The organism is Clostridium sp. CS001 (assembly GCF_020443565.1).
GTDB lineage: Bacteria > Bacillota > Clostridia > Clostridiales > Clostridiaceae > Clostridium_AD.
Window position 1 is genome coordinate 1 of the sequence record NZ_JAIZZN010000004.1, and the last position, 195057, is coordinate 195057.

Annotated in this window: 175 protein-coding genes and 1 pseudogene; 54 read left to right on the forward strand and 122 right to left on the reverse strand. The window is 31.4% G+C overall.

What is annotated here, in order from left to right; translation table 11 throughout:
• The first annotated feature begins 238 nt into the window (after window positions 1–238).
• The 7 genes from LGK97_RS04000 to LGK97_RS04030 all read left to right on the forward strand — a co-directional run bounded on the left by LGK97_RS04000 (window position 239) and on the right by LGK97_RS04030 (window position 8383).
• On the forward strand, window positions 239–1123 hold the full coding sequence (locus LGK97_RS04000; protein ID WP_226258458.1) for a sugar phosphate isomerase/epimerase: 885 nt from the start codon (window positions 239–241) through the stop codon (window positions 1121–1123).
• A gap of 84 nt (window positions 1124–1207) precedes the next feature.
• A complete protein-coding gene (locus LGK97_RS04005; RefSeq protein ID WP_226258459.1) occupies window positions 1208–1762 on the forward strand; it encodes a chloramphenicol phosphotransferase CPT family protein in 555 nt (184 codons plus the stop codon).
• A 26-nt stretch (window positions 1763–1788) separates the two neighbouring features.
• Window positions 1789–3564 carry an ABC transporter ATP-binding protein gene (locus tag LGK97_RS04010; RefSeq protein ID WP_226258460.1) on the forward strand — a complete coding sequence of 592 codons (1776 nt, stop codon included), beginning with the start codon at window positions 1789–1791 and terminating at the stop codon, window positions 3562–3564.
• Entirely contained in the window at window positions 3557–5317 is a 1761-nt protein-coding gene (locus tag LGK97_RS04015) for an ABC transporter ATP-binding protein (protein WP_226258461.1), read from the forward strand. The genes LGK97_RS04010 and LGK97_RS04015 overlap by 8 nt, the downstream gene beginning before the upstream one ends.
• 90 nt (window positions 5318–5407) lie before the next feature.
• Window positions 5408–6010, forward strand: a complete 603-nt coding sequence (locus tag LGK97_RS04020) for a histidine phosphatase family protein (RefSeq protein WP_226258462.1) — start codon at window positions 5408–5410, stop codon at window positions 6008–6010.
• Between the two features lie 32 nt (window positions 6011–6042).
• Window positions 6043–6456 (forward strand): GNAT family N-acetyltransferase, encoded by a 414-nt coding sequence (locus LGK97_RS04025; protein ID WP_226258463.1) that lies wholly within the window; start codon window positions 6043–6045, stop codon window positions 6454–6456.
• 232 nt (window positions 6457–6688) lie between these two features.
• Complete coding sequence (locus LGK97_RS04030) at window positions 6689–8383, forward strand: ABC transporter ATP-binding protein (protein WP_226258464.1); 1695 nt, start codon at window positions 6689–6691, stop codon at window positions 8381–8383.
• A gap of 97 nt (window positions 8384–8480) precedes the next feature.
• On the opposite strand, the gene LGK97_RS04035 is transcribed toward LGK97_RS04030, so the two are convergent.
• Window positions 8481–8792 carry a hypothetical protein gene (locus tag LGK97_RS04035; RefSeq protein ID WP_413228417.1) on the reverse strand — a complete coding sequence of 104 codons (312 nt, stop codon included), beginning with the start codon at window positions 8790–8792 and terminating at the stop codon, window positions 8481–8483.
• Between the two features lie 290 nt (window positions 8793–9082).
• Here LGK97_RS04035 and LGK97_RS04040 point away from each other — a divergent pair, with 290 nt between their 5' ends.
• The 16 genes from LGK97_RS04040 to LGK97_RS04115 all read left to right on the forward strand — a co-directional run bounded on the left by LGK97_RS04040 (window position 9083) and on the right by LGK97_RS04115 (window position 21677).
• Window positions 9083–9841 (forward strand): alpha/beta hydrolase, encoded by a 759-nt coding sequence (locus LGK97_RS04040; protein WP_226258466.1) that lies wholly within the window; start codon window positions 9083–9085, stop codon window positions 9839–9841.
• 40 nt (window positions 9842–9881) lie between these two features.
• Window positions 9882–10721 (forward strand): class I SAM-dependent methyltransferase, encoded by an 840-nt coding sequence (locus LGK97_RS04045; protein WP_226258467.1) that lies wholly within the window; start codon window positions 9882–9884, stop codon window positions 10719–10721.
• 24 nt (window positions 10722–10745) lie between these two features.
• Complete coding sequence (locus LGK97_RS04050; protein ID WP_226258468.1) at window positions 10746–11294, forward strand: GNAT family N-acetyltransferase; 549 nt, start codon at window positions 10746–10748, stop codon at window positions 11292–11294.
• A 152-nt stretch (window positions 11295–11446) separates the two neighbouring features.
• The gene (locus LGK97_RS04055) at window positions 11447–12199 is read left to right on the forward strand and encodes an AAA family ATPase (protein WP_226258469.1); all 753 of its coding nucleotides are present in this window, start codon (window positions 11447–11449) and stop codon (window positions 12197–12199) included.
• A 46-nt stretch (window positions 12200–12245) separates the two neighbouring features.
• Window positions 12246–12881, forward strand: coding sequence for a tRNA-uridine aminocarboxypropyltransferase (locus LGK97_RS04060; protein ID WP_226258470.1), 636 nt, complete (start codon window positions 12246–12248; stop codon window positions 12879–12881).
• Between the two features lie 43 nt (window positions 12882–12924).
• Window positions 12925–13416, forward strand: a complete 492-nt coding sequence (locus LGK97_RS04065; RefSeq protein ID WP_226258471.1) for a methylated-DNA--[protein]-cysteine S-methyltransferase — start codon at window positions 12925–12927, stop codon at window positions 13414–13416.
• A 108-nt stretch (window positions 13417–13524) separates the two neighbouring features.
• The gene (locus LGK97_RS04070) at window positions 13525–14886 is read left to right on the forward strand and encodes an MATE family efflux transporter (RefSeq protein ID WP_226258472.1); all 1362 of its coding nucleotides are present in this window, start codon (window positions 13525–13527) and stop codon (window positions 14884–14886) included.
• Window positions 14883–16163, forward strand: coding sequence for a GNAT family N-acetyltransferase (locus LGK97_RS04075; protein ID WP_226258473.1), 1281 nt, complete (start codon window positions 14883–14885; stop codon window positions 16161–16163). Before LGK97_RS04070 ends, LGK97_RS04075 begins: the two co-directional genes overlap by 4 nt.
• 130 nt (window positions 16164–16293) lie before the next feature.
• A complete protein-coding gene (locus tag LGK97_RS04080) occupies window positions 16294–17004 on the forward strand; it encodes a response regulator transcription factor (protein WP_226258474.1) in 711 nt (236 codons plus the stop codon).
• A complete protein-coding gene (locus LGK97_RS04085; protein WP_226258475.1) occupies window positions 16985–18382 on the forward strand; it encodes a sensor histidine kinase in 1398 nt (465 codons plus the stop codon). Before LGK97_RS04080 ends, LGK97_RS04085 begins: the two co-directional genes overlap by 20 nt.
• A 105-nt stretch (window positions 18383–18487) precedes the next feature.
• Entirely contained in the window at window positions 18488–18892 is a 405-nt protein-coding gene (locus LGK97_RS04090; RefSeq protein ID WP_226258476.1) for a hypothetical protein, read from the forward strand.
• A gap of 213 nt (window positions 18893–19105) precedes the next feature.
• On the forward strand, window positions 19106–19504 hold the full coding sequence (locus LGK97_RS04095; RefSeq protein ID WP_226258477.1) for a DUF3221 domain-containing protein: 399 nt from the start codon (window positions 19106–19108) through the stop codon (window positions 19502–19504).
• Between the two features lie 164 nt (window positions 19505–19668).
• The gene (locus LGK97_RS04100; protein ID WP_226258478.1) at window positions 19669–20124 is read left to right on the forward strand and encodes a GNAT family N-acetyltransferase; all 456 of its coding nucleotides are present in this window, start codon (window positions 19669–19671) and stop codon (window positions 20122–20124) included.
• A gap of 23 nt (window positions 20125–20147) precedes the next feature.
• Window positions 20148–20603 carry a GNAT family N-acetyltransferase gene (locus tag LGK97_RS04105; RefSeq protein WP_226258479.1) on the forward strand — a complete coding sequence of 152 codons (456 nt, stop codon included), beginning with the start codon at window positions 20148–20150 and terminating at the stop codon, window positions 20601–20603.
• A gap of 40 nt (window positions 20604–20643) precedes the next feature.
• The gene (locus tag LGK97_RS04110) at window positions 20644–21285 is read left to right on the forward strand and encodes a nucleoside deaminase (RefSeq protein ID WP_226258480.1); all 642 of its coding nucleotides are present in this window, start codon (window positions 20644–20646) and stop codon (window positions 21283–21285) included.
• Window positions 21286–21338: 53 nt separating this feature from the next.
• Window positions 21339–21677 (forward strand): MGMT family protein, encoded by a 339-nt coding sequence (locus LGK97_RS04115; RefSeq protein ID WP_226258481.1) that lies wholly within the window; start codon window positions 21339–21341, stop codon window positions 21675–21677.
• A 100-nt stretch (window positions 21678–21777) separates the two neighbouring features.
• On the opposite strand, the gene LGK97_RS04120 is transcribed toward LGK97_RS04115, so the two are convergent.
• Window positions 21778–21984 (reverse strand): DUF378 domain-containing protein, encoded by a 207-nt coding sequence (locus LGK97_RS04120; protein WP_226258482.1) that lies wholly within the window; start codon window positions 21982–21984, stop codon window positions 21778–21780.
• Window positions 21985–22229: 245 nt separating this feature from the next.
• Here LGK97_RS04120 and purB point away from each other — a divergent pair, with 245 nt between their 5' ends.
• Window positions 22230–23660 (forward strand): adenylosuccinate lyase, encoded by a 1431-nt coding sequence (purB, locus tag LGK97_RS04125; protein ID WP_226258483.1) that lies wholly within the window; start codon window positions 22230–22232, stop codon window positions 23658–23660.
• A 275-nt stretch (window positions 23661–23935) separates the two neighbouring features.
• Entirely contained in the window at window positions 23936–24934 is a 999-nt protein-coding gene (locus LGK97_RS04130; RefSeq protein WP_226258484.1) for a tyrosine recombinase XerC, read from the forward strand.
• A gap of 99 nt (window positions 24935–25033) precedes the next feature.
• On the opposite strand, the gene LGK97_RS04135 is transcribed toward LGK97_RS04130, so the two are convergent.
• Entirely contained in the window at window positions 25034–25546 is a 513-nt protein-coding gene (locus LGK97_RS04135; protein WP_226258485.1) for a hypothetical protein, read from the reverse strand.
• Between the two features lie 264 nt (window positions 25547–25810).
• Between LGK97_RS04135 and LGK97_RS04140 the strand changes: the two genes are divergently transcribed.
• Window positions 25811–27238 carry an MFS transporter gene (locus LGK97_RS04140; RefSeq protein ID WP_226258486.1) on the forward strand — a complete coding sequence of 476 codons (1428 nt, stop codon included), beginning with the start codon at window positions 25811–25813 and terminating at the stop codon, window positions 27236–27238.
• A gap of 130 nt (window positions 27239–27368) precedes the next feature.
• On the opposite strand, the gene ord (LGK97_RS04145) is transcribed toward LGK97_RS04140, so the two are convergent.
• The 10 genes from ord (LGK97_RS04145) to glyA all read right to left on the reverse strand — a co-directional run bounded on the left by ord (LGK97_RS04145) (window position 27369) and on the right by glyA (window position 39541).
• The gene (ord, locus tag LGK97_RS04145; protein ID WP_226258487.1) at window positions 27369–28415 is read right to left on the reverse strand and encodes a 2,4-diaminopentanoate dehydrogenase; all 1047 of its coding nucleotides are present in this window, start codon (window positions 28413–28415) and stop codon (window positions 27369–27371) included.
• Window positions 28416–28631: 216 nt separating this feature from the next.
• Window positions 28632–29687, reverse strand: a complete 1056-nt coding sequence (gene ord, locus LGK97_RS04150; protein ID WP_226258488.1) for a 2,4-diaminopentanoate dehydrogenase — start codon at window positions 29685–29687, stop codon at window positions 28632–28634.
• Between the two features lie 29 nt (window positions 29688–29716).
• Complete coding sequence (gene orr / locus LGK97_RS04155) at window positions 29717–30790, reverse strand: ornithine racemase Orr (RefSeq protein ID WP_226258489.1); 1074 nt, start codon at window positions 30788–30790, stop codon at window positions 29717–29719.
• 18 nt (window positions 30791–30808) lie between these two features.
• Window positions 30809–32194 carry a GlmL-related ornithine degradation protein gene (locus LGK97_RS04160; protein WP_226258490.1) on the reverse strand — a complete coding sequence of 462 codons (1386 nt, stop codon included), beginning with the start codon at window positions 32192–32194 and terminating at the stop codon, window positions 30809–30811.
• 15 nt (window positions 32195–32209) lie between these two features.
• Window positions 32210–34423, reverse strand: coding sequence for a D-ornithine 4,5-aminomutase subunit OraE (gene oraE / locus LGK97_RS04165; RefSeq protein ID WP_226258491.1), 2214 nt, complete (start codon window positions 34421–34423; stop codon window positions 32210–32212).
• Window positions 34423–34788, reverse strand: coding sequence for an ornithine aminomutase subunit alpha (locus LGK97_RS04170; RefSeq protein ID WP_226258492.1), 366 nt, complete (start codon window positions 34786–34788; stop codon window positions 34423–34425). The genes oraE and LGK97_RS04170 overlap by 1 nt, the downstream gene beginning before the upstream one ends.
• Window positions 34789–34818: 30 nt before the next feature.
• Entirely contained in the window at window positions 34819–36231 is a 1413-nt protein-coding gene (gene ortB, locus LGK97_RS04175) for a 2-amino-4-oxopentanoate thiolase subunit OrtB (protein WP_319001547.1), read from the reverse strand.
• A gap of 41 nt (window positions 36232–36272) precedes the next feature.
• The gene (gene ortA, locus LGK97_RS04180; protein WP_226258493.1) at window positions 36273–36563 is read right to left on the reverse strand and encodes a 2-amino-4-oxopentanoate thiolase subunit OrtA; all 291 of its coding nucleotides are present in this window, start codon (window positions 36561–36563) and stop codon (window positions 36273–36275) included.
• Between the two features lie 248 nt (window positions 36564–36811).
• Window positions 36812–38206 (reverse strand): sigma-54 interaction domain-containing protein, encoded by a 1395-nt coding sequence (locus LGK97_RS04185; protein WP_226258494.1) that lies wholly within the window; start codon window positions 38204–38206, stop codon window positions 36812–36814.
• A 105-nt stretch (window positions 38207–38311) separates the two neighbouring features.
• Entirely contained in the window at window positions 38312–39541 is a 1230-nt protein-coding gene (gene glyA / locus LGK97_RS04190) for a serine hydroxymethyltransferase (protein WP_319001548.1), read from the reverse strand.
• A 306-nt stretch (window positions 39542–39847) separates the two neighbouring features.
• On the opposite strand from glyA, the gene LGK97_RS04195 reads away from it, so the two are divergent.
• Window positions 39848–40621 (forward strand): threonine/serine exporter family protein, encoded by a 774-nt coding sequence (locus tag LGK97_RS04195; protein WP_226258495.1) that lies wholly within the window; start codon window positions 39848–39850, stop codon window positions 40619–40621.
• Window positions 40618–41043 carry a threonine/serine exporter family protein gene (locus tag LGK97_RS04200; RefSeq protein ID WP_226258496.1) on the forward strand — a complete coding sequence of 142 codons (426 nt, stop codon included), beginning with the start codon at window positions 40618–40620 and terminating at the stop codon, window positions 41041–41043. Before LGK97_RS04195 ends, LGK97_RS04200 begins: the two co-directional genes overlap by 4 nt.
• A 16-nt stretch (window positions 41044–41059) precedes the next feature.
• Here the strand turns inward: LGK97_RS04200 and LGK97_RS04205 are convergent, their stop codons facing one another.
• The 20 genes from LGK97_RS04205 to LGK97_RS04300 form a co-directional block, all read right to left on the reverse strand.
• Window positions 41060–41323 (reverse strand): metal-sensitive transcriptional regulator, encoded by a 264-nt coding sequence (locus LGK97_RS04205; RefSeq protein ID WP_226258626.1) that lies wholly within the window; start codon window positions 41321–41323, stop codon window positions 41060–41062.
• 260 nt (window positions 41324–41583) lie between these two features.
• A complete protein-coding gene (aspS, locus tag LGK97_RS04210; RefSeq protein ID WP_226258497.1) occupies window positions 41584–43368 on the reverse strand; it encodes an aspartate--tRNA ligase in 1785 nt (594 codons plus the stop codon).
• Window positions 43369–43440: 72 nt separating this feature from the next.
• Complete coding sequence (gene hisS / locus LGK97_RS04215; protein WP_226258498.1) at window positions 43441–44694, reverse strand: histidine--tRNA ligase; 1254 nt, start codon at window positions 44692–44694, stop codon at window positions 43441–43443.
• A 20-nt stretch (window positions 44695–44714) separates the two neighbouring features.
• Window positions 44715–46157 (reverse strand): coproporphyrinogen III oxidase, encoded by a 1443-nt coding sequence (locus tag LGK97_RS04220; protein WP_226258499.1) that lies wholly within the window; start codon window positions 46155–46157, stop codon window positions 44715–44717.
• Between the two features lie 56 nt (window positions 46158–46213).
• Window positions 46214–46822, reverse strand: coding sequence for an MBL fold metallo-hydrolase (locus tag LGK97_RS04225; RefSeq protein ID WP_226258500.1), 609 nt, complete (start codon window positions 46820–46822; stop codon window positions 46214–46216).
• Window positions 46823–46852: 30 nt separating this feature from the next.
• Window positions 46853–47299, reverse strand: a complete 447-nt coding sequence (dtd, locus tag LGK97_RS04230) for a D-aminoacyl-tRNA deacylase (RefSeq protein ID WP_226258501.1) — start codon at window positions 47297–47299, stop codon at window positions 46853–46855.
• Between the two features lie 34 nt (window positions 47300–47333).
• A complete protein-coding gene (locus LGK97_RS04235) occupies window positions 47334–49526 on the reverse strand; it encodes a RelA/SpoT family protein (RefSeq protein ID WP_226258502.1) in 2193 nt (730 codons plus the stop codon).
• Between the two features lie 125 nt (window positions 49527–49651).
• Window positions 49652–50170, reverse strand: coding sequence for an adenine phosphoribosyltransferase (locus LGK97_RS04240; protein WP_226258503.1), 519 nt, complete (start codon window positions 50168–50170; stop codon window positions 49652–49654).
• Between the two features lie 105 nt (window positions 50171–50275).
• Complete coding sequence (locus LGK97_RS04245; protein ID WP_319001549.1) at window positions 50276–51166, reverse strand: DHH family phosphoesterase; 891 nt, start codon at window positions 51164–51166, stop codon at window positions 50276–50278.
• Between the two features lie 182 nt (window positions 51167–51348).
• Window positions 51349–52224: a protein translocase subunit SecF gene (gene secF / locus LGK97_RS04250; protein WP_226258504.1), complete on the reverse strand. Its 876-nt coding sequence runs from the start codon at window positions 52222–52224 to the stop codon at window positions 51349–51351.
• 4 nt (window positions 52225–52228) lie between these two features.
• Window positions 52229–53494: a protein translocase subunit SecD gene (secD, locus tag LGK97_RS04255; RefSeq protein ID WP_226258505.1), complete on the reverse strand. Its 1266-nt coding sequence runs from the start codon at window positions 53492–53494 to the stop codon at window positions 52229–52231.
• A gap of 48 nt (window positions 53495–53542) precedes the next feature.
• Window positions 53543–54910 (reverse strand): thioether cross-link-forming SCIFF peptide maturase, encoded by a 1368-nt coding sequence (scfB, locus tag LGK97_RS04260; protein ID WP_226258506.1) that lies wholly within the window; start codon window positions 54908–54910, stop codon window positions 53543–53545.
• A 59-nt stretch (window positions 54911–54969) separates the two neighbouring features.
• Window positions 54970–55107, reverse strand: a complete 138-nt coding sequence (gene scfA, locus LGK97_RS04265; protein WP_017414649.1) for a six-cysteine ranthipeptide SCIFF — start codon at window positions 55105–55107, stop codon at window positions 54970–54972.
• 69 nt (window positions 55108–55176) lie between these two features.
• The gene (locus LGK97_RS04270; RefSeq protein ID WP_226258507.1) at window positions 55177–55545 is read right to left on the reverse strand and encodes a TIGR04086 family membrane protein; all 369 of its coding nucleotides are present in this window, start codon (window positions 55543–55545) and stop codon (window positions 55177–55179) included.
• A 98-nt stretch (window positions 55546–55643) separates the two neighbouring features.
• A complete protein-coding gene (yajC, locus tag LGK97_RS04275; RefSeq protein WP_226258508.1) occupies window positions 55644–55934 on the reverse strand; it encodes a preprotein translocase subunit YajC in 291 nt (96 codons plus the stop codon).
• A gap of 127 nt (window positions 55935–56061) precedes the next feature.
• Entirely contained in the window at window positions 56062–57192 is a 1131-nt protein-coding gene (tgt, locus tag LGK97_RS04280; protein ID WP_226258509.1) for a tRNA guanosine(34) transglycosylase Tgt, read from the reverse strand.
• A 91-nt stretch (window positions 57193–57283) separates the two neighbouring features.
• Entirely contained in the window at window positions 57284–58309 is a 1026-nt protein-coding gene (gene queA, locus LGK97_RS04285; RefSeq protein ID WP_226258510.1) for a tRNA preQ1(34) S-adenosylmethionine ribosyltransferase-isomerase QueA, read from the reverse strand.
• Window positions 58310–58352: 43 nt separating this feature from the next.
• A complete protein-coding gene (gene ruvB, locus LGK97_RS04290; RefSeq protein WP_226258628.1) occupies window positions 58353–59396 on the reverse strand; it encodes a Holliday junction branch migration DNA helicase RuvB in 1044 nt (347 codons plus the stop codon).
• A 41-nt stretch (window positions 59397–59437) separates the two neighbouring features.
• Window positions 59438–60037, reverse strand: a complete 600-nt coding sequence (gene ruvA, locus LGK97_RS04295) for a Holliday junction branch migration protein RuvA (protein WP_226258511.1) — start codon at window positions 60035–60037, stop codon at window positions 59438–59440.
• A 193-nt stretch (window positions 60038–60230) separates the two neighbouring features.
• Window positions 60231–60995, reverse strand: coding sequence for a hypothetical protein (locus LGK97_RS04300; RefSeq protein ID WP_226258512.1), 765 nt, complete (start codon window positions 60993–60995; stop codon window positions 60231–60233).
• 154 nt (window positions 60996–61149) lie between these two features.
• Between LGK97_RS04300 and LGK97_RS04305 the strand changes: the two genes are divergently transcribed.
• Entirely contained in the window at window positions 61150–63612 is a 2463-nt protein-coding gene (locus LGK97_RS04305; protein ID WP_226258513.1) for an ABC transporter substrate-binding protein, read from the forward strand.
• A 71-nt stretch (window positions 63613–63683) separates the two neighbouring features.
• Here the strand turns inward: LGK97_RS04305 and ric are convergent, their stop codons facing one another.
• The 7 genes from ric to LGK97_RS04340 form a co-directional block, all read right to left on the reverse strand.
• Window positions 63684–64379 carry an iron-sulfur cluster repair di-iron protein gene (gene ric / locus LGK97_RS04310; RefSeq protein WP_226258514.1) on the reverse strand — a complete coding sequence of 232 codons (696 nt, stop codon included), beginning with the start codon at window positions 64377–64379 and terminating at the stop codon, window positions 63684–63686.
• A 210-nt stretch (window positions 64380–64589) separates the two neighbouring features.
• Window positions 64590–65600: a spore photoproduct lyase gene (splB, locus tag LGK97_RS04315; protein ID WP_226258515.1), complete on the reverse strand. Its 1011-nt coding sequence runs from the start codon at window positions 65598–65600 to the stop codon at window positions 64590–64592.
• 187 nt (window positions 65601–65787) lie between these two features.
• The gene (locus tag LGK97_RS04320) at window positions 65788–66021 is read right to left on the reverse strand and encodes a hypothetical protein (protein ID WP_226258516.1); all 234 of its coding nucleotides are present in this window, start codon (window positions 66019–66021) and stop codon (window positions 65788–65790) included.
• 86 nt (window positions 66022–66107) lie between these two features.
• Complete coding sequence (locus LGK97_RS04325; protein ID WP_226258517.1) at window positions 66108–66599, reverse strand: LURP-one-related/scramblase family protein; 492 nt, start codon at window positions 66597–66599, stop codon at window positions 66108–66110.
• A gap of 34 nt (window positions 66600–66633) precedes the next feature.
• Window positions 66634–68379 carry a DUF4153 domain-containing protein gene (locus tag LGK97_RS04330; RefSeq protein ID WP_226258518.1) on the reverse strand — a complete coding sequence of 582 codons (1746 nt, stop codon included), beginning with the start codon at window positions 68377–68379 and terminating at the stop codon, window positions 66634–66636.
• 28 nt (window positions 68380–68407) lie between these two features.
• On the reverse strand, window positions 68408–69199 hold the full coding sequence (locus LGK97_RS04335) for a RelA/SpoT domain-containing protein (RefSeq protein ID WP_226258519.1): 792 nt from the start codon (window positions 69197–69199) through the stop codon (window positions 68408–68410).
• Between the two features lie 37 nt (window positions 69200–69236).
• Window positions 69237–70109, reverse strand: a complete 873-nt coding sequence (locus tag LGK97_RS04340) for a putative RNA methyltransferase (protein ID WP_226258520.1) — start codon at window positions 70107–70109, stop codon at window positions 69237–69239.
• Between the two features lie 202 nt (window positions 70110–70311).
• Between LGK97_RS04340 and LGK97_RS04345 the strand changes: the two genes are divergently transcribed.
• Window positions 70312–70572: a glutaredoxin domain-containing protein gene (locus LGK97_RS04345; RefSeq protein ID WP_226258521.1), complete on the forward strand. Its 261-nt coding sequence runs from the start codon at window positions 70312–70314 to the stop codon at window positions 70570–70572.
• Between the two features lie 152 nt (window positions 70573–70724).
• Here the strand turns inward: LGK97_RS04345 and LGK97_RS04350 are convergent, their stop codons facing one another.
• The 3 genes from LGK97_RS04350 to LGK97_RS04360 all read right to left on the reverse strand — a co-directional run bounded on the left by LGK97_RS04350 (window position 70725) and on the right by LGK97_RS04360 (window position 74409).
• Window positions 70725–71420, reverse strand: coding sequence for a hypothetical protein (locus tag LGK97_RS04350; RefSeq protein ID WP_226258522.1), 696 nt, complete (start codon window positions 71418–71420; stop codon window positions 70725–70727).
• A 382-nt stretch (window positions 71421–71802) separates the two neighbouring features.
• Entirely contained in the window at window positions 71803–73080 is a 1278-nt protein-coding gene (locus LGK97_RS04355) for a DEAD/DEAH box helicase (RefSeq protein ID WP_226258629.1), read from the reverse strand.
• A 360-nt stretch (window positions 73081–73440) separates the two neighbouring features.
• The gene (locus LGK97_RS04360; protein ID WP_226258523.1) at window positions 73441–74409 is read right to left on the reverse strand and encodes a methyl-accepting chemotaxis protein; all 969 of its coding nucleotides are present in this window, start codon (window positions 74407–74409) and stop codon (window positions 73441–73443) included.
• Between the two features lie 269 nt (window positions 74410–74678).
• Between LGK97_RS04360 and LGK97_RS04365 the strand changes: the two genes are divergently transcribed.
• The 3 genes from LGK97_RS04365 to LGK97_RS04375 all read left to right on the forward strand — a co-directional run bounded on the left by LGK97_RS04365 (window position 74679) and on the right by LGK97_RS04375 (window position 77843).
• A complete protein-coding gene (locus LGK97_RS04365; protein ID WP_226258524.1) occupies window positions 74679–75548 on the forward strand; it encodes an SDR family oxidoreductase in 870 nt (289 codons plus the stop codon).
• A gap of 228 nt (window positions 75549–75776) precedes the next feature.
• Window positions 75777–76715, forward strand: coding sequence for a M15 family metallopeptidase (locus LGK97_RS04370; RefSeq protein ID WP_226258525.1), 939 nt, complete (start codon window positions 75777–75779; stop codon window positions 76713–76715).
• 12 nt (window positions 76716–76727) lie between these two features.
• Window positions 76728–77843, forward strand: a complete 1116-nt coding sequence (locus LGK97_RS04375) for an amidase domain-containing protein (protein ID WP_226258526.1) — start codon at window positions 76728–76730, stop codon at window positions 77841–77843.
• Window positions 77844–77947: 104 nt separating this feature from the next.
• On the opposite strand, the gene LGK97_RS04380 is transcribed toward LGK97_RS04375, so the two are convergent.
• Complete coding sequence (locus tag LGK97_RS04380) at window positions 77948–79612, reverse strand: ribonuclease J (protein WP_226258527.1); 1665 nt, start codon at window positions 79610–79612, stop codon at window positions 77948–77950.
• A gap of 342 nt (window positions 79613–79954) precedes the next feature.
• Here LGK97_RS04380 and LGK97_RS04385 point away from each other — a divergent pair, with 342 nt between their 5' ends.
• Window positions 79955–80254 (forward strand): hypothetical protein, encoded by a 300-nt coding sequence (locus LGK97_RS04385; RefSeq protein WP_226258528.1) that lies wholly within the window; start codon window positions 79955–79957, stop codon window positions 80252–80254.
• A gap of 119 nt (window positions 80255–80373) precedes the next feature.
• Here LGK97_RS04385 and LGK97_RS04390 read toward each other — a convergent pair whose 3' ends face one another.
• Window positions 80374–81372, reverse strand: coding sequence for a M42 family metallopeptidase (locus LGK97_RS04390; RefSeq protein ID WP_226258529.1), 999 nt, complete (start codon window positions 81370–81372; stop codon window positions 80374–80376).
• A gap of 257 nt (window positions 81373–81629) precedes the next feature.
• Here LGK97_RS04390 and LGK97_RS04395 point away from each other — a divergent pair, with 257 nt between their 5' ends.
• Window positions 81630–82340, forward strand: a complete 711-nt coding sequence (locus LGK97_RS04395) for a Crp/Fnr family transcriptional regulator (protein ID WP_226258530.1) — start codon at window positions 81630–81632, stop codon at window positions 82338–82340.
• Window positions 82341–82395: 55 nt separating this feature from the next.
• Here LGK97_RS04395 and LGK97_RS04400 read toward each other — a convergent pair whose 3' ends face one another.
• From LGK97_RS04400 to hflX, 7 genes are all read right to left on the reverse strand, one after another.
• Window positions 82396–83136 carry a YebC/PmpR family DNA-binding transcriptional regulator gene (locus tag LGK97_RS04400; RefSeq protein WP_226258531.1) on the reverse strand — a complete coding sequence of 247 codons (741 nt, stop codon included), beginning with the start codon at window positions 83134–83136 and terminating at the stop codon, window positions 82396–82398.
• 183 nt (window positions 83137–83319) lie between these two features.
• Window positions 83320–83961: a YigZ family protein gene (locus tag LGK97_RS04405; protein ID WP_226258532.1), complete on the reverse strand. Its 642-nt coding sequence runs from the start codon at window positions 83959–83961 to the stop codon at window positions 83320–83322.
• Window positions 83962–83975: 14 nt separating this feature from the next.
• The gene (locus LGK97_RS04410) at window positions 83976–84653 is read right to left on the reverse strand and encodes a HEAT repeat domain-containing protein (RefSeq protein ID WP_226258533.1); all 678 of its coding nucleotides are present in this window, start codon (window positions 84651–84653) and stop codon (window positions 83976–83978) included.
• Window positions 84654–84715: 62 nt separating this feature from the next.
• Window positions 84716–86119, reverse strand: coding sequence for a PLP-dependent aminotransferase family protein (locus LGK97_RS04415; RefSeq protein ID WP_226258534.1), 1404 nt, complete (start codon window positions 86117–86119; stop codon window positions 84716–84718).
• A 26-nt stretch (window positions 86120–86145) separates the two neighbouring features.
• On the reverse strand, window positions 86146–87042 hold the full coding sequence (locus tag LGK97_RS04420; RefSeq protein ID WP_226258535.1) for a nucleotidyltransferase domain-containing protein: 897 nt from the start codon (window positions 87040–87042) through the stop codon (window positions 86146–86148).
• A 181-nt stretch (window positions 87043–87223) separates the two neighbouring features.
• Window positions 87224–87733, reverse strand: coding sequence for a hypothetical protein (locus LGK97_RS04425; RefSeq protein WP_226258536.1), 510 nt, complete (start codon window positions 87731–87733; stop codon window positions 87224–87226).
• Between the two features lie 114 nt (window positions 87734–87847).
• Window positions 87848–89635, reverse strand: a complete 1788-nt coding sequence (gene hflX / locus LGK97_RS04430) for a GTPase HflX (RefSeq protein ID WP_226258537.1) — start codon at window positions 89633–89635, stop codon at window positions 87848–87850.
• 121 nt (window positions 89636–89756) lie between these two features.
• Between hflX and hpt the strand changes: the two genes are divergently transcribed.
• Window positions 89757–90281, forward strand: a complete 525-nt coding sequence (hpt, locus tag LGK97_RS04435; protein ID WP_226258538.1) for a hypoxanthine phosphoribosyltransferase — start codon at window positions 89757–89759, stop codon at window positions 90279–90281.
• Window positions 90282–90387: 106 nt separating this feature from the next.
• On the opposite strand, the gene yunB is transcribed toward hpt, so the two are convergent.
• Window positions 90388–91077, reverse strand: a complete 690-nt coding sequence (gene yunB / locus LGK97_RS04440) for a sporulation protein YunB (RefSeq protein WP_226258539.1) — start codon at window positions 91075–91077, stop codon at window positions 90388–90390.
• Window positions 91078–91337: 260 nt separating this feature from the next.
• On the opposite strand from yunB, the gene LGK97_RS04445 reads away from it, so the two are divergent.
• Window positions 91338–93833 (forward strand): transglycosylase domain-containing protein, encoded by a 2496-nt coding sequence (locus LGK97_RS04445; protein ID WP_226258540.1) that lies wholly within the window; start codon window positions 91338–91340, stop codon window positions 93831–93833.
• 79 nt (window positions 93834–93912) lie between these two features.
• Here the strand turns inward: LGK97_RS04445 and spoVAE are convergent, their stop codons facing one another.
• From spoVAE to spoIIAA, 6 genes are all read right to left on the reverse strand, one after another.
• Window positions 93913–94272, reverse strand: a complete 360-nt coding sequence (gene spoVAE / locus LGK97_RS04450) for a stage V sporulation protein AE (RefSeq protein ID WP_226258541.1) — start codon at window positions 94270–94272, stop codon at window positions 93913–93915.
• Window positions 94272–95288: a stage V sporulation protein AD gene (spoVAD, locus tag LGK97_RS04455; protein WP_226258542.1), complete on the reverse strand. Its 1017-nt coding sequence runs from the start codon at window positions 95286–95288 to the stop codon at window positions 94272–94274. Before spoVAD ends, spoVAE begins: the two co-directional genes overlap by 1 nt.
• A gap of 6 nt (window positions 95289–95294) precedes the next feature.
• Window positions 95295–95747: a stage V sporulation protein AC gene (gene spoVAC / locus LGK97_RS04460; protein ID WP_226258543.1), complete on the reverse strand. Its 453-nt coding sequence runs from the start codon at window positions 95745–95747 to the stop codon at window positions 95295–95297.
• Between the two features lie 245 nt (window positions 95748–95992).
• Window positions 95993–96748 (reverse strand): RNA polymerase sporulation sigma factor SigF, encoded by a 756-nt coding sequence (gene sigF / locus LGK97_RS04465; protein ID WP_226258544.1) that lies wholly within the window; start codon window positions 96746–96748, stop codon window positions 95993–95995.
• Window positions 96749–96758: 10 nt separating this feature from the next.
• A complete protein-coding gene (gene spoIIAB, locus LGK97_RS04470) occupies window positions 96759–97187 on the reverse strand; it encodes an anti-sigma F factor (RefSeq protein WP_226258545.1) in 429 nt (142 codons plus the stop codon).
• A 13-nt stretch (window positions 97188–97200) separates the two neighbouring features.
• Complete coding sequence (spoIIAA, locus tag LGK97_RS04475) at window positions 97201–97536, reverse strand: anti-sigma F factor antagonist (RefSeq protein ID WP_226258546.1); 336 nt, start codon at window positions 97534–97536, stop codon at window positions 97201–97203.
• A gap of 253 nt (window positions 97537–97789) precedes the next feature.
• Between spoIIAA and speE the strand changes: the two genes are divergently transcribed.
• A complete protein-coding gene (gene speE, locus LGK97_RS04480; RefSeq protein WP_226258547.1) occupies window positions 97790–98617 on the forward strand; it encodes a polyamine aminopropyltransferase in 828 nt (275 codons plus the stop codon).
• Window positions 98618–98628: 11 nt separating this feature from the next.
• Here speE and LGK97_RS04485 read toward each other — a convergent pair whose 3' ends face one another.
• The 41 genes from LGK97_RS04485 to LGK97_RS04685 form a co-directional block, all read right to left on the reverse strand.
• Window positions 98629–100383 (reverse strand): Eco57I restriction-modification methylase domain-containing protein, encoded by a 1755-nt coding sequence (locus LGK97_RS04485; RefSeq protein WP_226258548.1) that lies wholly within the window; start codon window positions 100381–100383, stop codon window positions 98629–98631.
• 81 nt (window positions 100384–100464) lie between these two features.
• The gene (locus LGK97_RS04490; RefSeq protein WP_226258549.1) at window positions 100465–101625 is read right to left on the reverse strand and encodes a hypothetical protein; all 1161 of its coding nucleotides are present in this window, start codon (window positions 101623–101625) and stop codon (window positions 100465–100467) included.
• A gap of 40 nt (window positions 101626–101665) precedes the next feature.
• Window positions 101666–102301 (reverse strand): cyclodeaminase/cyclohydrolase family protein, encoded by a 636-nt coding sequence (locus LGK97_RS04495; protein ID WP_226258550.1) that lies wholly within the window; start codon window positions 102299–102301, stop codon window positions 101666–101668.
• A 128-nt stretch (window positions 102302–102429) separates the two neighbouring features.
• Window positions 102430–103674 carry an imidazolonepropionase gene (gene hutI, locus LGK97_RS04500; protein WP_226258551.1) on the reverse strand — a complete coding sequence of 415 codons (1245 nt, stop codon included), beginning with the start codon at window positions 103672–103674 and terminating at the stop codon, window positions 102430–102432.
• Between the two features lie 132 nt (window positions 103675–103806).
• The gene (ftcD, locus tag LGK97_RS04505; protein WP_226258552.1) at window positions 103807–104703 is read right to left on the reverse strand and encodes a glutamate formimidoyltransferase; all 897 of its coding nucleotides are present in this window, start codon (window positions 104701–104703) and stop codon (window positions 103807–103809) included.
• A gap of 179 nt (window positions 104704–104882) precedes the next feature.
• The gene (hutH, locus tag LGK97_RS04510; protein WP_226258553.1) at window positions 104883–106406 is read right to left on the reverse strand and encodes a histidine ammonia-lyase; all 1524 of its coding nucleotides are present in this window, start codon (window positions 106404–106406) and stop codon (window positions 104883–104885) included.
• A gap of 184 nt (window positions 106407–106590) precedes the next feature.
• Window positions 106591–107451 (reverse strand): DMT family transporter, encoded by an 861-nt coding sequence (locus tag LGK97_RS04515; protein WP_226258554.1) that lies wholly within the window; start codon window positions 107449–107451, stop codon window positions 106591–106593.
• 182 nt (window positions 107452–107633) lie between these two features.
• The gene (locus tag LGK97_RS04520; protein ID WP_226258555.1) at window positions 107634–108179 is read right to left on the reverse strand and encodes a nitroreductase family protein; all 546 of its coding nucleotides are present in this window, start codon (window positions 108177–108179) and stop codon (window positions 107634–107636) included.
• A 78-nt stretch (window positions 108180–108257) separates the two neighbouring features.
• Window positions 108258–109382, reverse strand: a complete 1125-nt coding sequence (locus LGK97_RS04525; protein ID WP_226258556.1) for a glycosyltransferase family 4 protein — start codon at window positions 109380–109382, stop codon at window positions 108258–108260.
• A 2-nt stretch (window positions 109383–109384) separates the two neighbouring features.
• Window positions 109385–110803 carry a flippase gene (locus LGK97_RS04530; RefSeq protein WP_226258557.1) on the reverse strand — a complete coding sequence of 473 codons (1419 nt, stop codon included), beginning with the start codon at window positions 110801–110803 and terminating at the stop codon, window positions 109385–109387.
• Between the two features lie 12 nt (window positions 110804–110815).
• A complete protein-coding gene (locus LGK97_RS04535; RefSeq protein WP_226258558.1) occupies window positions 110816–111541 on the reverse strand; it encodes a WecB/TagA/CpsF family glycosyltransferase in 726 nt (241 codons plus the stop codon).
• A 10-nt stretch (window positions 111542–111551) separates the two neighbouring features.
• A complete protein-coding gene (locus LGK97_RS04540; RefSeq protein ID WP_226258559.1) occupies window positions 111552–112205 on the reverse strand; it encodes a sugar transferase in 654 nt (217 codons plus the stop codon).
• Window positions 112206–112281: 76 nt separating this feature from the next.
• A complete protein-coding gene (locus LGK97_RS04545) occupies window positions 112282–113499 on the reverse strand; it encodes a glycosyltransferase family 4 protein (RefSeq protein ID WP_226258560.1) in 1218 nt (405 codons plus the stop codon).
• A gap of 13 nt (window positions 113500–113512) precedes the next feature.
• Entirely contained in the window at window positions 113513–114565 is a 1053-nt protein-coding gene (wecB, locus tag LGK97_RS04550) for a non-hydrolyzing UDP-N-acetylglucosamine 2-epimerase (RefSeq protein ID WP_226258561.1), read from the reverse strand.
• A 63-nt stretch (window positions 114566–114628) separates the two neighbouring features.
• The gene (locus LGK97_RS04555; RefSeq protein ID WP_226258562.1) at window positions 114629–115882 is read right to left on the reverse strand and encodes an O-antigen ligase family protein; all 1254 of its coding nucleotides are present in this window, start codon (window positions 115880–115882) and stop codon (window positions 114629–114631) included.
• Window positions 115883–115911: 29 nt separating this feature from the next.
• The gene (locus LGK97_RS04560; RefSeq protein ID WP_226258563.1) at window positions 115912–116943 is read right to left on the reverse strand and encodes a glycosyltransferase family 2 protein; all 1032 of its coding nucleotides are present in this window, start codon (window positions 116941–116943) and stop codon (window positions 115912–115914) included.
• A gap of 106 nt (window positions 116944–117049) precedes the next feature.
• Complete coding sequence (locus LGK97_RS04565) at window positions 117050–118108, reverse strand: glycosyltransferase family 4 protein (RefSeq protein WP_226258564.1); 1059 nt, start codon at window positions 118106–118108, stop codon at window positions 117050–117052.
• Window positions 118109–118189: 81 nt separating this feature from the next.
• Complete coding sequence (locus tag LGK97_RS19920; RefSeq protein WP_319001550.1) at window positions 118190–118753, reverse strand: acyltransferase; 564 nt, start codon at window positions 118751–118753, stop codon at window positions 118190–118192.
• Complete coding sequence (locus tag LGK97_RS04575) at window positions 118737–120167, reverse strand: O-antigen ligase family protein (RefSeq protein ID WP_226258565.1); 1431 nt, start codon at window positions 120165–120167, stop codon at window positions 118737–118739. Before LGK97_RS04575 ends, LGK97_RS19920 begins: the two co-directional genes overlap by 17 nt.
• Before the next feature lie 53 nt (window positions 120168–120220).
• A complete protein-coding gene (locus LGK97_RS04580) occupies window positions 120221–121561 on the reverse strand; it encodes an ABC transporter substrate-binding protein (protein ID WP_226258566.1) in 1341 nt (446 codons plus the stop codon).
• Between the two features lie 25 nt (window positions 121562–121586).
• Window positions 121587–123128, reverse strand: coding sequence for a murein biosynthesis integral membrane protein MurJ (murJ, locus tag LGK97_RS04585; protein ID WP_226258567.1), 1542 nt, complete (start codon window positions 123126–123128; stop codon window positions 121587–121589).
• A 100-nt stretch (window positions 123129–123228) separates the two neighbouring features.
• Window positions 123229–124614 (reverse strand): DUF7033 domain-containing protein, encoded by a 1386-nt coding sequence (locus LGK97_RS04590; RefSeq protein ID WP_226258568.1) that lies wholly within the window; start codon window positions 124612–124614, stop codon window positions 123229–123231.
• Window positions 124615–124616: 2 nt separating this feature from the next.
• On the reverse strand, window positions 124617–125615 hold the full coding sequence (locus tag LGK97_RS04595; protein ID WP_226258569.1) for a GNAT family N-acetyltransferase: 999 nt from the start codon (window positions 125613–125615) through the stop codon (window positions 124617–124619).
• A 69-nt stretch (window positions 125616–125684) separates the two neighbouring features.
• Entirely contained in the window at window positions 125685–126812 is a 1128-nt protein-coding gene (locus tag LGK97_RS04600) for a glycosyltransferase family 4 protein (protein WP_226258570.1), read from the reverse strand.
• Between the two features lie 36 nt (window positions 126813–126848).
• Window positions 126849–128291: a capsule biosynthesis protein gene (locus LGK97_RS04605; protein WP_226258571.1), complete on the reverse strand. Its 1443-nt coding sequence runs from the start codon at window positions 128289–128291 to the stop codon at window positions 126849–126851.
• 92 nt (window positions 128292–128383) lie between these two features.
• Entirely contained in the window at window positions 128384–129487 is a 1104-nt protein-coding gene (locus LGK97_RS04610; RefSeq protein ID WP_226258572.1) for a LegC family aminotransferase, read from the reverse strand.
• Window positions 129488–129526: 39 nt separating this feature from the next.
• Window positions 129527–130519, reverse strand: coding sequence for an NAD-dependent 4,6-dehydratase LegB (locus LGK97_RS04615; protein ID WP_226258573.1), 993 nt, complete (start codon window positions 130517–130519; stop codon window positions 129527–129529).
• Between the two features lie 20 nt (window positions 130520–130539).
• Complete coding sequence (locus tag LGK97_RS04620; RefSeq protein ID WP_226258574.1) at window positions 130540–131592, reverse strand: nucleotidyltransferase family protein; 1053 nt, start codon at window positions 131590–131592, stop codon at window positions 130540–130542.
• Window positions 131593–131596: 4 nt separating this feature from the next.
• A complete protein-coding gene (locus LGK97_RS04625) occupies window positions 131597–132244 on the reverse strand; it encodes an acetyltransferase (protein ID WP_226258575.1) in 648 nt (215 codons plus the stop codon).
• Window positions 132245–132277: 33 nt separating this feature from the next.
• On the reverse strand, window positions 132278–133426 hold the full coding sequence (neuC, locus tag LGK97_RS04630) for a UDP-N-acetylglucosamine 2-epimerase (RefSeq protein WP_226258576.1): 1149 nt from the start codon (window positions 133424–133426) through the stop codon (window positions 132278–132280).
• A 48-nt stretch (window positions 133427–133474) separates the two neighbouring features.
• Complete coding sequence (gene neuB, locus LGK97_RS04635; protein ID WP_226258577.1) at window positions 133475–134518, reverse strand: N-acetylneuraminate synthase; 1044 nt, start codon at window positions 134516–134518, stop codon at window positions 133475–133477.
• The gene (locus LGK97_RS04640; protein ID WP_226258578.1) at window positions 134511–135215 is read right to left on the reverse strand and encodes a cytidylyltransferase domain-containing protein; all 705 of its coding nucleotides are present in this window, start codon (window positions 135213–135215) and stop codon (window positions 134511–134513) included. The genes neuB and LGK97_RS04640 overlap by 8 nt, the downstream gene beginning before the upstream one ends.
• A 101-nt stretch (window positions 135216–135316) precedes the next feature.
• A complete protein-coding gene (locus LGK97_RS04645) occupies window positions 135317–136057 on the reverse strand; it encodes an N-acetyltransferase (protein WP_226258579.1) in 741 nt (246 codons plus the stop codon).
• Window positions 136058–136090: 33 nt separating this feature from the next.
• Window positions 136091–137179: a Gfo/Idh/MocA family protein gene (locus LGK97_RS04650; RefSeq protein ID WP_226258580.1), complete on the reverse strand. Its 1089-nt coding sequence runs from the start codon at window positions 137177–137179 to the stop codon at window positions 136091–136093.
• Between the two features lie 142 nt (window positions 137180–137321).
• Entirely contained in the window at window positions 137322–138638 is a 1317-nt protein-coding gene (locus LGK97_RS04655; RefSeq protein WP_226258581.1) for a nucleotide sugar dehydrogenase, read from the reverse strand.
• Window positions 138639–138693: 55 nt separating this feature from the next.
• Window positions 138694–140532 carry a polysaccharide biosynthesis protein gene (locus LGK97_RS04660; protein ID WP_226258582.1) on the reverse strand — a complete coding sequence of 613 codons (1839 nt, stop codon included), beginning with the start codon at window positions 140530–140532 and terminating at the stop codon, window positions 138694–138696.
• A 305-nt stretch (window positions 140533–140837) separates the two neighbouring features.
• Window positions 140838–142301: an N-acetylglucosaminidase gene (locus LGK97_RS04665; RefSeq protein WP_226258583.1), complete on the reverse strand. Its 1464-nt coding sequence runs from the start codon at window positions 142299–142301 to the stop codon at window positions 140838–140840.
• 76 nt (window positions 142302–142377) lie between these two features.
• Window positions 142378–143292: a UTP--glucose-1-phosphate uridylyltransferase GalU gene (galU, locus tag LGK97_RS04670; RefSeq protein WP_226258584.1), complete on the reverse strand. Its 915-nt coding sequence runs from the start codon at window positions 143290–143292 to the stop codon at window positions 142378–142380.
• Between the two features lie 73 nt (window positions 143293–143365).
• Window positions 143366–144436 (reverse strand): tetratricopeptide repeat protein, encoded by a 1071-nt coding sequence (locus LGK97_RS04675; RefSeq protein ID WP_226258585.1) that lies wholly within the window; start codon window positions 144434–144436, stop codon window positions 143366–143368.
• Between the two features lie 141 nt (window positions 144437–144577).
• Window positions 144578–146302 (reverse strand): phospho-sugar mutase, encoded by a 1725-nt coding sequence (locus tag LGK97_RS04680; RefSeq protein ID WP_226258586.1) that lies wholly within the window; start codon window positions 146300–146302, stop codon window positions 144578–144580.
• A 235-nt stretch (window positions 146303–146537) separates the two neighbouring features.
• A complete protein-coding gene (locus LGK97_RS04685; RefSeq protein WP_226258587.1) occupies window positions 146538–147128 on the reverse strand; it encodes a 50S ribosomal protein L25 in 591 nt (196 codons plus the stop codon).
• 283 nt (window positions 147129–147411) lie between these two features.
• Between LGK97_RS04685 and LGK97_RS04690 the strand changes: the two genes are divergently transcribed.
• Entirely contained in the window at window positions 147412–148902 is a 1491-nt protein-coding gene (locus LGK97_RS04690; RefSeq protein ID WP_226258588.1) for an aminotransferase class I/II-fold pyridoxal phosphate-dependent enzyme, read from the forward strand.
• Window positions 148903–148917: 15 nt separating this feature from the next.
• Here the strand turns inward: LGK97_RS04690 and LGK97_RS04695 are convergent, their stop codons facing one another.
• The 11 genes from LGK97_RS04695 to LGK97_RS04745 form a co-directional block, all read right to left on the reverse strand.
• Complete coding sequence (locus LGK97_RS04695) at window positions 148918–149766, reverse strand: hypothetical protein (RefSeq protein WP_226258589.1); 849 nt, start codon at window positions 149764–149766, stop codon at window positions 148918–148920.
• 233 nt (window positions 149767–149999) lie between these two features.
• Entirely contained in the window at window positions 150000–150575 is a 576-nt protein-coding gene (locus LGK97_RS04700; protein ID WP_226258590.1) for an indolepyruvate oxidoreductase subunit beta, read from the reverse strand.
• Between the two features lies 1 nt (window position 150576).
• Entirely contained in the window at window positions 150577–152343 is a 1767-nt protein-coding gene (gene iorA / locus LGK97_RS04705; RefSeq protein WP_226258591.1) for an indolepyruvate ferredoxin oxidoreductase subunit alpha, read from the reverse strand.
• Between the two features lie 120 nt (window positions 152344–152463).
• On the reverse strand, window positions 152464–153360 hold the full coding sequence (locus tag LGK97_RS04710; RefSeq protein ID WP_226258592.1) for a phosphate butyryltransferase: 897 nt from the start codon (window positions 153358–153360) through the stop codon (window positions 152464–152466).
• A gap of 111 nt (window positions 153361–153471) precedes the next feature.
• Window positions 153472–154902 (reverse strand): type I glutamate--ammonia ligase, encoded by a 1431-nt coding sequence (gene glnA, locus LGK97_RS04715; protein ID WP_226258593.1) that lies wholly within the window; start codon window positions 154900–154902, stop codon window positions 153472–153474.
• Between the two features lie 148 nt (window positions 154903–155050).
• Window positions 155051–156064, reverse strand: a complete 1014-nt coding sequence (locus LGK97_RS04720) for an alpha-hydroxy-acid oxidizing protein (protein ID WP_226258594.1) — start codon at window positions 156062–156064, stop codon at window positions 155051–155053.
• 18 nt (window positions 156065–156082) lie between these two features.
• Window positions 156083–156556 carry a DUF523 domain-containing protein gene (locus LGK97_RS04725; RefSeq protein WP_226258595.1) on the reverse strand — a complete coding sequence of 158 codons (474 nt, stop codon included), beginning with the start codon at window positions 156554–156556 and terminating at the stop codon, window positions 156083–156085.
• A gap of 11 nt (window positions 156557–156567) precedes the next feature.
• Entirely contained in the window at window positions 156568–158934 is a 2367-nt protein-coding gene (locus LGK97_RS04730; protein ID WP_226258596.1) for an endonuclease MutS2, read from the reverse strand.
• 67 nt (window positions 158935–159001) lie between these two features.
• Window positions 159002–161380, reverse strand: coding sequence for a DUF3656 domain-containing U32 family peptidase (locus LGK97_RS04735; protein WP_226258630.1), 2379 nt, complete (start codon window positions 161378–161380; stop codon window positions 159002–159004).
• 156 nt (window positions 161381–161536) lie between these two features.
• Window positions 161537–163573 (reverse strand): methyl-accepting chemotaxis protein, encoded by a 2037-nt coding sequence (locus tag LGK97_RS04740; protein WP_226258597.1) that lies wholly within the window; start codon window positions 163571–163573, stop codon window positions 161537–161539.
• A gap of 185 nt (window positions 163574–163758) precedes the next feature.
• Window positions 163759–164772 carry a WG repeat-containing protein gene (locus tag LGK97_RS04745; RefSeq protein WP_226258598.1) on the reverse strand — a complete coding sequence of 338 codons (1014 nt, stop codon included), beginning with the start codon at window positions 164770–164772 and terminating at the stop codon, window positions 163759–163761.
• A gap of 780 nt (window positions 164773–165552) precedes the next feature.
• Between LGK97_RS04745 and LGK97_RS04750 the strand changes: the two genes are divergently transcribed.
• Window positions 165553–166617 carry a methyl-accepting chemotaxis protein gene (locus tag LGK97_RS04750; protein ID WP_413228418.1) on the forward strand — a complete coding sequence of 355 codons (1065 nt, stop codon included), beginning with the start codon at window positions 165553–165555 and terminating at the stop codon, window positions 166615–166617.
• Window positions 166596–167114: pseudogene (locus LGK97_RS04755) on the forward strand (methyl-accepting chemotaxis protein); the annotation flags it as partial. The gene LGK97_RS04750 and the pseudogene LGK97_RS04755, both read left to right, overlap by 22 nt.
• A gap of 110 nt (window positions 167115–167224) precedes the next feature.
• Here the strand turns inward: LGK97_RS04755 and LGK97_RS04760 are convergent.
• Window positions 167225–168154, reverse strand: coding sequence for a DUF4349 domain-containing protein (locus LGK97_RS04760; protein ID WP_226258600.1), 930 nt, complete (start codon window positions 168152–168154; stop codon window positions 167225–167227).
• 167 nt (window positions 168155–168321) lie between these two features.
• On the opposite strand from LGK97_RS04760, the gene LGK97_RS04765 reads away from it, so the two are divergent.
• From LGK97_RS04765 to LGK97_RS04785, 5 genes are all read left to right on the forward strand, one after another.
• A complete protein-coding gene (locus tag LGK97_RS04765; protein WP_226258601.1) occupies window positions 168322–168618 on the forward strand; it encodes a hypothetical protein in 297 nt (98 codons plus the stop codon).
• Window positions 168619–168781: 163 nt separating this feature from the next.
• Window positions 168782–169804 (forward strand): CotS family spore coat protein, encoded by a 1023-nt coding sequence (locus LGK97_RS04770; RefSeq protein ID WP_226258602.1) that lies wholly within the window; start codon window positions 168782–168784, stop codon window positions 169802–169804.
• 21 nt (window positions 169805–169825) lie between these two features.
• The gene (locus LGK97_RS04775) at window positions 169826–170830 is read left to right on the forward strand and encodes a CotS family spore coat protein (RefSeq protein WP_226258603.1); all 1005 of its coding nucleotides are present in this window, start codon (window positions 169826–169828) and stop codon (window positions 170828–170830) included.
• A 13-nt stretch (window positions 170831–170843) separates the two neighbouring features.
• Window positions 170844–171980, forward strand: coding sequence for a glycosyltransferase family 4 protein (locus tag LGK97_RS04780; protein WP_226258604.1), 1137 nt, complete (start codon window positions 170844–170846; stop codon window positions 171978–171980).
• Window positions 171981–172006: 26 nt separating this feature from the next.
• Window positions 172007–173002 (forward strand): GDP-mannose 4,6-dehydratase, encoded by a 996-nt coding sequence (locus LGK97_RS04785; protein ID WP_226258605.1) that lies wholly within the window; start codon window positions 172007–172009, stop codon window positions 173000–173002.
• A 90-nt stretch (window positions 173003–173092) separates the two neighbouring features.
• Here LGK97_RS04785 and LGK97_RS04790 read toward each other — a convergent pair whose 3' ends face one another.
• From LGK97_RS04790 to bilR, 4 genes are all read right to left on the reverse strand, one after another.
• Window positions 173093–174400, reverse strand: a complete 1308-nt coding sequence (locus LGK97_RS04790; RefSeq protein ID WP_226258606.1) for a UDP-glucose dehydrogenase family protein — start codon at window positions 174398–174400, stop codon at window positions 173093–173095.
• A 334-nt stretch (window positions 174401–174734) separates the two neighbouring features.
• Complete coding sequence (locus LGK97_RS04795) at window positions 174735–176213, reverse strand: Na+/H+ antiporter NhaC family protein (protein WP_226258607.1); 1479 nt, start codon at window positions 176211–176213, stop codon at window positions 174735–174737.
• Between the two features lie 465 nt (window positions 176214–176678).
• Window positions 176679–177296: an acetate uptake transporter gene (locus LGK97_RS04800; RefSeq protein WP_226258608.1), complete on the reverse strand. Its 618-nt coding sequence runs from the start codon at window positions 177294–177296 to the stop codon at window positions 176679–176681.
• Between the two features lie 375 nt (window positions 177297–177671).
• Entirely contained in the window at window positions 177672–179612 is a 1941-nt protein-coding gene (gene bilR, locus LGK97_RS04805) for a bilirubin reductase, long form (RefSeq protein WP_226258609.1), read from the reverse strand.
• Window positions 179613–179881: 269 nt separating this feature from the next.
• On the opposite strand from bilR, the gene LGK97_RS04810 reads away from it, so the two are divergent.
• Together LGK97_RS04810 and LGK97_RS04815 are read left to right on the forward strand one after the other, a co-directional pair.
• On the forward strand, window positions 179882–180763 hold the full coding sequence (locus LGK97_RS04810; protein ID WP_226258610.1) for an AraC family transcriptional regulator: 882 nt from the start codon (window positions 179882–179884) through the stop codon (window positions 180761–180763).
• Between the two features lie 122 nt (window positions 180764–180885).
• Window positions 180886–182829, forward strand: a complete 1944-nt coding sequence (locus tag LGK97_RS04815; RefSeq protein WP_226258611.1) for an NAD(P)/FAD-dependent oxidoreductase — start codon at window positions 180886–180888, stop codon at window positions 182827–182829.
• Window positions 182830–183019: 190 nt separating this feature from the next.
• Here the strand turns inward: LGK97_RS04815 and LGK97_RS04820 are convergent, their stop codons facing one another.
• Window positions 183020–183223: a cold-shock protein gene (locus LGK97_RS04820; protein ID WP_226258612.1), complete on the reverse strand. Its 204-nt coding sequence runs from the start codon at window positions 183221–183223 to the stop codon at window positions 183020–183022.
• Window positions 183224–183361: 138 nt separating this feature from the next.
• On the opposite strand from LGK97_RS04820, the gene LGK97_RS04825 reads away from it, so the two are divergent.
• Window positions 183362–183856, forward strand: a complete 495-nt coding sequence (locus LGK97_RS04825) for a LiaI-LiaF-like domain-containing protein (protein WP_226258613.1) — start codon at window positions 183362–183364, stop codon at window positions 183854–183856.
• A 91-nt stretch (window positions 183857–183947) separates the two neighbouring features.
• Here LGK97_RS04825 and cwlD read toward each other — a convergent pair whose 3' ends face one another.
• Window positions 183948–184664: an N-acetylmuramoyl-L-alanine amidase CwlD gene (gene cwlD, locus LGK97_RS04830; RefSeq protein ID WP_226258614.1), complete on the reverse strand. Its 717-nt coding sequence runs from the start codon at window positions 184662–184664 to the stop codon at window positions 183948–183950.
• A gap of 282 nt (window positions 184665–184946) precedes the next feature.
• Between cwlD and LGK97_RS04835 the strand changes: the two genes are divergently transcribed.
• Window positions 184947–185681 carry a polysaccharide deacetylase family protein gene (locus LGK97_RS04835; RefSeq protein WP_226258615.1) on the forward strand — a complete coding sequence of 245 codons (735 nt, stop codon included), beginning with the start codon at window positions 184947–184949 and terminating at the stop codon, window positions 185679–185681.
• Window positions 185682–185914: 233 nt separating this feature from the next.
• Here the strand turns inward: LGK97_RS04835 and LGK97_RS04840 are convergent, their stop codons facing one another.
• The gene (locus LGK97_RS04840) at window positions 185915–186223 is read right to left on the reverse strand and encodes a hypothetical protein (RefSeq protein ID WP_226258616.1); all 309 of its coding nucleotides are present in this window, start codon (window positions 186221–186223) and stop codon (window positions 185915–185917) included.
• A 122-nt stretch (window positions 186224–186345) separates the two neighbouring features.
• On the opposite strand from LGK97_RS04840, the gene LGK97_RS04845 reads away from it, so the two are divergent.
• Together LGK97_RS04845 and LGK97_RS04850 are read left to right on the forward strand one after the other, a co-directional pair.
• A complete protein-coding gene (locus tag LGK97_RS04845; RefSeq protein ID WP_226258617.1) occupies window positions 186346–187380 on the forward strand; it encodes a patatin-like phospholipase family protein in 1035 nt (344 codons plus the stop codon).
• A gap of 157 nt (window positions 187381–187537) precedes the next feature.
• Window positions 187538–189772: an EAL domain-containing protein gene (locus LGK97_RS04850; RefSeq protein WP_226258618.1), complete on the forward strand. Its 2235-nt coding sequence runs from the start codon at window positions 187538–187540 to the stop codon at window positions 189770–189772.
• A gap of 95 nt (window positions 189773–189867) precedes the next feature.
• Here LGK97_RS04850 and argH read toward each other — a convergent pair whose 3' ends face one another.
• The gene (argH, locus tag LGK97_RS04855; RefSeq protein ID WP_226258619.1) at window positions 189868–191181 is read right to left on the reverse strand and encodes an argininosuccinate lyase; all 1314 of its coding nucleotides are present in this window, start codon (window positions 191179–191181) and stop codon (window positions 189868–189870) included.
• Window positions 191182–191224: 43 nt separating this feature from the next.
• Window positions 191225–192427 carry an argininosuccinate synthase gene (locus LGK97_RS04860; RefSeq protein ID WP_226258620.1) on the reverse strand — a complete coding sequence of 401 codons (1203 nt, stop codon included), beginning with the start codon at window positions 192425–192427 and terminating at the stop codon, window positions 191225–191227.
• Window positions 192428–193046: 619 nt separating this feature from the next.
• Between LGK97_RS04860 and LGK97_RS04865 the strand changes: the two genes are divergently transcribed.
• Both LGK97_RS04865 and LGK97_RS04870 read left to right on the forward strand, forming a co-directional pair.
• The gene (locus LGK97_RS04865; RefSeq protein ID WP_226258621.1) at window positions 193047–193982 is read left to right on the forward strand and encodes a polysaccharide deacetylase family protein; all 936 of its coding nucleotides are present in this window, start codon (window positions 193047–193049) and stop codon (window positions 193980–193982) included.
• A gap of 148 nt (window positions 193983–194130) precedes the next feature.
• Window positions 194131–194283 (forward strand): lmo0937 family membrane protein, encoded by a 153-nt coding sequence (locus LGK97_RS04870; RefSeq protein WP_226258622.1) that lies wholly within the window; start codon window positions 194131–194133, stop codon window positions 194281–194283.
• Between the two features lie 85 nt (window positions 194284–194368).
• Here the strand turns inward: LGK97_RS04870 and LGK97_RS04875 are convergent, their stop codons facing one another.
• Window positions 194369–194905, reverse strand: a complete 537-nt coding sequence (locus tag LGK97_RS04875) for a group II intron maturase-specific domain-containing protein (protein ID WP_226258623.1) — start codon at window positions 194903–194905, stop codon at window positions 194369–194371.
• Between the last annotated feature and the right edge of the window lie 152 nt (window positions 194906–195057).

Genomic DNA, 195057 nt, shown 5'->3' on the forward strand with positions numbered 1-195057 from the left:
GTGTTAAACAACTTTAGTAGTATTAGTAATAATATGAAAAAGAACACTATGAATAAGGAATTAAACTTAGAAATTATAGTTTTATAACTTCTTATAAGTTTTAAGTAACGGTATAATTAGAGATGCGGAATGGTTAAATGATAAATATGTTAACCATATTTTATATGGGCTATTAAAAAGTGAGTGGAAGTCTTAATTTATTTGGGGGCTTTTAGCTCCAACTTGTAAGGGGTAGAATATGAAAAGATTTATGATTGGTCAATTCGATAGATTTGATATAAATAGGCAGAATAGAGATTTTAGGGAGTACTTTTGGGGAATTGAAGTTAACCAAATGGAGTCACTTTTAGAATTACAAGTATTAAAAGATAATATTATTAATAGAAATTTAAAAATTGGTATACATTTCCCTCTGTTGAAGAACCAATGGAGAGCAAGAGATCCTCAATATCTTTCTAAAGATAATAAAACATACAAAGAATCTATAAACTACTTGGAAAGTGAATTCTTAAGAGCTAAGGAGTTTAGTCCTGATTATATTCTATTACATTACCCCAAACCAGTTATTTTAGATAATAATGTTGATTGGTCATCATGGAGATTTTATGATGATACTGAATATTATTATGAATCAGAGATATCACACCAGTATTTAGAAGAGCGAAGTAGAAACTTTTTTGAAATATTATCTACCCAAGGTAAGAAACATAATTTTATTCCGGTATTAGAATTAGATGGCTTAAATAAATATATATATGAAACAGATTTGCTTGAACGTTTACTAGAAGAATACCCAACTATAAAATTATGTCTTGATTTTGGTAGAATACACTTACAAGATTGCATGGATGATAATTTTATAGCACTAGATATAATTAAAAAGTTTGGAAAGTACACTCATTTAGTACATTTGTGGAATGCTAAGGTTAATGAAAATGGACATTATCCAGCACTTAAGTCTTTGAAGGTTGCGGATGGATGGGGTGATATGGAGTCCTATTTTAAAACTTTGAATAAGGTAAATGATACTTATAAGGTACTATTTGAGCATAAATCTCATTTGATAAGTGATTTAGAACTTGAGGAATGTTATCAGTGGATTTCTGAGCTGGTTGATATATAGACTGATTGTGTTGAGCTATAGAATATAAACCAAGGAGTGTAAATTATCCTATTAAATATTGATTAAATAGAAAGTGGGGTTAAGATGAAAAAAGGTAAAATTATATTTTTAAATGGTACATCAAGCTCTGGAAAAAGTTCATTAGCAACAAAGATACAGGAAGTCTCACAAGAGAAATTTTTCCATGTCCAAATCGATACATTCTGCGATATGTTACATGAGAAAAATTTTGATGATGACTTTGTGAATTCTGAAAATTTAGCAGCTTCTATAATGCATAATTTTGTTTTTTCCTTATGTAAAAGCGGTGAGAATGTAATAGTTGATACAGTTATTGAAAATCAAAATAAACATTGGTTAAAAGAATGTGTAGATTTATTATATGACATGCCTGTTACTTTTTTAAAAGTAAATTGTCCTTTACATGAACTTGAAAGAAGGGAATTACAACGTGGAGATAGGCGTATAGGACAAGCAAAAGGACAGCTAAGTAATATGGATTTTAACGATATTTACGATCTAGAGGTAAATACATATGAAAATTCAACTGATGAATGTGTTAGCGTTATTATAAATCAAATGAAAATTGAGAATGAAAAATGCGCATTTAAAATGATACATGATAACTATAATATCTAAAGTTGTAAAACGAGAAAGGAATTATTATGAAAAGACGTAATGTAAAAAGCAAAAATAAGATATTATCTCTAATAAAAATTGTTACAATTTATTCTCCGTTTTATTTCACGATATGCTTAATGTTAACCATTGTAGAAGGATTAATGATGCCTTTTATGCTTTTTACAGTGGCAAAATTTATAGATGCAGCTATGACAGTAACGTCAGCAAATCCGGAAATTAGAACAATGTTAATATACTTAGGTTTTACAGTTATTGGTTATCTATATATGCAATTAGGCCCAGATGTTAGGCAATATAATTACGATTTATTAGAAGATAATTTGAGGATGAAATTTAAAGCAGATATTATTAAGGAGCAGTTTTCTATTGATTATTTGCTGTTTGAAGCTACTAAAACTCAAGACCTTTTGTTAAGAGTTACAAAAGATATTGAAATTAAGATACTACAAGTAATTCGCTCAGTTAATACTGCGATTTCAGTATTGATACAACTATTTGGCGTTCTTTATGCTGTTGCGACAGTCAACTTGTGGATTGTTTTCGTATATCTATTTAGTATTATTCCTACTATACTTCTCACATTCAGGAATGGTAGGGTTGTCTATGAAGAAGAAAAAAAAGTTGGATTTATTACAAGACAGATGAATTATTTGTCAGAGCTATTGGTTAACAGGGAAACGGTGAATGAAAGAGCTTTATTCGGATTTGCTCCCTCCCTTAACAAAAGATTTATGAAAGCGCACCTGTTTCGCTCAAACTATAATACTAAGGTTTTAGCTAAAGAGACATCAAGCAGTATGATGGTGAATGTTGCAAATAGTATTGCAGCTGTATTTATCATTTTTATGCTGGCACATCAACTACCCGGTGGTGCTTTATCAGTAGGTCTATTTACTTCTATAGTAGGGAGTATGATTAGTTTAAGTAAGATAGTTGCTTTTCATTCATCTGGATTGATTTTAGAATTCTCAAAACACTATGAGTATGCGAAAGATTTAGATGAGTATGCAAAACTGAAGAGAAGCAGTTTAGAAAGCTCAGAAGTTGTAAGGGCTATACAATTTGAAAGCATTATTATAAAAGACCTTTGGTTTAGGTATGAGGATTCTGGAGAATACATTTTAAAAGGGATTAACTTATCGCTCAATAGGGGGAAATCCTATTCACTAGTGGGACTAAATGGTGCTGGTAAATCTACCTTAGTAAAAATTATGGTCGGGTTATACAGTGATTATGAAGGTGAAATACTTCTAAATGGAAAGGATTTAAAGTCATATAACTTTGGAGATTTGAGAAGTATATTTTCTGTAGTTTCTCAGGACTTTGCCAAATATTATGTATCACTAAAAGAGAATATAACATTTGAAGATTCAAAAGCAGATATCAGCGAAGTAATTAGCTTCATGGAGTTAGAGGGGGTAGTCGACAATTTACCAAATAAAGAGCACAGTCATCTTGGCAAAATCTATGAGGATGGAAGTGATCTATCTGGAGGGGAATGGCAAAGGCTTGCCATTGCACGTGCTTTGTATTTGAATTCGCCTTTCATGATAATGGATGAACCCACTTCAAGTTTAAGCCCAACGGCTGAAAGTATGATTTATAACCAATTTTTAAACATTGCAAATGATAAGACCCTATTCATGATAACTCATAGGTTAGGTTCAACAAAAATAACTGATGAGATTATTGTACTTGATCAAGGAAAAATTATTGAAAAAGGAACTCATGAAGTATTAATGGTGAATGATAATGTCTATGCACAATTGTTTAGAAAGCAGGGTGAGATGTATGATTAATAAAAAGATTTCTGGGACCCAAGTTCTGAGAAAACTAATAAAATACACTTGGCATGCAAGCCCCACTACATTTGTTCTACTTGTTATCTCTTCCTTATTTATGAGTGCACTTGGATTTCTTGAAATTGTGTCAATAAAGACCTTGTTTGATAGTGCTGTAGATATTGCAGATGGTGCGGCAGTGAATTTGATTTATAAGCCTATCATAGGTTTACTAGCTATTCTGGTATTGTATCCTTTCGGTGAATGGCTTGAGTACATGGCAAATGGATATTTTTGGAGACGTGGTAGTGGATATATGAAATTCTTACACCATAATCGTATAAACCATATGAAGTCTATTGAGTTTGAAGATTCAACTAATATTGATGAGCTTAAAAAAGCAAGCCTTGGCAGTGAGGATGCTCCTAGTGGACTCCGTGTTATTGTACAGATCCTATTCCTATATATTCCGTATATTCTAAGTTTACTACTATATTTAGTGAATATAAATCCTGTGTTGGTACTTGTAATTGTGCTGATTTTCATTCCTACATTCTTATTAGAAAGAATTAGGGTAAAACAAAGTTTTGAGTTTGAAGATAAAATGGGCAACAGGAGAAGGAAAACTGAGTATTTTGAAAAATGTATGATATCAAAAGAGTACTTTAAAGAAACGTTGCTTAATGGTTCCTTTAAGTATTTCCATAGACTATTTACTGAGTCAAACAAAGAATTCAGTAAAGAATTTATTTCTACTAAAAGACACATCCTTAAGTCATCGGTGTTTATGAAGTTATTAAATGCTGTAGGATTCTTAAGTGTACTTATGCTCTTAGTGTATTTTGTTTACTCAGGGGTTATATCGATTGGTTTGTTTGCAGCTATTTATTACTCTATTTCCAAGATAACAACAATGTTAAGAAGAGCAATTGAAGACATGGGAGAAGCGCTTGTTGGTATTTCAAATACTTCGTTCTTAGTAAGGCTTCTTGATGATAATTGTGACTTAGGTATGGATGCCGATATTCCCAAAGATCAAGATATTCAATTAAGAGATGTAAGTTTTGCTTATCCAAATGCTAGCGGGAATGCGCTAAGAAACATTAATCTTACAATTAAAGCTGGAACATCCCTGGCAATTGTAGGGGAAAATGGTTCAGGGAAAAGCACATTGACGAAGGTAATTATGGGGTTATATGACCCTACAAAGGGTCAGGTTGTGCACGGAGACAAACCACTCCATCCTTATTCAAATGCTTCTAAGTTTAAAGGCATTAGTGCAGTTTTTCAAGATTTTGTTAAATACAAGTTGTCGGTAGAGGATAATGTCAAAATGAGTAATATCACATGTGAACTTGAAACCGAGGATGTTCTTGATAAAGCAGAGATAAATTTACCAGAATTAAATATCAAGGGTAACACAATTCTATCTAGGGAGTTTGGAGGTCAAGACCTTTCTGGTGGAGAATGGCAAAGAATTGCAATCGCCCGTGGACTTTACCGCCCGCATAATCTTATTGTCTTAGATGAACCTACTGCAGCCATTGACCCAATTGAGGAGGCTAATGTGTTTGAGTCTTTTAAAAGGATAAGTGCCCTGAAAACATGTGTCTTTGTAACTCATAGATTAGGTTCTACTAAAATTGCAGACAGAATTATAGTTATGGATAAAGGTGAAATAGTAGAAGAGGGAACACATTTAGAGCTGCTAAACATGCAAGGTAGGTATTATGAATTACTACAATCGCAAGCACAGTGGTATGAACGATAGGGCGTGTATACTAAATAATATATTTGGTTTAGTGGAAGAATTAGGTTTAAGATTACAATAAATAATTTGATTACTTATTAGGAGGCAAATATGAAGATATACATAACAAGACATGGTGAAACCGAATGGAATAAGGCTGGTAGAATGCAGGGCTGGAAAAACTCTGATTTATCCGAGAAAGGCATTGAAAATGCTAAAAAACTTGGAGAGAGTTTAAATCATGTAGATTTTGATTGTATCTACTGTAGTCCTCTAGGTAGAACTATTGAGACTGCTAAATGCATAAGGGGCAACAAAAACACAGAAATAATAACAAAAGAAGCTCTAAAAGAAATGGGATTTGGTTTGTGGGAAGGTATGGAGCATACAAAGGTGAAAGAATTATATGCAGCGCAGCATTTTAATCTTTGGAATAAACCTAATTTATATGAACCAGTACAAGGTGAAAGTTTTGAAGAATTGCTTTGTAGGACAAGAGAGGTATTAAATGAAATTATGAATAGTAAACATGAAAACATTTTAATTGTTTCGCATGCAATACTTATTAAAGCTATTTATGCAATAATTAAAAACTATTCACTAGAGGATTTTTGGAATCCACCTTTTATGCATGATACCTGTTTAACAGTATTAGAAATAAAAAATAATGAAGTTAGTATTATTTTGGAGGCAGATGTTTCACACTTGGATTGATTACATTATTATTTTTATAAGGAGGAATAATCGTGGATAATATCATTTATTCATGTACAAATGAATTTAATGAACATGATATAAAACATGTATATGAAGATGCAGGCTGGGTAGGTTACACGAAAGATTTATCCAAATTGATGAAAGCTATGAAATCATCTTTAATGATAGTCTCGGCCTGGGAAGGAATTAAGCTAGTTGGTCTAATTAGAGTTTTAGGAGATGGAATAACAATAATATATATTCAAGACATTCTAGTATTAAATTCATATAAAAGAAAAGGCATAGGTTCAAATCTTTTAAACTGTGTTTTAGATAAATATAAGCATGTAGATCAAAAGGTTCTATTAACAGATGACAGTGAAGAAACAAGAGGCTTTTATGAAAACAATGGATTTATTTCCTGTGATAAAGGAACTTTAGTGGCATTCACAAAATTTAATTAAGATTAACTATATATATTTTGAATAAGCTTAGAATTACTATATAAGGAAATGGAAATATTCATTTTCTTTTTAATTTGAAAGGATGTGTGCTCATAGTGAGATTTTATCTAATTAGTCACTCAGTACAGTTGAAATAATCTGTTAGCAGATTGTACTGAGGTTAAAATTATTTGCTAGCATTCTCAACTGTACTAATTTTTGATAAAAATTAAAAATTAGAAGGAGTGCAGTTATGAAATATTATTTAGAAATTTTAAACAAGAAGAAATTATTGGTTGCTGTTTACATATTGCTAGGAATAGTAATAGCAATGCTTAATGCATTTAGCGCTAACTATTTTCAAAAGGTATTAGATGGTTTTGGATATAAGACACTTACAATTCCGACAATATTTATTTATGGGTTTATATTATTACTTATTTGTTGCTTTAACTATTTTCATGAATATCCAAGTTGCAAATTGTCCCAAAGCATATACTTGGATTTTAAGTTGAAAGCATTGAGAAAAATAAGTACCATAGACTATCAATGCTATCAATCATTAGGGACAGGTAATTTAATTCAAAAGGTGGAAAATGGAGCTAATGCAGGCAAGAGTATATTGTTTGACTTTTACTTTCGATTATTTAGTGAATTGATTCCTAGTATAGTTTTCAGTTTGTTCTTCATTGCTAATATTGATAGTAATATTATGATTTATATTGCAATAGGTTATGTTCTTGTTTTTGTTATAACCAATATCTTACTGAAATACTTGTATAAAATTAAAGAACACATTTTAAATAATGAAGAAATTTTTAATAAATATATAGTTCGTGGGTTTATGGAATTGATAGTTTTTAGAACTAACAAAAGATTTGAGCATGAGATAGAACAATCAACAACTGCATCTAAAGCAATTGTAAAATCAAAGACCAAAATGAAGATGATTCATGAAGCATTCTTTGCTATTTTTGCATTGTTTATTACAATAATAAAGGTAGTTATTATATTTATTAGTTGGAAAAGCAATTCATTGTCAGTAGGTTCTGTAGTTGCCTTACTTATACTGATTGATAAGGCATATTCGCCCATTGCTATATTTAATGTATTGTTCGTGCAATTTAAATTAGATAAGATTGCATTTAGACGATATGAGAATTTATTGGATATGTCAGATGATGTTAGATTGAATTCCGGAAAGATAGTAAGTTCCGTTGAGGGGAGTATATCTTTTAATAATGTATGCTTTTTCTATAATGATAAGAATATCTTCAAGTATTTATCTTTTAATATACCTGCTGGAAGTTCAATTGCATTTGTGGGTGAAAGTGGCTGCGGAAAATCAACAATTGTTAAGCAAATCATGGGGCTTATTAGGCCAGATTCAGGGAGTATTTATATTGATAGTAATGATTTGTCAGAGCTTAACTTAAATTATTTTTACAATTACATTTCCTATACTTCACAGGAATCTCCTATTTTTGATGGAACCTTAAAGGAGAATATTGTTTTCGATAAGGATATTTCAGATGATAAAATTATTGAAGTATTAGAACGTGTTGGACTCGCATCATTTTATGCTGCTCTACCAAAAGGACTGCATACAGAAGTTGGCGAAAGAGGTGTTCTGATTTCCGGTGGAGAACGTCAAAGACTAGCCTTAGCTAGAGTATTCTTTGTGGATTCTAAAATTGTTATATTGGACGAGGCTACTTCAGCAATGGATAACGTTACAGAAGAATTAGTAATGAAAAATGTGATGAAATTCTTAAAAAATAAAACAATTATTATTATTGCACATCGCCTTGGTACAATAAAAAATGTTGATAAAATCTATGCATTCAAAGATGGTGAAATTGTTGGTGCGGGCGATTTTAAGGAGCTCTTAGATCATAACCAATATTTTATTAATTTATGGAATGCTTCAGTAAAAAATAATATATAGGTAAATACAATGTGACAAGTTTTTTTAAAGCAGCAGAAAAATTTCTTTTTAGTTAGCAGAAGAGAGAATCTGACAAATTATTTCTGCAGATTCTCTCTTATTTTATTAGCTTCAAATGAGCTATATTTTCCATGTTTCTAGCAGTAACTATTTCAACTGTTGCTAAATCTTTTCTCATTGCTTCGGTTTCACCCTTGATATGTGCTATATCATTAAACATTCTATCATGTTCAGATTTATTTACTTGAGCTAAGTGCTCTAATGCTCTTAATATTTGAGTATGTTCATCTAGCATCAAAGAATGATTATCTAACTTTTGAGTATGTGCATCCAATTTTTGAGTATGAGCATCTAATTTACTATTCATTTGTTTTAATAAGTCTAATATTTCCTTTTCCAAATAATTCACCACCATATCAAATATTTGTACTTGCAAAACATTATAACATTATAACATTATAATTATAGGTATTCAACAATATAACTTACTATTTGTCTGGTAAATATATCTAGCTAATACTCATAGATAGTCTCTATCTTTAGAATGTTGAGCTAAAATTATTCAAACATGTATGAAAAAACTTATCCATATTTACATTAACTTAGTATATTGTTATTATTAAACATTGAAACTATTCTTTCACAAAATATAATATCATAGAAGGATATAATTAATAGATTTTCAAGGGAGGAATTACCATGGAGCGAGTAACATTTACTAACTCAAATAATCTAACATTGGTGGGGAATCTCTACCCAGCAGTTAGTGATTCAATAATTATAATGTGTCATGGATTTACTTCTAACAAATACTCTAAAGGAAGGTTTGAAAGATTAATTAAAGTGCTTAATAAGTCAGGCTTTAGTGCCTTAGCTTTTGACTTTAGTGGTTGTGGAGAAAGTGACGATGATAGTTTGACAGTTGATAAAGAAGTAGATGATTTAAGAGCTGCAATTGAATTTGCAAAATCAAAAGGATACAAAAAAATTGCTTTATATGGCCATAGCCTTGGTTCACTAATATGCTTAAAATGTTATACTCCAGAAATAATGACAATGGTTTTATCTGGAGCATTAACTGACTCAATGCATTATAATTGGGAAGAAGTCTTTACAAAAGAGCAAATGCAAGAGTTAAAAGAAATTGGCTATATAACAGAGCCAACCACTAATGAATTACGGAAACATATTATAATTGACCAGCAAATGTTAATTGACTTTGAATTAATAAATCAAAGGGAACTTTTAAAAAATATTACTTGCCATGTGTTAATAATCCATGGCAATAATGGGGAAGAAGAAATTCTTCTTTGCGAAAGGTCTAGAAAAGCCATGACTTTGCTTTCCAACGACTCTGAGCTTAAAATTATTGATGGTGCTAATCATAGCTTTCTTGAACACTATGACATTTTAATTAATCTTGCTAATGATTGGTTCATTAAACATATTAATTGTTAAACTTATTAATTATATCAAAAATAGTGGGGGGCATTAAAACATGTATAATCCAAAAGAAATAAGTGAGTTTTATAATAATTATGGTGAACGCGAATGGGAGAGACTTGATTTATCAGCTTATGATAGAATTAATTATTACCTTCACATGCATTTTTTAAAAGAACATATTGGACAAGGCAAAAGGGTATTAGATGCTGGATGCGGAGCAGGAAGATTTAGTGTTCAAATAGCCCGATGTGGAAGTAATGTTACCCTCTTAGATATTTCATGTGAGCAGTTAAGGCTAGCTGAAAGTAAAATAAAAGAAGAAAACTTAGAATCAAATGTGGATGATATTATATTAGCGGATTTAAGAGATTTATCCATGATAGAGGATAACAAATTTGATACTGTAGTTTGTTATGGTGCACCATTAAATTATTTGCTAGAAAATAAAGAAAAAGCTATTAAAGAACTTGTTAGAGTTACAAAAAAAGGTGGAACTATTCTCATTAGTGTTAACAGCAAATGGGGAGTAATAAGATCTCAATTAGGAAGAGAAGATTTTGATTATGCATCTTTTTTTGGTAACCCAGATTATTGGTTTATAGACAAAGTAATAGATACTGGAGATTTACCAAAGCATGAACTGGTAACTCATCCTCCAAGACATTTCTTTGAAGCACAGGAACTTGAGGATTTATTAAATGACGCAGGACTTAAAAATATAATTTTAGGAGGAAGCCCCTGTGTTACTAGTGGATTCAGAAAATCGGCAGAGATGTTAGAAAAAGATGAAATAGCATGGAAAACCATACTGAGGTTAGAAGAAAAAGCCTATTGTACAAGAACTATGGTTGATAATGGAGAGTTTTTATTAGCTAAAGGTATAAAAAAATAAATTACATTATCAAAGGGGAATGTCATGTTAGATATAATCCAAAATCAACTACCACTTAAAGTGTCTGATAAATATTTCATTAGGCATATATACACTGACGACAGAGAAGATCTTTTTCAAATATATAGCAATGAAAAAATAGCAAAGTATGTTGTGCGAAAAACTCACAGCTCTATAACCGATACAGAGGAATTTATACAATTAATAAATCAGCGAGTAGAAGAAGGTAATAACCTGTATTTAGGTATTTGCATAAGAAAATCTAAAAAGCTCATTGGCATAATTCGATTCCTAGAAAAAGATGACCCAAGTACTATAACAATTGGATATGCACTAAATGAAGATTATTGGGGTCATGGTATAATCTACACAGTGGTAAACAACTTAGTAGAATTAATTAAGTTAGATGGAAAGTATACAAAAATGCGCGCAACAGTAAAACCTGAAAATATCAACTCACAAAGATGTGTTGAGAAACTTGGTTTTAAATTATATGAAAGATTTAGTAAAAGTGAAATTGTAGATAATAAAGAAATTGAAACTGAAAGACTATTATATTATAAAAGTTTATAATTATATTATTAGGAAGAAATTTATCTCATTATCCCTAAATAAACTTAAGAAAGGCTTGGTACTCATTATATGAAGGAAATCATTTTTGTAACAAGTAATAAAGGAAAATAAAAGTAAGCACATGGACTAAATCCTATTGGAGGAACTTAAAAATGGAAACATTTAAATATAATCAATATCTAAGAACTGTTGAACTATGTAGAAAAAATATAGATTCATTTTCTAAATACCCATTTTCATTAGAAGCAGTACGCAATTTATTTACTTTAGATTTGCATCCAAAAGTAACTTTTATTGTAGGTGAAAATGGTACTGGAAAGTCAACTATACTTGAAGCAGTTGCTACATCCTATGGATTTAATCCTGAAGGGGGCACAAAAAATTTTAATTTCTCCACTATGAGCACACATTCAGATTTGCATAAATACTTGAAATTAGTAAAGGGAGTAAGAAGGCCGGAAGATGGTTTTTTTCTAAGGGCAGAGAGCTTTTACAATGTTGCAACCAATATTGACGAATTAGACAAGTTTGGAAGAGGACCAAAGATTATAGATTCATATGGAGGACATTCATTGCATGAGCAATCACATGGTGAATCCTTTTTATCAGTATTTATTAATCGATTTAGAGGTAAAGGTTTGTATATTCTAGATGAACCCGAAGCAGCGTTATCGCCATCAAGACAAATGGCTATGCTTGCCAGAATGCATGAGTTAGTTCAAAAGGATTCTCAATTTATAATTGCTACTCATTCCCCAATTATAATGTCTTATCCGGATGCTATAATATACGAATTAAATAATGGATTTAAAGAAGTAGCATATAGAGATACTGAGCATTACCAGGTCATGAAGGAATTCATAAATAATACTGATAGAATGTTAAATATAATTATGGATTTGTAATTATATTTAACAACATTTTAGAACTTTAAGAACAATTGGAGGATGTATGGATTGTAATTATAAAGTAAAACCAATAACAAGTTTATACGAAAGTTGTGATAAATGTGGATTACCAAAAATAAATTGTATTTGTCATAAAGCACCTGAAGTTAATACTAATGCTAAGATTTGGATACTGTCAACGGAAAAAGAGTTTTATAGACCTTCTAACACTGCAAGGCTATTAAAACTAATTAATCCCAATTCAACTGAGATTTTTCTATGGGAAAGAACAAAAAAATCAGAGAAATTAATTGAGAACATAAATAATGAAAAATATGAACCATATTTACTATTTCCAATAGAAGATGATAATGAACAACATAGAAAAGTTGAATATGAAAATACAGGCAAAATCCCTGCATTTATTTTAATAGATGGTACATGGAAAGAAGCACGCAAAATACTTAGAAAAAGTGATTATTTAAATAACCTACCTAGGATTTCTTTAGAACCTAATTTTAAGTCCCAATATGATTTAAGAAGAGGTGCTGAGCAAGGAAACTTATGCACAATAGAAGCAGCAATAGAAGTATTAAAAATAAACAATGAACTTGAAAGTTCACAAGTTATATATAATTTTTATAATCTGTTTTTAAGGAGTTATAAAGCAGGAGCAAGTGGCCATATATTAAGGGATTAATAACAAGATAAACTAAAAATAAACTTGATTGAGAGGGAGTAAAATGATAAAAAAATTGGAAAAAGATTTAGAATCAAAGCCAAAGTTACACGGATATTATAATTCACCCATTGGTATTATTGAAATAACTGCAAATGATGAAGCTATTACTTCTTTGTATTTTGTAGAAGAAGAAACTATGGTTCCAAATGAATCAGCTATATTAGACCAGGCAATTATCCAAATTGATGAGTATTTTAAAGGTGATAGGAGAGTATTTGATTTAAAATGTGAGTTCACAGGAACTGACTTTCAAAAGAAGGTATGGAATGAGTTAATTAAAATACCATATGGTGAAACATTATCATATAAGGAGCTTGCAATTAAAATTGGAAATGAGAAATCAACAAGAGCCGTTGGAAATGCTAATGGTAAAAATGCCATTAGTATAATTGTGCCATGCCATAGGGTAATTGGCTCAGATAAGAGTTTAACAGGATATGCATGGGGAATAAGCAGAAAGCAGTGGCTTTTATCGCATGAGAAATCAATATAAGTTACTAAAAATGATTTTTCTGAATTCTAGGACATGGCTATGATGGATAAGGATATTTAATATTACAGCACCGCAGGTGATAATTTAACTGCCTTAAGGGGGATTTTAATGGGGAACAATATTTTAAATTTAACAAACAAAAAATTCAACAATGATATTAAAAAGATATTTATGCTCTCATGGCCAGTTATGGTAGGCATGATACTTCAAAGTCTTTTAGGTACAGTTGATACTTATTTCATATCAAAGCTTGGGACAAGCCAGGCAGCTGCAGCAGGTTTATCTAATTCAGCATCAGCTGTAATATTTGTAATGTCCACTCTTGTATCAGCCGGAACCGTTGCTCTTGTTTCAAGAAGTTATGGTGAGGGCAACATGGATGCAGTTAAGAAATTCAGTGGAGAGTCCTTTCTTTTATCTGCAATTTTCGGAACAATACTAAGTATAATATGTTATCTAAATACTGCAAACATTATTAATATGGTTTTTAACCCACATCCTAATGTAGCAGTTCTCGCCGAGCAATATTTATCTATAATTTTTATGGGAACATTGTTTGTATTTTTAAATTCAGCACTTAGGACAATTGTTCAATCTCTGGGGGACACATTAACACCACTTATAGTGTTCGGAATAGCAAATATCATAAATGCAATTCTTGATCCATTTTTTATGTTCACACTTAATCTTGGAATAAAAGGTGCGGCATTAGCAACAGTTATATCTATGATTTTCTCATGTGTTGCTATTAATATTATTATCATTAAAAAAATATACAATTCAAGTATAAAAGAATTTATATTAAGTTCGAAGTTAACATATGAAAACAGCATAAGAATATTAAAAATCGGAGGCTGGGCATGCCTTCAACAGGTTGCACGTCCAATTACGGGCATGCTTATGTTTAGTCTCATATATGTAATTGGAGGGTCTGAGGCAACTGCAGCTTTTGGAATAGGTGGACAGCTTTTTAATTATACCTTTATATTCCTTGTAGGTCTTTCTACTGCAATTTCAATAATGGTGGGACAAAGCCTTGGGAGAGGTGATGTAGATGGCTGTGATAGGATTATTAAAGAAGGGCTAAAGCTTGCATCTTTTAATATGATTCTATTTTCAATACCATATTTAATTTTTCCAGAGATAATAATGAAGTTTTTTATTAATGACCCATTAGTAATAACTATTGGAGCTCAATACTTAAGAATCGTATATGTTGGCCTTATTTTCGTGGTACCTACCATAATATATGGAGGTGTTTTTCAGGGTGCTGGAGATACTTTCCCACCTATGATATCTTCCATTATTGCAAATGTAGTTCTGAAACTACCTATTGCATATATACTGGCAAAAACATTAAAAGTTGGAACAAACGGTGTTTGGATTGCTGTTTCTTTATCAGTAATAATTGAGGCAGCTATAATAATGGTTTACTTCAAAACTAACAGATGGAAGGAGAAAATAATATGATAATAAAAACTAAGCCATCAAAGGCAATTACTCAGTATTTAAATACTAATAAAATTATTAATTTAAATATTTTAGGAGTAATCGAGAATGAACCAGAGGCTGAGATATATGTAGATAATGAGTATTCGCCTAATATAGTTCTTGTACGACATGAATACTTTAACTATATATACACAGAAAATGATGAACTTTTAGATGAAATGCTTGAAGGTTTATTTAAAGACAACTTTTATGGATTTTCGGGGGTTTATAGACCTCTTGCTGAGAAAATAAGAAAAAAATACACTCTTACCTGGGAAAGTAGATGTTCACTTCACTACCTTCCAGAAGAAAATTTGGATTTAAGTCTTATAAAAAATCCTGTGAAAGATATTGATTTAGAAGATGCTAAAACAGTAGATGAATTCTATACCTATAGATATCCAGGTAGTATTGAAAAAATCAAAAAAGATATTCTAAACAGACCAACCTCAGCTGTATATGTTAATGAGGATATTGCCTCTTGGGTACTTGTTCATGATGATAATTCAATGGGAATAATGTATACAAAGGAAGAATATCGAAAGAAAGGATATGCAGTTGACACCACCATAGATCTTGCTTTTAAAATTATAAGGCAAGGAAAAATTCCTTTTCTTCAAATAGTTAAAGCTAACACTATGTCTCCAGGCCTTGCTGCCAAATGTAACTTTGTATTCCATGGTTATTCAGATTGGTTCGGCATAATTGCAGGACTACCACAGGATCTTATAGATGTAAATAATAATAGTAAAACTAATCATCTTAAATCACTTGAAAACTTTGATTATATTAAAGACAAAAATCTAAGTTGTATGTATCTTCCAATGTACTGTTTTAAAGATGAATACGAAGAAGTTCAAGGGTTTAGCGTTGTAAAAGCAGTTGATATAGATCAGCTAGATACATGGTGTGAAACCTTTATCACTAGTATTGATTTAAGTGATGAAACAAAAGAATCCTTTAAAGAGATACTTTATAGAGCCGTTTCAAATAGTGATAATGGATATACTCTTTATATTGGAATGCTAAATGGTGGGTGCGTGTCTACAACTGCCTTTCATAAATTTGATGATGAAGTGTTAGGCTTATATTTTACAATTGTTAAAGGTAAAATTGGTAGAAATGAAATTAGAAGAGCTACAATTATGGAAGCTTTAAAGAGCGAAAATAATGGTTCTTTAGAGTTTGTAGTACTTCAAGAATCTAAAGAATATGTTAAAATGCTTGAGAAAATTGGATTTGTACACAGTAATTAATAAAAATGCTAGTAATTTAAAAACTACTAGCATTCTTATTTTTATAACCTACAATTAATTTTATGATTAAGGTCTTCAAGTGTGAGTGAATTGCAGTATAATAGGGTTTAAAAGAAAGAGGTGGATTTATATGGACAATGCAAGAATACTTCTAGTTGATGATGAAGAACGTATAAGGGATATGATAAAGGAATATACAAGCCTAGAAGATTATAATATAGACGAAGCATCCAATGGCATAGAAGCTTTAGAGCTATTTAAACAGCATAAATATTCACTTATTATATTAGATGTTATGATGCCTAAAATAGATGGTTTTACAGTTTGTAGGGAAATCCGCAAGACATCAAATGTTCCTGTAATTATGCTTACTGCAAGGGGAGAGGAATATGATAAACTTTTCGGTTTTGAGCTTGGCGTTGATGATTACATAATAAAACCTTTTAGCCCAAAGGAACTTCTTGCACGTATGAAAGCAATAATCCGAAGAAGCTCTAGTGCTGACATTGAAGCTGAAAAAGAAAATATAGTTACCTTAGATGGGCTTGTTGTAGATTTTGATTCAAGAAATACTTATGTGAACGGTAATATAGTTACACTTACGCCTAAAGAATATAGTTTACTTATTTTTTTAATAAAGAACTCCAATAGAGTATTTTCAAGAGAGCAACTACTCAATGAAGTTTGGGGATATGACTTTATTGGTGATGACAGAACTGTAGACACACATATAAAAATGCTACGCGTAAGTATAAAAGAATATAGAAAATATATTGTTACAGTTTGGGGCACAGGTTATAAGTTTGAGGTGGGTGGAAAAAATGAAAAGCATAGCTCTTAAACTGTGGTCCGGAATGATAGCACTTGTTGTAATAATGCTTGTTATGCTATGGATTTTTCAAATTGTGTTCTTGGAAAAATTTTATACTGGAATAAAAATTTCAGAGGTGAAAAACAAAGGATACTCTATTATCAATAAGTTAGAGGCAGAGGAGAACATAGATTTAGAAACCACCTTAGAAAGTTTTGTTAATGAAACTAATTCTAGTGTTGAATTTTTAGATTCAAATGGAGAAACGCTCTATAACGTAGCTTCAAATAGCAGTAATTCTCAGATGCCTATGTCGATGAATAATTCAAGATCTGATGCTATTAATGACATTGTTTCCGAAAAAGAAGTAATTTTATCTTTAGTTCATCCTAAATTCCACAACACCTTTATACTTATTGGATTACCTCTTAAGATGCAAAATGAATTTAAAGGAGGTCTCCTTATAAGCTTGCCTTTAGCTCCTGTAAATGATACAGCTTCTATATTGAAAGTGCAGCTATTTTACATCACATTAATTCTTCTTTTCACAGCTTTGATATTTGCTTATTTCTTGTCGAGAAGCTTTACGAGACCTATACTTGAAATTACAAAAGTCTCCGAAGAAATGGCTTCAGGCAATTTCTCTGTTAAAATCAAGTCTAAAAACAGAGATGAGATTGGTAGACTTGCATCAACTATTAATTATATGGGGGAAGAGCTTTCGAAAATAGAACAACTCAGAAGGGACCTTATTGCTAACGTGTCTCATGAACTGCGAACACCCTTAAGTCTAATCAGAGGTTATGCTGAGACAATTAGAGATGTCACAGGGGATTTTCCTGAAAAGCGTGAAAAACAGCTTGGAATTATTATAGAGGAATCAGAGAGACTGGGACTCATCGTTAATGACATTCTAGATTTATCTCAAATACAAGCCGGCTATGTTAATCTAAATAAAACTCAGTTTAATATAAATATTCTTTTGAAAAGAGTCATTAAGAAGTTTGAGATTTTAAGTGAGAAAAACGGAGTGGATATAGATCTTGAAACTCATGGTGATGTCATAGTAGAGGCAGATGAAATCAGAATAGAACAGGTCATGTATAACCTTGTAAATAACGCTTTCAACCATACTGAAAGATCTGGGCATATAGTTATAAAAGCAATAGAAAATGAAGAATCTATTAGGATTGAAGTTGCAGATACTGGAATAGGTATATCAGAAGAAGACTTAAATCATATATGGGACAGATTTTATAAAGCAGATAAAATTGAAAATCTAAAAGCCACAGGTACAGGTATTGGACTTACTATTGTAAAGACTATTCTAGAATCACAGAATTTTAAATATGGAGTAGAGAGTACCAAAGGAATTGGAACTATGTTTTGGTTGGAGATTAAAAAATAATGTTTATAATTTCACTATTAATTCTTTGTTCTAACATACTTCTATCACAATTGGACCTTATACTAAATATATAAACCAAATAAAAATATTAAGGAGTGTGTATTTATGAAAAACATAAAAAAAATAGTTCTATCCCTTGCAGTGGTAAGCGTACTAAGTAGTAGTGTTGTTTTCGCAGTAGTGTCAGCAAAAACACCAGCAGAGATTACTTCTGGCATAACAGGAAAGACAGTAGGAGAAGTTACAAAACAGAAAGCTACAGGAAAGACATATGGAACAATTGCAAATGAAGCAGGAAAGCTAGAAGAGTTTAAAGCAGATATTCTTTTGCAGAAAAAAGCAATACTAGATCAAAGAGTAAAAGACGGTAGTCTAACTCAAGGGTCAGCCGATGAAATTTATAATTCTATTAAGACTAATCAAACTACTTGTGATGGAACAGGTAGTGCAGGAATAGGTAAGATGAATGGTGTAGGCTTTGGACAAGGTATGAAAGGTCAAGGTCAATGAATGGGTAAAGGACAAGCAAATGGTACTGGATGCATGACACAAGGAACTACAAATTAAAAAGTGACTTTCATTTAAGAAAATTCGAATTCAAAAAACGACTTTAAGGTCGTTTTTTTTACGTTTTACGAGTAAATGTAACTTTTCTAGATATTCTATCGTCTAAAGAGTATAGGAACTTCTAAAAAAGAATTATAAAATAAAAGGAGAGATATTATGAAAAAATTTATTGTTTTTGGTATAGTTAGTGTAATTGCAGTTGTAATGCTTGTAGGATGCAAAAGTAATGATGTAACTGAAAAACCGCCAGTAGTAAGTGCCAAATTAATGGCTCCAACTGTTATTGGAGATGTAAAAGAAGTGAAGGCAGATGGTAATCAAATCTTAGTTGATTCCACAGCAGATAGTGTTAAAGGACAAATTTGGGTAAGCATAGATGATAAAACTAACTTCTTTGAAAATGTTAGTGAAGGAACTTCTATTCCTTATAAAAATGTGAGTCGTAACTTTGTAGTTGGCAACCATGTAGAAATTTTTATTGAGGGTGGGATAAAGGAATCATATCCTATGCAAGGAACAGCTACTGCAGTTTATATCAATGAAACTAAGAAGTAACTATTGCGATTAATAAAAGAAAAATAAAACCTAAGTGATTTATCAAAAAATCATTTAGGTTTTATTTGTATGTTAATTATAACATTAGTTTCAATATAATGTTATAATTAACTTCAGAAATATTTACCTTAGAGTAAAAAATATGTATTTAGTGAGGTGTTAATATGGAAGTTATTACAAGACAGATATCGCTTGATCAAATAGAAGTTTTAAGAGAACCATTAGATAAACTTCATGAATACCATAACAGTAAGTCAAAATATTTTTCTGGCAGTTATCCACGGCTTACTTTTGAAAATCGTATAGAGAAATATAGAAAAAATGCAAAATCAGGAGAGTACAGAATAGAATTATTGACTGACCCAGAAACAAACAATATTATAGGGTTTTGCATAGCCTATAGTAAAAAAATAATTGGAAAGCTAGAAGTACTTTTCATTGATGAAAAGTACCGTAGAAATGGATTTGGTGTAAAATTAATGGATAGTGCTATGAAATGGTTTGATGAAAATCATATAACCGATATAGAACTTACTGTAGTTTATGGCAACGAAGCAGTATCCTTTTATCAAAAACTTGGATTTTATCCACGTTCAATTATTATGACAACGAGATTATGATTATAAAAGGGGTGAACTAGATAATGTTCAATATACGTCGTGCTAGTATATGTGACTCTAAAACCTTGACTAATCTAGCTATAGAGTCTGAGTCATATTGGGGTTATGATTATGCCTTCATGGAAAAATTTAAGTCTATATATAAAGTTACTGAAGAATTTATAAGTAATAATCCAACCTATGTTATCTATGAAGATAAAAATATACATGGATTTTATGGAGTTTTGATTGGTGAAAATAAAGTTTCCTTAGAATATCTTTTTATAATTCCTAAAAGTATAGGTATGGGATATGGAAAGTCACTATGGAATCATATGCTTAAAACCTGTGAGGATTTAGGTATAAAGGAGTTTGAAATAGTAACAAGTCCAAAAGCAAAAGATTTTTATGTGAAGCTGGGAGCAAAACCAGTTGGTGAAGTAGATTCTCTTGTTATAAAAGGACGTAAAATACCAAGATTAATTTATACACTAAAATAATGTGACATTAGATACATTAAAGAATAAAGGAGCGATGTCAATGTGGTCTGATTTAAATGGTATTTGGAAGGAAGCCTTTAGTTTAGCTTGGGAATCATATAGTAAGAATACGATTCCAATCGGTGCAGTTATAGTAGATCTACAAGGCAATATTGTTTCAAGGGGCAGAAATAGGATTTATGATGAAGAAAGTAAAAACCCACTTGCTGGTACCTATATGGCACATGCTGAAATGACTGCCATGATTACTCTAAAAGAAAAAGAACATCCAGATATAAAGAAGTATACCTTATATACAACTATGGAACCATGCCCAATGTGTTTTGGAACTATGGTTATGATGGGTATAAGAACTTTAAGATATGCTGCTAGGGATGGGTTTGCCGGTGCTGCTGAACTTAATGATAAAATGGACTATATTCACAATAAACAAATTAATATACATAGGTCAGGTTCTGAATTAGAAGTATTTCAAATTTGCATACAAGCCTCTTATGAATATACTAGAAAGCATGATAGAATAGAAGAAATATTAGATTCTTGGAGATCTTATTGTAGTGATGGTGTTGATTTAGCAAAGAATTTATATAAGGACGGGTACTTTAAGAATGCAATAGCTACAAATAAATCCATTGAAGAAATTTATGATTACGTAATTAGTAGGTATAAAGAAAGCATTTGATGTATAATTAAATCACTTTCATGCAGCTTATTACTACTAGGAAGGGGTGTATTATGCAACCTTTTACAGAAAGAGTTTTAGAAATTATAAAAAGCATACCTGAGGGCAAAGTTATGACCTACGGTAAAATAGCAACACTTGCTGGAAGTCCTAGGGGAGCTAGGCAGGTAGTTAGAGTTTTACATACTTTAACGCAGAAACATAACCTTCCTTGGCACAGGGTCATAAACTCAAAAGGGGAAATAGGAATAAAGGATTTTGAGTCTCACAATTTTCAAAAAATGCTTCTTCTAAATGAAGGTGTAAAATTTACAAGTGAGAACACTATAAATCTAAATGAATTTCAATTTCATGGATACGATATATTGAAAGAACCCGATTTTGAGTGGTGAATAATTAGGATAAAAAAACAAAAATACTCCATAATAACTTAGGGAGTATTTTGCTGCTTCTATAATATCGTCATGGAAGATACTTTTATAGAAGTATATCCTATTTATTTTTATTTCTAAATATAAATACAATAATATTTACTGCGGATACGCCTACTAGAATGTATATAGCTCTAGCAAGGAAGGGAACGGAACCGAAGATAAAGCTAACTAGATTAAAGTTTAATAATCCTAAAAGACCCCAGTTTAATGCACCAACCAATACAAGTATGAACGAAATTTTGTCTACAAGACTAAGTTTATACATATTTTACCCCCAAACTATTATAATTGTTCTATTGTATAAATTATATTAAAGATATAATATTTTAGAACTACTTTATTATTTCTATAAAACACATATAATAAAAGTATATAAAAAACTATGTACAAAAGAATACTTTATAGATTTTAACACAATATACGAACAATGCTGTTACTTTTAACAATATTGTATGTTATAATATAAATGAAATTTATTAGTATTAAAATATGTAACTTTGGAGGCAGAATATGAGAAATTCTTATAATACACCATTAAACAGTAGATATGCATCAAAAGAAATGAGTTATTTGTTTTCAGATGACATGAAATTTAGAACCTGGAGAAAGCTTTGGGTGGCACTGGCTGAAGGCGAAAAGATATTAGGAGTTAATATTACAGAAGCTCAAATAGAAGAACTTAAATCCTTTGCAGATAACGTAAATTATGAAGTTGCTGAGAAAAAAGAAAAGGAAATAAGACACGATGTAATGAGTCATGTTCATGCCTATGGAGTTCAATGTCCTAGCGCAAAGGGTATTATTCATTTAGGAGCTACTAGCTGCTATGTAGGGGATAATACTGACTTAATAGTAATGAAAGAAGCTTTATACCTAGTTAAGAAGAAATTAATTAATGTAATCAGCAAAACATCAAAGTTTGCATTAAAATATAAAGATGTACCTACCTTAGGCTTTACTCATCTACAGCCAGCACAACTAACTACTGTAGGTAAGAGAGCTACTCTATGGATTCAGGAACTAGTAATGGATCTAGAAAACTTAGAATTTGTAATAGATAATATTAAAATGCTAGGAGTTAAAGGAACTACAGGCACTCAAGCTAGCTTTATGAATTTATTTGACAATGATGAGGAAAAAGTAAAAGCTCTAGATAAATACGTGGCTAATAAAATGGGTTTTGCAAATATTTATCCAGTTACAGGTCAAACTTATTCTAGAAAACTTGACTCTATAATATTAAATACATTATCTGAAATAGCACAAAGTGCTTATAAGTTCAGTAATGATTTAAGACTACTTCAAAGCATGAAAGAAGTAGAAGAGCCTTTTGAAAAAAGCCAAATTGGATCTTCAGCAATGGCTTACAAAAGAAATCCTATGCGCTCAGAAAGAATTAGTTCACTCTCAAGGTATGTTATAGTAAATTCATTAAATCCTGCGATAACAGCTGCAACACAATGGTTTGAGAGAACACTTGATGATTCAGCTAACAAGAGAATATCCGTTCCTGAAGCTTTTCTAGCCCTTGATGGAGTATTAAATCTATACATAAACATAGCTGAAAACATGGTGGTATATGAAAAAGTTATAGCTGCACATGTTAGTAATGAGCTTCCATTTATGGCTACAGAAAATATTCTTATGGAAGCAGTTAAAAGGGGCGGGGATAGACAAGATCTTCATGAAAGTATTAGAGTTCATTCTATGGATGCAGCAAGACGAGTTAAAGAAGATGGCTTAAATAATGATCTTATAGAAAGAATTATAAAAGATGATTGCTTTAAGATGTCAAAAGAAGAAATTCTAGCTGTAATTGACCCGGTTAACTTTGTAGGAAGGGCGCCAAGCCAAGTTACAGAATTTATAGCGGAATGTGTAAATCCTATATTAGAAGCTAATATGGATGCTTTAGACGTAGAAACTTCTATAAACGTGTAATAATCGAAAAATCATAAATATAATTAAGAATCATAGAAATTAGATATAAAAAGCTATCAGGCATATAGAACTGATAGCTTTTTAATATTAGGTATATTTATAGCATAACCATAACTAAATAAGCTATAAATTACACTTACAACGAAATAAATATGTAAAAATAAAATAAACATTTAATTATTTATTGAAATAAGCAGGATTTTGACCCCCTCTTGTAGAATAATAATGTCGTGAAATGTAAGTTTCACGACATTATTATATTTTTGGAGGTAATCATGAAATCCTATATAAATAGTAATTATAACAACGAACTTCCACAATTTTTAAATGATTATTTAAATTATTTATCTACTATTAAAGGCTGTTCTAACGCCACTCTTGCTGCATATACCATGGATTTATCACTACTACTAAAGTTCTTAAAAATGCATAAAGGATTAGTTCCCTTAGAAAAAGAACTAAAGCTTGAGGAAATCACCATTAAGGATCTATCTTTAAATACACTAAAAACCCTTGATTTACAAGATCTATACGCTTTTATCTCCTATGTGGGAAGCCAAAGAGCTAATGGAAACTATGCTAAAGCCAGAAAAATTGCAGCTATAAAGTCGCTATTTAAGTATTTGACCACCAAGGCTAAGGTTTTAAGTAAAGATCCAACCTTAGAAATGGAATCCCCTAAATTAAGCATAAGAAGTCCGGTTTATTTAACCTTAGATGAAAGTAAAACACTATTAGACGCCACTAACACAAGGCATAAGCACTCCGTTCGTGATCATAGTATTATTACCCTATTTTTAAATTGCGGCCTCAGATTATCTGAACTTTGTAGTATAAATATATCAGATATGAAAAATGATACATTGTCTGTTATTGGCAAAGGAAATAAAGAACGCACCATTTACTTAAACAAAGCTTCACTAAGAGCAATTTATAGATACTTACCTATTAGAAATGCAGATATAGAAAGAATTCATGTTGAAGATAAAGACGCTCTTTTTATCAGCGGTAAATATGGAAGAATAAACAAACGAACTGTAGAAAGAATTGTGAAAAAGCATATTGAAAGTGCTGGCCTTAATAAGGATAAATATACTCCTCATAAATTAAGGCATACCTCTGCAACCCTCATGTATAAATATGGAAAGGTTGATATACGAAGCCTACAAGAAATTTTAGGCCATGAAAATATATCTACTACTCAAATTTATACTCATGTAGATAGCGATGAATTAAGAAAAGCTGTTAGGTCCAATCCACTTTCAGATGAATAAAAATAAGAAAAGTATATATTACAATGATTGCTACAATTTAATAAAGCAATTGTAATATATACTTTTCTACCTTAATCTATGGGTATTAGAACTTCTTTTTTATACTCTTTTTAATACTATAAGACCAGGAAATTCTTCATGAAGTAACCCTGAATTATCCCCTTCTTCTTCAAGTAATTCTCTCGCACCATCAATGTCATCAATATATTCCCATACTTCATTATTTTCGGGTATAAATCCATCACTGTTTAGTTTAAAGAAATCGTCCTCTGCCGATACTAAATCGTATTCTTCTATATTGGATAGTTCTTCAATTGGATCTTCCAAATCCACATCAACTTCAGTCTCATCCTCAGTTTCATTTTCACTTTGGAGCTTAACTAAATTCTCAGATAAATCAATTTCATTCTTATTATAAACATTACTTTCTAACCCTTCAAGATCTTTGCCCTCGAAAACTTCATCAATTTTAATAGCTTTAACATCGTAGCCTTCAAGTTCTAGACATTCTCCACAATTATTACATTTCTTATTTGAATTTAATTCGCAGATTTCACACTCTCCACAATTGACACAAACTCTCTTTTCATTAAATATACAAATTTTAGACATACAACACCCCGCTCCAATCATTTATAATACCTTCATAATAGACCATTATAACAAAATAGGTTTCATTTATCAAATAATAATGACTTTAAATATTATTATTTATGAACTATTCCTTCTAGTCCCTAATATATCTGTGGCTATAAGAGTACTCCAATATGTATCTGTATAATTCACACAAACTGTTTTACTAACATATATAAATATGCTACTATTAATTTATATATAAACTGCATTTAAAAATAATGCAAAATAAGGAGTGTTATCTTGAGTAAACTGCAAAGCAACAGCCACAGAAAAATCCCTCTTTTAGATAAAGTAGGTTATGGGTCCGGAAACTTCAGTACAGGTGTTGCTAATCAGGTTATAGGAACCTATTTAGTTTTTTACTGCACAGCTATTCTTAATATTTCTGGTAGTCTTGTTGGTTTGGCTGTAAGCTTAAGTATAATTTGGGATGCTATTACTGATCCTTTGATGGGTTATTTTTCAGATATGACAAAATCTAAGGTTTTTGGCAGAAGACATCAATATATTCTTATTGGTGGTATAGGACTAGGTATCTTTAATTACCTTTTGTGGAATATAAGCTTAGGGTTATCAGATTACTTAAAATTCGCTATTATATTCGCCCTTATTCTTGTAATCAAAACCTTCAGCACAATGTATGTAACACCCTATACTGCTCTCGGTGCTGAGTTATCTAATGATTACAATGAAAGAACTACTATTCAAGGGATTAAAACTATTTTCTTTCTTCTTGGATTGGCTTTTGTATCAGTTTTTGGAATGTTTGTTTTTTTTCGTCCTACTTCAGAGTTTCCTTCTGGTCAACTAAATCCTAGTTCATATAGTTCTATGGGTCTATTTTCCTCAATTCTAATTGTTATTTTTGCTTTGATTTGCTTTTACTCAACAAAAAAATATATTCCTATTCTAAGTGGTCATGCTAATAATGCAACAAGCGATGCAAAACTAAAAACTTTGTTGTTGGCCTTTAAAACGATTTTTCTTAACAAAAGCTTTAGATATGTAGCTTTTGCATATATGTTTACAAATATAGCTTCAGCATTAGTTGCAAACACAGGGTTACATGTGTTTACCTACACCTTTTCACTAAGTAGTCAGCAAATTGCCATTATCGTTGGAATACAGCTACTTGTTTCCATATTATCTCAGCCAGTATGGTCCCTAGCATCTAAAAAGTTAGATAAGAAGCCTTCAATGGTTTTAGGTATTATACTTTGCATTATAAGTAGCCTATTTTTTCTTTTACTAGTTCTCATGAAGAGCCATGTAATGGGTAATGCATTTTATTTCATTCCATTTTCAGTACTTGCTGGTTTTGGTACTGGTGGATTATTTACCCTGCCTCTTTCAATGGTTGCAGATGTAATTGATTTAGATGAACTTAATACTGGAAAAAGAGCTGAAGGAAGTTATTATGGTTGCCTAACATTGTTTTATAAACTCTCTCAATCAATAACATTGCTACTTATAGGTTTTGTATTGGATTTAGTTAAATTTGACGCCAACTTGCCACTTCAAGCTGAAAGTACTGTAATCACTCTTGGCTTAATGCTAAGCATAGGGTCAGGGATAAGCTTTATAGCAGCGCTTTTAAGCATCTCTGGCTATAATCTTAATAGATCTCGCGTAGAGGATATTCAAAGAAAGATTGCTGAAAAAAAATAATGTACGCTATAGCGTAGACCTTTTAAATTGTCTATTCTATAGTGTACATTTTATTCCTTCTGAAGATTCATAAAGCAAAATTTAAATTTAAATCAAATTCTTACACATGCCACTTGCCACGTGGGTGGCACTACTCTCTATAATAATCAACTTGATTCACAAAACTGTTTTCTATGCTATGAGGAAGTGGTAAATCCATCATTGTTCTGAGCCCTGACCTACTAGCGATTACTTGGGGAATCATGTTTACAGCTATAGCGATGGTTCCTATTCCACCATGTGTTTCAGGTTTTATTGCCAAGTGAAGATCTGCATCTCCTTTTATATGTATGTAATCTCCCGTATCCACTGCTTCCGCTTCTGGATGTATTTGTTGTAGCTGCTCTAAAATTATAATTGGTTTTCCATTCTTTGTAGCTATAGCTATGTGATCACAGCCAGCTACCATGCCTGGTTCAACCTTAACGCAGGTGGTTTCTCTAAAAGTATTTGATATTATTGGTTCCCTAGTTTCAGTTATATGATCATACTCAAGACCTAATGCTTTTGCTATCATAGGTATAGATTGTTCATAGCCTATATGACCAACTATTGATCCATCTTCAATTCCAGCATCAAATTCTTCTAGCGTTAATCCCACTCCTTGAGTTCTCATTACAGTTGGACCAAATGGTGATAAATCATTTATTCTTTCCGCTCTTATAGAGGTTACACTTCTGCAGCAGGCAGAAACCGTAATTATTAATGAATCTAAAACAAATCCTGGATTAACCCCTGTACCTAAAATTGTTACATTATTTTCTTTACTAAGTCTATCGAGTTCTTCTGATAATTCCTTATGAGAAATATATGGATAAGCCATTTCTTCTGCAATAGTGATGCAGTTTTTACCACTTTCCACTATTTGTCTTATTGCTGGATATACTTCTTTTGCAAAAGAATCTATAGAAAGGATAACAATATCGGCTTTTGTTTTACTCATTAAGATTTCTGAGTCGTTACCAACGAAAACTCCTAAGTTTTCGGTATGCAAAACTTCGCCTAAATCCTTGCCTAGTTTTGTTGGATCCTTATCTAATGCACCTACAATTTCAATGCCCTTTTTAGTAAGTATCATTTTAGAAATACCAGTCCCCATTGCCCCAAGTCCCCATACTATAACTTTAACATTTTCCATTTATATATTCCCCTTTTAATTATAATTATATTTAAAAGATATAGGAGCCTTATTCTCATTTATAATTTTAAAACTACTTTAAATTAAAGACTTTAGTAATTATTAGAAAACCACATCCCCATTAAATATAGGAATGTGGTTTTAAAGAAACCTACTTATTACTATAATCTTATCTTAATTATTTTATTATTTTATTATCATATAACATTACATTTATTAGTTCCTTCCCTTTACTAAGTCTCTAACGTCTCCAAGTATTGCTCTAGGAACTGGTAGGTCTAGCATTGTTTTAAGGCCTGCTGTTGCATTCATTACAAGTGGAATCATATTAACACATATAGCTATTGTTGCAATTCCTCCTGGTATTTCGGGTTTTATTTGAAGGTTAAGGTCTGGAACTCCTTTAATTGTAATGTAATCTCCAGTATTAATATTCTCCATCTCTGGTTTGATTTGTTGAGGATGTTCCATTGTGATAAATAGCTTATCTCCTAAATCTGCAAATCCTAATTGTTTACATCCTGCAACGTCACCAGCTTTTACTGAAACAATATCAGTGCTACGAGGAATAGTTGTTAAAATTGGTGATTTTTCTTGCCTGATATTATTAAGCTTAATGTTAAATGCTTCTTCAAACATTCCAAATGATTGTAAGAATCCAACGTGTCCGTCAATTGTATTGTCTTTAACCCCTTGAATAAATTCTTCTTCTTTAAGGCCTATACCCTGCTCAACCATAACTGCTCTACCAAAGCAAGCTAGATCATTAACTCTAGTAGCATTTATGCTATCAACGCTATCACAAACTCCTGTAAGCATTATAGCTACTAAATCCATTATAAATCCAGGGTTTACGCCAGTTCCAAGTATTGCAACATTATTTTCTTTAGCAATCCTATCCATTTCATCTGATAATTCTGGGTCTAGTGCTCTTGGGTAGGACATTTCTTCAGCGGTCGTAACAACATCCATACCAGCTTCCGCAGCCATTTTTATTAATGGAAACACAACTTTTGTAAAAGAAGCTGTAGCCATAAGACAAACATCTGCAAAACCTTTGTTTATAACTTCTTCAGCATTATTTGTAACTATGCAAGAATTATCCTCATTAGCCGTAACTCCTAATACTTCATAAAGTTTTTTGCCTACTTTACTCGGATCCATATCAATAGCACCTACGATAGTAAATCCTTCTTTGCCAAGCACCATTGAAGCAATACCACTTCCCATTACACCTAATCCCCACACTGCAACTCTTATCTTGTTTTTCATAGTAATTTCCCCCTTAATAATTTTATATTTTATTCATTAATGCAATATTTTTCAACATATGTTGAAGTCATTAATGATAGCAATGCTCCATAATCTATTTTAAAATCCACTATGTCTCCAACTTTTAATTCTTTGGTACAATCAGTTACGTCTAGAATTAAATGGTCACTGCTTGCACCAAAGATACTTATATTAGTGTCAATTGGAGTTAACCCCTCAACCCTTACATCTTGTCTTCCTAATGCTATAATAGCTCTTCTTCTTATGCCCTTATCTTCGAAGGTAGGTTTGTTTCCAAAAGCGTCCATTCCAATAGTACCTGTTGGCATAGTTGGTTTACTCTTTATTTCAACAATTTCACCCTTTAGTGTAAAAACATCTTCATGACAATTAGGTACTAAAAGCCCATAGGCAGTTTCTCTGCCAAGAACTATTGACTCTCCAATTCGAAGCTGAGTAATTTCTTCTGGTATAGTATCATTAATAACCATATATAGACTACTAGAATTCCCCCCTGAAACTACAGGCAAACTTATATTAAAGGTTTTTTCTATATTATGTTTTAATTTTATAAGTTTGCCCAAGTTTACTTCATCAGGAATTACTCCACCATAACATGTAACATTGGTTCCTATGCCAATTAACTTAATGTTTTCTAGTTTTACTATTTCCTCTACAGTTACCATTGCATCTTCAATGAGAACCCCTTCTCTTAAATCTCCTAAATCCACCATTAGTATAATGTTATGAGTTTTGTTTAAATCCTTTGCACTATCATTAAGCCTTTTAATGGTAGCAAGCTCTGAGTTTAAACTTACGTCACTATACGTAACAACTTCATTGGTTTCGCTAATCATTGGAACTCTAAGAAGCATCTTTTTACAATCTAAATCTTTAAGTTTTTTTAAATTTAGCATTCTAGAATCTGCAACTGAGTTAACTCCCCCACGAAGCATAGCATTTACCATAAATCTGTCCGCACAAAACACCTTAGTTACTGCGGCAACCTCTATATGCTTTTTATTACACATGGCTAGAATTGTCTGTACATTATGTGTTAACTTTGCCAAGTCTATTTCCACACATGGATAAATTTTTTCCATATAGATACTCTCCTTTTTCTAAACTGGATCGTTACCTTTATTAATTTCCATATTGCTTGTTATTCCTAAACTTTGAATTAATAATGCTTTGGCAACATCTTTATTTTCCCTGCTTAAAACTCCTGCACAGGCCATTATATAGTTTTTATCTAGTAATACCTTAGCACTTTTTCTAGGGAGCATCGTAACTTCATCTTTTAAGTATCTTATTCCTAGAAGCAAGTCTTCTCCTTTAGGAAGCCTTGTAAGTGCACCTCCAGTGCCAATTATATATTTAACCTCAGATAAATCCTTACCATAAGCCACAAACCCACTTTCACCATCATATTTTCTTTTTATAAATCCTACATGCCTATCTATTGAAACATCTAGGGCTTTTTTCGTTAGTAGGCTGCTTGCATTTATATCCAAAGCTTCCATTGGTATAGGTTTTATGTGTGCAGTTATGTTCTCTTTAGTGAATTCCCCTAAATCACGAGTATCAAGTAGCTCTATTACATTTTTACTATTAATAAAAACCCCTAGATCTCCTTCTACAGTTCTTTTAGCTTTGGGTTCAGGATTTACTAACATGTCTAAAACTACAGTACTTCCATCAGTAACTGAATGTACATCCGTTGTAGCTCCTCCTACATCAAAAACCACTAAGTCCCCTATAATATCATATAATACCTTAGAACTTTCCATAACAGCTCCTGGTGTTGGCATTATGCTACCATTTACCATTTCTTTTATCTTATTCATTCCTGGTGCTTTTATGATATTTTTTTCAAAAGCTTCTTGTATTACTTTTCTTGCAGGTTCTACATTTAGCATATCAACCATTGGGTAGACATTATCAATTACATAAAGTTCTTGACCCTCAAATATATCTTTTATTTCTTCCTGATTTTCAATATTTCCGCAGTATACAATTGGCTTATTGAATTTTTCTGCACTTATAAGTTCTGCATTATGAAGAGCTGTCTCCCTTTCACCATAATCTGTGCCACCGGCAATCATTATCATATTGGGATTTATATCATGTATTCTCTTCATATCACTTTTTCGCATTTTACCAGCAGTAACCATCTTTATAATACCACCAGCGCCAAGCGCTGCTTCTCTAGCCGCCTTAACAGTCATTTGCTCCATGAGTCCGTGAACGGTTATACGAAGCCCACCAGCAGCACTTGAGGTTGCAAGCATTTTGTCCCAGGTAATTGATTCCTTTATTTGATTTTCCATATCAATTATTGCATCTTTCAGCCCTATAGTTACATCACCGTCTATTACTGTAGTGCAACTCTTTCCTTGAAAAGGAATCTCTACAACAATCTGTCCATTAGCATCATATCCTGTATTAAAAGCTGTAACTAAAGTAGTGGTGCTACCTATTTCAGCAACTAGATAATCTACCTTCACAAGAACTCACTCCTTCTATACTTCTTCCTCTTCTTCGTTATCAGGAATACCCATTAATTTTTTAATTATAAATGAGGCCACTGCTGTACCGTTTGATCCACGTCCAAAACCAACATCCATACCGTTTGCTTTGGCTATTTCATCTGTTACTTGTGTACCACCAGAAATAAGTATGATTTTATCTCTTACTCCTTTTTCTATGCAAAGGTCACTAAGCTTTCTCATGTTTTTTATATGCACATCATTATGAGAAATAATTGTACTGCAAAGTATTGCTTGAGCTTTTGATTCTATAGCTGCATCTACTAATTTTTCTATTGGACATGAAGTTCCAAGATAGATTGCTTCTATACCAAATCTTTCAACTCCACCATGCTTTATATCTATAACTTCTCTAAGTCCCACTGAATGCTCGTCTTCACCAACTGTTGCAGCTGCAACTTTTATTGGGTTCTCTTTTACATAATCCTTCATAACTTGATTTGAAAGTACTTTTCTTCTCTTTGGAAGTACTAATTCATCTCTTTTTACAGGAGTAAAGTCACAAACACCTTTAATTTCTACAAGGCAACCTTCAGCCTTTTGAAGTACTTGTTTATGCAGAATTTCCACATCTTTAAGATTCATTCTCTTACCCATTTCAATGGCTGCTGCTTCAGCAATTTGTTCGTTTTCTGGTATAAATAAAGTAATCTTCACGTACCCATCTTTAGCCCATTGAACTTCTGGAACCACTGTTCCATCTTCTTTAACCCGTTCCATTCTCTTAAATACATTATCATTCTCATCTAATTCATCTATATATTGAATCTTTGAATGATTGCATAGTGTACATTCATGTATAGGATCACAAGCTTTGTTATATTCCTCTGGAACATTATTGTATCCAAAATGAGCACAAACTGGTGCAAAATAGTCTTTATCTCTCAAAACTATTGTATCAACAGCATCTCCACCATCCATTTTTCTTGCAATGCCGTCTCCGTTTCTTTCTGGATACTCACCTGAATCTATGAAAAACCCAGCATCAACTGCTTTAAAATATCCGCCTTCCTCTATCATTTCTTCTAGGAATAATATTGCTCTTTCTTGTATTTCTCTGGTCTTTTCAGGTAAATAACCTTCTTTTTTAAGTTCTATCATGTCCATTAACCCATCCATACCTAAGAAAGACTGTTTTGCAGTATTTATAGCATGGATATTGTTATAATGCCATGGAACATTACGCCCTTCATCTGGTGTTATAGTACTTTGGATATCAGCTGAAGTTAATTCTGAGATTAACAAATTCATTGTATGTCCAACTGTTGCTTCTCTTTCACAAGACTCAATATATTTTGTATTCATTTGAGCTCTCATTTTATACTTTTTAAAGAATTCTCTTAGTGCTACGGCATAAGGCAGGTCATATCTCATACAAGGTGCTGGTGCTGAAGTTGGTGGTACAGTTGATAATGAAATGTTTTCTGGTTTCATTCCTACCATTTCTGAAAACTTTGAATTTATAGCATGTTGCACCATGAGTTCAGGCATTACTTTGTAACCTTTCATTGCTGTTGCATTTGCATTATGAGCACCATCTATTTGGAGCATTTCTGCCCAAGACATTACACCTTTTGCAACTGCGGCATCTACAAAGGATCTATACATATTAATATTTCTATAAAGCACATTGTATTGCGGATCTTGATGAGCTCCATTCATGCCTTCTTCTGCAAACATAACTGCTACATCAGGGCCAGCAACTCCTGATACATAGGAGTGGAAGTTGATTTTTCTGCCTACTTCTTCTTCTATTAAATCAATAGCTTTTCTTGTTGCTCTAACTTCTTTTCTTGTTATTGGAACTCCACCAATTCCTTCTGGGCTTCCTTCAAGTAATCCATCAAAATGACTTTGTCCCATAGTTCTTATAACCATTAAATGATCTGCGCCATGCCATGCTGCCATTCTCATTCTTCGTATATCATCTTCAAATCTTCCTGAAGCTATTTCTGTTGTGATAACCGGTTTTGGCTGTGGGTCTATACCTTCAAAACTTCTTGCAGCAGGAAGACCATGACTTTTCTTTAATGGGGCTGATATTTCACGATATGTGAATTCCCCCACTTTTCCTTCTTTATACTCTTCTCTCCAGTGCCAACCTCTCCATTTTGGCTCATACTTATCTAAATCTTTTAATATCTCTTCTACATTAAGTTTTATGTTTTCTTCTAATCTTTGAGTCATTATTTGTCACTTCCCTTCATTTTTTCAGATACAACGTCCCATCCTTTTCCAGTAGCTAATTCTTCTCCTGCTTTAAGATAATCTATGTTCTTCATTTTTGCATAAGTTAAAATAACATTTCCAATACCTTTTCCAAGTAAGTTCCACTTTGTGCCATGATCAATTAATGGTTTTGCTTGCAAACTTGAAAATCCCATTCTAAGTACTACGGATCTTTCAATAGCTGGTGATGTATGAGTATAAGCTAAATCAACAATAGGTTTTACAATTTCCTCAGTTAAGCTCCAAAATCTATCATACAATTGCTCCCCGGTTAACCCTTTTAAATGTTCTCTTCTTATTTGAAAATCATCTTCTCTTTTCATAAATAAATTCCTCCTAACATATTGGTATAATTAACATATTTTAACGTTATGTTGTTCTAATATTTCGACTACTTTTTCTATGCTCATATTTGTTTCTACAGCTAAAAACTCAACATCAATTTGCTCTACTTTATTATCTATCACTTTGTTTAGAATGTTTTTCATATAGGAATTCTTTAATCCATCCATATCTATATCTGTAACTGTTACTTTTGATGGATGAGACGGGATCACTATATTTTTACCAGGTACTTGCTCTTTAGGATCACCCACATAAACTTCAATACCATTTTCTTTTGCAAAATTAAGCTGAGGTATTAAATGTTTTCCAGCCCCTGTATATTCAGTTTCTTGAACAACTATTATAGCTTCGTCATCATATTCCTGAGCAAGCGCAAAAGCTGCTGCCAAGGAGGTGTTTCCTGCAGGCCCTCTTTCTAGCCCTTCAATCTGAGCTAATAGTTCAGTCATCCAAAACACTTCCCCTTGAGTGACTGTTACATATCTATCCAAGTACCTAAGGGGTCTAGCCGCACTCCTAGGTACATCTGATCTATCTGGGTTGGTCACAAATGGTATCCCAAAGCCTGTATGCCCAGTTGTAAAGGATTTCTTATTAAAGTCTATGTCAGATGCCATATGCAGACCTGAAAGATCAACGGATGCGCCTATTATTTTTGTTTTTACAGCACCTGCCTTAATAAGCCCTCTTGCAGTGCCTGTAACATTTCCCCCACCAGCATTAGTTATAATAACTGCTTCTGGGTCTTTACCAAATCGTTCTCTACACTGCTCAGCTATTTCATAACCTAAAGTTTCGATACCTGCTATTCCATAAGAAGAATATAATGAAGCATTATAATACCCAGTATCTTCAAGTATTTTTAAGTAAGTATAAAATAATTCAGGCCCTACAGTAAGTCTTACAACCTCTGCTCCAAAACCCTCACACTTTCTTCCTTTTTCTAATATTTCAGGTTGTCCTACTTTCTTTGAATCATAACATTCGTTTGCTATAACGCATTTAAGTCCCCTGATATTAGCTTGTGACGCAACTGCTGATCCGTAATTCCCTGAAGTGGCTGCTCCTACACCAGAGTACCCTCTGTTCATTGCATCATATACAGATATAGCCGCTCTTCTGTCTTTAAAACTTCCAGAGGGGTTACAACTTTCATCCTTTACAAATATTCTAGCTGCGCATCCATTCTTAGAAACCTTTCTAGCAAGCTTTGTAAGATTTTTAAGTTCTAATAGGGGCGTATTTCCTACCCCGACTTCCTTTTGAATTTCTTTAACCTCTTCTAGGCAATATCCTACATCCTTCATAAGTCCTTCATAATCAAAGGAAAGCTTTCCAGTTTCATATTTGTTATAATCTATACCTATAGATTTAAGAATTATTTCATTCTTTCTTTCCATAAGCTTTTCATATTTATTCACTATCTTCAACCTCCTTTAAAACTAGGTTTAAAATTATTATTTTACTTAGCCATTATTTCTTTAGCTTGCTTTCCTATATTGCTTACTTCTTGAACATATTTACCATAAGTATGATAATAACCTGGCTCTATTTCTACAACGGTTCCACTGGCAATTCTACCTACGTTGGTTTCAATTTGTACTGTTCCTGTGAGTTCACAATCACTAAGGCAATTTCCTCTTGTCCAACATTTAAGAGGAGTATTCTTTGTCTCATCTGGTATATTCTTAGCTCTATCTTCTGGTACTAAAACAATTTCTTCAACTTCAACCCAGGTGCCTTTTTTTATCATAATTTTCACCTCCAAAATTATTATTAGTATTATTGAAAGTCTTTAATTACTACAAAGCAATTATCATGCCAAAAACAAACACATGCATTTAAGCCATTGCTTAAGTGCATGTGTTTGTTTTTGGCAAAATATTCTGCATATTCTTTATATATAGAAAATTCAAGCTTATATTTCCTAGTTACCTAGCTATCTTTAAGTTTTTTGTATTGCAAAATATTTTGCACAAATAGCAAGTATTTTTGCTCATTTTAAAATTCCTCTGTTATTTTAAGTATTTTAATTTTATATTGAAGATTTTGCCTTGAAATACTAAGTTCTCTAGCAGTTTTACTAACATTATAAGCATTCTTTTTTAATGCTCTTTCTATTATACTCTTTTCTATATTACTCATATATTCTTCTAAATCAAAGTTTTCATCCTTATTGGTTTTTATATTATGACCATTATTACCATTCTCGTAGGTTATTCTAAAATCAAAATAGTTTTCTGTTAATATGGAATTATAGTCTGCCATGTTTATAGCAGCTTCAATAACATTTGTTAGTTCTCTTATGTTTCCTGGCCAATTGTACTCTTGAAGCTTTCGCATCATAACTTTGTCAATGCCCATTATATTTTTACATATAATTTTGTTATACCTTTCAATTAATCTATCTACAAATATAGGAATATCATCTTTTCTCTCCCTTAGTGGAGGTATATTTATTCTCATTACGCAAAGTCTATAATAAAAATCTTTTCTTAACTTTCCACTCTCAATAAGCTTCTCTGGTTCCTCATTTAATGTAGCAATTATTCTTACATCGATATCAATATCTTTAGTACCACCAATAGGTCTTATATATCCCTCTTGAAGCACTCTTAAAAGTTTAGATTGAAGATATGGCTCTAAAGAATTTACTTCATCTAATAAAATGGTTCCATGATTTGCTTCTTCAAATAATCCTTTTTTATTCTCCGCCCCAGTGAACCCACCTTTTTCTGTACCAAAAAGCATTCCCTCAAGTAATAGAGCAGGAATAGCTGCACAATTTATAGGTATGAAAGGCTTATCTTTTCTGATGCCATCATAATGAATACTTTGAGAAAAAACTTCTTTACCTGAGCCAGTTTCTGCATATAATAGTACAGATGAACTTGACATACTTGCCTTTTTAGCTTTTTCTATAGCACCTTGCATAATTGGATTATTGCTATATATATCACTAAAAGTATAATGAGTACTTAATTTCTTATCCAGATTTTGCAACTTGCAAATACTTTCAGTCAGCTCTTTTAGCTGTGTCATATCCTTAGCTATTTCAATAACTGCTATAATCTTGTTATCTATTGTTACTGGCACAGTAGTATTTATAGTGGTAACTTTCTTCTTATAACCATTGCCATAGTGTTGTATTAATCCTACAATTTTTTCACCGGTTTTTAATACATTCATAAGAGTGGAATCAGCCTCTTTTACATCCTCTAGGTACTCACTAACCTTTTTACCTATTACTTCACTGCGATGTACACCTTCTACTTTTCCCATTGCACTATTATAATATATAGTTTTGCCTTCACTATCTACAACTTGAATTCCTTCTTCCAAATTTTCTAATAGACATTCTAATATTTTTTCTGTGTTTGGACTTTTACTATCCATATTTTCCTCCTAAATGAAACAACTAATCTTTATAATAATTATTTCTTATCATTAAGAAAGACATCTACCTAAGCAGATGCCTTTGCTACTAAATTACCACAGTAACTAGTAAAGAGGATATTTCCTACATAATTGCACTACTTTTTCTTTAATTAATTCTAAATTCCCTTCTCTATTTTCTATAGTTTCATTCATAAGCTCAGCTATTATTTTCATTTCTGCTTCTTTGAATCCTCTTGTAGTTACTGCAGGAGTTCCAATTCTTATACCGCTTGTAATAAATGGACTCAATGTTTCATTTGGTACAGTGTTTTTATTTACTGTAATGCCCACACGGTCTAATAACTTTTCTGCTTCTTTACCCGTAATATTTTTATTTGTTACTTCTATAAGTAAAAGGTGATTATCTGTACCACCAGATACCAATTTAAATCCGTATTTAATAAGTTCTTCTCCAAGTACCTTTGCATTTTTAACTACTTGATCAATATATCCCTTGAATTCTGGCCTAAGAGCTTCTCCAAAACAAACTGCTTTAGCTGCTATAGTTTGCATTAATGGTCCACCCTGCATGCCTGGGAAAATTGATTTGTCTATTTGTTTTGCATATTTTTCTTTGCATAAAATTGCTCCGCCTCTAGGTCCCCTTAATGTTTTATGAGTTGTGGTAGTAACAAAGTCTGCATAAGGTACTGGTGATGCATGGGCTCCTGTTGCAACAAGTCCCGCAATATGCGCCATATCTACAAACATGTATGCTCCTACTTCATCACAAATCTCTCTGAAAATTGCAAAATCAATAGCTCTTGGGTAAGCAGATGCACCAACCACTATCATCTTAGGGTTATGTTCTTTAGCTAAAGCTCTGACATTTTCATAATCTATAGTCTCCGTTTCTAAATTAACTCCATAAGAAATAAAATTATACAATTGTCCTGAAAAGTTTACTGGGCTTCCATGAGTTAAGTGTCCTCCATGACTCAAATTCATACCGAGTACTGTATCACCAGGTTTTAGCACTGAAAAATATACTGCCATATTAGCTTGTGACCCTGAATGAGGTTGTACATTAGCATGTTCTGCTCCGAATAATTCTTTCATTCTGTCCCTTGCCAAATCTTCAACTTTATCAACTATTTCACAACCACCATAGTATCTTTTACCAGGGTATCCTTCTGCATATTTATTAGTTAATATTGACCCATTTGCCTCCATCACAGCTTTGCTAACAAAGTTTTCAGAAGCAATAAGCTCAATATGATCTTTCTGTCTTCTATTTTCCGCTTCAATAATTTCATATACTGCTAAATCGCTGTTTTTTAAGTTTTCCATCATTCTTATTCCATCCCTTCATGTTTTATTCAAGATCTAATAAAATGCTTATAAATATTTTTTAAAATTAATACAAATATAATCTATCCTCTTAAAAATATAGATTATAATTATATTATAAAGCTTAATACTACATTTATCAACATAAACAGGCAAGTATTCTGAATTATGTGCTAAGTGCCACTATTAGTGTAATTTAATACATTTAGTAATACCTTCATGTAAATAATTTAATTTTCTAACTAATATTAAATTATGAGCTTTATGGTATATAATGATAGTGCAAATTTAATATTGAAAGGAGATCTTATGTATACTGACGATATAATTCATGTAGCTGCTGAAGCTGGTAAAATCATATTAGAAAACGGTGGAGAAACCTATAGAGTTGAGCAAACAATTGAAATGATCTGCAAATCTTATGGCATACCCCGTACAGAAAGTTTTGTTACACCTACTGGTATTATGATTTCTATAACTAATAGTGAAAATCAAACTATTTCATTAATACGACGAATAAATTCTAGGACAGTTAATCTTAGTAAGGTCTCTATGATAAACAACCTATCTAGAGAAATAGCTTCAAATCCAATGTCCATGGGTGAGATAAGAGAAAAAATTGATATTATTAATAATTTGAAACCCTATTCACAAAATACCACTACACTTTTTTCTGCTTTTTCTGCAGGTTTTTTCACCTTACTTTTTGGTGGTAATTATAAAGACTTTTTTGTAGCCTTTATCATTGGAGCTCTTATAAACACTTTGATTGGTTTTTTAGGTAAATACGATGTAAATAGTTTCCTAAAACATATGCTTGGTGGTGCAGTGGCTGCTATTATGGCTCTAATTGCTACCTCTCTTAATTTAGTAGGTAATATGGATACTATAATAATCGGATCTATAATGATACTAGTACCAGGTCTCGCCATAACAAATGCAATAAGAGATACAATTGCCGGTGATTTAGTTTCTGGGGTGTCAAGATCTGTGGAAGCACTATTTATAGCTATTGCCATAGCTTCCGGTACAAGTGTAGTTTTTAAGATATGGTTCTTGATATTTGGGGGTGCTCTTAAATGATTTTAAATTGTCTTTATGCCTTTTTAAGTTCCCTTGGTTTTGGAGTTCTATTTAATATTAAAGGTAAAAACCTAATAATAGCCTCTGTGGGAGGCGCTCTTGGGTGGTTTACATACCTTTTATCTGGAAAGCTTCACCCCTCAGCAATTTTTTCATTATTTCTTGCTGCAATGGTAGTGAGTATTTTTTCAGAAATAATGGCTAGAGTATATAAAACACCTGTTACCATATTTATAATCTGTGGAATTATACCCCTTGTACCTGGTGGAGGGATGTATTTTGCCACTCTTGAAGCAGTAAAAGGGAATTTAGATATTTCCTTATCAAAAGGAATTCAAACTCTCTTTAGTGCAGGTGCTATTGCAATTGGAATAGTTTTTGTGTCTTCTATAAGTACAATTTTCAAAAAAATAAAGAAGTAAAATTTTACTTCTTTTTTTACTTTAAAAACATAAGGAAAGTTGAAACTAACTCATCAACTTTTTCTTCTTCAACAGAATCATTTTCACTTAGAAGACAGTTTTTTGTATATCGCTCTAAAATAAGGCCACCAACTTTATTCATAGCAGCCCTTGCAGCCGCAACTTGCACCAATATATTTTTGCAACAAGCTTCGCTCGAAACCATTTTTTCTATACCTTTAACTTGGCCCTCAATCTTTCTTAGTCTTATTTGAATATCTTTCACTAGTTCATCATTCATTGATTTATTTTCTTCTTGTATAATTTCATTAGTTTCCTTTACCATTTTATCACTCCTATATTTAATATAATAGATTAATTCTAATAAATAATTGGCATACCCCGTATAGGTATTATTTACAATACTACCACCATTGCAAATAAAAATCAAGAGTTAAATCATAATCTGCGATGCTGCAATATTTGTAAAATGTAAAGATAAAAGGAGTATAATGTTTTGATATTATACTCCTTTTACTTAAAATATATTCTATTAGACTACTACTTATTTTTCTGTGTTTTTTCGATACCGAGTTCAGTAAGCTGTTTGTCATCTACCATGTTTGGTGCTTCAGTCATTGGACAGAAAGCATTTTGATTTTTAGGGAAGGCTATAACATCCTTAATATTTTCAGTTCCCGCTAAGAACATTATCATTCTATCTAGTCCAAAAGCAAGTCCGCCGTGTGGTGGTGGACCATATTTAAAGGCCTCTAATAAGAATCCAAATCTCTCCCATGCTTTCTCCTGTGTAAAACCTAAAACTTTAAACATAGTTTCTTGCAATGCAGAATCATGTATTCTTATACTTCCTCCACCTAATTCTTCACCATTTAACACCATATCATAAGCTTTAGCACGAACTCTACCTGGCTCTGACTCTAGATATTGTAAGTCTTCATCCATTGGCATTGTAAAAGGATGATGTGCTGCCACATATCTATTTTCTTCTTCATTGTAATCTACTAGTGGGAATTCTGTAACCCATACAAAGTTAAATTCCTTATTATCTTTTAAGATTTCAAGTTCTTTAGCTAATTGCAATCTTAATGCCCCTAATGTTTGTAATACAATACTGTCTTTATCAGCTACTATAAGTACCAAATCTCCTGGCTTTGCATTAACTTTGCAAAGTATTCCTTTCATTTGCTCCTCACTTAGGAACTTAGATATAGGTGATTTTATTTCGTCTTCTTTATAGGCAATCCACGCAAGACCCTTTGCTTTGTAGGTCTTAACAAATTCACCTAATTTGTCTAATTTCTTTCTGCCCATATCTGCAGCGTTATCAACTTTTATAGCACGTACAGAACCGCCGTTATCTATGGCGCCTTTAAATACTACAAATTCACTTTCTTTTACTTCTTGCGATATATCAACTATTTCCATTCCAAATCTTAAATCTGGTTTATCTGAACCATATTTAGACATAGCTTCTGCATAGGTAATCCTTTTTATAGGAAGACTTACATCTTCATTTACTACTTCTTTAAATACTCTTTTGATTAAAGCTTCATTTACAGCCATAACATCATCTTGCTCAATAAAGGACATTTCAATATCCACTTGTGTAAACTCCGGTTGCCTATTTGATCTTAAGTCTTCGTCTCTAAAGCATCTTGCCACTTGGTAGTACTTATCATATCCAGACACCATTAATAATTGTTTAAACAGTTGTGGTGATTGTGGAAGTGCATAGAACATTCCTGGATAGTTTCTACTTGGAACTAAATAGTCACGAGCACCTTCAGGAGTACTTTTTGTAAGCATAGGTGTTTCTATTTCTAAAAATCCATTTTCATCTAAAAAGTCACGAACCACCTTAGTTGCTTTATGACGTATCATAAGAATTTTTTGCATATCTGGTCTTCTTAAATCAAGATATCTATATTTTAGACGTATGTTTTCTGATGCATCTAAATCTTCTTTTATATATATTGGTGGGGTCTCTGATTCAGATAATATCTTTATGCTTTCTCCTTTAAGTTCCACAAGTCCAGTTGGCATATTTTCATTTACAGATTCTCTTTTAACAATTTCACCTGTTACAGCTATGCAATACTCTGGTTTTACTAAGTCTGCTTTTTCAAAAGCTGCTTTGTTTATCTTTTCGCCAAATACTAACTGTAGTAATCCTGTTCTATCTCTTAAATCGATAAAAACAAGACCTCCTAAGTTTCTTTTTCTTTGAACCCATCCCATTACTGTTACTTTATTTGATATGTGTGTTTCTCTAAGGTCTCCACACATGTTGGTTCTTTTTAAGCCTTCTAACGCTTCTGCCATTTTATTTCCATCCTTTCTTAGCTCTTAAGCCTTTATCTATTATTCTTAATCCTTAAGACTTAACCTTAAGCATTAAGCTTTAACTATATTAATAATGTCTTCTAATTTATCCAAGTTAATTTGCAACTGCTCTCCATCACACATTCTCTTTATTTTAGCGGTTCTACTTAGGATTTCATCCTCACCTAAAATAATTGTAAAAGATGATTCGATTTTATTAGCATATTTCATTTGTGCTTTTACGCTACGTTGCATATGATCACATTCACACTTAATTCCATTTTCTCTCAAAGCATTTACAATCTTAATTGCCTCATACTTTGCTTCTTCATTCATAGAACCTACGAAGAGTTCCATGTACTTTTCCTTAGGAATTTCTATACCACTTTCTTCTATAGACATTAGTAATCGTTCTATTCCCATTCCAAAACCCATAGATGGAAGTTCTGGTCCACCTATCTCACTAATTAAATTATCATACCTTCCACCACCACATATTGCAATACCATTTTTATCATGTACTTCAAATACAGTCTTGCTATAATAATCAAGTCCTCGTACTATATGGGTATCAACTGCAAAATCTATATCCATAATTTCAAGATACTTTTTCAAATTTTCAAAGTGCGTACTGCATTCGTCACATATGTAATCTAAGATAATAGGTGCATCTTTAACTATTTCTTTGCAGCTATTAACTTTGCAATCTAGAATTCTTAGTGGATTCTTTTCAAGTCTACTTACACAAGTTCCGCAAAGTTCTTCATGTTTAGTAAACAAAAATACTTTTAATGCTTCATTATATTTTTTTCTACAATGTGGACACCCCATACTGTTAATTTTAAGTTGCACACCTTGTATTCCAAGTTCTTTATATATTTTCATGACAAGGCTAATTACCTCAGCATCAATAGAAGCTTCCTTTGAACCGCAAACTTCAACTCCAAACTGATGATGTTGCCTATATCTTCCCTTTTGCATTTTTTCATATCTAAAACAAGGTGTAAAATAATATAATTTTGTAGGTTGTGCTTCATTGAAGAGTCCATGTTCTATAAAAGCCCTTATTGCAGGCGCTGTTCCCTCTGGTTTTAGTGTAATACTTCTTCCACCCTTATCTTCAAAGGTGTACATTTCCTTTTGTACTACATCTGTAGTTTCGCCTACTCCTCTTACAAACAGCTCAGTACTTTCAAACATAGGTGTTCTGATTTCTTTGCAACCATATACGCTGCATAGTTTTCTAAATAAATTTTCTACATACTGCCATTTATAAGCATTTTCGGGTAACATATCCTTAGTGCCCTTAGGCGCTTGAATTATCATAATGTTCCTCCTTTACCTTTCTAGCTATACAATGTATCTAGAAGTTCAATCTTCTTATTTATCATCTCGTCAATTCTTTCTATATAGCCTTTAATGTCCTTAAGATTTGCAAATCTTTCGTGTCTGTTTTCTTCTAAAAATACAACCTTACAAACTGCATCTGCACCAAGTGCAATAATTGTCTGTTTTTCTTCTATCATTTGAATATTGTATATCCCTTCTTTGGAAGGTACAGCATAACCAATATTCTCCATGATGCCCACCATATTCTTCTGTCTATACATATAATAAGGTTTCATATTGAGTTTTCTAGAGAGTTCCACAGTATGCTCATACATTTCATTTAATTCTTCTTGGTCTGGAATCTCAAACTGCTGATTATTAAGCATGCTTTCATGAAGCCTTGAACCTTTTTTTATAGACATACCATGAATTGTAATGCTATCAGGTTTAATTTTAAGTATTTCCTTACAAGTTTTTACCATATGTGAAATGTTCTCTCCTGGGAGACCTACTATTAAATCCATATTTATATTATCAAAGCCTAGTTCTCTAGCCATGTGAAATGTTTGGCATACGCTATGTGCAGAATGATTTCTTCCAATTAATTTAAGGGTATCATCATTCATAGTTTGGGGATTTATACTTATTCGATGCACTCCATATTCTTTCATTGTACTAAGTTTTTCAAAAGTTATACTATCTGGCCTTCCACATTCCACCGTAAATTCCTTTACGTTACCCTGCTTAATAAATGCCTCATAAATACACTTCATTATAATTTCAAATTGCTGGTTATTTACAGATGTAGGAGTTCCACCTCCAAAATATACACATTCAACATTGAGATTCTTTTGTTTAACATATTCACTAATACTTTCAATTTCATGGGATAAAGCAACCAGATAAGTATCCACTATTCCTTTAAAAGTTCCAATAGGGCTTGAGGTAAAAGAGCAGTATACACATCGAGTAGGACAGAAGGGCATGCCTATGTAAATACTTATATTATCTTTTTTTGTGTTTACAATGTTTTTTTCGAACTTTGCAACATCAATACAAAGTTGTGCCTTATCTTCTCTAGTTAAATGCTTTTCTTTAAACTGCTCTACTATACTCTCTTCTGAATCTCCCTTTTGTAATAGCTCTAGCGCTTTTTTTGAAGGCCTTATTCCTATTAAAGTACCCCAAGGTAATTCTTTACCTGTAATTTTAAAAAACCATAAAAAAACAGCTTTTTTAACTTCGTCTTTAAGCTTATTTGATTTATTAATTGAATACTTAAACTCTGGAAAGCTGCAATGAGGCAAGTCACAGTACATCTCCACTGTATTTTCCTTAACATTAATATTGTAATTAGAATCTTCCTCTACAAATTTAATATCAGGAAAGAAAAAAAATAAATTTATTATTTGAAATACATCATATCTATATTCTACGTTATTCAATTTTACTTTAATCATTTTAGCTCCTTAATCAAACATAGTTTATAAAACCTATATTATTATTGTTGCTTATATTAATCCTGCAAAAAAGGATTGTTTAACTTTTCACTATTTATGGTGCTACAAGACCCATGACCAGGATACACAATAGTCTCTTCTGGAAGCGACATCAGTTTTGATTTTATACTAGTAATTATAGTATTAAAATCTCCCCCTGAAAAATCCGTTCGTCCAATAGATCCACAAAAAAGTGTATCACCAGTGAAAACATAGTTTTCTATTAAAAAACACATTCCTCCAGGTGTATGACCAGGAGTATCTATGCAAATAACATCAATATCTGAAACTCTTATTACATCATCTTGTTTTAATAGTTTATCTGCTCCACCTTCAATAAGAGGCCCAAATAAGTGCTCACCATCAGTTATTAAATCATTATCATTTTTACTCATACATACGGTTGCATTTGTAATAGATTTAAGCTCTTCCACACCAGATGTATGATCCACATGACCATGAGTTAAAAGTATATATTTAACCTTTGCATCTATGGCCGCTATAGCTTTTAAAATGTCATCTACATCTCCACCTGGATCTATAACAACGGCTTCCTTAGTTTTCTTATCCATTACTATATAACAGTTTGCTCCATAAATTCCTGCGACAACTTTTCTAATCTCCATTTTATACCTCCAAGAAGTGTATTTTGCTATCTAAAAGTCTTTTTTGCTTTCTAAAAGTAAAGTTACCGGTCCATCGTTTTGTATATATACCTGCATATCTTCTCCAAAGTCTCCAGTTTTAACATCACCTAGAGCATCAACGCATTGTTTAACAAACTCTAAATATAATTCTTTAGCTTGTTCTCCACCTAATGCTCTCATGAAATTTGGTCTTCTACCTTTTCTACAGTCCCCATACAATGTAAATTGAGAAACTACAAGAAGCTCACCACCTACATCTATTAAGGACTTATTCATTTTCTCATCTTCTTCAAAAATTCTAAGGTTTAATATCTTATCTACTAGAAATTTGATATCCTCTTGAGTGTCTTCCTCACAAATTCCAAGAAGTACATTTAATCCAAAACCTATCTCACTAACAACTTTTCCATCAACTTCAACCTTTGATGATTTAACTCTTTGTACTACTGCTCTCATCGATCTCACTCCTAATTGTAATAAAACTATCTTATTAGTTTTTTATTCTGTAAACTTCAATTACACCAGCTAATTTATTTATTTTCTTTTGTAATTCTTTTAAGTGGTCTATATCTACAATTCTAAGCTTTATATTTATTAAAGCCACATTACCTTTTAATGTTTTTGCATTAAAAGAGTATAACTGTATTTTTGTTAATGTTATTATCTCCATAATGTCTGACAATAAGCCATACCTATCATCTGCTTTAACTTGGATTTCAGTGATATATCCTTTACCTTCACGTGACCCCCAGCTTACTTCAACTACTTTATTTGCTTCGTTATTTTTTAAAGCTGCTGCGTTCTTACAATCACGTCTATGAACAGAAACCCCTCTTCCCTTAGTGATATATCCCATTATTTCATCACCTAAAACAGGATTGCAACACTTAGCAAATCGTACAAGTAAATTGTCTGCCCCCTTGACTATTAGTCCTGAGGAATCTATTTTCTTTTTCTCATCTTCCTTTGAACTCTTAGTTATCTTGTGCTCGATGTCTTGTGCTGTCATATCTTCCTGTTTGTTTTTGTTTTCAAAAAACTCACGAAGTCTATTAACCACTGTAGAAGGCATAATATCTCCCACACCAACATAAGCAAATAAATCATCTAGCGTTCTAAAATTATATTTTTTATATATCTTATCCATAGGCTCTTCTTTTGCAATTTCTCCAAAGTTGTACCCTTGCCTTTTGGACTCTCTTTCTAATAATTCTTTTCCTTTTTCTATACTTTCTTCTCTTTTAGCTTTTTTAAACCAAGCTTTAATTTTACTTTTAGCATGATTGCTCTTTGTAATATTCAGCCAATCAATATTAGGCCCCTTAGGAGTAGGTGAAGTTATAATCTCAACTATTTCTCCAGTTTTTAAGTTATATTCTAAAGGTACCATTCTTCCATTTACCTTTGCACCCATGCACCTGTGCCCTATATCTGTATGTATTGTATATGCATAATCTATTGGGGTTGCACCAAGTGGTAGATTAATAACCTTACCCTTAGGTGTAAATATAAAAACTTCATCCGAGAATAAATCGGTTTTGAACCCTTCCATAAACTCTTCTGCATCAAAGGTTTCCCCTTGCCATTCAAGAATATCTTTAAGCCAAGAAAATTTAGAGTCAGAATTTTCAGAAGTACCCTCACTGCCTTCCTCTGCCTCTTCCTTATACTTCCAATGAGCAGCAATACCGTATTCTGCGGTTTTATGCATCTCATAAGTTCTAATTTGAATTTCAAAAGGCTTCCCGTGAGGTCCTATTACTGTAGAGTGCAATGACTGATACATATTAGGCTTTGGCATTGCAATGTAATCTTTAAATCTCCCTGGAATTGGTTTATAAACCGTATGTACTATACCTAGAGCCGCATAACAATTTCCAATATCATTAACCAAAATTCTAATTGCAGTCAAATCAAATACTTGGTCTATAGTCTTATTTTTTGTAACCATTTTTCTGTAAATACTATAAAAATGTTTTGGTCTCCCATCAATATCAGCTTCTATCCCAACAATGTCCAAGTTGAGTTTTAATTCTTGCATTATGTTAGTTATATTCTCTTCTCTCTCAACTCTTTTTTCTGCAATTTTTCTTACCAAGTTATAATATTCATTTGGATTTAAATATCTTAAAGACAGGTCCTCAAGTTCCCATTTGATTTTAGACATACCAAGCCTATGGGCTAACGGGGCATAAATATCCAAAACTTCTTTTGCCTTTAGTTTTTGATTTGCAACTGGCATGTATTTTAAAGTACGCATATTATGAAGCCTATCCGCTAGCTTAATAAGAATTACTCTAATATCTTTAGCCATAGCTAAAAGCATCTTACGAATATTATCAGCTTGTTCTTCTTGCTTTGTTTTATATTCTATCTGACCCAGTTTCGTAACACCCTCTACTAAATTTGCTACTTCTATGTTAAATTCTCTACTAACATCTTCAAATGTGTATATTGTGTCTTCAATTACATCATGGAGTAAGCCAGCAACAATTGTGCTAGTGTCAAGCCCCATTTCCGCTAAAATGCAAGCTACTTCTACTGGGTGCACAAAATAAGGCTCCCCCGACTCTCTCTTTTGCTCTTTATGTGCAGCATAAGAAAAATTAAAGGCCTTAATAATTAGCTCTTTATCTATATTATTACAATTATTCTCAATCTTATATAGCAATTTTTCCAACATGGCTTTACACTCCTAAAATGAAAGGCTGGTTTTATTAACCAGCCAATACTTTTTACTAATATTATATAATATCGTGTAGAATTATGCAATTTTAATTTAATGGCTTCTCAATTTAATATACCAAACTAAATATTGTATTTTACAAGAGAGGTTATATCATAACCTTGCAACTTATCTTTCCCATTAAGTTCAGTTAATTCAACTACAAAATTCAAGGAAACAACTTCTCCTCCCATTTGTTCAATAAGCTTTGTTACTGCAGCTACCGTGCCTCCTGTGGCAAGCAAGTCGTCAATTATAGCTACCTTTTGTCCAGGTTTTATTGAATCCTTATGGATTTCAAGTTTATCACTGCCATATTCAAGGTCATACTCAACTGCCATGGTATCATAAGGTAATTTACCTGGTTTTCTAACTGGTACAAAACCTACACCAAGAGCATAAGCTACTGGTACTCCAAATAAAAATCCTCTTGCCTCTGGTCCTACTATGATGTCTACATTTTTATCCTTAAGGTCTTCAACTATTTTATCTATAGTAACCTTAAGTGCCTCTCCATCTTGAAGTAACGTTGTTATGTCCTTAAAACTAATACCTTTCTTGGGGAAGTCTTCTATTATTCTAATACTATTTCTTAAATCCACGATGATTCCTCCTAAAATAAAATCGTAGCGCCTAGACACTAATATTTCATTATATTCTATACAGCTCATTATATATTATAATGTCTTATATATGCAACTTAAAGATTATGTATTCTCCAACTCAAGAATGAGACTATTTTTCAGTTCTTTAGCTAAATATTTTGATATCTGAAGCGCCCTAGAACTGTCTGAGGTAGTAAAAAGTTCAACTGCAATTTTAGCATTATCCATTCTTCCAATAGGATTAATAGTTGGCATTACCGTTAATGCTAGTTTTGATACTGTGTCTTCATTAATAACATTAATGTTGTGGGTTTTCTTTAGTGCGCAAATTCCATAATTATGTGTAGAATTTAATTGCTTCATACCTTCTTCAATAAATACTTTGTTTTCACTGTCTATATATGCTTTACTAGAAATAGTTCCTATCATCACTAAATCTATGTATTTATTAATGGACTTCATTTTGTAGTAAGATGAAATAGCTTGAGCTAGTTTAAACGTCACTCCGCATGTGCATAATCCCTTGAAAGGGTAATTACAACCCTTCTGCTTTGGATTGACAACAATGGTATTAGGAGCTTGTTTAATAGGATCGTGGAAATCTGTAATTATAACATCTATCCCCATGTGGTTACATAGTTCTACTTCACTGAAAGAATTTGTGCCACAACCCACAGTTATTATAAGCGCTGGCCCTAAGTACTTTATATGGTTAATAATATCTTTTTCATTTAAATTACGGCTTTCTGTAGGTTCGCTTGGTATAAAATACTCAACATCAGCATTTAAAAACTTCAGCACTAACATCAATAATGAAATTGCAGTAATACCGTCCACATCATAGAAGCCATAAATGACAATTTTTTCTCTCATATTTATAGCTTTCACAATTCTATATAATGCATCCTCCATTCCTTTTAGTAAGAATGGATCATACATATTATAATTTATAAAGTCATTGTTACTCTTTTGCATGTTTTTAATATAATCCACCTTAAAAGCTCCTCAAATTTAATTGAAACAAAACTAATTATAATTTAAATTCGTAATTTTTACAAATACTTTTTAAAAGTAATAAAAAAAGACAAAGAAGTACTTGATACATCATACTTCTCTGTCTTTAATTTTTAGCCATTTAAATCAAACTTTATCTTACACAATCTTTAGCTTGTAATTTATTCTTTTATAGGGCCTAAATTCTTTTTCTTTCTCTTAAGCAGGTACCAAACAGGACTTGCTATGAAAATTGAAGAATAACATCCAACTAATATACCTATTATTAAAGGACCACTTAGTTCTCTAATAGATGGCACAAATACATATACCGAAACTATAGTAAATAAAGTCGTAGCAACTGTATTTATTGATCTTGACATTGTTTGTGTAATACTCACATCAACAACTTCTTCAAGTGGTGCTTTTCTCATATTCTTTTGATTTTCTCTTATTCTATCAAATATAACAATTGTATCATTAATAGAATAACCAACAATAGTCAAAATAGCGGCTATAAACGCAGAGTTTACAGGTATTTGGAATACTGCATATACTCCAACAGTAATTAAAATATCATGTAATAATGCAATTACAGCTGCGGCACCAAATTTAAGTTCAAATCTAAATCCAATGTAAGCTAACATACAAATGGTAGCAATAATTAAACCAGTTATCGCTTTTGATTTTAACTCATTACCAACTGATGCACCAATAGTATCCTGTGAGACTAATTCGCTTTTTTTAAATTCAGCTTTAATCTCTTTTGTCATGACTGCTATTTCCTCAGGTGACAGCGCATCACTTTTTATTGTTATTTCTATGTTCTTTGCATCATCTACTGTTTTAGATAAGTATTCATTCTTTGCATGTTTATCAATTATCTTATCCACATCTGCTTTAACAAATGTTTGATTCATCTTAAAATCAAGTACTGTTCCACCTTTAAAGTCTATACCTAGATTTAATCCATTAGTTACCATGAATCCCATTCCTATTACAATTACGATCAGAGAAATAGCAAACCATAGTTTAGTTTTTTCAACTATCTTTAGCATATGCTTACCCCCTCTTCACGCCAAAATGAGATGTTTTGCTTAAAAGTCCCATTTCAACAGCTAATTTTAATAAGAATTTAGTGCTAGTAAGTGCTGTAAATACACTTATAACTATACCAATCATGAGCGTTAGTGCAAATCCTTTAACTGCGCCTGTTCCAACTGTATATAGAACTAAAGCCGCAATTATTGTTGTAATATTTGAATCTAATATTGATGATAATGCTCTATGAAAACCAGCCTCTACTGAGGATTTTATTGACTTTCCAGTTTTAAGTTCTTCTTTTATTCTTTCAAATATCAACACATTGGCATCTACCGCCATACCTACCGTAAGTAGGAATCCTGCTATACCTGAAAGTGTTAAAGTAGCATTAATAGCTGAGAATGTACCTAGAACTAAAACTACATATAAAGTTAAAGATATATTTGCTATCATACCTGGTGCTCTATAATATAAAAGCATAAATAAGAATATTAATAATATTCCTACTGCTCCAGCTTTAATACTTAATGGTAATGCATTTGCACCTAAAGTAGCTCCAACTGTTTTAACAGAAACAGCTTTTAAAGTTACAGGCAATGCTCCTGATTTAATAATTTGAGCTTGTCTTGAGGCTTCCTCCATTGAGCTACTTCCTGTTATAACAGCTTTACCGTCCGAAATAACCGCTTGAACTGTAGGACTAGTTAACTCTTTTTCATCCATGAATATAGTAATTTGTTGCCCTAAAAACTTTTGTGTTGCATCTGCAAATTTAGTCTTTCCTGTTTCATTAAGTTCAAGACCTATTGTAGGTTTATTAGCCTCACCTGGATATGCAGTGGCATCCTTAACATCTTTACCAGTAAGAATTGTCACCTTATCCGGGCCTACAAATTTAAGTTCTCCTGATTTCCCAACAGTTTCAAGAATTTCCTTAGAATCAAATACACCTGGTATCTCAATTCTAATTCTATTATTGCCTTCTTTTGCAACTAATGTCTCGCTAACTCCCATGCTATTAACTCTCATGGAGATAAGCTCAATTGTTCTGTCTAAGGTTTTCGAATCTACTTTATCACCTTCAACCTCCTCAAGCACTGAGATTCCACCTTGAAGGTCTAATCCTTTATTTATTGTTTCAGTAAATGGTTTAAATCTATACACTCCTATTTTAGCTCCAGAAAATCCAATATATGCCATTATGGCAACTACTATAACACTGGTCAAAAATAGTATGCTACTCTTTCTCTTTTTCATCTTTATCCCCCTTCGCTGCTTATTCATAAATACAATTATATTACGATTATCAAAATTAGTCAATATAAGGTAAATTTAATTATTTTCCGTGGTTTTTGCCTTTAAAGCTATAGCACACTCTATTCTTTTCTTTTGCATCTGGCATCCAATTTCATAAGGAATATGCATATCCCCATTAAAGTTAAAGTTATTGGCTTGACATCCGCCACTGCAATAAAATTTAGCCCAGCAATCATTACATTTAGGTTTGTTGTAAATATGGGCTGTTTTAAACTCTTGAACCATTTTTTCATTGTTTATTCCGTTATATATATCTCCAATTAGGAAATCTTCATTGCCTACAAATTGATGACAAGGGTATATGTCTCCATCTGGTGTAATCGCCACGTATTCATGACCTGCTCCACAACCTGAAATCCTTTTATAAACACAAGGTCCACCTTGCAAATCAATATTAAAATGATAAAACTTAAACTCATTCCCATCCTTATGTCTTTGAAGCATATCTGCATATAACTTATCGTATTGCTCAAAGATAACTGGCAAATCCTCTTCTCTTAGTGAAAGTTCATGCTCATTTGGAAGTACTACTGGTTCTATTGAGATTTCTTTAAATCCTAAATCCGCCATATGCTTTACATCTTTGTAAAAATCAGTATTTTCCCTAGTGAAAGTCCCTCTTACATAATAAGCCTTAGACTTATCTCTCATATTAACCATCTTTTGAATATTAGGAAGTATTCTATCGTATGACCCGCTTCCATCTACTCTTGTTCTAACCTTATCATTAACAGATTTTCTACCATCTATGCTAAGTACTATATTACCCATATTTTCATCCATGTATTTCATAATTTCATCATTAAGTAACGTAGCATTAGTTGTCATAGTAAATCTTATAAGCTTTTTATGAAGTTTTTCCTGCACCTTAGCATACTCCACTATTTCTTTTATTGTATCAAAAGCCATAAGTGGTTCTCCGCCAAATAAATCAACCTCAATATTTTTTCTTGGCCCGGACTTTTCTATAACAAAATCTATTGCTTTCTTTCCTACTTCTGCGGACATTACCTTTCTTGCTCCATGGTACTCGCCCTCATCAGCAAAACAGTATTTACATCTTAAATTACAATCATGTATTATGTTGAGGCACAAAGCCTTTATGTATGATTCCGTGTCTCCACTGTCCATTGCAATTGTCTCGTATAAATCTTTTGTGTATATCATTTCGCCATTAATTAAACTTTGAATCTCGTTATAAACTTCTTCAATATCTTCTACACTATGTTTACCTTTAAAGATTTCTATTAATTCTTCTTTCTCTTTAAGGGAGTTTTCATCTAAAAGATCATAAACTATTTCATCAACTACATGTAGTGCTCCAGAGTTTACATCAATTACGTAATATTCGCCATCTTGAATGAATTTATGAATTAGTGACAATTTATCCCTCCTAACTAAATTTAAAGCAGTAACCCAAAGTTACTGCTACATTAATGATATTAGTTTTCGCAAGCTAAGTTAGCTACAGTGCAAGAAGTTTTACATGCTGATTGACATGAATTAGCACATTCCTTACATCCTGGCTTTTTCAAGCTTTCTTTAATGTTTGATTTGTTTATAGTTTTTATATGCTTCATTTTTATTCCTCCATTCGTAAAGTTCACTGGTCAATTATATCACAATATCTTGTTCAAATAAAGTAGTCTTTATAGATTTATCCCAAGCATTCCAGAAAAAGTACCTATACCTAACGCTAAAATGGTTCTTACTATTTCCCTCATGCCAATATCAGCACCTCCACCACCAACCACTTTCACCAAATATAAAACTATCATGTAAGTAGCGGCAACCATTATACCCATAAGCCATCCCTTTTCACCTGCTTTTTTTGCAGCAAATACTGATCCATAAAGCACGCTAAGTAATGTAATTACAATATAGAACACAGATGTCACTTTCATGCTAGGTGACAAATAACTCGTTACTACAGAATAAATAACTAAAACAATTAAGGTTAAAAGAGCAGCCCTAAAAGTTCCTTCTGCAGCACAAGAATACTTTATTTTATTTCCCATGTAAATCCCCCCTTTTATGTATTTCAACGAAAAAATGTTTTTAGTTGAAATCTATAATATTAATTATGATTAAAAAGGGGGTTTTATTACTTAATCTTCTACTTTTTCTCTAACATATCAGCACTGTTTGAATTTAAAACTGCAGATATTCCATTCTTAGATAATTTAATTCTAGCTCTATCAGGGCCACTTTCAAGTATAATGTGGTCATCTTGTAGATTGATGATTTTTCCCATTATACCCCCTTTAGTCATTATCTCATCATTTACTTTTAAATTATTTAAAAGTGCAGCATATTTTTTCTTCCTTTTGTTTTCTGGTATGAATACCACTAAATAAAATAAACCAAGCATTAATATGATAGGTAATAAAGATACTAATTGTGCCATTTATGCTCCCCTCCTTCCTATTTTTATAAATTATAATAAAACAATTGCCCATTAAAAATTAATTCCTAAAGAATTTATAATATTCTTTATTGTTACTTTTATAGGATAATCATATTATACCAAACTATTATACTTTTCCACTCCACTGAGCTAATTTCTCAGATTTAAATTCTTCAAAACAATCATTGTCAATTGCAGATCGTATATCTTCCATAAGCTTATTATAGAAGTATAAGTTATGGAGCACACAAAGTCTCATTGCTAACATTTCTTTTGCCTTAAATAAATGCCTTATGTAAGCCCTTGTGTAATGTTTACAAGCAGGGCACTCACATCCTTCATCAATAGGAGCAGTATCTAATTCAAATTTAGCATTAATTATATTTATTTTACCATCTTTAGTAAACAAATGTCCATGCCTACCATTTCTTGCTGGCAATACACAATCGAAAAAGTCTACCCCTCTTGCTACAGCTTCTAAAATATTACTAGGAGTACCTACTCCCATAAGATAAATTGGTTTATCCTCTGGCAAATGCGGAACCACTGCATCAATTATTCTATACATCTCTTCATGGGTTTCCCCCACTGCAAGGCCACCAATAGCATATCCATCTAAGTTCATCTTTGTAATAGTTTTAGCATGCTCAATTCTAATATCCTCAAAAGTTTCTCCTTGGTTTATACCAAATAGCATCTGCTTTTTATTTATTGTATCAGGAAGAGAATTTAATCTATCCATTTCTACCTTACATCTCTCTAGCCACCTTGTGGTTCTTGCCACTGAATCGACTACATATTCCCTAGTAGATGGACTAGGAATGCATTCATCAAAGGCCATAGCAATTGTAGATGCTAGGTTGCTTTGTATCTGCATACTTTCTTCTGGTCCCATAAATATTTTTCTCCCATCTATGTGTGAGTTAAAGTAAACTCCTTCTTCCTTAATCTTTCTCATTGCTGCAAGAGAGAATACTTGAAATCCACCTGAATCTGTAAGAATAGGTCTATCCCAATTCATAAATTTGTGGATTCCTCCCATTTGTTTTACTACTTTATCTGAAGGTCTTAAGTGTAGGTGATAAGTGTTTGATAATTCTACTTGGCAATTAATTTCTTTTAAATCCATACTAGAAACCGCACCTTTAATAACTGCTTGGGTCCCTACATTCATAAATACAGGTGTTTGAATAGTTCCATGCGGTGTCGTAAACTCACCACGTCTTACTTTACCACTTTTTTTAAGTAATTTATACATATCTATCCTTCTTTCTATACAATAATTAAGAAATAATTTTAATACTTAATTATTTACCAAGACATCTTTGGCTTTATTTTTTTAGTCTACATTAATATAAAAACATGGCATCTCCAAAACTAAAGAATCTATATCCTTCTTTTACCGCCATATTATATGCGCCCATAACTAAGTCCTTTCCAGCAAAAGCACTAACTAGCATTATTAGTGTAGATTCTGGCAAATGAAAATTAGTTATTAAAGCATTTACAATCTTGAATTTATATCCTGGATATATAAAAATATCTGTCCATCCAGATTTCGCGTGAAGCTTACCGTTTTCGTCTGCTATACTCTCTAGTGTTCTATTTGAAGTAGTTCCTACAGCAATTATTCTCCCACCCTTTTCTTTTGCCTGATTAATTATCTCAGCAGTTTCACTGCTGAGCACGTAGTACTCCGAGTGCATTTCATGATCTTCCACTGTTTCGGCTTTTACAGGTCTAAAAGTACCAAGGCCTATATGCAATGTTACAAAGGTAACTATAACGCCCTTATTTTTAATTTCAGTTATCAAGTCTTCAGTAAAATGAAGCCCCGCAGTTGGTGCTGCTGCAGACCCAACCTCTTTTGAAAATACAGTTTGGTATCTTTCTTTGTCCTCTAATTTTTCGGTTATATATGGCGGTAGTGGCATCTCTCCAAGTTTATCTAAAACCTCTTCAAAGATTCCTACAAACTCAAATCTCACTATTCTACTCCCACCTTCAGAAATACTTATAATCTCTGCTTTCAATTCTCCATTTCCAAAAATAAACCTTGATCCTATCTTCGCCCTTTTCCCTGGTTTAACTAGAGTTTCCCAATGATCTTTATCTATTCTCTTTAGGAGTAAAAACTCCATTTTACCCTCGGTTCCCTCTTTCATTCCTAAGAGCCTTGCAGGTAAAACTCTAGTATCGTTTAGAACCAAACAATCTCCTGGATTTAAATAATCTATTATATCCTTAAACTGCTTGTGCTCTATTGCTTTATTAGTTTTATTAACCACCATAAGCCTTGATTCATCTCTTTTTTCAAGTGGATGTTGACCTATAAGCTCTTCTGGTAAATCAAAATAAAAATCTGTTACTTTCAAAAAACTACACCCTTTCTTTATAAACCATTTAATTTTTATTGTGTTATTTGTCAAATATAGTAAGTTGCTTAAGGTTTTTGTGCTTATTCGGTTTTTTCATAGTCCTATTTAAATGCTCATATGCCTTTTCTGAAGCCATTCTTCCTCTTGGAGTCCTTATTATAAATCCCTTTTGAATTAAATAAGGTTCATAAACATCCTCTAGGGTTCCAATCTCTTCTCCTATAAAATAAGATAAAGTTTCTATGCCTACTGGTCCACCTTTAAAATTATCTATGATAGCTTCAAGCATCTTATTATCTATCCTATCAAAGCCTTCACTGTCTATTTCAAGAAGTTCTGCGGCAGCTTTTGCTAAATTTAAATCAATAACCCCATTACCTTTAACATCACAATAATCGCGAACCCTTTTAAGTAAACGGTTGGCAATCCTTGGGGTACCCCTTGAACGCTTTGCAATTTCAACCGCTGCACTTTCAGTAATACCAACCTTTAAAATAGATGCAGAGCGTACTATTATTTCTTTGAGCTCATCCTGCGTATAGTATTCCATTGCACTAAGAACACCAAATCTATCACGAAGAGGAGCCGTTAATAACCCTATTCTAGTGGTTGCACCAATAAGTGTAAACTTCGGCAAATCTAATCTAATAGATTTTGCTGAAGCTCCTTTTCCTATTACAATATCTAGTGCATAATCCTCCATAGCAGGATATAATATCTCTTCTACTGATCTATTAAGCCTATGTATTTCATCAATAAAAAGCACATCATAATCGCTTAAACTAGTTAAAATAGACGCCAAGTCTCCTGCCCTTTCAATGGCTGGACCAGAGGTTACCTTTAAGTTACCATTCATTTCTCTTGCAATAATATTAGCAAGTGTTGTCTTCCCAAGTCCAGGCGGCCCATATAAAAGCACATGATCAAGAGCTTCTTCTCTATTTTGAGCTGCTTTAATAAATATGTTTAATTTTTCTTTTATCTTATATTGGCCGATATATTCACTAATCCTTTGGGGCCTTAGGGAATATTCTGATTCTGTATCCTCTTCAATAATAGAAGAAGTAATAATTCTTTCCTCTATATCATCCATTCTATACCCACCTTAGTTAATTAAATGTTTTGTTAGTTCATTAAATACTTCAAACACTCTTTAATTATATTTTCAAGGGATTGTTCTTTATTTATAGCTTTTAGCGCTTTTTCAGCTTCCTTTTCAGAATAACCAAGGGACATAAGCGCTCCAAAAACCTCTATAAGTTTTCTATCCTCCACTAAATCAGTACCTGAAAGTTGTGATAAATTATTAACTTCCGTTTGCTCAATATGAATTTTTTCTCTTAGTTCAAGAATTATTCTTTGAGCAATTTTTTTCCCTATTCCTGGTGCTCGTACAATAGTTTTTTCATCTCCAGACACAATAGCGTATTTAAGGCTTGAAACGCTACAAATAGAAAGCAGTGATAAGCCTGCTTTTGCACCAACTCCATTGGTGCTAATTACAAGGCTAAACATATCTATCTCATCTTTTGTTAGAAATCCGTATAGTCCAACAAAATCTTCTCTAACAATTTGCTTTATATATAATAACACACTTTCATTAGTTTTAGGCATTTTTGCCATAGTACTTCCAGAGGTGTATATTTTATAACCAATACCATTATTATCTATAACAACATAGTCTTTATTAATGCCTACAAAAATTCCTTTTATATACTCATACATAATATCTTCTCCTTGCTAGTTTTGGGATAGATATTAATTATTATCCACCCTATTTACATAATGACTATATTATACTTTACCACCTAACTGCTATTAATTCAATAATTAAGATAGATAAGCCACTTATATAAATTAAAAAACCTCAAGAAATGTGTTTTTCTTAAGGTTTTTTAATGTTCCTATTTGCGGTTTTCTAAGATTTTAATAAGCTCATTGCAAAATCAAAAGCCTTTTCAGGAGTTTTAAATTCCCACTTTTCATACTCTTCACTTTCTTCCATGTACTCACTACCATCACCGTCTTTGGTATGCTTTTTACCACGAATTAAATTATCCACTAACCCGTCTTTTTCTTTTAAATCTTCCAATTTGATATATTGTAATTCACCTACATCTTCTGTTACAAAGTCATATTTACTCTGCTTACCATCTGCTAAGAATATATTAGAATTAAATAGTTTATGAGCTATTATGTTTCCATCTTTGTCTGTTTTATAAATTGTTACTAGATCTTCATATACGCCTAAGAAATATCTATTAGCGCTATAACTGTATCTATCACTATTATTAACAAGAATTATTTCAGAATTACTCATTCTTTCGGTAATATAGCCTTGATTTTTAAAAAACTCATCAACCTCTACTTGTGTTTTTTTAATTAGTTCACTAGATTCATTAAAATGTTTTTCAAGCACTAAATTCCTCACTTCAATATCTTTATATTTAATTTTAAAAATATATTTTGCACCTTCCATAACTTTCGGCAAACTAGCACTAATAGTTACTGATGTTTGACTTGAATTATCACTCTTTGCAGCTAATCTTAAATATGGCAATGAACCATATGTTTCAAGCCTTAAATTGTTTTTGATTATATAGTGAGCAAAAGAATAGCTACTAGCAAAAAAAACAATTAGCAGAAATGTTAAAGATATCTGTAAGATCCTTCTATTTTTCATATTACCCCTCCTCATTTTGAATTATGTCCATGTGAAGGGGAATTTATACATTAATTTTAAATATTTTAATCACATCTATTGACCTTTTCAACACAATGTCTAATAATGTATATGTAATTGTTTTAAATAGTATTTTACACTTAGGAGGATTTGAATGCTAAATTGGAAAAAAAGAAAGTCGAAACTCAATCATATTGACATGGAAAATAGTATTATAAATGATAATACCTCACACACTTTGTCTAGAAATAAGCTTGCAGTTTTAAAACATAATCAAGGACGTATTGTAACTAAATTAAGTAACAAAATCGATGAAACTGGTTTTGCGGCAGAAAATTTAATAGGCATTACCAACAACATTAATCAGTATGTAGAGATTCAGATGACTTCTATTGACAAATTAGTAAATGAAATTACTAATTATTCTGCTTTAGCGGAAGAAGTATTGGCAAGCACCGAAAACTCAAAGCAAATAGCAGAACAAACTATGGAAATAGCAAAAGAAGGGAGTAAGGCTGTAGATAACTCTATTTTGGCTATGAGCGAAATAGAAGTTTCTGTAGATGATACAAAGCTAGTTGTTATGGATCTTAACAAAAAGTCTGAACATATTAATGAAATGCTAGAAGTTATTAAAGATATAGCTAATCATACAAATCTACTTTCTTTAAACGCTTCTATTGAAGCAGCAAGAGCTGGGGAAGCCGGTCGTGGCTTCACTGTAGTTGCTCAAGAAGTTAAAAAGCTAGCTGAGAGAAGCGTTGAATCTGCCGGATTTATTTCTAAAACAATAAGTGAGATAAATGCTAGCATTGCACATACAATTAATGCCATGGACAAGACAACTGCAAAAGTAAAAGAAGGAACTGAAATAGCTAATAATACAATGTTAGTTTTTCATGACATTATAAAAGCTGTTCAAACTAGCACTAATGTAACGGCTGAGATAAATCTTGCTTTAGCAAATCAAACAGAAAACTTAGAAAATGTTATAAGCTCCACAGAGGAAATGAGCCAAACTTCTGAAAACCTATTATCAATGGTAGAATCAGCTTCTTTAAACACTCAATACACAAAAACATCTCTTAGCATTCTATCGGAAGTTTCACATGATTTAAAATACATATCCGATAAACTACTAGAGGAAATATCTGTAGACACTAAAGAGGCATCTGTACTTAGAACCTGTTTGCACGCAGCACCACTTTCCTTTGATCCAGCCCTTGCTATGGATCAAGAAAGTGGACAAGTAATTGTAAATGCACATGCAGCTCTACTAACCTTTGGATCAACTGGAGAAATTTCTCCCGGTATTGCGAAAAGTTGGTATGTAGAAGAGGACCATTTAACTTGGATTTTTAACTTGCGAAAAGGTGCAAAATTTCAAAATGGCCGCGAACTTACTGCTACTGATATTAAATTTACATTTGAAAGAGTTTTAAGTCCCACATTAAAATCTCCAAATAGTTGGTTCCTTGAGAACCTGGAAGGGGCTACTGAATATTTAAATGGTCGTGCCAAAGAAGTTATTGGAATAAAGGTACTTGATAAGTATAGAATTTCACTTAAACTTACTGTTCCATATACAGGATTCTTGTTAAACCTTGGACAATACTGTTGTTCTATTATTGCAAAAGAAGAGCTGGAGAAAGGTAAAATTGTAGGTTGTGGTCCATTTATTTTAGAAGAGACAACCCCTAATGATTGTACTCTAGTAGCCTTTAATGACTACTTTGGCGGTGCTCCTTATGCAGACAAAATCCATATTGAATTTAATCCTAAAAACGCTGCTGAGAACTTTTTAAATAAACAATACAATTTTATGACAGTGGATAATAAAACACTTATGGAAAGTTTAAAACATGCTGAATCTTCTTCAATTAATTTGAAAGATGTTATGGGTACTTATTATGCTGGTTTCAATTTGAAAAGTAGCTCCCCCTTTATTCAAGATGTAGAAATAAGACGAGTTTTGAATCATGCTATTGATAGAAAAAGAATTATTAAAGAAGTTTTAGGTGGTATGGCCATAGAAGCTAGGGGCCCCTTTCCAACTAGCATAATAGATAATAAATATTTACCTTCTTATGATTATAATCCTAATATGGTAAAGGATTTAATATCTAGAAAAAGATTGTCTTCCCCAAAAATTAAACTTCTTATGAGAGAAGGTAGCGTTGATACTGTTTTTAATAAAATTACACAATATGTAATTGAAGATTTAAATAAAGTTGGAATTGAGTGTATAATTCAAAAGGTTCCTGCAGATAAGTATTTTGCAAACATAATTAGTTCAGATTTCTTCATAAGTAGGTGGATAGCTGATACTGGGGACCCTGACAATTTCCTTCAACCTAATTTTAATCCAACAAATTATACTGACTTTACCGGCTACAATAATGAAGAGGTTTTGGAAATGATGAACGTAGCTAAAAAGATAATAAATCCACTTAAGAGAAATAAAATTTATGAGGATATACAAAAGAGTATTATTAATGACAGCCCATGGCTTTCCCTATACCATCCTCAAATGGCTATAGCTACTAATTCTGGAGTGCTCGGCGTAAGGCTAAATCCACTGGGAATGGTGAGATTTGAGGATATTGCTATAGAATAACACTTCTATTTTCAAAAATAAATCATCATAAAGATTTAGATCTCTATGATGATTTATTAATTATACTTTAACTAAAAGTTCTCAAATAGTATATTGTTTTCTAAATGTATATGCTCAAATAAATCAAGTTCAATCTCTTTCAACTTTTTATAAGTGAATTCAAAAGTTGCACATACATCTTTAGGTATGCTATAGTGGTCTGTAACTTCTCTTAGCTCTTTTAAAATATCCCCTGCGCCGATATGCTCTTTTTCTATATCATCTATAAGTTTTAGTGCAGCACTTTTAACTTCTTCATTTTTTCCATCCTCATATTTTATTATAAGTGGAAATAAAAATTCTTCTTCTTTCACTAAATGCTCTTCTAATTCTGTTCTTAAATTATTAAATAATCTGTGCACCTTAAATAACTCTTCATGGTGTTTTCCGTGTACATTTAATATTTTTAAAACTAGCTCTGATATTTTAGGTAGTTCCATATTTAAATATACATGATGGGTGTTTACCACGTATTCTATTAATTTGCTTGGACTTTCTTTTGCCCAATCTGTAAACTTCTCATTGTTTTCTGTAAAACCTTGATATTTATTATTTAACTCTTCCATTAATTTTAGCTCGTCTAACCCTTGACTCATTATTGCTTCACTTAATGGTCTATCTCCTCCACAACAAAAATCTACATTATACTTATAAAATATTTCACTTGCACCTGGAAATATTGCAACGATTTGTCCAATAGGGTCTTGCACTTTAAATTTATTATTCATAAATAGCCTCCTAAATTTATTTGTGATTTATTTGTGATTTATTTGTAGGTAACTAACAATTATTTATTGTTAGATTCCTTAATGTTCTTACTATAGTCTTATTATAGCATCTACTTTATTATAAATCTGTGATTCAAATCAATATTTAGTTGCTTTAAATAAAACAAAAACATCTAAGGTAAGTTAGATGCTTTCGTGTCTCTGTGCATACTAAGTAAAATACTCAATGATTGCTTTATCAAAGCTATCATTTATCAGCTGTGAAATATAATTTTTTATTTCTTCACTATCAGGCTTTTGATAGACATACTTAAACTTGCCATAAGGTCCCCATTTTAATTGTCTTACTTCTTCATTTAAATCAAGCTTGGTATTCTTAAATCTTTGAACTATTAGTTCTTTTGCCGCCTTTGTAAATCTATGTTGTATTAGTTCAAAGCTTATTTCTTCGTTATAATCAGCTATTGCTATTTTTAATGTTTCAAATAGCTCTTTATATTCTTGCTTCCAATTGTTATATATCATTATAGGCGCAATTATAAATCCTATTGGATATCCAGCAGATGCTATCTTTTTAACAGCTTCTATTCTTTCATTAAAAGTAGATGTATTGTGTTCGAAGTTATTTATGACGTAATGTGTATTTAAAGTGAATCTAAACTTAGTATGCTTATTATGTTCTATTTTTAAAAAGTAATCTACATTATCAAACTTAGTTACAAGTCTAAGTCTACCATTCTGACTTTTCCCGAAAAATTCTATACAAGTTTTTAGGTTGCCACTTAAGTGTTCAAGAGCAATGGGGTCAGTTATGCTTGCACATTCAAAAGTAGTAATATTAGGTACGTTTTTATCTATATAACTTTGAATAACCGCTAAAATTTCTTCCACATTCATAAATATTTTCATGAAGGGTTTTTCACCTTGAGTTGTCTGCAGATAGCAATATTCACAATTAGCTGGACATGAACTTGATAGTGAGAATTGATAATCTGCAGACGGTTTGCAACTTACTAATTTTTTTTGATTATTTATTGTAAAAAGTATGGTCTTTTTAGCCATTGCATAATTTTTCTCGGGAGATTCGCAATCAATTAATACTTTTTTAGAATTAACAATAGGAACATTTATACTCTGTAAGTACTCTGTTAATTTTCCTCCTACATCATACTTTAGAACTTTGGGATCTATATATGCAATATCTGGTATAAATAGTTTCATTATTTTCACCTCAATAAGTATTATTTTATTTAATAAGGTTATTTATGCACTTTAGCTCACATAAAATCATCCCTTAGTTGCAATTCATTGCGTTCATTTTGTAACTACAATGCAAATATAGGGAGAATGGTATAATAAAAATACACCATTCTCCCTATATTTAAGCTCTGAGTGCAACAAGCACCCCTTATTTAGTATTATATTTATTTAATACTTTCTTTTTCAATTTCACACCTAGAGTTTCGTTTATAAATCTATCAATTATTTCTTCCTTAGTAGCTTTGCCTTCTACAAATACATTATATCTCTTGCAAAGCTTACCTAGTTCGCCTTTACTTATATCACAAGTATTAATAAAGCTTTTTGCAGCTTTAATACTAGTCATAACTATTATACGTTTATATATTTCATCATTAGTCATTATTGCACCTCAAATCTCTTATTTATCAAATATATTATAAGATATATTGAAATAAATAACAAGGAATTATGCCTATATAACAATACTTAGCTATTGTTATGATTTTTATTATCATGTAATACTTGGTCAATTACAATTACTAGCGCCAATATAAAGGCATAGTTTTCTTGTTCACTTATGTCAATTTCATAAGTATCTCCCCACGAAAGCCATTGCTTTGTTATTGTTGCAATTGTATTTCCGTTTTTAGTCATTGAAAAATCATGTGCAAGAAAATCTCCCTCAATATCAATGTTCCCCATATTGCTATCTATGTGGAACTTGCTACTAAAGAATGTAAATTCTTTTTTCACTGTAGCAGCATAATTTCCACTCAAGTATATGTTATATTCCGGAAGTAACTTAAATAATTTTTGTTCTATATATACAATCTCATTGTTATACATATCGTAAATTCGCAGCTTATTTCCAAGTGAGAAAACCTTTCCTTCTACATTGAAAACATCAATACCTGAACCATCCTTAATACTAAACTTCTCCCCTATTGAAAAAACTTTCTGCCTAATGTAAAACTTCATATAAATTACCCCCTTAAAAATTGTATTTATGTGTTTATTTTGTTTTAAGAAGAACATAGAAATCAAAGTTCTTAGTTTCAATTTTACCACTTGATGAATTTTTGTTTCCCGATATGTTGTTAAATTGGATCTTAATTTTCACATCTTTATTTTCATCTTCAAAAGTCATTTCATTTTGAGGAAAGTTTTCTTCTTTTTGATTAAACCCATACTTATCTATAAGTTTATCTGCAAAAACTTGTAAATCTACTTTGTATAGATCAGCTCCATCTTTAGTAACCTTTAGTATACTTGAATTATAATCAAAGTAAATATTTAAATCTGCACTTGTTGGTATCTGCATTCCATTGTTTCTTGTTCCATAAAAATACTCATATCCTTTTATATCAATTAGTTCTGATGAACCCGCAGAATTAAAAAAGAAATATTCGTTATTTTCTCCATAATACTCATCAGTGTATTTTATCCCTAAAACCTTCTCAATTTCAGCTATTTTGAAGTCTTTTGGCAATTGTTTAACATCACTTAAGCTGTGATTTCTTTCAAAATAATTAAGAATACTACTTATATTTCGTGCATCCACTTCGGATACCACCGTACTTGCTTTAATTACTTTGTTATCTTTAATCATGTTGTTTTTAACAAATATTTGATCTAGCCTCTTACTTTGGCTGTGCTTTGAAATTGTATAGCTACTAACAGGCCCAAACACAGATATAAAGGTTATAATTGCAAGTGATAGTGGAAGTACTATATTTCTTAGTTTTTTTGCAAATGCAAAATAAATCATAACTAAAAATACCCATATACCAAGTGCTACAACATAGTATCTATTTTCAGTTACGCCATATGCATTGATTCTTATACCTATAGAAATAAACATCATCACTATTAGTGGAAGAATTGCCTTTGGAAAATAACTCATATATCTTCTTGTCCAACCCTTTTCATTCAGTAATGGTGTTATGAAAAAAAGTACTGCTGCACTTATTGCGGAATACCATAGAACAAGATGAGATACTAAACCCTCTGGCCACTGCCTTGTGATAATTATCTTTCCAAAATATATATATAATATTATTGTGTATACTGAAATAAGTGGCATTATGATATATAACACAAGGACCTTAAGAAGACGTGAATAATCATCTAGAGATAATACTTCTTTTTTTATTGGAATACCTGCCAGTAAAAATGATGGTGCAAATATGCCAGTAACACAGAGAAATGTGTAATAGTAAAGCTCACTTCTAATGTTAATTCCGAGTAGTTCATCTATTGTAAAGAGAATTGCTATAAGCCCAAGATATAAAACAAGTGAATATAAAACTGTAGTGAAAAATCTAGTAAAAATCTTTACAACATAAAGTTCAAAATCCCGACCACTTGGAAAATATGCTATGCAAAGAAAAACTAAATAAAGTATTAGACTAACTGCAACATATCTTGACATTGAAATCATTCCTATATCCTCTAATAAGAAAAAATAATACAGTACTAGTAATACCGCTCCTCCCACATATGAAGCATATAGTGACATATCTGCGTAACTCTCTGATCTTTCAAAATAAAGCTTAATGCATAAGGAGAGTGGAACCCCAAGGGCAAGTATCATTGTTACTCTACCAAGAGTTTCTATAAAATCACTACTAGCATCTGGTCTTATTTCTGATATATAAATAAGCATTATGACACAAACCATTGAAATACCAATGGTCAGTGGAAATCTTTTAATACTGTTTTTAATACCCTTTAATATGCCTTTAAATAATCCCTTCACTTAAAAAACCTCCTTACAATATCTGAGTTTACTTTTTCAATTTTTCTATTTCCTTATCCTTTATCTCTATTATCCTTTCGTATTTTGCTTCCATTTCAGTCCAATTTCTACTTAACATATTTATTAGAGAGGCCATTTCATCTGCACTACCTGCTATGCGATTAAATAGTAGTAGATTTAAAGCTAGCACTTCTGGAATTTCACTATGAGAATATCTTAATTGGTGATCAATTTCACCATAACCTTCCTCAAATATTGTCCTAACCTGAATCTCAGCTATAACCTTTTGACTAGTTGGAAAGAATTCAATCAAATAGTGCACAGACCTGTATCCTGATTTTCTAGAATGAATTTGAATATCTAGTTCCTCAAACCTTTTAGTATCATCACCTTCTCGAACGTTAGCAGTTATTTCAATTACTTTCCACGTACTACAAATGAAATTATGTATATCTTCCCAATCCTCTTTAAAAATATGTATTGCTCTAACACCTATTAAGTCATTTATTTCCTCTTTATAGTTTTCAGTAGTGAACTGAAATTCTGAGCCATACTTTTCTTTTCGTCCTGATGTCTTTCTAATTATCTTTTCTATTAATCTCTGGGGTTCTTTAACTCTAGACTTTACTGAATGTATTTTTTTATGTGTCCTAAGAGTATCTGCGATAAATCCAGCTTGACTATCGTAACTATTCCTATAGCTATTAAAGTCATTATAGATTTCATTTAACACCTCCCAATTTATTTCACTTTTAATAATATCAGCTTCTGTAATATGAGTTCCATTTAAGAAATCTTCTCTTATAAGCTTCATATTCAACCCCCTAATTAATATAATATATGTTGAATTTCCATGATTACAAACATTTCTCGTATACACTTATATTAAAATCAAGCTCAGTTGAAAGTTTAGAGGTATCATAGGCTTTTTCTCTCATAGTATTATCAAAAGTCCAATAATAAGGTGTCATTGTAATAAGACTCTTTATATCCTCACTATGTTCTAAATTAATATTGTACTTAACTAACCTGCGCTGAATTAATTTAAATCCCTCAAATATTGTTTCTTTTTCCTCATGCTTTCTAGCGTTTACATATAATAATTCCTTTAGCCCATATAAATGTTCTATGCCAGGAGTTACAACAACTAGCTTACCATTATCCTTTAGAATTCTGTTAAGTTCCGATTCATCTGAAGGTGCAAAGTTTCTGATAACAATATCTATAGTATTTGGCATTATAGGCAAGTTAAAATTACTTCCTACTATAAAGTTTATTTTTTTATCTCTTTTTGCTGCATAAGTAACTGCTGCTTTTGAAATATCCACCCCGAAGAAATTAAAGTTCTTAATATTAGCTTCCTTTGCATATATGGCTTCCTTTAACCTCCATAAAAAGTATCCCTCTCCACAACCGGCATCAAGTATATTAATGTTATTCCCATCTATATTTGATATTATTACCTGGTTCAATGCTTCAGAAAGGCCCTGATAATATCCTTTACTTAGAAAATTCTTACGCCCTTCCATCATCTCTTTACCATCACCAGGATCCTTTGTGCTTTTTTGATTCGCCAGCAACAGATTAATATGTCCTTTACTAGCTATATCATAACTATGATTATTTAAACATACATATTGTTTTTCTTGTTTTTTTAAAGCTAAATTACATACGGGGCATTTTAATATTGATTCCATGTTTTTTAATTCTCCTATATTTTCTATTGCCACAAGATCACAGCCTTCCTTAATTATACAACTTAATATTTAACTTTTGTAGATAAACAGGTTTTGTCTTTTTTTATTTTTTAAATTTAACTTAAATAAATTAGATTTCCTTTAATTAAAAAATATAATTTGTTATGTACTATAAGAACAAGAAAAATAGTGTATAATATATATATACTAATGAGAAAGTTTGGTGATGATAAAAATGAAACCTGTACTTATGTTTGTAACTGAATGGTGTCCATATTGTAAGAAAGCACTCAATTGGATGGATGATATAAAAAAACAAAATCCAGCATTCACTGATATTGAGATTAAAATAATTGATGAAGAACTTCAACCAGATATTGCAAAACAATATACTTATTATTATGTGCCTACCTATTATGTGGACGGTGTTAAAGTTCATGAAGGAGCTGCATCTAAAGATATTATTAATAAAGTATTTGAAGCAGCAATTAATTAAAAGTTTCTCTTAAGTGTCTTACGCCTTAATTATAAAACAAATTTGACTAATAAATTCTAATTTTAATAGTTTGGTCATTTTTATTGTAATTCACTTAGGAGTAATTTCCTATTGTTTTATTATCCTTAGAACTATTTAACTATTTTTAACTTTTATACTTTTATTTCTTTATAATGATTTATCTCTTGCAACTTTAGGTTAGAATATTCAATAGACTTTTTCATACCTATAATGTTTTTTCTCATTTCTGATATAACTTTTTTATCTACATTTATTCTTTTAGTATAGCCTTTTATTTCATTACATAGACTTTGTTTTTCTTCTCTAATTATCTCTTTTCTTTCGTTGCACCTTAATATTTTATTTTTTATACTTAACTCATTTGAATATTTCAAAAAAACTCTTCTATATCTTCTAATAAGTATATTTTTTATAAACTTAAATTTTTCTCTACTAATAAAAATATTAAGACTTTCTCTTAATTTTCTACTCTTCTGTTGCTCTTGTTTAAGAATATCTTCTACACTATTTATCTTTAGTTTAAGCACTTTAATTTCTTTTTTTGATGAGTTAATTTTATCTTTTAATTGCACTTGTTTCTTTTCATAATCTTCTATCTTAGATTTATTAATATTTATATTTACAAGAATTTCTTTTTCAATTAAATTTAAATTTTCATCTAAATCTTCTATCATTATCATAGGTAGCTTTAAAAATTCTAATAAATCTATTCTAGCTTTAGTTAATGTACAAATATTCCCTTTAAATTGCTCTAAATTAGAATTGTTAAGCTGCAATTCATTTATAATAGAATTACTGATTTCATTATCCTTTAATATGTATTTCACTGCTTTTATCCCCCTAAGATTTAATAATCTATCAATTTTAGCTTAAAGCATCTTTTTAAAAATAGCTAGTATTATTCTAATTATTTTTTAACTTCGAGCATAATTTTATTTATAATCTTTTAATATCACAAATAAATTGGTTTTCTTTACCACGTATTCAATTTAGATTGAAGGATATACTATTAGCATAGTCAACTAGCAAACATTAAACTTTAAAAAGAGGGAGATGTTAGTTATGTTAATCAATAGATTACCGGTACCTTTAAGCGTAGGCAGTATTGCTGGAGCAAAGAACGGAGACTATTTTTAAGTCCATATGAAATTTAAAATATGGATTAGTAAAGCCAATGATTGTTTTTAATAATCATTGGCTTTATGCTTTTTATCTTGTTGATTTAGTAGTTGGGGATTGTTGTCTTTCAGACTGAGCTCTGCCGTTTCTCCTAGGATGACTATCTGAGCGAGATTTTCCAGTGTTAGGTTTACGAACATTATTGTCCTTACTTACTATTACTGGTGTATTACTTGCAGGATAAGGATGTTCTTCTATAACTGGTATTGACTTTGATATAACCTTTTGAATATCCTTAAGGAATGGTTTTTCTTCTTCATCACAAAAGGAAATTGCAACACCACCAAGTCCTGCCCTACCAGTTCTTCCTATTCTATGAACATAAGTTTCTGGTATATTTGGCAAATCAAAATTAATCACATGAGATAATTCATCAACATCGATACCTCTTGCTGCAATATCCGTTGCTACTAACACTCTTGTTGTACCATCTTTAAAGTTATTTAAGGCAAGTTGTCTTGCACTCTGTGATTTATTTCCATGAATAGCTTGAGCTCCTATTCCTGAATTGTTAAGATCTTTAGTAATCTTATTTGCTCCATGCTTTGTTCTTGAGAATACTAAAGCAGAAATTATATCCTTGTCTTTTAACAAATGAATAAGTAAGGATTTTTTATCTTTCTTATCAACAAAATATACTGCTTGTTCTATAATTTCAATGGTAGATGAAACTGGTGTCACCGCTACTTTTACTGGATCCACAAGAATAGAATCCACAAGCTTTGAGATTTCTTGTGGCATAGTTGCTGAAAATAACATGGTTTGCTTAATTTTAGGCAGTTGCGCTATAATTTTTTTCACATCACGCAAAAATCCCATATCAAGCATACGGTCTGCTTCATCAAGTACAAACATTTCTACATGGTGTATGTTTATGAATTTTTGTTGCATTAAGTCAAGTAATCTACCTGGAGTTGCAATTAAAATGTCTACTCCGTCTCTCAATGCATCTGTTTGATTTTTTTGTGATACTCCACCAAAAATAACAATATTACTAAGATTCATATGTGCACTATAGGCCGTAAAGCTTTCTCCTATTTGAATTGCTAATTCTCTAGTGGGTGCTAGTATTAAGGCTTTTATATTTTTAGGTCCTTTTATAACCTTTTGTTTTCCACAAAGAATTTGTAATATAGGTATAGCAAACGCCGCTGTCTTTCCTGTGCCTGTCTGAGCACAACCTAAAAAGTCTTTTCCGCTAAGTATTGGAGGAATTGCAGCTTCTTGTATAGGTGTAGCTTCAACATACCCTTCAGTTTGTAAAGCCTTCTTTATTGGTGTAATAAGATTTAAGTCTTGGAATAACATTTTTTCTCCTTTGGAAGTGGTGCCTTGAAATTTAAATGTCACAAATCACTCATATCCTGTTATGAATTTTATTGAAAATTGGAAACAACAACTTTCTTCCATGATTATATTGCATCTAAGAAACCACTATTATTAGTGATATGAGTTTTATATCTAGGCTGATTAATCTTCATTTAGCTCCGACTTTGTAGGTCTTTGATGTGTAAATAAATATGTTTCATTTATATCAACTTCAATTTTATAACTATTCAATTGAAACATTGGTTGCACTCATATTTTCTAATTATAACATATTTTAAGCACAGGTGCCACCCACGTGGCAAGTGGCATGTTTTGCCACGTGGGTGGCACCTGATGTCCTTAAATTTTTCTTATAACCTTTTCATTATATAATTCAATGTTATCTTTTATTTCGCCTAATTTTCTATCTACGATGCCCGCTTCCCCAATATGTTTAACAATAGCTTCCGTTGTAATCTTAAGTGTTTCATCCACATTAAAAATTTTGCTATTCATATTTTTAATATTTTCCTTTTGAATACATAATATATCCATTAATCCTTTTACTTCCTGCTCTACTCTTTCTACCGAGAATAAGCTGTCCTCTATTTTGTCAATGGCCTCTATAGATGTCTTAACACTTTGTCCAATAACATCATTAGACTTAGCTGAATTACTAAGAACTACTCTTGTTTCGTCTTCAATATTTCCAATTAAACTAGAAATATCCTTTGTGCTAATTTTAGTCATTTCAGCAAGCTTTTTTATTTCTCCGGCAACTACTGAAAATCCTTTTCCTTGTTCCCCTGCTCTAGCAGCCTCTATTGCTGCATTTAAAGCTAAAAGGTTAGTCTGAGTTGCTATATTAGTTATAAGTGCAACCACTTCATTTACTTTGCTAAACTTCCTTGCTAGTTCCTTAATGTTGTCTGTATTGCTTTTATTCTCTTTTTCTAAGGACTGAATTATTTCTGACATCTCCTCAATAGCTTTTTTACCTTCATTGGATTTCCTTACTGTATCTTCTGTAATACCAATAAGTTTGTTGCCCTCTGCATATAAACTATCAGTAGATGCATTGGTGCTACTGGTTAAATCACCAATTACATTCATATGATTTTTTATATTCTCTGTAAGGTCATCTAAAACATCATGCTGAGCATTAACTACATGATTTTGTTCTAATGTATCTTTTAATAGCTTGTTCATTGAATTAATAAAACCAGTAGTTTCATGTTTAAAATCATTTTGTTTTTGTATTCCTTCCCCTGTATTCTCAATTTCTATTGCTTCTATATCCTTTAGTTTTTTATTTTTAATATTAAACATTGCTTTCACCATCCATAACTTATTATAACTGAACCGTATTAATTTAATATAAAATTCTATTTATGTACATCAATACTGCTTTTTATATTTGATTCTATGATCAACTTAAAATTCTCTATGGCTAATTGTATTATTTTTTACAATAATTTGATGTGATTTAGGTCACAAGATAATTATAAAACTTATAGATTATAGCAACGTGAATATAAATAGTGATTTACCATACACTATAGCTACAAAAATATTTTATTCGAATAAGGAGTGATTTTATGAATGAGAGCTTTAATTTTCCTATGAATATACCTGATCAAAAACAAGATAAACAACCAGGTTTGGAAAGTCTCATGAACCCAAAACCTATTTTTGAAAACCCAAATTGCATAGGTTCTGGCAGATTAATAAGCAAAGTTGCCCTAATCACAGGTGGTGATAGTGGCATTGGAAAAGCCATTGCCTTAGCATATGCCAGGGAAGGTGCAGATATAGCTATAGTGTATCTTGATGAACATGAAGATGCGACGGAAACAAAAAAATTAATTGAAGCTAAAGGTAGGAAATGTATTTTGCTATCTGGAGATATAGGCGATGATACCTTTTGCATTGATGCAGTTGCCAAAACAATAAAAGAATTTAACAAGATAGATATTCTTATAAACAATGCTGGAGAGCAGCATCCTCAAAATAGTATAGAAGATATTACAAAAGAGCAACTAGAAAAAACCTTTAAAACCAATATTTTTGCTATGTTTTATATGGTGAAAGCTGCATTACCGCACTTAAAAGAAGGTTCTACAATTATAAATACTTCTTCAATTACTGCTTATGAGGGACACAAAACTTTAATTGATTACTCATCAACTAAGGGAGCAATAGTTACTTTTACTCGATCTTTATCGCTTTCTTTAGCGAGTAGGAAAATACGTGTCAACGCTGTGGCTCCAGGCCCTATTTGGACACCTCTTATCCCATCTTCCTTCAGTGCAAATGAAGTTGGTAAGTTTGGGAAAAACACTCCTATGGGAAGGCCAGGTCAACCAGTTGAATTAGCTGAATCCTATGTGTTTTTAGCTTCTGAGGGTGCCTCTTACATAAGTGGCGAAACTATTCATGTAAATGGTGGAGTAGTTATAAATGGATAATCTCCGCTAATGTATGCCACATAGTGAGTAGTATATTTTAAAACTTGCCACTTGCCACTTGGGTGGCACTTGACATGCATGGCATCTCTGGCATGATTATCCACACATATAATAATGACGCACAGGTAATTATATATATCAAAAGTATTATGAAAATGTAATTTACCTTTATAGATTTCTCAAGTTTTTTTAATAACATTACTAACTTTTAAAAGAGGAGATATTATTATGAGAAAAAGATTTATTTTAATCCTTTTTATTAGTTTACTTCTTCTTACTCAAAAAACACAGATGACTTTAGCAGTAAATGCTCCTTTAAATAATGAAGATAATAATATTTACAATGTGACAATGAAGCAAGATCTACTATGCTTATTGATAGCTTATCCTGAATTTATTACAAATATTGAACAAGATAATGGATATGTATATTTAGTAATGAAATCTGGGAAAAAGCTAAAATACGATGATAAAACAAAAAAAAATGCACAAGAAAAACTAGCAAACCCGGACCTCCAAGACACCCTTGAGCAATTTTATCCATTATCAGAAGTTAAGAATATCATGGAAGAAAACTTTGATCCTGGTCGCTCTAGATGCTATGGATTATTGTCAGAGGTTTATGGAACATCAAAACAAACTATAGAATCTAACCTTAAAAAAGTTAATGTAGGATATGGCAACTATCAATTTAATAACAATAATAATGCAGCACGTTCTCTAGCAAATGTAATGAAAGAATTAATTCCTTTGTCCCAAAGAAATCCAAATGTAAGAAAGTGTCTTTTACCATGTAGCGGAACCTTTAATTATCGTGTAATTTCAGGTACAAGTAGATTAAGTCCTCATGCTTTTGGAATCGCTATTGATCTTGCTAGTGATAAAAGAGATTACTGGAAATGGGCGTCGAAAGATGAAGGTGGAAAGAGATTAGCCTCATATCCAAATGAGCTTGTGGAGGTTTTCGAAAAAAATGGATTCGTTTGGGGTGGGAAATGGTCACATTTTGATATTTTACATTTCGAATATAGACCTGAATTTATTTTAAAGGCTCGTTATTTTAAAACTAATGTAGATTCTAAAAAATACTGGTACGAAAGCCTACCCTTAGATGAAGTGACAATAAAAAATGCTGTGGAAAAAATCGAAACACTAATAAAGCAATAGGAGTATAATATTATGAAATATTTCGCGATGAAAAAATTACCACAATTAAAAATTAGATTGATTTTATTTATCATACTTCTTTTATTCATGCATCTATATACTACTAATTATGTTTATGCTATTACTGATGATTCAAAAGAAGAAGTTTCTAGTTATATAGAACAGGTTTTTCAAAGCAGGAATAAAGCTATTCTTAGTGGAGATTTAGAATTAATAAAATCTTTTTATAACATGAAGACAAAATACGGTGTTTGGGCTTACGAACATGAAAAAAGAAAGGTGGACTACATTCGTAATTGGCAAGAAAAACAAGGAATTAAATTTATAGATATTGCACCAACTGTAATAATAAAAAAAATCAAAGATAGTCCTGATAATTTTTCTGTTTACTTACTGTGTTCAACAGAATATAAATATGTATATGATGATCAGCCAGAAGTTGAAAATATCTCACGAATTGGTACCTACCACGTTTTACAGCTTACAAACAAAGATGGCTCATTAATAATATCTAAAGAATGGTATAAGGATCCTTTTGCAGACTCCCTATACTTAGATAATACTAAGGCAGATTCCATAAAAAGTTATATACTATCTCAAAGCAAAAGAGATTTATCCACCATAAATAAAAGAAGACAGGGCGCTATTATATATGCTGATAAATATTGCGGAGCTGCAAGCACTTCAGAACATGAGTATATGTATAACAAAAAATACAGGGACTATAATTCTCAAGGTGGTGACTGTGCAAACTTTGCATCTCAAGTTCTTTTTGAAGGTGGTAATTTCAAAAAAAATCATTCTTGGAACTATGACAAAGCTGGAGCAACAGGTGCCTGGGTCAACGCAGATATATTTAAAAGATATATGATAAACAGTGGAAGAGCATCAGTAATTGCTTATGGTAGTTACGACAAAGTATACAAGGCTAGTTATAAGCTACTTCCCGGAGATTTTGTTGCCTATGAAAAGAAAAATGACATAACCCATATCTCTGTTGTGACCGGTGCTGACTCTAGAGGATATTCCTTGGTTAGCTGTCATAATTCAGATAGAAACAAAGTACCTTGGGATCTTGGCTTTAGCGACAAAAGTATTAAGTTTTGGCTAGTTAAAGTTCACTATTAACAAAACTTACTTATGAAACATGAATATTTATCTTCAAAAAACAGTAAATATGTAATCATTTTAACTTATAAAATAATTCATATTTACTGTTTAATTATTTAAAATTAAATCTCCATAATGATTGGAAGAATAATTGGTCTACGATTTGTTTTTTCATATAGATACCTCTCAATGGCTTTTTTTATGTTAGATTTTATTACATACCATTCAATAACTTTGTTATTTAAACAATTATTAATTTCTTTCCTAACAATTTCTTTTACTTCATTAATCAAAGCATCTGATTCCTTTACATATACAAATCCACGAGTTATTATATCTGGCCCTGCAATAATACTATAAGTTTCACGCTCTAAGGTAACAACTACAGTAACCATACCATCTTCTGCTAAGTGCTTCCTATCTCTAAGCACTATATTCCCAACATCTCCAACTCCAAGACCATCTACATATACAGATCCAGTATGTACCCGTCCAGATACTTTAGCTTCCTCCTTTGAAATTTCTAAAACTTGCCCTGTTTCTATGATAAATATATCTTTCTTCTCCATACCCAGTTTTTCTGCCAATTTGCCATGTTGCCTTAAATGTCTATGCTCACCATGGATTGGCATAAAATATTTAGGATGAGCCAATGTATGAATTAATTTTAATTCTTCTTGATAAGCATGCCCTGATACATGAACTTCTTCTAAATCCTCATAAATCACTTCTGCTTCTTTTTTAAATAGCTCATTTATTACTTTAGATATAAGTTTTTCATTACCTGGAATTGGCGATGCAGAAATAATATACAGATCTTCTGGCTCAATACTGATCTTTCTATGAGTACCAAAAGCTATTCTAGCAAGCCCTGCCATAGGTTCGCCTTGACTACCAGTAGTTATTATTGTAATGTTACTACTGGAATAATTGCGAATTTCATCTATACCAATAATATAATCTTCTGGTATATGAAGATATCCAAGACCTATTGCTACTTGTGAGGTGTTCTCCATGCTCCTCCCACTAAAAACTATTCTTCTACCATTTTTTACAGAAGCATCTGCAATTTGCTGCATTCTGTGAATATTTGACGCAAAAGTGGCCACTATAACTCTTCCCTCAGCGCTAGAAATTATTCTGTTTAGGGTCTTTCCTATAGATTTTTCAGAAATTGTATGTCCCTGACGTTCCACATTTGTACTATCTGCCATAAGGAGTAGTATACCGTCCCTGCCTAAATTTGAAATACGTTCAAGATCCATGACTAATCTATCTATTGGAGTATAGTCTATTTTGAAATCACCGGTATGTAATATAACACCAAGAGGTGTGTGGATAGCAATGGCACAGGAGTCTGCAATGCTATGTGTAACCCTTATGAATTCAACTGTAAAATTCTGCAGATTTATGCTTTCTCCAGCATTTATATTGTGAAGTTCACAACTTGAAAATATACAGTGCTCCTTTAGTTTATTTTCAACTATCCCTAGAGTTAACTTTGTGCCATAAATAGGTACATTCAATTGCTTCAAAATATAGGGTAGTGCTCCTATATGATCTTCATGCCCATGAGTTAAAAAAATACCTTTTACTTTTTCTTCATTATTCTTTAGATAAGTTATGTCTGGAATTACTAAATCTACACCATACATCTCCTCATCAGGAAAGGATAGACCACAATCTATAACAATTATTTCATTCTCATACTCAAAGGCAGTTATATTCTTACCTATCTCCCCAAGGCCACCTAAAGGAATTATTTTTAAATTTTCTTGATTTTTCACTTAAGTCTCTCCTTTATTCATATAATTTATATTATTGATTTCATTTTCTTTATTTTGCCTTGTATTATGAAATTAATACCTTCTTTACTACAAAATCAAAATAACTATAAGCGCACATTGAAAAAAAGTACATAACATAAAATTATTTTTAACTTTTCTGGATATTTAACAGGTTTTTTAACAAAACTAAAAAGATATAGGCTCACAAAAATATTCTAAAGAATACTAAAAGAATTAATGAGTATCCTAATAGTAAGAACTACCACTAACCTAAAGAAATAGCGGGTTCATGTCCATTTTATAAAATTGTTAAAACAAAAAAGTATAAGGAGTTGTAATTTTATGAAAACTGAAGATCAAATTAAATCAGAAGTTACAAGGCAGGTTATTGACAGTATGAAAACAACATTAAATGAAGAGTTAACCCAAGTAGAAAAGGAGTTTGAGGATGCTTACAAAAGTAAGATTGAGCAAGAAATACAGTATACATTAGAACTTGCAGAAAGTGGACTTCAAAATAGTTCAAGCAAAACCATAAAATCTGAAAACAAAAAAGCACTGCAACAATTAGATAATATAAGGATTGAGAAATTGAAAGTTGAAAATAAAATAAAGACATTAAATGAATTTGAAAATATATAATTATATAAGTTTATTGTCGAAAACTTATATATATCTGGTATAAATCTTTTATGCCATTAAATGCAAATTAATAAAAGCCCATGAAATCACGGGCTTTTATTATACTATGTTTTTATATTTTATTCAAAATCAAAAACCCTATTTACATATTTGCTTAATAAGTCAATGGATGCTTGCGTATCCTTCATGTTAACAAAACAATTTGGTCCGTGTACATACCTTGTTGCAACTGATATTCCAGCAGCACGCACACCAAAGTTAGATCTATTAATAGCACCGGCATCAGTGCCTCCACCATCAATAACATCTAATTGATATTTTATAGTGTTTTCTTCACAGCATTTTACCATTTCTTCCACAAGATATTCATTGCATATTACTGAGCCGTCAGAAACTTTAATTGCTGTCCCCTCACCTAAAGCAGAGCTTACCATTGGTGCCTCTGGGAAGTCATTAGCCACTGTCACGTCTATTGCTATGCCTAAATCAGGGTTTATTCTCTCAGCTGCAACAGTTGCACCTCGGAGTCCTACCTCCTCTTGTACTGAAAATACAAAATATAGATCATTGTATGGATTTTCTATTTTCTTTAATGCTTCAATCATTATATAGCAACCTATTCTGTCATCTATAGCCTTTCCAGTAACGTTGTTATCCTTTAACTCTAGGTATTCACCGACATAAGATGCCACATCCCCAACCTTCACGAACTTTAATGCTTCTTCTTTTGACTTCGCACCAATATCCACATATAGCTTTTTAATATCATTTTTAACATCCTCTATCTTAGCAGAATTTGAAACGATACCTACGGTTCCATTTCTAAACATAATTCTATTCATAATTGTAGCGGTAACAGGAATGCCTCCAAGACCTCTCACCTTTATTAAACCTTTATCATCTATCTTTACAACCTGAAAACCGATTTCATCCATATGAGCGGATGCCATTATCTTCTTTTTATTTTCCCCATTCCCTTTTTTAAAAACAATCAAGTTACCAAGGGCATCCACAGTTACTTCATCCCCGTATCCTTTAACCATTTCCTTTATTATCTCTCTTATTTCTTTTTCATATCCACTTACCCCAAATGCTTGCGTTAATTTACTCAGTGTCATATTACTTTTTCCCCCTTTTGACTAATGATTTTGAATAATTATACTATTTCTACAATAATACAATATTATCATGTTTTTTATTCTGTTGCAACTTAATGTCAACTACTCACCACCTAAGAGGATGGGAGAATCCACACCATAGGAGGTTGAATTTAATAGGCTTACACTTAATAATTGACCAAATTAACGAATGAGTGTTATTATTAACTGAGTTAAATTGATTATTTTAAAAAATATATTTGGCAGGTGATAAATACATGAAGCAATGCGGTTGTAGTACTTGTAACGATACTCTTTGTGCTAAAAAGGTACCTATCTTTTCCTTTCTTTCAGATGAAGACATAAAAAAAATTGTAGATATGACTGGGCATAATTTCTACAAGAAAGGAGAATTGCTATGTAGTGAAGGTGAAAAATCCGATACTTTATTTATAATAAATGAAGGAGGAGTAAAGCTATCAAAGCTTACAAAGGATGGCAAAGAGCAAATTGTCCATATCTTTACTAGTGGAGATTTTTTTGGAGAATTAAGCCTTTTTAGCAATAATGAAACTTATAATTTTGACGTACATGCCATATCGGACTTAAAAGTATGTACTCTTACAAAACAAAACATGGATGAAATCCTTATGAGGAATCCTAAAATTTCTTTAAAACTACTTCAAGTAATTACAAATCGTCTTACACAAACCGAGAATCTAGCTCAAAATCTTGCTACAAAGGATGCCGAAATTCGTATTGCTTATATGCTTTTGCAGTTTGCTGAAAAATATGGCGTTGAGACTAGCCAAGGGCTACAAGTGAAGTTACCAATAAATAGAGAAGAGATGGCAAATTATGTGGGAGTTACAAGGGAAACCATAAGTAGAAAGCTTAGCATATTTGAAGAATTGGACATTATAAGTCTTAAGGGTAATAAGTTATTAATTATAAAACAATTAGATATGTTAAAATCCTATGTGGAATAGCGATTATAGTAAAAGTGCGAAGTCATAATAACATCGCACTTTTCTAATCAGCCACTTATCCCTCAAATTCCTCTGGGAACTCTGCATTATGATAAACATCTTGAACATCGTCGTCATCTTCAAGCATATCTATGAGTTTCTGAACTTTAACTGCCGCCTCCATGCTAATAGGTGTCATGTTATCTGGTATCATTGTAAGTTCTGCTGATGCAAATTCAAATCCAGCAGCTTCTAATACTTCTCTTACTACTCCAAAGTTTTCCACAGCTGTGATAATTTCAAACATTTCTTCTTCTGCATTGAAATCTTCAGCACCTGCTTCAAGTGCCATCATCATTATTTCATCTTCATCCATAGCTTCTGTTCTTTCTATAATGATTTGTCCTTTTTTAGCAAACATCCAGCTTACGCATCCTGATGCTCCCATATTTCCACCACATCTATCAAAAGCATGCCTTACTGTTGCCACACTTCTGTTTTTCTTATCTGTTAGTGTATTAACTACTACAGCAACACCTTCTGCTCCATAGCCTTCATAAACTATTTCTTCATAGCTTACACCTTCAAGTTCCCCAGAACCTTTTTTAATTGCTCTAGTTATTGTATCTAGTGGCATATTATTAGATTTTGCTTTTGCAACTACATCTCTAAGTTTAGCATTAATTTCTAAACTAGACCCGCCATTTTTAGCCGCCATTATTAATTCTTTACCTATCTTTGTGAATACTTTCCCTCTTTTTGAATCTACTTTGCCTTTTTTAGCTTGAATATTATGCCACTTTGAATGTCCTGACATTTGAAATCCCTCCCAAATACTATTTTATATATTAAATGTTTTTTAACCACGCCTAATAAATAGTAATATTTCTATGAATTAGCTATAAGAGCACTACATTTCCCATTATAGCATAGACATAAAGTATTTTTCAAATAAAAAAAGTATAATACTTTTTCTATAGATTATAAAGTTTATCCTTTACTATTCATACAATCTGTTTTCCATCTTAAAATACATTTTTAACTCATCTTCTTCAAATAAAGCTTTTCCTGAAGTAACTGAAATTATTTGTGACTTTAATTTTTCTAAGTAAATAAACTCACAAAGTATTTTAATCTTTACCTTATCAGTGTACTCTATATTTTCTATGTGAATATTTTCTTGAACACATAAATATTGTAGCTTCCCCAGTAAATCGTATTCAACCACCACTTCAAGCAAAATGCCCTTAACCTTTTCCACTATTCCTGCTTCTTTAATGGCTATGGATGTACCCTTAGAATATGCCCTTGCAAGACCTCCAGTTCCTAGAAGAACTCCCCCAAAGTATCTTGTAACTACTACAATCACATCCGTAATATTATTTTTCTTTAAAACCTCTAGCATAGGTATCCCTCCCGTGCCCTGAGGTTCACCATCATCACTATATCGTTGTATCCCTCTGTTTTCGCCAATCATATATGCATATACATTATGCCTAGCTTCCTTGTGAAGGCCTTTAATCTTTTGAATAAATTCTTTAGCCTCATCTTCGCTTTCAATTCTTTTCGCATGTCCAATAAAAGTAGACTTCTTCTCTACAAATTCAGCCATTGCTTCATCTTTTATCGTAAAATAACTCATATAAATTCTCCTATCTATATTTGTTCCATTATGAGTAAAAACTTCTCTGCAGCGTCAATTATATACTTTTTATCTGTTATATATTTTTCATCTGTATTATTGTATATATGTTTTATCGTTGAAATAGCTTTTTCACTTTTTATTTTACCTAAAGACTTTATTGCATAACTTATAACTTGAGGGTTTTCGTCAGAAAGAGCCCTAATTAGAGCCCCTTCAGCTCTGATATCTTCCATTTTTCCCATTGCTGAAATCGCCATTCTCCGTACATTTACGTGTTTATACACAGAAGCTTTAATTAGAACATCTAAACAAGATAATTCTTTTAATTCTCCTATAATCCAAACTGCAGCCTCTTTGTCTTTAGGTAGCATATCCCCATAAGTAGTTTTTATTAATTGAGTTAGCTTATTTTTATTATCTTCTTCTAATGAATTTAAAAAATAAATTTTATCTTCTTTCCCTGCTTTAGCAATGCTCTTAAAAAGCTGAGAAGTATCATTGCTTTGCACTAAAAACCTATATTTTATTTTGCCTTCTATTATGTGTTTTTGCACAATAGCATTATCTAAACTTCTAATTCTGCATATTGCATCCATTGTTTTGCCCTCTAAAAATAAGAAATAAGATATCTCCTCATCAGAGTATTTATCAATGCAATTCCAATCAATGTTCACAAGCCCAACCTTCAAAAAATTATCACCTTACCTTGTAGCTATTTTTTATATAATTAACATTTATATATTTGTCATGTTTAGATACATAACATTTCTGAAATGATTTTAATCCCTTGTTCTATTTCTAGTTTTCGTGTTTCTGAAAAACTTAATCTAAAATAATTATTGCCTTCTTGTGCATTCTTATAAAATAATACTCCTGGTGTAATTAATACTTGCTTATTTTTACATTTATAAAACAATTCCATTGAGTTAATTTTAACATCCGAGGCTATCTTAAAATAAAAATGAATTCCTCCTCCAGGGGTATAGTAACTAACTTTATTTTCTAAATACTTCTCTATACACTCTATCATAAAGTCATATTTCTCTTTATATGCCAGGTTGAGGTAGCCCATGTGCTTTTTCCATAGATCTTTATTTATATATAAATCTAAAGCGCGCTGCATAAGACTAGACGTTGATATATCTGTATTAATTTTTGAGTTTTGAATATGTTCTTTGCACTTTTCTGGAGATATCATATATCCTAGCCTTATTCCTGGAAGAAATATCTTAGAAAAACTCTTTATATAAATAACCCTATCATATTTGTCTAAACTTTTAAAACTGTTATATTTCTTATTGTCATATATTAACTCAGATAGATAGTCATCTTCAACGATATAAAAATCATATAATTCTGCAAGATCTAATATTCTTAACTTTTTTTCTATACTATATGTAGCTCCTGTAGGATTTTGAAAATAACTCATAGCATAAAAACATTTTATTTTATTCTTTTTTAGTATATCTTCAAATTGCATTAAATCTATTCCATCTTCTAATATATCAACTTCAAATATATTAGCTCTCCTCCATTTAAACACAGTTAAGGCCCCACCATAAGTTGGCTTTTCTATAACTACATTGTCATGAACATTTATTATAGATTTTGCTACTATATCAATACCTTGTTGAGCTCCTGAAACAATAAGTATATCTTCGGCATTTACCTTATTTCCCCAAAAGAAAGTACTTATACTGTTTCTAAGTCCTTCATATCCCAAGGACTCCTTATAAGCAAAAGCCTCTGCACCATCTCTATCCAATACTTCATTTAGCACATCTTTAAATACTGTTACAGGAAAAAACTCACTACTGTTGGTTTCTCCAGTAAAATCCGCATACTTTTTAAGGTCTTCTCCAGAAATCTTTTTCAAAGTGTTAGAATATTCCTTCTTAAACTTAATGTTTGTATCTCTTCTTTTTGCATAGGTACCACTACCCATCTTTTGATAGGCATATCCCTCAGCTTCAAGCTTCTTGTAAGCACTAACTATAGTAACCTCATTAACTAGTAGCAACTTTGATAGTTTCCTTATTGATGGTAATTTCTCGCCATCAGCCACACTATTTTCATCAATCATTTTTTTTATGTGCCTTGATATTTCTATGTATTTTGGAATATCACTGGTAAGTATCATTTCAAATTTATGCATGTCTTCACCATTTCCCTTTGAGGATATTAAATATAGTACACATTTTGTTTAAACATTGTTCTATTGTTATCAAGTTTAAAATCTCTGCTTTCCTTTTTAATAATATCTCTTTCAAATAGCTTACAAAGCAATTCTTCCATATCAATATCAAAATCTTTAAATAAATCTTCTGCCATAATCTCCTCAGCACTGAGGAACTTATCTTTTTCTCTCATATAATTTAAAAGCACACTGCAGTTACCTTTTATGCTTGAATTTATACTTTCTTCTAAGAATCTCAGGGTCTCGTCAATAGTTTCAGATATATTTGATTTTTCAAAGAATAACTTATCAACGCAAAATTTAAGTTCTTCATTTAAATTAAGTGCCATGGTCATAACATCCTTACTAATCATATATCCGGATGTGTTAACAAATAGCCTTGAATAGCCCTCAATACATCTAATAGCTGCACTATATGAAGTGTATATAGCATTACTTGATAAATACTTTTTGCATACTCCTATATCCTTTAAAAGTTCCCCTAAAAAACTCATTCCCCAGCGCTCTCTATCAATATCCGGAAAAAATCTACCACCATCAAATCTTACTGTAATATCCATATCTTTTGAAAATACTAATCTTGAAGATGAAAAAATCCTGTGCAAATATCCACCCTTTAGATTGTGTGTGTAAATTTGTATAAACTTCTCCTTACTCATGAGTTTAATGTGAACTGAAACTCCCCTTTCTTCAGTATAAATATTTCTAATCTTATCGAAGTCTTCCTTTACAATTACAAAAAGGTCTATATCTGAACCTTCCCATAAGTCACCCGTAACCATACTTCCGTAAACCATTACTGATAAAACAGACTCATCACTCCGTACCCTATCTATTACACTATTAAAAGCTTTTTGATATTGCAAAATAGTTTTTGTCATTCATTTCCCCCCCAGGCTTTATGTTATTTAACTTTCCGAAAATTTTGTATTATTCCTTTATCCTTGATTATAGCACTACATTTTTATCAATTACAAACTTTTCTTCCTATTAATTTATTGTAACATAAAACAAAGAGAGCAAATCCTACAACTAAGTATGATCTCTCTCATTTAAAAATTATTAAATATCATATTTTGAAAACTTTAACATATTGTGAACTTTACATTTCAATACTTCAATTAGTTCCTCAGCTATCTCATTAATTTCCTCAACTAAGTCCAAAGATTCTTTTATTTTTGAACTATGTCCAAAATTTGTACCTGCCATATTAGTTGCAGATATTGAAAAATTAGCGGATCCATAGGATAAAACATTTAATGTATCTATTAATGGTTTTATGTCATTTTCAAAATAAGCCCTTGCTTTAAAGTCCAAGGTTAACTTATCCAATTCAAATCTTAAAAGATTTATATTTACAACCTTATCTGTCAATGATTTAATGTCACAACCATTATCTGTTTCACTTGTATCAGGTATTGGTTGCTCCATAGATACTTTTTCATCAGTAGTGGTTCCTTGTCCAAGGATATCCTCTTCAATCTTTTTTTCATATTCTTTATTAGTACCTTGTGTTGTTGATTTATTTTTTTGTCTTTTCATATAATCTGAATTTGTTTTTTCATCTCCCATCTTTTCTCCTAAATCCTTTTATAAATGCTAAATACCTAATACTTAATTATATAAATTGTTAATAGATTTTATTACACTTACTAAGATTTTCAAAATAGAAAATAATAATTTCAATTACACAATAATATACTTTTCACACTTATTATAGACTTCAGTATCTCCCTGTACAGACATAAGTGTTCCCTCTTCATTATATTCCTCTGAATCTACCTTTGATCCCCTATGTAAATACGCTACCATAGCTTGATCAGTATACGGAATAAGAACATTAAATCTTTTAAGAGTGTATGGTAAATCTATACAAGCTTCTTTAAGTAATTCTTCTAAATTAGTACCATACTTAGCTGATATCTCCATACACTTTAAGTTTTTGTATTTTTCCTTTATCTTTAAAATATTTTCTTCTGATGCTTTATCTATTTTGTTTAATACCAATATCATAGGCTTATCAAATGCATTTAATTCTTTTAGAACTTCATCTACAGCTTCTATTTGTATCTCAGCATTATGAGAAGAGACATCCACTACATGCATCAGCAAATCTGAATACACCACTTCTTCAAGTGTTGATTTAAAGGCTTCAACTAAGTCATGAGGAAGTTTTCTTATAAAGCCTACAGTATCAGTTACCGCTCCCACCCTATTATCCGGCAATAATAATGCTCTTGTTGTTACATCTAAAGTCGCAAAAAGCATATCTGCTTCAAATACATTTTCCTTTTGAACAGCGCTTTTTAAAGCTGCAACTTCACATAATTTGTTTCTAAGTGTTGACTTTCCAGAATTAGTATACCCAACTAAAGATATTTTTGAAATATCTTCACGGCTTCTTTTTTCTCTTTGAATATTTCTTGTATTTCTAATTTTCTCCAATTCCTTATTTAAGTCATAAATTCCTTCTCTAATTCGTCTCTTGTCAATTTCTAATTTCTTTTCACCAGGACCCCTAGTTCCAATTCCCGCACCAGTTCTTGAAAGCATTGTTCCAAGTCCAGATAACCGTGGTAATCTATATTTTAATTGTGCAAGCTCAACTTGAATTTTTGCTTCCCTTGTCTTTGCTCTACGTGCAAATATCTCTAGTATTAGTGTAGTTCTATCTATTACCTTACATCCAAGTACTTCCTCCAAATTCCTAACTTGTGAACCTGATAACTCATCATCAAAAATAACTAAATTTGCCCTTAGTGCTTGCCTAATAACTGCAATTTCTTCTGCTTTACCACTACCGATATACAAAGCTGGATCTATTTTATGCCTATTTTGAAGTATTATATCTACGGTTTCTACATTACATGCCTTTGCTAGTTCCCTAAGCTCTAATAAGTCTTCTTCGCTTTCTATACCTACTAAAATAGCGCGTTCTGAATCATCTTCAAGTATTTCATTTACTCTCATTAAGCTTTCTATGTGTCTGATTTTATCTAAAACATCATATTCCATTAGTTCATTTATATTTAAAGGTCCTACTTCTTCTTCTATTAAAAGATTATTTTCAATTCCACAAAAACCTATATTATAGCTTAAGTTTTCCTTTTCTTTTACTCCAATGGCTACAATACAATCTAACTTCAATTTTGTTAGTGCAGACATGTCTAGCGCAGACAATCTAGAATTTCCATTTGGATGAGTGTGTATTATTCTAACCCCCGACAATCTTCCTTCCCTTATGTCGATTATTGGAAGCTCTACTGTGCTGCTGTCTCCAATTGCCATACTAATTATCTTACCTTTTCTATCAATAGCAGCACTTACTTCTCTATCTAAGGCTTGTGTCGTCTCAACTAATATGTCTACTAATTCCTCTGATAAAATGCAATCTTTAGAAACTTTTATTTCATTAGCACTTTCTAATTTATTTAAAATTGAATTTTTAACTCCATCAATATTTCCATATATCATATAAATCACTCCATTCTAATAATATTTTTACTTATTTTCATCTTCTTATACTTGACAACTTTCATATAATTCTATACTATTGTAGCATTATTGTAAATATATCTAGGGGGCGTGTTTAACATTGGATAATAAAAAAATAAATATTCTTATATCTAAAGAACAAATTGATGAAAGGATTGAAGTACTTGGTGCTGAGATTTCAAAAGATTATGTTGAAAAAAAATTGTATATTCTTTCATTACTCAGAGGTAGCTTTATATATACTGCGGACTTAGTACGTCAAATCACTGTACCTACAAAAATAGGTTTTATGACAACATCAAGCTATGGTCATGATGAAGAATCAACAGGATCAGTTAACGTTCTAAATGATATACCTGACAATATTGAAGGTTTTGATGTATTAATAGTTGATGACATTGTTGATACTGGAATAACTATGGATTTTGTTATATCTCGCGTTAAATCTTTAGGAGCAGCTAGTGTAAAATCTTGTGTTCTTTTAGATAAACCTGAAAGAAGAAAAATTGATCTAAAACCAGATTATTGTTGTTTTGAAATTCCAGATCTTTTTGTAGTTGGCTATGGATTAAATTACGGAGACTACTATAGAAATATACCATATGTATTTAATTGGGAAGAGTAGTATTTCCTTTAATGCTTACGCCTCAATCCCCTTAGTACAAATACTTAGTAATTAAGCAAAAAATAAAGTACCTTTTGAAAGCGTACTTTATTTTTTTATCCTAATTTTATTTACCCTCATTGCTTCCTTGTTTGAAACCCGTACCATTTAAATCTAATTGAACTGCAGTATTAGGTGTTTTTCCAACTATAATAGTCTCTGCAATTGGAACTTCATTATTTACCTCAATATCGTTGCTTTTCAAAGGAATAATAACTCTAACTGTGGTCTTTACTTTAACATAAATTTTATGTCGCGTCTGATTTATTCCTGCACTTTCAAACTCAGAGGAATATCTGGTTTCTACATGACCTACAGGTTGCATTCTTATAGTTATTTTTGGACCATAATAAGATAAAATATTGTTTCTTGTTATGTATCCCAAGGGGATTTTAATGCCTATATCCCCTAGCTTCACTAATTCTCTTTGAGATTCCAAAGCAACATCGCTAGCTATTTTATTCATTTTTAGAGTATCTGCTTTTAACATAACAATATTTCCTTCTAAATCCTTATCCACTTTTATAATTTCATCGTAGTTAAATTGATTTGAATATTCATTCATAATTGCACAATTTACAATTTCTATAGCTTTTGCCCTCATTTCCGCATCGGCAACCGCCATAACTGTTGGCATTACAATTTTATCTAAAATATATATGGATATTGTAAAGTTTATCATGATTATGGACATAATTATTAATAACTTAACTTTAATATTTGATTTATTTTTAGTTTTAATATCAATTACCTCCATTTAAGGTTATATACTATTATATGTAATTCTTTTAAGGTACAGAATTAAGTGCAGTACTAAACTGAATATTTTATATTAATATAAATATATGGTATAATATTAAAAACTAATTATCCTTAATTAATAGTAACTTTTATGCTTAATATAATAATTACTGGTTAAATCATCATCTGCGATGTTGTTAAAGTATCTCTTGTAAAATGTAATTTTCAAAATAATTGATGATATATCGCTCTACAGCAATACAAGGAGGGTCCATAATGAAAAATAAGAAACCCACGAAAAAGAATAAAAAGGGAACTGGCAAAAGAGTCTTTAAAAGCTTTGTTTTCGCAATCTTACTTATAGTTTTAGTAGTCAGTGTAGCTACTGGAGGAGCAGTCTTAGCAATGATTAAGACTGCCCCTAGCTTAGATATTAATGAATTCTTAAAATTAGACGAACTCTCAACATTATATGATAGTTCAGAAAAACTAATGGATGAAAACATTGCTCCCGAAAGAAGAATTAATATATCTATTGCTAAAGTTCCAAAAATACTTCAAGATGCATTTATAAGCATTGAAGATTCAAGATTTTTAACCCACCCAGGTATTGATATTAAAAGATTAGGTGGTGCAGTTTTCAATGATATAAAAATAAAAATAAGCGGTAGCAATCAAAGTCTACAAGGAGCTTCAACCATCACTCAACAATTAGTGAAATATAGAGTTTTTTTAGAAGATTCCATGGAGAATAGAACTTCTGTAAAAAGAAAAATTCAAGAAATGTCCTTGGCCTTAGAGCTTGAGAAGGTTTTGACAAAACCACAAATCTTAGAAGCTTATATGAACACTATTTATCTTGGAGGAAATGCTCATGGCGTTGAAGCCGCTTCTCAACAATACTTTGGAAAATCTATTACAGAACTAACCTTAAAACAAAGTGCTTTTATTGCAAGTACTGCACAAAACCCTAGTAACTCCTATGGGTTATCCTCTAAAGCTTATAAGAATAAAGAGGTCTTTGTTTCAAGTAGGACTAAAGCTGTCCTTGAAAACATGTACAAGTATAAGAAAATAGATAAACAGCAATTTGATTTAGCTATGGCTGAAGAATTAAAGTTTACTTTTTCAATAAAAGATTCAAATAAAATGAACTATGAATCATTCTCAAGACCAGTAATTCTTCAAGTAGCACAAGATTTAATGAGCAAATATAACATTAGTAAAGAGGAAGCATACTCAAAACTTATGTATGACGGACTTAAAATTTATACAACAATGGATAGAACTATGCAAGATGCATCACAGATTTTAATTGATGATCCTGTACAAAAGGGCAAAAATAGCGGCTATGATTATATATTTCCAAGAGATAGTAATCTTAATCCTATTCAAAAGGACATCCAAGCTTCTTGTGTTATCATGAATTATCATACAGGTGAAGTAAAAACTATTATAGGTGGCCGTGGAATAGAAGGACCAATGTCTTTTAATAGAGCAGCTTCTTCTGACTTCTTAAAGGCTCCAGGATCAAGCATTAAGCCTTTAACTGTATATAGTGCTGCTATCGATTCGAAAATTGCTACAGCTTCTACAATCATTGAAGATTCGCCTGTACCTGAAGATATTGGTAAGAAATACGGAGCTCCCGGTGAACCTCCTTATAATCCCAAAAACTCTCCAGATAAATATAGAGGATACTTAACACTAAGAGATTGTTTAAAATACTCTGTTAACGTGGCCGCTGTGAAGCTTGAGGATATGATTAGTCTTAAGACTGGCGTATCTTATGGTGAAAAATTCGGATTACAGCTTGATAAAACTGATAAAAGTAGTATGGCTGCTATGGCCCTTGGTCAATTAGATGGTGGTGAATATGAAGGAACTAACCCTCTCACTATGGCTGCTGCTTATGGTGTTTTCGGAAATAATGGAATGCGCACTACTCCAAGGTTATATACTAAAGTTCTTGATAGAACAGGTAAGGTAATACTTGAAACAAAGTTTCAAACAAAACCTGTTTTATCTCCCCAGAGTGCTTATATAATGTATGACTTATTATCTGGACCTGTAAGCCCAGACGGTACTGGTCCAAGTGCTAATTTTAGCGCTATGCCTGTTAGAGGTAAAACTGGTACCTCCTCTGACTCAAAAAACTTATGGTTTGTTGGTTTAACTCCATATTACTCTGCAGCTGTTTGGATTGGAACAGATAAAGGTGATCGTAAAATTGAAGGAATGGGTAGTAATTCCGCTGCTTTACTATGGGGTGGAATTATGAAAGGAGCTCATACTTCTCTTCCAGTTAAGGACATAGAAAGACCTGATGGTATATCCTCATATTCTATCTCAAAGGATTCTGGTGATATACCTACTGATTTAACCTATGCAGATCCAAGAGGTAATAGAACTTATTCTGAGCTATTTATTGATGGTACACAGCCAACAACACTAGATAGTATACATGTTGAAGCTAAAGTTACAAAAGATCCTAGTGGTAAATATGTTTTAGCATCAGAGTTTACGCCACTAGATAAGATTGAATCAAAGGTTTTTATAACGAGAACTTACACCCCTACTGCATTTTTAATAGATTCGCCTTATGTATTACCAACAGAAGTTGATACTTTTTCAAAAAACACAATAGTTCCTCCTGTTGTCCCACCAGTTGAAGATGAAATTCCTGATTTAGATGGGTTACCTCCAATTAACCCGGATAACCCAGATAATGTTGTACCTCCCTCAAATGGTGATACTCCTACTCCACCATAATAGTTAAATCATCATCTGAGATGATATTAAATAAAAAGACTACTATCAAAGTACCTTTCATTTGATAGTAGTCTTCTTATTATTTTTTGGTTTTAGGATTGAATATTAATGCCATAATATATCCAAAAAAAATTGCTGCAGTAATGCCCCCTGCAGTACCCTTTATTCCTCCCGTAAACGCTCCGACAATTCCAACTTCATCAACTTCCTTAATTACGCTTTTAGCTAAACTATACCCAAAGCCTGGGAGAGGTATGCTTCCACCTGCCTTCCCATATTTTATTACTACATCATAAATATTTAAAGCGCCTAATATTACACCTCCAGTTACAAATATAACCAGTATCCGTGCTGGTGTTAACCTAGTAGTATCCATGAGTATTTGACCGATTGCACAAATTATACCGCCAACAACAAATGTCATAATGTAATTACTCATTATATCACCCCAAATTCTATTGCAACAGCGTGAGCTATCCCTGGAATGGTTTCTCCCTGCAACGATGAGGTAGGGCTAAGTAGTGCTCCTGTGGAAACTAACAGTATCCTTTTTAGCTTTCCCGCTAGCATATTCTTGTATAAATATCCCGTTGCAACCACTGCGGAACATCCACAACCACTTCCACCTGCATTAGTTCCTTGCTTTTCAGAATTAAAGATTTCCTCACCACAATCTATATAATGACCTTTCATATCATATTTATATTCTAATAATAATTCTTCTGTAAATTGTCTTCCTAGTTTTCCTAAGTCTCCAGTAGCAATAATATCATAATCAGAAGGCTTTCTCCCAGTATCCATAAGGTGTTGTTTTATAGTATCTACAGCTGCAGGCACCATGGCAACTCCCATGTTATTTACATCGGTTATTGCATAATCTTTAACTTTTCCAATTGTTACATGTGTTACATAAGGAAAATTACCTTTTCTGCCTAGAACCATTGCCCCCGAACCTGTAACTGTCCATTGGGATGTAGTTGCCCTCTGACTCCCCATTTCTAGTGGTAACCTGTATTGTCTTTCGGCAGATGAAAAGTGTGATGAAGTAGCTGCTACTATATATCTGGCAAATCCTCCTTCCATAATCATTGACCCCACGGCTAAAGATTCTGCCATGGTTGAACATGCACCATAAAGACCTATGAAGGGTATATTTAAATCTCTAGCTGCAAAACTTGAAGAAAATAGCTGATTTAGTAAATCTCCCGCTAGCAAATAATTTATATCAGCTTCTTTTAACTTTGCTTTCTTAATACTTTCTGTTACCGCAGTATATAAAAGACTTGTTTCTGCCTTTTCAAAACTTTCAGTTCCATTAAGATCATCTTCTAAAACTCTGTCAAAATGCTGGCTTAATGGACCTTGTCCTTCCTTAGGGCCAACTATGCTATATGTACTAATAATTCTAGGCTTACTTTCAATTTCCACTGTTTGAGTTCCAACTTTTTTACCCACCTTAAATCACCACCTTATAAAATAATATAAAAGCCCTACAATTACAGATGAGCCAATACCGTATACTAATACTGGGCCTGCAATAGTAAACATTTTAGCTGCTACTCCAAAAACAAAGCCTTCTTTTTTAAATTCCATAGCAGGTGAAACTATTGAATTTGCAAAACCAGTAATCGGCACAACTGAGCCCGCTCCTGCAAAATCACCTAACTTATCATAAACGCCTATTCCAGTAAGAATAGCTCCTAGAAATACCATAACAATGGAAACACTGGCTCCTAGTTCATCTTTTGGTACACCTATGTAGGTAAGAAAATCACTAATAAACTGTCCGACTACACATATGAGTCCTCCAACCCAGAAGGCATTAAAGCAATGTAATAGTAAATTAGGCTTGGGAGTTTTATTAGAATTAAGGTTATTGAATTTTTTAATTATGGTTTTCTCTTCTACTTTCATAAATTGCCTCCTAACAGTTCTATAAACATATGCAGTAATTATTGATTATATTTAGTTGTGAACATAATAATGTTAAGTTTATCTGTTAGTATTTACAATACTAACGGTTTTTAGTCAAAAAAATAAGACCTATTTATGGATAAACAACTTAATGTTAATAATTAAAGTTGTTTATCTAAATTCAATCTTATTTACCTAAATATTTCAGCATCTCATATTATAGTTTAAATCTTTTACTTGTGCTCTTATCCACTTAATCTTTCCTTCATTATCTTCAAAACTTTCTTTTCAATTCTAGATACTTGAACTTGACTGATTCCCATCATTCTCGCCACCTGGATTTGTGTATTATCCTTAAAGTATCTAAGCATAATTATTTGCCTTGATTTTGCATCAAGTTTTATTAATGCTTCTTTAAGTGCAATTTTATCTAAGACCTCATTATCTTCTTCGTATTTTTCACTTAATTTATCTATTAAAAGTACTGGTGCACCATCATCTTGGTGTATTGTATCAAATAAATACTGCATGTTACTAGCGGATTCTAGTGCATATATTATATCTTCTTTTTCTATATTACTAAAAATAGACAACTCTTCAATGGTGGGTTCTCTACCCAACTCCTTGGATAGAGTGTCTTTATCATAATGCAACTTTCGCGCAGTATTTTTAACACTTCTACTTACTTTTATAATCCCATCATCTCTAAGAAATCTTTTGATTTCTCCCATTATCATAGGCACAGCATATGTAGAGAATCTTACATTATACTTAGTATCAAAATTTTTAATTGATTTCACAAGGCCGATACACCCAATTTGAAATATATCATCGTACTCATATCCCCTATTAAGAAACTTCTTACTTATAGATGAAACTAGCGGTAAATTCATTTCCACTATTTTATCTAATGCACCAGCTTCTCCCTCTTTAGCTAATTGAATTAGTTGCATGTTTTCTTCATAATTGTAGTTATTTTTTTTAGCTACCTTCTGATCCATATTATTCCACCTAACTTAAAGGATTAAATATTTTTTTCATTATTATACTTGTTCCCGCATTTTTATCAGACTTTACCTCTAAACTGTCCATAAAGGCTTCCATTACTGTAAAACCCATACCTGACCTCTCTAAATCTGGCCTAGAGGTAAATAACGGTTGCATAGCTACCTCAAGATTATCAATTCCATGTCCTGAGTCGCTGATTATAACAGTCAGCTCAGTTCCATTAATGATGGCCTCTATTGTAATCATTTCTTCTTCACTATCGTATCCGTGAATTATTGCATTGGTTACAGCTTCTGATACTGCAGTCTTAACATCAGTAATTTCTTCAATCGTTGGATCTAATTGGGACGCAAAGGCTGCTACTGCTACTCTTGCGAACCCTTCATTCTGTGATTTACTTAAAAATTGAATTTTAATTCTATTGTGTAACATACTAATCCCCCCACTAAATATTGTTTATAGCTTGTTCAACATCGTCATATGCCATAATAATCTTGAACATTCCTGACAGTTCAAACACTCTTTTTACCGAAGACTTAATGTTAGTTACACATACCTTACCATTTCTCATGTGCAACTTTCTATACCTTCCAATAACCATCCCAATGCCCGAACTGTCCATAAAGGATACCCCAGAGAAATCCATAATTAATTTATTGTAGTTATCTCTATCCAAGCGATCATCTATCATATTCCTTACTTCCTCGGCACTATGATGGTCTAATTCTCCAGACATGTAAACTATCAATTTTTTATCACTATTTTCAAAATTTAAATGCATTTTTCTCCCCCCGAATCATTTGAATTTAAAATAAACTTTTATTATTGATTAAATAATGTTCCTTTCTTCTATATTCTACTAGTTACATAATTTTCCTTCTTTTTTTGTAATATTTATTCATACTTTTCTATTATAACCATATTTATTATTTCTAATCCCATTTTCCACTAATATCTTTAAACTATTGCCCTATAATAAAATCATTGTTATAATATTGTTGTTTATCTTTTGAAATTTAAGGAGGCATAATAAAATGGAAATGTGGCTTAAAGAAGGTCAAATTGAGAATGCTGCAATGACTTATAAAATAAAAGAAACTTTGGTGACAAAAAAAACTGAGTTTCAAGATCTTGCGATTCTTGATACTGAAGCCTTTGGACGTATGCTTGTATTAGATGGAATAGTTCAAACTACTATTAAAGACGAATATGTATATCACGAAATGATTACTCATATTCCTCTATTTACTCATCCAAATCCTAAAAAGGTTCTTATTGTTGGTGGAGGTGATGGAGGTGCTATTCGCGAAGTATTAAAGCATCCAGGCATTGAAAAGGCAGTACTATGCGAAATTGATGGAGATGTTGTTACAGAATGCAAAAAATATCTTCCTGAAATAAGTTGTGCATTAGACCATCCTAAATGCGAAGTTTTTATAGGTGATGGCATAAAGTACGTTCATGAGCATAAAAATGAGTTTGACGTAGTAATTGTAGACTCTACAGACCCTTTTGGAGCTGCCGAGGGACTATTTGGAGGAAGTTTCTACAAAGAAATATATGAGTGTTTAACAGAAGATGGTATCTTCATTGCTCAAACAGAAACTCCTTTTTTCCTACCAGAAGTAGTGCAAAGGGTTTTTAATGATGCAAAAGCAGTATTCCCTATTACAAAGTTATTTATGGCAGCTATTCCTACTTACCCAAGTGGATACTGGAGCTTTACAGTTGGGTCAAAGAAGCATGACCCAGAAACAGTAGATTTATCAAATACTTATGAATTTGATACTAGATACTATACTAAGAAACTACATAAGGCGTGTTTCACATTACCAAAGTTTGTAGAAGACCTAGTAAAATAAGGAAAGAAAGATTATACTTTTCCAAGTATAATCTTTCTTTCTTCTTCATTAAGTTGAAAATAATCATATAAGTAACTTTCATCTTTGCCATGAAATTCTTCCATAATCGGGATATATAATTTCATTAAATTGTTTGGATAGTACTCGTAAGCATCCTCTCCTAACTTTTTTGCAAAGGTCTTAAAATAAAACTCATATATTTTACTATTTAATAGATATAATAAAAAGTCATAATTAAAAGGCACATCTTCTTTTAATATCAATGCATATACATCTGCACTAAAATAACTACCCTTATCAAAAGCAAACCTATTACTGCTTGCTTTAAATGGAAATATTATCTTTTCACCCTCAAATATATCTTGATTTCTCCCCCACTGAAGTTCATACCATTGCCTAATGCCTTTTTCGCATTCTCTTCTTTTCAAAAGTTTTTCTTTATTTTGCTCAATATAAGCAATAGCACTTGGGTATTCTTGTGGATTATTAATTAAATTTGAATATATGATATAACTATCTTTTCTTAAAACTTCATTTTGCTCTATATAACTACTCTTAATCCAAGGTCTTATTATATTTTGTTCAATATTCTCTCTTTCAATAATATCGCTACTTACTACAAAAGCTTTGTCACAACCAGTTATTATACCTTGATAACTGTTGCAAATGCTACTTAGCTGAGTAAAGCTTCTTTCCTTTATTTTACTAATTATATTTCTTTCTTTTTCATCTCTTAAAATCCAACCCTTATTATCAAGTAAATTTTTATTGACAAAAAATTTATTAAATTCATTTCCATCCTTTAGAAATATACTATTATAGAACCCTTTTTTATTTTTATCTTTAATACTCAAAGGCTTTATAATTTCAATTTCATTATGTTCATTTTTATAATTTCTTAAAAACATAATTGCAGGGTCTATTCCTACATTTTTAAATGGTCTTATCCCATAAAAATCAATAATTTTATCTATGGTGCAGGTTTCTTTTAAAACTATCCTTAAATCTTCTCCACTAGGTGATTCTAAAAAATATCGTGAAGTAATAAATGTTAGTCTACCGCCTGTATTAAGGTCTTCTAGCGCCTTCTTAAAGAAGCAGTAAGACAAATCCCCTTTATCACTATATACATCTTTATATCTACTTTTTAAATAACTAGCATATTCATTGTTTATAGATTTCTTACCTACATAGGGTGGATTACCTATAAAAATATCATATTTATATTCACTTTCGTATAATAGAAAATCTATATTTAAAACATTACCCAGTATATTCCCCTTACTTAAATCGTACAAATCTATGACCAGAATCTTTAGAGCAATTTCATCAATATCAAAGCCATATAAATTATGTGCTATTATATGTTCATCAATACATTTCTTATTTAATTTCAACCCATTTTGCTTATTTATTATATTTAAATTTTCGATGTATAAACTCCTAAGAAGTTTAAAGCATAAAATCAATATATTCCCGGTACCACATGATGGGTCTACTATTTTTATATATGGGTTCTTTATTATCTGCTCTGCACTTATGGTGTTTTCTAGCATATAAGATGCTATAGGCTCTGGAGTATAAACAGTCCCTTTTTCCTTATTGTTTTTGATAAACTCATAATAAACTTCTCCAAAGCTGTTTTTATGTAGCAATTCCATTTTCTTTTTATAATTTTCTAAAGCAATTACTTTAAATATATCCTCTATTGGACTTAAAATAACATCATACAATTCACATATTTTTTGGTTAAACAAATCTAGCATTTACAATCTCCCACCCATGTAAATGCAATTAGCCATATACAAATGTATATAGCTAATTGCATTTTAGTTATATTTCTTATTTTATAAAAACAATATATACATCAAATGAGCAGAAACCCCAGCCATAATTCCACCTACAGTATGACTTAAAATAGCCTTTCCAGTAAGATTTCTACACTTTAATCCATCCATCATGGCTACATGCGTGCTTAAATAACCACTCCAACACATTCCCATAGCTGTAAATACAGCTATTTCGTTCCCGCCAATTAAACCCTTTTTTAATAAGTCAGGGACTAAACTTATAGCTGCGCCTACAGCACCTAAGGATGTAATTGGGAAGGCAATAGCTTCTGGGCTTGCAAATCCAAATAGTGGTGTAAGTATAAATGATAGTTTTTCACCTATCCAAGGTAATATTCTAACACCCTCATTTGCTGCTCCTGTATATAACCCTGCATCTGCCGGTCCATTAGTAAGCATAATAACTATTGTACAAATTATTAAAACACCAGGAACTATAGCTAGTCCAAGTTCAACTCCTGTTTTTCCACCCTCAAGCAGTGACTCAAGGAGTCTAGCAGTTACGCTGCCTTCTCTAACTTCTCTATGTGTTAACATATCATAGTTAACTGTTCCTTCTGAGTCACACATTGATTCCGTGCCATATACCTTTTTAGTTTGAAAAATCATTAGTCTTACACTGACGATACTTCCTATAACAGCACCAATATTTCCAATTATAGCTGGTGCTATAAAGCTTTCACCAATAGGAGATTTTTGTCCTATCATGAAAGTAGTAACAATAAGCCCCATACCAAAGGCTGTACCTAAATTGGTTAGCGCAGGAAGTTGATATTTTTTAAAATATCTTCTAAATCCTTTATCCTTAGCTAAGGTTAAAATTGCAGGATTGTCTGATAAATAAGTTGTTACAATACCAAGGGCTCCTGCTCCTGGCAAATCATATAGTGGCTTCATTAACGGCGATAACACCTTATTTATAATAGATATTACACCAAACTCTGAAAGCATAGCAGCAATAGCGCCTGCAACAACAGCTATAGCCATTATATAAAATACTACTTTAATGAGCAATTCATAAGCTGTATTCATTAAAGTACTGAACATGTTTGCTGTTCCCATTTTACTACCTATTAATACGAAAAATAAAATAAAGAAAAACAAACATAAAAATCCTTCAGCCCCAATTGCCTTTTTCAACTTAACCTTTTGTTCCATAATATCCCCCTAAAACATCAGTTTTTATATTAACTACCACCTACATACTTTCGTTAACAACTGATAATATATCGTCTCTTTTTATTCTTCCCTGATTTATCAGTTCTTCACACCTTGCTTTAATCTCTTCTTTATATGCTTCATCCTTTACACTAGAAAGATTTATTTTAACATTTAAAATTGCGCTTTCAAGGGATGCCTGAAGTAATAAAGCTGCTACTCCTGCATCTGAAATTGCATTTTTATTACCTAACGTAGCAGCTACTTTAACATAATCGTATATTTTGTATGCTTCCTCTGCAACGCTTAATGGAATCTCTAAAGCTACTTGATTTCCTTCTTTAATTTTAAGGCTTCTTACTTTCTTCTCATCCTCTGTTTCTTTTGGAAGTTTAAATGCAGACATAAGAACTAAAAATGCCTCTGTATCCTTATTCATAAGATCTAAGAAGTTATCCTTAAGTAAAAGACACTGCTCTAAGTTTTTGTCCACAAGCATTTTATCTTCGTTACTGTATTCATTATATGCCTTCTTACCTACAGTTAAATTAAATACCATAGCACCCAATGCTGTAGCTAGTGATGCCCCAAGTGCTGCAACACTTCCACCCCCTGGTGCAGGTGAATTTGAACCTAATTCATTAATAAATTCTCTAACAGTCTTTTGATCTAACATTTTTCATTCCTCCTCAAATAATAATATGCCTTCTGCATATTGTAGAAACCATGTATTTTATAATAAAGTCATAAGGACTATTCCATTATTAATCATTATTTACTCATTGTCAATCCATATTATTTTTTTTAATTTTGAACTACAATTTTACCATTTTTAATTACTGTATCAACTGTATTTGCACCAAAATGGTATACCAAATAATTTAAATTCTTACTATTAAAAATAACAATATCAGCTTTCTTTCCTACTTCAATGCTTCCTATTTCCTTTTCCCTATTTATTGCACATGCTGCATTCATTGTCATTGCATTTATAATCTCCTCCGGGAAAAGCTTCATACCAAAGCAAGCAAAGGTCATAACTGTTTGTAATGATTCTGTTGGTGAAGTACCTGGATTACAGTCTGTAGCTAAAGATATAGCCACACCTTCATCTATCATCTTTCTAGCCTTTGCAAAATTACTTAGCATTAAATAAAAAGAAGTTGATGGTAATAATACTGCTACCACATCATTTTCTGCTAACGACTTTATTCCAATGTCTGAAGCAGCAACTAGGTGCTCTGCTGAGGTAGCCTTTAGTTCTCCTGCAAGCTCAGCTCCCTTTACTGTTTCAACTTCATCTGCATGAATCTTTATGTTTAAGCCAAACTCTTTTCCTGCTTTTAAAATACGTCTGCTTTCTTCTACAGAAAAAACACCCTCCTCACAGAAACAATCAATAAACTCTGCAAGTTTATGTTTACTTATATATGGAACCATTTTACTAATCATCTCATCAATATAAGCCTCTCTATTTTCTTTGTACTCCTTTGGAATTGCGTGTGCTCCCATAAATGTGGAAACTACATCAATTGGATGTGTTTCATTTAAAACTTTATTTACCTCAAGAATTTTAACCTCTGTTTCCAAATCAAGACCATATCCCGATTTACTTTCTACTGTAGTAGTTCCATGCTTAAGCATTATGTCAAGGCGCTTTTTACTTTCTTCTATAAGCTGCTCCTTACTAATCTTTCTTGTATTTTCAACTGTACTTAGTATTCCCCCACCACTTTTTAATATTTCGATATAACCCACCTTATTAAGCTTTAGAGGTAGTTCATTTTCTCTTGACCCAGCATATACTACATGGGTATGAGGGTCAATAAGACCAGGCGTAACTGTTTTAAATCGCCCATCTATAACTGAGCTTTCACTAGTGACATATTCCTTATAACCGTCACCTTCTCCTACAGCTTTTATAATGTCATTTTCAATAATTACGTAACCATTTTCCTTGATTTTTGCATCCTTCATTTCCGCGCCTTTTTTTCTATGACTCCCACTACAAGTAACTAGGCAATCAATATTTTTTATTATAATTGTCATTGTGTTATCCTCCATTCTTAAGGCACATGAAAATAAATAACAAGTAAACATGCTAATTTATTTTCATGTGCCTAATTTAATTGTCTATAATAACTTAGATATTACAGTTTATATAGAATAAATCTTAATATTCTATTCCCAAATTCTTTTTTCTAATATTTGATCCATTGAAAAGTTTTCTATTTGCAGATAATACTCCGCACATTGAATTAACGCATCCATTGGTAAAAGTCCTATTACCTCACTTCCAACTACAGGAACCCCATAGCGTTTCGCTTCCATCTTAACCATTTCAAAAGCTCTATAAACCGCTGTTTTCTCGTAGTTAACTAAGTTCATAGATACCTGTGCTATGTTTCTGTCCTCAAGTTTTACTCCCATAGCTTTTACAAATCTTAATCCACCACCAAGATGTCTAACACTTTTAGCTATTTTATCAGCAATCTCAAGGTTGTCTGTGCCTAGATTAACATTAAACGCTACTAGAGGAACTCTTGCTCCAATTGCAACACATCCACCTTTTACATTGACCTGCGTTTTACCGTAATCAGGCGCCCACTTATCTTCCTTAATTTTCTCAAAGAAGCCTTCATATTGTCCTTTTCTTACTGTTGCTAGATTTTCTCTATGAGCTTCCGTAGCTGCCTTTTCATATAAATATACGGGTACGTCAAATCTACTTGCTATTTCACTACCTACTCTATTTGCTAAAGCAACACATTCATCCATAGTCACTTCACTAATGGGTACAAAAGGTACTACATCTAAAGCACCCATTCTAGGATGCGCACCTTGTTGAACGCTCATATCAATGTTTTCATAAACTTTTGCTGCCATATCTAAAATAGCTTCTTCTACCTTTTCAGGCGTTCCAAAGAAGGTAACAACAGTTCTATTATGATCACTGTCTGAAGAGTAATCTAGTAATTTTATTCCTTCCTTATTTCTAACTGCATCAATTATTTTCTCAATTACTACTTTATCTCTTCCCTCACTAAAATTAGGTATACATTCAACTATTCTTGCCATCTTATTTTCCCCCTAAAGTTTATTATTTATTTAAATCCTATCTTATACTAGAAAAATAATATAAGATAGATATTCAGTTTTCAATTAAATCATCACCTGCGGTGCTGCAATATAACGACTTCAGAAGGAGATTTAAACTCCCACTTATAGAAGTAGAGGACTTTCCTTCTGAAATGTCGTTAAACTAAAACTTTTACCTTTTGTTCTACTCTCTTTACAATTTCACCACTTGCTATAAGATTAGTGATCTTATCTAATTCAGGGTAGATAACTATATCTCTTTCCATAAACTCTACTTTTTCTCTAACAATAGTATAAGCTTCTTTTGTACCAAGTCCTAATGTAAGACCTTCTCTAAAGTCTATAGCCTGGCAGGCTGCCATAATCTCAGTTGCTAGTACCCTCTGAACATTTTCAATAATATCTCTACCTTTTCTAGCTGCTATAGTTCCCATGCTTACATGATCTTCTTGATTTGCAGAAGATGGTATAGAGTCAACAGAAGCAGGATGTGCCAAAATTTTATTTTCAGATACTAAGGCTGCTGCTGCATATTGAGTTATCATAAATCCTGAATTTAAGCCACCTACTTTCACTAAAAAAGCTGGTAAATCATTTAGTTGGTAATTAATAAGTCTCTCTAGTCTTCTTTCAGATATACTACCCATTTCAGCCATTGCTATTCCCAAAAAATCGAAACTTATTGCCATAGGCTGGCCATGGAAGTTACCTCCTGAGATAACATCTCCCTCTTCTGTAACTATTGGATTATCTGTAACAGAGTTAATTTCAATTTCAACTTTACTCTTTATGTATTCAAGAGCATCTTTGCTTGCACCATGAACTTGAGGCACACATCTTAATGAGTAAGCATCCTGTACTCTTATCTCACCTTGTGAAGTTATAAATGTACTATCTTGTGTTAAATTTAAAATATTTTTTGCAGTTTGAATTTGGCCACTGTGAGGTCTTATGCTATGTGTTCTTGGATCAAAAGCATCTTTTACACCTCTTAGTGCTTCTATAGTAAGTGCTGCAGCAATATCACTTATTTTCAATAAATTTATACTATCATATACCGCTAGTGCGCCTACTGCGGTCATAGCTTGCGTTCCATTTATAAGTGCCAAACCTTCTTTCGCTACAAGTTCTATAATCTCAATGCCAGCCTTTTCCATAGCTTTTCTACCTGTTAAAATTTCGCCATTAAATTCCGCTTCTCCTTCTCCTAGCATTGGTAAAACCATATGAGATAAAGGTGCTAAATCTCCTGATGCTCCAAGTGATCCCTTCTCAGGGATTATTGGATGAACTTCCTTGTTTAACATTTCTATTAAAGTTTTTAATGTACTTAATCTTATTCCTGAGTATCCTTTTGAAAGTGCATTTGCTCTTAATAACATTATAGTTCTCGTAATTTCCTTTGAAAAGGCCTTTCCTGCTCCGCAAGAATGAGAAATAATTAGATTCCGTTGTAGCTCTTTGCAATCTTCCCCAGAAATTGTAACATCACTAAACTTCCCAAATCCTGTAGTAATACCATAAACAACTTTATTATTTTCAACTATTTCATCTACTATATTTCTAGATTTAATAACTCTTTCTTCCGCTTCCTTGGTTAGCTCAACCTTATAACCTTGTCTTGCAACCTGAACTATTTGGTCTAAAGTAAGCATATTTCCATTGATTTGTATTGTCGTCATATATATCTACCCCCACCTATACGAATTTTCTTAATATTAATAATATTCTTTGTCACCCTTGAATAATCCTTTTTAAAATAAGATTTAATATTGTTAGTCCGTTAATGTTTTACTATACTAAACCATTTCAATGTTAAAAAAATCCTGTTATATACAGGATTTTTAATGATACATATTAATATAACTATTCTTTTGTTAATATTATTATAGATACTACAATCATTGTGCTTCCAATAATAATCCTTGCTGACACTGGCTCTTTTAAAATCAGTATTCCTAATATCAACCCAACTATTGGTTCAAGAGTACTAAAAATTGAAGCCTTAGATGGCCCTATTATTCGGACCCCTTCCAAAAATGCCATTAAGGCTACAACTGTGGATATGAATGATAACAATAAAATTGACACAAGTCCATAGAAAGAAATATGTAGGTTTAGTTTCCCTGTACTTATTGCAACTATAAACATAATAACAGCAGATGCACATGAAATGTAAAAAGTCAAAACATAGCTGTTAATAGCTTTAATTTCTTTAAGCGATGAACCTAGAACATATAATGAATATAGAACCGCTGCAAGGCACGCTAGCATTATTCCTTTAAAATTAAAACTAACACTTCCCATATCAATTAAAACATAAATACCAACTAAAGAAATAATCAAGGAAATTGCTTTTCTAGCAGATATCTTTTCTTTATAAAAAACATAGGATAATATAGTTACAATGGTAGGATATATGTATAAAATCATACCTGCCATTCCAACACTTATGTAATTGTAAGCCATAAATAGACTAGTTGATGTTAGTGTGTATCCAAACACGCCAATAATTAACACTAAAATTATTTGTTTTTTAGTAAGTTTTATTGATATTCCTTTAGACTTTAAATACCACAAAACCATAATTGCCGCAAAAAAAAATCTTAAAACCAATGTGGTATATGTATTTGATCCTCCATTATAGGACAACTTTGCAAGTATTGGCATAATACCAAATGAAATAGCTGATATAACAATAAATAAAATTCCCTTTATCTTTTCCATTTTACCCCCCCTGATCTTACATGATAAAATTGTACCATCTTCACGTAAATTTTTCATCATTTATATATAATTTCATAATAAAATGATAGCCATAAGTGTAATTTATCTTATGGCTACCATTTTATATTCTTTAATTATAACGTACTTCTTGTATATCTTTTTTATATTTGAAAAAACAGTGTTTATTTTTCAGAATAAGCATTATCCCAAGTGTTTAAAAACACATACTCCTTTACGTCTTTTTTACCATTGTGTTCTTTACTTTCAGCAATTTCTCCAATGGGAGTCAAAGCAACTACTTTGTAGTTTTCTGGAATAGATAATGTTTTTTTAATGATATCTTCATCTACCGCTGCAATCCAACAAGTTCCATACCCCTCATTGGTAGCAGCTAAAATGAAATGCTCCATAGCTATGGCACTATCTACTAAATAGTACTCTTTATTTTCTACTTCTCCAGAAAGCTCTGGATTTGCTACTACAACTACCGTCATTGGTGCATCAATTATTGACTGTGATGCTGAAGTATCCTTATTCATTATCGCTTTAGAAATTTGTTCTAGCTCATTCTTTTGGTCAACTAAAATAAATTTATAGGAAGAATTGTTTTTCCATGAAGGTGACATCATGGCTGCATTCACCATTCTATCTAATTTTTCAGGAATAACAGGTGTATCTTTAAACCTTTTAATGCTTTTTCTCATTTTAACTACATCATAAAACTCCATATAATCACGCTCCTTTAGTTCTAGTATGCGTAATTACTGTTAATTAATTCAGCTCTTATGCTTTCACTTTTCTTATGATTACTTAACAATTTTTGTAATGCTATCGTTAAGGCTTTGTATAATAATATCCCAATCAAATCTTTGTTTGCAAACATTGTAAGTTTTGTCTGCATGTTTTTGAAAATCAATTTCACTTATATACTTTTCAAATGCCTTGGTCAAAGAAGCAACATCACCTATATTTACTAGCTCACCATTATCATCACACACAAGTTCCTTAGCTATTCCCACATCTGTTGATACAATAACATCTCCCATTGCGGCTGCTTCAATAAAAGCAATTCCAAAGCTCTCAAATCTAGAGGTTAAAGAAAAAATCTTTGCTTTAGCATACTCATGAAAAATTTGAATTCTATCGGTTATTTCTCCTAAAAATATAACTTTATTAATTAGTTTTGGATATTTTTTAAAATACTGCTGTATATATGTATTGAAATCCTCTTCTATGGTCCCTATTAACTTTAATTTCCAATCTAGATTTTCTATATTGCTAATATTTGCAAAAGCCTCAAGCAGCATAGGTGTGTCTTTTTCCTCCGTACCTATTCGAGCAACGTTTAATATCACATTTTCTTTTTTAGAAAAGTCATAAGTTAGTCCTTTTCTGGTAAGCATTTGAAAATCTATGCCATTAGGAATATTTATTATTTTATTTTCATGTTTTTTTAGTATCTTTTTTAGTCTATAGTATAATTCTTCTTGTTCAATACTAATTAAATCAACTTTATTTAAAAATCTTTCTAAAAAATATAACTGAATTTTACTTAATTCAGTAATTCTCTCTACCAACTTATGGCTACAATCTAACTTTAAATACACTTTTCCCATCTTATTTTTAAATTTATAACTATAAACATAAGCTACAGAACTTAAAGTTACATGAAAAATTTGAATTATATCCATGCTTTGGCCGTATTTTAATAAGTGTAGTGCCCCATCTAGAGAGTAGTTATTAAATATTTTCTTTACAAAATCTATTTTAAGTCCCATTAGGTCCTTCTGTAAATAACTATACTCTCCATTTTTATATGTAACCACAGTTGAATCATATCCGTATTTTTTATAAAGCAAATAAGGTATCATACCCATATCTTTAACTAAATTAACATTTGCCGTTTTAAGATATTGCATAAAATATCTCACATTTAAGCACCTTCTTTTTTATTAAAAATAGTCTTTATTTCTTCTATTTCTATTACTTTTGTAATTATAGCAAATAAAAAGTATATAACTATAGATATTAATATAATTATAAATATATTAATGCCCATATATTTTAGCACTACTATAGCTAATGCCATTATACTACCAGGCATAAGTGCTTGCAGTACATAATATAAATCTTTGACTATAACAATTTTCCGGGCACATTTTCTCATAAATATCAAATTTATAAATTCTGTAACTGTTGTAATTAAGGCAGCTGCAATCATCCCATACTTAGGCGTTAATATTAAATTTAATATTAAATTAGCAATGGAAGAAACTATTATTATTTTTAAATATACCTTTTCAAGTCTCCAAGCATTTAATTGATATCCATATATTTCTCTAATAAATAAAATCAAAATGTAAAACAACAGTATATTAAGTGGCTTATATGCCTCGAAAAATTCTTTTTTGTATAAAAGTATTATATCTTTTGATAACAAAGTTCCACCTATAAATATAGGTACCGCAATTATAGCTACCAATTTGCTTATACCATTACAAATTTTTTTAAGTTCTTCTTTTTTCCCTTCATGGTGGTACTTTATCAGTAAAGGAAATGTACTGGTAAATATTATAGTTGCTACACTAATTAAAAATCCTACAAATACATACGCAGCTTGATAAACCCCTAATTCACCATCTCCTCTTGAAAAACCAATAATAATTTTATCTGCATTATTATTAATCATACTAAAAAAGCCTGAAAGAAGAAATGGCATCCCAACCTTTGAATATTTAAAAATAATTTTTTTATTTAAAGTTAATTTTAACTTGTATTTGTATTTTACCAATACTATATAATACTGATATATAAACCCCACGCAAAGTCCAATAATCATTGCAATTGGTATTAAGCTCATGTTATTTTGATTTTTTAAAAATAAAAATATAATAATACTTGGAATTATATTCTTGCACAAATTGTAAATAGCATTATGTTGCATTTCTTGCAATCCATTAAATAGCCAATCAACATTTAATGCTGTGGGAATAAGAGTAATTCCAAAAAGAACAAAAATAGTTTTAAAACTTGTATCCTTATTAATAAAAAATGCAATTGTACATATAACTATAAAGCAAATTATTGAAACTAGAAATCTAAATGCTATTATCTCACCTAGAACTTTGTCTATATTTTCTTTATTTGATGAAACTATTCTTGTTCCGTATGTTTGAATACCAAATAATACAACCATAGTAAAGAAAAGCAACATTTGCTGTGCAAGTGTTATTCTGCCGAAGTTATCTTTACCTATTATTCCAGAGTAATATATCACTATTAAAAAAGTGAATAGTTGACCTATCAAATTAGAAAAACTTATAGACAAGAAATTTTTAGTTAATTTATTCATAAGAGTACCGCCTTAACGTGAACTTGAAGAGTATTTTTCCTTTATTACCATTAAAATAAATTTAGGTATAGCTGATAATCTTTTAATCCTAATAGGTTCTTTTGCAACTCTATATAGCCATTCTAAACCTAAATTTATCATCCATTTTGGTGCACGCTTAAGTGTGCCAGCAACTATGTCAAAACTTCCACCAACACCCATAAACACTTTACATGGTAGTCTGTCCATATATTTCGTTATAAACAGTTCTTGCCTAGGGCACCCCATTGCAACAAATAACGCATAAGGTTTGACTTTTTCTATTTCAAGTAATAATTCTTCACAATTATCTAAATCAAAATATCCATCATGACTACCTAAAATATTTAATTCACGATACTTGGTTCGCAAATTAATATTACACATATCTAGTGTTTCCTTAGTAGCCCCTAGTAAATATATGCCTTGGTTTTCCTTTTCGCATTTTTTCACTATATTATCCATAGCTTCTATACCTGCTATTTTCTCCTTTACAGGCTGATTTACAATTTTTGAACATATTACTGTACTAATCCCGTCTGGAATAATGATAGATTTCTTACCTTTGAAATTATCTAAGAGAATATCATTTTGAAGTCCATGAATGAGTATTTGTGGATTTCCCGAAACAATATGCACCTTTTCAAAACTGTCTATGCAATTCATCAAATTTTCCATGTTATCGTTAAAAATTTCATACTGAAGAATTCTTGTTGTCATAAAACCCCTCCTAATGAGCACCTTCCTTTTTAAATACGGACACAACTGTTAAGCAGAGAATTTTTATGTCTAGAATAACTGAAAAATCCTTAATATAATTTAAATCATAGAAAACAGTTTTTCCTAGTTCAATTTCCCCTCTTCCACTAATTTGTGCAAGACCTGTGATTCCAGGTAAAACTAGAAGCCTTTGGGCGTATTCTTTTGGGTAATGCTTAACTACCGCTGGTATTTCAGGTCGTGGACCTACAAGGCTCATTTCCCCAAGTAATACATTGAAAAGTTGGGGGATTTCATCTAAGCTACTTCGCCTTAAGAACTTCCCAAACTTTGTTATTCTACTGTCTGTTTTGCTTTGAAATATAAAATTCTCTAAATCTTTTGGGTTAATTTCAAGTTCCCTTTTGCTTTCAGCATTTACAATCATAGTCCGAAATTTGTAAATTGCAAAGTTCTTAGAGTCCTTACCAACTCTAATTTGTTTAAATAGAGCGGGCCCCTTAGAGTCTAATTTTATTGCTATTACTAATATTAAATATAATGGTGATAAGATTGTAATTCCTATTAAAGATAGAACTATATCCATTACCCGCTTTAGAACAAATTGTGCTTTTTTATCACGTATGTGTCTTTGTACATCAATTTCAATAACATCTTTCTGCATGAGTGCTCCTACCTTTATCTTAAATAATTTATTACTATTGCTTAACCTTCCAATAAAAAGTCCTGATGTAATAATATCATAATTGCATTAATATTCTTTCAAGGTTTCTCGTTATAATATTTCTATCGTAATGTTCTTTGACATATTCCCTTCCGTTCTTACCGAGTGTATTTCTAAGTTCTTTATCATTATATAATTTGATTACTGCTTCTGCAATTTCTTGTGCATTTTCCGGTTCTACTACTATTCCAGCCTGTGCATTACTAATTAGTCTTTCTGCTTCACCTTTTACTGCCATGATAATAGGAACCTCAGCACTTAATGTTTCAAACATTTTAGAAGGTAATGCTCCTTCAAACAACTGCAGTCTCTTTAAAGGTATAATGGCAGCATCCATAGATGCAACTATTTTGGGCATGTTAGCCTTAGGTTGAAGTGGTAAAAATGTTACATTATTTAACTTTTTTTCTTTCACCATATTTATAAGACCCTGCTTTTCACTGCCATCTCCAACAAAAACAAATTGGATATCTTCCTTATCTTTTACTAATTCCGCAACAGTTATTATAACCTCCAGCCCTTGAGCAATTCCATGTATACCTGCATAGCACAGTGCGAATTTATTATTTATTCCGATGCTTTTTCTGAATTCTTCATCTCTTCCTTCCTTTTTAAATAATTCTGTGTCTACACCATTAGTTACTAGATGAACCTTGGATTTGTTAAAACCTCTACTTACTATATCATCAACAATTCCTTGGGTTTGACATGTAATTGCTGATGCCTTTTTATAACAAAATTCTTCCAACCATATTGCCATTTTGATAAATAACTTATTATTTAGAACCCCCAATTTCACTGCGGATTCCGGCCATAAGTCAGCTATGTTAAAAACAAACTTAGCTTTCTTAAGTTTAGATAACACATAGCCTGACCATCCCAAAAATAGCGGAGGAGACTCTGTAATAATTACATCTTGATTTCTTATATATTTAACCCCTTGAAATACAGCTGAAAAAGTAAAAGAAAGATAATTTATTAATCGTTTTATGAAACTCTTAGATTTCGTAGCGTAAATATTAGTTCTAACTATTTTTATACCGTCAATTTCCTCTAATACTAACCTTTTTCCTTTATATTCTTCAAAGATTTCTCCTCTAGGGTAATTAGGCAAGGCCGTTAATATTGTAACCTCATGTCCAAATTCCTTAAGTTTTTTAGAAAACTCAAAAATTCTATTTTGAGGTGCCCCAACCTCTGGGGGACAATATTGAGTTAAAAATAAAATATGCATGTTTTCACCTCTATTATTTGTTTATAATTTTCAATATCTTTTCTGTTGCATGACCGTCTCCAAAAATACTTTGCTTTGGATTATTGGGCTTGAAATTAAATATCCCGTCTAATATTTTAGCTTTATCAGTTCCAGCAATAATATTCCAGCCGTTCTCTACAGTTTCTATCCATTCAGTTTCATCTCTCATAGTAACACATGGCTTATTCATAAAGAAAGCCTCCTTTTGCACTCCACCACTGTCAGTAATAATTTTTTTGCAATTCACTTCCAAACTTATCATATCCAAATATCCAACTGGATCTATCACTTTTATATTTTCATTAAATATTAAGCCATAATCGCTAATGAATTTCTTAGTTCTTGGATGTAGTGGCAGTACAATTTTTTGTTGACTTTCATTTAGTGCTTCGATAATATTTCTTAATCTATTAATATCATTAGTATTTTCTGCTCTATGTATGGTTGTTAATATATATTCTTCTTTAACCAAACTAAGACTTTCCATAATTTTAGATTTTTCTTTTGAGAGTTCAGTAAAATTAAGAATTGCGTCAAACATTACATCCCCTACATTGTGAACACCCTTAGTTATTCCTTCATTATTTAAATTCTCAATTGCTGAGGTTGTAGGAACAAATAAATATTTAGATATATGATCTGTTAATATTCTATTTTGTTCCTCAGGCATATTCTTATTAAAGCTTCTAAGCCCCGCTTCAATATGCGCTACAGGAATAAGCATTTTACTAGCACATAAAGCACCTGCTAACGTTGAATTTGTATCTCCGTATACCAAAACCATATCTGGCTTTTCCTTTAAATAAAGCTCCTCCAATTTTATAAGCATAGCACCCGTTTGCTCCCCATGCCCCCCAGATCCTAATCCTAAATCATAATTTGGCTTTGGGATTCTAAGTTCATCAAAAAATACCTTTGACATATTTTTATCGTAGTGTTGACCTGTATGAACTAAAACTTCTTCATGATGCGTCCTTATAATATTTGAAACTGCAGCCGCTTTTATAAACTGCGGTCTTGCTCCAATAACTGTTAATATCTTCATAAAGCCTGCCCCTTTTTTACTTGATTACATACAACTGCCTATCTTTTTCTTTAAAATTAACACCTACACCAAAGGTTCCTTATGGCGAACATTTAATAATGCTTCTGAAGTTGCTAGCAAAAACCAAAAGTATGTTGTTGCCTTAGGTGCAAAGAACAAGTTATCTGATAGATTCATAAATAGAAATGCAATCATACTTGCCATTACTCCCATGTAAAACGGTTTATGAAATTTATCAGTAGTTGTACTATACAATTTTTTAACTCTAAATAGCGTTATTACTACCACTCCTAAAAAAGAAACAATCCCCATTATACCTAACTCACTTTGTATTTTTAAATATGAATTGTGAGATGGATAATTCTGATAGGACTGATACTTAAGTTCTTTATACTTAAGTACATATTCATTATATCTAGTGACAAAGTTTCCATTACCAACACCGATAATCGGGTGCTCTTTAATCATCATAATAGCTGTTTTCCAAAGTTTGATTCTTGATTCATTTTGCGCTAAACTAGTGATATCCATAACTCTTTGAAAAACTGAAGGAATAAAAGATATTAAAATGCTAAAACCACCAAGCGCAAAAATCAATTTAATGCTATAAATTAACCCAAGAACTAACACTCCAAGTCCAAAACCCAATAATGCATTTCTGGAAAAAGTCATTAATAAGTTAGTAATAAGTAAAATTGAAAGGAAAAAATACCCTGTTTTTTTCTTCTTATTCTTCTCATAAATGCTCATCATAATCATTGGAAAAACTATTAATATCAAATAAGCTCCATAAGCATTTGGGTTAAAAAATGTTGAGGCAATCCTTGTACCTGTACCAAATGCATTTGTTTTTATAAACTTTTCTGTCAATGCAAATCCTGTGAAATGCTGTACAATTCCAATGGAACCTAAAATAAAGGAGATAACTATATAGCATCCTAGTAAAATATTAATTTGTTTCTTATTATTGAACTCATATTTTATAATAAAGTACATAAATATATAAGTTATAAATCTTGCACTTTCACTTAATGCTATTTTTTTGTCAACTGCATAAATTGTAGATAAAAGCATTATTCCCAATAATATAAATAGAAATATACTTAGTTTCTCTGTGAAGAAACTTAGAATACCATTGGTAAAGTTTTTTCTACATTTTTTAGAAATAATTATTTCTATTATGTAGATAAAAATCATTAATACTAAAATAAAATCCGTAACTGGTACTCCCTTAAGTTTAATATCTTGCGGAATCAAAGGTAATAGCATAACATAGACGCAAGTTAATATAAATAAAGTATTTCGACGAAAATCCAATCTCTCACCCCACCTAAATTAGCATATATTTATCTTGATGATTTTGTGTTTTTACCAACAACATTTTTAGATTTTAACCCATTGAACACCACTAATCCCTCCAAGAAGCCAATTCCATAGCTTAAGTGTAATATCAAGAAGGATATTATCATTTGAGTCACATACCTTACTTTTCCTTTAGAAGCTTTTAAAGAAAATATAATTGCCCCAAATAAGTATAATAGTATTTCTATTAAAAATGCATATCTAACTATTTTTGAAAATGGAGAAAATATAGTTCCTACAATTAAACTTATAACAAACATAAAAGGAATTAAGTGTCTCACTGCAGCAGGCTTTTTGTGTTTTTGAATTACTCTAACTTTCCAAAAGCCATACTGGAAATATTGTGTCCAAAGCTTACTAAAAGATCCTCTTGTATAATAGTGACATATTATGTCTGGGACTAGCAATATCTTATTACCGCTTTTAGTTATCCTGAAATTTAGTTCATCATCTTGATTTCTTACAAGCTCTTCATCAAAATATCCAATTTCATCAAATATACTCCTTCTATAGGCTCCAAAAGCTACAGTATCAACCAACTGTTCTTTTTCTGAAAATCTAAAAAGTGCATTTCCTACTCCAAATGGTGATGCCATAGAAAGTGATATAGCCTCTGCTAGTCTATTTTCACTTATATTTATAATGGTTCCACCCACACATGCAATGTCCTCACTATTTAGCTTTTCTACACAAATTTTGATATAATCTTTATCCATAAATGCATGGGCACCAAAAATCACAATCACTTCACCCTCTGAAGCTTTTATACCTAAATTCATTGCAGTTGGTGTAGTTTTTATTTCATTTATGATTAACTTTATCTGTGGATATTCAGCGCTATATTTATTAATTATAGTTTGTGTATTATCATCTGAGCATCCATCACACACAAAAACTTCAATATTCTCTATACCATAGCTTTGATCTATTATTGCTTGTATACATTTGCCAATATATTTTTCTTCATTTCTGCAGGGAATAACTACAGATACTTTAAGATTCTCCTTGTCGTTCATTTCATCACTCCTCACTGAGTTTAAACTAAATATTGCTTATATAGCCTACTTTTTTAAATAACGTATACTCAAATATTTATTTACTTATAAAAAGTATTAATTGTATTTAATTATTAGATTTATATATCTGTTTGTATAAATCATCTACAATCTTCGAATTATTTTTCCATAAGGCTCGTTGATTAATTATATCTACATTTTTTTGTGAAACATTTTTCATATGTTGCTTTTGCATACTGCACCATAATATTGCGTCCTTCACTTTTTGTGGATCGCACTGTGATAACACTAATCCATTATCTTCATTTACTATCCACTCTTTGTTAGCTGGCAAATCACAAACCACCGGAAAAACTCCACAATACATTGCTTCTAAAAGACTTACAGAGGTTGAATCAGATTTAGGAATAGATATAAAAACATCATTACCACTTAACATACTTCCAAGAAGTTTTAAATCATACCTACCTGTGAAACTAACCTTATCTACAATACCTAGATTTCCAACTAATTCTTTGAGCCTAAATGCATCTGATCCATCTGCTGCAATAGTTAGGCTTAACTTCGAGTTTTCTTTTAAAGCCTCATAGAATCCTTTTATAATAATATCTACATTATAAAGTACTTCGAGTCTTCTTGTGCTTATAATTCTTAAGGTAGAATCATTTACATCATACTCATGCCTATTTGCATCAAAGTCATCTTCAATGCCCATAGGAAAAGTAAGAACCTTTTCTTTATTTCCACCCAGTTCTACTATTTTTTCAGACATATAATAAGAATCTGAGGTGATGAAAGCAGCATTTTTTAAGATATACTTTACAATCATCTTCATAATAAAAGATTTTTTTGGTGAAAGTAACACATCCGATCCCCAAGCTGAGACTATAGTATTCTTAGCACTATACGTAACTGCATATAGCCCACAGGTATTTGCTTGATGAGCATGAAGAATATCTGGGTTGATTTCTTTAATTAGTTTATGAACTTCATTAACCTTAAATATAAAGTTTTTAATACTGTAATTTATATAATGCACTGTAGCTCCTATAAGTTTGTTTTCTGAGTGGGAAATTACATGTACTTCATAACCTAAATTTACAAAACAACTTACCCATTTTTCTGTGTGGCTACTTGCAGAGTTAGCTATATAACATATTTTCATTAAACCATCTCCTACTTCTTTTGGAAATTCTTCTTAACATCCCACCTATTAGCTTTATTTCCTTACTCAACGAATGCCGGGCTAACATAGGTTTTTAATGTGTTTTGCCGGTATACCACCAACTACAGAATACTCAGGGACATCTTTAGTAACAACACTTCCTGCTGCAACCACAGCGCATTTTCCTATTGTAACTCCACACAAAACAATTGCGCTAGCACCAATCCAGCACCCTTCTTCTAAAATTACATCCCCATCTTTTCTTTTATAATGCTTACTTAATATTCTATTTCCAACATCTTGATGGGTAAGTATAGTTACCCCTTCTGATATTACTGCTTCTTTTTTAATGATTATCTTATTAGCCAAATCCAAAAATACTTTTCTACCTATAAAACAATTTTCTTCTATAACCAGCTTATCATATTTAAAATATGTATTGTCCAAAATCAATCCTTGCTTTACATTAGAAGTATTACCAACTTTAGCACCAACTGCATTAAGAACATACTTTATATTTCTTTCATTACATTTTTCTACATACTGATTTATGATATAATCGCCAAATATCTTTGCTTTAAATTTTAGAATGTATATTTTTATATTTAAAAGTGATACTAAAAAGCGTTTAAGCAACTTTTTCATTTAAACAACCTTCTTTATTCCTTAATTCTATTATTGTAAATATTAGCCATATAATTAGTGTTCCAGTAATTACACCTTTATGATCAAATTCAATACCTGTTAGCACTGAAAAGATGATATAAATTATTATTGAGGTAAAAACCCCTCTATTTTCACTATAATTTTTAAATATAACTTTTAACCTATTTATAATTATAATTAGGAATAGTATTGAGGTTACTATTCCAAACTCCACAGCAATTTGAAACCACAAGTTATGCGCCATTTCTAAAGGATAATTTGCAATAGGTGCCTTTAATCTAATTGATTCAGGAAAAGTTAAATATGCATCCATAGCAAATTTATTATATAACTCAGCAAAAGTGGACCCGCCAGCTCCAAAAGGATATTTAATTATCATTTCAATACTTGCAATAATTCCTTGCAATCTAGCCATCATAGATTCATTCTTGAAAAAGTCTGCCGTAACTTGGCCTCTATGTAGTATGAATGTAATAATCCACTTAGAGGATAATAAAAACATAATTCCAAATAAGTATACTACTTTTTTATACCTTTTACTTATTAATACAATAAAAGCCGCAACAATAAATGAAATCCAGGCACCTCGGGTAAATGTTATAATTAATGCAATTATATGAACAAATAATGAGACATAGATAAACATCTTTTCTTTTTTATTAAGTTTTTTGTACAATACTATTTCTAAAACTAGTGGTAAAACTAAAAGTAGTATTCCCGCAAATATATTTACATTGTGATAACCAAAGGTTAAAAGTTCTCTATGACGCTTAATGCTTTCAAGAGTCAATCTATTGGTGATAACCTGAGAAAACCCATAAAAACAGCTTAAATCTACACTTAAAATTAACGCATAGAAAATATTTGTAATATCTTCATATTTAAAAACAACTAAAGTAGTTAACATAAACATAACTGGTATCCAAATAGATGTATAGGTACTTCTCAAACTTTTTAATATATCTTCAGAAAATATATTACTGTTGGTTGCTAGGAGTACAAAAATTAAAACTAAAAATAAAAACTTGCTACTTAGAGATTCTTTATGAAATAATTTTACTTTAATAAATTTAAATATATTTTTTATATTTAATATAAACATTATTGTAATATAAATGCTCTCATACGTTACCTTGATAAATAGCAGATCAAAATAAACTACCTTTCTCGCCGTTACAAATATTGGAAAACATACAATAAACAAAAGTATAGATTTTTTCATGTCTACAGCTGTGTAGTATAATGCTAAAATCAACATTGCAGTGGCAAGTGAAGTCATTACAGAATCTTTTATTCCAATTTTTTTAAACAAAAATAAAAAAATCAATATAGAACTTAAAATCATGCCAAAAACAAGTATCGGATTATGCTTTAAAATTTTTTTAATATTCATCCTTCTCTCCTTACTGCTTAAATTAATCAAGCAACTGAAAATAAATTAAGCTATTATTCCCTAAACTTATCAAAATCAAAGGAATAGGTTTCCACCATGAATCTACAATATCCTTCATAGTTTTCGTTAAGTTGCTTTAAAACATCCTCTACCTTTTGTTTTCCGCTAATAGCATCATAAAATAGTTGTTTTGTTAATTCCTCTTTATAATTTATTAAACTAGTAGGGTCAAAAAGCTCATTTTTGAAATTAGTTTTATTGTTATATTCACTATATATATCATTTTCAGGAAGTTTATTATCCATGAAAATTGGAAGCGCCTTTTTAGTAGCTAGTAATTGGTTGTTAGCCTCTGGGTCTAGAAACAATTCATAAACTTTTTTTATGGCATCTTTATTTTTATCTTCCTTATCTACATCTTTATTTACTACAAGGCAATTGTAATTTTCTGTATAATAATAATTTTGCGGATCTTCAAGTCCAATCTTTGGAATATTAGATATACCTATTGGAAAATCAAGTGGCATAATATTATCAAAATAATTCTTGTCTTCAAAGGTGCTTATTATCATAGCAGTTTTTTGTGATGCAAAATTTCTTCTTAAATCTATTTTATTTTTATTACTAAAATCTTCATTGATTAAACCTAAAGTATACATCTTGTTATAAATATTTAAAATGTCCTTTGCATAGTCAAAATTGTATTTTGCATTTTTATAGTCCCAAAATGTTGTATAAATACTTCCTTTATTTACACTAGCTTCACCAATGGATATTTTAAGTTCACCATAAGTATAAGCAGGAAACTCAAAAGGAACTATATCTGGATATGCCTTTTTAATTTTAATGGAATAATCTAAAAGCTCGTCAAATGTTTTAGGTTGTGATTCTGGATCAAGTCCAGCACCTTTTAGTATTTCTTTATTCCATACAAACTTAACATTATTACCGAATATTTTTACTCCCATTGGCTGTCTTTCATAATATAGAAAGTTTTCTTTACCAATTTTGTCTACATCTAAGCCAAATTCTTTCATATCCATTATTTTATTGTACCTATACAATTCATAATATCCATACTGAAATATATCAGGCTTATCCGTATTGGCTAACGCTGTTTTCAGTAAATTATAATAATCTTGACCTACTACTTTTAAAGCTATGTATATATTATCTTTATTTTGTTCATTATATTTTTGCAACTGATACTTTCTAGTTTCTATCTCTGGAGACTCTTTTAACCATACACTAACTACATACTTGCCTTTAGTAATACTTTCTTCTTCTACTTTTATATCTTCTTTTGCTAATTTGAATTTATAAGCATATGACATTCCTAAAAAAACTAATAACAATATTAAGTAAATCTTATACTTCAATTGAAACTTTCTCATTTGTAACCCTCTTTCTTATTTTAGACTATTTTTTCTTTTTTAATGTCTTAAAAGAAAATATAAAATCCAATTCTTTAACTTTTAAAAATACAAGTGAAAGTGTATAAAATACAGCCCCTATAATAGTTACTATCAGTATCTTTATTCCTATTAAAACAGTATTATCCTTTTGAATAAACATATTCACATATTTATAAGATACACTTACGATTATCATCATTAAAATACCTGTAATTAATGATTTTGCAAACACCTTAGCAATTTTTATAAATTCCACATTTTTCAGTTTGGCTTTAAGTTCTACAATCATAATTATTGCTATAGTAATCGCTGAAATAGTACTTGCCAGTGCCAGGCCAACAATTCCGTATCTCGGTGCTAATACCACTACTAATACAACATTTAATGTAATTAGCACAAATCCATTAAGCATTGGAGTTATGGTGTCCTTTGTTGCATAAAAAGTTTTACTTAATATATCAATTAATGAATATCCTAAAGCTGAAAAAGCAAGATACTTTAAACATAAGGCTGTATTATATATTGCTGTAGCATCATATTTACCATGTCCCAGGGTTAATCTTACTATTGGGGTGGCTAGTGCTGCTAGCCCAAACACTAGCGGGACTGCAACAAGAATTACTACATTTACAGACTTTACAAATAAACCTTCAAATCCTACCTTGTCATCTTGAGCAAATTTTTCTGTAAGCATCGGATAAAATACTGTTGTTAACGAAACAATAAAAACTTGACTTATCAAGGTACTCAACTTGTTTGCATTATCTACAACAGATATACTACCTACTGATAGCTTTGACGCATAATCACTAGCCACTATAACATTAATTTGATTTACAGCGGTACTTATTAGTGTAGGTATTGCTAGCTTTATTAACATTCTTACGTTTTTATCTTTTAAATTAATATACATTTTATATTTATAGTTTGGCATAAATGGCCGCTGCACAAACATTTGTGCTATTGAACTAATAAGCACGGCAATTATAGCTGCAATAATACCAAACTGATAAAACACTATAATTCCTATAATAACTATAATACTAGAAACTATTCCAGTAAGCGCAGGTTGTAGGAATATCCCATAAGATTGTAGATATCCTGTATATAATCCACTTAAAGTAAGAAAAATTATAGAAGGCATTACAATTCTAGTCATAAGTACAGTTTTTTCAATCTGATCACTAGAAAATCCACTAGCCATAGTTTGTATTAATTGTGTTGAAAAAAACATACCAAAAACAACTAAAACAAGCGAGAATATAAATAGAATATTTAATATGTTGTTAAAAAAGTCATTAGCTTTATTGGTATCAGTCTTTAACTTTGCAAAAATTGGCATAAAACTAGTGGTAAGGGCTGCCCCTACAACTCCATAAAATATGTTTGGAATACGCGTTGCTATCTTAAATATATCTGATTCAATACTTGCTCCAAACTGAGCTGCAATTAGAAACTCTCTAATTGTTCCTACTAGTTTACTTAAAATTAGAATCATAGCAATCATAGCACTATATCTTGCTATACTTTTCGTTTTAGTACTCATTTAATTTACCTCACTTGTACAATCTAGTTACAGCTTTTAATAAGAACCAGCCTTAATTAAAGGAATGCAAATATATTTCTATATACTTATATAGCCTAATCTATAGATTCTCAAAGTCCTTAAATAATTGCTCCAACTGTATGTTCTGTTTTTCATATCTACTAATCAAATCTTTAGCAAGCACAAATCTTCCACCTTGCTCATTTATATAATCCAATATTTTTTCATACATTGCTTTATATTCCTTATCATAAATTACCCTTTGATGCCATAATACAGATGCAGTTCCACAATAACTTATTACTTCATCTATAACTACCTTAATATTATACCATTTCTCTTCAAAGGTCATTTGGCTTTCCATTATAATACCATCCATAATTACAAGCGGAACTTCAAAAATTGGTACTAACTCATCCTTATCTATATTATAGGGTATAAATGCATGAGAAGTACCCGCCCTAAATCCATTCATATCTGAATATCCTAGCGTTGAATCACATAATATTCCTGCATTACTCAGCACTTGCCATGTATGAGGAACATTAAATCTAAGATAGTGATTTTTCCCACTTATCACTTTAATGTTAGTTGAGTTTTGTATACACTGAATTTCATTTTTGATCTCATTTTCATCATTGTAAGAAAAAAAATTAACATGTACTCCTATATAAAAACTTGAATCTTCCCTCAGCATTTCTATTTCTTTTTTAATAGAACTCAATTCGTATCTCTTACCCAATCTATGCTTAATTCCTTCTATAAAATAGAATTCTGATTTTGCATTTCTTAGTTTTTCTATTTTTATATAGTTTTCTATTTGCAAATGCCTATTAGATATCACATCTAATAAAAGTTCCTTAGCTCTAATACCTAGAGGTACTTTCTTATTAAATAAAACTGCCTTAATATTATGTAAAAATACATATCTATTCCTACTATTAATACTATCCACATCGTGATTTAGAAATATTTCAAATTGTCTTTTTTTAAGTGATAGATCCTCATTAAAATGCTTTATACTATCATATAAAATATAAGAATTAACATCAAAAAAAGGAATGTTTATTTTTTCTGATCTATAGCTATACTCAGCAATAAATCTTTCTTCAGAGTCCCTTTTCGATATTTCATACTCCTCTTTGCAAGATAATAAGTAAAATGATAACATAAGTATATCAAAGGTATATATAAGGTTACCATCTTCTAAATAAAAGGGCGTCTTTATTTTCTTATCAAATGACATAAATACTTTCTCTTTATATTCATTATAAAAAACTTTTTTTTCATTGATAGTGATGTTATCCGCTGGTATATATATGTTCCCTGGCATTTTTGGAATTATTCCATAATATATATTTAAACAATGCTCTAAATGCACAGATGAAATTTTAATCTCTCCATCATAATCCTTGGTAAGATAAAATATAGCATATAAAATTTTACGACTACTTTCTAACTTTTTATCTATTATAAAGTTTATCATTATTACACCTTCAAAATTTTTCTAATAATATTTTTATTTTTCTTTAATATTTTATATGTTAATGCAGTAATAAAATCACTTTTGTTTACATTGTGTATAATCTTTTGTTGTCCCCCAAATCTTCTAAAGTATCTCTCTATACTTTCCACACTTGAGCCTTCAAAATCAAACTTTTTAGAAACTTGTGAAGCAAATTTAATACTTTCCCACAATAATAGTGTCTGCACACCACTATTTCTATATTCTGGATCACTTCCACCTATAAGATAATAAGCACATTTTGCATCGTATACTATATAAGTGGCTGCTACTACTCTATTATTGTCATCTATTCCAAAAAACATCTTTCTACAATTTTGTGCGCACAATTTTTCATCTAAGCTTTTCAAAAATTCTAAAGAATAAGGCATTTCCATACCTTGTCTTTTAAATGTTTTTTTATTTACTTCATAAAATTGTTCTATATTTAAATCATTTACTATCTTTATATTATTCTTTACAGCTTTATTTATCTCATATTTTACATCATATTCAAAATTCGAATGTATTTTTTCTAAATCTTTTAAATCCTCAAGTACGTATGTATACCTAACCTGTGTATTGTAGCCTTTCCAAATAAAAGGCAAAAAGTTTGTAAAATTATAGCTAAAATTATAATCAAACTGTCTGTACTTTGGCAATCCTTCAAGAAGTAATGATATTATCTTTATTTCTTTAGAAATTATCTTTGAATACTTAGCTTTGCTCTTCGGATTATCTAGTAATATACCTAATTGTGGTGTTAACTTAGGGTCTCTATATAACTTGCCGTGTATAAATGGCAAAGCAATTCCTCCAATAATCTGATGATTTTCTTCAACAATTAAAATTTTAAACTGGTCACAAATAGAATTTAACCACTGCGTTTTACTAAATAAAGTTCCTTGTGGTGATTCTTCCACAAAGTTATCCCATTTATCAAATTCTTCTTTATTAATATATCTAACCTTAAGCTCAGCCATTATATTCACTCCATACCTTCTTTTTATATAAAAATTATAAAAATAGCTCTAAAACTTTTAAACTTCAATTTAACTATATACTTTTAGGCTTTCTTGTAATATATCTTTATATAAATTAATTAAATTTATTTTTTCAACTTCCCAAGAAAACATAGTTTCAATTTTTTGCCTATTGTTTAACCCTATTTCCCTTGTATATTCCATATCTTTAGTTAGCATTTGAATTTTATCTGCAATATCCTTAGGATTTTTAGGATTTACAAAAATAGCATTATCCTTAAATATATCCATCCAATATGGAAAATCCGACATCAGTATTGGAATCTGACATGCCATATATTCAAAAGCCTTTACTGGCCAACTTGTTATATGATTTAGTGTTGGATAGAGTGTACAAAGTCCTAAATCTACAGTTTTCATGTATGCATAAACTTCTTTAACTGGCTTAAATCCGAGGTATGTAGTATATTTCCATCCATCTAGTTCTTTGCATTGCTTTTCATATTCAGGATCATCCCACTTACCTAAAATTAACAACTCTACCTCACCATTTAAATAATTCACTGCTTGTATCAGTTCTTTTATACCCCTAATTTCAGTAAGTGCGCCTGCATAAAGCGCAGTAAACTTTTTACGTTCTACTTTTAATGGCTTTATTTCATCTATTATAGATAAAGAAGGCAAATTTCTTAATAATGTAGTTCGCTTATTCATTTTGAATTTTTCAACTATATCAGATGTTACAGTCACCACACTATCAAAATATCTACAAGCCCACTTTTCAAAAGCATTGAATAGCTTAGAAATTATTTTTCTAAAAAAAAGACTGCCAAGCCATTCCTTGTTCAAAATTTGTGCTGGTACATCCTCATGGACATCATATATTACTTTTTTCCCCAATAATTTTAATTTAAGTCCTACAAAAATCATTTCCGGATCATGAAAATGATAAATATCAGCATTTATTTCTTTTGCTTTTTTAAATGCAATTCTTTTTTTTAATAAAAATCTGTATAAACGACCTGCTTTTTCTGGAAGAGAAATAATATGAACTCCATCTATTTCTTCATCCTTATAATGAGGTGCAATTAAGTATACCTCATACCCTTCCATTGCAAGTGCTTTGCATTCCTTGTGAAAAATTCTAACATCAGTTGATGGATGAACCGTTGTAATATGACATACTTTTATAGGCATTCTTAAACCCTCCGTAATACTTAAATAAAGAATATGCTATTTACTCAAAAAGAACTTATTAACCTCTTTTATATCTCTGATTAATTTTTCTCCAATGTTCTCATAACTATCTATGTTAAAGTAATCTTTTCTAAATTTATTAAATGATATATCCCTATGGTTAGCGCTTATTGACTCTACCAATTCTTCAGCAGAATTTATAAAACATACAAAATACTCTTTTAACTCCGCTACATTTTCCCACCCTGGGAATTTCACCACAAACGTTGGAATATTGCATACAATCGCTTCATAATGACAGGTTGAAAAACAAGATAAATGAACTTTGCTTTTTCTCAAACAGGTATAAATATTACCAATTGCATCAAAATCTACTCTTGGATTTCCAATAACCTCTCTATATAAATCCTTATATTCCATAAGCTCATTGGGGTGAACCTTTACTAGTATCTTGCATTTAAGATCCAAACACAATAATTCCCTTATAAAAACACACCAATGCTTAGCATATGCTGACCCTTGAGTAGTTATTATAAATTCATATTCCTTTTCTTCTATGCACTTAAGATTTTCAGCAAGTTGTTCATACAAGAAAGGGTATCCATACTCCAAAATATTCAAGTTAACCTTAGGATTAATTTTTAAGATAACATTCTTAAAGTGAGTTCCAAAGACACAAAAATAATCTGGTATAGGGTCTTTCTCCCTAATGCTTTCATGAAAAATATATCCATTGTGCTTTTCATTTATTAATCCATGCTGGAATTCAACTACTTTTATATTTAACATCTTTGCAGCATATACAAAAATAATATGAGTTGGGCTGTAGAAACATTGGGTGTATAGCACCTTAGGCTTTACCTTTCTTAAAATATTCAATGCATATATGTGTCCTTTTATCAGTACTGAAGTATTTTCTAATACTATTTTAGTAATAGGTATGTCGATTTCATATTTTTCTAAAATATAAAATTGAACTTCATCAAATATGCTTTTCAAATACGTTATTTCATCTCTGCTTAAGAACATATGATAAAACCTACGGTAGAATAAAACCATTAGTGAAAGGTTTGATAAGTTATAACTATTTTCAGTGTAGCTCTTGGAACTATATATCTCTCCACTAAGAGTTTCTAAAATCCCATAAGATGCTGTATCATATTTTCCAATATAATCAAATATATAATCAAACCCATTATTTCTTTTAGACGCTGTATCCGATAAACATAAAATATCTAATTGCTTATACTTATTTCTTCTTAAATTAATACTTCTAATATATTTAAACGTTGTAAAACATCTCATTATTTTTGATCTTACATTTGATTCATTACATTTTGCCCTTTTTTGCCTTAATGAATCTATGGTTTCGAATATTTTCCTTTTAGAAACCCACCAAATATAAAATGCCCTGATTTCCACATCAAACAACTTAAATTGTTCTTCAATATCTTTCATAATATCAGTTGTTTGTATCATTCTAATGCTCCTTCGTTAATGAATAACTTCTCATAAGGTGGCACTAAAGCCTCCTCTATTCTACAACACATAGTTAACCTATGCAACTTAAATTAAATTTGATTTTCTATAATAACCTTACATACTTTATTAATATCATCCTGAGTAAGGCTTACAGAACTAGGTAAGTTAATACCTTTTTCATATAATTCCGTTGTAACACTTAAATCTCCATGTTTACAATTTTTATATGGAGGCATTTCATGTATAGGCATAAAGAAAGGTCTAGCCTCAATCTTTTCTTCATTTAACTTCTGTATAAGTTCATCGCGGCTTATATCATAATCTTCTTCTACTAGGATTGAATATAACCAGAAACAGTTTTCTACATTGTCTTTTTCTATATTTAAAGTAATTCCTTTAACTTCACTTAAAAGCTCTTTATAATACTGTGCACTTTCTTTTTTAACCTTTAGATATTCTTCAATATTTTCAAGTTGAGCTACTCCAAAAGCAGCAAGAAGGTTTGGCATTCTAAAGTTATATCCTACCTCTGGGTGGTAAAAAGCTTTATTATCAGTAACTACTTTTGTTTGAGTAGATAAAAATTTTGCTCTCTCTCCGTACGCTGCATTGTTAGTTACAAACATTCCACCTGCTCCTGTAGTTATAAGCTTATTACCATTAAAGCTATAGCACCCTATATGCCCTATTGTACCAGCCATTTTGCCCTTATACTTAGAACCTAGTGCTTCTGTAGCATCTTCTATAACAAATAAGTTATGCTTTTGTGCTATTTCCATAATTCTATCCATATCAGCAGGATGTCCGTATATATGCACTGGCATTATAGCCTTTGTTTTAGGTGTTATTAATTCTTCTATTTTTTCTGCATCCATAACAAATGTATCTCTACATACGTCTACAAACACAGGCTCTGCACCTACATATTTTATAGTGTTTATTGGAGATATAAAGGTTAATGATGGAACAATTACTTCATCCCCTTCACCTATTTCAAGGGTAACTAAAGCTAATTGAAGAGCTGCGGTACCATTCATTGTAACTACTGCACTTTTACTTCCTACATATTTATTAAATCTCTCTTCAAATAAATTCACATAACTTCCTACTGAAGATACCCAATTAGTATCTATACATTCTTTTACATACGTCCACTCATTTCCTCTAATTTCTGGTATGCACAAAGGTATCATAATAAAAACCTCCTATTTTTCATATACATTACAATTTATCTAAACGTTATATATGTCTGTTTTAAAGTGCTGCATATTATTTTTTACCCACTCTACAGTCGCTTCAAGACCTTGATCTATATTGTAGTTAGGTGACCAATCTGTTAACTCTTTTATTTTAGCATTGTCTGCCCATAATCTATTAACTTCACTGTTTTCAGGTCTTATTCTTTCATCATCACAAAGAATTTTTACATCCTTACCAATTATTTTAATTATTTTTTTAACTGTATCGCCAATGGTAATCTCATAGTTTGAACCAGCATTTATAACTTCTCCAATAGTTCTTTCGCTTTCCGCTACCTTTATGAAGGCTTCCGCAGTATCTAATACAAAATTAAAGTCTCTAGTTGGAGTTAAACTTCCAAGCTTAATTTCTGTTTTCCCCGCAAGTATTTGTGAAATTATTGTTGGAATTACAGCCCTTGCTGACTGCCTCGGTCCATAGGTATTAAATGGTCTTAATGTTGCTATAGGCATATTAAAACTTTTGTGGTAACTTTCTGCCATTTTATCTGCGCCAATTTTTGATGCTGAATAGGGAGATTGACCTTGCATTGGATGTTTTTCGTCAATTGGTACATAAAGTGCGCTGCCATAAGTTTCAGACGTCGATGTATGCACAATCTTCTCCACCTCATACTCTCTGCATGCTTCTAATACATTCGTAGTACCCTCAACATTAGTTCTAACGTATGCCATAGGTGAAAGATAAGAATAAGGTATTGCAATTAGAGCAGCAAGATGTAGTACTACTTCTTGACCTTTAATAATTCTTTTCATTCCATCATATTCTCTTATATCTCCAGTTACTACTTTAATGCTATCTTTAACTTTCTTATCAAAAGTATCAATCCATCCCCAGCTATTAAAAGAATTATATTGAGCAAGTGCTGTAACATCTGCACCAAGTTCAACTAACCTCTCTGTTAAATGACTTCCTATGAAACCTTCCGCACCTGTAACTAAAACTTTTTTACCTTGCCAATTCATCTCATTTGCTCCTTCTCTTGTTATTCAAAGAATTTATGAATATCAGTGTTTGCTTTTCTATAGTCATCTAAATGACCTATATCCGTCCAATACTCAGTTATCTCATATATTCCTGTCTTTTGACTACTTCCCATTGCATCTTCAATTAAGTCAGTCATATTATAAACTTCATCTTCTTTTATATGCTTAATAACTTCAGGATTAACGGTGTATACTCCGCCATTAATATGGAACTTATATGTAGGTTTTTCTTCTAAAGCCTCTATAATCATGTTATCAGTAACTAATACTCCATAAGGAACATTAATTTCATAATTTCTAACGCCTACAGTTATATCAAAGTCGTTTTTCAAATGATGATTTAAAAATTTATCAAAATCAATTCCTGTTAGTATATCACCATTTATAACTATAAAAGGTTTTGTAAATTTTTCTTTTACCAGAGCTATAGAGCCTGCAGTTCCTAGTTTTTTGGTTTCTGTAACGTATTCTATATTTACATCTAAATCTTTCCCATCTTTAAAATGCTCTTCTATTATTTCTCCTTTATAATTAAGTGAAATAATAAAGTTTTTAAAGCCATACTCTTTGAATTGCTCAATTATAAGCTCAAGTATTGGTTTGTCACCAACCGTTAGCATTGGCTTAGGCATTGTTTCAGTTAATGGCATCAGTCTAGTTCCAAGGCCTCCAGCTAAAATAAAAACATAATTTTCTTTTTTATCATAGGATATTATATCATCTAAGAAATATAAATCAGTAAGCCGTTTATCCTTATCAATAACTGGCACCTGTCTTATCTTATTCTTTAGCATATACTCTTTTGCTTTCTTTTTGCTATGCTGCTCTGTAACAAATTTAAAATTCTTAAAATATGCCCCTTCTATACCTTCATCTATACCTTGGCCTCTAAGTATAGCACGCCTAATATCACCATCTGTAATAGTTCCCACTAGTTCATTGTTTTCATTTACAACTAAAGCTCCACCAGTTAAGTTTTTATCTATAACCTCCATAGCTTCCTTTATTGTAGAACTAGCATCTATACAATAACTGTCAATTGAGAATCTCATAATATCACCTACTCTTTATGATCTTTGATGGAATTCCTACTGCAACTACACTATTTACTATATTTTTAATAACCACAGCTCCAGCCCCTATAATGACGTTGTTTCCTATATGTACTGATTGAATTATTGAACTTCCCATACCTACATGGGTGTTATAACCAATGGTTACTCCTCCAGCAATACATGCCTTAGGTGAAATGTGGGTATTACTTTGCACTATACAATCGTGTTCTATTATTGCTCCAGTATTAATAATGCAGTTTTCTTCAATAAGTGTTCCAGGATTAATTATTGCTCCAGCCATTACACATGTTCCATTTTGAATATTTGCATAGGGCGAAACTATTGCATGATTATGTATAAGTACGGGAATATTAAAACCTATAGCTTTTAAATTGTTGAATATCTTATGGCGAACTTCAATATTTTGCAGTGCACCAATACATATAAATGCACTTTTAACTCCGCTAATATAAAGTTCTTCTAAAATACTGTCATCACCTATTATTGGGATATCTAAAACAAAGTTTTCTTCACCCTTAACATAAGTTTTATCCGTGACACCAACAATATCATAGTTTTTAGTGCTCTTTATTATATCTATAATAACCTTGCAATGTCCACCTGCACCTACAAGTATAATTTTCTCCATAACTTAACCCCACTTTCACCTTATAGTTATAAACTAATAAGTAATCCTCTTTTGAATAAGCGTTCTATCTATATTTATCTCACTTAAAATTTGTGCTATCTTACCACTAGCATTGCCGTCACCATAAGGATTTCCACAACTTTCTAATTGCTTTTGAAATTCCTTATTACCTATTGCTTTATTAATACCAGCTTTTACAGCTTCTTTCCCATAAGGGATGTCTATTATGTTACATGCTCTTAGCCTTCCATCTTGCCTGGATCCTATGTTTACTACAGGCAGCTTAAAACTAGGCGCTTCAATTATACCTGAAGATGAATTTCCTATCATTACCTCAGCTATTTCTAAAAAGCTTAGATACTCTACTTGACTTAAATTTCTAAATACCTTTAAGAAAGGATATTTAGCTCTGTACTCTTCAATAACCCTTATAATTTCTCGCCCACCATTATCACTGTTAGGATAAGAAACTATAGTTTGATAACCAATCTCTACAATTGCATCTAAAGTTTCTCTAATTTGCCATTCCACCATATCCCGCTCTGTAGTCACTGGATGTTGTGTAAGTAAAAATATTTTATCATCCTCTAGTTCAAACTTTTCTAGCATCTCTTTCCTTGATAAATATTGTGTTTTCCTTATATAATCAAGTCCTGGCGCCCCTACAACAAAAATATTTTCTTCTCTTTCCCCTAATTTAAGAATTCTTTGCATGCTATCCTCATTAGCAGGAAAATGAATATGAGAAAGCTTAGTTATAGCATGTCTTATTGACTCATCCACTGTTCCTGTTACTTCTCCTCCATGGATGTGAGCAACAGGAATGTTCATATGAATAGCTGCTGTTGCAGCACCTAACATTTCTCCGCGATCTCCAAGTATTAATACTAAATCCGGCTTTATTCTATCAAAACTTTGTGCCATGCTTACAATTGAGAGCCCTATGGATTTTGCCATTGCGGAACCCGTATCAGATGCCAATATGGTTTCAAATTTATCTGCTATCTCAAAACCATCCTTTTCTATTTCATTTATAGTCATGCCAAACTCAGGGCATAAATGCATTCCACAGACAATAAGTTTAAGCTCCAACGCGTTATTTTTTTCAATTTCTTTAAGAACATGATAAAAAATTCCATAATCTGCTCTTGTACCAGTTATTACTGCTATTTTTCTTTTCATACCTGGCCTCCTTGTAGTTCTCTATGGTAGAATATCAATTATTAATTGCTATTCTACCATATTTAAAGCTATTTGCTCATCCATTTTTATATCTCGATTAACCACACATCCAACAATATCCATATAGAATCTAGGTGAAAGTCCTGTTCCTGGCCTTTTGAAGTCTAAGTCTGTTAACTCTATAACTTCCCCTGCTTTTATATCTCTAGTTAATACAATGCTTTTTCTTGCTGCCTTCATAGTATCCACTTCACTTGCATTGTACATCTTTATCCCAGTTCCTAGAGCCATTTCCACATCTCTAATTGCAACAACCATATTTTTTAGTTCTTCATGACTTAATGAGGCTTTATGATCTGGTCCCTCCATAGTTTTATCTAAAGTAAAATGTTTTTCAATTATAGCCGCTCCCATAGCTGCTGCTGCTATAGGCACTGTTATTCCTTTAGTGTGGTCAGAGTATCCTGACATAATTTTAAAAGCACTCTTTATGGTATTCATTACTTCTAAGTTAACACTTTGTACTCTAGCTGGATAATTTGAAGTGCAATGGAGAACAGCTACTTCTTTATTTTCTACGGAGTAAATTGAATTTAGAGCTTCTTCAATTTCTGCAAGTGTTGCCATGCCAGAAGATAAAATTATAGGTTTATTAAATTTCGCTATATGTATAAGTAAAGGAATATTGGTTAAATCGCTTGAGCTAATTTTAAAAGCTTCCATACCTATAGATTCCAAAAAATCAGCGCTTTCAAAATCAAAAGGTGTAGATAAAAACATAATATCCTTTAGTGTGCAATATGCTTTAAGGTCTATAAAGTTTTCATAAGAAAGTTCTAGCTTCTTTAGCATATTAAACTGAGAATCGCAGATTCCGATATTCTCCTTTTGATATTCAGCCATATCAGCATATCTAGTTACCAATTTCTCTGTTTTAAATGTTTGAAATTTTATAGCATCCACTCCTGCAAAAACAGCCTTATCTACCAGTTCTTTTGCTAAATTTATATCCCCATTATGATTGACTCCTGCTTCTGCTATTATAAATACATGGTTACCATCACCTATAATCTTATTTCCTATTTTAAACATGCATATTCTCCTTTATAATAAGTTCTACAAGTTTTGCATCTAGCATTGTATCAATATCCACAGAGCTTTCCTTGCTCATAACATACGGCATTGAATCTTCATCTACAAACTTTTTCTTGTGTACCAACATATCATTTGAATTTATATATATTGCTCCATTTAATATGTAAAAAATGGGTAAGTCTTGTCTTCTAAGATTTGGTCCTTCAAAACTTAGAACTTCCTTCAACTTTTCATTTTCTATACTTCTCATAATTACAGGGTTCTCATTAGCTTCACGAAGACTTACTAAAGAGCTTCTGTTACTTTCCATAAGCTTTTCTATAGCTTCATCTACATGTTCAAATGTTCTTAATGGAGATGTTGGTTGCAATAATATCACATAATCATAACACATATTATTATTTTCATAAAAATCTATAGCATGTAACACTAAATCTATAGATTTTGCACTATCATTTGCTAAGTGCTCTGGCCTTAAAAATGGCACATTAGCACCATATTGCTGCGCAATATCTTTTATAGCATCACTATCCGTAGACACCACTATTTCGTCTATATATTTAGATTGCTTTCCTGCTTCTATTGTATAAGCTATAAGTGGTTTACCGCATATATCCATGATATTCTTGTTTAATATACCCTTTGAACCACCTCTTGCTGGAATAATAGCAAGAAACTTTTTATCCTTATACATAATTATCCTCTTTTCAGAATCTTCTTCCCGTATTTTCTTATATTCTCTTTTAAACTCAATGAAACACACTATAGTCAAAACTTTTAGAAATCAGACTTCCTTTATTGATTTTTAAGCAGTTGATCCTGCGGCACATCACGAAGTGTTCGAGCAGGATTACCAACTACAATTTTACCTGCCTCCACGTCTTTTGTAACCACGCTACCTGCTGCTACAAGTCCATCTTCATATATTGTTTTGCCAGGCAAGATAACTGCTCCTGCTCCAATTCGCCCACCTTTTTTTATAGTTACTCCTTTGAAATTTCCAAATCTTTCTTTAGAACGCGCTGCATAATTATCATTTGAAGTGATAACACAAGGCGCTATAAATACATAATCCTCAACCTCTGAATAGGCAGTTAAATATACACTAGTTTGTATCTTACAATTAGATCCAACATTGCAGAAGTTTTCGATAGTTGTTCCTCTGCCAATAATTGTTTTTGAACCTATATTTACATTTTCTCTCACTACTGCAGTATCTGCAATAAGAGTTTTTTCTCCTATTACACAACCACAATAGATAATTACACCGGCACCAATAAGACATCCCTCACCTATTTTAGCTGGAGCAAGGATTTCTTCACTTTTGAATATACTGTTCACTGCTCTCATTGGCTGCTTACCTATTACTGTATTATCATCTATTCTAACATTTTCTTTTATAGAAGTTCCTGCATGTATAACTACATTACTACCTATCACACAATTATCACCTATTACTACCTCATCTTCTATTACTACAAAATGTCCTAATATTACATTATTACCCACTTTGCTTTTATCCGAAACATAATTCATGAAAATACCTCCTTCTATATAGTATTTCTAAAACTATTTTTTCATTTCTAGTGTAGAGAAATCCCCCATTGGGAACTTAACTGGAAGCCCTGTAAGTCTTGATTTGTAAGCTGCAAGTATAATTGACATACCTTTCATTCCCTCTTCACCGTTTATTAGAGGTTCTCTATCCATATTTATAGCGTCAATCATATCTTTAAATAATGGTGTGTGTCCAAATCCATATACTGAATCTGGGTCTCCTTGTTGCTGTTTTAATATTTCTTCTTCTGAATCCTTATCGTCCGCAAATTTCCAAGTTTCTATAGAATTAACCGCAAGCCCACCTATAGAAACCGTGCCAGTTTCACCAAATATACTTAATGTCTCTTCTAAGTTTTTAGGATATACACAAGCAGAGCCTTCAACTATGCCTATAGCTCCATTTTTAAACTTTATGATTATTGCACCAAAGTCCTCCCCTTCTATATCTCTTAGGAAAGTACCGCACTGAGCATAAACAGTATCAATTTCTCCGCCCATCATCCATTGCAATAAATCAATATTATGAATACATTGATTCATTAACGTACCACCATCTAGTTCCCAGGTTCCTCTCCAAGGTGCTTGCTGGTAATATCCCATATTTCTATTCCAAAGAATCCTTGCGGTTCCGTTAACCAACTTACCAAATCTGTTTTCCTCTACTGCAGTTCGTAGCTTTTGAATTGGCTCATTAAATCTATTTTGATGACTAACACAAAGCTTTACATTGTTTTTTCTTGCACACTCAATCATTTTATCTGCATCTTTGGTTGATAATGCCATTGGCTTTTCAACAATGACATGTTTCCCACTATTCATACAATCCATAGCTATCTCTGGATGATATCCACTTTCAGTAGCTATAGTAACCATATCGATATCAACCTCTTTAAGCATCTCTTTATAATCTGTATAAACTTTTACTTCTACATTTTCATCTAGTATCTTTATGTATTCATCTTTTTTTGAAATTGCATTAGCTTCTATTACATCACAAACAGCAACAAGTTCAATTTCCTCTCTATTTTGAGTTATAGCTTCCACATGTTTGTAGGAAATCCTTCCACACCCTATTATTGCAATTTTTAATTTTTTCATTTTATTTCCTCCTTTTAGTTTATCTAAAACTTTGGCATGCAATATTATAAAAAGTTTACAATACTTGCATGCCATAATTTCATTACTTTATATTAGGCATTTTGCCCTGTTATTTCTTTAATATAATTTACTAATATAGATTTTAAAGCTTATTTATTTTTTCTCTATTGTTTAAAACATGCTTTGTAGCATTTCTAGTATCATATAATAAATTAGCCTCTTTTACAATTCTTTCATAATCATAACAGCTATGACCTGTTGTAATGATTACTATATCTGCATCCTTAATTTCATTTTCCCAAACTACTGATACATATTCTTTGCCTTTGTGCTTAAAATTTGGGATAAACGGATCATTTACCATAATATTAGCACCATTCTTTTCTAATTGATCTATAACTTTTAATGTAGGTGACTCTCTCATATCATCTATATCATTTTTATATGCAGAGCCCATAAGGAGAACCTTTGCTCCATTTAATGCCTTTTTCTCGCCATTTAAAAGCTTCATAACATTTTCAAGTACAAATTCAGGCATATAGTCATTTATTTGACCTGAAGTCTCTATTAATTTTGTATGATAATCATACTCTTTTGCTTTCCATTCAAGGTAGAATGGATCAAGAGGTATACAGTGCCCACCAAGTCCTGGACCTGGGTAAAATGGCATAAATCCATAAGGCTTAGTTGAAGCTGCATCTATAACTTCCCAAATATCAATATTCATTCTTTTGCACAAAATAGCCATTTCATTTGCTAATGCTATATTTACATTTCTAAAAGTATTTTCAAGAATCTTTTCCATTTCAGCTACAGCAGGAGAAGATACTTCTAATATATCTCCCTCTAGTACACTTCTATATAACATTCCTGCTACTTCCGTGCAACTAGGAGTGCATCCTCCAACTACCTTAGGAGTATTTTTTGTGTTAAACTCTTTATTACCTGGATCAACTCTCTCTGGAGAAAATGCTAAGAAAAAGTCTACTCCACACTTTAAACCTGATTCTTCAAGTATAGGTTTTATTACTTCTTCTGTAGTTCCTGGATATGTAGTACTTTCAAGCACAACTAACATCCCTCTATGTATGTATTTAGCCACACTTCTAGTTGAATCGACTACATATGATAAATCTGGTTGCTTATATATATCCAGTGGTGTAGGAACTGCTATACAAACAGTATCAACATCTTTAACAAAACTAAAATCTGTAGTAGCTTTAAGTTTTCCTGCTTTTACAAGTCTATCTAAATCTGAATCTACAATATCACCAATATAATTAATACCTTTATTTATCATTTGAACCTTTTGATCTTGAACATCAAATCCTATTACTTCATATCCTACCTTAGCCTTCTCTACTGCTAGTGGTAATCCCACATAACCAAGTCCTACTACACCAAGTTTAGCTGTTTTATTTTTTAGCTTTAATAATAATTCGTCTTTTAGTTGAAGCATTTTGTTACCTCCTGTAACCTTAAAGGTTTTATTTAATAGGTCAATTTGTGTCTTATTAATTCTTTCTCTTATAAGTAGGAATCTTTTCTTCCATTAAAGAAAAGATTGCTTCCTTATCTTTGCTTACTACATTTCTAAATTCCTCAATGGATTTCTCAATAAATTGTATATCTTCACCTACAGGTTTTTCAACATAAATTTTATTGTGAGAAGTTGATGTTAACGCTATTTCATCCATTAAAAGTTCCTCATAAAGTTTTTCTCCTGGTCTTAATCCAGTAAACTCAATTTTTATATCTACATCTGGTTGAAGCCCAGAAAGAGTTATTAAATCTCTAGCTAAATCTATTATTTTTACAGGTGTACCCATATCTAAAACAAATATTTCTCCACCTTTTGCCATACCTCCAGCTTGAATTACTAATTGAGCAGCCTCAGGTATTGTCATAAAAAATCTATTAATTTCTGGATGCATTACAGTAACTGGTCCTCCATGGGCTATTTGCCTTTTGAACAAGGGTATTACAGAACCATTGCTTCCCAGTACATTACCAAATCTTACAGCCACATATTCAGTGTCACTAACTGTGTCAAAAGCTTGAATTATAAGTTCACAAAATCTCTTGGTAGCTCCCATGATATTTGTTGGATTTACAGCTTTATCTGTACTGATTTGAACAAACCGTTTAACACCAGATTCATGACTACATTTTACCACATTATAGGTTCCAATTACATTATTCTTAATTGCTTCTACTGGATTATTCTCCATAAGGGGCACATGTTTATGCGCCGCAGCATGAAATACTACATCTGGCTTACTATTTTCAAATATCTCTTTTAATCTGTCAAAATCTCTAACCGATGCAATAATAAACTCTTTATCGAGTTCAGGGACCTCATAATTAAGCTCCATCTGTAAGTCATAGGCGTTATTTTCGTATATGTCTAAAACTATTAGTTTTTTAGGTTTGAATTTAACAATTTGCCTACATAACTCTGAACCTATAGATCCACCGCCACCAGTTACTAATATCGTCTTCCCTTTTATATATTTATCAATATCTTCATTGCTTAGTTTAACTGGCTCTCTACCTAATAGATCTTCAATATTTACATCGCGAATCTCGTTAATATTTACTTTTTCATCTACAATTTCATAAATACCTGGAATTGTTTTTAACTTGCATTTTGTTTGCTTACATATGTTTAATATTTCTGTTTTAGTTTTAAAATCTGCGGAAGGCATAGTGATAATTATTTCATTAACATCTCTTTCCTCACAAATTGATAGTATCTTATCTCTGCCACCCAATACTTTAATATCATTGATTATTCCACCGCTTTTAGACTCATCATCATCTATTAAGCCCACAATAAAATAGTTAAGATCCTTATGTTTTTTAATTTCCTTTACTAACATTGCACCTGCATCCCCTGCACCTACAATTAGTACATTTAGATTCTTTTCACACTGTTTATTTTCTCCCTTATTTTGTTCAAATATTCTATACATAATTCTAATTCCACCTAGGGTAATTACGCATAGAAGCCAAAATATAATATGCACTGTAAAAGGGAATCTATAATAATTACTCTTAAATAAGATATGGCTAAATAAATAGCTATAAATCATAAATGCTATATTTGCTAAGGTTATTGAATATACTATAGAAAATAACTCTTCTATAGAAGCATATTTCCACATATTCCTATACAGCTTAAATACTTTATTAAATCCTATTATGAAAATCAGCACTGGAATTATTGAAAGTCTAAAAAATTCAAGGTCTTTACTCGGGATATTAAAATCAAATCTCAATAGTAGAGATATATATAGTGAAGCCAAAATACAAGCAATATCCACTATATAGACTCTTTTATCAGTTTTCATTAAGCTCACATCCTATATTTAGTTTTAAATTTGTTGCCACTCCCCTTAACCATTTTACATCATTTTTAAAATTATTCAACATATTTTTATACTTCTATTATTCTATAACCTATCATATACTATTATATCTTAAATTTTTCTGTTTGCATAATTTCAAGGAAGTTATTAACAGTTTGTTTTTATTCCTTTAAAATTAAAGGTCCAATTTCTCTTAAAACTTACATTGAAACAACCTTAAAAAACTTCAGTCGGAGTATAGAGCCTCCTTCTGAAGTCGTTGTTATTATAGCATGGAAGATAATGATTTAATATAAATACTTAGGGACATCAAAATACAAGTTAGTACTTGTAAACTTATCCATAATTGATTTTATGTTTTTTGTTTGCTTACTAGCCCAACCAATATCCGTTGCATATTGGTGAGTTCCAGTTGAGCTTGGATTCCATCTCATTTTATATAATGTGTTTTGGTTGTAAGCAGTACTATTTATATAATTTTTAGAAATCCACTCCGCACCACCTTCAATTGCTAGTTCAACACTAATCCAACCTTTTGTATATGCATATTCACTTCCTAACTTTATAGGGTCAGAATCGTAGGCTCCAATACCAAATGTATTATAAGCTACCCTAGGAGGAACATTAGCACCTTTTACTTGCGTTACTATAACCCCTCTTGATAAAACTGAGCTACCATTTCCTGTCTCCAAAAAAGAGTGTGCCATCAAATATGCAGGACTAACATTATATGTTTTGGCAGAATTTAAATATGCTTGTCCTTTTTCACTTAATACGCCTTTGCCTTGCAAAACAGAATTAATTTCATTAACAGTGATTCCGCCTGTATAGTTTAATTTTAAAAATTGATATTTGCCTTCTGCATTTAGAAAGTTTGCAGGATCCACATAATATTTTATTTCATCTCGCTTTGCCAATATCCACTTACCTAAGGAATCAGTCACTGCGCCATTTAGCCCGTATTGAATATCAGTTATTTTATCAAGGGAGTAATTAAAAGTAGTTAATGTAGTATTAGATTTAGTAATATTTATAACCTTTAACTTCCAACCTTCATAGGCTTTTGCTTTAGGGTTTTCATTAACTTTACCCCACAATGTAGAATTTGCAGACATAGCCCACACATCTATAACATATGTTCCCGCTTCTTTTGGCCGCCACAAAATTTTCCCTTCAGAATATTCCGTAATATCATTACTCCACTCATTTTTTGTTGCATTATAAATATGTAATTTATATTGATATGGTGCTTTCATGCCACTAATATTTTCTATACCATTTATCTCAACATCTTCACCTAACATATACTCTTCTTTATCAATTTTCATATCGCCATTTAGATATACTCTGTTATTATCATCTCTATTAACACAATTTAAATATGCAATATAACTACTATCATATTCTGCGTTTGAACCCTTTCCTCTCACCCAAACAGATAGTTTGTATTTGCCTAAGTCAAATACTTTTTCCGGGCTTATTTCATAAGGGACTTGTGCGCTAGTGACTTCTGTATACCCAGATGTAAGTTCTGTCCATAGATTTCGTTTTTCCTCAAATAAAAACATCCTGTACTGAACCTCTTTCGCATTTTTTGTAGTTAAGTAAAATTTTTCTTTATCTCCTTGTATTAATGGTGATTGTGAAATTCCAACAAATGAAATAGTAGGCTTGTCCAAAGCTGAAGCAAATTTCGGCGACAAAATAATAATACTAATTGCTAAAATAATTACTGGAAAAATTTTTTTCAATTCAGAACACTCCTTTTGCAGATATTTTGTTTTGTATAAAAGAAATAGCCAGTTTTATCTAGCTATTTCACTTATATTACTTTTTTAACTGGTTATTGCATTCATTGTAAATATCTTTAAACATATCATTATCTTTTATTGTTAAAAGGTATTTCATAAAAGTCTTTTTAAGATCCTCTCTTTTTAGTGCATACTCTACGGTTGCTTCTAAGAAACCTTGCTTATCACCCACATCATACCTTCTACCTTTAAAGTTATATGCATACATAGATTCTTCAGAAATTAAAGTCTTCAATGCATCTGTAAGCTGTATTTCTCCACCTTTTCCAGGCTTCGTGCTATCTAAAATATCAAATATCTTTGGTGTTATAATATATCTTCCTAGTATTGCTATGTTTGATGTCGCTTCTGTAGCCTTAGGTTTTTCAACAAGATCTTTAACTTTATAAACTCTGTCTTCAATGGCTGTTCCATTTACTATCCCATATTTATAAACCTCACTTTTAGGAACCTCTTGAACACCCAAAATTGAGGCATCATATTTTTCATAACAATCCATAAGTTGTTTTAAACAAGGTACTTCACTATCTACTATATCGTCACCAAGCATTACAGCAAAAGGCTCATCCCCCACAAAAGTTCTTGCACAGTTTATTGCATGTCCTAGACCTTTAGGTTCTTTCTGACGTACAAAGTAGATATTCGCCATATTAGATATGTCTCGAACCATTTTTAAAACCTCTTCATTACCACTTTGCTCTAATTGTAATTCAAGTTCAATTGATTTATCGAAATGATCTTCAATGGATTTTTTATTTCTTCCTGTTATGATTAATATCTCTTCAATTCCAGATGCAATTGCCTCTTCGATAATATACTGTATTGTTGGCTTATCAACAATCGGCAACATCTCTTTAGGCTGGGCCTTAGTGGCTGGTAAAAACCTTGTGCCCAGTCCTGCAGCTGGTATTATAGCTTTCTTTACTCTCATAGTTTTTCTCCCTCCAAATAATATAATGTTAGGTTTATAACTCTCTTCAAAGCTTATTTGAAAATATTAAAATTTATTTCTCCTCTTTAAGCATGTTTTCTAGTTGGATTACAATCTCATCTTCCGGATTTATCTTTTTAGCTATATCTAAATGCATCCTAGCCTGATGAAAGTCTTTAACATTTAAATAACACATAACAAGATTTGTACATATTTCTATTGATTTTGTAACCTCAAACGCCTTCCTAAAGTACTTAATAGCTGTTTCATAATTTTCAAGACACGCATAGTTAACTCCAAACTCATTTATTACCTCAATTAAATCCTCATCCATTACAACTGCCTCATTTAAATAATAGATAGCTTTCTCATAATTTTTAAGAATCCTATAAGCTACAGCTGTGTGGTAATATATGTCCGGGCTATCTCCTATTTGTTCCATTAAAGGTATGAAAATTTCAAGTGCTGCTTTGGGATTATCATGGACTATCTCCTTAGCCTTTTGAAACTTTGTAACATTTTCCATATCGTTTTTCAGTTCAATAATTTCCGTTGTCTGCTCTCCTCCATTTGCAAAATAATTACTTAGCGCAATTAATGCTAAGTCATATTTTTTTTCGCTATTAAAAACTAACGCCTCATATAAATATGGATTACTGTACCCAGGAATTTCTTTAGCCTTTTGAATAAGTTCTTGCTCTTCTTCTTTGAACATAACATTAGTGTTTCTTAGCTTGTCTACCAACATAAAAATTTTATCAAAATTTTCTTGATTTTCTTCTATGCTTAATAATCCTTTTAAAATAATATACGCTTCTTCATAATTCTCATTCTTTATTTCTTGAAATATCACTCCTTTAATAAACCCAGTTGAATTTGGAATAGCTCTTATAATTTCTTTATATTCTTTATTGTATTTAAAAAGTTCATCTGCTCCCAAAACATAAAACATTCCCTCTATAAATAGGTTAACTGGTATATTATCAAAACTTTCGTTTTTCTTTACCTTTTCAATTATCTCATTAGTTCTAACTGGGAAGTATATATCTTCTAAAATTACAAATTCATTGATCTTGCTATTCTTTTTTATTTCTAAAAAAAGAATAGTTGCTAATTTTTCAGCAAAATATGTTTTAATTTCCATGTTTAACACCTTCCTACTAATCCTAAATATTTATTCTTCTAGTACTCTGTTAATAATAATAATATACTGCGGATAATTTGTAAACCTTATAAAATCATAGCAATCAATATTACTCTGGTAACATCCCCTATAATTCCCAATCTATATAGATTTTTTAACTATACCCATAACCTTTTCCTTTAATTTAAGCATTTTTTTAGGTGCGTCTTCTAATGAATTTCCTTTCACAGATAAATAAATCTTCATTTTGGGCTCAGTACCAGAAGGCCTGACTACAAACCAAGAGCCATCCTCTAACAGGAATTTCAAAACATTGGATCTTGGTAATTTAATTATAGTTTCCTCATTCATTACCAAGTCTTTGCAACATCCAGTTTTATAGTCAATCTTTTTTATAATCTTAGTAGTTCCTACTAAGTCAACTATTGAATCTCTGAAATATTCCAATGTATTATTAATTTTTTCTGTGCCATCTTTGCCCTCCATTTCTATGGAAATCAAATCCTCTTCGTAATATCCATACTGCTCATAAAGATCCATTAGGGCGTCGTAGAGGCTTAGTCCCATGTTTTTATAGTAAAGTGTCATCTCGCAAATTAGCATCGCAGCTATAACTGCATCTTTGTCCCGTACAAAATCTCCTGCTAAATATCCAAAACTCTCTTCAAATCCAAACAAAAAGTCTTTTTCACCAGTTTCCTCAAATTCTTTAACCTTCTCCCCAATATACTTAAACCCAGTTAACACGTCTAATACTTCAACATTATACTTTTTTCCTATACCTAGTACCATATCCGTAGTAACAATGGTTTTTATTATTACACCCTTCGGAGTCAATTTATTAGCTTCACTTAAAGACATTAAAATATAATTACTTAATAATACTCCTGTCTGATTTCCTGTAAGAACCTTGTAATTTCCATTCTTATCTTTAACTACAGCGCCAATCCTATCACAATCAGGGTCTGTGCCAAAAATAATGTCTGGATTAATGTCTTTTGCCATCTCAAGAGCTAATTCAAATACTTTTGATTCTTCTGGATTTGGATATCTTACTGTTGGAAAGTCCCCATCTGGTTGTTCCTGTTTTGCTACAACAGATACATTAGTATAACCTAATTCTTTTAATATTCTTCTCACAGGTATGTTTCCTGAGCCATGAATAGGCGTGTAAATGACTCTTAAATTTGGGGCATGCTCTGCAACTAAGTTTTTTCTCATAGTTAAATTCTTAATTTTTAGAATGTATGATAGAAATAGATCATCTTCTATGAATTTTAACATACCACTTTCTTCTGCTTTATTAATGTCCATAGTTTTAATCTTAGAAAAATCTCTTATCATATCTGCATAGGATATAATTTCTTTGGCCACCTTATCCGTAACTTGACCACCATCAACACCATAAACTTTATACCCATTGTATTCTTTAGGATTATGTGAAGCTGTTATAACAATTCCGGCTTTGCTTTGAAGCTTACGAACAGCATAAGATAAAATTGGAGTTGGCGTTAAATTTTTGAACAAGTTTACATAAATACCATTGCCACAAAGTGTTTCTGCAGTAGCTTTTGCAAATTCTTTTGACATATTTCTTGAATCATATGCAATACTAACTGATATATCCCCCTTGTATTTTGTATTTAAATAGTCTGCTAGCCCTTGAGTTGCTTTACCTATTGTGTGTATATTCATTCTATTAGTTCCTGCACCGATAACCCCCCTGAGTCCTCCTGTACCAAACTCTAGATTTTTATAAAATCTATCTTCAATTTCTTTTTCATCTACTAATTCTTCTAGCTCTTTCTTAAGTTCAACATCTATAAAGTCAGAAGTTATCCAACTTCTATATTTTTCTTTATACATCCCATACATACCCCCTTGAATTTTTCTTAAATCATCAACTGCGTTGCTTTAACATTATTTTCAAAAATCTTAGTTTATATTTTACATTATACTATGAAAACGCTGTAAAAAATACCCTTATGCTTTCACATGAGGGTATCCCTTACAACATTCAACTTACTTCAAGTTTATTAAATCATCATCTGCGATGCTGCAATATTAACAACTTTGCAAGCAGATTTAAACTTACACTGAATTATAGTTCATTCTCAATTTCAGTTTCACCCATATCCTCATTATATTTCTTAACCTTAGTTACTGTTGCTATAACTAAGCTTAGTGAGTCTATAATTGATATCTCTTTTGCAAACTCGACATCTGCTACCCTATATGAGTCACCTGCATTTAAGTTTGATACATCTACTTCAACTGATTTAGGAATCTTTACTGCTGTACATTGAACCTTTATACTAGTTCTTTCTTTCTGAAGAACATCACCATTTTTACCAATTGTATTTTCTCCTAAAAATTTAATGGGTACCTCTGTTATTACGCGACTATTCTCATATAATTCTTCAAAATCAATATGTATAATCTTTTGGTTAACTGGTTCTCTTTGAATTTCTTTTATAAGAACATTGTGGTCATCTCCATTAATGGTTATATCTAAAACACCATGCTCTCCTATTCTACTAATTTGACTATTTAATTCTAGTTCTCCAACTTCAAACATAAGATTTTTAAGGTTTTTGCCATACATAATCCCTGGCACCTTACCTTCCCTTCTGTCTCTTCTTGCCGAGTGATGTGCTTTCTTTTCCCTCTTTTTGACTTCTAGCTTTTCCATTATTACCCCTCCTTAATATTTATCTTAAGAATATAACAATTATTATTTATTCTAATAACTGCCTTCTCTATTATTAACTAAGGAAAAGAATAATATACCTTTTTAAATGTATATTATGTTAATTAATTAATATTTACAATACTGTTATGTTTTACTTAAAAATTTGAATTTATTATTGCATTTACATATGTTATCCTTTATAATTATAAATTGTCCGAATGAATATATTACAAAAAAAAATTAAGATGTCTTAATATAAATTTTCTTGAAAGGGGTGTATAAATTGTATAGATTAAATCAAAATGAAACTCCATTATTTGATGCTTTACTGGAATATGTAGACAGAGAAACTTTACCTTTTCACGTACCAGGTCATAAAAAAGGTGTAGGTGCCGATGAACAGTTTAGAAGTTTCATGGGTATAAATCCTTTTAAAATTGATGTTACAGTATTTAAACTTGTTGATAGTTTTCACCACTCAACTGGCCCAATAAAAAAGGCACAAGAATTAGCAGCTGATGCTTACGGTGCTGATGCATCATTTTTCTCAGTTCACGGCACTTCTGGAGCTATTCAAGCTATGATTATGTCTGTCGTTGGATCTGGCGAAAAAATAATCGTACCTAGAAATGTTCATAAATCAATAACTGGGGGCATTATATTATCAGGGGCTATACCAGTTTATATGCAACCTGAACTAGATAAGAAAATAGGTGTTGCACATGGAGTTTCCTCAGAGACTGTGGAAGCAACTTTAAAAGAAAACCCTGATGCGAAAGCTGTGCTTATAATTAACCCTACATATTATGGAGTATCTACCGATATTAAGAGAATTGCAGATATCGTTCATGAATATGGTATCCCTCTAATAGTTGATGAAGCCCATGGACCTCACCTTAAATTTAATAATAGACTGCCAATGTCCGCTATGGAAGCTGGTGCAGATATTTGTGCACAAAGCACTCATAAAATCATAGGTTCATTAACTCAGAGTTCTTTGCTACATGTTAATTCAAAATATGTTAGCCCAGCTAGAGTTAAGCAACTTATAAACTTAATGCACACAACTTCGCCTTCTTACATACTAATGGCTTCACTAGATTGTGCAAGGCGTCAAATTGCATTGGAAGGCGAAATACTTTTAGAAAAAACTATTGATTTATGTAATTATGTTAGAAACGAAGTAAATAAAATACCTGGACTTTATTGCTTTGGTGAAGAGGTTTTAGATGGTTTTGGTGCTTATTCTTTTGACCCAACCAAAATCACAATAACTTGTAGAGATTTAGGTATAACTGGTTATGATTTAGATATGATACTTTCTAACAAATATCACATACAAATGGAATTGTCTGATCTTTATAACATATTGGCTGTTGGTTCCTTTGGAGACACAGAAAGTGGAATGGAGCAATTACTGGAAGCTTTAAGAGAAATAAGTAATGAATATTATGGTAAAGGAGCAAAAAAAGCTGACTTTATAGATATTCCTAATATTCCAGAACAAGCCCAAATTCCTCGTGAGGCTTTCAATAGTGTAAATACTGCTGTGGAAATTAAAAAAAGCGTTGGCATGATAAGTGGAGAATTCTTAATGGCTTATCCACCTGGTATTCCAATACTTTGTCCTGGTGAGAGAATAACCCAAGAGATTATTGATTATGTTGAAAAATTAAAAGCTACTGGGTTATATGTTCAAGGAACTGAAGACCCTGAAGTTGAGTATATAAAAGTTGTTAGAGAAGAAGATGCTGTGTATATAACAGTTGAATAAAAATAAAAAGAACTCCTAATTGGAGTTCTTTTTGCTTCTATTCAATCTTACTCTAAACTCAATATTTTCTCTTTCAATACCGCTTAAGTACTTAAAATATTGTGTGTCTTCCATTTTACTTATAGTTTCACAAGTCTCCACTAATTTAAGAAAATACCCCATCATATAACTTATCTTCATTAATGGGCCTGTTAATTTGTGATTAAACCTAATAGACCATTGTTTTTTCTTTTTTTCCGAGGTTTTTTTTATGTTTGTATAACATTCCTTTCCAGAATCTATCAATCTTATCTTTTGTAGATTTATGCCTAGGGTATCCCTATATATTGGTAATAATTCTTCAAGCATGCCTATATTAAAGTATTTTTTTTCTTCTATAAATTTTTTTGCATTATCTATTACCAGCTTTAAGACTTCATTGTTCTCTTTTCTAATTCCTGGCAGCTTAGTTACAATTTTCTTCACTTGTTCTGAGTCTACAATTCCTTCTTTCGTTAGAAAGTCTAATCCGTATTCTACTAGTTCATAATCTTTTCTATCCTTTTCAATAGTTATTTCATCTTGAAGTGCATTTAGAATACAGATTCGATTTTCTATGTTATAAAATATTTCTGAAAAATATCCTAACTTTGCTAACCTTTCCTGCAAGGTTTTTTCAGTAACAATTTCATTTTTTTCGTTTACATAAAGATATCCCAAATGTTCTTTACGTAAAACCTTAAACCTTTTTTTAAAAAACACAATTTCTCTATATAAGATATTATTATATTCTAAAGCATGAGATACTTTAACCACTTCGCCTTTCTGTATATATCCCTTTGTGAGCTCTAATATTTCCTTAGATGCTGGTGAGTACATTGTCATTTATATTCCTCCTTGAAATTCCCTTGTTTAAAACAATTATAAATTGTTTTAATATAATATACTTATATTATATCAAATTTTTAGAGATATCCCACATAAATATAATATTCTTTACTTTATAACTAAATTCAACATATATTTTGTATATGTAACAATTATTCTCTAATTTTATAAAAAACAAAAATAGGAGCTTTAAGCCAAAGCTCCTATTTTTGTTAAACGTTTATTAAATACTAAACATTCATACCTGCTTCAAATGCTTTCTTATTTAATTCTATAGCTTTTGAAGGTACTATTGCACTAATAACATCATTCCAATTTATTTCTTCTAATTTAAGTACTTTGATTAAAGCTCCCAGTAATACTACATTTTGTGCTTTAATATTTCCGAGTCCTTCTGCGATTTCAGCAGCATTTATAATTACTATATTCTCAACTAGATCAGTTAATCTCTTATTTACATTTTCCGGATATTTTTCTTTACCAGTTAAAACTGGTACTGGGTGTATTTCATAATCATTAATTACAACATACCCGTCTTTTTTTAGATAAGGTAAGTATCTAGCTGCTTCACTTTTTTCAAAAGAAACTATTACATCTACTTTACCTTTTTCAATTAGTGGAGAATAAACCTTTTCTCCAAATCTTACTTGAGTAGTAACACTTCCACCTCTTTGAGCCATTCCGTGAACCTCTGACATTTTTACATCATATCCATTTACTAAAAGACCCTCAGTTAAAATTTTAGATGCAAGAATAGTACCTTGTCCACCTACACCTACAAATAGTACACTTTTATTTTCTCTCATATTATTCACCAACCTTTTCAATTGCTTTAAATGGGCACACTTGTTTACATAATCCACATCCATTACACATGGATTTATCTATACTTACAATTCCATCTCTGAATCTTAGTGCTGGGCAACCTGTTTTTAAACAAGTTTTACACTTTTTACATTTCTCTTGGTCGATAAAACATTTAATCCCTGCTCTAGCTTTAAGTACATCTTTGATTAATGCGCAAGGTTGTTTTGTAATTATTACAAAAGGTTCTGTACTATCATGTGCTTCTTTTACTGCTTGCTTAGTTTCTTCTAGTTTGTATGGATCTATAACCCTTATATTTTCTGGTTTTATACCACAGGCAAGAACTAATTGTTCTATGTCAATCATTGGTGCCGGAGTTCCTTGAAGAGTTTTTCCAGTACCAGGATTTTCTTGATGACCAGTCATACCTGTAATTCTATTATCTAAAATACAAGTAACTATAGGTGTATTATTGTAAACAGTATTTATAAGTCCAGTTACTCCAGAGTGGAAGAAAGTTGAGTCTCCAATGAATGCAAAAACTTTTTTATCATCTCTATTTGCAACCATATTGGCTCTTTCAATACCTGTGCCTGCTGAAATTGAAGCTCCCATACATATAACAGTATCTGTTACATTAAGAGGATCTACCATACCTAATGTATAGCATCCTATATCACCAGATGCTATCACATCTTTATATTTTGATACTTGATAAAAAATACCTCTATGTGGGCAACCTGGACATAAAACTGGTGGTCTTGATGGTGCTTGTACATCTGTTTCATAAGTAACATCATCAACTTCACCTAAAATAGCTTTTCTAATTATGCTAGGATTTAATTCTTCACAAATTGGAATTATTTCCTTTCCGATACAGGCAATTCCCATTGCTTTAATTGCAGTTTCTAAATAAGGATCATTCTCTTCTATTATATAAAGTTTTTCAACCTTAGCTGCAAATTCTCTTATCATTTCATCCGGAAGAGGATAACTCATTCCTATTTTTAAATAAGAAGCATTATCGCCTAGTACTTCCTTAGCATATTGATAAGAAATACCACTAGTAATTATTCCAATTTTACTATCGCCCATTTCTATTCTGTTTAAATGGGAAGTATTAGAGAATTTTCTTAAAGCTTCTAACCTTTCTTCTACTTCGTAATGTTTAGCTCTTGAATTTGCTGGTGTCATAATATACTTTTTTACATTCTTTTCATAAGGTCTTACTGCAACTTGTTTTTTCTCTCCAAAAACTAGAGAAGATTTAGAGTGACATACTCTTGTAGTAACTCTAAATAATATAAGAGTATCAAACTGCTCACTTATTTCATAAGCTTCTTTCATGAAGTCTAAGCATTCTTGTGAATCAGATGGTTCAAGCATTGCAACTTTAGCATGTGGCGCATAGTACCTATTATCCTGCTCATTTTGAGATGAATGCATTCCAGGGTCATCTGCAGTTACAACAACAAATCCTCCATTTACTCCTTCATAAGCCATTGTAAATAGAGGGTCGGCTGCTACATTTAAGCCTACATGTTTCATTGTAGATAATGACCTTGCACCACCAATTGATGCACCAGCTGCAACTTCAAATGCTACTTTTTCATTGGGTGCCCATTCTGCATAGACTCCTTCATATTTAGCAAAATTCTCAAGTATTTCTGTGCTAGGTGTTCCTGCATAAGCTGAAGCTATGTGACAACCTGCTTCGTAGGCTCCCCTTGCCATTGCCTCATTTCCTGACATTATTACTTTTTTCATGTATAATTTCCCCCTTATATTCTTATGAGCCTAAACAAATAATAATTGCTAGCTCTGGTTTTCCTCTTATATTATTCAATTTTTATTATAATCAACTTCTATAATAAATATAATATATTTTTATACAACAACTGCTCCAAGTGCTATAGAATATAATTTTGATTTTGCACTATCTGCTCTTGAAACCAATACTACTGGACATTTTGCCCCTACTATAATGCCTGCACTTTCAGCTTTGGCAAAGTAAGTAAGTGATTTGCCTAAGAAGTTACCTGCTTCTATATTTGGTACAAGTAATATGTCACTATCTCCAGCTACATCACTAATAATACCCTTGTGCTCAGCTGCTTCTTTTGATATTGCATTATCAAGCCCTAAAGGACCATCAATTAAACAACCCTTTATTTGTCCCCTTTTATTCATTAATGATAATGCTGCGGCATCTAATGTTGCTTGCATTGCAGAATTAACAACTTCCACTGCACAAACCGGTGCAACCTTTGGAATATCTATTTGCAAAGCATGTGCCACTTCTACTGCATTATTAATTATCTCGATTTTATCTTTAAGTTCAGGATATGTAACCATTCCTCCATCAGTTATAAATAATAATTTATGATAAGTAGGTACATCGTATACCATAACATGTGATAAAAGTCCTTTGCCTCTGAGTCCTGCATCCTTATTTAGCACTGCTCTTAATAAGTCAGAAGTTCCAAGCATACCTTTCATAATAAAGTGTGCTTCTCCATTTGTTACAAGTTCTACAGCCTTTGCTGCAGCACTTACAATGTTTTTCTCATTCACAATTCTAATATTTTCTAGGGATAAGTTTTCTTTAGCTGCAATGTCTGTTATCTTTTCTTCATCACCAACCAAAACTGCATCAACGATTTGCAGTCTAACTGCTTCTACTACAGCTTTTAACACTACATTATCTTGTGCTACAGCTACAGATAATGTTTTTTTCACTTTAACTTTAGCAAGTTCAATTAGCTCATCAAGTCTCTTAACCATAATCTAACCCCTTTACTTAAGATTCATAATAGTAATTAATTATTTTCTAATGTTACTTTTTAAACAATTACAATTCAACATTCTAAGTTGTGATTGTTTTACTAACATATATTATAAGTCATAGTATAATTGAAATTCTATTGGTGATGGAACAGGAATTACTTTTTTTATTTCTTTTTCAGTTTTGTATTTAATCCAAGTATTAATGAAATGCTCATCGAATACGTTGCCTTTTAACAGGAATCCATAATCCTTTTTAAGTTCTTCAAGTGCTTCGTCTAAAGACTTTGGTAACGCTTCGATTTTATCTTGCTCTTCCTTTGGCAAATTAAAAACGTTTACATCATATGGTCCATACCCTGCTTCAGTTGGGTTAATCTTATTCTCTATACCATCAATACCTGCCATAAGTAGTGCAGAATATGCTAGGTAAGGATTTGCTGTTGCATCTGATGATCTAAATTCAAATCTTCTAGCTTCAGGATCTTTGATATAACCAGGGATTCTTATAACTGCAGTTCTATTTCCTGTAGCAAAACAAATTGATACTGGTGCTTCAAATCCTGGTACTAATCTTTTATATGAATTAGTTGATGGGTTAGTAAAAGCAAGTAATGCCTTAGAATGTTTTAATATTCCACCAATAAAATACAGAGCTGTTTCACTCATTTGAGAGTATCCATTCTCATCATAGAAAAGATTCTTTCCATTCTTTCTTAAAAGCATATGAACGTGCATTCCACTTCCAGCTTCCCCAAACAGTGGTTTAGGCATAAAAGTAGCTGTTTTCCCATGTGCAACCGCTTCGTTTTTGATTAAGTATTTTGCCATCATAGTAGCATCAGCCATCTTAGCCATTCCACCTAGTTCAACTTCTATTTCAAGCTGACCAGCAGATCCTACTTCATGGTGATGATATTTTACAGCTATTCCTGCTTCCTCAAGCCTTAGACACATTTCACTTCTTAGGTCATTATTAAGGTCATAAGGTAATCCTAAGTGATAACTTTTTTGGAAAGGAGCTTTATACCCAAAGTTTTCTCCTTTATCGTTTGTATTCCATGGTGCTTGCTTAGAATCTATTGAAACTTCTTGGTGATGATTTGTAACTTCATAATTTACATGGTCGAATATGTAATATTCAAATTCAGGTCCTATTGCATACTCATCAGCAATTCCAAGTTCTTGCATGTACTTCTCTGCTTTTTCAGCTATAAATCTTGGGTCACCAGAAAATCTTCCTTCTCTTTTACCAAGAGTATACATATTAGCAATCATGCTTAATGTTGGTGTCTTGCAATATGGGTCAACAAAAGCTGTACTCATATCAGGAATGAATCTCATATCTGAATCCTCTATAGTTGAATATCCATAACTTGACCCGTCAAAGCCTATTCCTTCAGAAAAAGTTTTTTCTGATAGTCTTTGCACTGGTATCGTTAAATGATTCCATCTTCCTGGTAGAGTCACCACTTTAAAATCTACAAACTTAATATTATTTTCTTTTATGAATTGTTGCACTTCGTTGATATTATTAAACATCTTTTGAAACCTCCATATCTTTAATAGATAATTTTTAAATATTCATAATTTTAGTATAATACATGATTTTCTTTTGTCAATTCAACTTGCTAAAGCATATATATAATTTCAAAAAAAAGTCACTATATTTAAGTGACTTTTTAATAAATTAGTATAAAATTCTATCATTAATACTTTTTATGCTATTACATCCCGTAAGTACCATAGCTGATTTTAATTCACCTCTTAGAAGATCAATGTACGATTTCACACCTTCAGTCTTGCCTCCAAAGGACGCAGTTACAAATGGTCTGCCAATAAGTACAGCATCTGCACCTAATGCTAACATTTTAAGTATATCTGTGCCACTTCGAACTCCACCATCAGCTAAAATAGTTATTTTACCCTTAACTTCCTCCGCAATCTCTTGAAGCACATGCGCAACCCCTGGGGTTTGATCTAGGACTCTTCCTCCATGGTTTGATACTACAATAGCAGCTACTCCTGCTTCTACAGCAAGTTTTGCATCATCAGCAGTCATTATACCCTTAAGAATAAATGGTAACTTAGTTGACTCTACAATTTCTTTTATCTCTTCCACATTTTTGGGCATAACAGGTTTTCCGTGGAGCGCTAAGGTTATGAGACCACAGGCGTCTATATCCATGCCTATAGCAAATACGCCAGCCTCTTCTGCCAATTTAATTTTTTCTATAACCTTACTATTTTCCCAAGGTTTAATTACAGCAATTCCATTTCCACCCTGCTTTTTAAGTTCAGATAGATTAGTTGTGAGAAAAGCATCTACAGCAGTATCTCCAACCATTGGAAAAATTCCTCCTTCTAAACATCCACTGATAACCCAAGAAATATACTCTTCTTCGCTAAACTTACCACCCATATTTAATGTAGTTCCGGATACTGGCGCCGCAAATACTGGTATGTCCATTTTTTTACCGAATAATTCTATTGATGTATCCGGATTTTTTGCATCGTGAATAGTTCTCATATTAAGTTTATACTCTGATAATGCGTCTACATTAATTTTAAAAGCATCTCCAGTTCCTTTTCCACCCATCCCAGGTACTTCACCAGCACAAGCAACTCCATCGCATATAGGGCAAACCCTACAACTTTTGTTCAAGTTTCCTCTAGCTTCTTTTAAAACATCTTTATAATCCATTTTATTTTCCCCCTAGTTTTACTTTATTATAAGTTCTAATTCATCTAAGTTTTCTTCAGTAAATAACTTCATACCTTTAGATAATAATAGTTCTGCTGTAACTCCATTGCCGGGCCTTTTAGCTCCACTAAAAGTTCCATCGTATATTTTTGAAACTCCACAAGAAGGACTTCTCGCCTTTAAAATAGCAATACTGGCACCAACTGCTTCTGCAATTTTTAAAGTTTCATAGGCGCCTTTTATAAACTCTGGTGTTACATCATCAGTGTCATCGTAAGGACCAAGTACTTTGGCTTTGCCTTGTAGTACTTCTAGACCACTTCCATTTACAATTTCATGTGGTGCTCTTGGAGTTTCTTGCCCACCTAGTTGCTCTGGACAAACTGGAATTGCTTTTCCTTCCCTTAAAAGCTTAAGCACCCTTTCATCTAAATTATTGCCACCATCATACTTACAGTTAACACCACATAAGCAAGCACTTACAATTATCATATCCTCACCCCTTATTTAAGCTCAGCTACTGTAACGCCACTACCGCCTTCACCATAATTTCCTAATCTATAGGCTTTAACATGACTATGCCTCTTTAACATATCTGTAATAGTATTTCTTAGAACCCCTGTGCCCTTACCATGGATAATGGTAATTTCTTTAAGTCCTCCTAAATAAGCATCATCTAAATATTTGTCAACGGTATAAATAGCTTCCTCTGCATCCATACCTCTTAAATCTACAGAGGTTGATACGTTTCTTAGGTTTAACTTAACTTCTCTTCTATTTATCTTAGCCTTTTTCTTCTCTTCCTCAGTTATTTTAGATTTACGTAAATCGTCTATTTTAACGTTTATCTTCATAATTCCTGCTTGAACTTGTACTTCACCTTTGTTATCAGGCTTTGAAATTACAATAACCTTCTGCCCAAGAGATGGCAAATATACCTCTTGACCTTCTTTTACTGTTTTAAGTTTCTCACCTAAATCCTCATTGTTTTTTTCTACATGTTTATCTAAGCTTTCAAGTTTGTTCTTAATCTTAAGTCTTTCTTCTTCAAGCATTTGTCTTGCTTCAGAAGAGTAACCTAGTTTTTCAAGGTCTCTCATGTTTTTAAGAATGGCATCAGATTCTTCCTTAGCATCTCTTATTAATCTTTTTGCTTCTCTTTGAGCCTCATACATTGCATTTTCTCTAATATTTTCAAGTTTATATAATTTCTCTTGATATTTATCCTTTAGCTTTTTAGCTTCAAGTTTTAAGCTTTCTGAAATCCTAGCGTCTTCTGCTACTTTTATGCTTTTTTCTTGCAAGCTTTGAACTAATCCTTCAAATTCTAAAGTCTCTTTAGAAATATTCTCTTTGGCATTTTTAATAATAAAATCAGGTAATCCAAGTCTTTTTGATATTTCAAATGCATTTGATTTACCAGGTACTCCTATTATCAGCCTAAAAGTAGGACTTAGTGTATCTATATTAAATTCTACAGAGGCATTTTCTACTCCGATAGTTTTTAATGCATATCCCTTTAATTCACTATAATGTGTAGTTGCAACTACTTTTGTACCTCTAGCTCTTAAGTTTTCCAAAATTGAAACAGCAAGTGCTGCTCCCTCAGTTGGGTCTGTTCCAGCCCCTAATTCATCAAATAGCGCTAAGGATTTTTTATCTGCTTTTGCAATGATATTAACTATATTTGTCATATGAGAGGAAAAAGTAGATAAGCTTTGCTCTATACTTTGCTCGTCACCTATATCAGCAAAAATCTCCTCAAAAAAGCTTACCATAGACCCTTCTCTCGCTGGAATTAAAATTCCGCTTAGAGCCATTAATTGAATTAACCCCACAGTTTTTAAAGTTACTGTTTTTCCTCCGGTATTTGGTCCTGTTATTACTAAGGAAGTAAATTCTCTGCCTAAATAAATGCTGCTTGATACCACTTCCCTAGGATCTATTAGCGGATGCCTTGCATCAATTATATCTATAATTCCATCCTCGTTAACACTTGGAATGATAGCATTCATTTCTAATGCATACCTTGCCTTAGCAAAAATAAAATCAAGTTCCCATACTATGTTTGCATTGTTCGAAACAACATTTATATTTTCGTAAACCTTATAAGATAACTCACTTAAAATTCTTTCAACCTCAGCTCTTTCCTTTAGCATAATTTCTTTAATTTCATTGTTTAAATGCACCAAACTCATTGGCTCAATAAACAAAGTAGCTCCTGAAGAACTTTGATCATGCACTATACCAGGCACACTACCTTTATGCTCTACTTTAACAGGGATTACATATCTATCACCTCTTATAGTATAGAGGCTCTCTTGAAGATATTTTCCATTGGACCTAACTAATGAATTCACCTTATCTTTAACAGACGCATTTTTCTCTTTTAAAGATTTTCTTAAATTAAAAAGTAAACTACTAGCTCTGTCAGAAATTTCTTCATCACTTATTATTGCTATAAAAATTTCATCTTCTAGTTTTTTTAATGGAACAATTCCAATACATATATCCTCTAAAACTCTAGAAGATTCATCATCTTTTTTTATACCAACATAGCTCTGAAATAACCTAGCACACCTAAGCATTTGAGCTATTCTAATTAGCTGATTTGGCATTAGTGATGCTTCTTTTGATGCTCTGATTATTGCATCACGGACATCCCATATGCCTTCAAAAGGCGCGCTTCCCTTTGTTGATAAAAGTAATAATGCTTCTTGTGTCTCTTGCAAATGCTCTCTTACCTCGTATATATTAGTATAAGGTTCTAAATCATCTATAATGTCTTTACCTGCCGTAGTGTGAGTATATTCTTTGATTTTATCTTTTATTTTATAATATTCTAAAACCTTTAATGATTTTATGTTCATAACTTCACCGTCTTTCTTTTATTCAAAATACAATTTCATATCTATATCATATACTATATATTACCACTTATTCAACTCCTCTTTTATAGTGGCCTCTAGTATAGTTTTTAAATTCTCCCTGCCATGTTCTTTCCATATAGTTTTTTAGTACTTCTATAGTCTCTTCATAACTTTCATGGATAAAATCTAATCTAAAAGAAGAAATATTGTTTTTTGTAATTTCCCCAATGTTTGCGATTAAATTTACAGGCACATTATTATAAATATAACTTCTGCAATATTTGTCCGTATTAATACTAAATTCTTCACCCATTCTATCTTTAAGTGTATAACATCCCTTAGTGCATTTTTCAATACAAGCTTTATCTGAAGTTTTATTACCGAAAACACTTCCTATAGCGCAATATTCACTAACCATAAGTTCATATTTCCCATAAACCATTATTTGAAGTGGCAAAGAGCTTTTCACTGCAATCTCCTTTATTTCCTTTTGATTTAACTCTGCACTAATACAAGTTCCTGTTAAAAAACTCTTATAAAAGTCTCCGGCATATCTATTAAAAACATTTAATTTATAATCCCCAATTATAGATATTTTCTTATGGAACCTACTAATTATACCTAGATTAGCAGTAACAACGCCCTTTAACTTATCTATATTATCCTCAATATACGTGCATATAGTTTCAAACTCTTCCCTTATAATACTAGGGGCCTTGAAATAAATATTTACATCATAGTCTTTAATGTCAATATTGCTCCCTCTCATAAAAGGATTTATGGCAATATTATTAAAACCCATTTCAATTGCTGCTCTTAATTGATCATTATTGGTCACATGTATAAGTGTCTCCGGCATAATACTTTCTTTTTTGCTCTTAGCTTTTGAATAATTTTTTTCATCTAATAACCTAAATTCTTTTCCATAATTAATTTCTTTGCTGCTTTTTCCTCTTTTGTATCTTCCTATTATTTCACTTTGGATATTATCAGTTAATTCTCGTCTAACTGAGTTAAGTGAGGCCATAGGAAGAAATCCTTCTTCAAAAATCTCAAACCTTACTTCATTTATTTTGAAAGGAGTGTCTCCTGTTTTTGAAAGGCTTTGAATTATTCGATCCTTATCAAGTGGTTTATTTACAGCAACTTGAACCATATCTCCTTGTGCACTAAATATCTTTCCTAGATAATTTGCTCTTATGACAAATGGATTATTTACACTAAACTCTATGGATAAATCCAGATCCATTTTACGTTTAAATGCATCACTGTAACTTTTAGATAAATCATTCATTAGTTCATTATCAGAAATCTTATATAAAAGGTCTCCTGCCTTAAATTTAGTGGGCTTTAATAAAACCTTATCCCCGGGAAATGCTTTTTCTATTTCAATTCCATTTTTAATGATTTTAGATATAACAAAACCATCATCACCAAACATTACACCATCTTTTAAAGCTACATTTTCTAATAGTATTACTGTTAAATCATTATTAACTTTGCCGATTTTCAGTCCAGAATTTTTAGGAAGATTGTATGCCATCATATCTTTTCCGGTATTACCGTATAGATATGCCTTTGAAAATCCTTCTCTATTAAATAGTTGAGTTAAAACTTTAATGTCCTTATCTAACTTTTGTATTGTATTATTATAGATATTGTCAAGTTCACGTCTATATATCTCTACAACACCTGAAACATATTCTGGTTTTTTCATTCTTCCTTCAATTTTCAGTGAAGAAGTACCTGTTGCTACTATATCCTTTAAGTTTTCTATTGTGCAAATGTCCTTAGGACTTAAAAGGTATGCTTCATCTTCTCTTCCAGTATTTTTATCTATTAGTGTATAAGGTAATCTGCAAGGTTGTGCACATCTGCCTCTATTTCCACTTCTACCACCAATAATGCTGCTCATAAGGCACTGCCCTGAATAGCATATACATAGTGCTCCATGAACAAAAATTTCTGTTTCTACTTTTAGTATGTTAGATATATAATCAATTTCATTTAAGCTAAGTTCTCTTGAGAGAACTATCCTCTTAAATCCAATTTCCTTTAAAAACAAGGCAGCCTCACCATTGTGAACTGTCATTTGCGTGGAAGCGTGAATTTCAAAGTCAGGGAAATTACTCCTTATCAAATAAATAAGACCAGTATCTTGAAGTATCAAAGCATCTACTCCAACATTATATAAAAATTCTACATACTGCAAAATTTCTTTTAATTCATTATCCTTAACTAATGTATTTAAAGTAACATAGACACGAACTCCATAAATATGGCAATAGTCTACTGCCTTAGTAAGATTGTCATTGTCAAAATTAAAAGCATATGCTCTTGCCGAAAATTTACTTCCTCCTATATAAACTGCATCTGCGCCCATTTGTACTGCTGCATATATACTCTCCATACTTCCTGCTGGGGCTAGTAATTCAATTTTCTTCATCTTCATCTTTATCTCTCCTATTAACGTTCTATGTTTTATTATACATTAAAATTTGTGATAAATTAAGAAATTTAGTACTATAATTTTTTTTACTTACTTTAGATTGCTAATTAATAACTAATAAAACCTCTACCACAAAAGTGATAGAGGTTAAAATTAAATTTTAAATTTACTAATACTTTCTCTTAAGTTGTCTGCAAGAGCATTTAAGTTTTCTGCCGCCCCTACTATTTCTTGAAGTCCTGCTGCCTGTTCTTCAGTAGATGCGCTTACCTCCTCTGAAGTTGCTGCAGTCTCTTCTGACACAGCCGATGCACTTTCAATTCTTTCACTTACTATATCTTTGTAGTTATTTATTTCTTTAAGGGAGCTATTTACACTATTCATATCATTTTGAAGTAATTCCATTGCTTGTTCAATTTTTATAAAAGTTTCATTAGTAGTTTGTACGCTTTTATCAGTTTTAGCATTCAGTTCCTTAGAATTCACTGTTTGCTCTAATACTTCGTTAACACTCGTTCTTATTACATTTATCACTTTATCAATTTCTGAAGCTGAAACGGACGATTGTTCTGCAAGTTTTCTAACTTCATCTGCAACTACTGCAAATCCTTTTCCCGCCTCTCCTGCTCTTGCTGCTTCTATACTAGCATTTAAAGCTAATAGATTTGTTTGCTCCGTTATTGCTTTTATAGTATCAGTTATAGCACTTATTTTAATAGAATTCTCTGCTAAAATCTCTACCTTCTTAGCTACGTCATCATTAGCCTTTGTGTTTTCTTCAAATACTTCTCTTAAATTATTAACTACTATTATACCTTCCTCTGTTGACTGTTTAACATCTAAAGATGCTTTAATCATATTCTTAGCATTAATAGTAGATTTATTTACTTCTTCCCCTAGTGTATTAGAGTAACTGACGCTTTCCTCTAAAATTTGAGACTGCTCGTTTGCCCCTTGTGCAATTTGCTGCACCGCTCTTGCAACTTCATCTCCTACAGCATTTGACTGCTCAGTAGTTGCCGCCAAGGATTCTGCTGAATCCTTAACTTTATTTGAGCTCTCTACTACATTTTTTAAAACTACAACCATATCTTCTATCATATTATTTACAGAATTAATAATTTGTTGTATTTCTAAGCTAGCTTTTTGATCTTTCTCTGCCCTTTGAGTAAAATCGCCTTCCTTAATTTTTTCTAAAACATCAACTAATTTTACCATTGGTCTTGTTATTTTACCTGAAAACACCTTTCCCACTAGAATTACAAATACAACTGATAATAATAGAACTATAAAAGGCATTGTTAATCCTTCAGTTATTTTTGCCGTTTGTTCAGCTAAAGGAATAAACCCTACTATTGTCAAATTAGTTTTTTCATTTACGGCCTTGTATACTAAACATTTTTGACCATCTATACTTGATATGATCTTGTTTTCCTTTAAATCCATTATATCTTTTATCCAAGATTCTTGCTGCGAATTTTTACCTAATAAGCTCTTGTCTTTATGTGCTATAATTGTACCTGTACTATCTAATACAGCTGAAAACCCATCTTTACCTAATTTAATACTTGATACAATATTAGATACCAATTCTAAATCTATATCTATTGCCATTACTCCAACAAGTTTACCTTGGTTATCTTTAACTGTTTTTGCGAAAGTCATTAAATATTTTTTAGTAATAGCATCCTCATAGGGTTTTGTTACAATTACTTTTCCATCATTGTTAACTGCAGCTTTATACCATTCCCTTGAAGTTGGATCAAAGCTACTATCTAAGTCAGCCTTAGGTACAATATATGTTTTTTTATCTACAGTACCAAGATATATACTTAATGCATCTGTATGGGTTTTTGTAAAACCCTCAAAACTTTTAATTAACCATTGTACCGAATCCGGATTAGCATTAACCATCATAGCGTTTGGATCATTGGATAGCATATTTGTAGATTCATAACTAGTTTTATATAATGAAACTATAGATTCATCGATCCTTGAAATGCTTTGATTTGATATACTATCAAATTCACTCTTTAAATTTTTTGATAAACTATAGTATGTTCCTACTGAAATTGATATTATTGGCAAAAATGCTACTACAACTAATAATAATATTAACTGAAAACTCAGTCTTTTACCCTTTGAATCCTTATTTTTTGAACCATCTTTGTCGGATATGCTTTTCTTCATGATATTGCCCCCCTATTTATTTTCTAATACTTTATATATCGACATTTTTTTCTCGTTCTTTAGTAATTTAAGTATTATTTATTGATAATATTTTTAAATTCATTCTGTTTTTTCAAAAAAAAAAAAACAATGAGCCATTTAAATGACTCATTGTTTTAAGTATATATATTTTTCAAAATAAGTTTTTAAGACTGTAACTTCCAAATATATTCCCCTAATTTATTAATGTACCCAATTTTCTTACCTACTTCAACTCTTGCAATCCCATTGTTAAATTCATAGGCTTCTTCAAAATTTGGCTCTATGACCATTTCACCTTGGCAGTCTATATAACCCCACTTTTCTCCTATTTGAGCAGCCATTAAACCTTCACTAATAATATCCAAGTCTTCAAACTTAGTAGGTATTAAGATGTTTCCCTTTGTATCAATACAACCATACTTTTCATTGTTACAAATAATAGCTACACCATTATAAAAATTATCTGCCCATTGAAAACCAGGTTTTATAATTAGCTCTCCACTAAAATTTATATACCCGTATTTTTCTCTAATTTCAACTGGCGCCAGTCCTTCACTAAACTCACCTGCAACTGTATACTTGAGTGGTATAATATATTCACCTTTACTATTTATATACCCGTACTTTCCATTAGTGCAAACTAGTGCAATACCATTCTTAAAGGCATAGGCATAATCATAATTTTCTTCTATTATAACTTTGCCTTCTCTATCTATATAAGCTATTTTACCACCTATTTGTACTGTTGCTAACCCTTCACTAAAATCATTAGCATCTAAAAACTCCAAAGGAACTATCTCTATTCCTTTACTATTTATATATCCCCATTTATATCCAGTCTTTACTGCTGCTCTTCCTTCCATAAAAAAATTGCCTTCTTCATACTTAGGCTCTACTATAAGTTTACCAAATAAATCAATATAACCAATCCTGCCTTCTAATTTTATTGCTGCAAGTCCTTCATTAAACTGCCAAGCTTCATCATAAATAGGTGCTATTATAAATTCCCCGGTCTTATTTATAAAACCGTATTTTTCCTCTAAAGCAGCTATTGCCAAGTTTCCTTGAAACTCCTCAGCATAATCAAACTTAAATTCTATAACTTCATTTCCGTCTTTATCTATATAACCATATTTCTTTTTTAACTTTACTGGATATAACTCTTGCTCATTGTTCATAACTATACCTTCCCTTCATTACTGCCTTGTGTAAACTATATACTATCATTATACACTAAATTCTCTTAAATTTATTATAAAATATTCCCTTTTACTCTATTTTAATATATAAAACATTATCCTCAACTTTCTCTAGTACATAACAATTTAATTAGTTTATCTTTTGTTTTACTTTTCAATTGTAAGATACTATTAATTAAATTTTAAATAAAAATAAAGATATATTTAAAACTAATTTAAATTTATAGAAAATACAGTTATTTTCATTGCATTAAGTCGCATTTTGTATTATATTGATATAGCATTGTATAAATATAACAACAAATATAATGGTAATTTAATTAAAGATCAATTCAAGTATTAATCAAGAATTTGCAGGGGGAATAATTTAATATGAAAACTAAAGACAAAACTAAAGACAAAACAAAATCTAAGCATTTATCTTTAAAAGTGAAAATAGTAGCTTCTTCACTTTTAGTACTTTTAACAACCTTAATTATTTTTTGTTCTATTATGGTATTAATTGTAAAGAATAAAATGGAGCTTCAAATGAAGACTGATGGAAACATAATTGTTAGTCAGATTAAGGAACGACTTTCATCTAATCAAACTGTTTCAAAGGAACTTGACACTCTACTAGGCGAAAAAATTGTTAGTTCAGCATATCTTATTGGTACGACTCCAAATGTTTCAAATGAATATCTTGTAAACGTGTCTAAAAAGTTAAATATTGACGAGATTAATGTAGCTGATGCAAATGGAGTTATTATCTTTTCAAACATGTCAGGCAACTTAAAATATAAATACCCAGAAGACCATGCAGTTCAAAAAATTATAAAAGATAAGAAAACTGAAGTTATTGAAGAAATCCGTCAAAGTGGAAACTTAAAGGATAATTATTATAAATACGGTGCTGTTGCAACACCTAGTGGTGGGTTTGTTCAAGTTGGAATTCTTGCTAATACAGTTAACACTATTCTTACTTCCGTAAGTACTCAATCACTTATTGATGAATTAGGAAAGGACACAAACATTGCATATGCTTTAACAATAGGAAAGGATTTGAAAGTACTTACACACACTGAAAAGGATCGAATTGGCAATGTACTAAAGGATGAAGGAAGTATTTCTGCCGCTAAAGATGGCAAAGAGTATTCTTCTATTTTTATGTACAAAGACGTTGAGAGAGTTTACGATGTATTAGTACCTATTTATGAAAATCAACAACATATAGGTGCTGTGGATATAGGTGTTTCAATGAGAAATGTTCAGTCTGCCATTAATTCTGTATTAACAAGTTCATTTTTAATAACACTTGTTTCTTTCATATTAGGTTCATTACTACTAGTATTGTTAGTTTCAAAACTTATTAATCCCTTAAAAAACTTAGTAACACTTGCCAATGATGTTTCTAATGGAGATTTAACAAAAGAAATCAAGGTAAAATCTAAAGATGAAATAGGTCTTTTAAGCATAAGCTTCAATGAAATGATTGTTAATCTTCGTAACGTGACTAAAAAGATTAGTGATATTTCTACAATGTTATTATCTTCTTCAGAGCATCTGTTACATTCAGGAGAACAAAGTTCCATGGTTTCAAATCAAATTGCTTCAGCAGCCCAAGAATTGGCACATGGTTCAGAAAAGCAATTTATTGCTACAGAAGATATTTCAAAGAACACTATAAAAATAGCCAATAATATGGATACTATTAAAGAAGAAATAACTAGTGTTTCTCAAAATGCAGATGAGACAAGTTCTTTAGCAAATGATGGACGAGCTAAAATGAATGATCTAATAACTCAAATTAAAGTTATAAAAGACAAAGTAGATTACTTGCTCTAAATGCTTCCATTGAGGCTGCAAGGGCTGGAGAATCTGGAAGAGGTTTCTCTGTTGTTGCTGAAGAAGTAAGAAAACTAGCTGAGGAAACTATGGAGTCTTCTAATAGCATAAAAAAACTTATACAAAACACTCAGCAAAATGCTAAAACCGCACTATCTTCAATTGAAGAAGGCAGTTTAGAAACCCAAAAGGGCACAATTAATGTGCAAAATGTTGATAATTCACTTACGGAAATTATTGCAGCATTTGAGGTTACTAAAAACAAGCTAACTGTTGTAACTAATAATATACTACATTCAAATGAAATTACTGAAAGCTTAGCAATAAGTTCAGAAAACATAACTAAGGTTTCAGAAGAAAGTGCCGCTGCTACAGAGGAAGTTGCTGCATCTATCCAAGAACAATCAAGCACCATCGATGAGATGTCCTCTTCAATTAGACGGCTAAAAGAAATGGCTGTAGATCTTCAAAATAGTATTAAAATATTTAAAATTTAGCATATAAGATACATCCATAGACTCTACAAAAGGAATTGTCTTTATAAAAAAGCTCCCATTAAAGCATAAGTGTATTACTGCGCACTTTGTTTTAATGGGAGCTTTAAATTCTATTTGCTTATTTTCCTACGTTTATAAACGAATCTAACTATTAAAAGTATAATAGTTAAAATCACCAAATAAGGTATGCTTATTGATATTACTACAACAAGATCTTTTCCAAAATTAAGTAAAGATTTTAAAGAGGAAGTAAATCCATTTATAATTTTTCCTCCAAAAGAACCAGGATCTTCTTTGATGTCATAGACTTCACTTAATTCTATACTTAGCGTAGAAAAATCTATAAGATTATCCCATTTCTTAAGATTTCCAGTTAAACCTTCAATTTCATATCTAACACTAGTTAATTCCTTTTCTACTACAATTATATCTTTGAGTTCGCCAGTTTTCTTTAATAATTCTATCAGTCTTTCTTCTTGAATGTTTAAAGATTTTAAATGTGCCTGAGTATCAAAATATGCACTTGTTACATCCTCAGATGAAATTTGCTTACTTGTAATGCTTCCTACTTTTCCAACATCTAATATAAAATCATCAAACTTTGTCTTAGGGATCCTTAAGGTAAATTGACCCCTTCTTCTTTCTTCATACGATTTCGACTCAATGCTTTTACCAGATACATTTGAACTTTGAACATATCCCATAGCAGTATTGGTCTTACTTAAAATATATTCTACTGTTTCATCGAAGTTTAAAGTCTCCATCTGTATTGTTCCATTTCGTATTATCTTACCCTGACCCTCTAACGAATTGCTTGAAAGAGGAGTATGTTCCTTCCCTACCGTAGAATTATTATTGGATTTAGCATCATCTTTCACTACATTACCGTTTGTTCCGAAACCTGCATCAGCCTGTGGAACTGGCATACCCACTTTATTTTCATTACTTGCAGTTCCCTTTTTACCACACCCTATAGCCAAAACACTGATTAAAATAATTGCTACTATTATTGCTATTATATTTTTAGACTTCCTTTTCATAAAATTTAACCCCCCTGTAAATTTTCCTATATATAGTTATATACGTATGTTATGTATTAAAGTCGCATACTTTTTCAAAGTATGTAATTATATCTTAAAATATACATGATTCTTATCACCTTTTTAATTAAATCGGAATACTATTATAGTGAAAGGGGTGTATATGCATGAATTCTAGAGAAAAGTTTACTGGAAACAAAGAAGAGTTTTACTTTTTCTTAAAAGATCAAATTGTTAGATTATTCAAGGAAAAACTCAAAATAGAGGGAAACCCTGTTTTAATCCCAGACAATGAAGAATTAGATTATCAAATTAAATTTGATAGCGATGAAACTTATGGTGATTTTGTAATTAAAGTTAAATGGGGAGAAAAACCAGAAGGAATTGAAGACTTTGAAGAAGATCTAAAACAAGATTTAAAAGAAGATTTAAAAGAGGATGAGGATAATCCTTTTGAGTTTTAATTAGTTTTTAAGAAACATTCTCTGAGGATGCCTTATAAAAGTAGTATTTATTAAATTCATCTATTAACTAATACTATTTTAAATTAGTTTTCTTTTCCTTAATGCAAAAGTAAGCTCCTCAGGGCTTTGTTTTCATTTTATAGAATTAAAAGGAGGTTATCTTGTGGAAGAAGAAAATATAAACTTAATATTATCTCAATATGATATTGCGGTTACTAATATAAGAAATGAATGCAATAAAGGAAAAAAAGCAGTTTGGTGGATAAAAACAAAAACTGGTGATAAAATTTTAAAAAAACATTCCTGCTCCGCTAAAACTCTTGAATTCATACTTGCAGCTGTAGAACATTTAGGTAACAACAAAGTTAAACTTCCTAAAATCATTAAAACAAAACAAAACACTAGATATATAAAAGGAATAGATTGTTGCTATGTTCTAAGTGATGCCATACCTGGAGTTACTCCAAATGAGGACAAACCCCAAGAATTAAAAATTATTGTAGAACAATTAGCTAACTTTCACTATGCTTCTAAAAATTTTGTTCCCCCCACTGATTGTAAGATAAGAACTCATTTAGGACTTCAAAAGGAAGAATTTGAAAATCAAATGAATAAAACAAAAGGCTTTTATGACATGGAACTTTCAAAATCTACTCATTCGGAATTTGAATCAATTATCATAAACGCCTTTCCTTACTTTTACAAAAGAATGCAACTAGCTATAGCTGAAAATCAAAAGTCTGGATATGAAAAATGGGTTGAATCTGATAAAAACTTAAACTGCCTTTGTCATCAAGACTTCACCGCTGGAAATTTAATTCTTACAAAATCAAAAGAAATATTTGTTTTAGATATAGATTCTATTAGCATTGATTTGCCGATAAGAGATATAAGAAAATTTTTAAATAAAGTAATGAAAAGGCGGGGCACCTGGGACTTAGCCCTAACAAAACAAATGCTACAATGGTATAACAATATAAATCCTCTTGAATCTTGGAAATGGCAAGTCCTTAAACCAACAATAACCTTCCCTCATCTCTTCATTGGGATAATGAGTAAATACTATGAAGGACGCGAAGCTTCCTGGACTGAAGATAGATATGTACAAAAATTAAATACAATGATAAAAACAGAAAAGTCTATAGAACCCATTCTACAAAATTTTGAAAAAATTATTCCTTCATAGGCTAATATAGGAGGCATTATTATGGAAACTGAATCAACTAATTATTTAGAACTTGGAAGAAAAGTTCTTCTAGAATACAATATAACACCTCAAAATTTACAAATATTACAAAGTAAGGGTCTGAAAACATTATGGAAATTCTCCTATAAAGGTACTACTTTATGTCTCAAGCGCTTGAAACATTCATTAGAAGAAGCACTTTTCTCAGTAAATGCTCAAATATATATAATAAATAATGGCGGTAATGTGCCAAGAATCCATCTTAATTCTAAAGGAAGCCCCATTACACAATTTAACGAACAATTATTTGTATTATATAGTTGGGTTGATGGAAGAGATATGAATTTAGAGAATCCAAAAGATTTAACTTTAGCTTTGCAGGCATTGTCCAAATTTCATATTGACTCAATAGGATATGTTCCACCAACTACATCAATAATATCTTCAAAACTCGGCAAGTGGCCAGTTCAATATGAATCCATGAAAAATAGAATGCTAAAAATAAAAGAACTCTGCATACAAACACCTAATAATCCATCTTATTCCACCTATATAAAGCATATAGACCCCATTATAGAAGTTTGCAATAAATCAATTACTTTAATTAATGATTCGCCTTATAGTTCTTTATGTAGCATTAATCAAAAGGATTCCTGCTTATGTCATCAAGATTATGGAACTGGAAATGTAATGCTATCAAAAGAAGGATCTACTGTAATAGATTTAGACGGTGTTACCTATGACTTATCCATTAGAGATTTAAGAAAAATTATTGGTAAAAGGATGATGAAGTCTCAAAATTTTAATCCAAATATATTTGAATCCATTTTGAAATATTATGAAACAAATACTACTCTATCACTTGATTTAAAAAAAGTTTTAAAAATTGATTTAATGTTCCCTCACTGGTTTTTTGGACTTGTAAAAACTTTGCATAAAAGTCCTAAAGCAATAGAAAGTGACAAGATTTCTTCTATTTCAAGGTTCGAACTAAATAAGTTTTCTATTTTGCAGAGATGGCTTTAAGAGGAGTGTTATTATGAAAATAGCTTTTATTTGTACAGAGAAACTTACCTTCCCTCCTATTAATGGTGGAGCAGTTCAAGTATATCTTGAAGGTGTCCTACCTATATTATCTGAGCATCATGAAATAACTGTGTTTTGTATACAAGATCCTAAGTTGCCAAGCAGAAATTCTGCAGATGGTATAAAATATATCAGGTTACCTGCAAGTACCACAGAAGAGTATGTACGAGGAATAAAACCCTATCTTACAAATGACTTTGATTTAGTGCATGTATTTAATAGACCTCGCTGGGTTCCATTTTTGAGTAAAGATTTGACTTGTGCATTTAGCTTAAGTTTGCATAATGAAATGTTTCCGCATAAAAAAATCAATCCCGAATTAGCCACTGCATGTATTAATAGAGTAAGTTTCATTACAACAGTAAGTCAGTTTATTGCAAATGGAGTAAAAGAGTTATATCCTTTTGCCGCAAGTAAACTTCGCCCTGTATATTCTGCAGTAGACTGTAATATATTTAACCCAATTTGGGAGGATGACAAGAGCTCCTATAGAAATATTTTACGTGCAAAATATGGTCTTCAAAATTATAAAACAATATTGAATATAGGCAGATTGACGCCAAAAAAAGGTAACCATATTGTATTAGATGCTATGAATTCTGTTATGAAATCACATCCAAATACTGCTCTAATGATTATAGGAAGCAAGTGGTATGGTGGAAATGAAAGTACTGATTATATACAATTGTTAAAGAAATTATCTAAAGAACTAAAAGGACCGGTTATCTTTACAGGCTTCTTAAGTCCTAATGAAATTCCAAAGTACTATAGCATAGGAGATGTATTCGTATGTATGTCGCAGTGGCAGGAACCTTTAGCAAGGGTTCACTATGAAGCCATGGCTGCTGGATTACCTATTATAACCACCAATCGTGGGGGAAATGCAGAGGTAATGCAAGAAGGTGTAAATGGTTATGTTATGAACGATTATAATAATCCAAGGGTGCTTGAGCAAAATATAGTTCGTCTTCTTGATAATGAAGGCTTAGCCCATAGACTAGGGATGAATGGTAGAAAAATAGCCTTGGAGAAATATAACTTTAATAGGTTAGCTAATGATTTATTAAAACTTTTTGATAGTGTAAAATAAATTTAGGTTGATTGAGGGGTGTAACGTTGAATAATTCAATTTTAATAACTGGAGGGGCAGGTTTTATCGGTTCAACTCTTTGTGATTATTTAATAAAAAACAATCATAAAATAGTCATAATTGATAATTTTAACGACTTTTATAACCCTAAAATAAAAAGATCAAATATTACAGAAATTAAACATTTAATGAAAATAAATAATATTCCAGATGATAATTTAATAATAGAAGAAGGCGACCTTCGAGATATTAACTTCTTAACAAAAGTATTTAGTTCATACACAATAGACCTTGTAGTTCATCTTGCAGCTATGGCAGGTGTTCGCCCCTCCATCATAGACCCGATTTTATACAATGAAGTAAACGTTAGTGGAACACTAAACTTATTAGACCTTTGTAATAAATTCGGTATAAATAAGTTTATCTTTGCTTCCTCTTCTTCTGTATATGGTAATAATAGAAAACTTCCCTTTGCTGAAGTAGATTCTGTAAACTTCCCAATATCACCTTATGCATCCACTAAAAAATCCGGGGAACTTTTATGCCATGTTTATAGTCACTTATATGGAATTAATATAGCTTGTTTAAGGTTTTTCACTGTTTATGGACCAAGGCAAAGACCTGATTTAGCAATTTATAAGTTTACAAAACTTATATCAGAAGAAAAACAAATTTCTATTTTTGGAGATGGGACTTCGGAAAGAGACTACACCTATATAGATGATATAATTCAGGGAATAGACAAAGCAATTAGCTGGTCAAGTATAGGTAGCCACAAGTATGAAATCTTTAACTTAGGCAGATCTGATACTATTATGCTACGTTATCTAGTTGAGAGATTAGAATCTGAACTTGGTGTTAAAGCTAATATAGAATATTTACCTATGCAACCTGGAGATGTAGCAATAACCTACGCTGACATTTCTAAATCTAAGGAAATTCTCGGATACAACCCGGTTATAAAATTTGATGATGGAATTTCAAAATTCGTTAGGTGGTTCTTAAATTTGAATTTACAATGAAAATATGTGAATTTATGTAGTCTTGTAAATTTGCTGAAAATAAGGCTGGTACTTTAACTTAAAAGTACCAGCCTACTATTAGTAAACAACTCATTTCTTAATATTTCCTTTTCCTATGGAGTAATAAGCTGTTATATTAGCTTCTTTAACTTTATTAATATCGAGCACATTTCTCCCATCTACTATTACTGTTTCCTTCATAAGTTCGTTAGTCTTATTTAAATCCATGTCATAAAATTCACTCCACTCTGTGCAAATTATCATTGCATCACAACCCTCTAAACATTCATACATATCTTGGCTATAAACTATATCAGGAAGTATACTTTTTATATCTTTTGTAACCATTGGGTCATATGCCTTCACTTTAACTTTATTTCTTAATAGCTCCTTAATTATATATATAGATGGTGCTTCACGAATATCATCTGTGCCCGGCTTAAAAGTTAATCCTAAAATCGCTATAGTTTTGCCATGGAGATTTTTAAAATGCTCTTTTAATATTTTCACTGGTAAAACTCTCTGTTTTTCATTTACATCAACAGTAGTTCTTATAATTTTAAGATCACAATGATGATTTTCAGATATTTTAACTAAAGCTTTTGTATCCTTTGGAAAACAAGCTCCCCCATAACCTATGCCTGCTTTTAAAAATAATGGTGAAATTCTCTGATCAAGGCCTAAAGCATAGGCTATTACATCAATATCTGCCCCAACTTTATTACAAAGATTAGCTATTTCATTCATAAATGAAATCTTTACAGATAAAAAAGCATTAGAGGTGTATTTAATCAGCTCTGCTGTTTCAGGATTCGTAAATACCATTGTTATTTTAAATGGTTCGTACAGCTGCCTCATTGTTTGTTCTGATTTTTCTGTTTCATAGCCTATCACTATCTTGTCACCATAGAAAAAATCATGTATAGCTTTACCTTCTCTTAAGAATTCAGGATTAGAAACCACATCAAAATATTCCTTCGGTACATGATTTTCTAACAATCTTCTTTTTAAATGTTTTTGAGTACCTACTGGAACTGTACTTTTAGTTACAACTATTTTATATTTGTCAATATATAGTGAAATTGAATCTATCACTTGTTCCACTTGCCTAATATCTACATCCCAATTTCCCTTTGTTGGAGTTCCAACAGCAATAAATATTATATCTGAAGAACTAACTCCCAGTTCCATGTCATGGGTGAATTGAACACTATTTGTACTTAAAGCTTCTTTTAATAACTCATCTAAACCTTCTTCAAATATAGTTGGCGTACCTCTTTTTAGCATAATTAACTTATCTAAATCTTTTTCAACGCAAATTACTTTATTTTCTTTTTTAGCAAAGCATAATGCAGTTATAAGCCCTACATAACCAGCTCCAATAACGCATATATTCATAAAATCACATTCTCCTCTTTTATAGTATCACATTTTTTTCTTCTACATTTGCCTGTATATCATCATTTTCCTTCGTAACCTCTAAACTAATTGTTCTCTGATAAATTGTGTTTATTAATGAAGGACATACTCTTACTTATTTTTATTTCATTTCAAAGCATGCTTCTTCGTATATAAATACTATATGAGGAGATTCATGAATTGGTGAAAGTTCATCCATTTCTTAATGTAGTTTGAAGACTTTCCTTATAAAATAGTTTTAAAGTAAAAGCACTATATTGCATATTTACAATATAGTGCTTTGCTTAATTTATATATTTTTAAAATTTTATGATTATGCAGATAAATTTTCTTTACTGCTTGTCTTAATATTTTTCTTTAATCTAACGTTAGGTTCTGTTGGCAATTTAAATAATGGTATAAATCTGTCTAGTCCTGTTAACGTAAGCAGTAATAATGACCCTACTGCTACCATAGCCATAAAGTTATACTTTATTATATCTAGTGGTACAAACTGGTGAAGTGGATAAACTGCTGTAGCTATTCCCACATAGAAACCTATATATACATGCCATGGAATAAGTTGTGATCCAAATACTCCAAGTGCATCTCCAAAAGTAGCATTTCTTAAACGTAATGTATACATATCTTCTTCGCTACCCTCTACGTTATCTTCAAGTAAAGTTCTAATTATTGGTCCAACTGTTACTATCTGTGCCATTTCATCTGCTAATGCAGCATTTCCTAAAATTGATAACATACCATTCCAAAACATAAGTTCACGTACATTTCTTGAAATTTTAGAAACTAAATTTGATAATGGAGCAAATGCTTGCATTTTACCCATGATACCACCAAAGGCACCAACCCACATCATCATAACAATAACCCATGAACCTGCACCTTCAAATCCTGTATATATTAAATCTAAGAACGAAGATACTGATTGTACTGTTCCCGCTACTAGTCCAAGGACTAAACATGCTATTATTCCAAGTCCTAAACACGCAAGAGTTGGAAGACCCTTAATTGCTACTGCAAGTACAATTAATAATGGAATTATCATGTACACCGGAACTCCACTTTTAACTTGATTTAAAAGTTCAACTGCAGAAGGTCTAGCTTCTTGAAGTGATGTCCATACTTCTTTGGGAATTTGATTTATTGCATCTCCTGCACTACCAGCTGTGGTTGGAAGTCCCATTCCAACACTTACTGCGTAGAAAATGATTGCAGTTATTGCTAAACATAGAATAGACCATACCCCTTGATGTCTTATTCTATGAATAACTTCAACTCTTTGGATACCCGAGCTTACCACAGTGGTGTCCGAAATAAGACCTATATTGTCTCCAAAGCAAGCTCCACCAGCAATTGCTGCTGTAGTAAGTAATACATTACCACCTAGTATGTGGTTAAGCCATAGGAATATTGGAGCGCAAGCTGCAAACGTTCCCCATGACGTTCCTGTTGCTACTGATAGTATTGCTGTTACCATAAATCCTGTTACTGCAACAGTTCTTGCTGTTAATCCAAGATTTAATGACATATTAATTATTGCTGCTCCAACCCCTGTTGCCATAAAAGCTTCAGCCATTGCATAAGCAAGCATTAATATAAAGAAAACCAATTGCATTTCTTTTACGTTATCTACCGCTGCATCAACAATGTCATTAAATTTAAATCTACATGTCAATGCTGCAACTAAAGCTGCGTAAACTGTCGCAATTGGTGCTGCAAGTAATGCATTCATTCCGGATATCATAAGTCCTGCCATTACAAATACTGGTGATATTTTTAGTAAAGCTACCATTTATAAGTCCCCCATTCAAGTTTGGTTTCGTTTACATAAAGTTACATGGTTTTTAGCTTTACATAAACTTTCTTTCGTACAATAGCTATTATATACTATATTTCTGAATAATTCAATTATTTTTGATAACCTTTGATAAAAAATAGTCATCTTAATGTAATTTTATGTAATACTCTCGTTTTGATTCATATAGTACTAATAATGAACATTAAATACATCTATTTCCTTATAAACCCCTTCATTCATTGACTTTAAACATAACTTATTTATTATATTTTGATAAATGTAAAATGATGCTATAAGTAATGTCATTAATCTTTAGCATATTCATAAATTCTTTGATAACTTATTAACAAGTTGAAACGTGCAAACTACTATATTGTATTTGTACAGGTGCACAAGAACAATAGTTTCTTACAAAAAAAGAAGGGCATACATTGCCCTTCTAAAATTTTTATTAATAAATTACTTTTTAAATATACCAAAAGGCTTTCCTACTGGCAGAAACGTTCTTCCAAAGTGAGGGTTTAAAACTGCAGCAGCGGATCCATAAAAAGAAAATAGTGCAATTAATAATTCAGAGTATGCTGCAAGACCATGTGAAAAATCATGCATAACTCCAAAAGTACTAAGTGCTAATCCTATAAATAGAAAATCAATAAGTACAAATATTGTAAATAAAACCTTATGAGTTTCTGCAGCACCTATAGTCATGAATAATGAAAAAATCAAGTACCCTACATATGCAAATGCTAATTGTTTTGGATCTACAGTTGATGCTAAGGCTTGACCAAATACTCCTGCTTTAATAAGCCATGAGGCTCCAACCGCAAGCCAAAAGAATCCAAAACCTCCAAAAGCTGTAGTTCCAAAAACATTGTTACGTTTTGAATCATTAAAGCATGCAAATAATTGAGCAAATCCACCTAAGAATATAGCCCATGGCAGTATAAAAGATACGCCATCTGTAAGTCCAAGTTTTTGTGAAGATGCCACAAGTGTTACCATTGCAAGCCCAAATAGCCCTAAAGCAGATGGATCTGCATTTGTTATCCTTACATTTTGTGTTTCATTGGTAGTCATAAATTTCCTCCTTGTTTTTCTCTAAATGAGATAATGATAAAATAGCTTTTATTATCTTTAAAAATAATAATTCCTATATGAAAATAACAGAAAAATATCATATTGTCAAAGGTTTTGTAGTATTTTGTAGACTTATTTTTACCTAGTATATGCTTTATAATATTATGGTATAATTCTCTTAGAAAAATCTTTAAGTTTTAATTGTGTACGCTAAGGTTTTGTATAAACTTCTTTTTGCGCACCATGCCTGGCGCACAAAAGCATAAAAATCCTCTTGTTAAAAAAGGATTTTTATACTTTTTTAGTAGTAACACTTTTTTTGCTTAATGGCTACTTTCCCTAAGTTTGTAGCCACAACTAGAAGTTATTTATATCTTAAATTGCATTTGCAGCATCGTATGCTGTAGTTATTGCATTTTTTAAATCAGAAGCTCGCTGCATAGCATCCCCAATAAATGTATATGGAATATGTGCATTATCTAATGCCACTGTATCAAAAGAAACTGGCATTGCGCCTACAGCCATAACAGCAAAATTGCATGGAATTTCAATTTCTTCAGAGCTTTCATTCTTGCAAAATACAGCATTAGGAGTAATCTTAGTTACAGTATGTTTTGCATAAATATCTACTGAATATTTATCAAACTCTTCTAATAATGTAGGACGAATTGAGGTGGATTCATCTTTGGCAATGGTGTCTAACATTTCAATAATTGAAACTTTGCACCCACGGCTTGCAAGGAGTTCAGCAGTTTCAGCACCAACCAGGCCACCACCTATTACCACAACATTACCATGGCAAATTTCTTCACTTGATAATACTTTCCATGCATTTAATACATTTTTACCTTCAAATCCCTCAACAGGAATTATTCTATTTTCAGCACCGGCTGCAATAATTACGTGATCCGTTTCCAATGCTAGGATGTCGTTAGAAGTAGGTGATTTCCCTAATCTTATATCAACTCCTAGTGTAGAAACTTCATTCATTAAGTAATTTAGAGCTCTTAGCATCTCACTCTTTCTTGGTGGAACAGAAGCGATATTTAATTGTCCCCCAATTTTTAGTGATTTTTCAAACAGTGTAACTTTATGTCCCTTTGCAGCAGCAACTCTAGCAGCTTCTAATCCAGCAGGACCAGCTCCAATTATCACAACTTTCTTTGGACTTTCAGAAGCTGAAATTGATTTTTTATATTCATAACCATTTTCTGCATTTAGTACACATGAAACAAATTGTCTGTTTTGAATAGCATCTGTACAGCCTTTGTTACACATAATGCATTGACGGATATGAGATGCATTTCCTGCTTGTGCTTTATTTACCCAGTCAGGATCGCTTAAAAGTCCTCTACCTATGCCAATCATATCGCAAGAACCACTATCTAGCATTGCTTGTGCGTAATCTGGATTTAAAATACGGCCAACTGTAGAAACGGGAATAGATACTACTTCTTTTATTTGTTTTGAGTATTTTTCAAAGAACCCATAAGGTTGTGTACCCATTGCAGGAATTGTATCTCCCATATTACCGGTATGGTTAGCTTGGGCAACATGAAGCATATCCACCCCAGCCTCTTCCAGTAATTTAGCTAGTTTAATTCCCTCTTCTATGCATACGCCGCCTTTTCCACGCATTTCATCCTTTCCAACAATTTCTGAAACAATTGATAGTTTGTATTCAATTAATAAATCTGGAGCAGCTTCCTTTATTGTTTCTACTAATTTAAGGGCAAACTTTACACGATTTTCAAAGCATCCGCCATAGCTATCTGTTCGCTTATTTAAAATTGTAGAGCACAACGCCCCAACAAGTCTATCGCCATGGATTTCAATAACGTCCACACCTGCTATAGCAGCACGTTTTGCACAAGCCGCATATTTATCAATAATTGCTAGCAATTCTTCCTCTGTAACCTCTTGAACATAATTTTCCATATCATGATGAAGCTTAGCACGTATTTCTGAGGCATCACCTTTTTTAAATAACTCTATCAATGCATCAACATTATATTCCGGGTGAAACAGCTGTAGACCAAGTTTAGCACCAAATTCATGAACTGCATCTGCTAATTTTTTAAAGCTCTCAATTTGACCATCATGAAACAACTTTGGTGTAGGTGCAAAGGTATTTATAGGTGCAACATCCCCAATAACAATATAACCTGTGCCTCCTTCTGCAATTCTTTTATAAAAGTTAAGACTTTGCTCTCCAATAGACCCATCTCTTTCCTCATATCCTGTTGTTAAAGGTGGAAACATAATACGATTTTTGAATGTAACATTTTTTATAATAATAGGTTCAAATAATTTCAAAATAATCTCTCCCTTTATATAATATTTATTTTAATAATATTGTTAAAATATTACCAACTATTCTAAGGTTAATCTTATCATAGCACGGAGGAATTATCGTTATACATTTCAAGAAAAAACATACATAATCTGATATATTATTTAATGCTGGAATATACCTTTTTACTATAATATAATTAGAATATAACACTAACCCAAAGAGAAAGATTTGATTTCCATTAATATTACATTAGATAAATTAAAGATGTAAATTAGAATAGGGGTGCTTTATGTATGTAGATACTGAAAAATATATTAGTAAGCAGCAAAAGGAAGATTTAAGTGTTTTACTAGGAAGTATCCACTATGTCATTAATAGTTATGGCAAATGGTGCTCTACTCATAAGTCTAGATTGGATTATACAAGTTCAGATTTTGAAATTTTATATTATTCCAAAGGAGGATCTCTAACCACCATAAATGGCAAAGAATATGTATGTAGTCCAGGTAGTATGCTGGTTTTAGAGCCCTTTAGTCTTGTAACATCAATAAACAAAGATTATGAAGAATATGAATATTACTCTATTCACTTTGATATAGAACCTGCTTATTTACAAGCACAACTAAGTAATGTACTTACTTGCAATGGTCCAGTCATACTTAAAGAAGAGTATAGTGAATTAAAAGGTATGTTTGAAAAACTACATTTGGAAAAAGAAAGAGCAGAGATTGGTTATCTTAGTATCATTACTTCCGGATTATTACGAATTATCGTTGAAATTATTCGGGTTCAAAAAAAAAGAAATCCAGTTGAAATTCATGAAGTAAAATACAATAAACAACAAGTAAACGTTGTAAATAGTGCCCTCCATTATGTTAATAAACACAAAAATGAGGCAATAAAAATGAATGACTTATGCAAATGCATTGGCGCAAGCAATAGTTATTTATACAAAGCATTTATTGAGGTTCTAGGTATTTCTCCAAGTAAATATGTTATCCAATTTAAAATTAAAAAAGCAAAAGAATTATTGAGAACTCACGAATTTTCTATTGAAGAAGTTGGTATTATGCTAGGATTTTCCTCACCTTATCACTTTAGTAATACATTTAAAGCAATTACAGGTACTAACCCAAAGAAGTATGAATTAAATATGAGAGGTTCCAAATAGCCCCTATGCATACCGAATTATGTATTTTAAAAAATGATAACTATATTGTTATATCAAGTGAGAGTGCTATGCTATAACTATGTTAGACTTTTAACGAATACTTAATAAGGGGTGGTTGTTTTATGTACAAATATTTATTTTCTCCAATTAAAATTAATCAAACAGAAATAAAAAATCGTATCGTTATGTCTCCAATGTCCACAAACTTTGCATCTGCGGATGGGTATGTAACAGATGATATGATTTATCATTATGCTAGTAGAGCAAAAGGTGGCGTAGGACTTATTATTACAGAAGTAGTCATGACTGAGCCAACTTATAAGTATATTTCACGTACATTAACCTTGCAAGATGATAGCTATATTGAAGGTTGGAGCAAATTAACTAAAGAAGTCCATAAGTACGGAGGAAAAATTGCACCGCAATTGCTACATCCATCATATATGGCAATTTCATACCCAGATACCCCACAATTAATTGCACCTTCAACTGTGGGACCATATTACATGACAAAACCTGTAAGAGCACTTAAGAGAGAGGAACTTCCAGCCATTATAAATAATTTTGCAGAGACAGCACTTAGAGCAAAAAAAGCTGGTTGTGACGCAGTGGAAATTCACGCAGCGCATGCACATGCATTATTAGGTGGTTTTTTATCTCCACTATATAATAAGAGAACTGATGAATATGGTGGAGATGTTGACTGCCGTATACGATTGTTATTAGAAGTAATTGCAAAAGTAAGAGAACTTTGCGGTAAAGAGTTCCCTATCATTGTAAGAATCTCTGGTGATGATTACGAAATTGGTGGTCAGGCTTTAGTAGAAGGTATTTATATTTCAAAAAAATTAGAAGAGGCTAGTGTAGATATGATTCATGTATCAGGTGGAACTACAGTACATAGGGCAAGTTCCATTACACCAGCTGGTTCCATTCAAGGTAGCCATATAAAAGCTGCTTCTGAAATAAAAAAATATGTAAATATACCTGTAGGTACAGTAGGCAGGCTGAATGAACCCTGGGTTGCTGAGGAAATGATTGCAAATGGAAAGGCTGATATTGCCGTAATAGGACGAGCACTTTTGTGTGATGCTGAATTCTCTAATAAGGCAAAGGAAGGCAGATTAGACGAAATTAGACCATGTATTGGTTGTCTTGATTGTTTAAGTAGTGTTATGATTACAGATCATATTACTTGTGGAATTAATCCTTCACTAGAAATTGAAAACGAAGATACTTTGACCAAAGCAGAAATTCAAAAAAAAGTATTAGTAGTTGGAGGTGGTCCTGCTGGTTTAGAAGCAGCATATATTGCAGCTAAGAGAGGTCACGATGTAACTTTAGTAGAAAAAGACACTTTACTTGGAGGGCAAATGGTAGCAGCTTCATATCCCATTGCCAAAAACGATGTTGGCAAAGCCCTTAAGTATTTTATAAATAGAACTACAAAAGCAGGCGTAAAAATTTTACTTGAGAAAACATTAACAGCAGCAGATATTAAAAAGGATTATGTAGGCTACGAAATTATATTGGCAACAGGTGCTACTCCAATTATGCCTAAAGGCTTGCTAGGACACAAACATGCGTCTACGGCACCTGATGTATTACTTGGCAAGGTTTGTATAGGTAAAAATGTAGTTATTATTGGTGGTGGCTCAGTAGGTTGTGAAACAGCAGATTTTATTGCACCACTAGTTAAAGATAGACATCCAAGAAATAAAGAAGTAACTATTATTGAAATGAGAGATAATATTATTTTAGATGATACTTCACTTAGTCGTTCTTTACTAGTTCAAAGATTAGAAAATAAAGGTGTTAACATTTTGTGTAACGCAAAGGTAGAAAGGGTATTAGAGGACAGCCTTATATATTCTGTTAATGGAACGGAGTATAGGTTAGAAAATATAGATAACGTTGTTATAGCAGTTGGTTCTTCAATGAACAATCAGCTGTCCAATGCACTAGTTGAAATGGGTATTAGTTTTCAGTCTATTGGTGATGGGAATTGTATTGGGAAGTTTAAACAAGCCCTTAAAGATGGGTTTGAAGTAGGTAAGAGTATATAAACTGGTAACCACATTTTTATAGTTCAAAAGAGTGTTGTAATTATCCATAAAGAGTGAATCTTATACTATATTTAAGGTTAAGATCCACTCTTTATTTTTTATGAAGTGAAATCAAAGCACTTTTAAAAGATTAGACGATGGTGCTTAATATTATGATTTATTAATTAACAAAATCATGAAGATCATCTAATTAAAATTTTTGAACATTAATAGCTTGAGGCCCTTTAGGTGCATCTACTACATCAAATTGTACTTCTTCGCCTTCATGTAAATCCTTTTTTGGTCCTTGTTCTTTTATTGCTAAGTGGTGAACAAAAACATCTTCACCTTCTTGAGCGGATATAAATCCATATCCCCTTTCTGCATCATACCACTTTACTATACCAGTTTTCATATAACGTCCTCCTTGCTTTTGCATAGCCAAAAGTTTAAATATAGTATTAGCTATAAATCTCTATCTAATACTTTTAATATGCATAAAATCTTTACATAAACAATATAATTATGAATAGCAACTTTAAGGAAGGAAAAAATGAAAAAACGCAACTCACTATTTGGACTTTTCATGATTTTTATGGGCTCTCTACTACTAGCTGACCAAATATACGGCATAGATTTTTTAAGTTTTTCTAACTTTTGGCCCCTCTTTATCCTCGTTCCAGGTATTTTACTTGAAGCAAGTTTTTTCTATTTTAAAAAAGACCCTGCCATATTAGTCCTTGGTGGAGTTTTAACCACTACTGGTTTGCTATTTTTTTTTGAGACTTCAACAAACTGGCAATACTCATCTGAAACCTGGCCATTTTATACTTTCGGCCTTGCCATTGGGCTATTTCAATACTATTTATTTTCTAAAAAAAATAAGACCTTACTATTGTTTATATTTTTATTGGCCTTTATATCTGCATTTTCTTTTGCAATAAATTTTTTGGGAAATACTTATACTTGGCTCACCTATGACTTATTGCTTCCTTGCTTAATTATCTTTTTAGGCATATATGTATTCTTCAAAAACATGTTTAGTTAAGAGGCTGCGCATCAAATCATTTTTCTTTACAATTAAATTCTCCGTCTCTGAAATTCTAAATTTCAACATTTATATTTCTGTTTGTTAAGAGTCAATCTTTATTAGAATCATAATATTCTTTTATTGATTTTACAATAGAACTTGCTATTTTATATTGATATACTTCATTTTTTAACATTTCCTCTTCTTTAGAATTAGTAATAAATCCACATTCTACAATTACTGATGGGGTATTTGTATAACATCTGAGAATTTTATAATCATTGCCTGCCTCTTTCTCTATTCTTTTATTATACCCTAGGTCATGGTTAAAATTTTCTTGTATTATATGAGCAAGTATACTGCTCTTCTCATTTCTTGAATACCAAACCTGAGGCCCATGGCAACTACTATCCACAAAAAAATTCTGGTGTATACTAATAAAAAGATCACAGTTTGAGTTTCTTTTCATATTACATCTGTTATTTAAATCTTCCTTTTTCATTTTGTATATGTCTCCACTTTCTGTATAAAGTCCTTCATCCACTTCCCTGGTCATAATTACCTGATATCCTAACTCCTTTAATTTTTCTCTTAGTTTAAGACTTATATTTAGGTTAAGATGCTTTTCTACTGTTCCGTTTTGGGACATTGATCCACCATCTATGCCACCATGACCTGGGTCAATTAATATAATCTTAATACTATCTATTTGATTAGGTATTGCAAAAACATTAAGTCCATTATTAAAATTCCACAAAATTAAAATCATTAGATATATTAATATTTTGAAAATCCTTGGAATATGCTTTTTATTTTGTAAGCACATAATTTTGTCCTCCTTAAAAACTAATTTATAAAGTATTTTATGTTAATTCTTATTTTTTATTTATATTTAAAATATTGAAACATGAAAAATAAGAGTGAATTTTAAACTTTATCTTTACTTCGCTTTCTCTAACTTCCTTGTGAGCTAGAAAATTCTATAAACAAATTTAATATATAAATACAAAACTTACTTGTTATAATATATTAAAAAAAACAAAGAATAACTACGTAATATCTATATATTTATTACATTATCTTATTTGTGGGTATTGGAGGTGTAAGTTTGAAACACAAAAGAAAAACATCAATTCTCTTCTTTATATTTTTTTTAGGCGCTATTATAATCACAGAAATTACCATCTTAAAAGAGCAACAATCTAAACCGGTTTTTGAAAAAAATATTAGAAAAGTGATTTATTTAACTTTTGATGATGGTCCTACCTACGTTGTTTCAGATGCCTTATTGGATATATTAAAAAAAGAAAATATAAAAGCTACTTTCTTTGTAGTAGGTAAAGAAATCGAAGGAAAAGAGTTAATTCTTAAGAGAATATATGATGAAGGTCATAGTATAGGTCTTCACACCTACAGTCATAATTTTAAGGAAATATATAAAAGCACAGAAAACTTTATTAATGAAATGACAAAAACCTCTAATAAAATTAAAGAAGTCACGGGTTTTGCTCCTAAGATTATTAGGTTTCCTGGTGGTAGTTCTAAACGCCTAACTGCTTTAAGTTTAGATGTCCTTCATAAAAATAATTTTAAAATTTATGATTGGAATGTTAATATATATGATGGTATAAATCCTAATTTAAGTGTATCAGAACTTGTTAAAAATTCTCGAATTATTCAAGGCAATGGAAATGTGGCCATAATTCTAATGCATTGCAATTTCAATAATAAAAACACTGTAAAAGCTCTACCTAAAATCATAAAATATTATAAGGATTTACATTATGACTTTAAAACTATCACTGAAGATACTCCAGAATATTATTATAGATTTAAAAATTAAAGATGTTATATTCATTCCAATTATAAACATAATTATTCCGATTTATGTAAATGATAATTAACAGTTGGAGTTTTTCCTAAACCATAAAAAGACTAACTACAAATTTTATAATTAGTCTTTTTATGCTGTTAATAATAGTACTTAAAATTGAATGTACAACAGTTCTTATATAAAAGTGGATTTTCTCCTCCTTTGTACTCCAAAGCGCAAATTTTTTTCTAAGCGAAAGCCTTCTAATTTTTAATGCAACTCCTACCACCTTCTAAATTTTCAACATATCTTCTAATTTCATCTATCTGTTTTTGCAAGTCCTTGTTATCGACCTTAGAATTACTGTCTCCATTATCTCCATATTGATTTTTTTTCTGCGCTTCAATATTTTGAGCCTGAGCCGCAATTATCAAAATAATCTGCCCCACATCTAGTGTAAAATTGCCTATTACATTTTGCTCATTGACATTTAGTTTAGCAGCAATTAAAATCCCTACTATTGTTGCTAATGTGGCTAGCTCACAAGGCGTATATTTTTCTATTTTCTTCATATATTACCTTTTAATGATTATTATGTTCCATTATATTCATTTCATAAAAAAGTGTCCTGAAGTTTATTTTTTGCTAATATAGGTCATGTTATTATACTTATTCATATATTACTCATAAAGAGGTGATAAATATAGATATTTATAATAATAAGAAATTTGCGGATGCAGTATTTGAAGGTGGTGGTGTTAAAGGAATTGGTCTTGTAGGTGCATTAAAAAGCTTTGAAGATAATGGCTACTGCTGGAGAAATCTTTCAGGAACCTCTGCCGGTTCTATTGTAGCTGCACTTGTGGCAGTTGGCTTGTCAGCTGAAGAGATAAAAAAATTAATGCTAAAGCTAGATTATAACAAGATTGCTGATAAAAATCATTTTAGCATACCTATAATTTCTACTACTTTCAATCTACTTTTTAAGAAAGGTATTTTTAAAGGTGACTATTTAAAAAACTGGATTGATGAGGTTTTATCTAATAAACTTAAATTCACAAATAAAAAAAAGGTAACTTTCGGAGATTTGATTATTCCAGGGGAAACAGGTACTCTTCTAAATGATAATAAATATAAAAGAAAATATAAACTCCATATTATTGCAACAGATATTAGCCTAGGAAAGATGCTGATACTTCCAGAAGACATTGCAGAATATGGCATAAGTCCAGATGAACTTGAAGTGAGCTTAGCTATAAGAATGAGCATATCTATCCCCTACTTCTTCCAACCTGTAAATTTGAATAATACAATTACAAATAAAAAGTCTTTCATTGTAGATGGCGGTGTTTTAAGTAATTACCCGGTTTGGATTTTCGATGTAAATGGGATTCCTCGCTTCCCAACCATTGGTTTTAAACTTGGTGCAGGTAAAGAACTAAGGCAGCATAAGATTACAAACACCTTAAACTTTACAAAATCAATTATTGAAACAATGTTAGAAGCTCAGGATGATGTTCATATTAAAGAAATGGATTATTTACGAACTGTAAAAATCGATACTCTCAATATTAAAACTACAGATTTTAATATTAAGAGTAAAAGTATTATTGATTTGTATAATTCCGGTGAAGCCTGTGGTAAGGAATTCCTTAAAAACTTTGAGATAAATTATAAAAGACATAAACTTCTCAGAATTATCCCCTTAAATAGTCATATAATTCCCTAATTTTTAGTATCTAATAAATAAACTAGCAAAACTTGTTGTTATTTGTTATATAATAATGTATTATATAATTATGTATGTTACAATAATTAGCATTTCTTACAAAAGAGTTATTACAACAATTTATTGTTAATTTATAATACATGAGGGATGATTATCTATGAAAAATAAAAAGTTAAAATATATTGTTCCTAGTTTTTTTATTTTAATTTTGATATATACAGGTATATATCTTCTTTATGAAAACCATAAAAAAATTAATATTGCTGAAACAGAAATTATGTTAGAGAAAACATCAAATAACTACTTAGTGTTATTCCAATCAGAGATGAATTTAGTAAAAACATTTATAGAAACCACAGGAGACCTTATTTTAACATCAACTAACTTATCAAGTGATGAATTAAATACTAATGTATCAGCTCAAATCAAACTTACCTTTAATAAGATTATTAATAAATCTATATCACTTCAAAATCTTTATTATATTGATAATAAAACTGGCAATGGAATAGACCACTCCGGAGTTATTAATTTAGGGGATAAAAAAGCTGATTTAAGAACTCGCACTTGGTATACTAAAGCTTCCGCTTCATTTTCTCCTATAGTAACAGAAGTTTATAGTGACATCGATTCAGAAAATCCTGTTATTACAGTAAGTTATGCTTTAAAAAAAGATGGCAAATTAATAGGAGTAATCGCAGCTGATTTATTCCTGGATGATTTATATAATGTTTATAATATTATTACAAAAACCGGAAATGTAATGACCTACATTGTTGATCCCTATGGCGATACAATTCTTCACCCTGAAAAAAAATTGTTAGGTTTTTCATTTGCAACTCCTCAAGATAAATATATTAAAAGGTACAACGTAGATAAAAGAAATATTTCAAATACTTATAGTAAAGTTTGGAATGAAAAGCTTTCAAGATACGTATCTGGACAAGTTGACTACAGCAATATATTGAATCAGCAGGTACACGGATACTTTATTAAAATACCAGATTTAAATTGGGTAGTTGTTAGTTTCGTAGATAAGAACGTTATAAATAAAGGTTTTAATAGCTACTTAATTAGGCTTTTACTTGCCGGAATTATAATTTCAATAATTATTATCTTTTATATGTACTTTATACTAAGTCGTGTTCATTATAAAGATGTTCTTACAGGAGTTCCTAACAAAAATAAATTATTAGATATTTTGCATAAGAACTCTAAAAATAATAAAGAAAACTTTCTTTTATATATAGATATAAAAGACTTTTCAACTATTAACTCAACTTATGGTAGTGCTATTGGTGATAAAGTATTAAAAGAGTTCACAATGATACTAGATCATCATCTATCACCTATGGGCACTTTAATACATCACAAAGCCGATGATTTTATATTTCTATTTAAAACTGAGGATTGGGATTATGCCTTAAATGTAACTAAAGAACATCAAAACTACTTCAACAATATAACTATGAAAATTGACAATTATACACTTTCTATTACCACTTTCATGGGTATAGTAAAGCTTAACAAGCTCCAGTTAGAAAACATTGAAAACTCTTTACTTTTAGCAGAAGATACACTCAATGATTTAAAGCAACTAGATAAAAGTGCTTTTCTTTCCTTTGAAAACTTTGAGGATATGTTCAAAATAAAAGAAGATAAAACTAAAAAGAAGATAATGCTTCTAAAAGCTATTAATGAAGATAAAATTATTCCATTCTTTCAACCCATTTATAATATTAAAGAAGGAACGATTCTAAAGTATGAGGTTCTTATGAGAATCAAAAGTGAAGATGAGTATCTGTCCCCTTTTCCTTTTATACAAATAGCTGAGGAAAATAACTTAATTGAAACTATTGACTTAATTATACTAGAAAAAGCCTTATCTTATAAAAACATTATAGATCCTAAAGATAATATTCAATTATCCTTTAACATTTCTGGTAAGGTATTAAACAATGATGAATATTTGATTAAAGTAGTGGATATAGTAAATAGTAATAATATTAAACCTGAAAATATTGTGTTAGAAATAACAGAAACTCAGAGTATTGAAAATTTAGATAGTCTAGCTTCTATAATGCACAGCTACAAAAAATTAGGTATAAAGTTTTCTATAGATGACTTTGGTACTGCATTTTCATCTATACAATACTTAAAAAGAATTCCCGCAGATTATATAAAAATCGATGGTTCTTTTATTCGAGACATAAATGACAAAGATCAGAACTTCTACTTAGTTCAATCAATGCTAAATATGTCTAAAGCTTTTAATATGGAAACTGTGGCAGAGTTTGTGGAGAGTGAACAAATACTAAATACCATTAAAGAACTTGGTATTGATTATGCTCAGGGTTATTATATAGGCAAACCTGAAAAAAATTTACTTTAACTAATATTTAATAAAAAAAACAAGTAACAGGTTTGGTTTTACCTGTTACTTGTTTTTTATTATAAAGAGACAACTAATCACCACTAAGATGATGTTTACATTTCTTTTTTTATTCCTCTACTTAAAGTATTTTCATAATCTATAAATTGGTATACATCATCTTGGAATAAATCACTAAAACTTTTGAGTTCCTCTAAACCTAAATCTTCTATGGTGGTATGCTCATTTTCACAATGAACAACAATAGCACCTACAACTCCATGAGCATCTCTAAATGCCAATCCTTTATTTACAAGATAATCTGCTGCTTCTGTAGCATTTAAAAATCCTGTTTTAACTGCATTGTACATATTATTCTTTTTAATTTTCAAACTGCTTAACATTCCATTCATTATCTTTATGCATTTTAAAACAGTATCAACCCCATCAAAGAAGGGCTCCTTATCTTCTTGCATATCTTTATTATATGCTAACGGTATTCCTTTCATTGTGGTGAGCAAGCTCATTAAATCTCCATACACTCGCCCAGTTTTCCCTCTTATTAGCTCTGCAGCATCCGGATTTCTTTTTTGTGGCATAATACTGCTACCTGTAGTGAATTCATCACTAATTTCAACAAAATCAAATTCTTTACTACTCCATAAGATAAGCTCCTCACTTAATCTACTAAGATGCATCATGATTATAGAGAAATCAGACAAAAGTTCCAATAAATAATCTCTATCACTTACTCCATCCATAAAGTTGTCAACAGGTTTTTTAAACTCAAGCTCTACTGTTGTAAAACTTCTATCGGTATCATAAGTGGTTCCTGCTAGAGCACAGCACCCAAGAGGATTTTCATCCATAATGTCTATGGCACTTATGATCCTTTTCACATCACGAAGCAGCATATTATGATATGCCATAATATGTTGTTTAAAAGTCACCGGTTGAGCTCTTTGTAAATGTGTATACCCTGGCATTATAACAGGATTACCATTTGCTAAGCTTTCAATAGTTGATAAAATAACATTTAGATTATCAATTACCTCAATAGCTTTATACTTTGAATATAATCTCATATCTACCGCAACCTGATCATTTCTACTTCTTGCTGTATGAAGCTTTTTACCTACCTCACCAATAAGTTTTGTAAGTTGTATTTCCATAAAACTATGAATATCTTCATAGTCTCCATCAATTTTCAACTTACCTTCATCAATATCTGAAAGAATAGATTTGATACCATTAATTATAGTTGTACTCTCTTCAACAGTTAGAATATTGCACTTAGCAAGCATTTTAACATGGGCTATACTTCCAATAGCATCTTCATAATATAATCTTTTATCGAAGCTTAAAGAACTATTAAAATCTTCCATAAGCTTGCTTTCACTACCTTTAAATCTTCCACCCCAAAGTTTCATTTATATCACCCACTAAGCCTTCTCTATTTTTTTCTGATTTCTATTAATAATTATTTAAATTTTTGTATGCCTTAATTTTGCTTGGCAATGAAAATAAGTTTATAAAGCCTTCGGCATCTTTATGATCATATAAATCACTTGCACCAAAGGAGGATATATCTAAGTCGTAAAGAGCATAAGGCGATTCTTTACCAGCCGACATAATATTCCCTTTATAAAGCTTTAATTTTACGATGCCAGTTACTGTTTCTTGAGTCTTATCTACAAATGCATCTAAAGCTTCTCTCATTGTAGTAAACCAAAGGCCATTATAAACTAATTCTCCATATTTCTGTGCAATTGTGTATTTAAAATGTAGTGTATCCTTATCTAAGGTTATTTCTTCTAGTTCTTTATGGGCAGCATAAAGTACAGTTCCACCTGGTGTTTCATATATTCCCCTTGATTTCATTCCCACAAGTCTATTTTCTACTATATCAATAACTCCTATTCCATTTTCTCCAGCAATTTTATTTAGCACTGTAACCACATCTATTGGTTCTAATTCAATGCCGTTTATTTTTTTAGCAATTCCTTTTTCAAAATATATTTCTACATAAGTTGCTTCGTCTTTAGCTTCTTCTGGAGGTGTAACCATAAGATACATATTTCTTTTATGCTCATTTCCTAGTCCTTCAATGTCTCCACCTTCATGACTTGCATGCCATAGATTTTGATCTACTGAATATATTTTCTCTTTGGTAACTGATATTTCTATACCCCTAGCACCGGCATAGTCTATGGCATCTTCTCTTGATTTTATATCCCAAATTCTCCAAGGAGCAATGATTTTTATGGAAGGATCTATAGCCGCTATGCCAACTTCGAATCTAACTTGATCATTTCCTTTACCAGTGCAACCATGGCATATATATTTTGCGCCTTCTTTATGAGCAATTTCCACAAGTTTTTTAGCAATTAATGGTCTTGCAAAAGCTGTACCCAATAAATAGGTTCCTTCATATGTCGCATTTGCTTTAACTCCTCTAAATACATAATCTTTTATAAACTCAGCAGTTACATTCTCAATATAAATTTTTTCAGCCCCTGAGTCTAAAGCCTTTTTCTCAATCCCCTTCATATCGTCATCTTGGCCAACATTAATGCAAGCTGCTATAACCTCTACATCATAATTTTCCTTAAGCCAAGATATTATTATAGATGTATCAAGTCCTCCTGAATATGCTAAAATCACTTTTTCTTTCATTTTTTATCCCCTTCCGATTTTGACTGTTTAAATTTTAATATCTTATGTACCTCTCAGTTTTTATTGCTTATAATTATTGAATATTTATGCACCCTTATGTATGTTTGTTTTTTTGTTTCTTTTTGTATATTAATTATTTTTTAACTCATGTTGTTGATATTGCTACATGAATTTTATTTATTATATATTGTTTTTAATAATAATGCAATGCTTTTTTATATTACTATTCATCATCTTGTAATATTTATGCACGGTAATGATTTAATATTTACAAACTAATTGATTTTATATGCTTTAAATAATGTTTTTGACCGTACACCAATCAACATTCAAATATAGGCTAACAATTAAATCACAATTTGTCATACTAAAATATTAATATCTTATATTTCTGTGTGTTCACTTTTATTATTCATCTCTTATTATAAAAATAGGATTTACAGCAATATATTAATAGATTATAATAAACGTACTTCATTACTTCCATTATCTTCTGAAAATATAATATATTTAGTAATATAAGAAGAATGCTCTTTAGCTAAAATCCATAAACTTCAAAAATATCGACGTTAAAATTAACTAAACTGATTCATGATGCAATCAGATGAAAGGGGACAAAATGAACAATAGTAATAAAGGAAGAAACATCTCAATAACTGTTATTTCTTTACTTTGCATAGTTATATTTATTGGATATTTTATTCTCAAGCCGTATTATACTCATAATTCGGTAACTGAAAATAAAAATACATTATCAACAGATAAGCCAAAGGCAGTAGAAATTATAAAAAGTGAACCTCAAATAAAGCAGGAGATTCCAAGTAACCCGAAAGATACAAAACCTAATACTGTGGTAAATGACTCAAATATTAAACACAATGATAAAGGAATACCAATAGTTATGTATCATTCTATTGGTTATGAGAAGGGTAATACAGCAAGAGTTACTAAAGAAAAGTTTAAAGAGCAAATGAAGTATCTGAAAGATAATAATTATGTGACGCTAACTCTCAGTGAGGCCTATGATTTTTTTATAGATAATAAACCAGTGCCTAAAAAATCCATAGTTTTAACTTTTGATGATGGGTATGTAGATAATTTTGTAGAGGCTCTTCCTATATTAAAAGAATTCAAGTTCAAAGCAACAATATTTGTTATAACGAGTTTAGTTGATAAAGTTCCAGATTACATGAATTCTAGCCAACTAAAAGAAATGCAAGATAATGGTATTGATATTGAAAGTCACACCGAAAATCATGAGCATTTAAAGGAGCTATCCTATGAAAAACAAGTTGTAACTTTGCAAGGTTCTAAAGATTTCTTAGAAAAAACACTAAATAAAAAGATTCAATACTTAGCATACCCTTTTGGAGAGTATTCAAAAGAAACCCTAAAAGCCGTTTCTCAAGTTGGATATAAAATGGCAATTACAACTGATGGACGATGGTCTGATAAATCTGATGGAATTTTGACTTTGGATAGGGTTTTTATAAGTGGCTCTGCCAATTTAAATACATTTATAGAACGAATTACTAATCCTAACTATAAATTTTAGATGAGTTATACTTCTTTATCTCACTTAAAAATAAACAATTAATAATGCTCTTTTATTTGATATTGATAACTATTATTGACAACTAATAAATATCATGTTATAATATTTAACATACACTATAAAAGGAAAGCTTAAGGAAGTGATATATATGGGCTTTTTAAGATGGTTAGGTGGAATAGTTGTATTCTTTTGGTTATTAGGTTTCTTATTTAAGATAGGTGGAAACTTAATCCATGTACTATTAGTAATCGCTGCGATTGTATTTTTATATGATAAGTTTATTGGCAAAGGAATCGAGTAGGAGCTAAATAATTAATTTATTTAGCGACCTCTCACACCACCGTGCGTACCGTTCGGTACACGGCGGTTCAATAAGAATTACCTAATCATAAATATTTTTCAGTTAATGTTATAAACCCTTGTCCTTTAAGGTATTTATTAGTTAGTGTTTTTGATAAGATGGGGCTTTTGGATATTCTCCAATAGCCTTTTCTTGTATTCGCATATTCCCAAGCTTTGTATTTATCAACACCAAGTCTTTTGAGATTGTCATATTTTGTTTTAATTTTCTTCCATTGTTTCCAATAACATAAGCGAATTCTTCTTCTTAGCCACTTATCTAACGTTATAAGCGTACTTTTCATATCTGCTAACTTAAAGTAATTTATCCACCCAACTATAACTTGTCTAAGTTTAATTACGCGAAATTCCATACTCATAGCATTACTTCTTCCTGTTATTTCTTTAAGCTTAGCTTTAAGTTTATTAACAGAGTTTTCATGTACTCTTATTCCCATTTCACCTTTCTTAGGATAAAATGTAAACCCTAAGTATTTCAACTTCCACGGTCTACCGACTTTACTCTTGTCTTTGTTGACTTTGAGTTTCAAATCATCTTCTATAAATCTTGTTATACTTGACATTACTCGATATGCTGACTTTTTTGATTTTAAATATATATTACAGTAAGTAAACCAAGGGAACTTCCCCCTTAGTTTCTCTCAGAACCGTACGTGAACCTCTCAGCTCATACGGCTCCCATCATTCAGCTGTTGGCAATATTCCCATTTTCCAG

What these genes read in the sequence shown, in the direction of transcription:
- LGK97_RS04000 (WP_226258458.1), top strand. Translation starts at nt 239, where the DNA reads ATGAAAAGATTTATGATTGGTCAATTCGATAGATTTGATATAAATAGG.
- LGK97_RS04005 (WP_226258459.1), top strand. Translation starts at nt 1,208, where the DNA reads ATGAAAAAAGGTAAAATTATATTTTTAAATGGTACATCAAGCTCTGGA.
- LGK97_RS04010 (WP_226258460.1), top strand. Translation starts at nt 1,789, where the DNA reads ATGAAAAGACGTAATGTAAAAAGCAAAAATAAGATATTATCTCTAATA.
- LGK97_RS04015 (WP_226258461.1), top strand. Translation starts at nt 3,557, where the DNA reads ATGATTAATAAAAAGATTTCTGGGACCCAAGTTCTGAGAAAACTAATA.
- LGK97_RS04020 (WP_226258462.1), top strand. Translation starts at nt 5,408, where the DNA reads ATGAAGATATACATAACAAGACATGGTGAAACCGAATGGAATAAGGCT.
- LGK97_RS04030 (WP_226258464.1), top strand. Translation starts at nt 6,689, where the DNA reads ATGAAATATTATTTAGAAATTTTAAACAAGAAGAAATTATTGGTTGCT.
- LGK97_RS04040 (WP_226258466.1), top strand. Translation starts at nt 9,083, where the DNA reads ATGGAGCGAGTAACATTTACTAACTCAAATAATCTAACATTGGTGGGG.
- LGK97_RS04045 (WP_226258467.1), top strand. Translation starts at nt 9,882, where the DNA reads ATGTATAATCCAAAAGAAATAAGTGAGTTTTATAATAATTATGGTGAA.
- LGK97_RS04050 (WP_226258468.1), top strand. Translation starts at nt 10,746, where the DNA reads ATGTTAGATATAATCCAAAATCAACTACCACTTAAAGTGTCTGATAAA.
- LGK97_RS04055 (WP_226258469.1), top strand. Translation starts at nt 11,447, where the DNA reads ATGGAAACATTTAAATATAATCAATATCTAAGAACTGTTGAACTATGT.
- LGK97_RS04060 (WP_226258470.1), top strand. Translation starts at nt 12,246, where the DNA reads ATGGATTGTAATTATAAAGTAAAACCAATAACAAGTTTATACGAAAGT.
- LGK97_RS04065 (WP_226258471.1), top strand. Translation starts at nt 12,925, where the DNA reads ATGATAAAAAAATTGGAAAAAGATTTAGAATCAAAGCCAAAGTTACAC.
- LGK97_RS04070 (WP_226258472.1), top strand. Translation starts at nt 13,525, where the DNA reads ATGGGGAACAATATTTTAAATTTAACAAACAAAAAATTCAACAATGAT.
- LGK97_RS04075 (WP_226258473.1), top strand. Translation starts at nt 14,883, where the DNA reads ATGATAATAAAAACTAAGCCATCAAAGGCAATTACTCAGTATTTAAAT.
- LGK97_RS04080 (WP_226258474.1), top strand. Translation starts at nt 16,294, where the DNA reads ATGGACAATGCAAGAATACTTCTAGTTGATGATGAAGAACGTATAAGG.
- LGK97_RS04085 (WP_226258475.1), top strand. Translation starts at nt 16,985, where the DNA reads ATGAAAAGCATAGCTCTTAAACTGTGGTCCGGAATGATAGCACTTGTT.
- LGK97_RS04090 (WP_226258476.1), top strand. Translation starts at nt 18,488, where the DNA reads ATGAAAAACATAAAAAAAATAGTTCTATCCCTTGCAGTGGTAAGCGTA.
- LGK97_RS04095 (WP_226258477.1), top strand. Translation starts at nt 19,106, where the DNA reads ATGAAAAAATTTATTGTTTTTGGTATAGTTAGTGTAATTGCAGTTGTA.
- LGK97_RS04100 (WP_226258478.1), top strand. Translation starts at nt 19,669, where the DNA reads ATGGAAGTTATTACAAGACAGATATCGCTTGATCAAATAGAAGTTTTA.
- LGK97_RS04105 (WP_226258479.1), top strand. Translation starts at nt 20,148, where the DNA reads ATGTTCAATATACGTCGTGCTAGTATATGTGACTCTAAAACCTTGACT.
- LGK97_RS04110 (WP_226258480.1), top strand. Translation starts at nt 20,644, where the DNA reads ATGTGGTCTGATTTAAATGGTATTTGGAAGGAAGCCTTTAGTTTAGCT.
- LGK97_RS04115 (WP_226258481.1), top strand. Translation starts at nt 21,339, where the DNA reads ATGCAACCTTTTACAGAAAGAGTTTTAGAAATTATAAAAAGCATACCT.
- LGK97_RS04120 (WP_226258482.1), bottom strand. Translation starts at nt 21,984, where the DNA reads ATGTATAAACTTAGTCTTGTAGACAAAATTTCGTTCATACTTGTATTG.
- purB (WP_226258483.1), top strand. Translation starts at nt 22,230, where the DNA reads ATGAGAAATTCTTATAATACACCATTAAACAGTAGATATGCATCAAAA.
- LGK97_RS04130 (WP_226258484.1), top strand. Translation starts at nt 23,936, where the DNA reads ATGAAATCCTATATAAATAGTAATTATAACAACGAACTTCCACAATTT.
- LGK97_RS04135 (WP_226258485.1), bottom strand. Translation starts at nt 25,546, where the DNA reads ATGTCTAAAATTTGTATATTTAATGAAAAGAGAGTTTGTGTCAATTGT.
- ord (WP_226258487.1), bottom strand. Translation starts at nt 28,415, where the DNA reads ATGGAAAATGTTAAAGTTATAGTATGGGGACTTGGGGCAATGGGGACT.
- ord (WP_226258488.1), bottom strand. Translation starts at nt 29,687, where the DNA reads ATGAAAAACAAGATAAGAGTTGCAGTGTGGGGATTAGGTGTAATGGGA.
- orr (WP_226258489.1), bottom strand. Translation starts at nt 30,790, where the DNA reads ATGGAAAAAATTTATCCATGTGTGGAAATAGACTTGGCAAAGTTAACA.
- oraE (WP_226258491.1), bottom strand. Translation starts at nt 34,423, where the DNA reads ATGACTCAAAGATTAGAAGAAAACATAAAACTTAATGTAGAAGAGATA.
- LGK97_RS04170 (WP_226258492.1), bottom strand. Translation starts at nt 34,788, where the DNA reads ATGAAAAGAGAAGATGATTTTCAAATAAGAAGAGAACATTTAAAAGGG.
- ortA (WP_226258493.1), bottom strand. Translation starts at nt 36,563, where the DNA reads ATGATAAAAAAAGGCACCTGGGTTGAAGTTGAAGAAATTGTTTTAGTA.
- LGK97_RS04185 (WP_226258494.1), bottom strand. Translation starts at nt 38,206, where the DNA reads ATGGATAGTAAAAGTCCAAACACAGAAAAAATATTAGAATGTCTATTA.
- glyA (WP_319001548.1), bottom strand. Translation starts at nt 39,541, where the DNA reads ATGATGGAAAACTTAAAAAACAGCGATTTAGCAGTATATGAAATTATT.
- LGK97_RS04195 (WP_226258495.1), top strand. Translation starts at nt 39,848, where the DNA reads ATGTATACTGACGATATAATTCATGTAGCTGCTGAAGCTGGTAAAATC.
- LGK97_RS04200 (WP_226258496.1), top strand. Translation starts at nt 40,618, where the DNA reads ATGATTTTAAATTGTCTTTATGCCTTTTTAAGTTCCCTTGGTTTTGGA.
- LGK97_RS04205 (WP_226258626.1), bottom strand. Translation starts at nt 41,323, where the DNA reads ATGAATGATGAACTAGTGAAAGATATTCAAATAAGACTAAGAAAGATT.
- aspS (WP_226258497.1), bottom strand. Translation starts at nt 43,368, where the DNA reads ATGGCAGAAGCGTTAGAAGGCTTAAAAAGAACCAACATGTGTGGAGAC.
- hisS (WP_226258498.1), bottom strand. Translation starts at nt 44,694, where the DNA reads ATGATAATTCAAGCGCCTAAGGGCACTAAGGATATGTTACCCGAAAAT.
- LGK97_RS04220 (WP_226258499.1), bottom strand. Translation starts at nt 46,157, where the DNA reads ATGATTAAAGTAAAATTGAATAACGTAGAATATAGATATGATGTATTT.
- LGK97_RS04225 (WP_226258500.1), bottom strand. Translation starts at nt 46,822, where the DNA reads ATGGAGATTAGAAAAGTTGTCGCAGGAATTTATGGAGCAAACTGTTAT.
- dtd (WP_226258501.1), bottom strand. Translation starts at nt 47,299, where the DNA reads ATGAGAGCAGTAGTACAAAGAGTTAAATCATCAAAGGTTGAAGTTGAT.
- LGK97_RS04235 (WP_226258502.1), bottom strand. Translation starts at nt 49,526, where the DNA reads ATGTTGGAAAAATTGCTATATAAGATTGAGAATAATTGTAATAATATA.
- secF (WP_226258504.1), bottom strand. Translation starts at nt 52,224, where the DNA reads ATGCTAAAGATAGTTGAAAAAACTAAACTATGGTTTGCTATTTCTCTG.
- secD (WP_226258505.1), bottom strand. Translation starts at nt 53,494, where the DNA reads ATGAATAAGCAGCGAAGGGGGATAAAGATGAAAAAGAGAAAGAGTAGC.
- scfA (WP_017414649.1), bottom strand. Translation starts at nt 55,107, where the DNA reads ATGAAGCATATAAAAACTATAAACAAATCAAACATTAAAGAAAGCTTG.
- LGK97_RS04270 (WP_226258507.1), bottom strand. Translation starts at nt 55,545, where the DNA reads ATGGGAAATAAAATAAAGTATTCTTGTGCTGCAGAAGGAACTTTTAGG.
- yajC (WP_226258508.1), bottom strand. Translation starts at nt 55,934, where the DNA reads ATGGCACAATTAGTATCTTTATTACCTATCATATTAATGCTTGGTTTA.
- tgt (WP_226258509.1), bottom strand. Translation starts at nt 57,192, where the DNA reads ATGTATAAATTACTTAAAAAAAGTGGTAAAGTAAGACGTGGTGAGTTT.
- ruvA (WP_226258511.1), bottom strand. Translation starts at nt 60,037, where the DNA reads ATGTATGAGTATATAAAAGGAATTTTTGTAGGCATTAATAAAGACTAT.
- LGK97_RS04300 (WP_226258512.1), bottom strand. Translation starts at nt 60,995, where the DNA reads ATGAAAAATAGAAGGATCTTACAGATATCTTTAACATTTCTGCTAATT.
- LGK97_RS04305 (WP_226258513.1), top strand. Translation starts at nt 61,150, where the DNA reads ATGCTAAATTGGAAAAAAAGAAAGTCGAAACTCAATCATATTGACATG.
- ric (WP_226258514.1), bottom strand. Translation starts at nt 64,379, where the DNA reads ATGAATAATAAATTTAAAGTGCAAGACCCTATTGGACAAATCGTTGCA.
- splB (WP_226258515.1), bottom strand. Translation starts at nt 65,600, where the DNA reads ATGAAACTATTTATACCAGATATTGCATATATAGATCCCAAAGTTCTA.
- LGK97_RS04320 (WP_226258516.1), bottom strand. Translation starts at nt 66,021, where the DNA reads ATGACTAATGATGAAATATATAAACGTATAATAGTTATGACTAGTATT.
- LGK97_RS04325 (WP_226258517.1), bottom strand. Translation starts at nt 66,599, where the DNA reads ATGAAGTTTTACATTAGGCAGAAAGTTTTTTCAATAGGGGAGAAGTTT.
- LGK97_RS04345 (WP_226258521.1), top strand. Translation starts at nt 70,312, where the DNA reads ATGAAACCTGTACTTATGTTTGTAACTGAATGGTGTCCATATTGTAAG.
- LGK97_RS04355 (WP_226258629.1), bottom strand. Translation starts at nt 73,080, where the DNA reads ATGTTATTCCAAGACTTAAATCTTATTACACCAATAAAGAAGGCTTTA.
- LGK97_RS04360 (WP_226258523.1), bottom strand. Translation starts at nt 74,409, where the DNA reads ATGTTTAATATTAAAAATAAAAAACTAAAGGATATAGAAGCAATAGAA.
- LGK97_RS04365 (WP_226258524.1), top strand. Translation starts at nt 74,679, where the DNA reads ATGAATGAGAGCTTTAATTTTCCTATGAATATACCTGATCAAAAACAA.
- LGK97_RS04370 (WP_226258525.1), top strand. Translation starts at nt 75,777, where the DNA reads ATGAGAAAAAGATTTATTTTAATCCTTTTTATTAGTTTACTTCTTCTT.
- LGK97_RS04375 (WP_226258526.1), top strand. Translation starts at nt 76,728, where the DNA reads ATGAAATATTTCGCGATGAAAAAATTACCACAATTAAAAATTAGATTG.
- LGK97_RS04385 (WP_226258528.1), top strand. Translation starts at nt 79,955, where the DNA reads ATGAAAACTGAAGATCAAATTAAATCAGAAGTTACAAGGCAGGTTATT.
- LGK97_RS04390 (WP_226258529.1), bottom strand. Translation starts at nt 81,372, where the DNA reads ATGACACTGAGTAAATTAACGCAAGCATTTGGGGTAAGTGGATATGAA.
- LGK97_RS04395 (WP_226258530.1), top strand. Translation starts at nt 81,630, where the DNA reads ATGAAGCAATGCGGTTGTAGTACTTGTAACGATACTCTTTGTGCTAAA.
- LGK97_RS04400 (WP_226258531.1), bottom strand. Translation starts at nt 83,136, where the DNA reads ATGTCAGGACATTCAAAGTGGCATAATATTCAAGCTAAAAAAGGCAAA.
- LGK97_RS04405 (WP_226258532.1), bottom strand. Translation starts at nt 83,961, where the DNA reads ATGAGTTATTTTACGATAAAAGATGAAGCAATGGCTGAATTTGTAGAG.
- LGK97_RS04415 (WP_226258534.1), bottom strand. Translation starts at nt 86,119, where the DNA reads ATGCATAAATTTGAAATGATACTTACCAGTGATATTCCAAAATACATA.
- LGK97_RS04420 (WP_226258535.1), bottom strand. Translation starts at nt 87,042, where the DNA reads ATGACAAAAACTATTTTGCAATATCAAAAAGCTTTTAATAGTGTAATA.
- LGK97_RS04425 (WP_226258536.1), bottom strand. Translation starts at nt 87,733, where the DNA reads ATGGGAGATGAAAAAACAAATTCAGATTATATGAAAAGACAAAAAAAT.
- hflX (WP_226258537.1), bottom strand. Translation starts at nt 89,635, where the DNA reads ATGATATATGGAAATATTGATGGAGTTAAAAATTCAATTTTAAATAAA.
- yunB (WP_226258539.1), bottom strand. Translation starts at nt 91,077, where the DNA reads ATGGAGGTAATTGATATTAAAACTAAAAATAAATCAAATATTAAAGTT.
- LGK97_RS04445 (WP_226258540.1), top strand. Translation starts at nt 91,338, where the DNA reads ATGAAAAATAAGAAACCCACGAAAAAGAATAAAAAGGGAACTGGCAAA.
- spoVAE (WP_226258541.1), bottom strand. Translation starts at nt 94,272, where the DNA reads ATGAGTAATTACATTATGACATTTGTTGTTGGCGGTATAATTTGTGCA.
- spoVAC (WP_226258543.1), bottom strand. Translation starts at nt 95,747, where the DNA reads ATGAAAGTAGAAGAGAAAACCATAATTAAAAAATTCAATAACCTTAAT.
- sigF (WP_226258544.1), bottom strand. Translation starts at nt 96,748, where the DNA reads ATGGATCAGAAGGTAGCTAAAAAAAATAACTACAATTATGAAGAAAAC.
- spoIIAB (WP_226258545.1), bottom strand. Translation starts at nt 97,187, where the DNA reads ATGTTACACAATAGAATTAAAATTCAATTTTTAAGTAAATCACAGAAT.
- spoIIAA (WP_226258546.1), bottom strand. Translation starts at nt 97,536, where the DNA reads ATGCATTTAAATTTTGAAAATAGTGATAAAAAATTGATAGTTTACATG.
- speE (WP_226258547.1), top strand. Translation starts at nt 97,790, where the DNA reads ATGGAAATGTGGCTTAAAGAAGGTCAAATTGAGAATGCTGCAATGACT.
- LGK97_RS04485 (WP_226258548.1), bottom strand. Translation starts at nt 100,383, where the DNA reads ATGCTAGATTTGTTTAACCAAAAAATATGTGAATTGTATGATGTTATT.
- LGK97_RS04490 (WP_226258549.1), bottom strand. Translation starts at nt 101,625, where the DNA reads ATGGAACAAAAGGTTAAGTTGAAAAAGGCAATTGGGGCTGAAGGATTT.
- LGK97_RS04495 (WP_226258550.1), bottom strand. Translation starts at nt 102,301, where the DNA reads ATGTTAGATCAAAAGACTGTTAGAGAATTTATTAATGAATTAGGTTCA.
- hutI (WP_226258551.1), bottom strand. Translation starts at nt 103,674, where the DNA reads ATGACAATTATAATAAAAAATATTGATTGCCTAGTTACTTGTAGTGGG.
- ftcD (WP_226258552.1), bottom strand. Translation starts at nt 104,703, where the DNA reads ATGGCAAGAATAGTTGAATGTATACCTAATTTTAGTGAGGGAAGAGAT.
- hutH (WP_226258553.1), bottom strand. Translation starts at nt 106,406, where the DNA reads ATGACGACAATACAAATCAATGGAAATATGCTTACTTTAGACCAAATA.
- LGK97_RS04515 (WP_226258554.1), bottom strand. Translation starts at nt 107,451, where the DNA reads ATGGAAAAGATAAAGGGAATTTTATTTATTGTTATATCAGCTATTTCA.
- LGK97_RS04520 (WP_226258555.1), bottom strand. Translation starts at nt 108,179, where the DNA reads ATGGAGTTTTATGATGTAGTTAAAATGAGAAAAAGCATTAAAAGGTTT.
- LGK97_RS04530 (WP_226258557.1), bottom strand. Translation starts at nt 110,803, where the DNA reads ATGAATAAATTAACTAAAAATTTCTTGTCTATAAGTTTTTCTAATTTG.
- LGK97_RS04535 (WP_226258558.1), bottom strand. Translation starts at nt 111,541, where the DNA reads ATGACAACAAGAATTCTTCAGTATGAAATTTTTAACGATAACATGGAA.
- LGK97_RS04540 (WP_226258559.1), bottom strand. Translation starts at nt 112,205, where the DNA reads ATGCAGAAAGATGTTATTGAAATTGATGTACAAAGACACATACGTGAT.
- LGK97_RS04545 (WP_226258560.1), bottom strand. Translation starts at nt 113,499, where the DNA reads ATGCATATTTTATTTTTAACTCAATATTGTCCCCCAGAGGTTGGGGCA.
- wecB (WP_226258561.1), bottom strand. Translation starts at nt 114,565, where the DNA reads ATGAAGATATTAACAGTTATTGGAGCAAGACCGCAGTTTATAAAAGCG.
- LGK97_RS04560 (WP_226258563.1), bottom strand. Translation starts at nt 116,943, where the DNA reads ATGAACGACAAGGAGAATCTTAAAGTATCTGTAGTTATTCCCTGCAGA.
- LGK97_RS04565 (WP_226258564.1), bottom strand. Translation starts at nt 118,108, where the DNA reads ATGAAAATATGTTATATAGCTAACTCTGCAAGTAGCCACACAGAAAAA.
- LGK97_RS19920 (WP_319001550.1), bottom strand. Translation starts at nt 118,753, where the DNA reads ATGAAAAAGTTGCTTAAACGCTTTTTAGTATCACTTTTAAATATAAAA.
- LGK97_RS04575 (WP_226258565.1), bottom strand. Translation starts at nt 120,167, where the DNA reads ATGAATATTAAAAAAATTTTAAAGCATAATCCGATACTTGTTTTTGGC.
- LGK97_RS04580 (WP_226258566.1), bottom strand. Translation starts at nt 121,561, where the DNA reads ATGAGAAAGTTTCAATTGAAGTATAAGATTTACTTAATATTGTTATTA.
- murJ (WP_226258567.1), bottom strand. Translation starts at nt 123,128, where the DNA reads ATGAGTACTAAAACGAAAAGTATAGCAAGATATAGTGCTATGATTGCT.
- LGK97_RS04590 (WP_226258568.1), bottom strand. Translation starts at nt 124,614, where the DNA reads ATGATAAACTTTATAATAGATAAAAAGTTAGAAAGTAGTCGTAAAATT.
- LGK97_RS04595 (WP_226258569.1), bottom strand. Translation starts at nt 125,615, where the DNA reads ATGGCTGAGCTTAAGGTTAGATATATTAATAAAGAAGAATTTGATAAA.
- LGK97_RS04600 (WP_226258570.1), bottom strand. Translation starts at nt 126,812, where the DNA reads ATGCCTATAAAAGTATGTCATATTACAACGGTTCATCCATCAACTGAT.
- LGK97_RS04605 (WP_226258571.1), bottom strand. Translation starts at nt 128,291, where the DNA reads ATGATACAAACAACTGATATTATGAAAGATATTGAAGAACAATTTAAG.
- LGK97_RS04610 (WP_226258572.1), bottom strand. Translation starts at nt 129,487, where the DNA reads ATGATACCTTTGTGCATACCAGAAATTAGAGGAAATGAGTGGACGTAT.
- LGK97_RS04615 (WP_226258573.1), bottom strand. Translation starts at nt 130,519, where the DNA reads ATGAATTGGCAAGGTAAAAAAGTTTTAGTTACAGGTGCGGAAGGTTTC.
- LGK97_RS04620 (WP_226258574.1), bottom strand. Translation starts at nt 131,592, where the DNA reads ATGAGATTCTCAATTGACAGTTATTGTATAGATGCTAGTTCTACAATA.
- LGK97_RS04625 (WP_226258575.1), bottom strand. Translation starts at nt 132,244, where the DNA reads ATGGAGAAAATTATACTTGTAGGTGCAGGTGGACATTGCAAGGTTATT.
- neuC (WP_226258576.1), bottom strand. Translation starts at nt 133,426, where the DNA reads ATGAAAAGAAAAATAGCAGTAATAACTGGTACAAGAGCAGATTATGGA.
- neuB (WP_226258577.1), bottom strand. Translation starts at nt 134,518, where the DNA reads ATGTTTAAAATAGGAAATAAGATTATAGGTGATGGTAACCATGTATTT.
- LGK97_RS04640 (WP_226258578.1), bottom strand. Translation starts at nt 135,215, where the DNA reads ATGTATAAGGATAAAAAGTTTCTTGCTATTATTCCAGCAAGAGGTGGT.
- LGK97_RS04645 (WP_226258579.1), bottom strand. Translation starts at nt 136,057, where the DNA reads ATGAATTATGTTTCGGATAAAAGCAAAGTGGGTAATAATGTAATATTA.
- LGK97_RS04650 (WP_226258580.1), bottom strand. Translation starts at nt 137,179, where the DNA reads ATGAAAAAATTAAAAATTGCAATAATAGGGTGTGGAAGGATTTCCTAC.
- LGK97_RS04655 (WP_226258581.1), bottom strand. Translation starts at nt 138,638, where the DNA reads ATGCTTCAACTAAAAGACGAATTATTATTAAAGCTAAAAAATAAAACA.
- LGK97_RS04660 (WP_226258582.1), bottom strand. Translation starts at nt 140,532, where the DNA reads ATGAAAACTGATAAAAGAGTCTATATAGTGGATATTGCTTGTATTTTG.
- galU (WP_226258584.1), bottom strand. Translation starts at nt 143,292, where the DNA reads ATGAGAGTAAAGAAAGCTATAATACCAGCTGCAGGACTGGGCACAAGG.
- LGK97_RS04675 (WP_226258585.1), bottom strand. Translation starts at nt 144,436, where the DNA reads ATGGAAATTAAAACATATTTTGCTGAAAAATTAGCAACTATTCTTTTT.
- LGK97_RS04680 (WP_226258586.1), bottom strand. Translation starts at nt 146,302, where the DNA reads ATGTATAAAGAAAAATATAGAAGTTGGATAACTTCTGACTTTATAGAT.
- LGK97_RS04685 (WP_226258587.1), bottom strand. Translation starts at nt 147,128, where the DNA reads ATGGAAAAGCTAGAAGTCAAAAAGAGGGAAAAGAAAGCACATCACTCG.
- LGK97_RS04695 (WP_226258589.1), bottom strand. Translation starts at nt 149,766, where the DNA reads ATGACAATGTACTCACCAGCATCTAAGGAAATATTAGAGCTCACAAAG.
- LGK97_RS04700 (WP_226258590.1), bottom strand. Translation starts at nt 150,575, where the DNA reads ATGAGAGAAAATAAAAGTGTACTATTTGTAGGTGTAGGTGGACAAGGT.
- iorA (WP_226258591.1), bottom strand. Translation starts at nt 152,343, where the DNA reads ATGAAAAAAGTAATAATGTCAGGAAATGAGGCAATGGCAAGGGGAGCC.
- LGK97_RS04710 (WP_226258592.1), bottom strand. Translation starts at nt 153,360, where the DNA reads ATGGTTAAGAGACTTGATGAGCTAATTGAACTTGCTAAAGTTAAAGTG.
- glnA (WP_226258593.1), bottom strand. Translation starts at nt 154,902, where the DNA reads ATGTTTAATAATATCAACGAAGTGCAACAATTCATAAAAGAAAATAAT.
- LGK97_RS04720 (WP_226258594.1), bottom strand. Translation starts at nt 156,064, where the DNA reads ATGGATTATAAAGATGTTTTAAAAGAAGCTAGAGGAAACTTGAACAAA.
- LGK97_RS04725 (WP_226258595.1), bottom strand. Translation starts at nt 156,556, where the DNA reads ATGATAATTGTAAGTGCTTGCTTATGTGGTGTTAACTGTAAGTATGAT.
- LGK97_RS04730 (WP_226258596.1), bottom strand. Translation starts at nt 158,934, where the DNA reads ATGAACATAAAATCATTAAAGGTTTTAGAATATTATAAAATAAAAGAT.
- LGK97_RS04735 (WP_226258630.1), bottom strand. Translation starts at nt 161,380, where the DNA reads ATGAAGAAAATTGAATTACTAGCCCCAGCAGGAAGTATGGAGAGTATA.
- LGK97_RS04740 (WP_226258597.1), bottom strand. Translation starts at nt 163,573, where the DNA reads ATGAAGAAAAGCATATCCGACAAAGATGGTTCAAAAAATAAGGATTCA.
- LGK97_RS04745 (WP_226258598.1), bottom strand. Translation starts at nt 164,772, where the DNA reads ATGAACAATGAGCAAGAGTTATATCCAGTAAAGTTAAAAAAGAAATAT.
- LGK97_RS04750 (WP_413228418.1), top strand. Translation starts at nt 165,553, where the DNA reads ATGTCAGGCAACTTAAAATATAAATACCCAGAAGACCATGCAGTTCAA.
- LGK97_RS04760 (WP_226258600.1), bottom strand. Translation starts at nt 168,154, where the DNA reads ATGAAAAGGAAGTCTAAAAATATAATAGCAATAATAGTAGCAATTATT.
- LGK97_RS04765 (WP_226258601.1), top strand. Translation starts at nt 168,322, where the DNA reads ATGAATTCTAGAGAAAAGTTTACTGGAAACAAAGAAGAGTTTTACTTT.
- LGK97_RS04775 (WP_226258603.1), top strand. Translation starts at nt 169,826, where the DNA reads ATGGAAACTGAATCAACTAATTATTTAGAACTTGGAAGAAAAGTTCTT.
- LGK97_RS04780 (WP_226258604.1), top strand. Translation starts at nt 170,844, where the DNA reads ATGAAAATAGCTTTTATTTGTACAGAGAAACTTACCTTCCCTCCTATT.
- LGK97_RS04790 (WP_226258606.1), bottom strand. Translation starts at nt 174,400, where the DNA reads ATGAATATATGCGTTATTGGAGCTGGTTATGTAGGGCTTATAACTGCA.
- LGK97_RS04795 (WP_226258607.1), bottom strand. Translation starts at nt 176,213, where the DNA reads ATGGTAGCTTTACTAAAAATATCACCAGTATTTGTAATGGCAGGACTT.
- LGK97_RS04800 (WP_226258608.1), bottom strand. Translation starts at nt 177,296, where the DNA reads ATGACTACCAATGAAACACAAAATGTAAGGATAACAAATGCAGATCCA.
- LGK97_RS04810 (WP_226258610.1), top strand. Translation starts at nt 179,882, where the DNA reads ATGTATGTAGATACTGAAAAATATATTAGTAAGCAGCAAAAGGAAGAT.
- LGK97_RS04815 (WP_226258611.1), top strand. Translation starts at nt 180,886, where the DNA reads ATGTACAAATATTTATTTTCTCCAATTAAAATTAATCAAACAGAAATA.
- LGK97_RS04820 (WP_226258612.1), bottom strand. Translation starts at nt 183,223, where the DNA reads ATGAAAACTGGTATAGTAAAGTGGTATGATGCAGAAAGGGGATATGGA.
- LGK97_RS04825 (WP_226258613.1), top strand. Translation starts at nt 183,362, where the DNA reads ATGAAAAAACGCAACTCACTATTTGGACTTTTCATGATTTTTATGGGC.
- cwlD (WP_226258614.1), bottom strand. Translation starts at nt 184,664, where the DNA reads ATGTGCTTACAAAATAAAAAGCATATTCCAAGGATTTTCAAAATATTA.
- LGK97_RS04840 (WP_226258616.1), bottom strand. Translation starts at nt 186,223, where the DNA reads ATGAAGAAAATAGAAAAATATACGCCTTGTGAGCTAGCCACATTAGCA.
- LGK97_RS04850 (WP_226258618.1), top strand. Translation starts at nt 187,538, where the DNA reads ATGAAAAATAAAAAGTTAAAATATATTGTTCCTAGTTTTTTTATTTTA.
- argH (WP_226258619.1), bottom strand. Translation starts at nt 191,181, where the DNA reads ATGAAACTTTGGGGTGGAAGATTTAAAGGTAGTGAAAGCAAGCTTATG.
- LGK97_RS04860 (WP_226258620.1), bottom strand. Translation starts at nt 192,427, where the DNA reads ATGAAAGAAAAAGTGATTTTAGCATATTCAGGAGGACTTGATACATCT.
- LGK97_RS04865 (WP_226258621.1), top strand. Translation starts at nt 193,047, where the DNA reads ATGAACAATAGTAATAAAGGAAGAAACATCTCAATAACTGTTATTTCT.
- LGK97_RS04870 (WP_226258622.1), top strand. Translation starts at nt 194,131, where the DNA reads ATGGGCTTTTTAAGATGGTTAGGTGGAATAGTTGTATTCTTTTGGTTA.
- LGK97_RS04875 (WP_226258623.1), bottom strand. Translation starts at nt 194,905, where the DNA reads ATGTCAAGTATAACAAGATTTATAGAAGATGATTTGAAACTCAAAGTC.